This window comes from Faecalispora sporosphaeroides DSM 1294, from assembly GCA_000383295.1.
GTDB lineage: Bacteria > Bacillota > Clostridia > Oscillospirales > Acutalibacteraceae > Faecalispora > Faecalispora sporosphaeroides.
Map to the genome: position 1 here is coordinate 1 of KB911066.1, position 229,062 is coordinate 229,062.

The 229,062-nt window shown below is 54.0% G+C and carries 225 protein-coding genes, 5 tRNA genes, 1 riboswitch and 1 other annotated feature; of the genes, 125 read left to right on the forward strand and 105 right to left on the reverse strand.

The features are described 5' to 3' along the window. Positions 1-278: 278 nt before the first annotated feature. Positions 279-458, forward strand: a complete 180-nt coding sequence (locus tag G340_RS0100005; RefSeq protein WP_020071603.1) for a TetR/AcrR family transcriptional regulator — start codon at positions 279-281, stop codon at positions 456-458. A 522-nt stretch (positions 459-980) separates the two neighbouring features. On the opposite strand, the gene G340_RS0100010 is transcribed toward G340_RS0100005, so the two are convergent. From G340_RS0100010 to G340_RS0100035, 6 genes are all read right to left on the reverse strand, one after another. After that, a complete protein-coding gene (locus G340_RS0100010; RefSeq protein WP_407635350.1) occupies positions 981-1,370 on the reverse strand; it encodes a GNAT family N-acetyltransferase in 390 nt (129 codons plus the stop codon). 34 nt (positions 1,371-1,404) lie between these two features. Next, positions 1,405-2,817 carry an Asp-tRNA(Asn)/Glu-tRNA(Gln) amidotransferase subunit GatB gene (gatB, locus tag G340_RS0100015; RefSeq protein ID WP_020071605.1) on the reverse strand — a complete coding sequence of 471 codons (1,413 nt, stop codon included), beginning with the start codon at positions 2,815-2,817 and terminating at the stop codon, positions 1,405-1,407. Next, positions 2,817-4,280: an Asp-tRNA(Asn)/Glu-tRNA(Gln) amidotransferase subunit GatA gene (gene gatA / locus G340_RS0100020; RefSeq protein ID WP_020071606.1), complete on the reverse strand. Its 1,464-nt coding sequence runs from the start codon at positions 4,278-4,280 to the stop codon at positions 2,817-2,819. Before gatA ends, gatB begins: the two co-directional genes overlap by 1 nt. 14 nt (positions 4,281-4,294) lie before the next feature. Continuing rightward, positions 4,295-4,573, reverse strand: coding sequence for an Asp-tRNA(Asn)/Glu-tRNA(Gln) amidotransferase subunit GatC (gatC, locus tag G340_RS0100025; RefSeq protein WP_020071607.1), 279 nt, complete (start codon positions 4,571-4,573; stop codon positions 4,295-4,297). Positions 4,574-4,746: 173 nt separating this feature from the next. Then, positions 4,747-6,495: an aspartate--tRNA ligase gene (gene aspS / locus G340_RS0100030; RefSeq protein ID WP_020071608.1), complete on the reverse strand. Its 1,749-nt coding sequence runs from the start codon at positions 6,493-6,495 to the stop codon at positions 4,747-4,749. 322 nt (positions 6,496-6,817) lie between these two features. Continuing rightward, positions 6,818-7,588, reverse strand: a complete 771-nt coding sequence (locus tag G340_RS0100035) for an IclR family transcriptional regulator (RefSeq protein WP_009060056.1) — start codon at positions 7,586-7,588, stop codon at positions 6,818-6,820. Positions 7,589-7,850: 262 nt separating this feature from the next. Between G340_RS0100035 and eda the strand changes: the two genes are divergently transcribed. The 5 genes from eda (at position 7,851) to G340_RS0100060 (ending at position 13,001) form a co-directional block, all read left to right on the forward strand. After that, positions 7,851-8,816: a bifunctional 4-hydroxy-2-oxoglutarate aldolase/2-dehydro-3-deoxy-phosphogluconate aldolase gene (gene eda, locus G340_RS0100040; protein WP_020071609.1), complete on the forward strand. Its 966-nt coding sequence runs from the start codon at positions 7,851-7,853 to the stop codon at positions 8,814-8,816. A 114-nt stretch (positions 8,817-8,930) separates the two neighbouring features. Continuing rightward, a complete protein-coding gene (locus tag G340_RS0100045; RefSeq protein WP_020071610.1) occupies positions 8,931-9,950 on the forward strand; it encodes a PfkB family carbohydrate kinase in 1,020 nt (339 codons plus the stop codon). 206 nt (positions 9,951-10,156) lie between these two features. Next, complete coding sequence (locus G340_RS0100050) at positions 10,157-11,182, forward strand: sugar kinase (RefSeq protein ID WP_020071611.1); 1,026 nt, start codon at positions 10,157-10,159, stop codon at positions 11,180-11,182. A 261-nt stretch (positions 11,183-11,443) separates the two neighbouring features. After that, positions 11,444-12,220, forward strand: a complete 777-nt coding sequence (locus G340_RS0100055) for an AIM24 family protein (RefSeq protein ID WP_027103788.1) — start codon at positions 11,444-11,446, stop codon at positions 12,218-12,220. A 16-nt stretch (positions 12,221-12,236) separates the two neighbouring features. Then, complete coding sequence (locus tag G340_RS0100060) at positions 12,237-13,001, forward strand: AAA family ATPase (protein WP_020071613.1); 765 nt, start codon at positions 12,237-12,239, stop codon at positions 12,999-13,001. Positions 13,002-13,163: 162 nt separating this feature from the next. Here the strand turns inward: G340_RS0100060 and sufU are convergent, their stop codons facing one another. The 5 genes from sufU to sufC are packed head-to-tail and all read right to left on the reverse strand — an operon-like array spanning position 13,164 to position 18,113. Next, entirely contained in the window at positions 13,164-13,637 is a 474-nt protein-coding gene (gene sufU, locus G340_RS0100065; RefSeq protein WP_020071614.1) for a Fe-S cluster assembly sulfur transfer protein SufU, read from the reverse strand. Beyond that, positions 13,627-14,853, reverse strand: coding sequence for a SufS family cysteine desulfurase (locus tag G340_RS0100070; RefSeq protein WP_020071615.1), 1,227 nt, complete (start codon positions 14,851-14,853; stop codon positions 13,627-13,629). Before G340_RS0100070 ends, sufU begins: the two co-directional genes overlap by 11 nt. Beyond that, positions 14,850-15,926 (reverse strand): SufB/SufD family protein, encoded by a 1,077-nt coding sequence (locus G340_RS0100075; RefSeq protein ID WP_020071616.1) that lies wholly within the window; start codon positions 15,924-15,926, stop codon positions 14,850-14,852. Before G340_RS0100075 ends, G340_RS0100070 begins: the two co-directional genes overlap by 4 nt. A gap of 16 nt (positions 15,927-15,942) precedes the next feature. After that, positions 15,943-17,361: a Fe-S cluster assembly protein SufB gene (gene sufB / locus G340_RS0100080; RefSeq protein ID WP_020071617.1), complete on the reverse strand. Its 1,419-nt coding sequence runs from the start codon at positions 17,359-17,361 to the stop codon at positions 15,943-15,945. After that, on the reverse strand, positions 17,358-18,113 hold the full coding sequence (sufC, locus tag G340_RS0100085; RefSeq protein WP_020071618.1) for a Fe-S cluster assembly ATPase SufC: 756 nt from the start codon (positions 18,111-18,113) through the stop codon (positions 17,358-17,360). Before sufC ends, sufB begins: the two co-directional genes overlap by 4 nt. Positions 18,114-18,552: 439 nt before the next feature. On the opposite strand from sufC, the gene sigG reads away from it, so the two are divergent. The 20 genes from sigG (at position 18,553) to hisE (ending at position 39,708) form a co-directional block, all read left to right on the forward strand. After that, positions 18,553-19,335: an RNA polymerase sporulation sigma factor SigG gene (sigG, locus tag G340_RS0100090; protein WP_020071619.1), complete on the forward strand. Its 783-nt coding sequence runs from the start codon at positions 18,553-18,555 to the stop codon at positions 19,333-19,335. 206 nt (positions 19,336-19,541) lie between these two features. Further along, positions 19,542-19,829, forward strand: coding sequence for a YlmC/YmxH family sporulation protein (locus G340_RS0100100; protein ID WP_009060029.1), 288 nt, complete (start codon positions 19,542-19,544; stop codon positions 19,827-19,829). Between the two features lie 162 nt (positions 19,830-19,991). Continuing rightward, the gene (gene rpsB / locus G340_RS0100105) at positions 19,992-20,723 is read left to right on the forward strand and encodes a 30S ribosomal protein S2 (protein WP_020071621.1); all 732 of its coding nucleotides are present in this window, start codon (positions 19,992-19,994) and stop codon (positions 20,721-20,723) included. A 252-nt stretch (positions 20,724-20,975) separates the two neighbouring features. After that, complete coding sequence (gene tsf / locus G340_RS0100110) at positions 20,976-21,890, forward strand: translation elongation factor Ts (RefSeq protein ID WP_020071622.1); 915 nt, start codon at positions 20,976-20,978, stop codon at positions 21,888-21,890. Between the two features lie 209 nt (positions 21,891-22,099). Beyond that, a complete protein-coding gene (gene pyrH / locus G340_RS0100120; RefSeq protein WP_020071624.1) occupies positions 22,100-22,804 on the forward strand; it encodes a UMP kinase in 705 nt (234 codons plus the stop codon). Between the two features lie 39 nt (positions 22,805-22,843). Further along, on the forward strand, positions 22,844-23,398 hold the full coding sequence (gene frr / locus G340_RS0100125; RefSeq protein ID WP_020071625.1) for a ribosome recycling factor: 555 nt from the start codon (positions 22,844-22,846) through the stop codon (positions 23,396-23,398). Positions 23,399-23,407: 9 nt separating this feature from the next. Then, complete coding sequence (locus tag G340_RS0100130; protein ID WP_020071626.1) at positions 23,408-24,133, forward strand: isoprenyl transferase; 726 nt, start codon at positions 23,408-23,410, stop codon at positions 24,131-24,133. 1 nt (position 24,134) lies between these two features. Then, positions 24,135-24,959 (forward strand): phosphatidate cytidylyltransferase, encoded by an 825-nt coding sequence (locus G340_RS0100135; protein WP_020071627.1) that lies wholly within the window; start codon positions 24,135-24,137, stop codon positions 24,957-24,959. 155 nt (positions 24,960-25,114) lie between these two features. After that, the gene (locus G340_RS0100140) at positions 25,115-26,263 is read left to right on the forward strand and encodes a 1-deoxy-D-xylulose-5-phosphate reductoisomerase (RefSeq protein WP_020071628.1); all 1,149 of its coding nucleotides are present in this window, start codon (positions 25,115-25,117) and stop codon (positions 26,261-26,263) included. Between the two features lie 121 nt (positions 26,264-26,384). After that, positions 26,385-27,458 (forward strand): M50 family metallopeptidase, encoded by a 1,074-nt coding sequence (locus tag G340_RS0100145; protein ID WP_020071629.1) that lies wholly within the window; start codon positions 26,385-26,387, stop codon positions 27,456-27,458. After that, positions 27,455-28,501, forward strand: coding sequence for a flavodoxin-dependent (E)-4-hydroxy-3-methylbut-2-enyl-diphosphate synthase (gene ispG, locus G340_RS0100150; RefSeq protein WP_020071630.1), 1,047 nt, complete (start codon positions 27,455-27,457; stop codon positions 28,499-28,501). The genes G340_RS0100145 and ispG overlap by 4 nt, the downstream gene beginning before the upstream one ends. A 105-nt stretch (positions 28,502-28,606) precedes the next feature. Further along, complete coding sequence (locus tag G340_RS0100155; RefSeq protein WP_020071631.1) at positions 28,607-32,959, forward strand: PolC-type DNA polymerase III; 4,353 nt, start codon at positions 28,607-28,609, stop codon at positions 32,957-32,959. Between the two features lie 453 nt (positions 32,960-33,412). Continuing rightward, positions 33,413-34,624, forward strand: coding sequence for an ATP phosphoribosyltransferase regulatory subunit (gene hisZ, locus G340_RS0100160; protein ID WP_020071632.1), 1,212 nt, complete (start codon positions 33,413-33,415; stop codon positions 34,622-34,624). Continuing rightward, on the forward strand, positions 34,621-35,286 hold the full coding sequence (hisG, locus tag G340_RS0100165) for an ATP phosphoribosyltransferase (protein ID WP_020071633.1): 666 nt from the start codon (positions 34,621-34,623) through the stop codon (positions 35,284-35,286). The genes hisZ and hisG overlap by 4 nt, the downstream gene beginning before the upstream one ends. Continuing rightward, entirely contained in the window at positions 35,265-36,548 is a 1,284-nt protein-coding gene (hisD, locus tag G340_RS0100170; protein ID WP_020071634.1) for a histidinol dehydrogenase, read from the forward strand. The genes hisG and hisD overlap by 22 nt, the downstream gene beginning before the upstream one ends. Further along, the gene (locus tag G340_RS0100175; RefSeq protein WP_407635347.1) at positions 36,545-37,600 is read left to right on the forward strand and encodes a pyridoxal phosphate-dependent aminotransferase; all 1,056 of its coding nucleotides are present in this window, start codon (positions 36,545-36,547) and stop codon (positions 37,598-37,600) included. Before hisD ends, G340_RS0100175 begins: the two co-directional genes overlap by 4 nt. A gap of 116 nt (positions 37,601-37,716) precedes the next feature. Beyond that, a complete protein-coding gene (gene hisB / locus G340_RS0100180) occupies positions 37,717-38,295 on the forward strand; it encodes an imidazoleglycerol-phosphate dehydratase HisB (RefSeq protein ID WP_020071636.1) in 579 nt (192 codons plus the stop codon). A gap of 15 nt (positions 38,296-38,310) precedes the next feature. Then, the gene (gene hisA, locus G340_RS0100185) at positions 38,311-39,030 is read left to right on the forward strand and encodes a 1-(5-phosphoribosyl)-5-[(5-phosphoribosylamino)methylideneamino]imidazole-4-carboxamide isomerase (RefSeq protein ID WP_020071637.1); all 720 of its coding nucleotides are present in this window, start codon (positions 38,311-38,313) and stop codon (positions 39,028-39,030) included. Position 39,031: 1 nt separating this feature from the next. Further along, positions 39,032-39,388 (forward strand): phosphoribosyl-AMP cyclohydrolase, encoded by a 357-nt coding sequence (hisI, locus tag G340_RS0100190; RefSeq protein WP_020071638.1) that lies wholly within the window; start codon positions 39,032-39,034, stop codon positions 39,386-39,388. Next, the gene (hisE, locus tag G340_RS0100195; protein WP_020071639.1) at positions 39,385-39,708 is read left to right on the forward strand and encodes a phosphoribosyl-ATP diphosphatase; all 324 of its coding nucleotides are present in this window, start codon (positions 39,385-39,387) and stop codon (positions 39,706-39,708) included. The genes hisI and hisE overlap by 4 nt, the downstream gene beginning before the upstream one ends. Positions 39,709-40,414: 706 nt before the next feature. On the opposite strand, the gene G340_RS0100205 is transcribed toward hisE, so the two are convergent. Then, entirely contained in the window at positions 40,415-40,732 is a 318-nt protein-coding gene (locus G340_RS0100205; protein ID WP_020071641.1) for a hypothetical protein, read from the reverse strand. Positions 40,733-40,848: 116 nt separating this feature from the next. Between G340_RS0100205 and G340_RS0100210 the strand changes: the two genes are divergently transcribed. Next, positions 40,849-41,091 carry a helix-turn-helix domain-containing protein gene (locus G340_RS0100210; protein WP_020071642.1) on the forward strand — a complete coding sequence of 81 codons (243 nt, stop codon included), beginning with the start codon at positions 40,849-40,851 and terminating at the stop codon, positions 41,089-41,091. Between the two features lie 41 nt (positions 41,092-41,132). On the opposite strand, the gene G340_RS0100215 is transcribed toward G340_RS0100210, so the two are convergent. Together G340_RS0100215 and G340_RS0100220 are read right to left on the reverse strand one after the other, a co-directional pair. Next, a complete protein-coding gene (locus tag G340_RS0100215) occupies positions 41,133-41,639 on the reverse strand; it encodes a GNAT family N-acetyltransferase (RefSeq protein ID WP_020071643.1) in 507 nt (168 codons plus the stop codon). A gap of 16 nt (positions 41,640-41,655) precedes the next feature. Next, complete coding sequence (locus G340_RS0100220; RefSeq protein WP_020071644.1) at positions 41,656-42,618, reverse strand: RluA family pseudouridine synthase; 963 nt, start codon at positions 42,616-42,618, stop codon at positions 41,656-41,658. Between the two features lie 269 nt (positions 42,619-42,887). On the opposite strand from G340_RS0100220, the gene pyrE reads away from it, so the two are divergent. The 6 genes from pyrE (at position 42,888) to G340_RS0100255 (ending at position 52,001) form a co-directional block, all read left to right on the forward strand. Then, positions 42,888-43,466, forward strand: a complete 579-nt coding sequence (pyrE, locus tag G340_RS0100225) for an orotate phosphoribosyltransferase (RefSeq protein WP_020071645.1) — start codon at positions 42,888-42,890, stop codon at positions 43,464-43,466. Positions 43,467-43,541: 75 nt separating this feature from the next. Further along, positions 43,542-44,270, forward strand: a complete 729-nt coding sequence (locus G340_RS0100230) for a JAB domain-containing protein (RefSeq protein ID WP_326522276.1) — start codon at positions 43,542-43,544, stop codon at positions 44,268-44,270. Between the two features lie 44 nt (positions 44,271-44,314). After that, positions 44,315-44,761 carry a hypothetical protein gene (locus G340_RS0100235; RefSeq protein ID WP_020071647.1) on the forward strand — a complete coding sequence of 149 codons (447 nt, stop codon included), beginning with the start codon at positions 44,315-44,317 and terminating at the stop codon, positions 44,759-44,761. Between the two features lie 575 nt (positions 44,762-45,336). Continuing rightward, positions 45,337-47,298, forward strand: coding sequence for an excinuclease ABC subunit UvrB (gene uvrB / locus G340_RS0100245; protein ID WP_020071649.1), 1,962 nt, complete (start codon positions 45,337-45,339; stop codon positions 47,296-47,298). 154 nt (positions 47,299-47,452) lie between these two features. Beyond that, positions 47,453-50,314 carry an excinuclease ABC subunit UvrA gene (gene uvrA, locus G340_RS0100250; RefSeq protein ID WP_020071650.1) on the forward strand — a complete coding sequence of 954 codons (2,862 nt, stop codon included), beginning with the start codon at positions 47,453-47,455 and terminating at the stop codon, positions 50,312-50,314. A 400-nt stretch (positions 50,315-50,714) separates the two neighbouring features. Further along, positions 50,715-52,001 carry a LysM peptidoglycan-binding domain-containing protein gene (locus tag G340_RS0100255; RefSeq protein ID WP_020071651.1) on the forward strand — a complete coding sequence of 429 codons (1,287 nt, stop codon included), beginning with the start codon at positions 50,715-50,717 and terminating at the stop codon, positions 51,999-52,001. A 129-nt stretch (positions 52,002-52,130) separates the two neighbouring features. Here G340_RS0100255 and G340_RS0100260 read toward each other — a convergent pair whose 3' ends face one another. Beyond that, positions 52,131-52,418, reverse strand: coding sequence for a zinc-ribbon domain containing protein (locus G340_RS0100260; RefSeq protein ID WP_020071652.1), 288 nt, complete (start codon positions 52,416-52,418; stop codon positions 52,131-52,133). A gap of 257 nt (positions 52,419-52,675) precedes the next feature. Between G340_RS0100260 and G340_RS0100265 the strand changes: the two genes are divergently transcribed. The 30 genes from G340_RS0100265 to G340_RS16210 all read left to right on the forward strand — a co-directional run bounded on the left by G340_RS0100265 (position 52,676) and on the right by G340_RS16210 (position 77,256). Beyond that, positions 52,676-53,575 (forward strand): DUF5685 family protein, encoded by a 900-nt coding sequence (locus G340_RS0100265; protein WP_020071653.1) that lies wholly within the window; start codon positions 52,676-52,678, stop codon positions 53,573-53,575. Further along, positions 53,559-54,212: a J domain-containing protein gene (locus G340_RS0100270; RefSeq protein WP_020071654.1), complete on the forward strand. Its 654-nt coding sequence runs from the start codon at positions 53,559-53,561 to the stop codon at positions 54,210-54,212. The genes G340_RS0100265 and G340_RS0100270 overlap by 17 nt, the downstream gene beginning before the upstream one ends. Beyond that, positions 54,203-54,745 carry a YybS family protein gene (locus G340_RS0100275; protein WP_020071655.1) on the forward strand — a complete coding sequence of 181 codons (543 nt, stop codon included), beginning with the start codon at positions 54,203-54,205 and terminating at the stop codon, positions 54,743-54,745. The genes G340_RS0100270 and G340_RS0100275 overlap by 10 nt, the downstream gene beginning before the upstream one ends. Before the next feature lie 279 nt (positions 54,746-55,024). Then, entirely contained in the window at positions 55,025-55,177 is a 153-nt protein-coding gene (locus G340_RS17685) for a hypothetical protein (protein WP_020071656.1), read from the forward strand. Between the two features lie 121 nt (positions 55,178-55,298). Beyond that, positions 55,299-56,192: a MurR/RpiR family transcriptional regulator gene (locus G340_RS0100285; RefSeq protein ID WP_020071657.1), complete on the forward strand. Its 894-nt coding sequence runs from the start codon at positions 55,299-55,301 to the stop codon at positions 56,190-56,192. Then, positions 56,155-57,420: a BaiN/RdsA family NAD(P)/FAD-dependent oxidoreductase gene (locus G340_RS0100290; RefSeq protein ID WP_051092129.1), complete on the forward strand. Its 1,266-nt coding sequence runs from the start codon at positions 56,155-56,157 to the stop codon at positions 57,418-57,420. Before G340_RS0100285 ends, G340_RS0100290 begins: the two co-directional genes overlap by 38 nt. Next, positions 57,417-58,079 (forward strand): (d)CMP kinase, encoded by a 663-nt coding sequence (gene cmk, locus G340_RS0100295; protein WP_020071659.1) that lies wholly within the window; start codon positions 57,417-57,419, stop codon positions 58,077-58,079. Before G340_RS0100290 ends, cmk begins: the two co-directional genes overlap by 4 nt. 40 nt (positions 58,080-58,119) lie before the next feature. After that, complete coding sequence (locus G340_RS0100300) at positions 58,120-58,767, forward strand: lysophospholipid acyltransferase family protein (protein ID WP_020071660.1); 648 nt, start codon at positions 58,120-58,122, stop codon at positions 58,765-58,767. Then, positions 58,764-60,764: a bifunctional 4-hydroxy-3-methylbut-2-enyl diphosphate reductase/30S ribosomal protein S1 gene (locus G340_RS0100305; RefSeq protein ID WP_020071661.1), complete on the forward strand. Its 2,001-nt coding sequence runs from the start codon at positions 58,764-58,766 to the stop codon at positions 60,762-60,764. The genes G340_RS0100300 and G340_RS0100305 overlap by 4 nt, the downstream gene beginning before the upstream one ends. 322 nt (positions 60,765-61,086) lie before the next feature. Then, entirely contained in the window at positions 61,087-61,749 is a 663-nt protein-coding gene (gene yunB, locus G340_RS0100310; protein WP_020071662.1) for a sporulation protein YunB, read from the forward strand. A 6-nt stretch (positions 61,750-61,755) separates the two neighbouring features. Continuing rightward, positions 61,756-63,753, forward strand: a complete 1,998-nt coding sequence (gene ligA, locus G340_RS0100315; protein WP_020071663.1) for an NAD-dependent DNA ligase LigA — start codon at positions 61,756-61,758, stop codon at positions 63,751-63,753. Between the two features lie 412 nt (positions 63,754-64,165). Continuing rightward, positions 64,166-65,179, forward strand: coding sequence for a hypothetical protein (locus G340_RS0100320; RefSeq protein ID WP_020071664.1), 1,014 nt, complete (start codon positions 64,166-64,168; stop codon positions 65,177-65,179). Beyond that, positions 65,109-65,606, forward strand: coding sequence for a stage III sporulation protein AB (locus G340_RS0100325; RefSeq protein ID WP_326522277.1), 498 nt, complete (start codon positions 65,109-65,111; stop codon positions 65,604-65,606). The genes G340_RS0100320 and G340_RS0100325 overlap by 71 nt, the downstream gene beginning before the upstream one ends. A 16-nt stretch (positions 65,607-65,622) precedes the next feature. Then, the gene (gene spoIIIAC, locus G340_RS0100330; RefSeq protein WP_020071666.1) at positions 65,623-65,817 is read left to right on the forward strand and encodes a stage III sporulation protein AC; all 195 of its coding nucleotides are present in this window, start codon (positions 65,623-65,625) and stop codon (positions 65,815-65,817) included. A gap of 5 nt (positions 65,818-65,822) precedes the next feature. Beyond that, complete coding sequence (locus G340_RS0100335) at positions 65,823-66,212, forward strand: SpoIIIAC/SpoIIIAD family protein (protein ID WP_009063615.1); 390 nt, start codon at positions 65,823-65,825, stop codon at positions 66,210-66,212. 3 nt (positions 66,213-66,215) lie between these two features. Next, positions 66,216-67,352 (forward strand): stage III sporulation protein AE, encoded by a 1,137-nt coding sequence (locus G340_RS0100340; RefSeq protein WP_020071667.1) that lies wholly within the window; start codon positions 66,216-66,218, stop codon positions 67,350-67,352. Beyond that, positions 67,349-67,834, forward strand: a complete 486-nt coding sequence (locus G340_RS0100345) for a stage III sporulation protein AF (RefSeq protein ID WP_020071668.1) — start codon at positions 67,349-67,351, stop codon at positions 67,832-67,834. The genes G340_RS0100340 and G340_RS0100345 overlap by 4 nt, the downstream gene beginning before the upstream one ends. Further along, entirely contained in the window at positions 67,821-68,420 is a 600-nt protein-coding gene (locus G340_RS0100350) for a hypothetical protein (protein WP_020071669.1), read from the forward strand. The genes G340_RS0100345 and G340_RS0100350 overlap by 14 nt, the downstream gene beginning before the upstream one ends. Positions 68,421-68,444: 24 nt before the next feature. Then, positions 68,445-69,029 carry a SpoIIIAH-like family protein gene (locus G340_RS0100355; protein WP_020071670.1) on the forward strand — a complete coding sequence of 195 codons (585 nt, stop codon included), beginning with the start codon at positions 68,445-68,447 and terminating at the stop codon, positions 69,027-69,029. Between the two features lie 442 nt (positions 69,030-69,471). Next, positions 69,472-69,900 (forward strand): transcription antitermination factor NusB, encoded by a 429-nt coding sequence (gene nusB, locus G340_RS0100360; RefSeq protein WP_020071671.1) that lies wholly within the window; start codon positions 69,472-69,474, stop codon positions 69,898-69,900. Beyond that, positions 69,887-70,825, forward strand: a complete 939-nt coding sequence (locus G340_RS0100365) for a Kae1-like domain-containing protein (protein ID WP_020071672.1) — start codon at positions 69,887-69,889, stop codon at positions 70,823-70,825. The genes nusB and G340_RS0100365 overlap by 14 nt, the downstream gene beginning before the upstream one ends. After that, positions 70,822-71,985: an exodeoxyribonuclease VII large subunit gene (xseA, locus tag G340_RS0100370; protein ID WP_020071673.1), complete on the forward strand. Its 1,164-nt coding sequence runs from the start codon at positions 70,822-70,824 to the stop codon at positions 71,983-71,985. Before G340_RS0100365 ends, xseA begins: the two co-directional genes overlap by 4 nt. After that, a complete protein-coding gene (xseB, locus tag G340_RS0100375) occupies positions 71,982-72,188 on the forward strand; it encodes an exodeoxyribonuclease VII small subunit (protein WP_020071674.1) in 207 nt (68 codons plus the stop codon). The genes xseA and xseB overlap by 4 nt, the downstream gene beginning before the upstream one ends. After that, entirely contained in the window at positions 72,185-73,072 is an 888-nt protein-coding gene (locus G340_RS0100380) for a polyprenyl synthetase family protein (protein WP_020071675.1), read from the forward strand. Before xseB ends, G340_RS0100380 begins: the two co-directional genes overlap by 4 nt. Before the next feature lie 353 nt (positions 73,073-73,425). Further along, positions 73,426-73,734, forward strand: coding sequence for a 50S ribosomal protein L21 (gene rplU / locus G340_RS0100385; RefSeq protein ID WP_020071676.1), 309 nt, complete (start codon positions 73,426-73,428; stop codon positions 73,732-73,734). 2 nt (positions 73,735-73,736) lie between these two features. Then, entirely contained in the window at positions 73,737-74,057 is a 321-nt protein-coding gene (locus G340_RS0100390; RefSeq protein ID WP_027103790.1) for a ribosomal-processing cysteine protease Prp, read from the forward strand. Positions 74,058-74,061: 4 nt separating this feature from the next. Further along, positions 74,062-74,346 (forward strand): 50S ribosomal protein L27, encoded by a 285-nt coding sequence (gene rpmA / locus G340_RS0100395; RefSeq protein ID WP_009063459.1) that lies wholly within the window; start codon positions 74,062-74,064, stop codon positions 74,344-74,346. A 283-nt stretch (positions 74,347-74,629) separates the two neighbouring features. Continuing rightward, positions 74,630-75,901 (forward strand): GTPase ObgE, encoded by a 1,272-nt coding sequence (gene obgE, locus G340_RS0100405; RefSeq protein WP_020071679.1) that lies wholly within the window; start codon positions 74,630-74,632, stop codon positions 75,899-75,901. 12 nt (positions 75,902-75,913) lie between these two features. Then, entirely contained in the window at positions 75,914-76,306 is a 393-nt protein-coding gene (locus G340_RS0100410) for a Mini-ribonuclease 3 (RefSeq protein WP_020071680.1), read from the forward strand. Between the two features lie 11 nt (positions 76,307-76,317). Then, complete coding sequence (locus tag G340_RS16210; RefSeq protein ID WP_020071681.1) at positions 76,318-77,256, forward strand: YitT family protein; 939 nt, start codon at positions 76,318-76,320, stop codon at positions 77,254-77,256. A gap of 87 nt (positions 77,257-77,343) precedes the next feature. Here the strand turns inward: G340_RS16210 and G340_RS16215 are convergent, their stop codons facing one another. After that, a complete protein-coding gene (locus G340_RS16215; protein WP_033402129.1) occupies positions 77,344-77,547 on the reverse strand; it encodes a hypothetical protein in 204 nt (67 codons plus the stop codon). Positions 77,548-77,625: 78 nt separating this feature from the next. Between G340_RS16215 and G340_RS0100425 the strand changes: the two genes are divergently transcribed. From G340_RS0100425 to G340_RS0100450, 6 genes are all read left to right on the forward strand, one after another. Beyond that, complete coding sequence (locus tag G340_RS0100425; protein WP_020071683.1) at positions 77,626-78,963, forward strand: RsmB/NOP family class I SAM-dependent RNA methyltransferase; 1,338 nt, start codon at positions 77,626-77,628, stop codon at positions 78,961-78,963. Between the two features lie 207 nt (positions 78,964-79,170). After that, positions 79,171-80,238, forward strand: coding sequence for a branched-chain amino acid aminotransferase (locus G340_RS0100430; protein ID WP_020071684.1), 1,068 nt, complete (start codon positions 79,171-79,173; stop codon positions 80,236-80,238). Positions 80,239-80,313: 75 nt separating this feature from the next. Beyond that, complete coding sequence (locus G340_RS0100435) at positions 80,314-81,195, forward strand: RluA family pseudouridine synthase (RefSeq protein WP_020071685.1); 882 nt, start codon at positions 80,314-80,316, stop codon at positions 81,193-81,195. Between the two features lie 154 nt (positions 81,196-81,349). Next, on the forward strand, positions 81,350-82,186 hold the full coding sequence (locus tag G340_RS0100440; protein WP_020071686.1) for a basic amino acid ABC transporter substrate-binding protein: 837 nt from the start codon (positions 81,350-81,352) through the stop codon (positions 82,184-82,186). An 83-nt stretch (positions 82,187-82,269) separates the two neighbouring features. Beyond that, the gene (locus G340_RS0100445; RefSeq protein ID WP_020071687.1) at positions 82,270-83,028 is read left to right on the forward strand and encodes an amino acid ABC transporter permease; all 759 of its coding nucleotides are present in this window, start codon (positions 82,270-82,272) and stop codon (positions 83,026-83,028) included. Next, the gene (locus G340_RS0100450) at positions 83,015-83,749 is read left to right on the forward strand and encodes an amino acid ABC transporter ATP-binding protein (protein WP_020071688.1); all 735 of its coding nucleotides are present in this window, start codon (positions 83,015-83,017) and stop codon (positions 83,747-83,749) included. Before G340_RS0100445 ends, G340_RS0100450 begins: the two co-directional genes overlap by 14 nt. 113 nt (positions 83,750-83,862) lie before the next feature. On the opposite strand, the gene G340_RS18140 is transcribed toward G340_RS0100450, so the two are convergent. After that, a complete protein-coding gene (locus tag G340_RS18140; protein WP_020071689.1) occupies positions 83,863-84,024 on the reverse strand; it encodes a hypothetical protein in 162 nt (53 codons plus the stop codon). Between the two features lie 226 nt (positions 84,025-84,250). Here G340_RS18140 and G340_RS0100465 point away from each other — a divergent pair, with 226 nt between their 5' ends. The 33 genes from G340_RS0100465 (at position 84,251) to G340_RS0100630 (ending at position 113,905) form a co-directional block, all read left to right on the forward strand. Beyond that, entirely contained in the window at positions 84,251-84,565 is a 315-nt protein-coding gene (locus tag G340_RS0100465; RefSeq protein WP_326522278.1) for a putative ABC transporter permease, read from the forward strand. A 241-nt stretch (positions 84,566-84,806) separates the two neighbouring features. Continuing rightward, positions 84,807-85,265 (forward strand): S-ribosylhomocysteine lyase, encoded by a 459-nt coding sequence (locus G340_RS0100470; RefSeq protein ID WP_020071692.1) that lies wholly within the window; start codon positions 84,807-84,809, stop codon positions 85,263-85,265. 153 nt (positions 85,266-85,418) lie between these two features. After that, positions 85,419-87,113, forward strand: coding sequence for a LysM peptidoglycan-binding domain-containing M23 family metallopeptidase (locus G340_RS0100475; RefSeq protein ID WP_033402116.1), 1,695 nt, complete (start codon positions 85,419-85,421; stop codon positions 87,111-87,113). Positions 87,114-87,419: 306 nt separating this feature from the next. Further along, complete coding sequence (locus tag G340_RS0100485) at positions 87,420-88,703, forward strand: UDP-N-acetylglucosamine 1-carboxyvinyltransferase (RefSeq protein WP_020071695.1); 1,284 nt, start codon at positions 87,420-87,422, stop codon at positions 88,701-88,703. A gap of 81 nt (positions 88,704-88,784) precedes the next feature. Continuing rightward, positions 88,785-89,579, forward strand: coding sequence for an MBL fold metallo-hydrolase (locus tag G340_RS0100490; RefSeq protein ID WP_020071696.1), 795 nt, complete (start codon positions 88,785-88,787; stop codon positions 89,577-89,579). A gap of 102 nt (positions 89,580-89,681) precedes the next feature. Continuing rightward, positions 89,682-90,158, forward strand: a complete 477-nt coding sequence (rlmH, locus tag G340_RS0100495) for a 23S rRNA (pseudouridine(1915)-N(3))-methyltransferase RlmH (RefSeq protein WP_020071697.1) — start codon at positions 89,682-89,684, stop codon at positions 90,156-90,158. Positions 90,159-90,423: 265 nt separating this feature from the next. Then, positions 90,424-90,768 carry a 50S ribosomal protein L19 gene (rplS, locus tag G340_RS0100500; protein ID WP_009063527.1) on the forward strand — a complete coding sequence of 115 codons (345 nt, stop codon included), beginning with the start codon at positions 90,424-90,426 and terminating at the stop codon, positions 90,766-90,768. A 131-nt stretch (positions 90,769-90,899) separates the two neighbouring features. Further along, positions 90,900-91,541, forward strand: a complete 642-nt coding sequence (lepB, locus tag G340_RS0100505) for a signal peptidase I (protein ID WP_020071698.1) — start codon at positions 90,900-90,902, stop codon at positions 91,539-91,541. Continuing rightward, a complete protein-coding gene (ylqF, locus tag G340_RS0100510; RefSeq protein WP_020071699.1) occupies positions 91,538-92,407 on the forward strand; it encodes a ribosome biogenesis GTPase YlqF in 870 nt (289 codons plus the stop codon). Before lepB ends, ylqF begins: the two co-directional genes overlap by 4 nt. Further along, positions 92,404-93,021 (forward strand): ribonuclease HII, encoded by a 618-nt coding sequence (locus tag G340_RS0100515; RefSeq protein WP_020071700.1) that lies wholly within the window; start codon positions 92,404-92,406, stop codon positions 93,019-93,021. Before ylqF ends, G340_RS0100515 begins: the two co-directional genes overlap by 4 nt. Then, positions 93,014-93,385, forward strand: a complete 372-nt coding sequence (locus G340_RS0100520) for a YraN family protein (protein WP_020071701.1) — start codon at positions 93,014-93,016, stop codon at positions 93,383-93,385. Before G340_RS0100515 ends, G340_RS0100520 begins: the two co-directional genes overlap by 8 nt. A gap of 323 nt (positions 93,386-93,708) precedes the next feature. Then, the gene (thrC, locus tag G340_RS0100525; RefSeq protein ID WP_020071702.1) at positions 93,709-95,226 is read left to right on the forward strand and encodes a threonine synthase; all 1,518 of its coding nucleotides are present in this window, start codon (positions 93,709-93,711) and stop codon (positions 95,224-95,226) included. 22 nt (positions 95,227-95,248) lie between these two features. After that, positions 95,249-95,938, forward strand: coding sequence for a metallophosphoesterase (locus G340_RS0100530; protein WP_020071703.1), 690 nt, complete (start codon positions 95,249-95,251; stop codon positions 95,936-95,938). A 219-nt stretch (positions 95,939-96,157) separates the two neighbouring features. Then, the gene (gene tig, locus G340_RS0100535) at positions 96,158-97,450 is read left to right on the forward strand and encodes a trigger factor (protein WP_020071704.1); all 1,293 of its coding nucleotides are present in this window, start codon (positions 96,158-96,160) and stop codon (positions 97,448-97,450) included. A 137-nt stretch (positions 97,451-97,587) separates the two neighbouring features. Further along, complete coding sequence (clpP, locus tag G340_RS0100540; RefSeq protein ID WP_027103792.1) at positions 97,588-98,169, forward strand: ATP-dependent Clp endopeptidase proteolytic subunit ClpP; 582 nt, start codon at positions 97,588-97,590, stop codon at positions 98,167-98,169. A gap of 27 nt (positions 98,170-98,196) precedes the next feature. Beyond that, positions 98,197-99,510: an ATP-dependent Clp protease ATP-binding subunit ClpX gene (gene clpX / locus G340_RS0100545; RefSeq protein ID WP_020071706.1), complete on the forward strand. Its 1,314-nt coding sequence runs from the start codon at positions 98,197-98,199 to the stop codon at positions 99,508-99,510. Between the two features lie 90 nt (positions 99,511-99,600). Then, a complete protein-coding gene (gene lon, locus G340_RS0100550) occupies positions 99,601-102,048 on the forward strand; it encodes an endopeptidase La (protein ID WP_020071707.1) in 2,448 nt (815 codons plus the stop codon). 10 nt (positions 102,049-102,058) lie between these two features. After that, the gene (yihA, locus tag G340_RS0100555; RefSeq protein WP_020071708.1) at positions 102,059-102,649 is read left to right on the forward strand and encodes a ribosome biogenesis GTP-binding protein YihA/YsxC; all 591 of its coding nucleotides are present in this window, start codon (positions 102,059-102,061) and stop codon (positions 102,647-102,649) included. A 26-nt stretch (positions 102,650-102,675) separates the two neighbouring features. Then, positions 102,676-103,974, forward strand: coding sequence for a diaminopimelate decarboxylase (lysA, locus tag G340_RS0100560; protein ID WP_020071709.1), 1,299 nt, complete (start codon positions 102,676-102,678; stop codon positions 103,972-103,974). Between the two features lie 160 nt (positions 103,975-104,134). Next, entirely contained in the window at positions 104,135-104,440 is a 306-nt protein-coding gene (locus G340_RS0100565) for a YerC/YecD family TrpR-related protein (protein WP_009063659.1), read from the forward strand. Beyond that, entirely contained in the window at positions 104,437-105,207 is a 771-nt protein-coding gene (locus G340_RS0100570) for a class I SAM-dependent DNA methyltransferase (RefSeq protein WP_020071710.1), read from the forward strand. The genes G340_RS0100565 and G340_RS0100570 overlap by 4 nt, the downstream gene beginning before the upstream one ends. A 4-nt stretch (positions 105,208-105,211) precedes the next feature. Then, positions 105,212-106,111: an Hsp33 family molecular chaperone HslO gene (gene hslO, locus G340_RS0100575; RefSeq protein ID WP_020071711.1), complete on the forward strand. Its 900-nt coding sequence runs from the start codon at positions 105,212-105,214 to the stop codon at positions 106,109-106,111. Between the two features lie 119 nt (positions 106,112-106,230). Next, positions 106,231-106,307 (forward strand) — tRNA-Val (locus tag G340_RS0100580). A gap of 3 nt (positions 106,308-106,310) precedes the next feature. Continuing rightward, a tRNA-Asp gene (locus G340_RS0100585) sits at positions 106,311-106,387 on the forward strand. A 6-nt stretch (positions 106,388-106,393) separates the two neighbouring features. After that, a tRNA-Phe gene (locus tag G340_RS0100590) sits at positions 106,394-106,469 on the forward strand. A gap of 6 nt (positions 106,470-106,475) precedes the next feature. Then, a tRNA-Gly gene (locus G340_RS0100595) sits at positions 106,476-106,551 on the forward strand. Between the two features lie 67 nt (positions 106,552-106,618). Continuing rightward, a tRNA-Cys gene (locus G340_RS0100600) sits at positions 106,619-106,693 on the forward strand. Between the two features lie 200 nt (positions 106,694-106,893). Then, on the forward strand, positions 106,894-107,625 hold the full coding sequence (locus tag G340_RS0100605; RefSeq protein ID WP_326522312.1) for an N-acetylmuramoyl-L-alanine amidase: 732 nt from the start codon (positions 106,894-106,896) through the stop codon (positions 107,623-107,625). Positions 107,626-107,777: 152 nt separating this feature from the next. Continuing rightward, positions 107,778-109,145, forward strand: coding sequence for a DNA repair protein RadA (gene radA / locus G340_RS0100610; RefSeq protein WP_020071713.1), 1,368 nt, complete (start codon positions 107,778-107,780; stop codon positions 109,143-109,145). Positions 109,146-109,430: 285 nt separating this feature from the next. After that, a complete protein-coding gene (locus G340_RS0100615; protein ID WP_020071714.1) occupies positions 109,431-110,516 on the forward strand; it encodes an efflux RND transporter periplasmic adaptor subunit in 1,086 nt (361 codons plus the stop codon). Beyond that, on the forward strand, positions 110,509-111,696 hold the full coding sequence (locus G340_RS0100620; RefSeq protein ID WP_020071715.1) for an ABC transporter permease: 1,188 nt from the start codon (positions 110,509-110,511) through the stop codon (positions 111,694-111,696). Before G340_RS0100615 ends, G340_RS0100620 begins: the two co-directional genes overlap by 8 nt. An 88-nt stretch (positions 111,697-111,784) precedes the next feature. Further along, a complete protein-coding gene (locus G340_RS0100625; RefSeq protein WP_326522279.1) occupies positions 111,785-112,570 on the forward strand; it encodes a DUF6873 family GME fold protein in 786 nt (261 codons plus the stop codon). A 255-nt stretch (positions 112,571-112,825) separates the two neighbouring features. Beyond that, entirely contained in the window at positions 112,826-113,905 is a 1,080-nt protein-coding gene (locus G340_RS0100630; RefSeq protein WP_020071717.1) for a tyrosine recombinase XerC, read from the forward strand. 176 nt (positions 113,906-114,081) lie between these two features. Here the strand turns inward: G340_RS0100630 and G340_RS0100635 are convergent, their stop codons facing one another. From G340_RS0100635 to queA, 12 genes are all read right to left on the reverse strand, one after another. Beyond that, on the reverse strand, positions 114,082-114,948 hold the full coding sequence (locus G340_RS0100635; RefSeq protein ID WP_020071718.1) for an SseB family protein: 867 nt from the start codon (positions 114,946-114,948) through the stop codon (positions 114,082-114,084). A 27-nt stretch (positions 114,949-114,975) separates the two neighbouring features. Beyond that, a complete protein-coding gene (locus G340_RS0100640; protein ID WP_154653055.1) occupies positions 114,976-115,425 on the reverse strand; it encodes a hypothetical protein in 450 nt (149 codons plus the stop codon). Beyond that, positions 115,422-115,793, reverse strand: coding sequence for a hypothetical protein (locus G340_RS0100645; RefSeq protein WP_027103795.1), 372 nt, complete (start codon positions 115,791-115,793; stop codon positions 115,422-115,424). The genes G340_RS0100640 and G340_RS0100645 overlap by 4 nt, the downstream gene beginning before the upstream one ends. Positions 115,794-115,835: 42 nt before the next feature. Further along, a complete protein-coding gene (gene xerD, locus G340_RS0100650) occupies positions 115,836-116,738 on the reverse strand; it encodes a site-specific tyrosine recombinase XerD (RefSeq protein ID WP_020071719.1) in 903 nt (300 codons plus the stop codon). A gap of 110 nt (positions 116,739-116,848) precedes the next feature. Next, positions 116,849-117,544 carry a stage II sporulation protein M gene (locus G340_RS0100655; RefSeq protein WP_033402117.1) on the reverse strand — a complete coding sequence of 232 codons (696 nt, stop codon included), beginning with the start codon at positions 117,542-117,544 and terminating at the stop codon, positions 116,849-116,851. Positions 117,545-117,674: 130 nt separating this feature from the next. Then, positions 117,675-118,472, reverse strand: a complete 798-nt coding sequence (proC, locus tag G340_RS0100660) for a pyrroline-5-carboxylate reductase (protein WP_020071721.1) — start codon at positions 118,470-118,472, stop codon at positions 117,675-117,677. Positions 118,473-118,834: 362 nt separating this feature from the next. Then, positions 118,835-120,199: a thioether cross-link-forming SCIFF peptide maturase gene (gene scfB / locus G340_RS0100665; RefSeq protein ID WP_020071722.1), complete on the reverse strand. Its 1,365-nt coding sequence runs from the start codon at positions 120,197-120,199 to the stop codon at positions 118,835-118,837. A gap of 89 nt (positions 120,200-120,288) precedes the next feature. Continuing rightward, positions 120,289-120,438, reverse strand: a complete 150-nt coding sequence (gene scfA, locus G340_RS17345; protein WP_009063491.1) for a six-cysteine ranthipeptide SCIFF — start codon at positions 120,436-120,438, stop codon at positions 120,289-120,291. A 66-nt stretch (positions 120,439-120,504) separates the two neighbouring features. Next, complete coding sequence (locus tag G340_RS0100675) at positions 120,505-120,933, reverse strand: TIGR04086 family membrane protein (RefSeq protein WP_020071723.1); 429 nt, start codon at positions 120,931-120,933, stop codon at positions 120,505-120,507. Between the two features lie 94 nt (positions 120,934-121,027). Beyond that, positions 121,028-121,360, reverse strand: coding sequence for a preprotein translocase subunit YajC (gene yajC, locus G340_RS0100680; RefSeq protein ID WP_027103796.1), 333 nt, complete (start codon positions 121,358-121,360; stop codon positions 121,028-121,030). Between the two features lie 67 nt (positions 121,361-121,427). Further along, positions 121,428-122,558: a tRNA guanosine(34) transglycosylase Tgt gene (gene tgt, locus G340_RS0100685; protein WP_020071725.1), complete on the reverse strand. Its 1,131-nt coding sequence runs from the start codon at positions 122,556-122,558 to the stop codon at positions 121,428-121,430. Positions 122,559-122,708: 150 nt separating this feature from the next. Beyond that, on the reverse strand, positions 122,709-123,746 hold the full coding sequence (gene queA / locus G340_RS0100690) for a tRNA preQ1(34) S-adenosylmethionine ribosyltransferase-isomerase QueA (RefSeq protein ID WP_020071726.1): 1,038 nt from the start codon (positions 123,744-123,746) through the stop codon (positions 122,709-122,711). A gap of 98 nt (positions 123,747-123,844) precedes the next feature. Further along, a riboswitch (Lysine riboswitch) is annotated at positions 123,845-124,020 on the forward strand. A 113-nt stretch (positions 124,021-124,133) separates the two neighbouring features. On the opposite strand from queA, the gene asd reads away from it, so the two are divergent. The 5 genes from asd to G340_RS0100715 all read left to right on the forward strand — a co-directional run bounded on the left by asd (position 124,134) and on the right by G340_RS0100715 (position 128,829). Beyond that, on the forward strand, positions 124,134-125,213 hold the full coding sequence (asd, locus tag G340_RS0100695) for an aspartate-semialdehyde dehydrogenase (protein ID WP_020071727.1): 1,080 nt from the start codon (positions 124,134-124,136) through the stop codon (positions 125,211-125,213). A gap of 67 nt (positions 125,214-125,280) precedes the next feature. Next, a complete protein-coding gene (gene dapA, locus G340_RS0100700; protein ID WP_020071728.1) occupies positions 125,281-126,168 on the forward strand; it encodes a 4-hydroxy-tetrahydrodipicolinate synthase in 888 nt (295 codons plus the stop codon). Positions 126,169-126,392: 224 nt separating this feature from the next. Beyond that, positions 126,393-127,163, forward strand: a complete 771-nt coding sequence (gene dapB, locus G340_RS0100705) for a 4-hydroxy-tetrahydrodipicolinate reductase (RefSeq protein WP_027103797.1) — start codon at positions 126,393-126,395, stop codon at positions 127,161-127,163. Continuing rightward, entirely contained in the window at positions 127,163-127,630 is a 468-nt protein-coding gene (locus tag G340_RS0100710; protein WP_020071730.1) for an ACT domain-containing protein, read from the forward strand. The genes dapB and G340_RS0100710 overlap by 1 nt, the downstream gene beginning before the upstream one ends. 203 nt (positions 127,631-127,833) lie before the next feature. Beyond that, complete coding sequence (locus tag G340_RS0100715) at positions 127,834-128,829, forward strand: SPL family radical SAM protein (protein ID WP_027103799.1); 996 nt, start codon at positions 127,834-127,836, stop codon at positions 128,827-128,829. Positions 128,830-128,990: 161 nt separating this feature from the next. Here the strand turns inward: G340_RS0100715 and G340_RS0100720 are convergent, their stop codons facing one another. The 15 genes from G340_RS0100720 to G340_RS0100795 form a co-directional block, all read right to left on the reverse strand. After that, positions 128,991-131,657, reverse strand: a complete 2,667-nt coding sequence (locus G340_RS0100720) for a YfhO family protein (RefSeq protein ID WP_020071732.1) — start codon at positions 131,655-131,657, stop codon at positions 128,991-128,993. 119 nt (positions 131,658-131,776) lie between these two features. Further along, positions 131,777-133,003 carry a tyrosine--tRNA ligase gene (gene tyrS, locus G340_RS0100725; RefSeq protein ID WP_020071733.1) on the reverse strand — a complete coding sequence of 409 codons (1,227 nt, stop codon included), beginning with the start codon at positions 133,001-133,003 and terminating at the stop codon, positions 131,777-131,779. Positions 133,004-133,066: 63 nt separating this feature from the next. After that, positions 133,067-133,313: a binding site (T-box leader), on the reverse strand. Positions 133,314-133,343: 30 nt separating this feature from the next. After that, positions 133,344-135,032, reverse strand: coding sequence for a DNA repair protein RecN (gene recN / locus G340_RS0100735; RefSeq protein ID WP_020071735.1), 1,689 nt, complete (start codon positions 135,030-135,032; stop codon positions 133,344-133,346). Between the two features lie 6 nt (positions 135,033-135,038). Further along, positions 135,039-135,494 carry an arginine repressor gene (locus G340_RS0100740; protein ID WP_020071736.1) on the reverse strand — a complete coding sequence of 152 codons (456 nt, stop codon included), beginning with the start codon at positions 135,492-135,494 and terminating at the stop codon, positions 135,039-135,041. Between the two features lies 1 nt (position 135,495). Next, on the reverse strand, positions 135,496-136,353 hold the full coding sequence (locus G340_RS0100745) for an NAD(+)/NADH kinase (RefSeq protein ID WP_020071737.1): 858 nt from the start codon (positions 136,351-136,353) through the stop codon (positions 135,496-135,498). Continuing rightward, positions 136,350-137,171: a TlyA family RNA methyltransferase gene (locus G340_RS0100750; RefSeq protein ID WP_020071738.1), complete on the reverse strand. Its 822-nt coding sequence runs from the start codon at positions 137,169-137,171 to the stop codon at positions 136,350-136,352. Before G340_RS0100750 ends, G340_RS0100745 begins: the two co-directional genes overlap by 4 nt. Further along, the gene (gene dxs / locus G340_RS0100755) at positions 137,168-139,027 is read right to left on the reverse strand and encodes a 1-deoxy-D-xylulose-5-phosphate synthase (RefSeq protein ID WP_033402118.1); all 1,860 of its coding nucleotides are present in this window, start codon (positions 139,025-139,027) and stop codon (positions 137,168-137,170) included. The genes G340_RS0100750 and dxs overlap by 4 nt, the downstream gene beginning before the upstream one ends. Before the next feature lie 32 nt (positions 139,028-139,059). After that, entirely contained in the window at positions 139,060-139,920 is an 861-nt protein-coding gene (gene folD / locus G340_RS0100760; RefSeq protein WP_020071740.1) for a bifunctional methylenetetrahydrofolate dehydrogenase/methenyltetrahydrofolate cyclohydrolase FolD, read from the reverse strand. 56 nt (positions 139,921-139,976) lie between these two features. Then, positions 139,977-141,092 carry a prolipoprotein diacylglyceryl transferase gene (lgt, locus tag G340_RS0100765; protein WP_020071741.1) on the reverse strand — a complete coding sequence of 372 codons (1,116 nt, stop codon included), beginning with the start codon at positions 141,090-141,092 and terminating at the stop codon, positions 139,977-139,979. Positions 141,093-141,108: 16 nt separating this feature from the next. Next, entirely contained in the window at positions 141,109-142,383 is a 1,275-nt protein-coding gene (gene yfmH, locus G340_RS0100770; protein ID WP_020071742.1) for an EF-P 5-aminopentanol modification-associated protein YfmH, read from the reverse strand. Next, the gene (yfmF, locus tag G340_RS0100775; RefSeq protein ID WP_407635348.1) at positions 142,380-143,672 is read right to left on the reverse strand and encodes an EF-P 5-aminopentanol modification-associated protein YfmF; all 1,293 of its coding nucleotides are present in this window, start codon (positions 143,670-143,672) and stop codon (positions 142,380-142,382) included. The genes yfmH and yfmF overlap by 4 nt, the downstream gene beginning before the upstream one ends. Before the next feature lie 301 nt (positions 143,673-143,973). Then, complete coding sequence (locus G340_RS0100780) at positions 143,974-144,585, reverse strand: zinc metalloprotease (RefSeq protein WP_020071744.1); 612 nt, start codon at positions 144,583-144,585, stop codon at positions 143,974-143,976. Then, positions 144,585-145,565, reverse strand: coding sequence for a M23 family metallopeptidase (locus tag G340_RS0100785; protein WP_020071745.1), 981 nt, complete (start codon positions 145,563-145,565; stop codon positions 144,585-144,587). Before G340_RS0100785 ends, G340_RS0100780 begins: the two co-directional genes overlap by 1 nt. Positions 145,566-145,780: 215 nt before the next feature. After that, on the reverse strand, positions 145,781-147,172 hold the full coding sequence (gene gltA / locus G340_RS0100790) for an NADPH-dependent glutamate synthase (protein ID WP_020071747.1): 1,392 nt from the start codon (positions 147,170-147,172) through the stop codon (positions 145,781-145,783). Next, a complete protein-coding gene (locus G340_RS0100795) occupies positions 147,165-148,013 on the reverse strand; it encodes a sulfide/dihydroorotate dehydrogenase-like FAD/NAD-binding protein (protein ID WP_020071748.1) in 849 nt (282 codons plus the stop codon). The genes gltA and G340_RS0100795 overlap by 8 nt, the downstream gene beginning before the upstream one ends. A 488-nt stretch (positions 148,014-148,501) precedes the next feature. Here G340_RS0100795 and G340_RS0100800 point away from each other — a divergent pair, with 488 nt between their 5' ends. Beyond that, positions 148,502-149,029: a nitroreductase family protein gene (locus tag G340_RS0100800; protein WP_020071749.1), complete on the forward strand. Its 528-nt coding sequence runs from the start codon at positions 148,502-148,504 to the stop codon at positions 149,027-149,029. A gap of 251 nt (positions 149,030-149,280) precedes the next feature. Here G340_RS0100800 and spoIVA read toward each other — a convergent pair whose 3' ends face one another. The 8 genes from spoIVA to pflB all read right to left on the reverse strand — a co-directional run bounded on the left by spoIVA (position 149,281) and on the right by pflB (position 159,145). Further along, positions 149,281-150,759, reverse strand: a complete 1,479-nt coding sequence (gene spoIVA, locus G340_RS0100810) for a stage IV sporulation protein A (protein WP_020071751.1) — start codon at positions 150,757-150,759, stop codon at positions 149,281-149,283. Between the two features lie 42 nt (positions 150,760-150,801). Continuing rightward, on the reverse strand, positions 150,802-152,340 hold the full coding sequence (locus G340_RS0100815) for a DUF3794 and LysM peptidoglycan-binding domain-containing protein (RefSeq protein WP_020071752.1): 1,539 nt from the start codon (positions 152,338-152,340) through the stop codon (positions 150,802-150,804). Between the two features lie 490 nt (positions 152,341-152,830). Next, positions 152,831-153,832, reverse strand: a complete 1,002-nt coding sequence (locus G340_RS0100825; RefSeq protein WP_020071754.1) for an ABC transporter substrate-binding protein — start codon at positions 153,830-153,832, stop codon at positions 152,831-152,833. Further along, on the reverse strand, positions 153,829-154,572 hold the full coding sequence (locus G340_RS0100830; protein WP_020071755.1) for an ABC transporter ATP-binding protein: 744 nt from the start codon (positions 154,570-154,572) through the stop codon (positions 153,829-153,831). The genes G340_RS0100825 and G340_RS0100830 overlap by 4 nt, the downstream gene beginning before the upstream one ends. Then, positions 154,544-155,302, reverse strand: coding sequence for an ABC transporter permease (locus G340_RS0100835; protein WP_020071756.1), 759 nt, complete (start codon positions 155,300-155,302; stop codon positions 154,544-154,546). Before G340_RS0100835 ends, G340_RS0100830 begins: the two co-directional genes overlap by 29 nt. Then, entirely contained in the window at positions 155,299-155,925 is a 627-nt protein-coding gene (locus G340_RS0100840; protein WP_020071757.1) for a hypothetical protein, read from the reverse strand. The genes G340_RS0100835 and G340_RS0100840 overlap by 4 nt, the downstream gene beginning before the upstream one ends. A gap of 114 nt (positions 155,926-156,039) precedes the next feature. Further along, positions 156,040-156,774 (reverse strand): pyruvate formate-lyase-activating protein, encoded by a 735-nt coding sequence (pflA, locus tag G340_RS0100845; protein WP_020071758.1) that lies wholly within the window; start codon positions 156,772-156,774, stop codon positions 156,040-156,042. A 157-nt stretch (positions 156,775-156,931) separates the two neighbouring features. Then, a complete protein-coding gene (pflB, locus tag G340_RS0100850) occupies positions 156,932-159,145 on the reverse strand; it encodes a formate C-acetyltransferase (RefSeq protein WP_154653056.1) in 2,214 nt (737 codons plus the stop codon). A 208-nt stretch (positions 159,146-159,353) separates the two neighbouring features. Between pflB and G340_RS0100855 the strand changes: the two genes are divergently transcribed. Continuing rightward, positions 159,354-160,088 (forward strand): Crp/Fnr family transcriptional regulator, encoded by a 735-nt coding sequence (locus tag G340_RS0100855; RefSeq protein ID WP_020071760.1) that lies wholly within the window; start codon positions 159,354-159,356, stop codon positions 160,086-160,088. 351 nt (positions 160,089-160,439) lie between these two features. Here the strand turns inward: G340_RS0100855 and G340_RS18145 are convergent, their stop codons facing one another. The 25 genes from G340_RS18145 to G340_RS0100990 all read right to left on the reverse strand — a co-directional run bounded on the left by G340_RS18145 (position 160,440) and on the right by G340_RS0100990 (position 183,113). Then, positions 160,440-160,595 carry a hypothetical protein gene (locus G340_RS18145; protein ID WP_009063740.1) on the reverse strand — a complete coding sequence of 52 codons (156 nt, stop codon included), beginning with the start codon at positions 160,593-160,595 and terminating at the stop codon, positions 160,440-160,442. Positions 160,596-160,790: 195 nt separating this feature from the next. Then, positions 160,791-161,465: a thiamine diphosphokinase gene (locus G340_RS0100875; protein WP_326522281.1), complete on the reverse strand. Its 675-nt coding sequence runs from the start codon at positions 161,463-161,465 to the stop codon at positions 160,791-160,793. After that, the gene (gene rsgA / locus G340_RS0100880) at positions 161,450-162,337 is read right to left on the reverse strand and encodes a ribosome small subunit-dependent GTPase A (RefSeq protein ID WP_027103802.1); all 888 of its coding nucleotides are present in this window, start codon (positions 162,335-162,337) and stop codon (positions 161,450-161,452) included. Before rsgA ends, G340_RS0100875 begins: the two co-directional genes overlap by 16 nt. Beyond that, positions 162,337-164,346 carry a Stk1 family PASTA domain-containing Ser/Thr kinase gene (pknB, locus tag G340_RS0100885; RefSeq protein ID WP_020071765.1) on the reverse strand — a complete coding sequence of 670 codons (2,010 nt, stop codon included), beginning with the start codon at positions 164,344-164,346 and terminating at the stop codon, positions 162,337-162,339. The genes rsgA and pknB overlap by 1 nt, the downstream gene beginning before the upstream one ends. Positions 164,347-164,369: 23 nt before the next feature. Next, on the reverse strand, positions 164,370-165,101 hold the full coding sequence (locus G340_RS0100890) for a Stp1/IreP family PP2C-type Ser/Thr phosphatase (protein WP_020071766.1): 732 nt from the start codon (positions 165,099-165,101) through the stop codon (positions 164,370-164,372). Then, positions 165,098-166,141 (reverse strand): 23S rRNA (adenine(2503)-C(2))-methyltransferase RlmN, encoded by a 1,044-nt coding sequence (rlmN, locus tag G340_RS0100895; protein WP_020071767.1) that lies wholly within the window; start codon positions 166,139-166,141, stop codon positions 165,098-165,100. The genes G340_RS0100890 and rlmN overlap by 4 nt, the downstream gene beginning before the upstream one ends. 4 nt (positions 166,142-166,145) lie before the next feature. Further along, positions 166,146-167,489, reverse strand: coding sequence for a 16S rRNA (cytosine(967)-C(5))-methyltransferase RsmB (gene rsmB, locus G340_RS0100900; protein ID WP_020071768.1), 1,344 nt, complete (start codon positions 167,487-167,489; stop codon positions 166,146-166,148). Between the two features lie 3 nt (positions 167,490-167,492). After that, on the reverse strand, positions 167,493-168,191 hold the full coding sequence (locus G340_RS0100905; protein WP_020071769.1) for a zinc metallopeptidase: 699 nt from the start codon (positions 168,189-168,191) through the stop codon (positions 167,493-167,495). Between the two features lie 12 nt (positions 168,192-168,203). Beyond that, positions 168,204-169,130, reverse strand: a complete 927-nt coding sequence (fmt, locus tag G340_RS0100910) for a methionyl-tRNA formyltransferase (RefSeq protein WP_020071770.1) — start codon at positions 169,128-169,130, stop codon at positions 168,204-168,206. 20 nt (positions 169,131-169,150) lie between these two features. Then, positions 169,151-169,621: a peptide deformylase gene (gene def, locus G340_RS0100915; protein ID WP_020071771.1), complete on the reverse strand. Its 471-nt coding sequence runs from the start codon at positions 169,619-169,621 to the stop codon at positions 169,151-169,153. Between the two features lie 18 nt (positions 169,622-169,639). After that, positions 169,640-172,078, reverse strand: a complete 2,439-nt coding sequence (gene priA / locus G340_RS0100920) for a replication restart helicase PriA (RefSeq protein WP_020071772.1) — start codon at positions 172,076-172,078, stop codon at positions 169,640-169,642. Positions 172,079-172,100: 22 nt separating this feature from the next. Then, positions 172,101-172,328 carry a DNA-directed RNA polymerase subunit omega gene (locus G340_RS0100925; RefSeq protein WP_020071773.1) on the reverse strand — a complete coding sequence of 76 codons (228 nt, stop codon included), beginning with the start codon at positions 172,326-172,328 and terminating at the stop codon, positions 172,101-172,103. After that, positions 172,309-172,935, reverse strand: coding sequence for a guanylate kinase (gene gmk / locus G340_RS0100930; protein ID WP_033402120.1), 627 nt, complete (start codon positions 172,933-172,935; stop codon positions 172,309-172,311). Before gmk ends, G340_RS0100925 begins: the two co-directional genes overlap by 20 nt. Beyond that, positions 172,922-173,197, reverse strand: coding sequence for an extracellular matrix/biofilm regulator RemA (remA, locus tag G340_RS0100935; protein ID WP_009063440.1), 276 nt, complete (start codon positions 173,195-173,197; stop codon positions 172,922-172,924). Before remA ends, gmk begins: the two co-directional genes overlap by 14 nt. A gap of 23 nt (positions 173,198-173,220) precedes the next feature. After that, positions 173,221-174,099 carry a YicC/YloC family endoribonuclease gene (locus G340_RS0100940; protein WP_020071775.1) on the reverse strand — a complete coding sequence of 293 codons (879 nt, stop codon included), beginning with the start codon at positions 174,097-174,099 and terminating at the stop codon, positions 173,221-173,223. A 185-nt stretch (positions 174,100-174,284) separates the two neighbouring features. Next, positions 174,285-175,685 (reverse strand): oxaloacetate decarboxylase subunit alpha, encoded by a 1,401-nt coding sequence (locus tag G340_RS0100945; RefSeq protein WP_020071776.1) that lies wholly within the window; start codon positions 175,683-175,685, stop codon positions 174,285-174,287. A gap of 13 nt (positions 175,686-175,698) precedes the next feature. Next, a complete protein-coding gene (locus G340_RS0100950; protein WP_020071777.1) occupies positions 175,699-176,118 on the reverse strand; it encodes a biotin/lipoyl-containing protein in 420 nt (139 codons plus the stop codon). Positions 176,119-176,171: 53 nt separating this feature from the next. Further along, positions 176,172-177,584 carry a carboxyl transferase domain-containing protein gene (locus G340_RS0100955; RefSeq protein WP_020071778.1) on the reverse strand — a complete coding sequence of 471 codons (1,413 nt, stop codon included), beginning with the start codon at positions 177,582-177,584 and terminating at the stop codon, positions 176,172-176,174. Between the two features lie 211 nt (positions 177,585-177,795). After that, positions 177,796-178,608, reverse strand: a complete 813-nt coding sequence (locus G340_RS0100960; RefSeq protein WP_020071779.1) for a pseudouridine synthase — start codon at positions 178,606-178,608, stop codon at positions 177,796-177,798. A gap of 131 nt (positions 178,609-178,739) precedes the next feature. Further along, complete coding sequence (locus G340_RS0100965; RefSeq protein ID WP_020071780.1) at positions 178,740-179,897, reverse strand: D-alanyl-D-alanine carboxypeptidase family protein; 1,158 nt, start codon at positions 179,895-179,897, stop codon at positions 178,740-178,742. A 43-nt stretch (positions 179,898-179,940) separates the two neighbouring features. Beyond that, a complete protein-coding gene (gene ytfJ / locus G340_RS0100970; protein WP_020071781.1) occupies positions 179,941-180,369 on the reverse strand; it encodes a GerW family sporulation protein in 429 nt (142 codons plus the stop codon). A gap of 30 nt (positions 180,370-180,399) precedes the next feature. After that, positions 180,400-181,077, reverse strand: coding sequence for a DUF2953 domain-containing protein (locus G340_RS0100975; protein WP_020071782.1), 678 nt, complete (start codon positions 181,075-181,077; stop codon positions 180,400-180,402). A 39-nt stretch (positions 181,078-181,116) separates the two neighbouring features. Next, positions 181,117-181,671 carry an SMC-Scp complex subunit ScpB gene (scpB, locus tag G340_RS0100980; RefSeq protein WP_020071783.1) on the reverse strand — a complete coding sequence of 185 codons (555 nt, stop codon included), beginning with the start codon at positions 181,669-181,671 and terminating at the stop codon, positions 181,117-181,119. After that, the gene (locus G340_RS0100985) at positions 181,662-182,381 is read right to left on the reverse strand and encodes a segregation and condensation protein A (protein WP_020071784.1); all 720 of its coding nucleotides are present in this window, start codon (positions 182,379-182,381) and stop codon (positions 181,662-181,664) included. Before G340_RS0100985 ends, scpB begins: the two co-directional genes overlap by 10 nt. 3 nt (positions 182,382-182,384) lie before the next feature. Further along, positions 182,385-183,113: a site-2 protease family protein gene (locus G340_RS0100990; RefSeq protein WP_020071785.1), complete on the reverse strand. Its 729-nt coding sequence runs from the start codon at positions 183,111-183,113 to the stop codon at positions 182,385-182,387. Positions 183,114-183,428: 315 nt separating this feature from the next. On the opposite strand from G340_RS0100990, the gene rpmB reads away from it, so the two are divergent. Continuing rightward, positions 183,429-183,617, forward strand: coding sequence for a 50S ribosomal protein L28 (gene rpmB / locus G340_RS17350; protein ID WP_074432602.1), 189 nt, complete (start codon positions 183,429-183,431; stop codon positions 183,615-183,617). A gap of 330 nt (positions 183,618-183,947) precedes the next feature. On the opposite strand, the gene plsY is transcribed toward rpmB, so the two are convergent. From plsY to hisH, 10 genes are all read right to left on the reverse strand, one after another. Next, the gene (plsY, locus tag G340_RS0101000; protein ID WP_020071787.1) at positions 183,948-184,664 is read right to left on the reverse strand and encodes a glycerol-3-phosphate 1-O-acyltransferase PlsY; all 717 of its coding nucleotides are present in this window, start codon (positions 184,662-184,664) and stop codon (positions 183,948-183,950) included. Positions 184,665-184,679: 15 nt separating this feature from the next. After that, the gene (der, locus tag G340_RS0101005) at positions 184,680-186,002 is read right to left on the reverse strand and encodes a ribosome biogenesis GTPase Der (RefSeq protein WP_020071788.1); all 1,323 of its coding nucleotides are present in this window, start codon (positions 186,000-186,002) and stop codon (positions 184,680-184,682) included. 587 nt (positions 186,003-186,589) lie between these two features. Then, a complete protein-coding gene (gene rpmF, locus G340_RS17355; RefSeq protein ID WP_081626907.1) occupies positions 186,590-186,772 on the reverse strand; it encodes a 50S ribosomal protein L32 in 183 nt (60 codons plus the stop codon). Positions 186,773-186,798: 26 nt separating this feature from the next. Continuing rightward, on the reverse strand, positions 186,799-187,293 hold the full coding sequence (locus G340_RS0101015; RefSeq protein ID WP_020071790.1) for a YceD family protein: 495 nt from the start codon (positions 187,291-187,293) through the stop codon (positions 186,799-186,801). A 65-nt stretch (positions 187,294-187,358) separates the two neighbouring features. Next, the gene (locus G340_RS0101020) at positions 187,359-188,102 is read right to left on the reverse strand and encodes a coenzyme F420-0:L-glutamate ligase (protein ID WP_020071791.1); all 744 of its coding nucleotides are present in this window, start codon (positions 188,100-188,102) and stop codon (positions 187,359-187,361) included. A 114-nt stretch (positions 188,103-188,216) separates the two neighbouring features. Then, entirely contained in the window at positions 188,217-188,633 is a 417-nt protein-coding gene (locus G340_RS0101025) for a hypothetical protein (RefSeq protein WP_009063576.1), read from the reverse strand. Positions 188,634-188,705: 72 nt separating this feature from the next. Further along, positions 188,706-190,046: a glucose-6-phosphate isomerase gene (locus tag G340_RS0101030; protein ID WP_020071792.1), complete on the reverse strand. Its 1,341-nt coding sequence runs from the start codon at positions 190,044-190,046 to the stop codon at positions 188,706-188,708. 115 nt (positions 190,047-190,161) lie between these two features. Beyond that, complete coding sequence (locus G340_RS0101035; protein WP_020071793.1) at positions 190,162-191,301, reverse strand: D-alanyl-D-alanine carboxypeptidase family protein; 1,140 nt, start codon at positions 191,299-191,301, stop codon at positions 190,162-190,164. Positions 191,302-191,523: 222 nt separating this feature from the next. Further along, complete coding sequence (gene hisF / locus G340_RS0101040; RefSeq protein WP_020071794.1) at positions 191,524-192,282, reverse strand: imidazole glycerol phosphate synthase subunit HisF; 759 nt, start codon at positions 192,280-192,282, stop codon at positions 191,524-191,526. Further along, a complete protein-coding gene (gene hisH / locus G340_RS0101045) occupies positions 192,282-192,920 on the reverse strand; it encodes an imidazole glycerol phosphate synthase subunit HisH (protein WP_020071795.1) in 639 nt (212 codons plus the stop codon). Before hisH ends, hisF begins: the two co-directional genes overlap by 1 nt. A 205-nt stretch (positions 192,921-193,125) precedes the next feature. On the opposite strand from hisH, the gene G340_RS0101050 reads away from it, so the two are divergent. Together G340_RS0101050 and G340_RS0101055 are read left to right on the forward strand one after the other, a co-directional pair. After that, positions 193,126-193,344, forward strand: a complete 219-nt coding sequence (locus tag G340_RS0101050) for a CDIF630_02480 family spore surface protein (protein WP_020071796.1) — start codon at positions 193,126-193,128, stop codon at positions 193,342-193,344. 131 nt (positions 193,345-193,475) lie between these two features. Then, positions 193,476-194,060, forward strand: a complete 585-nt coding sequence (locus G340_RS0101055; RefSeq protein WP_020071797.1) for a manganese efflux pump MntP — start codon at positions 193,476-193,478, stop codon at positions 194,058-194,060. Between the two features lie 101 nt (positions 194,061-194,161). Here the strand turns inward: G340_RS0101055 and G340_RS0101060 are convergent, their stop codons facing one another. After that, a complete protein-coding gene (locus tag G340_RS0101060; protein WP_020071798.1) occupies positions 194,162-197,308 on the reverse strand; it encodes an AAA family ATPase in 3,147 nt (1,048 codons plus the stop codon). Beyond that, positions 197,305-198,459, reverse strand: coding sequence for an exonuclease SbcCD subunit D (locus G340_RS0101065; protein WP_020071799.1), 1,155 nt, complete (start codon positions 198,457-198,459; stop codon positions 197,305-197,307). Before G340_RS0101065 ends, G340_RS0101060 begins: the two co-directional genes overlap by 4 nt. Before the next feature lie 453 nt (positions 198,460-198,912). Here G340_RS0101065 and G340_RS18150 point away from each other — a divergent pair, with 453 nt between their 5' ends. After that, on the forward strand, positions 198,913-199,083 hold the full coding sequence (locus G340_RS18150) for a hypothetical protein (RefSeq protein ID WP_177309632.1): 171 nt from the start codon (positions 198,913-198,915) through the stop codon (positions 199,081-199,083). Positions 199,084-199,192: 109 nt separating this feature from the next. Here G340_RS18150 and G340_RS0101075 read toward each other — a convergent pair whose 3' ends face one another. The 3 genes from G340_RS0101075 to G340_RS0101085 form a co-directional block, all read right to left on the reverse strand. Beyond that, entirely contained in the window at positions 199,193-200,875 is a 1,683-nt protein-coding gene (locus tag G340_RS0101075) for a glutamine--tRNA ligase/YqeY domain fusion protein (protein WP_020071801.1), read from the reverse strand. 13 nt (positions 200,876-200,888) lie between these two features. Next, positions 200,889-202,346: a glutamate--tRNA ligase gene (gltX, locus tag G340_RS0101080; RefSeq protein ID WP_020071802.1), complete on the reverse strand. Its 1,458-nt coding sequence runs from the start codon at positions 202,344-202,346 to the stop codon at positions 200,889-200,891. A 139-nt stretch (positions 202,347-202,485) separates the two neighbouring features. Then, the gene (locus G340_RS0101085; protein WP_020071803.1) at positions 202,486-203,286 is read right to left on the reverse strand and encodes a M15 family metallopeptidase; all 801 of its coding nucleotides are present in this window, start codon (positions 203,284-203,286) and stop codon (positions 202,486-202,488) included. A 288-nt stretch (positions 203,287-203,574) separates the two neighbouring features. Here G340_RS0101085 and G340_RS17360 point away from each other — a divergent pair, with 288 nt between their 5' ends. The 3 genes from G340_RS17360 to G340_RS18155 all read left to right on the forward strand — a co-directional run bounded on the left by G340_RS17360 (position 203,575) and on the right by G340_RS18155 (position 204,834). Continuing rightward, positions 203,575-203,751: a DUF1540 domain-containing protein gene (locus G340_RS17360; RefSeq protein ID WP_009063651.1), complete on the forward strand. Its 177-nt coding sequence runs from the start codon at positions 203,575-203,577 to the stop codon at positions 203,749-203,751. A 235-nt stretch (positions 203,752-203,986) separates the two neighbouring features. After that, positions 203,987-204,478 carry an amidase domain-containing protein gene (locus G340_RS0101095; protein ID WP_020071804.1) on the forward strand — a complete coding sequence of 164 codons (492 nt, stop codon included), beginning with the start codon at positions 203,987-203,989 and terminating at the stop codon, positions 204,476-204,478. Between the two features lie 179 nt (positions 204,479-204,657). Then, positions 204,658-204,834 carry a hypothetical protein gene (locus tag G340_RS18155; RefSeq protein ID WP_020071805.1) on the forward strand — a complete coding sequence of 59 codons (177 nt, stop codon included), beginning with the start codon at positions 204,658-204,660 and terminating at the stop codon, positions 204,832-204,834. 206 nt (positions 204,835-205,040) lie between these two features. Here G340_RS18155 and G340_RS0101110 read toward each other — a convergent pair whose 3' ends face one another. From G340_RS0101110 to G340_RS0101125, 4 genes are all read right to left on the reverse strand, one after another. Continuing rightward, positions 205,041-206,549: an IMP dehydrogenase gene (locus G340_RS0101110; RefSeq protein WP_020071807.1), complete on the reverse strand. Its 1,509-nt coding sequence runs from the start codon at positions 206,547-206,549 to the stop codon at positions 205,041-205,043. Between the two features lie 145 nt (positions 206,550-206,694). Continuing rightward, positions 206,695-207,276 (reverse strand): HD domain-containing protein, encoded by a 582-nt coding sequence (locus tag G340_RS0101115; RefSeq protein ID WP_020071808.1) that lies wholly within the window; start codon positions 207,274-207,276, stop codon positions 206,695-206,697. Positions 207,277-207,652: 376 nt separating this feature from the next. Beyond that, positions 207,653-208,345, reverse strand: a complete 693-nt coding sequence (locus G340_RS0101120) for a DUF3298 and DUF4163 domain-containing protein (RefSeq protein WP_020071809.1) — start codon at positions 208,343-208,345, stop codon at positions 207,653-207,655. 142 nt (positions 208,346-208,487) lie between these two features. Continuing rightward, a complete protein-coding gene (locus tag G340_RS0101125) occupies positions 208,488-209,657 on the reverse strand; it encodes an O-antigen ligase family protein (RefSeq protein WP_081626908.1) in 1,170 nt (389 codons plus the stop codon). Between the two features lie 333 nt (positions 209,658-209,990). Here G340_RS0101125 and G340_RS0101130 point away from each other — a divergent pair, with 333 nt between their 5' ends. Beyond that, complete coding sequence (locus G340_RS0101130) at positions 209,991-212,408, forward strand: cation-translocating P-type ATPase (RefSeq protein ID WP_020071811.1); 2,418 nt, start codon at positions 209,991-209,993, stop codon at positions 212,406-212,408. On the opposite strand, the gene G340_RS18310 is transcribed toward G340_RS0101130, so the two are convergent. Then, on the reverse strand, positions 212,333-212,923 hold the full coding sequence (locus G340_RS18310) for a hypothetical protein (protein ID WP_326522282.1): 591 nt from the start codon (positions 212,921-212,923) through the stop codon (positions 212,333-212,335). The genes G340_RS0101130 and G340_RS18310 overlap by 76 nt on opposite strands. Here G340_RS18310 and G340_RS0101140 point away from each other — a divergent pair. Beyond that, positions 212,907-214,544, forward strand: coding sequence for a hypothetical protein (locus G340_RS0101140; protein ID WP_326522283.1), 1,638 nt, complete (start codon positions 212,907-212,909; stop codon positions 214,542-214,544). The two genes, G340_RS18310 and G340_RS0101140, sit on opposite strands and share 17 nt — an antisense overlap. A gap of 240 nt (positions 214,545-214,784) precedes the next feature. On the opposite strand, the gene G340_RS0101145 is transcribed toward G340_RS0101140, so the two are convergent. Next, the gene (locus G340_RS0101145) at positions 214,785-215,522 is read right to left on the reverse strand and encodes an SH3 domain-containing protein (RefSeq protein WP_020071813.1); all 738 of its coding nucleotides are present in this window, start codon (positions 215,520-215,522) and stop codon (positions 214,785-214,787) included. A gap of 64 nt (positions 215,523-215,586) precedes the next feature. Beyond that, positions 215,587-216,462, reverse strand: a complete 876-nt coding sequence (locus G340_RS0101150) for a polysaccharide deacetylase family protein (protein ID WP_020071814.1) — start codon at positions 216,460-216,462, stop codon at positions 215,587-215,589. Between the two features lie 294 nt (positions 216,463-216,756). Between G340_RS0101150 and G340_RS0101155 the strand changes: the two genes are divergently transcribed. Genes G340_RS0101155 through G340_RS0101185 form a run of 7 tightly spaced genes read left to right on the forward strand, consistent with a single transcriptional unit; the run spans position 216,757 to position 221,686 of the window. Beyond that, positions 216,757-217,749 (forward strand): transglutaminase-like domain-containing protein, encoded by a 993-nt coding sequence (locus G340_RS0101155; protein ID WP_020071815.1) that lies wholly within the window; start codon positions 216,757-216,759, stop codon positions 217,747-217,749. A 24-nt stretch (positions 217,750-217,773) separates the two neighbouring features. After that, a complete protein-coding gene (locus G340_RS0101160; protein WP_020071816.1) occupies positions 217,774-218,826 on the forward strand; it encodes a type II secretion system F family protein in 1,053 nt (350 codons plus the stop codon). Between the two features lie 13 nt (positions 218,827-218,839). After that, positions 218,840-219,154 carry a hypothetical protein gene (locus G340_RS0101165; RefSeq protein ID WP_020071817.1) on the forward strand — a complete coding sequence of 105 codons (315 nt, stop codon included), beginning with the start codon at positions 218,840-218,842 and terminating at the stop codon, positions 219,152-219,154. Continuing rightward, positions 219,151-219,624 carry a DUF4860 domain-containing protein gene (locus tag G340_RS0101170; protein ID WP_020071818.1) on the forward strand — a complete coding sequence of 158 codons (474 nt, stop codon included), beginning with the start codon at positions 219,151-219,153 and terminating at the stop codon, positions 219,622-219,624. Before G340_RS0101165 ends, G340_RS0101170 begins: the two co-directional genes overlap by 4 nt. 19 nt (positions 219,625-219,643) lie before the next feature. Beyond that, a complete protein-coding gene (locus G340_RS0101175) occupies positions 219,644-220,108 on the forward strand; it encodes a hypothetical protein (protein ID WP_020071819.1) in 465 nt (154 codons plus the stop codon). Further along, a complete protein-coding gene (locus tag G340_RS0101180; RefSeq protein ID WP_020071820.1) occupies positions 220,109-220,600 on the forward strand; it encodes a hypothetical protein in 492 nt (163 codons plus the stop codon). A gap of 24 nt (positions 220,601-220,624) precedes the next feature. Next, positions 220,625-221,686, forward strand: coding sequence for a type IV pilus twitching motility protein PilT (locus tag G340_RS0101185; RefSeq protein ID WP_020071821.1), 1,062 nt, complete (start codon positions 220,625-220,627; stop codon positions 221,684-221,686). A 196-nt stretch (positions 221,687-221,882) separates the two neighbouring features. Here the strand turns inward: G340_RS0101185 and trhA are convergent, their stop codons facing one another. The 6 genes from trhA to G340_RS0101220 form a co-directional block, all read right to left on the reverse strand. Then, complete coding sequence (trhA, locus tag G340_RS0101190; RefSeq protein ID WP_020071822.1) at positions 221,883-222,623, reverse strand: PAQR family membrane homeostasis protein TrhA; 741 nt, start codon at positions 222,621-222,623, stop codon at positions 221,883-221,885. A 293-nt stretch (positions 222,624-222,916) separates the two neighbouring features. Further along, the gene (locus G340_RS0101200; protein WP_020071824.1) at positions 222,917-223,138 is read right to left on the reverse strand and encodes a DUF3006 domain-containing protein; all 222 of its coding nucleotides are present in this window, start codon (positions 223,136-223,138) and stop codon (positions 222,917-222,919) included. 4 nt (positions 223,139-223,142) lie between these two features. After that, positions 223,143-224,084: a ComEC/Rec2 family competence protein gene (locus G340_RS0101205; protein WP_020071825.1), complete on the reverse strand. Its 942-nt coding sequence runs from the start codon at positions 224,082-224,084 to the stop codon at positions 223,143-223,145. A 193-nt stretch (positions 224,085-224,277) separates the two neighbouring features. Further along, positions 224,278-226,887 carry an FtsK/SpoIIIE family DNA translocase gene (locus G340_RS0101210; RefSeq protein WP_020071826.1) on the reverse strand — a complete coding sequence of 870 codons (2,610 nt, stop codon included), beginning with the start codon at positions 226,885-226,887 and terminating at the stop codon, positions 224,278-224,280. Between the two features lie 194 nt (positions 226,888-227,081). Continuing rightward, positions 227,082-227,993 (reverse strand): undecaprenyl-diphosphate phosphatase, encoded by a 912-nt coding sequence (locus G340_RS0101215; RefSeq protein WP_020071827.1) that lies wholly within the window; start codon positions 227,991-227,993, stop codon positions 227,082-227,084. A 71-nt stretch (positions 227,994-228,064) separates the two neighbouring features. Beyond that, a complete protein-coding gene (locus tag G340_RS0101220) occupies positions 228,065-228,874 on the reverse strand; it encodes a ClpP family protease (RefSeq protein WP_020071828.1) in 810 nt (269 codons plus the stop codon). Positions 228,875-229,062 lie beyond the last annotated feature (188 nt).

Here is a 229,062-nt window from a genome sequence, read left to right on the forward strand (position 1 = left end):
GGTGGGCGCATATTGTGGCCGCCTTTTTGTTATACTCTTTTTTCTACACTGAATTTTCTTGAATTTGGGGCTTGACTTTTGTTAGCAGGACTCCCATTAACTGGTTAAGAATGCTTTCAGAATACCATAGAACGGTTGTAAATTCCATGTTCTTTTGTAAATCATTTCAAATGTTTTTTATGATATGGTAAAAAATCAGAGGCGATTGACATTGTGAGTGCAGCGATATATAGAATGAATAAAAAGCGACTATACAGTCGCAAAACAGGGTGGGCGCAATGGGCCAAAAAGGGGAGAAAACGAAGCAGCAAATCCGTGCTGCGGCGCTTGTTTTTTTCGAGTTGGGCTATACAAGAGTTTCGATGCAGGACATCTGCATGAAAAGCGGACTGAGCAAGAGCGGATTATATCGGCATTATGAGGATAAATCACAGCCTTTTATGGTTTATTGCAATTGAAGAAAAAGCAACAGAACGTCTCCTACCTGAGCACGCTTCGGCAATATCGATTTTAAATCGCTATTTTGTCCATGTGAAATCTGAAATAAATCGTGAAAATCCTAATATTGTTTTTGCGGTATATGAATTCTGCTTGGAAAAGAAATCCGATTATTTATTAAAAACTATGAAACATGCGTGCAAAAACATCCTGCATGTAGAACATGTTATGTTAAGCGTACGGACGGAATCCGTTCGGCTTTACCCGTGGTACAGAGCCTTTTGACACAAGGAAGGGGGAAGAACCCAATGGTTCTTCCCCCCGTTTGCCATTTGAATGGAGATTGTTTTACGTCCCCTATCTGTAAGGCGAACATTCTGAGGTGCCAAGCGGATCAAATTCTATTCATTTCAGAAAAGAATCCCGAACCAATTGTTTCGCTTCCGCCGGCACCAAAAAAACGGAGTGTTTTTTATGGCAAGGCTTCAGCAAAGTCGGTTCTTCGCCTGAACTTCCTCGACAATAGCATGTGCAGGATGCGCTTATTTATTGCTGGAAATTTCTGAATCCAAAAGGGCCGAGAATTCCGGATGTTTTTGGAACCAGCCCACCGCATAAGGGCAGGTGACAATTGCCTTTTTGCCTTGTGCGCGAATCGCGTCGATGGCCGCCAGCATCAGCTGCCCGGCTACGCCCTGGCCGCGCAGGGAATCGTCCACAAACGTGTGGTTGATGTCGACCGTGGTGGCGGAGCGATTGGGAAATGTGATCTCGGCAATCAGTTTTCCGGCTGCGTCCTTCGCGAAAATGCGGTTGGTCTCTTTTGTAAATTCCATAAAACATCCTCCTTTTTCTATGAATTCCCACTTATGAGCAGAAATAAAATTTTGGTTTCTCCCTCGCTGTAAGCGGGGGAGAAACCTGTTTTTCACCTGCTTCAATGGAAGAGCAGTGTGAATCAATTAATTACGAAATCAGCTCGATCAGAATGCGTTCCACTTCCAATGCGTCCGCGCGCCCGCGGCTGGCCTTCATCACAGAGCCGAGCAGGGCCTTGAGCGCCTTTTCCTTGCCGGCACGGTAATCCGCCACCGCATTGGGATTCGCGGCCACAGCGTCCTCACAGAACTTTTTCAGGTCGCCGGTGTCCACGCCGCTCAAATCGCTTTCACTCAGGAACTCCGTGGCGGGCTTGCCGCTGTCGAGCATTTGATCCAGCGTGGATTTGAGCAGGTTCATGCGGATTTTGCCGCTGTCGAGCAGAAGCACCAGGTCTTTCAGGTAAGAGGCGGGGATCGAAACCTCAAATTTCTCTTTGGCGTCGTCATTTTCCATCCGGCGGAAAATCTGGCCGATGATGCAGTTCGCAACAGTTTTGGGATTCTTCACACCGTCGCTGGCCGCTTCAAAAAATTCCGCAATCGCGCGGGATTTGGTCAGCTGCAGCGCGTCGGCCTCCGGCAGCCCGAACTGGCTGATATAGCGCACGCGCTTGACCTCCGGCAGCTCCGGCAGAGCGCGGCGGATCGCCTCGACCTCTTCGTCCGTCACGTGGATGTTCACAAGATCGGGATCGCGGAAGTAGCGGTAGTCGTCGGCGTCCTCTTTATTTCTCATGCTGGAGGTTGTGCCGTCCGATTCGTTGTAGCGCAGGGTTTCCTGCGTGATTTTCCCGCCGTTTTCCAGCACGTCGATCTGGCGGGTGTATTCGTAGTCGATCGCCTTGGTCATAAAGGTGATCGAGTTCATGTTTTTGATTTCGGTGCGGGTGCCGTACTCTTCGCTGCCCACCGGGCGCACGGAGATGTTCACGTCGCAACGCATGGAGCCCTCCTGCATTTTGCAGTCGGAAACACCGATAAATTTCATCGTAAGCTGCAATTTTTCCACATACTCGCGTACCTCGTCGCTGCTGCGGAAATCCGGCTCGGTCACGATTTCAATCAACGGAACACCGCCGCGGTTGTAGTCCACATAGGTGTTGCCGCCCTGGTGAACCAGCTTGCCCGCGTCCTCTTCAATATGAATGCGGTTGATGCGGATTCTGCGCCCGTTTGAAAGATCGATATATCCGTTTTTGCAAAGCGGCATATCGAACTGCGAAATCTGGTAAGCCTTGGGCAGATCGGGATAGCAGTAATTTTTGCGGTCCATTTTGGAAATATTTGAAATTTCGCAGTTGGTGGCGAGGCCCGCCATAATGGCATACTCCACCACTTTTTTATTGAGCTTCGGCAGTGTTCCGGGGAACCCGAGGCAAACAGGGCAGCAGTGGGTGTTCGGCTCGCCGCCGAATTTCGTGGAGCAGCTGCAGAAAATTTTTGTTTTTGTGGAGAGCTCCACGTGGGTTTCAAGACCCGATACCAGTTCGTATTTCATTATCGCACCCCCATTTTCGCCGCGCGAAACACCGTTTCTCTGGTCGCCTGCTCAAACTGGTAGGCGGCGTTGAGAAGCGTGGCCTCGCAGAAGGAATTTCCGATCAGCTGCAGGCCGATGGGAAGACCCTTTTGGTCAAATCCGCAGGGAAGAGAGAGGGCCGGAATGCCCGCGATATTGACCGGCACGGTGCAGATATCCGTCAGGTACGTTTCCACCGCGTTTTGGGCGGCCTTGCCGCGCTCGAAAGCGGTCATCGGTACGGTGGGGGCCGCGATCACATCGCAGCGCTCAAACGCGGACTGGAACGCCTGCACCAGCATCCCGCGCAGGCTCTGCGCCTTTTTGTAATAGGCGTCATAGTAACCGGCGCTGAGCACATAGGTGCCGAGCAAAATGCGGCGCTTGACCTCCTTGCCGAAGCCTTCGCTGCGCGTTTTGGCGATCATTTCGTTGACGTCGCCGTAGTTTTTCGCCTTGTAGCCGTAGCGGATGCCGTCAAAACGGCCAAGGTTTGAGGAAGCCTCCGCGCAGCTCAGAATGTAATACACCGGCAGGGCGTAAGAGAGCTGGGGCAGATCAATCTCCACCAGCTCCGCGCCAAGCTCGCAGTAAACCTGCATGGAGCGCTCCACCGCTTCGCGCACCTCGTCGCGAACACCGTCAAAATACTGCCTGGCAAAGCCGATGCGCATGCCCTTGATGTCCTTTTTCAGGGTGCCGCAGGCCAATTCCCGCGCGCCGCGCGAGGTGGAGTCCCTCGGGTCCTGCTTTGCCAGAGCGTCGTAAACCAGAGCGGCATCCTCCACGCTGGTGGCGATGGGGCCGACCTGATCGAAGCTCGAGGCATAGGCCACCACGCCGTAACGCGAAACCGCGCCGTAGGTGGGCTTTAAACCGACGATGCCGCAGAAGCTGGCCGGCTGGCGGATCGATCCGCCGGTGTCGGAGCCAAGGCCGTAAACCGCCAAATTCCCGGCAACGGCGCTGGCTACGCCGCCGGAGCTGCCGCCCGCAACGTGAGCGGTACTGTGGGGGTTCCACGCGCCGCCGTAAACCGAGGTTTCGTTCGAGGAGCCCATGGCGAATTCGTCCATATTGGTTTTGCCGAGAAGAACAGCGCCCCTGCGGCGGAGCAGCTCCCACACGGTGGCGTCGAATACCGGGCGGTAACCCTCCAGAATTTTGGAGCCGCAGGTGGTTTCGATTCCCGTGGTGGAGATGTTGTCCTTCAGAGTCATGGGAATTCCCTCGAGGATATCCAGCGTTTCGCCGCGGGCGATTTTCGCGTCGATCTCCCGCGCGGCGGCAAGCGCGGTTTCCGGCGTTGTGTGAACATAGGCGTTGAGGGCGGGATTGTCCGCCTCGATCGCCCCGATATAGGTTTTGGTCAGCTCCTCGCAGGAGAATTCCTTTTTCTGCAAAGAGTCGTGCAGCTTTTTGATTTTTCCATAATCTTCCATTCAGTACACCCGCCTTATCCTCTTTTTTTCACCAGGAAGTAGCCGTCCTCCTGGCTTTCCGCGTTGCGCAGAATTTCCTCAGAGGGAAGAGACGGCTCAACGACATCCTCACGGAAAACATTTTCCAGACGATTGATATGATCGAAGTCGGAGGATTCCACCGCGGCCTGATTGATCGTATTGGCGAAATTGATGATTTCGTCCATGTCCTTTGTAAAGGCCTCCAACTCATCCTCACGGATTTGGAGCTTTGAGAGCCGCGCAATTTTTAATACATCCTCATGTGTGACCATGCGGAAACGCCTCCTTGTCGCTTTCTGTTTTTCTCTTGCGCATACAAATGCAGAGAAAGAGATATACAAAATATAAAAAAGCAGTTCATGTCTTTCCCCGCCGCAGACCGGGAAAAACACCGCCGCGCCTCGGATCAGGCAGCTTTTCGGCAAATTGCCGGCAATGCCGATCTTTATCTGATTTTAATATGAACCTCGCGCAGCTGTTGTTCGGTTACTTCGGTAGGCGCGCCGAGCAGCAGATCCTGCGCGTTGCTGTTCATGGGGAACGGGATGACCTCGCGGATATTCTGCTGCTCGGTCAGCAGCATCACCATACGATCTACCCCGGGGGCCATGCCTGCGTGCGGCGGAGCACCATAGTGGAACGCGTTGTACAGCGCGCCGAATTTCTCGCGAATATCCTCTTCGGTGTAGCCCGCGATCTCAAACGCCTTCACCATAACCTCGGGGTCGTGGTTTCTCACCGCGCCGGACGAAAGCTCCACACCGTTGCACACAATGTCGTACTGGTAGGCGAGAATCTCTTCGGGGTTCTTGGTCTGCAGCGCCTCAAGACCGCCCTGGGGCATGGAGAAGGGGTTGTGCGTAAAGATATATTTTCCGGTTTCCTCATCGATTTCATACATGGGGAAGTCGACGATGAAGCACATCTCAAAGCGGGATTCATCGATCAGGTTCAGGCGTCTGCCAAGCTCTGTGCGGATTTGTCCGGCCAGCTTTGCGGCAGCGTCGCGCTCGTCCGCGATGAAGAAGATCACGTCGCCGGGGATCAGGCCCGCGCGGGAGATCAGCTCCCCGCGTTTATCGTCCGGCAGAAATTTATTGATCGGGCCCTTGTATTCGCCCTCGCCCGTCACGCTGATATAGCCAAGGCCCTTCATGCCGATTTCGGTGGCGAATTTCAGCATGTTCTCAAAAAAGCTCTTCGGCTGGGCGGTGCAGCCCGGCACGCGGATGGCGCGGATCGTCTTATTTTTGAAGGGCGCAAAGGTTGTGTTGTCAAAAATGTCGGAAATATCGATGATCTCAAGTGGGTTTCTCAGATCAGGCTTATCCGTGCCGTACCTCAGCATGGATTCCTGATAGGGAATGCGCACATAAGGGGCCTTCGATACCTCTTTGTTCGAGAACTTTGCAAATACCTCGGAAAGCACCTCTTCCGCGACGGAGAAAACATCCTCCTGCGTGGCGAAAGCAAGCTCAAAATCAAGCTGATAGAACTCGCCGGGGGAACGGTCGGCTCTCGCGTCCTCGTCGCGGAAGCAGGGAGCGATCTGAAAATACCGGTCAAAGCCCGACACCATCAGCAGCTGCTTGAAAATCTGCGGGGCCTGCGGCAGCGCGTAAAATTTGCCGTGATGCTTGCGGCTGGGGATCAGATAGTCACGCGCGCCCTCGGGGGAAGAGGTAGAGAGAATGGGTGTCTGAATCTCCAGAAAGCCCATCTCGGTCATTTTCTGGCGCAGAAAGGAAATCACCTGCGAGCGAAGCACGATATTATTGTGAACCTCCGGGTTTCGCAGATCCAAAAAGCGGTATTTCAATCGAACGTCTTCCTTGGTATCTGTGGAATTGGGAACCTCGAAGGGGAGCGGCTTTGCCACCTTGCCAAGCACAGTCAGAGTGTCCGCCTTGATTTCCACCGTACCGGTCGCCAGCTTGGGGTTGATGGTGTCCGCATCGCGCAGGGTCACCTTTCCCTCAACGCTGATGGTGCATTCACGCACCACGTCCTGCAGCATGGCTTCGTCGTGTACAACAACCTGCACCACGCCGTAATGATCCCGCAAATCCAGAAACTGCACACCGCCGTGGTCGCGGATATTCTCCACCCAGCCTGCCACGCGGATCGTCTGGTCAATATCGGTTTCACTCACCCGGCCGCACAGGCGGGTGTGATATTTGTTAGCGCAAATCATATCTCAATTAATCCTTTCGTCTGCTCAGATTTCTGAAAACAATTACAGATAATTATACCATCAAACGCAGGGGGTTTCAACAAAAGCCGTACAGATTTTGCATAAAAACCTTCCATTTCCCGCAAAATTCGCTGGTATTTGGTATTTTATTAGAATACTATCTGAAAAAGCTGTTGGTTTATTCGCCGCCGAAGGCAGGGAATCAACCGTCATTTTCCCGCAAAGCGGCTTTTGCGATGATTAGGATGAGAAAAAGTCTTTCCCGCATATTTCCCAAAAATCCATGCAGGCCCAAAAACGCGCGCCCGTTCTCAGGCCGGGATTACTTCCCGGAAAACCCCAGTTCCTGAGAAAGGCCGCGCTTGGTTTCGAGCACATATTCCGAAAGCTCCAGCACGCGTTCGTCAGACATGCGCGATACCGGGGCGGAAATGCTGAATGCGTTTGAGGCGCGGCCGTAAAAATCCGTTACGCAGGCCGCGATGCAGCGCACGCCCAGCTCGTTTTCTTCGTTGTCAAGTGCGTAGCCCTGGCGCCGGATGAGCTCGATTTCCTCCATCAGCTGCTCGAGTGTGACGATCGTGTGCGGGGTAAAGGGACGGATCTTGCTCTGCTTCCACACCTCCCGGATTTCGCTGTCCTTCATCTGCGCCAGAATCGCCTTGCCGACCCCTGTGGAATACATGGGCTGTCGCAGGCCGATCCGCGACACCATGCGGATGCTGTTGGCGTCGGATTCCACCTTATCCACATAGACGATGTGCGTGTTTTCGCGCTGAACGAAGTGCACGGTTTCGTGTGTCTGCCTCATCAGGCGCTCCAGGTAAGGGTGGGCCACCGCAAGAATATCGAGCTTCGAGAGAAGCATCCCTGCCAGCCCCAGAATCTTATAGGTGGGCAGATATTTCCCCGATTCTTCCTCCTGCCGCGCATAACCCATCAGAATGAGGGATTTCAGCAGGCGGTGCACCGTGCTTTTATGAAGGGAAAGGCGGGTGCTCAGCTCGGTCAGCGTGACCGGGCCGTTTTGCACCAGAGCCTCCAGTATTTCAAAAATACGCTCTGCCGACTGAACGGGATTTGTTTGGGGCATACAGCGATTTCTTCCTTTCCAATGGATGAATGATTTTAGATGACAGTGACTGACCATCAGGATTCGATGAGCATTGTGCCTGAAAATGGGTACAAATCGTTCCTTTTGAATTCGTGTTTTTATAGTATCACAGTGTTTGGGGAAAAACAATTGGAAAGCTGTCAGATTCTATTGACTTCACGCGTGGAAACAGTATAATAAAAGTACAAAGAAAATGAAACTTGGTTCCACATTACGAAACTTTGGTAAAGAGGTGCTGAACATGAATGATGTATTGAAAAAGATCGGTGCGATCGGAATTGTTCCCGTTGTTAAAATCGACGACGCGAAGGATGCCGTACCGCTGGCAAAAGCGCTGTGCGAAGGCGGCCTGCCCTGTGCGGAGGTAACCTTCCGTACCGATGCGGCAGAGGAAGCCATTCGTGCCATTGCAAAGGCATACCCCGAAATGCTCGTCGGCGCAGGCACGGTTCTGACGACCGAGCAGGTAGACAAGGCGGTTGCGGCGGGCGCTACCTTTATCGTCAGCCCGGGCCTGAACCCCAAGGTGGTAAAGTACTGTGTGGAGAAGGGCATTCCGGTCACCCCCGGCGTATCGAACGCGAGCGACATCGAGCAGGCCATTGAGCTTGGCCTCGACGTGGTCAAATTCTTCCCGGCCGAGCAGGCGGGCGGCCTTGCGATGATCAAAGCGCTGGCGGCCCCCTATGTGAAGATGAAATTCATGCCCACCGGCGGCATCAACGCGAAGAACCTCAACGAATATCTGGCCTATCATAAGATTTTGGCCTGCGGCGGCAGCTGGATGGTAAAGCCCGAGCTGATCAGTGCCGGCGAGTTCGACAAGATCCGTGACATGACCCGCGAGGCGGTTCAGACCATGCTGGGCTTTGAGCTTGGCCATATCGGCATCAACACCAAGGATGCGGCCGAGGCCGGTGAGCTGACCGACGCGTTCAGCGACATTTTCGGCTTTGCTAAGAAAGAGGGAAGCAGCTCCTTCTTTGCCGGTACAATTATAGAGATCATGAAATATAAGGGCTTTGGCGATCACGGCCATTTCTCCATCAACACCAATTCCCTGCCCAGAGCCATCAGCTATTTTGAGAGCCGCGGCATCGAGTTCGATCCGGATTCCGCGAAATACGATGACAAAGGCAATATGACCATCATTTATTTCAAGCGCGATTTCTGCGGCTTTAGAGTTCATCTTGCCCAGAAAAAGTAATAGGAACCGAATCAAAAATCATATTTGCTGAAAAACAGAAATTTTCCCCTCGTCTTCGGCGGGGAGCGGAAAACGTTTTGGAAGCAATCACTATGTTATTTGGAGGATTTTCAGATGAAAGTAGTTACCTTTGGAGAAATCATGCTGCGCCTTGCACCGGAAGGCTATTATCGTTTTGTTCAGGCAGAGAGCTTTGGCGCCACCTATGGCGGTGGTGAGGCAAACGTGGCGGTATCCCTTGCCAATTTCGGCATTGACGCCAGCTTTGTCACGAAGCTGCCGAAGCACGACATCGGCCAGAGCGCCGTTAATTCCCTGAGAAGATACGGCGTGGATGTTTCTAAAATCACCCGAGGCGGCGACAGAGTGGGCATCTACTTTTTAGAAAAGGGTGCCAGCCAGCGTCCGTCCAAGGTCATTTACGACCGCGCCGGTTCCGCGATTGCGACCGCACAGCCCTCCGACTTCAATTGGGATGATATTTTCGAGGGCGTGGACTGGTTCCACTTCACCGGCATTACTCCCGCGATCAGCGACAGCGCGGCGGCAATCTGCCTTGAGGCCTGCGAGGCTGCGAAGCGCCACAATGTCACCGTCAGCTGCGATCTCAATTACCGCAAGAACCTGTGGTCCCGCGAAAAAGCCGGCCAGGTGATGGGCGGGCTGATGGAGTATGTCAACGTGTGCATCTCCAACGAAGAGGACGCCAGCGACGTGTTCGGCATCAAGGCGGCGAATACCGATATCACCGGCGGCAAGATCAGCCACGAGGGCTATAAAGAGGTCGCGAAGAAGCTGGCCGATACCTTCCACTTCGACAAGGTTGCCATTACCCTGCGCGGCTCCATTTCCGCCAGCGACAACAACTGGGCGGCCATGCTGTACGACGGCAAGGACTACTATTTCAGTAAGGATTACCTCATTCGCATTGTAGACCGCGTCGGCGGCGGAGACAGCTTTGGCGGCGGCCTGATTTACTCCCTGCTCAACAGCTATGCTCCGCAGGATGCCATTGAGTTTGCGGTGGCGGCCAGCTGCCTGAAGCACTCGATCGAGGGCGACTTCAACCAGGTTTCTGTGGACGAAGTCAACAAGCTTGCCAAGGGCGACGGCTCCGGCCGCGTTCAGAGATAACATTCGGGCGAATCAGCGCCGCGCTGTGCGGTGTGCGGAAAGGGCTCCCGGAGAATCATTCATCCGGAGGCCCTTTCCTTCATCAGAGACGGCTCTGGGAAATAGAGGCTGATACCAAAATCTGCAATGAAACAGGGAAGAGAACCGGCATGATCCACTGTTTTGCTTGGCAGAGCAGAGTTATTCGTAAAAAAGGAGCAGATGTCATGGAATCCAAACGACCTTTTGACGCCATCACCTTTGGGGAAATCATGCTGCGGCTTTCGCCCACCATCAACGAGCGGATCGTTGACGGGGTGGTCTTTGAAAAGCGCGCGGGCGGCTCTGAGCTGAATGTTTCTTCGGGCCTGTCATTGTTAGGACTGCGCACGGGCATTATTTCCAAGCTTCCGCGCAGCGAGATCGGTACCTTCATCAAAAACCGCATCCGCTTCGGCGGCGTCAGCGATGACTTTCTGCTGTACGACGAAAGCCGCGATGCCCGCCTGGGAGTCTATTATTATGAAAACGGCGCGCACCCCAGAAAGCCCTGCGTGGTGTACGACAGAAAGCATTCCTCCATCAACAGCATCACGCTTGAGGAAATCCCCGAATCCGCCTACACCAGCACGCGCGTGTTCCACACAAGCGGCATCTCTCTGGCGCTGAGCCGGCAGACCCGCGAGGTGGCGCTGGAGCTGGTCCGCCGTTTTCGCGCGGGCGGGGCAAAGATTTCGTTCGACGTGAACTACCGCGCCAATCTGTGGGAGGAGGACGAAGCCCGGCGTACGATCGAAAGCATCCTCCCGTACATCAATATCCTGTTCGTGTCCTCTGAAACGTCGCGCAGAATGTTCCGGAAAACCGGCGAGCTGCACGACATCATGAAGAGCTATTGCCAGGACTACGGGGTAGAGGTGGTCGCGACCACCAACCGGCAGATCATCAGCCCCAAGCAGCATACCTTCGGCTCGATTCTGTACAGCGCCAAAGAGGATCGGTTCTATGAGGAAGAGCCGTATGCCAACATCGAGGTGGTAGACCGCATCGGCAGCGGCGACGCGTATGTGGCGGGCGTTTTGTTCGGTTTGCTGAAATACGGCGATCATCAGAAGGCGCTGGAATTCGGCAACGCGAGCAGCGCCGTGAAAAATACGGTGCCGGGCGATATGCCGGCCTCCGATTTCCGCGATATTGAGCGTCTGATAGAGGAGCACCAGAACAAGGGCCTTCAGAGCGAAATGAACCGCTGATCAAACTGAAAAAGCACAGCGCAGATGAATTTTCTGCACTGTGCTTTTTTTGCTGTATTTGCAGTATGGGGGAGGGGGATTTGAGGGCGTTCCTTGACTTTGTAAATCTGTTTCTGTAAGATAAAATCACAGGATATGGTTCTGGTGGCAAAAAACAGAACGCACAGAGCGTCTGTTGCTTTCTATATCAAAAGCAGTTTTCTGCCAAGGGCCTTTCGGCACGCCATGAATTCCGACCAGAAATCGAAGGGGGAAATGGAAATGTATCAAATTTCAAACTTTATCGACAACGACGATATTACCACGCTGGCTTCTTTGGGGGCCTTCACCGTTCTGGAGTATCAGCGCGACCTGAGCGTTATGCCGCAGGATGCGCAGATCGCTTATTTTGCGAATGCAATGAATGTGCGCAAACGCCAGGTTGTATGTGATCTCAGCAAAGCGAACGGCGGGATTACCCTGCAGGCCGGCGCGATGCAGTGGACGGCGGGGAACGTGAACGCCACCACCGGCATTAAGGGCATGGGCGATTTTCTGGGCAAGGCGATGCGCGGCAAGGTAACGGGGGAATCGGCGATCAAGCCCGAATACACCGGCAACGGCACTTTGGTGCTGGAACCGACCTACCGCCACATTCTTCTGATCGATCTTCAGGATTGGAACGGCTCCATCGTGCTGGACGACGGCCTGTTTCTGGCGTGTGAATCCACCCTCAAGCACAAGGCGGTCATGCGCTCGAACCTCTCGTCGGCAGTGGCGGGCAACGAGGGCCTGTTCAATCTGGGCGTCAGCGGCAGCGGCATCCTCTGCCTGGAATCCGTTTGCCCGCGGGAGGAGCTGGTCGAGATCACGCTGCAGGACGACATTTTGAAGGTGGATGGAAACATGGCGATCGCCTGGAGCGGCAGCCTGAATTTCACGGTGGAGCGCTCCGGAAAATCGCTGATGGGCTCCGCTGTTTCCGGCGAGGGCCTGGTGAATGTATTCCGCGGAACCGGTAAGGTTTTGCTGGCCCCGGTCGCACAGGGAATTGCGTGATCAGAGAGGGGAGAGCTTGGAGACGCAGTACCTCAGGCGGGTAGAGCTGACCGGATTACCGGAGCGGCGCTGCTACTGGAAGGAGCTTCCGGCGGTTCAGAGCCTGCGGGAAGGCCCGCTTTTGCTGGAACAGCCGGTCACGTTTCTGGTGGGGGAAAATGGGACGGGAAAATCTACTTTGCTCGAGGCGATCGCCGTGGCCGCCGGGTTTAACCCTGAGGGCGGCACCCGCAATTTTTCCTTTTCCTCCAGAGAAACGCATTCCGAGCTGTATGAATACCTGCGGCTTGTGAAGGGGTACCGCCGCCCAAGGGACGGCTTCTTCCTGCGTGCCGAAAGCTTTTATAATGTGGCGACGAATATCGATGAGATGGATGAAGCGCCGTCCTTCAGCCCCAAAGTGATCGAAAGCTACGGCGGTGTATCGCTGCACGAGCAGTCGCACGGAGAAAGCTTTCTGGCTCTGGTGCTCAACCGGTTTGGGGGAGACGGCTTGTATCTTCTGGACGAACCGGAGGCCGCATTGTCCCCGTCGCGCCAGATGTCGCTGCTGGTGCATCTTCACCGTCTGGTCCAGCGGGATTCCCAGCTCGTCATCGCGACGCATTCTCCGATTTTGATGGCATACCCCGGCGCGTGCATCTATGTGCTGTCAAAGGACGGCGGGATTCGCCGCACCGCGTATGAACAGACTGAGCATTATGTTGTGACCCGGGAGTTTTTGAACCACCCGGAAAAGATGCTGCGGTATCTGTTTGAAGAAAAAGGCCCCGTCGATTAAAAGCAGGGATTTGTCATTCTCACCATGTAGGCGGCTGCGCTTCATTTTTCGGGAGACCACAGCTTCACTTTTGAAATGCAATACCCGTAATAGAAACTAAAATAAGAATTAAAAGGGGCTTTGCCGATGAAACCGGCGAAGCCCCTTTTTAAATAGGATATTTCAGATTCTGGTCTTACAAGAGGCGGAATCATCGCCGGGACAGTTCCCGCCCGACTGAATGGCTTCTTCCAGCGTGTGCCAGGACAGCACCGCGCATTTCACGCGCGCGGGCAGCTTTGAAATGTTCTGGAACGCGGCGGCGTCCTCCAGTTCCTCCTGAGCTTCTTCATCCAGCTTGCCTTCCTTGATCATGGAGAGAAATGTCTCAGCTAAGTGCATCGCTTCCTCTTTGGTTTTCCCTTTGATCAGATCGATCATGATGGAGGCCGAAGCCTGCGAAATCGCACACCCGATTCCGGTAAAGGAAGCATCCTCGATGATACCGTCCTTTTCGCGAATCTGCAGCGAAATTTCGTCGCCGCAGGATGGGTTTACGCCTTTGATCACAGCGGTGGGGTTTTCCAGCTCGCGCTTGTTGCGCTTGGAGCGGCTGTTCTCCGTAATGATCTCGGTATAAATCTGATCAAGCTCCATAGCCCATCACTCCTCTGACTTTCTTCAGGCTTTCCAGAAACGCGTCGATGTCCTCTTTGGTGTTGTACACGGCAAAGCTGATGCGGCTGGTCGCGTACACATCCAGATGGTGCAGCAAGGGCTGCGCGCAGTGATGCCCTGCGCGAATGCAAACGCCGTCCGCATCCAGAATGCTGGCTACATCATGGGGATGAACATCCTCTACCAGAAACGAAATCGCGCCGTAGCGCTCGTTTGCGGGGATATCGCCGCCCAGTATAATGACGTGGGGAATCTTGCGCATCCCTTCCAGCGCGTAGGCAATCAGCTCATGCTCAATGCGGGTGATCTCTTCCCAGCCGATCTCCTGCATGAATTTGACCGCGGCAGCTAGGCCGACCGCACCGGCCGCATCCTGCGTGCCGGCTTCAAATTTCTGGGGGATGGGAGCGTAGGTGGTTACCTGCTCCTCCACGGAATCGATCATATCGCCGCCGGAAAGGAACGGCGGCATTTTCTCCAGCAGCTCTCTGCGGCCCCACAGCGCGCCGATGCCGAGCGGTGCGTACATTTTGTGGCCCGAAAACACTGCAAAATCCACGCCGAGCTGCTCCACATCCACGGGAAAATGGGGGATGCTCTGCGCGCAGTCCAGCACCACAACGGCGCCTACCTCGTGTGCGCGCTTTACAATTTTTTCAACCGGAAGGCGAATGCCCAGCACGTTTGAAATGTGGGCAACAGAAACCAGCTTTGTCTTTTCCGTAATTTTCGCGGCGATTTCCTCGTCGGAAATCCGCGCCCCGTCGGTCAGGTACAGGTAGTCGAGCGAAGCGCCGACCACCCCGGCCACGTGCTGCCACGGCACCAGATTGCTGTGATGCTCCGCAATGGAGATCGTGATGCCGTCGCCCTCGGAGAGGAAGTTCAGGCCGTAGCTGTACGCGATCAGGTTCAGCGCCTCGGTGGCGTTGCGGGTAAAGATCAGCTCCGCCGCATCCTTTACGCCGATAAAGCCGGCGACCACCTTGCGGGCGTCCTCAAACGCGTTGGTGGCGCGCACGGCCAGCTCGTAAACGCCGCGGTGGGGGTTGGCGTTGTCGTGGCGGTAAAAATCATCCACGGCCTTCAAAACGCTGACCGGGCGCTGCGCGGTGGCGGCGTTATCCAAGTAAACGATCGGCTTGCCGTGTACCTTTTCCTGTAATAAGGGGAATTGTTCCTGTATCCGGTTCATGCGTTGCTCATCCTTTCCTTCAGCCAGTCGCGGACAGCTTCCCGCAGTGCTTCTGCCGGGATTTTCTCCAGTGCCGGTGTGAATTGGGCCTCAATGACAATCTGCTTGGCCTGCGGCTCCGAAAGTCCGCGGGACATCAGGTAGAACAGCTTGCCGGGGTCGATCTTGCCGATGCTCGCGGCGTGCTGCCCCTCTACGTTTTCTTCGCCGCACAGAATCAGCGGCGCGGTGCGGTTGCGCACCCTGGGGCTGAACAGCAGGGTGTACTCGCTTTCATGCCCGACGGAATAAGCGGCTCCGCGCAGAAAATCGATGGTGCCGCGGTAAATCTTCTGGCTTTCGTCCAGCAGAGCGCCGTTCGCGTGGATTTCACTTTCCGTTTCCTTGCCGATATGCTGTGCCACGTAGTTCATATCGATGCTTCTGGATTTGTCGCCCAGATAAATCGTTTCCGCCTCAAAGCGGCTGCGGCGCTCTTCCAGCCGGGCCTTACAGCCCGAAAAAACCTTGCGCGCGCCCAGCTCGACGTGGACAACCTCCACGACGGCGTTTTCTTTTTCGATCACGCCGACGTCGTCAAAATGGAATGCGCTGTCGCCGAGCAGCTGTACCTGCACCAGGCGAACATGCGCTCCGCGCTCCGCCACGATCTTGGTGAGGCTGGTGTGAAATACGCTTGCGCCGCCCTGTGAACGGTAAGAAAGCACCAGCGTGACGCTGCTGTTTTCCTTTGCGTAAATGGTATTGTAATCGGCAAGCGCGGGACAGGTAGCGTCCAGCACATATTCCGCGGTGATCGGTTCCTCCGCGCTGCCCTCGGCAGTCAGGTGGATTCCCGCGTTTTGGTTCTGCAGAACAAATTGCTCCGCGTCCTTGCCCATGCCGGTCTCTATCTGCTCCGCGCCGTCAAAGGCGGCGGTGTTCTGTTTGATTCCCTGCGGCAGGTTCAGAGCCTGCGGTTCCCACGCGGCAAATTCGCCGGGGATTTCTTCTTCCACCGCCGTGCCGTTGACTCCGAGCCACTTCCAGGTTCTGACCGGCAGCAGGTTTACTTGATTCAAGGTGATGTTCATTGCAAAGCTCCTTTCCTCATCCAATGCTGCCGCTCATTTCGAGCTTGATCAGGTTATTCATTTCCACGGCGTACTCCATCGGCAGCTCCTTCGCGATCGGCTCGGCAAAGCCGCTGACGATAATGGAGCGCGCGTCGTCCTCGCTCAGGCCGCGGGTCATCAGGTAGAAGATCGCTGTGTCGCTGATCCGGCCGATTTTCGCCTCGTGGCCCACGTCGGATTCGTCATTCTGAATGTCCATCACCGGAATGGTATCGGAACGGGATTCGGAATCCAGCATCAGGGATTCGCATGAAACAGAGGATTTGCTGTGCGCCGCTTCGGGGGTGATGACGACGCTGCTGCGGTAAATGCAGGTTCCGCCGTCCTTCGAGATCGATTTGGTGCTGATGCGCGAGCTGGTGTTCGGCGCGGCGTGAATGACCTTCGAGCCGTTGTCAAGGGTCTGGCCCTTGCCGGCAAAGGTGATGCCGGTAAATTCCGTGCGCGCGCCCTCGCCCTTTAACACGCTCATGGGGTACAGGCAGGAGGTGTTGGAGCCGAACGAACCTGAAACCCACTCGATCGCGCCGCCCTTTTCAACCAGCGCGCGCTTGGTGTTCAGGTTATACATGTTCTTCGACCAGTTTTCAATGGTGGAGTAGCGCAGGCGGGCATTCTCGCCGACAAACAGCTCCACGCAGCCCGCGTGCAGGTTGGCGACGTTATATCTCGGGGCGGAACAGCCCTCGATAAAATGCAGGTACGCATTCTTTTCCACAATAATCAGGGTGTGCTCGAACTGGCCTGCGCCCGGCGCGTTCAACCGGAAGTAAGACTGCAGCGGAATCGTCAGCTTCACTCCCTCGGGAACGTAAACGAATGAGCCGCCGGACCACACCGCACCGTGCAAAGCGGCAAATTTATGGTCGCTGGGAGGAACCAGCTTCATAAAGTGCTTGCGGATCATTTCGGCGTACGGGCCGTGCAGCGCGCTCTCCATATCGGTATAAACAACGCCCTGCGCCTCCACCTCGGCGCGCACGTTGTGGTACACGACCTCGGAATCGTACTGGGCGCCGACGCCCGCGAGCGAAAGGCGTTCCGCCTGGGGGATGCCCAGGCGTTCAAAAGTGTTTTTGATGTCTTTGGGAACCTGCTCCCATTTGCTGCTCATGCCGGTTTTGGGGCGCACATAGGTCACGATGTGATCCATATCCAAACCGTCGAGAGAGGGGCCCCAGCCGGGCAGGGGCATTTCATTATAAGTGCGCAGGGATTTCTGGCGGAACAGGCGCATCCATTCCGGGTCCTTCTTCTCAACGGAAATCTGATTTACGATTTCCGGCGTCAGGCCCGAATCGACGGTAAAGGCGGCGTCTACCTTATCCTTTACGTCGTAGATGGTTCTGTCTATGTCGTCGACCCTTGTTTTTTCTTCTTCAAAGGCTTTCAATTGCGGACACCTCCCGCTTCAAAAAACTGGAAGCCCTTTTCGTTGATTTCCTGAATCAGGCTGCTGCCGCCGGTGTGCACGATCGTGCCGTTCACCAGAACGTGAACGTAGTCCACCTTCAGGCCCTCCAGAATCTTTGCGTTGTGCGTGATGATCAGCAGGGAATTTTTATCGCTGCGGAACTGGCGGATGCCCTTTGAAACCACCTTTACGGCGTCCACGTCCAGGCCGGAATCCGTTTCGTCCAAAATCGCCAGCTTGGGGTTGAGCATCAGCATCTGCAGAATTTCCGATTTTTTCTTCTCACCGCCCGAAAAACCGACGTTCAGGTAACGCGAGGCGTACTCCTGGTCGATTTCCAGCGAATCCATCAGGCCTCTCATTTCCTTTTGGAACTTCAGAATGCGGGGCGCTTCGCCGGTCACCGCTTCGCGGGACACGCGCAGAAAGTTGCCCAGCGCGATTCCGGGAACCTCTTCGGGATTCTGGAAGGAGAGAAAAATTCCCTTTTTCGCACGCACGTCGGTCGACTCGTTTGTGATGTCGTCTCCGTCGAACACGATGCTGCCCTGACAGATATTATATTGCGGATGGCCCATAATGGCATTACCCAGGGTGGATTTTCCCGCGCCGTTGGGGCCCATCAAAACATGCGTTTCACCGCTGCGGATGGTAAGGTTCAGCTTGTCCAGTATCACCTTATCTTCAACACCCACCTGCAGGTTTTCTACTTTCAGCAATTCATGGGACATGAATGTTCACCTCATTATTGATATAGATTGAATCCGGGTTTGAATGGAGGTTAATGTATACTAAATTCGTATACTTAATTCGCATATTTCATTATACCCCATTTTTTACAGGATGCAAGAGAAAAAACAAAATAAATCCCCCATTTGCGTAAGTTTTTTTCACGAGCAGCGCTTTCCTCCGCGGAGACGAACGCATTTCAGCAGATTTTCACACCCGCAGCCCCCATGCGATCCCCCCGAACACACGCGCTCCGCCTGTGTTTTTCCTTTCGGCCGGGGCGGGGGAGTGTGCGGCCTTTCCCTTTCGATCCGTAGCCGGAGCTCCGGGAGGAACCGCATCATTTTGTTTTATGGGAATCTCTGCGAATGAAGCTATCAGTATCTGGCAATAATGAACGTGTAACAGCCAGAGAGTTTCAGAGTGGAAGGCGGGGGAGTCATGCAGTACAACAAGGTGGAGATCTGCGGAGTGAACACGGCCAAGCTAAAGGTGCTGACCGAGGCCGAAAAGCAGATGCTGCTGCAAAAAATCAAACACGGAACACCGGCGGAGAAGAAAAAAGCGCGCGAAGAGATGATCAGCGGCAATCTAAAGCTCGTTTTGAGCGTCATTCAGCGCTTTACCAACCGGGGAGAAAATCTGGACGATCTGTTTCAGGTGGGGTGTATCGGGCTGATGAAGGCCATCGATAATTTCAATCCCGATCTGGAAGTCCGGTTTTCCACCTATGGCGTTCCCATGATCATCGGCGAAATCCGGCGCTATCTGCGCGACAACAACAGCGTCCGCGTCAGCCGGTCCATGCGCGACACCGCCTACAAGGCGATGCAGATGAAGGAAAAAATGACGGCGGAAAACGGAAAGGAACCAACGGTGAACGAAATCGCCAAAGCGCTCGGTTTGCAGCGCGAGGATGTCGTTCTGGCCCTGGAGGCGATCGTCGAGCCCGTATCCCTGTATGAACCGGTTTTTTCCGACGGAAACGATACGATCTATGTGATGGATCAGGTGGGGGATAAAAACGACGACAGCAACTGGCTGGACGAAATCGCGCTCAAGGAAGCCATCAGCGATTTGAGCGACCGGGAAAAACGGATTCTCTCCATGCGCTTCTTTCAGGGAAAAACCCAAATGGAGGTCGCGGGGGAAATCGGCATCAGCCAGGCGCAGGTTTCGCGGCTGGAAAAGGGAGCGCTGGACAAAATCAAAAAAGAGATTTGATCCCTTTTTTCAAATGATACAACCGTACCTTAGTATCTGGCAAAAAGCGCAGAAAATGATTTTAAAATAGAAAAAAGGACGTTTTTTCTTCCCGTTTCTTTGGTGCGGGAAGAAAATTTGCTTTCAACCGGCACATCGATTTGTCCGCGGGTGTTAAAAGGCACCGATGGATGAATATAGATAGCATCAGGCGGGAGGTGTGCCTGATGACGAATTGCAGAATGGCCGATATGAGGAACAAAGAGGTGATCAGCATCAAAGACGGCACCAGACTTGGCGCCGTAAACGACATTGAGATTGAACTGAAAACAGCGAGAATCAGTGCAATCATTATTTATGGCCGGCTGAAGTGGCTGGGCCTTCTGGGCCGGGAGGACGATATCGTCATCCGATGGGAGGATATTCAGATCATTGGGGAGGAGACGGTTCTGGTGGATTTTTCGGTACCGTTCCGCCCGAAAAAGCGGTTTGGCAGCGGCTGGTTCCACACGTGATAAAATTCGCGGAAAATCAGGAAAAAACTTGCCAAATCCTCTGTGCCGTGCTATAATACTCCAGTAAATCACACACGCCGCGCTTTGACGCAATGGTGCCCTTCGCGGGTTTCCCGTCAAAATAAAGGTGCGGCGGCGGAATAACCAAGGAGGATTTTTCGTATGGCAGTCGTATCTATGAAACAGCTTTTGGAGGCCGGCGTGCATTTCGGCCACCAGACCAGAAGATGGAACCCCAAAATGGCGGAATACATCTTCACCGAGCGCAACGGCATCTACATCATTGACCTGCAGAAGACCGTAAAGAAGCTCGAAGAGGCTTACAGCTTTGTCCGCACCCTTTCTGAAGAGGGCAAGCCGGTGCTGTTTGTCGGCACAAAGAAGCAGGCTCAGGATTCTGTTCGTGAAGAGGCGGAGCGCGCAGGCGCTTATTATGTGAATGCCCGCTGGCTGGGCGGCATGCTCACCAACTTCCGCACCATTCGCCGCAGAATTGACCGCCTGAACCAGCTCAAGACCATGGAAGAAGACGGAACCTTCGACCTGCTCCCCAAGAAGGAAGTGGTAAAGCTCCGTTTGGAAATTGAAAAGCTCGAGAAATTCCTCGGCGGCATCAAAGACATGCGTCAGATCCCCGGCGCTCTGTTTATCGTAGACCCCCGCAAGGAGCGCATTGCGGTAGCGGAAGCGAAGAAGCTCGGCATCCCGATCGTTGCGATTGTCGATACGAACTGCGATCCCGATGAGATCGACTATGTCATCCCCGGCAACGACGATGCGATTCGTGCGGTCAAGCTGATTTCCGCAACGATGGCCAACGCGATTGCAGAGGGCAGAGAGGGCCGTATGGGCGCTGCCGCCGCACAGGAAAAAGAAGAGGCGCAGGCTGAATAAGCCGCTTTAACAGCTCTAAGTTGAGAGAAAGATACCCGCCTGATTTCAGACGGGTATTTTTTGAGGATGCTGTGCCGCAGGCGCTGCGCGCCCGCTGGGGCACCGCGGCCGCAGGGCGGCGGTACCCCGCTTCGCAAGGGAAGGGGATGCCGCAGCGGCGTGTTTCGCCTGTGGTATCATAGATTTTCAAAGGTACCACAGGCCGTGCAGCGGCTGTGATGCCGCAACACAATAGAATCGGAGGAAAAGAAAATGGCTTTTACAGCAAAAGATGTAGCAACGCTTCGCGAGAGAACCGGCTGCGGAATGATGGATTGTAAAAAAGCTTTGACAGAATCAAACGGCGACATGGAAGCCGCGGTCGATATCCTCAGAGAAAAGGGTCTGGCTGCCGCAACCAAAAAATCCGGCCGCATCGCGGCGGAGGGCGTGGCGTACGCGCAGGTAAACGCTCTGGGCAATGTTGCCGTAGTGGTGGAAGTAAATGCGGAAACCGACTTTGTTGCCAAGAATGCCGAGTTCCAGGCGTTTGTTAAGACGGTGGCCGACACGGTAGAAGAGCAGAATCCCGCGGATGTGGACGCCCTGCTGAATCTTACCGCTTTCGGTACCGATAAGAAGGTCGACGATCTTCTCAAAGAGAAGATTCAGACGATCGGCGAGAACATCAAGATCCGCCGCTTTGTCCGCATGGAAGGCCCCGTTGTGAGCTATGTGCATGCGAACGGCAGAATCGGTGTTATTGTAAAGTTCAACACCTCTGCGGAAATTGCCGCAAAGCCCGAGTTCCAGGAGTATGCCAAGAATATTGCGATGCAGGTAGCCGCGGCGAATCCGTCCTACCTCGACGAAAAGGCTGTTCCGGCTGACGTGGTGGAGCACGAGAAGAAGATTCTCACCGAGCAGGTCATCAACGACGGCAAGCCCGCCGCAATTGCGGAGAAGATCGTTGTGGGCCGTCTGTCCAAGTTCTTCAAGGACATTTGCCTGGTAGATCAGGTTTATGTCAAGGACAGCGACAAGAACGTTCAGCAGTATACCGATTCCGTAGCCAAGGAGCTTGGCGGCGAAATCAGCATCGCGGCGTTTGCCCGCTTTGAAAAGGGCGAGGGCCTCGAGAAAAAAGAAGATAATTTTGCGGACGAAGTCGCCAGCATGGTGAAATAATCCGTTTTTACAGCGATGCTTTTAAAAGGCGCGGAAAAGCTTTTCCGCGCCTTTTTTGCGGTCATGGCGGCGAATTGCAAAATTATTGTGAACAATGCGTATCGGGAATAAGAATATTGGCAATCCTCTTGTGAAAACGGGCGATTAAGGCTTTACTTTCTATTTCTCCTATTGTAAAATATAGTAAAATCATAATGGGGTGTTATGAATTGCAACCTAAATATAAAAGAGTTCTGTTAAAGCTCAGCGGCGAGTCGCTGGCCGGCGGAAAAGAGCATGGTATTGATTTTGATACGGTGCTGAAGATTTGTGCGCCGATCAAGGCCTGCGCGGATTTGGGAGTTCAGATCGGCATCGTTGTGGGCGGCGGCAACTTCTGGCGCGGCCGCAGCAGCGGAAAGATGGATCGCACCAGAGCCGACCACATGGGCATGCTGGCGACGGTGATCAACGCGCTCGGCGTGGCGGATGCCCTCGAGCAGCTGGGCGTGCCTGTACGGGTGCAGACCGCAATCACCATGCAGCAGGTCGCGGAGCCCTATATCCGCAACCGTGCGGTGCGCCACCTGGAAAAGGGGCGCGTTGTGGTGTTCGGCTGCGGCACCGGCAATCCGTTTTTCTCTACCGATACGGCGGCTTCCCTGCGCGCTGCGGAAATTGACGCCGATATTATCATGAAGGCCACTCTCGTGGACGGTGTGTACGACAGCGACCCCAAACTGAACGAAACGGCGGTAAAGTTCGACTCCCTTTCGTTTATGGATGTTCTGAATAAGGACCTGCATGTTATGGACAGTACGGCGGCCACCTTGTGCAAGGACAACGATATTCCGATTCTGGTGTTCAGCATCGCGGACCCCGAGAATATTCTGCGGGCCGTGTGCGGCGAGCCGATTGGAACGCTGGTAAAATAATTGATTTTACAAAAGCAAAAGTGAGAAAGGAAGATTGTAATGCAAGAGGTACTGACCCAAGCGGAAACCAAAATGAAGAAAACTCTTTCCGTCCTGACCAATGAGTACGCCACGATCCGGGCAGGCCGGGCCAACCCCGCAGTTCTGGATAAAATTATGGTGGATTATTACGGCACCCCTACGGCGGTGAACCAGCTGGCGGCGATTTCGGTGTCGGAGGCGCGGCTTTTGACCATTCAGCCGTGGGACGCTTCCTCTGTGCGCGCGATCGAAAAAGCGATCCTCAGCTCCGAGCTCGGCATCAACCCCCAGAGCGACGGCAAGGTGATCCGCCTGATGTTCCCGCAGCTGACCGAGGAGCGCCGCCGCGAGATAACGAAGGATATCGCCAAAATGTCTGAAGAAGCCAAGGTGGCTGTGCGCGCCATTCGCCGCGATGCGATTGAAAAGCTCAAGGCAAAGAAGAAGACCGCCGAAATCACCGAGGATGATCTGAAGCAGGGCGAGAAAAAAACGCAGGATTTAACCGATAAGTACTGCAAGGAAATTGACATACTATTTGAAAAGAAGCAGAAAGAAATTATGGAGATATAAAACCGGCTTATGAATCATGTGTTAGACCAGGCGCAGGCCGGAATGCCTCGGCATTTGGGCATTATAATGGACGGCAACGGCCGCTGGGCGAAAAAGCGCGGGCTCCCGCGCACGGCCGGTCATACGGCCGGGGCGGCTAATTTTAAAAAGATCACCCGGTACTGTGCGTCCATCGGGATCGAATATCTGACAATATACGCGTTTTCCACGGAAAACTGGAAGCGTCCATCCGATGAAATCGAAGCGCTGCTGAAGATTTTTCAGCAGTATCTGGAAGAAGCTCTGCAGGATTTTCTGGGTGAAAATATCCGTGTCAATTTCATTGGGGACGTTTCCGTATTTCCTGAAAATCTGCAAAGCCTGTTTGCCCGTACGGAAGCGGTATCCGCCGATAAAACGGGGATGGTTCTGAATATTGCGATGAATTACGGCGGCCGCGCGGAGTTGACCCACGCGGTTCACCTTTTGGCGGAGCAGGTGCAGAGAGGCGCCCTTCTGCCGGAGCAGATTACGGAGGATGTGATTTCGCAGTACCTTTATACGGCCGGCCAGCCGGACCCGGATCTGGTGCTGCGCCCCAGCGGAGAATTCCGTATTTCCAATTTTCTGTTATGGCAGTCGGCCTATACGGAGTATATTATTATGGATAAACTCTGGCCGGATTTTACGACCCGAGACCTTGACAGTGCCTTGCAGGAGTTTTCAAATCGAAACAGGCGCTTTGGGGGGATTTGATTTGAAAAATCGAGTGATGTCCGGAGTCGTTTTGGTTCTGTTTCTGGCGGCGATCGTTGTGTTCAACGTTCGTTTTCCCCCTGCGCTGAATCTGGCCGTCGCCCTCATTTCGGTTTTGGCAATCAATGAGCTGATTCAGGCACTGGGGATCGCAAAGCAGTATGTCCTGGTGGTTCCCAGCCTGCTGTTTGCAGCGGTACTGTTTTTTGTGCCGGTCGGGCTGGGAACACAGACCGCTTATTATGTATACACCGTGGTCATGTTCGCGGTGCTCATCGCCTTCAACGGCACGATTTCGTTCCATCATCTGATCGTGCTGTACAGCATGACCCTCATGATTCCCACGATGCTGGGAACCATTCTTGGTCTGCGTGAATTTGACGACAGACACGGCATGTTCTACGTAATCATTGCGATTTTTTCCGCCTGGATTTCCGATACCGGCGCGTTCGCCGCGGGCAGCCTGTGGGGGCGGCACAAGCTGTGTCCCAAGATCAGCCCGAAAAAAACGGTGGAGGGCGTTATCGGCGGCCTTGTGCTGAACGTAGCCGCCATGCTGGTGTTCGGGTATGTTTTTCAGGTGTTCTTTTATGCCTATCAGGTCAATGTGTCTTATCTTTCGCTGCTGCTGATCGGCGTTGGCGGCGCGGTGATGTCTGTGCTGGGCGACTTGATCTTCTCGCTCATCAAGCGCAGCTGCCACATTAAGGATTTTGGGGAGCTGATCCCCGGGCACGGCGGAATTTTGGACCGGTTCGACAGCGTGATCTTCGTGTCGCCGTTTGTTTATCTGCTGGTTCAGGTGCTGCCGGTTGTCGTGCACTGATTATTTTTGCAAAACGGGTAAAAAATAATGGTGCCTCTTCAACAGCGGCTTTGCGCGAAAATATTATTTTTCTCATCACAGGCGGAAGAAGCCTTCCGGTTTATTTGAAACGGAATTCCGTTGGGTGAGAGATCGAAACAGATTGGTGAATACGAATGGATAAAAAAATCTCTTTGCTTGGCTCTACCGGCTCCATCGGCACGCAAACTCTGGAAGTGGCGCGGATGCACGGCTTTTCGGTGTGCGCGCTCGCGGCGCACAGCAATATACGGCTGCTCGAGGAGCAGATTCGTGAGTTCCGCCCGGCGCTCGCGGCGGTGTTTGACGAAAATGCCGCCCGAGATCTAAAGGAGCGTGTGCGCGATCTTCCGGTGCGCGTCGCCGCGGGGATGGATGGTCTTTGTCAGGCGGCTTCCATAGGGGAAGCAGATATTGTTTGCAATGCGGTGGTGGGCATGGTGGGGCTTCTTCCTACTATGGCCGCCGTTTCTGCCAAAAAGGACGTTGCACTGGCCAACAAGGAGACTCTGGTGGCGGGCGGCGCGCTGGTGATGAAGGCCGCGCGCGAAAACGGCGTGCGGATTCTGCCGGTGGACAGCGAGCATTCTGCCATCTTTCAGTGCCTGCAGGGCTGCCCGCGTCCATCGGCGGTGGCGCGGCTGATTCTTACCGCATCCGGCGGGCCGTTTTTCGGCAAAACGCGCGCGGAGCTGGAGCAGGTTACCCCCGAGCAGGCGCTGCGCCACCCCAACTGGAGCATGGGCGCCAAGGTGACGATCGATTCCGCCACCATGATGAACAAGGGGCTGGAGATTCTCGAGGCCTCGTGGCTGTTTGATATGCCGGTTTCTCAAATTGACGTGGTGGTGCACCGTGAAAGCATCGTTCACTCCATGATCGAGTACCGGGATGAATCGGTTCTGGCGCAGCTCGGCGTACCGGATATGCGCATTCCGATTCAGTATGCGCTCACCTGGCCGGAGCGCCTGCCATCTCCCGTTAAGCAACTCAGCCTGACAGAGATTGGCACGCTTTCGTTTTACCCGCCGGATGAACTGGCGTTCCCATGCCTTGGCCTTGCAAAGCAGGCCGCGCGGATGGGCGGCCTGACGCCCGCTGCGATGAACGGGGCGAACGAAGAAGCGGTAAAGCTGTTTCTTTCGGGCCGCATTTCGTTTTTACAAATTCCGCGGCTGGTGGAAGCCGCAATGGAAAGGCAGGCCGCCGGGCAGCCTGAAACGCCGCGGCAGGTGCTGGCGGCGGATCAAAATGCACGGAATTTCGTTTTGGAAAGCGTACAATAAAATCCATGCGGTTCCCTTTCAAAATAGATATGCTAAAATAAAATTTCTTTCCCGCCGCATGCGGGAGAAGAAATCGACGCTTCTTTTGAAAGCGGAGCTGCGATAGACTGATGAGGTGAATATGATTATCAATATCCTGCTTGTTCTGTTTGCGGTGCTGCTGTTTGGCCTGATCATTTTCATTCATGAATTCGGCCATTTTTTCACGGCAAAGCTTTCGGGGATTCGCGTCAATGAATTTGCAATCGGCATGGGCCCGACGCTGTTTCATTTTCAAAAGGGAGAAACCCAGTACTCACTGCGTTTGCTGCCCATCGGCGGCTATTGCGCCATGGAGGGAGAGGACGAGAGCAGCGAGGATGACCGGGCGTTCGGCAATAAGCCGGTGTGGAGGAGGATTGTCGTTGTTTGCGCCGGCGCAGTTATGAACATTTTGTTCGGAATTGTGCTGATGATGATCTTGCTTGCGCAGCAGCCGATGTTTACCTCCACTACCATCGCGAAGTTTGCGGAGGACTCCGCCCTGCAGAAGGCGGGCATTCAGGCCGGCGACGAGTTTTATTCCATTGACGGCTACCGTGTTCGCACCGACCGCGACCTCAGCTTTTCTCTGGCTACGGCAAATCCGCAGTCTGTGGATATTGCCGTGGTGCGAAAGGGAGAAACGCTTACCTTTCACGATGTGAAGATGAACACTCGCCAGAACGGCGATAAGCAGGCAATGGTGCTGGACTTCTATGTGTCCGGTATAGAGAGAAACCCGGTCACGCTGATTCAGAAATCCGGTGCGGATACGGTTTCCGTCGTCCGCATGGTGTGGTACAGCCTGGTCGGGCTGGTGACCGGGCAGTTCGGCCTGAATGATATGGCCGGGCCGATCGGCGCGGCGGACGCCATTTCGCAGGCCGCCTCCATGGGCCTGAAACAGGGCGTTCTGCCTGCGATGAACAACATTATCATGATGATGATGATGATCACCGTAAACCTTGGCGTGGTGAATCTGCTGCCCCTGCCGGCGCTTGATGGCGGCCGCCTGATTTTCCTTTTGATTGAACTGGTGCGCCGCCGCCCGATCAACCCCAAATACGAGGGCTGGGTACACGCGGCCGGTTTTGCGCTTTTGATGACTTTTATGGTCATCATTACCTACAGCGATGTTCTGAGGCTCTTTACCGGAAAGGGATTGGGAGCATGAACCGAAAATTAACAAGAAAATTGAATGTGGGCGGCGTCGCGATTGGCGGCGGTTCGCCCATTTCCATTCAATCGATGCTCAACGTTCCCGCGGCGGATGTGGTCGGAAACGTCCGCCAAGCGCGGGAGCTGGAAACAGCCGGCTGCGAGATTCTTCGCGTCGCGATCCCGAACCGGCAGTCGGTGCGGCTGATCCCCGCCATCAAGGAGGCCACGACGATTCCGTTGGTGGCGGATATTCACTTTGATTACCGGCTGGCGCTCGATTCCGTAGCGGCGGGCATCGATAAAATTCGTATCAACCCCGGCAATATCGGCTCTGACGATCGCGTCAAGGCGGTGGCGGACGCCTGCCGCCTGCACGGCGTTCCGATCCGGATCGGCGTCAACTCCGGTTCGCTGGAAAAGGAGATTCTGGCAAAGCACGGCGGGCCCACGGCCGAGGCGCTTTGCGAAAGCGCCATGTACCATGCGTCTTTACTGGAAAAATACGATTTCAACGATATTGTCCTTTCGATGAAATCCTCGCGTGTCGATGCGATGATCGAGGCGTATGAGCTCGCGTCGCAGGTGTGCGATTATCCGCTGCACCTCGGCGTTACGGAGGCCGGTACCGAGCGGATGGGCCTGATCAAATCCGCAATCGGCATCGGTTCGCTTTTGCAGCGCGGCGTGGGCGACACCATCCGGGTGTCCCTCACGGCAGACCCTGTGCGGGAGATCGCCGCGGCGATGGATATACTGCGGGCGCTGAATCTTCGCAGCGGGGTGCAGATGGTGTCGTGTCCGACCTGCGGGAGAACGAATATCGACCTGATCGCGATCGCCGATGAGGTGGAACGCCGTCTGGCCTGCTGCAAAAAGCCGATCACCGTAGCGGTGATGGGCTGTGCGGTCAACGGGCCGGGCGAAGCGCGCGAGGCCGATATTGGAATCGCGGGCGGGAACGGCGTGGGTCTGATCTTCAGAAAAGGGGAGATTGTGCGCCGCGTTCCCGAGGACAGGCTTGTGGACAGCCTGATGGAGGAGATCGAATCGCTGTAACGGGGATCGTTTTCTTTTCCCGCTGCAAACAAAGAAAAAAACCGACGCACTTGCACAAGGGTATTTTCAAGTGCAATTGGCTACCATAAGGAAAAGGATGTTGGAATGAAAACCTTTGCTGAAGTATTTGGTACATACCTCAAATCCCCCGGCGCGGCATGCCCGGAGGGAACCGTACTTTCCCTGCGGATCGACGAGCAGAACCGGGAGCTGGCGATCGAGACGGCGTTCCCGGCTCTGGTGGAGCGCCCGGTTCTGTTCGCGCTGGAAGAGCAGCTGAGGGAGGCGCTGAATGTCCGCAGGGTGACCGTGCAGCCCCGCTACGCGAAAGAACTCTTCCAGACGGAATATTTTTCGGAGCTTGCGCAGGAGCTGCGGCGCAGAGACGCCAGCCTCAACGGCAGCCTGAAGGGTGCCGCCGCGCGCTTAGAAGGCGACACGCTCATCATCACGCTCTCGCACGGCGGGCGCGACATGCTGCTTTCCCGCGGGTTTGACAAGGCGGCCTCCCGCCTGATTCAGGAGGAATTCGGTCTGACGCTCAAGGTATCTTTCGACGGCACCGTCGAGATTCAGGCGGACGACGCCCGCTTCATCGAGCGGGTCAAGCAGGAGCGGGAAACCGAGCGCCGCCAGGCAATGGAAGAGGACGCGGCACATTATGAGGCCATGATGAACGAGGGCGGGAGCAAAAAAGTCAAAAAGCATCCCCATTCCATCAGTGTGCGCGGCGGCGATACGCTGCTGCCGACCGTTCTGCTGGATACCGCAAAGCTGCTGTACGGCCGCATGGGCCGCAGCACAAAGCCCGCGCCGATCGGCCGGGTGGGGCCCGATTCCGGCACGGTGACCATCTGGGGTGAAATCTTCAGCATGGAGGATCGCCAGACCCGCGATAAATCGAAAAAAATCTATTCCATCAACATAACGGATTACACCGGCTCCATGACCTTAAAGCTCATTGAGGAAAACAGCCAGTGCCGCGCGATCGATACCCTGAAAAAGGGCAGCGCCATTCTGGTGAGCGGCGAAATCAGCTACGATAAGTACGACCACGAAATCGTGCTGCGCCCGCGCGGAATCAGCACGGTGGAGCTGCTCAAGGTGGTGGACGACGCGCCCGAAAAGCGTGTGGAGCTGCATCTGCATACCTCTATGTCCAGTATGGACGGCATCACCCCGGTGGGCGATTTGATCAGGCGCGCCGCCGAATGGGGGCATAAGGCCATCGCCATTACCGACCACGGTGTGGCGCAGGCCTACCCGGACGCCATGAATGCCGCCGCGGCCGTCCGCAAAAAGGGAGCGGACTTCAAGGTCATTTACGGCATCGAATCGTATTTTGTCAACGATATGGTTCCGGCTCTGATGGGCGAAACGGAGAACACGCTGGATGATGAGTTTATCTCGTTCGATATTGAGACCACCGGCCTGAGCGCGGAGCAGGACCGCATGACCGAAATCGGTGCGGTACGGATCAAAAACGGAGAGATTGCCGACAGCTTCGATATTTTCGTAAATCCCGGCATGCACATTCCGGCCAAGATCACCGAGCTGACCGGCATCACGGACGAAATGGTAAAGGACGCTCCGTCCGAAGAGGAAGCCCTGCGGCAGTTCTACGAGTTCTGCGGGGAAAGCCCGGTGCTGCTGGCGCATAACGCCGCGTTCGATACCTCGTTCATGCACGCCGCGGCCGAACGCCACGGAATGGATTTCCCGTACCCGTACATCGACACCCTGCCCATGTGCCGTTCGATGCTCAAGGACATCAAAAACTACAAGCTCGATACGGTCGCCAAATATCTGAAGCTCGACCCGTTCAACCATCACCGCGCGTGCGATGATGCGGCGGTTCTGGCCAAGATTTTTCAGAATCTGCTGATGCGCCTGAAGGAAGATACCGGCGCGACGCGCGTGAAAGACATCAACACCTGTCTGGCCGGGGGGAACCCGAAAAAGATCCGCCCGGTGCATCAGATCATTCTGGTAAAGAATCAGACGGGCCTTAAGAATCTGTATAAGCTCATCTCCTATTCTCATCTGGATTATTTCTACCAGAAGCCGCGTATTCCGAAAAGCGTTCTCGTCAAGCACCGCGAGGGTTTGCTGCTCGGCAGCGCCTGCGAGGCAGGTGAGCTGTACCGCGCGGTGGCCGGCGGCCAGCCGTGGTCTACGCTGAAAGAAATCGCCGGCTTCTACGATTATCTTGAAATCCAGCCGATCGACAACAACCTGTTCATGGTGCGAAACGGTCAGGTGCCGAACGAAGAAACGCTGCGGGAATACAACCGCACGATCGTCCGGCTGGGCGAGGAGCTGGAGAAGCCCGTCGTCGCCACCTGCGACGTTCACTTCCTCGACCCGAAGGACGGCGATTACCGCAAAATCCTGATGGCGGGGCAGGGCTTTGCAGACGCGGACGCGCAGGCGCCGCTGTACCTGCGCACCACGCCCGAAATGCTGGAGGAATTTGCGTATCTCGGCAAAGAAAAGGCATACGAGGTCGTTGTGACCAACACCAATAAGATTGCGGATATGATCGACGAGATTTCGCCGATCCCGCCCGGGGTGTTCCCGCCGTTCATCGACGGAGCGGAGGAGGAGCTCAACCGCATTTCTTGGGAGCGGGCGAAAGAGATTTACGGCGATCCTCTGCCGCAGATCGTTCACGACCGCCTCAAGCGCGAGCTGGATTCCATCAATAAGCACGGCTTCTCCGTGCTGTACATGACGGCGCAGAAGCTTGTGGCCGATTCTGAGGCACACGGCTACCTGGTTGGCTCGCGTGGTTCGGTCGGCTCGTCGTTCGTGGCGAATATCTCCGGTATTTCAGAGGTAAACCCGCTGGCGCCGCATTATATCTGCCCGAACTGCAAGCACAGCGAATTCATTACGGACGGCAGCTACGGCTCGGGCTTTGACCTGCCGCCCAAGCAATGCCCCGTCTGCGGCACCGAATACAGCCGCGACGGCCACACCATTCCGTTTGAAACGTTTTTGGGCTTCGACGGCGACAAAACGCCGGATATCGACCTGAACTTCTCCGGCGAGTATCAGAGCGACGCCCACCGCTACACGGAAACGCTGTTCGGCAAGGACAACGTGTTTAAGGCCGGTACCATCGCCACCGTGGCGGATAAAACGGCCATCGGCTTTGTCCGCAAATACGCCGAGGAGCAGGGGACGGTGCTGCACCGCGCGGAGGAGCTGCGCCTGGCCACCGGCTGCACCGGCGTCAAGCGCACCACCGGCCAGCACCCGGGCGGCATGGTTGTTGTGCCGCGCGGGATGGAGATTTACGATTTCTGCCCGGTGCAGCACCCGGCCAACGACCAGAACTCCGACAACATCACCACGCACTTCGACTTCCACGCGATTCACGATACCATCTGCAAGCTCGACGAGCTGGGGCACGATGTTCCGACGATTTACCGCTATCTGGAGGATTACACCGGCATTCCCGTGATGAAGGTTTCGATGAGCGACCCGAAGGTGATGTCGCTGTTTACCTCCACAGAGGCGCTCGGTGTGACCCCGGAGGACATCGATTCCCCCACGGGTACCTTCTCCCTGCCGGAGGTGGGCACCAGCTTCGTGCGCCAGATGCTGATGGACGCACAGCCCAAAACCTTCTCCGACCTATTGCAGGTTTCCGGCTTGTCCCACGGTACGGACGTCTGGCTCGGCAACGCGCAGGATCTGATTAAGAACAAAACCTGCTCGATTTCGGAGGTAATCGGTACGCGAGACAGCATTATGACCTATTTGCTGCTCAAGGGTCTGGAGCCGAAAATGGCGTTTAAGATTATGGAGATTACCCGAAAGGGGAAAGCGCCGCAGCTGCTGACGCAGGAACATATTCAGGCGATGAAGGATCACAATGTGCCGCAGTGGTATATTGATTCCTGTATGAAGATCAAGTACATGTTCCCCAAAGCCCATGCGGCGGCATACATGATTTCCACCCTGCGCCTCGGCTGGTATAAGGTGCACCGCCCGGTGGAGTATTACGCCGCTTATTTCACAGTGCGCGGCGAGGACTTTGACGGCGCCGTGGTGCTGCAGGGCCGCGAGGCCGTGCGCCGCAAGATGAACGAAATCACAATGAAGGGCAAAGAGGCCAGCAAAAAAGAAGAGGACGCGTTTGCCACCTTCCAGATCGTTAACGAAATGCTGGCCCGAGGCATTGAGGTTCTGCCGATTGACCTGTACCAATCCGACGCGAGAAAATATCTGGTGGAGGACGGGAAAATCCGCTTGCCGTTCGCGTCGCTTTCCGGCGTGGGCGAAGCCGCAGCCAACAGCCTTGCGGCGGCGCGTGAAAACGGCGGGCCGTATATTTCGATTGATGATCTGCAAACCCGCTCCAAGGTTTCCAAATCGGTAATCGAAGCACTGCAGGTATCGGGCGCGCTGAACGGTCTGCCGGAAAGCAGCCAGATGAGTCTGTTTTAAAGCAATATCCGTTCTCACCTTCTAATGAAGTTACACCCAATACAGCGTTTCTGCTCCTGTCTGTGGCGGGAAAAGAGATCGTCAGTTTTTCAGAGCGATATCACGACAGGTTTGCGCTCGAATGCCCGGCAGGTTCCTGCCGGGCATTTTTGAATGGTACTGATTGGGCAGAATCCGTCCGCCAGAAACCCGTCCGGTTTTCTGGCTGCGGGGGAATTTTCGCAGTGCGCCTCCCCGTGCGATTCCAAACGGCCCCGTTTTAAAGCTTGTTTCGTATAAACCGACAGCCGTTTTTCATCAGGTATCTGTAATTTCTACGTTTTTCCTATACTCGTCTGCTGAAATGGGGGGCAATTTCAGCATCATGAAGGCATAAAAATGCTAAATAAGCCTTGAACCGCTCAGTTTCTTATGATATCATATTAGCATGTTAAAGCAAAGGCGGTGCAATAAATGAAAAAATACCATAAAATCACTCCCGAGGGCATTCGTGACTATCTGTTTGAAGAGTGCCTGGTCCATCATCACGTGGAGCACCGTCTGGAAGAGGTGTACCGCAACAGAGGCTTCCGTCAGGTTGTTACGCCTGGCTTGGAGTTTTATGATGTATTTGACCCGGAACGCTCCGGAATACCGTCGGAAACCATGTATAAGCTGACAGACCGCAAAGGGAGGCTTCTGGTGCTAAGGCCAGACTCCACCTTGCCGATCGCTCGGCTTACGGCAACCCGGTTGCAGGGGCAGGAAAAGCCCCTGCGTTTATTTTATACCCAACAAGTGTACCGGAATCATCCGGGGCTAAGCGGACATGCGGACGAGATCATGCAGTCCGGGGTGGAGCTGTTGGGGGCCGGCGGGCACCGGGCCGATTTGGAAATCCTTGTAACGGCAATTGAGGCGCTTTCCGCCTGTGTGCCGGATTTCCGAATCGAGCTTGGGCACGCCGGCTTTTTTCGGGCCATTGTGGCCTCAATGCCGGTTTCGGAAGAGGTATTGGAAGACATTCGCGGCTATATCGAAACAAAGAATTACCCCGCGCTGGACGAGATTCTCGATTCCCTGCCAGATTCCCGCGAGGCGGCCGCCCTGCGGCAGCTGCCCCGGCTGTTCGGCAGAGAAGAGATATTCGAGCAGGCCGAAAGCCTTGATCTTCCGGACGGCGCCAAGGAGCCGATTCGGTACTTGAAAAAGCTGTACGGCATGCTCTCGGAGCTGCGGCTTTCGGAGCGCATCATGGTGGATCTGGGTCTGGTGCAGAGGAACGATTACTATACCGGCATCGTGCTCAGCGCCTATGTTCCCCAGGCGGGCGAGGCGGTTCTGGTCGGCGGGCGTTACGATCATCTGCTCGAGCTGTACGGCGCGCCGATGCAGGCCATCGGGTTTGCCGCGAATGTGGATGTTCTTGCGGGCGTAATGGCCGCCGGGAACACAGAAACGGCAATCGTACCCGCACAGATTCTGGTGCACGGGGAAGACGGCTTTGAGATCAAGGCGCTGGATTACGCGGCACGCCTGACGGAACGCGGGATTATCTGCGAATTTTCCGTATTTGAGGATCGCGAGCAGGCCATTCAATACGCGGTGGCGATGGGGATTCCCCAGGTGGATTTTGTCTCTGACGGTACAGTTTCGATCATGCTCACAAAGGAGGAAAACGGATGACTCCGTTAAAAATAGCGCTGACAAAGGGCCGCCTGGAAGAAAAAACGGTGGCTCTGCTGGAAAAGATGGGGTACGACTGCTCTCAGGTGCGCAATAAGGGAAGACGCCTGATTCTGCCGGTCGGCGACGGCGAAATCGAGGTGGTTTTAGCCAAGGCGGCCGACGTGATCACTTATGTACAACACGGCGTCTGCGATTTGGGCGTCGTAGGCAAGGATACGATTATGGAAAGCACCGGCGGCTTTTTTGAGGTGCTCGATCTCGGCTTCGGCAAATGCCGGTTCGCGGTGGCCGGCCCCAGGGACTCCGGCATTTTTGAAGGCTATTCGGTGAAAACCGTGGCGACCAAATACCCGAAGGTGGCCCGCGCCTTCTTTGAAAACCGTGACATGGACGTGCGCATCATCAAAATCGAGGGCTCGGTGGAGCTGGCCCCCTTGCTCGGGCTGGCAGAGGCCATTGTGGATCTGGTGGAGACCGGAACCACCCTTCGGGAAAACGGGCTCGAGATTCTCGAGATCATCTGCCCGATTTCCGCCCGGCTGATCGTCAATTCAGCCGTGATGAAGCTGAGAAAGGATGAGGTTGAGGCCCTGGTTTCCCGCATGGATCAGGCCATCCAACAGAAGGAGGAGCGGTTATGCTTAAAGCAATCCGGTTAAGCGGGGAAGATGGCCGCCGCGTGGTGGAACAAATCCGCCGACGCGGCGAAGAAAAGGATAAGCTGGTCGACGCCCGTGTTGCGGAAATTCTGGAACAGGTACGAACCCGCGGCGACGCGGCCGTGGAGGACTATACCCTGCGGTTCGACGGCGCGCTGCCCGCAAAGCGCGAGCTGAATCGCGAGGAGATGGCGGAGCTCTCCAAAGACTGCGATTCCGAATTTATCGCCGCTTTGGAACGTGCCGCGCAGAACATCCGCGATTTTCACCAGCGTCAGGCGCAGCAGAGCTGGCTGACGACCCGCGAGGACGGTGTGCTGATGGGCCAGCGGGTGCGTGGGCTGCACAGAGTCGGCATTTACGTCCCCGGCGGTACGGCGGCGTATCCTTCCTCCGTTCTGATGAACGCAATCCCTGCGAAAATCGCGCAGGTGGGCGAAATCATCATGGCCACGCCGCCCCAGAAGGACGGCAGGCCGAACCCGAATATCATGGCGGCGGCGCTGATCGCCGGGGTGGACCGCATCTTCCTGATGGGCGGGGCGCAGGCCGCGGCGGCGCTGGCTTATGGCACCGAGACCGTCCCGCGGGTGGACAAGATCGTCGGCCCGGGCAATATCTATGTGGCTACGGCGAAAAAACAGCTGTACGGCATCGTGGACATCGACATGATTGCGGGGCCAAGCGAGATTCTCGTTCTGGCAGACGAAACGGCGAACCCGGTGTACCTTGCCGCGGATCTGCTTTCGCAGGCGGAGCACGACGTGCTGGCCTCCGCAATTCTGCTCACGTCCAGCCTGAGCCTTGCACAGCGGGTTGCCGAAGAGCTGGAACGCCAGACCGCGCAGCTCGAGCGCCGCGAGATCATGGAGCAGTCGCTCCAAAATTACGGGGCGATCCTTGTCTGCGACACCATGCGGGAGGCCGTCGCCTTTGCGAACAGCCTGGCCCCGGAGCATCTGGAGATCTGCTGCGAAAACCCGATCGAATACCTTGGCTGTATCGACAATGCGGGCTCCGTCTTTTTGGGGAACTACTCCCCCGAGCCGCTGGGCGATTATTACGCGGGCGCGAACCACGTTCTGCCCACGGGAGGAACAGCGCGCTTCTTCTCGCCGCTTTCGGTAGACAGCTTTTTAAAAAAATCCAGCTTTATTTACTACACCAGGCAGGCTCTTGCCGCCGCCGGGCCGGACGTGATGACTCTGGCAAAGGCGGAGGGCCTGACCGCACACGCAAATTCCATCAAAGTGAGGATGTGATTTCATTGTATCAGCTGAACAGCAAAATCAGAGACTTAAAGCCGTACGAGCCGCTGGAGGGTGAGTACCGAATCCGGCTGGACGCCAATGAATCCTTTTTGTCCCTGCCGACGAACGTGATGTCGAAGATGATGGATGCATTTGCGTATACGGCCTTCAACCGCTACCCCGACCCGCTGGCTGTGGATGTGTGCCGCAGGTTCGCGGAGTATTACAAAATCCGGCCGGAGATTGTGACGGCGGGCAACGGCTCCGACGAGCTGATTTCCGTTCTGATGACCGCATTTTTAATGAAAGGGGACACGGTGCTGACGCTTTCTCCCGATTTTTCGATGTACCGGTTCTATTCCTCGCTTGTGGAGGTTCGATGCGTGGACGTCGTAAAAAAGAGCGATTTGACGATCGATGTGGATGAGCTGATCTCTGTGTCCAATCAAACCGGGGCGAAGATGATCCTGTTTTCCAACCCCTGCAATCCAACCTCGGTAGGGCTTACCCGCGGGCAGGTGCGCAAGATCATCCGTTCTGTGAGCGCTCTTGTCGTTCTGGATGAAGCCTATATGGATTTCTGGGATCAGTCCCTGATTCAGGAGGCGGAGCAGTACGATAATCTGGTGGTGCTGCGCACCTGCTCCAAGGCGTTCGGCCTTGCGGCGCTTCGCCTTGGCTTTGCCGTGGCGAACAAGACGATCACCGCGGCGGTGCGGGCTGTGAAATCGCCATATAATGTCAATTCCGCCACGCAGAGTGCGGCCGCGGCGGTGCTGTCGTACCCCAGGCTGCTGGAACGCGCGATCGGGAAAATCGTCAATTCCCGTATCGCCCTGTCGCAGGGGCTCCAGCAGCTACTGAAGAAGAAGCCCGGCCGGTTTATTCTGTACCCAAGCTGCACCAATTTTGTGCTGATTCGCCTTGCGGACGCGCGCTACGTGTACGAGAGACTTCTGGCCAAAGGGATTGCGGTGCGCCTGATGGGCGATTCTCTGCGGATCACCGCCGGCGCTCCGGAAGAAAACACAGAGCTGCTTGCGGCATTGGAGCAGCTGCTGTAACCGATTTGTTTTTTAAGAGGGGGCCTTTCCGCCGCAGGCAGGAGAGAATCAGTTTACCCGCACCGGCCCATTTTCAAATGCGGGCCGAATACCAAAATGGATAGGGGAAAACGGCGATGAGAACAGCAGAGCAGTCCCGCGAAACGCGGGAGACCCAAATCAGCGTCCGGCTCGCGCTGGACGGCGGGGAAACAAAAATCCAGACCGGAATCGGATTTTTTGATCATATGCTGCAGGCGTTTGCCACCCACGGCGGCTTTGGCCTGCAGGTGCAGGTGCAGGGCGACCTGTTTGTGGACGGTCACCACACGGTGGAGGATACCGGCATCGTTCTGGGCCGAGCGTTCCGTCAGGCTCTGGGGGATCGTTCCGGCATCGCGCGGTTCGGCAGCTTTTATGTGCCCATGGATGAGTCGCTGGCGTTTGCGGCGGTGGATGTGAGCGGCAGGCCGTTTCTGGTCTTTCAGGCGGAATTCCCCCAGCAGGTGGTGGGTGCTTATGACGCTTGCCTTACCGAGGAGTTCTTCCGCGCCTTCGCCATGAACGCGGAGCTGACCCTGCATACCCGTGTGGAATACGGCAAAAATTCGCATCATATGATTGAAGCCATGTTCAAGGCCGTCGCGCACGCGCTGCGGCTGGCCACAGCCGAAACCGCGCCGGGGCAGGTGCTGTCCACCAAGGGCAGCCTGTAAGAAAGAGGGGATTCCATGATCATTTTTCCAGCGATCGATATCAAAGACGGTGCCTGTGTCCGGCTGCGGCAGGGCGATTACGATACCGCGCACAAGGTGGCGGAGGACCCGCAGCAAACGGCCAGCTCCTTTGCCGAATCCGGCGCACAGTGGATTCATATGGTAGACCTTGACGGGGCCAAGGCAAAGCACCCGGTGAACAGCGAGGTGTTCCTGCGGGCGGTCGAAACCGGCCTGCGGGTCGAAGTCGGCGGGGGCATCCGCACACTTTCGGACGTGGAATTTTACCTGTCGCGCGGAATTTCCCGGGTGATACTCGGCTCCGTCGCCCTGTACGACCCACAGCTTGTGCGCGACTGTGTACAGCGCTGGGGCGAGCAGATCGCTGTGGGCATTGATGCCAGAAACGGAAAAGTGGCCGCCGAGGGGTGGACCCAGACCTCGCAGGTGGATTATATTGAGCTGGCAAAGCAGATGGAAGAAGCAGGAGTAAAGTATATCATCTTTACAGATATATCGAAAGATGGAATGCTCACCGGCCCAAACCTAGAGCAGCTCGACTCGTTGAACAGGGCGGTCTCGTGTGATATTGTTGCCAGCGGCGGCATCGCTAATCTGCAAAATATCAAGGATTTATGCGGACTGGGACTGTATGGAGCCATCTGCGGGAAATCGCTGTACAGCGGCAGCCTGAATTTGAAAGAGGCCATTGCGGCGGCACAAGGAGAAAAATAATATGAGTGAAAAGTTAAACGCCTTTACAGTTCGAAACCTGGAGCGCTTCTTTCAAAAGAGCGAGCTGATCCCCGTGATCGTGCAGGAGCAATCTACCAAGGAAGTGCTGATGCTGGCCTATATGAATCTTGAATCCCTGCGCAAAACGCTCGAAACCGGGTACACCTGGTTTTACAGCCGATCCCGGCAGGAGCTTTGGAATAAGGGCGCTACCTCCGGCCATGTGCAGCGGGTGATCGAGCTGTACACTGACTGCGACGACGATACCCTGCTGGCGGTAGTCGAGCAGACCGGGGCCGCCTGCCACACCGGGAACCACAGCTGTTTTTACCGAACCATAGGGGAGGATGCACAATGAGCGTTTTACAGGAGCTGTATCAAACGGTAGAGAGCCGCAAAACAGAGCGGCAGGAGGGGTCTTATACCTGCTATCTGTTGGAAAAGGGCCTTGATAAAATATTGAAGAAGTGCGGTGAGGAATGCAGCGAGGTCATTATCGCCGCCAAAAACGGCGATAACAAAGAAACCGTGCTGGAGCTTTCCGACCTTCTATACCACCTGACGGTGCTGATGGTCAACGAGGGGATTTCCTGGCAGGACGTGGAGGACGAACTGAGCAAGCGAGAGCTGAAAACCGGGAATTTGAAAGAGTTCCATCAGGTGGATAAAAACACCTAAATCCTTCAGTAGTGAGTCCTTTCTTTTTTACTTTAATTAGGAAAAAGTGATTTTCAGCGAGTGCCTCCGTGTGTGGTTTCTGCTGACGCAGGGCTTGCCCCTCAGGCCGGGGCGGGCCCTTCCTTTCTTGACGAAAAGAAAGGAAGCAAAGATTCGCCAAGGGGGGAGTTTCGATTCTCTCCCCCTTGGAACCCCCTCTCAACGACCAAAGGCGCTGCCTTTGGAAACCGGGAGAAGCTCCCGCTCTGGTGCTTGTTCACGCACAGGCACAGCCTGCGCGCGAAGCGAGTGCATAAGGCGGGCTTCGGCGTCCGCAAAAAGGTACGAGAAGTTGCTGCTCTGTGAAACATCATCTGCAAATCGACAAATCGAAACTACCGTCAGGCAGCCCTCTGCGAGCCAACGAGAGTGCTCTGAAAATGCCCGCCGACAGATGGGATAGCAAGATTTTCTGATGTAGTTCGGAGAGTGGGCATTTTCATTGGAGCGCCTTACGTCTAGCTTTCGTTTGCACAATCAGGAGCCGTTCCCCAAACGGCTTCCAAAGGTGTCCTTTGGAAGGCCTTTGCTTCCTTTCGTCCTTTCACGAAAGGAAGTGCCCGCATCAGCACGAGGGGCATACTCTGCGCCAGCAGAATTACCCGTGAGGCAACTCACAGAAAAAATAATTTCTCTTGGTATCATCGAGATATAAAAAGACCTTCCGTCAACCATGTTGACGGAAGGTCTTTTTATGTTGTTCGGCGGATTTTCGTTCCAATAAAAGTAACTCCAGCAAACACGAAAGCGGCAGGTTGTCGGTGATAAGCTGAAAGTGCTGCTCGCCCTGTTCCGTCCAGCTCCGCACCGCCTGTAAAATGGCGATTTTTCGTTTGGTGCCGGGCTGTAACCGAAGCCGGTATTCGTAGTCGTCTACCTTCATGCTCACCTCATAGCTTGCATCCAAAGGGCCGGAGTGCCCCTGCTGAGCCAGATACCGGCACAGCAGGTTGTATTGTTCCGGATAAAGCTGACGAATAATCATATTCCCATCTCTTTCTGTACATGATTAGGCTACCAATAGCCTAATAGTAGCATGTATAGCCTATTTTTTCAAGAAATTTTTTATATTCTTAGAGTAAAAGGGATGGGAGTGATGTTATGACAACAACAGAAGCGATTCGTAATCGTATTTTGCAGCTTTGTGAAGAAAGAAATATTTCGATTAATAGGTTAGCGAATATTTCAGCGCTTCCGCCATCTTCGGTCAAGAATATTCTGTATGGGAAAAGCCAGAATCCTAAAATTCTTACAATTAAAATGCTTTGTGACGGTTTAGACATTACTTTGGGAGAGTTTTTCAGTACGAAAGAATTCGATCATCTGGAGCAAGAGGTGAAATAAAAGGCTTTGCCGAACATATTCGGCAAAGCCTTTTGGCTAATTTACTCCTTTACCAGAGAATAAAGAGTCATATCCAGAATTTCTCCATTTTGAAAGGCGTTTTTCCGAAGAGTGCCCTCCAAAATAAATCCTGCCTTTTCCAGTACCCGGCACGAGGCGGCGTTGTGGGCAAACGGCTCGGCGAAAATGCGCAGAATATCGCTGTTTTGGAATACATAGCCGCAGGCCTGCCGTACCGCGCTGGTGCAGATACCTTGGCCCCAGTAAGGCTCCGCCACATAATACCCCAGCTCGGCGGTGCGAAAATGAATGTTTGCCTGCCGGAACACGCCGATGCTGCCGACGGCCCGGCCGTCCACCTCGATTGCAAAGGCGTACTGGCTGCCCGGCTCTGCGCCGAGCATCGTGCGGATGTACTCTTCGGCGTCGGCCTGTGTGTAAGGGTAGGGGATGCCGTCCCGCAGGTTTTTCAGAATGTTAGGGTTGTTCATCGCTGCGGCCAGGTCAGCCGCGTCACTCGGCCTCCATGTGCGGATCGTGCATTGCATCCGTTTTCCCTCCTTGTTATGCGTTCCAGGAATAAAAATCTTTTAAAAACCAGATTTCCTTTGCCTCAAACTCACGGTGATTCAGGTATTCCAGAATTCCCGCGGGCGAGGTAAACTCGAACCGAAGCTTGTAGGAATACAGCGCCTGATACGGCAGGCCGGTTTTCTTGTTCTGGCGGTTCGTGCCGTATTTTCCGTCCCCGGCCAGCGGGTGGCCGATCGAAGCCATGTGTGCGCGAATCTGGTGGGTGCGCCCGGTCAGCAGATCAATCTCCAGCAGGCTGTAAGCGCCGCGCTCCTCCAGCACACGGTAACGCGTGCGAATGCTCTTCGCGCCCGGTACGCCGTGGCTCGAAATATACACCCGGTTCTGGCTCTCGTTTTTTTCAAGGAACCCTTCCAGCGTGGCGGATTTTTCCTCCATGCGCCCGCACACGATGCAAAGGTACAGCTTTTTCAGCTCGCGATTCTTCACCTTTTCATTTAAAATGCGCAGCGACTCCGCGTTCTTGGCCGCCATCACGATGCCGCCGGTGTTGCGGTCAATCCGATTCACAAGCGCGGGCGCAAAGCTGTTTTCCTCCTGCGGGCGGTACTCGCCCTTGTCGTACAGGTAGTGCTGCACCCGGGCGATTAATGAATCAAAATGGTAGTTTTCATCGGGATGAACGATCAGCCCCGGCTTTTTGTCCAGAATCAGAATGTTTTCATCCTCAAACAGAATATTCAGCTTCAGCGGGGCTTTTAAAAAATCATATTCCTCCGGCTCCTGCTGAAAGAATTCATCCTTTAAATACATGGTCAGCACGTCGCCCTCGTTCAGGCGGGTAGAAATATCGCATCTCTTGCCGTTGAGCTTGATGTCCTTTTTGCGGATGCTCTTGTACAGCATCGCCTGCGGCAGGTTGCGGTACGCCTTGGTCAAAAATTTATCCAGACGCTGTCCGGCGTCGTTTTCACCGATGGTTACGGATTTCATATGGTATCCCCTTATTGTTTTTGGCACGGCGCAAAACGCCGCCCAGTATTTGTATCAGTATAGCATAAATCTTAGGGATGACAACAGGGGCGGAAAGGCTTCCCAAATCATTTATTTTAGTATATAATATTTTTTTAGACATACAGTCAAATCACTTTAAAATATGGATGAAAACCGCAGTGTTTCTTTTTGTTTTGGCCGAAAAGAAACAGCTTTTTTAAAGTGAAATCAGAATACTGTCGAATTGAAAAAAAGGGGACAGCAAAACGATGATTACACAGGAAAGAGTTCTGGAAGTTTTAAAAGAGGCCGACGTTCTTTTGGAGGGGCATTTTCGCCTGACCTCCGGCCGCCACAGCAACCGATACCTGCAATGCGCGAAGGTGTTCCGCAATACCAAATACAGCGAGGAGCTCTGCGGCGCTTTGGCGGAGCATTTTGCGAACGATGGGGTAGAGGTGGTCATAGGCCCGGCGATGGGTGCGGTGCAGATGGCCTACGAGGTCAGCCGCGCGCTGAAATGCGAAAACTTTTTTGCCGAACGGGAAGACGGCAAGATGACTCTTCGCCGCGGCTTTGCGGTAAAGCCCGGGCAGAAGGTTCTGATCGTTGAGGATGTTGTTACCACCGGCGGCTCCGTTCGCGAGGTGATCGAGCTGGTGCGCGCGGCGGGCGGCGATTTGGTTGGCGTTGGTTCCATTGTGGACAGAACCGGCGGGAAAATCAATTTTGGCGTGCCGTTCCGTGCGGTGATCTCTTTGGATGTGGAATCCTGGGAGCCGCAGGATTGCCCGATCTGCAAAGAGGGGAAGCTGGAGCTGGTCAAGCCCGGCAGCCGCAAGGTGTAAAAGCGCAGCTGAAATATGCCACAGCAACGCACAGCCGCCTGTGGTAAAGACCCCCATTCTTTTCAGAAAGGCGGGGTGCGATTGAAAACGGAACGCATTCCTGAAAAATCCGCAGGGATTCACGAGGGACATCGAAAACGGGTGCAGGATCGTTTTTTAAAAGATGGGATTGACGGATTCGCCTCACACGAGGTGCTGGAGATGCTCCTCTTTTTCTCTATCCGCAGAGGGGACACGAACGAGCTGGCCCACCGCCTGATCGACCGGTTCGGCTCTTTGTCCGGCGTATTTCACGCGCCGTATGAGGAGCTGATTAAGGTTCAGGGAATGGGCAGAGTCTCCGCCTTTTTGATGAAATTGATTCCCGAGCTTTGCCGCGCGTATTACGAAGACTGCAACAGAGAAAGGGTCCGCGTGTTCGAGGTGGAGCAGGCGGCGGAGATTCTGCGCAGAAAGTACATCGGCCGCCGCAACGAGGTGGTCGTGCTGCTTCTGCTCGACAGCCAGTGCCGTTTGCTTTCCTGCGAGGTGGTCAATGAGGGTACGGTCAACACCGTGCCGGTTTACGTGCGCCGCATGGTGGAGCTGGCGGTTCGCTACAACGCCAGCGCGGCGATCATGTCACACAATCATCCCAGCGGCAACCCGGTTCCGTCTCGGGGCGACATTGAATCTACCATCTCGGTGTATCACGCGCTTCAGGCGGTGAATGTGCCGCTGCGCGACCACATTATTTTCGGCGACAAGGATTATGTATCTCTGTCTCATCTGGGCATATTGAAGGATATTATGGAGCCGTTTTAGTCAGTGATCGATTTTCTGCCCGAATGATGCAGGGAGGATCAGCGATGAGCTGGAAATTAACACAAATCTTTCTGCCAAAACCAAATTTGGCGGATGAATATTCAAACTATGAGAATCAATTGCAGCCGCGTATGCGTTTTGCCGATCCGGAGCTTCGGCTTCTTTTTGAACAGCATGAGGCTGCCATTATGGAAATTGTTGTCCGGGAAACAACAGCGTATTTGGCGGACGAAAGCGTTTGCAACGATGAGGAGGACATGTTCCCGCGCAGAAGTGAAATGACGGGCGAATGGTATGTGGGGGAGATTGAGCTTTTCAGAAAAGAAGAAAGAATTTGGGGCAGCGTTTTCACGCGTTTTTTAGGACATTATCCCGAGCCCTGCGCACGGCTGCCTGTGGATGACTATCTGGGCTTGGAGGTTTGGTTGACATACGACCCCCAACAGCAGACATTTTTGTTTGACGGAGGGCTCGACAGCTCCTCGATCTAACCCGTGCCAAATGCCTTATTTTCTTCTGAGATACCAGTTCTTACGAAAAAGCACTTTTGTGACCGGACGAGATGGTTATAAGGTGCTTTTTCTGTTCCTGGAGCAGTATCGTTTGATGCGCCGCGTTTTTCTTGCAATCAAATTATTTCAAAAACAGAAAATCCGGTCGGGTACACTCTCCGCCTGGGCGGGGAGAATGCCGCGCCGCATCTGTTTTTGCACGGATTGCCATGCCGGCACTTTTTTCCGCGAGGAAATGGCTGACAGTTGACAAAAACGAACAAATGTACTATTATGGTATTTGATCCGACTGTTCCTCCGCCGAAGGCGGGGGAGCAGTCAAGCACCGATGCATTCCTGTGAAAAGCGCTTGTGCAGATAAACTCTATTTGCCTGAAAACCGGACGGTTTTCAGGCTGCGGGGGCGCGCCCTCGGGCGCGAGCGGACTATGAACGGCGGTAAACGGCCGGCAATACCGGCGGCGCCCGGGAAACCGCGCGTTTCAAAACGGTCTCGCCTGGAAGTTTTTCAAGTATTAAATACTGCAACAACAGTGGTTGCGGGGAGGGAAAGCATGGATTTTAAGCTGGTTTCAAAATTTCAGCCGACCGGCGATCAGCCGCGGGCGATCGATCAGCTGGTGGAGGGGCTCAACCGGGGCGATAAGGAGCAGACGCTCCTTGGCGTGACCGGTTCGGGAAAAACCTTCACCATGGCGAATGTGATCGCAAGGGTCAACCGGCCCACGCTGGTTCTGGCGCACAATAAAACACTGGCGGCACAGCTTTGCTCCGAGTTCCGGGAGTTTTTCCCCGAAAACGCGGTGGAGTATTTCGTCAGCTATTACGACTACTATCAGCCGGAAGCGTACATCCCCACCACAGACACTTATATTGAAAAAGACTCCGCCATCAACGACGAAATCGATAAGCTTCGCCACTCCGCAACCGCTGCTCTGTCGGAGCGGCGGGATGTGATTATTGTGGCGAGCGTTTCCTGTATTTACAGCTTGGGCAGCCCGATCGATTACCACACCATGGTAATCTCTCTGCGTCCCGGCATGCAGACAAAGCGTGACGATCTGCTGAAAAAACTGGTGGAGCTGCAATATGAACGGAACGATGTGAATTTTGTGCGCAATAAGTTCCGCGTGCATGGCGACGTGGTCGAGATTTTTCCCGTACAGTCGAATGAAAATGCGATTCGCGTAGAATTTTTCGGGGATGAGATTGAACGTATTTCTGAAATAAATGCCTTGACGGGTGAGCTGAAGGCGTTCCTGAAGCACGTGGCGATTTTTCCCGCGTCGCATTATATTGTTCCGCGAGAAAAAATGATGGCTGCGGTGCAGCAGCTCGAGCAGGAGATGCAGGAACGGGTCAGGCTCTTTGAATCGCAGGGCAAGCTGATCGAGGCGCAGCGCATCCGCGAGCGCACGATGTACGACGTGGAAATGCTGCAGGAGATCGGCTTCTGCAAGGGAATCGAAAACTACTCCCGCGTACTGGCCGGGCGTGAGCCGGGCAGCGCGCCGTTTACACTGTTCGATTATTTCCCTGAGGATTTCCTCCTGTTTGTGGACGAGTCCCACGTTTCGCTGCCGCAGGTTCGCTCCATGTACGCGGGCGACCGGGCCAGAAAAGAAACGCTGATCAATTTCGGCTTCCGCCTGCCGTCGGCGTACGACAACCGCCCGCTGAACTTTGACGAGTTCTACGAGCGCGTGAATCAGGCGATTTTTGTCAGCGCCACGCCGGGCGATCTGGAGCTGCAAAAATCGGCGCAGATCGTCGAGCAGGTGATCCGCCCCACCGGGCTGGTCGACCCCGAGGTAATCGTCAAACCGGTAGAGGGGCAGATCGACGACCTGATTTCCGAGATCAATCTGCGGTCGGCAAAAAATCAGCGCGTACTGGTGACGACGCTCACCAAGAAAATGGCGGAGGATTTGACCGCTTACCTCGAAAACATGGGAATCCGCGTGCGTTACATGCACCACGACATCGACACCGTGGAGCGCATGGAGATCATCCGCGACCTGCGCCTTGGCGAATTCGACGTTCTGGTGGGCATCAACCTGCTGCGCGAGGGGATCGATCTGCCGGAGGTTTCTCTCGTGGCGATTCTCGACGCGGACAAGGAGGGCTTTCTGCGCTCCGAGCGCTCACTGATTCAGACGATCGGCCGCGCGGCCCGCAACTCGGAGGGTCAGGTCATCATGTACGCCGATTCCGTAACGCCCTCCATGGAGCGCGCGCTGCGCGAAACCCAGCGCCGCCGCGAGATCCAGCAGAAATTCAACGAGGAGCATCACATTACCCCAAAAACGATCATCAAGAGCGTGTCGGACGTGCTGGAAATCTCGACGCATAAGGACGAGGACAAAGGCAAAAAGGGCAAGCGCATGAGTGCGGCCGAGCGCAAGCAGACCATCGAAAAGCTGACCCGTGAGATGAAGGCGGCCGCAAAGCTTCTGGAATTCGAGCATGCGGCTTATCTGCGCGACAAAATCAAGCAGCTGAGCGGCGGAAAATAGAGTGCGTTCCCATTCAGTCTGAACAATACAGCGGCTGCTTTCCCCTGCCTGCGGGGCTCCCCGCGCACTTCTATACGGCTTCGTTTTGAGCTTTGTTCAGTACGGCGACGCCCGGTAAAACGGATTCAATCTGGCTTCGGAGGATTTATACAGTATGACGTCTAAAAACATTCTGGTCAAAGGCGCCAGAGAGCACAACCTGAAGAATATCGATATTGAGATTCCGCGCGACGAGCTGGTGGTTCTTACCGGCCTTTCCGGCTCCGGAAAATCCTCCCTTGCGTTTGATACGATTTACGCCGAGGGGCAGCGCCGCTATGTGGAATCGCTTTCGTCCTATGCCCGCCAGTTTTTGGGGCAATTGGATAAACCGGACGTGGATTACATTGAGGGGCTGTCCCCGGCGATTTCCATCGACCAGAAGACCACGTCGAAAAACCCGCGTTCCACAGTGGGAACCGTAACCGAAATTTACGATTATCTGCGTCTGCTGTATGCCCGCATCGGCATTCCGCACTGCCCGGTCTGCGGCCGGGAGATCAAGCAGCAGACGATCGACCAGATCGTCGACAGGGTGCTTTCCCTGCCGGAGGGCACGAAAATCCAGGTGCTGGCTCCGGTCATCCGCGCGCGCAAGGGCGAGCATGTCAAGGAGCTGGAGGCGGCCCGTCGCGGCGGCTTTGTCCGCGTTCGGGTGGACGGAATTCTGTATGATCTTTCCGAAACCATCAAGCTCGAAAAGAACAAGAAGCACTCGATCGACATTGTGGTCGACCGTCTGGTCATTCGGCCCGACATTCGCTCGCGTTTGTCCGATTCCGCAGAAACCGCGTCCTCTCTGGCCGACGGCCTGATGATCGTCAGCGTGGTGGATGGGGAAGACCTGCTCTTTTCGCAGAACTACGCCTGCCCCGAGCATGGGGCGAGCATCGAGGAGCTGACGCCCCGCATGTTCTCCTTCAATAACCCGGCGGGCGCGTGCCCCAAGTGCACCGGTCTCGGCGTGTTCATGAAGATCGATCCGGATCTGATCATCCCGGACAAGCGCCTGTCCATCAGCAAGGGCGGCCTGAAGGGCAGCGGCTGGGCGATGGAGGGCAGCAGCATTGCCACAATGTATATGAACGGTCTTGCAAAGCATTACGGCTTTTCGCTCGATACGCCTTTGGGTGAGCTCCCTCCGGAGATCATCGATATTCTCCTGTACGGTACCAAAGGGGAGAAAATCGAGCTGGAGCGCACGAGCGAATACGGCTACGGAAAATATAAGACCGACTTCGAGGGCATCATCAATAACCTCGAGCGCCGCTTCCGCGATACGCAGAGCAGCTGGATCAAGGAAGAAATCGAATCCTACATGAGCGCCATCCCGTGCGACGAATGCCACGGCAAGCGCCTTTCCGCGGCCAGCCTGGCGGTGACGGTGGGCGGCGTGAACATCAGCGATTTCTGCGAGAAATCAGTGTCGGAAGCGCTTGCGTTCTTAGACCGGCTCGAGCTGACGCCCCGCGAAAGCATGATCGCCAAGGCGATTCTGAAAGAAATCAAGAGCCGCCTGGGCTTTTTGCAGAGCGTTGGACTTGAATACCTGACGCTGTCGCGCTCCGCGGGCACGCTCTCCGGCGGTGAAAGCCAGCGCATCCGCCTGGCCACGCAGATCGGCTCGTCGTTGATGGGCGTTCTGTATATTCTGGACGAGCCGAGCATCGGCCTGCACCAGCGGGATAACGATAAGCTGCTGGGCACGTTAAAGCACCTGCGCGATATCGGGAACACGGTGCTGGTGGTGGAGCACGACGAGGAGACGATGCTCGCGGCGGATCATATTGTGGATATCGGCCCCGGCGCGGGCGTTCACGGTGGCTATGTCATCTACAACGGCCCGGCCAAAGAGATCGTCAACTGCAAGGAGTCCATCACCGGGCAGTACCTCAGTGGAACCAAACGCATCGAGATACCGGAGGTTCGCCGCCCCGGCAACGGGAAGCAATTAAAGATTGTCGGCGCGACTCAGAATAACCTGAAAAACCTGACGGTGAAGATTCCGCTGGGGGAATTTGTGTGTATCACCGGTGTTTCGGGCTCCGGCAAATCCTCTCTGATCAACGAGATCCTGTATAAATCGCTCGCGGCCCAGCTCAACGGGGCGAAAACAAGGCCCGGCGCACATAAAGATATTCTGGGCGTGGAAGAGCTCGACAAGGTGATCGAGATCAATCAGGCGCCGATCGGGCGTACGCCGCGCTCAAACCCCGCCACCTACACCGGCGTGTTTACAGATATCCGCGAGCTGTTCGCCTCCACGCAGGATGCAAAGCTGCGGGGCTTTACATCGGGGCGCTTTTCCTTCAACGTGAAGGGCGGCCGGTGCGAGGCGTGCCAGGGCGACGGCATTCTGAAAATCGAAATGCACTTTCTGCCGGACGTTTACGTGCCCTGCGACGTCTGCAAGGGCAGGCGCTACAACCGCGAAACGCTAGAAATTCGCTATAAGGGCAAGAATATTTACGATGTGCTGGAGATGACGGTGGAGGAGGGGCTCGAGTTTTTCTCCAGCATCCCGAAAATCCAGCGCAAGCTGCAAACGCTCTATGATGTGGGCCTTGGGTACATCAAGATCGGCCAGCCGGCCACTACGCTTTCCGGCGGCGAGGCACAGCGGGTCAAGCTCGCGACGGAGCTGTCGAAACGGCCCACCGGGCGCACGATTTATATTCTGGATGAGCCGACGACCGGCCTGCACATTGCGGACGTTCACCGGCTGATCGATGTGCTGCAAAAGCTGGTGGATACCGGCAACACGGTTCTGGTTATCGAGCACAATCTCGACCTGATCAAAACCGCCGATCATATTATTGACCTCGGCCCGGAGGGCGGCGACCGCGGCGGCACGCTGGTGGCCGAGGGCACGCCCGAGCAGGTGGCAAAAATCAAGGACTCGTATACCGGCCAGTATTTAAAAATGGCGCTGGAGCGCGACAGAAGCCGCGGGGAAAGTCTCGTTCCCGGTGCGTAGTTACGGCCCTTGCCGTTTGGTGCGGTTTTCGTCAATATCAATATTTTGCGTAAAGCGCTGTCATGCTTTTCATGACAGCGCTTTACGCAAAAATAGCCGTTGTCCCGGTTTTGCGAATGCGCTCCCGTTTCCCTGCATATATTTAAAAACAGCATGGATTTCTCCCCAATTTTGGTGGGGAAGAAGTGCCTGTTTCGTCGTTCGGCGATATCGTCCGTTCACTTGAAACCCGCCTGGCTTTCAAGCTGCGGGCGAATTCCCGCAGAGCGCCTTTCCGGTGCGGATGAATTGGAAACAGGCGGCGAACCGCCGGCAATGCCGGCAGTGATTCCCGTGCGCTTCAAAACGGTCTTGTTTTGAAGTTTGTTCAGTATAAAAGCAGAGGGACGGAGTGGTGACAATGACGATTCATGTGGTCAGGCCGGGGGAAACAGTGTATTCGATCGCGGCCATGTACGGGGTGTCCGCGCGGGATGTGATTCAGTATAACGAGCTGGATGAGCCGAACCGCCTTGTAACGGGCCAGACAATCGTGATTCTGTTCCCGCGTCGGGTTCATGTTGTGGAGGCCGGCGACACGGTCTATTCGATTACCCAGCAGTATGGTATCACGGTCAACGAGCTGTACCGCAATAACACCAAGCTGGGCGCGCTGCCTGTTCTGCGCCCCGGCGACCGGCTGGTGATCTCTTACGAGCAGCAGCGGCTGGGGGATATGTCGGTCAACGGCTATGCGTATCCGTTTGTCGACCGCACGCTGTTCCGGCAAACCATGCCGTTTATGACCTATATGACGCCCTTTACCTACGGGTTCACCTTTAACGGCGATCTGGTTCCGCTGGATGACGAAGCGCTGATCGATATTGCGCTGCAATACGGCGTCGCCCCGCTGATGCACCTTTCCACCTTAACGGAGGACGGGGGGTTCAGCAACGAGCTCGCACACCGTGTGCTGAACGATATGCAGGTGCAGAACCGCCTGTTGGACAATATTCTGATTAACCTGCGGCAGAAAAACTATAAAGGGCTGGACGTCGACTTTGAATTCATCTATGTCGAAGACCGCGACAAGTATACGGCCTTTATCCGCAACGCCACGCAGAAGCTGAATCCGGAAGGGTATGAGGTGATCGTGGCCCTTGCCCCGAAAACCTCGAGCGACCAGCCCGGGCTTTTGTATCAGGGGCACGATTACGGTGGGCTGGGGGCTGCGGCCAACGGCGTTCTGCTCATGACCTACGAGTGGGGCTATACCTATGGCCCGCCGATGGCGGTTGCGCCGATCCCGAATATCCGCGCGGTGCTGAACTATGCGGTCACGCAGATTGCGCGCAATAAAATTTATATGGGAATGCCGAACTATGGCTACGACTGGCCGCTGCCGTACGTGCGGGGGACCACGAGGGCGCAGTCGATCTCCAATGTGGAAGCCGTGCGCCTGGCAAGGGAGTACAACGCGGAGATTTTATACGATGAAACGGCGCAGTCCCCGCATTTTCAATACACCAATACCAGCGGCGAGCTGCACGAGGTTTGGTTTGAGGATGCCCGGAGCATCCGGGCGAAGCTCGCTCTCGTAACGGAATTCGGTTTCCTCGGGATCGGGTACTGGAACCTGATGCGCCCGTTCCCGCAGAACTGGCTGGTGCTCAACGCCCTGTACCGCATCCGTGCGTTCCAGGGGTAGGCCAAACGCAAAAAATGCGCCGAAACGGCGGGATTTCCCGCGCGTTTGGCGCATTTTTTTGTTAGAGATTGAAAAGTAACGATATGGAACCGGCCGTTTCATCAAAGTGATGAGACCGAAATTCAATTGTTATCTTCTGTTCGCAAAGCAGTCGCTGCAGTAAACAGGACGCTCGTCGCGGGGCTGGAAGGGAACCTTGCAGGTCGCACCGCAAGATGCGCATACAGCCGTATACATCTCTCTCGGGGCTCTGTCGGAAGAAGAATCCCCTCTGGAATTTTTGCGGTTAGAACGGCAGGCTTTGCAGCGCTGGGGCTCATTGGTGAATCCTTTTTCCGCGTAAAACTCCTGCTCGCCGGCGGTGAATTCGAATTCTGCGCCGCAGTCTTTGCAAATCAAAATTTTGTCTTCGTACATTGAGATACCTCGTTTTGTTTAATTTATACCCTGTTTTGGCGGGCATTGAATTCATTATATGGGAATCGGCAGAGTTTGTCAATCAGTTTACGGCAAATTTCCCGCATGTTTTGTAAAAATTTTCTAGAATATCTCTTGCTGTGCCAGATAAAATCGACGCTTTTCGACAGAAGTGAAAAAATTTACAGATTATTAATTAACGATACGCTTAAAATATAGTAGAATAAAACGTACAAGCTGAGTGTTAGGAGAATGTTGTGTTCGGTTATATCAAGCCTCAAAAATCCGAACTGCTTGTCCGGGAATATGAACAGTACAGGGGCGTTTATTGCTCCCTGTGCAAACAGCTGGGCAAAAGCTATGGCATTTTGTCCAGATTTACCCTAAGCTACGATTGTACGTTTCTGGCAATGCTGATGATGGCCCGTTCGGAGCGCCCCTGTAAAATGGCGCAGGGCAGGTGCACGTTCAACCCGACGAAAAAGTGCCCGTTCTGTGAGGGGGAATCCCCAGAGCTGGCGCTTGCGTCGGCGTTGTCCGTCATTATGACCTACTATAAGCTGCGGGACGATCTCAAAGACCCCGGCTTAAAATCCAGGCTTCGCGCCATGCTGCTCTTCCCGCTGTCCCTTCGTGCGCATAAAAAGGCGGCGCGGGATTACCCCGGCCTGGAGCAGGCGGTGGCCGAGGCGATGCAGCTGCAGGAGCAGACCGAGCGGCAGGAATCTCCTCCGCTGGACGCCTGTGCGGAGCCGACCGCAAAAATGCTCTCCGCAGTATTTGCGCAATTGGCCGGACAGGGTACGCCGGAATTCCGCATTCTCGAACAGTTTGGGTATTTTTTAGGCAGATGGGTCTACCTGATGGACGCCGCCGACGATATTCCGAAGGATTTAAAACAAAACGCGTTTAATCCGTTTATTCGGGATTACGGGCTGACGGCGGAGAGCACGCAGGAGCAGCTGCAGGAAGCGGCCGACCGGTGCAATCAGGTGCTGAATATGACGGTATCTCAGGCGATTGCCGCGTTCCGGCTTTTGGATTTGGGACAGTTCGCCCCGATTCTGAACAATATCGTTTGTCTTGGCCTGCCGCAGATGCAAAAAGAATTTATGCTGAAAATGGAAAAGGGGAAAAGCAATGTCGGATCCGTATAAAATACTTGGGGTTTCTCCTGCGGCGACGGATGAACAGATAAAAGCCGCTTACCGGGAGCTGGCAAAAAAGTACCACCCGGATAATTATGCCGGCAGCCCGATCGCTGATCTGGCCGGTGAAAAGATGAAAGAAATCAACGAGGCTTATGACGAGGTTATGAACCAGCGCCGCAACAATAAAAGCAGCGGCGGAGCGCAGTACTCCGGCGGGTATGGCGGTGCGGCAGGTTCCGGCGGCTACCAGAACAGCTACGGCAGCGCGGCGAATTCCAGCTTTCGCGATGTGCGCAACCTGATTATGGCAGGGCGCGTCGCCGATGCGGAGCAGATTCTCAACGGAGTGCCGCTGGGCAGCAGAAACGCGGAGTGGTATTTTTTGAAGGGCTCAATCCTCTACCAGCGCGGCTGGCTGGAGGAGGCGCACAACCATTTCACCCGTGCCTGCCAGATGGACCCGAACAATCTGGAATACCGTGCGGCGCTCAATCAATCCATGAATCAGCGCGGCGGTGTGTATGGCGGGTACAATACGTCGTACGGCGCCGGCGGATGCAACTCGTGCGACACCTGCATGGGTCTGCTCTGCGCGGATTCCTGCTGTGAATGTATGGGCGGGGATCTGGTTCCATGCTGCTGAACAGAAGCGCACAGGTGGCGTTCTGCGGCGTAGCGGCCGCGTTGTCCGCGGTTCTGATGTTCCTGACCGGGCTGATTCCGATTTCTACCTACGCGCTGACCGCGCTGGCCGGCCTGCCCGGCATGGTGATCGTGATCGAGCTGGGAACCCGTTGGGCCTGGCCTGTTTACGGTGTGGTCGGCGTACTTTCCCTGCTGTTTTCGGCAGATAAGGAAGCCGTTGTGCTGTTCGTTTTGTTTTTTGGGTATTATCCGATCCTCAAGGCTTTGGTGGAGCGCCTGTCCCGAATGCTCTCATGGATTTTGAAATTTCTGGCGTTCAATGCGGCGATGGTCGCCGGGTTTTTCATTGCGGTATTTGTTTTAGGGATTCCCAAAGAAAGCTTTCTGGTGTTTGGCAGCGCCACTCCGCTGGCGTTTTTGGCTGCGGGCAACGTGGTGTTTGCTTTGTACGACTATACCTTATCCGGCCTGGTGGTGGAATACTATAAGCGGTTTCACCGTTTGGCACAGCAGTGGCTTCGCCAAAAGTAAGCCAAAGAGTGGAGGCAGACGGTTTTTGCCGTTTGCCTTTTTTGTTATGTCGCATATAAAAAGCAGTACGAATTGTTGATTTCAAAAGTAAAAGCGGAAACGGTCTTTTTTTTGTTTACTCCATCGGTGACGGGGGGTGGTAAACAAAACGGCGGCCTTTCGCGCGCAGGACGGCGTCGTTTTCATTATGCTACGGAAAACGGGTTCCGATAGGGAGGTAAACGGGAGGGCCGTTCGGCCTGTCAAAAACCTTGCCGCGAGGCTTTGGACGGCATTCAAATGCAAAAGGACGCTTCCTTTGCCGGTGTGCTTTCCGCCTTTGCGTTTCTCTCTTTGACGCAAGTTGGCAATTCGGAAAATTTAACTTTTGAAAATTTTCAATTGCATGGAAAATCAATTGTTCCTGCAAAAATAAACCGTTCTTTCTGTTAAATTTCCCATTTTTCTCTTGATTTTTGCAGGCTCAGGCCTTAATATGAATAAAAGAGTTGCGCCTTCCTGCAAAACGAATCAAAAATTTGCAGGGGCAAAATGAGTGGAGGAATACACGATTATGAATAGTCAACTCACAGCCAGAATTCTCAACAATATGCCTGAATTTTCCAAGGGGCAGAAGTTGATCGCCAAATATATATTGGAGCATTACGACAAAGTAGCCTATATGACGGCCTCACGGTTGGGCGCTACGGTCGGGGTCAGCGAATCCACGGTGGTGCGCTTTGCAACGGAGATTGGCTACAGCGGGTACCCCGAGTTGCAGCAGGCCATGCAGGAGATGATCCGCAGCCGCCTGACTTCGGTGCAGCGCATCGAGGTTACCGTCAATAATATGGGGAATTCGGATGTCCTTTCGTCTGTGATGAATCAGGATATCGATATGATCCGCCGCACGCTGGAGGAAACCTCACGCGAGGATTTTTACGCCGCGGTGGATGCGATTGCGGATTCCCGCAAAATCTACATTTTAGGGGCCGGCAGCTCTTTGGCGCTTGCAACTTTTTTGTCCTATTATTTTGGATTGATATTGGAAAACGTACAGTTGGTCAATATTACCAGCGAAGCGGAAATCTTTGAAAAGATGATCCGGGTCAACGAAGCCGACACCGTCATCGGCATCAGCTTCCCGCGGTATTCCAAGCGCGCGGTGAAGGCGATGCATTTTGCGTCGAACCGCGGGGCCAAGGTGATCGCCATTACGGACAGCCCCTTGTCTCCGCTTGCGGAGCCTGCGGGGTATCTGCTGCTGGCCCGTAGCAACATGGCGTCCTTTGTGGATGCGATCGCGGCGCCGCTGAGCCTGATCAACGCGCTGATCGTCATGGTCACGATGAAGAAAAAAGAAGAAGTAACCGAGATTCTGCACAGTCTGGAGCATATCTGGGACGAATACGGTGTATACGAAAAGGTGGATGAAAAAAACGTTGACGCAAACAAACCGCAGGGCTGATCTGATCGTCGTCGGGGGCGGCGCCGCCGGAATGATGGCGGCGGGTACCGCCGGAGAACTCAGCCTGAACGTTATTTTAATCGAAAAAAACGCGCGCCCCGGCAGAAAGCTCGGTATTACCGGCAAAGGCCGGTGCAACCTGACCAATAACTGCTCCGTGCAGGATGTGATCGCCGCCGTGCCGACCAATCCCCGCTTTTTATACGGCGCTGTTTCCCGGTTCGCGCCGCAGGACACCATGGCCTTTTTTGAGGGCCTCGGTGTGCCGCTGAAAACGGAACGGGGGCGGCGGGTCTTCCCGCAGTCGAACCGCGCGGGCGACATCATCGACGCGCTGACGCGCTTTTTGCGGGAGCATCATGTGAAGATATTGCAGGGGGAAGCCCGAAAGCTCCTCATCGAAGAGGGGGGTGTTCGCGGCGTTGTTCTGCGTGACGGTACGGAGCTGCTCGCCCCGAAAGTGATTGTCGCCTGCGGCGGAGCGTCCTACCCCGGCACCGGCTCCACAGGGGACGGCTACCGGCTGGCACGCCAGGCCGGTCACAGCGTGCTGCCGCTGCGCCCATCTCTGGTTCCGTTGGTCGAGCAGGGGGGAGACTGCGCGCGGATGCAGGGGCTTGCTCTGAAAAACGCCGCCGTTCGGGTCTATGAGCGGCAGAAGCTGATCTATGAGGATTTCGGTGAGCTGCTCTTTACGCATTTCGGCGTTTCAGGCCCGGTGGTATTGAGCGCCAGCAGCCACATGCGACGGATGGAGCCCGGGGTGTACCGGCTGGAGATCGATTTAAAGCCGGCGCTGCCGCCCGAAAAGCTGGACGCAAGACTCCAGCGCGATCTGGAGGAGAACAGCAACAAGGATTTCATCAATTCGCTGGGAGCGCTTCTGCCCCGCAAAATGATTCCCATTTTGGTGGAACGGTCGGGAATTCCCCCCGAAACAAAGTGCAATGCCATCACCCGCGAGCAGCGCCGCGACTTTGCCGCGCTGCTCAAAGGTTTTTCCGTCAATATTCAAGGGTTTCGGCCCATCGAAGAAGCAATCGTCACCTCCGGCGGCGTGAATGTCAGGGAAATCAACCCCAAAACCATGGAATCCAAACTGGTTCACGGGCTGTATTTTGCAGGTGAGGTTCTGGATGTGGACGCTTACACCGGGGGCTTCAATTTGCAGATTGCCTTTGCCACAGGGCGGCTGGCGGCACAGGCCGCAAAGGAGGAACAAGAATGATTTCAATTGCCATAGACGGCCCGGCCGGCGCGGGGAAAAGCACGATCGCGCGCCGCGTTGCGCAAAAGCTCGGATACTTGTATGTGGATACGGGCGCGCTGTACCGAGCGATTGCCCTTCATATGCTGCGCGCGGGAAAGAACCCGGCGTCGCCGGAGGAAGTGATCCCGCAGCTCGAAGCGGTCGAGGTTTCTCTGCGATATGTCGAGGGGGAGCAGCAGGTGCTTTTAGGCGCCGAAAATGTGTCGGAATCCATCCGCACGCCGGAGGTGGCGGCCGCTGCCTCCAAGGTTTCGGCGATTCCGCGGGTTCGGGAGTTTTTGCTGTCTTTGCAGCGAGATATCGCGGAGCAGAACGACGTCGTCATGGACGGCCGGGATATTGGAACCGTGGTGCTGCCGCACGCGCAGGTGAAAATATTTCTCACCGCTTCGCTGGAAGAGCGGGCCCGGCGGCGCTGGAAAGAGCTGCTCGAAAAGGGGAGCGCCGACTTTGGCACGGTGCTTGCGGACGTAAAAAAGCGCGACGAACAGGATTCGACCCGTGCGATTGCCCCGCTGGCGCAGGCTGCGGACGCCGTTCTGGTGGATACCACCGGTATCACGCTGGAGCAGTCGGTAGACCGTATGCTGGCCGTAATCCGGGAGCGCTTATCCTGACCGCCTCCGGCGAATTACCGTAAGGAAAGGGAGTTTTATCATGAAGCGATCGGCGCTTTATGTATTTTGCAAATCGGCTGCGCTTGCTTTTTTTCGGCTGTTCATGCCGTACCGAATCGTGAATGCCGAAAACATGCCGAAGTCGGGCAGAGTTATTATTTGCTGTAACCATCTCACCTTTAAAGACCCGATTCTTTTGACGGGAGTCGCAGGAAAACGACAGGTCAATTTTATGGCGAAGATGGAGCTGTTCAAAAACCCGCTGCTCGGCAGCCTTTTTCGGAGTGTGGGCGCTTTCGCCGTCAACCGTGGCAAGGGGGATTCCTCCGCGATCAACCGCGCGCAGGAGCTGCTGCAAAAGGAGCAGGTGGTCGGCATTTTCATTGAGGGAACGCGGTCAAAGGACGGCGCGTTCCTGCAGCCGAAATCCGGGGCCGTGATGCTGGCGTTTCAGAACAACGCGCCGATTCTGCCGGTGTGCATTACCGGCAGAAAGGGAATTTTCCCGAAGCTGTTCCACCGGGTGGACGTTGTCTGCGGCCCGCTGATCACGCCCGAGCAATTGAAGATTGAGCATGGCTCCGGCTCCGAATACCGCCAGGCAAGCCGCCTGGTGATGGGCAGAATCATGGAGCTGCGCGACCCCGCTCTGGTTCCCAAAGCCCTCAAAGGGGAGGATTCCCAATGAAGATCCGTGTTGCGAATTCCGCCGGTTTCTGCTTTGGTGTGGATCGCGCGGTTCAGATGGTGTTCCACCTGCTCGACGAGGGAAAGCAGGTTTACACCCTCGGCCCGATCATCCATAATCCGCAGATCGTGCAGGAGCTGGAAGAACGCGGCGTTCGCATCGTCGACACCCCGGCACAGGTTCCGCCGGGCGGCACGCTGGTGATCCGCTCTCACGGGGTTGCGCGCGCGGTGCAGGAAGAAATTTGCAGCCGCGGGCTTGCGTGTGCGGACGCGACGTGTCCGTTTGTGCGCAAGATTCACAATATCGTTTCCCGGGCGTGTGAGGCGGGGCAGCCCGTACTCATTGCGGGCGATGCATCTCATCCCGAAATCGAAGGCGTGATCGGGTACTGCACGCCGCCACCGCATGTGTTTCAAAACGCCGCGGAGCTTCAGGATTTGCTGGAAAAACACCCTGAATTTTCCAGTCGGAAAGTCTGCGTCATTGCTCAGACGACTTTTAGTCTGGAGGAATGGGGAAATTGTTTGCAAATCCTAAAAAAGGTATGTACAAATGCGGACGTTTTTGCTACAATATGTAATGCAACTGTTCTAAGGCAGTCCGAAGCATCAGACCTTGCTCAAAATTCGGATTTGATGCTGGTTATCGGGGGGCGGCACAGCTCCAACACGGCCAAGCTTAGGGATGTCTGTGCGCAGAATTGCACTACTTACTTGATTGAAAAAGCGGAGGAAATCCCTTCGCAGGCCGTGAAAAAGGCCGTTTCTATCGGTATTACTGCGGGTGCCTCTACACCCGCAAGCATAATAAAGGAGGTACTTGATACCATGACAGAAATTATTGAAGGCGCGGGTCTCACGGAGCAGGAGTCTGCTGAATCTAACTTTGAGGAGATGCTCGAAGAATCTTTGAAAAGTTTAAATACAGATGAGAAGGTACGTGGCGTTGTTGTCGGTATTGCTCCCAATGAGATCTATGTGGATGTTGGACGCAAGCAGGCCGGTTTTGTTCCGCTGTCTGAGCTTTCCGCAGATCCGAACGCGAAAACGGAGGATCTGGTAAAGATCGGCGACGAGCTTGATCTGCTCATTATGCGCACCAACGACCAGGAGGGCACCATCATGCTCTCCAAAAAGCGCCTGGATGCTGTGAAGGGCTGGGAGACCATTTCCGAGGCGGAAGAAAACGAAACGGTTCTCACCGGTGTTGTCACAGAGGTTATCAAGGGCGGTGTAATCGCTGTAACCAACGGCGTGCGTGTATTTATCCCTGCGTCTCAGGCTACTGCCTCCCGGAATGATCCGCTGGATGCTCTGCTGAAGAAGGAAGTCAAATTCCGCATTATCGAAGTGAACCGTCAGCGCCGCCGCGCGGTGGGCTCCATCCGTTCCGTGCTGAAGGATGAGAGAAAAGAGCTGGCCGACAAATTCTGGGAAACCGCCGAGGAAGGCAAGGAGTTTACCGGTGTTGTCAAGTCCCTGACCGCTTACGGCGCGTTTGTCGATCTGGGCGGCATCGACGGAATGGTTCACATCTCCGAGCTGTCCTGGAACCGCATCAAGCATCCGTCTGAGGTTGTGAATGTGGGCGATACCATCGAGGTATATATCAAGGGTCTCGACAGAGAGAAGGGCAAGATTTCTCTGGGCTATAAGAAAGACGAGGACAATCCGTGGGAGATCCTCAAAAAGGATTACCCCGTGGGCACCACCGTTGAGGTGCAGGTTGTCGGCCTGACCACCTTCGGCGCCTTTGCCAGAATCATTCCCGGCATCGACGGCCTCATCCACATTTCTCAGATTGCCGACCACAGAATCGAGAAGCCGCAGGATGCGCTGAAAAACGGCGACAAGGTTAAGGCGAAGATCACCGACATTGATTTTGACAAGCATCGTGTCAGCCTGTCGATCCGCGCGTATCTGGAGGAGCAGGAAGCTGAAACAGCGGAAGATGCTCCCGCGGCGGAAGACGACAAACCGGCCGACGAGGAATAATCCCATCTGCAATTGAATCAATCGGGGGCACAAAGAGGCGATGCGTCTTTGTGCCCTTTTTGCAGAAATAATTCACCAATAGAAATACCCCTGTGTATTATATCGTTATACGAGGCTTTCATAAAACAGGCTGAAAGGCGTGTTCCCCCACCGCGGGCGTGGGAGAACACGAAATGAATTTCTGCTGCTTTATGGGCAATTCGTGCCGATCGCTTTGTAAGACAGCCTTTTTTGAAAACAGCGCTTCTTCCCGCCTTTGGCGGGGAAAAAGCAAAGGCTCTTTCTCAAACGAAGCACGATCGAACGACAGGGGGGAACGAGAATGAAGCGCTGGCATAAATATTGTCCCATCAACGCGCCCTACCGCGGGGAGAAAAGACGGAACAGCCCTGCCGTCCCGAAACTTCTGGTGTTTTTTCTCGGGGTTTTGGCTGCCGGTATCTTTCTGGATCTTCAGCTGGTGCCCGTGGTGGAGTCCCTCACGGTAAATGCCGCGCGGCAGACCGCGGTAACGTCAATCAACGAAAGCGTATTGGAAGAGCTGAATGCGGATAACATAACGTATGACGATCTGATCAATTTACAGAGGGATGCCGAAGGCAAGGTGCAGACGATCACCACCAATATGGCAAAGACAAATCAGATCAAGGCGAAAATTACCGATGCGGTTCTGAAAAATCTGCATGGGGGTAAAATCAATACGAGCGTTCCGCTGGGCACTCTTTTGGGCAGCCGTCTGCTGCACGGCCGCGGCCCAGATATTCCGCTGGTCGTCACGCTCAAGGGAAATGTGGAATCCGACTTTAAGACCAGCTTTGAGTCGGCGGGCATCAATCAGACCCGCCACCAGATTTACCTGGAACTACATACCGAAATCTATTCTTTTATTCCGGGACTTCATACCGCAACGGATGTGACCACCAGCGTATTGGTTGCAGAAACCGTCATTGTTGGGGATGTACCGCAGCTCTACTTGGGAGGATAAACAGCTATGGATGCAATCAAAGCAAAGGAAGAAGCCGTCAGACTGCGGCAGGAGATACAGTACCACAATCAAAAATACTACGAGCAGGACGCTCCTGAAATTGAAGATTACGAATACGACCGCCTGTACCGCCGCCTGGAAGAACTGGAGGCGGAGTACCCCGAGCTGATTACGCCGGATTCCCCCACGCAGAAGGTGGGGGCCAGAGGCATGAATCAGTTTGCGCCGGTGGTTCATACCGTTCCGCTGGAAAGCCTGCAGGACGCTTTCTCTGAGGAGGAGATGGCGGATTTTGACCGGCGGGTGCGCGCCGTGGTGCCGGACCCGGTCTATATTGTGGAGCCGAAGTTCGACGGGCTCTCCGTCGCTCTGGAGTATCGGAACGGCGTTTATGAGCGCGGCTCCACGCGCGGCGACGGTCTGGTGGGCGAGGACGTGACGGAGAATATCCGCACCATCCGCAGCATACCCAAGCGCCTGAAAAACGCTCCGGAATTTCTGGAGGTGCGCGGCGAGGTGTATATGGCGCACAGTGTTTTTGAGGAGCTTTGCGCACAGCAGGAGCTGAATCAGGAAAAGCCGTTCAAAAATCCGCGCAACGCGGCGGCGGGCTCCCTCCGGCAGAAGGACCCGCGCATTGCGGCGCAGAGAAGGCTGGATATTTTTCTGTTTAACGTGCAGCAGATTCAGGGCGTGGAGCTCTCTTATCACGACGAATCGCTCGAGTACCTGAAAAAGCTGGGGCTGCCTGCCACGCCGTTTTACCGCAAATGCCAGACCCTCGAGCAGGTGCTCGAAGCCATTCGGGAGATCGGCGAAATGCGCGGCTCCCTCGAGTATTCCATCGACGGCGCCGTGGTGAAGGTGAATTCCTTCGCGCAGCGGCAGCTGCTCGGCAGCACCTCCAAGTTCCCCAAATGGGCGCAGGCGTTTAAATACCCGCCGGAGGAAAAGCCGACAAAGCTGCTCGGCATCGAAATCAACGTGGGGCGAACAGGTGTTTTAACCCCCACCGGCCTGTTCGAGCCGGTCACGCTGGCCGGCACCACCGTCAGCCGTGCCACGCTGCACAATCAGGACTTCATCACCGAAAAAGACATCCGCGTCGGCGATACCGTCATCCTGCGCAAAGCGGGGGACATCATTCCCGAGGTTGTATCGGTGGTTTCTCACGAACCAACGAGCGAGCCGTACCGGATTCCGCAGATTTGCCCCGCGTGCGGCAGCCCCGCCGTGCGCGACGAAAACGAGGCGGCGACGCGCTGCACGAATCCGGAGTGTCCCGCGCAGCTTTTGCGCCACCTGATCCATTTTACGAGCCGCGACGCCATGGATATGGACGGTCTTGGCCCGGCGGTGCTGGAGCAGCTTGTGGCAAAGGAACTGATCGCTTCCCCTGCGGATCTCTACTTTTTGCCGATGGAGCAGGTGCGGGAAATGGAACGCATGGGCGAAAAATCCGCGCAGAATCTTGCGGCTGCGGTGGCACGCTCTCGGCAGAACGATCTGTACCGCCTGATCTACGCTCTCGGCATTCCCCACGTGGGCCTGAAAGCCGCAAAGCTGCTGGCTGGCCACTTCCACACAATGGAGAAGCTCATCGCCGCCTCCGAAGAAGAGCTTGCGGCGATCGAAGGCTTCGGGCCGATCATGGCGAAGAGTGTGCGCGCCTATTTTGACCTTGCCGGCACCGCGCATCTTCTATCCCGCCTGAAAGAGGCCGGAGTGAACATGACGGCACTAAGCGCCGCGCAGGATCTGCGTCTGGCCGGCAAGACCTTTGTGCTCACCGGTACGCTGCCCACCCTGACCCGCCAGGAAGCCACCGAGCTGGTGGAACGCTACGGCGGGAAGACCTCCTCCTCCGTCTCCAAAAAAACCGGCTACGTGATCGCCGGCGAGGACGCCGGAAGCAAGCTGACAAAAGCACAGCAGCTCAATGTTCCGATTCTGAGCGAGGAGGAATTTCTCAAGCTGCTGGAGGATTCCAAAGCGGAGGAATAAGCTCTCCCGATTCCAATGATCGTCCCCCTGAATTTTTTCAGGGGGATTTTTTTGCGTCTTTTTGTCGAGTTGCTTTTTTGCTGAATTTTTCTTTTCTCTCCTGTTTGTCCGGATTACAGGCGTTGTCTGTACCTGTGAACAAATTGTTTCTTTTGGCCCCTGAGGGGAGATGCCGAGGTCTGAATTTTCCGCCTGATAATCAAAGGGTTTTTGCATGGATTTGTCGAAGCGTGCTCCCGTTGGATTTTTTCTTCCTTTCATTTTTGTTCTAATCCATGGGCGTTGTCCATACTCATGAATGCTGCCTTCTCCCCGCCGTTGGCGGGAGAAACAATCTCAGCTACTCAGGAAATTTCTGTTCTAATCTAAAAGCTTTGTCCATATTTATGGTAGCAAGGGGAGGACAAGTAACATGAATCAGAATCATATCAATTCGTTTACTACGGCGATACAGCCGGTCTGCCAGCGGCTCAGGCCCGTACTCATGGAGCTGCCGGAGCATATTCAGGAATCCGTGCAGGAGATCCGCATGCGGGTGAATCTGCCGCTTTCTATTTTTAACGGGGTACAAAGCTTTTTTGTAACGGGGAACGGAATCAGCCGCAAGCCGGAGGAGGGGATTCCCGTATTCCGGGAGGATATGGAGGAGACGTTCCGCAGCCTTTGCAGCCACTCTGTGTATACGCATCAGAACGAAATCCGGAACGGCTTTCTCACCATCCGGGGAGGGCATAGGGTGGGAATCTGCGGCACAGCCGTTCTGGATCAGGGTCAGGTTGCGGGGCTGCGGGACATTTCTTCCTTTAATATCCGTGTCGCAAGGCAAATCTCCGGCGCGGCGGATGAGCTTCTGTCCCTCATTGGGGAGGAGATCGTGCAGGGCGTTCTTCTGGCGGGGGCGCCCTCCACGGGAAAAACAACGATTCTTCGCGATCTGGCGCGCCAGCTGGCGGGGGGAGGAACGCTGCCTCCCCGAAAAATCACAGTGGTCGACGAACGCGGCGAGCTGGCAGGCGTTTATCGGGGCGACGCCCAGAACGACCTTGGCTGCTGCTGCGATATTCTGGACGGCTACCCCAAAAGCCAGGGAATTCTGCAGGCCATCCGCTCCCTTTCGCCCGAGGTGATCCTCTGCGACGAGCTGGGGAGCGAGCGTGAAACCGCCGCTGTGGAAGAGGTGGTCAATGCGGGCGTTTCGCTGATCGTCAGTGTGCACGCGGCCTCTGCGGGGGATCTTCTTCGCCGCCGCCAGATACGCCGGCTGATGGAAACCGGGGCGTTTCGTACCGTGGTTCTGCTGGACTGCGCGGCCCGGCCCGGGAAAATCAAAGGAATTTACAAGGTGGGTGAGCTTCTTGGTCAAATTAATCGGGATCCTGTCGGTCATGGCGGCCTGCATTCTGGCGGGCTATATGGAATCGCGTAAGCTGGGCGGCAGGGTGAGGGAGCTGGAAGCTTTCTACTCCTTTCTGTGTCTCGCCAGAGAAGAAATCCGCTATTCCGGCATGCCGGTGGAGCGGATCATTGAAAAGCACGGAAAAAACCAGCGGTTTCTGGCTCTGTGCGCCGAGTACTGCCGAAAGGGAGAGAGCTTTCCGCGGGCGTGGGAGCACGGCATGGACGACGGCCTGCTGACGACCGGAATGAACCGCCAGGATCTAACATACATACGGGACTTCGGGCTGGGATTCGGCGCAAGCGATACAGAGGGCCAGCTTGCGCACTGCCAGCTGTATCTGGGCTTCATCAGCAGTGCTCTGACCCACGCGAGAGAAGAAAGAGACAAAAAAGCAAAGCTGTATTTTATGCTGGGGCTGTTCGGCGGAATCGCGGCGGCACTCCTGCTGAGTTAAAACGGAGGAAGCAAAAATGAATGTGGATTTGATTTTTAAAATCGCGGCGATCGGCATAATTGTGGCTGTGCTCAACCAGCTGCTGATTCGCTCGGGGCGCGAGGAGCAGGCAATGATGACGACCCTCGCAGGACTGATCGTCGTATTGATGATGGTGATCGAGCAGATTGATATTCTGTTTAAAACGATCAAATCCATCTTTGGGTTATAGCAGCCATGAATGTGATTGGAATTGCCGGACTGGCCCTTGTTTCCGCCGTGATTGCCGTGATGCTGCGTCGGTACAATCAGGAATACGCGGTGGTCGTCAGCATCACGGCAGGCGTCATAATTTTGGTTCAGATTTTAGCGAATATCGTCCCGGCGATCCGCCAGATCAACAGTTTGCTCACCGCCGCGCAGATGCCGACGGAATACGGCATCATCCTGTTCAAGACGCTGGGCATCTGTTTTCTGGCTCAGTTCGCGGCGGATTCCTGCCGGGACGCGGGGGAGAGCGCGCTGGCCTCAAAGGTGGAGCTGGCCGGAAAGATTTCTATTGTCATACTGGCGCTTCCACTGTTTGAAAAAATTGCTTCTACGGCGCTCGCGCTGATAGGAGGGTAGACTGTGAAAAAAATCATTTGCATGGTTCTTTTGCTTTTTCTGCTTGCGGTTCCGGTGCAAGCGCAGTCCGTTTCGCAGGAGGAGCTGTACCGCCAGCAGTACGAAGACAGCGGTGCGGCCGACCTGCCCGACGAACTGCCGGAAGAGACGCGGGAATGGATGGACAGCCTGGGGATCTCCTCGCCGGACTGGCAGAGCATCCTGAATCTGACGCCGGAGAAGATCTTCGGGCAGATCGGGTCGACGGCACTCCAGCAGAGCGCGGCCCCTGTGCGGGCGCTGCTGTCAGTGCTGGCGGTCATTCTGCTCTGCGCTCTGATGAACGGGATGAAGCTGAGCTTCGGCGACCGCCCCTTGAGCGGCGTGATCGGTATGGTCGGCACTCTGTGCATCTGCACGGTGGTCATTCAGCCGATCGTTACGTGCATTGAAAACGTGGCGTTTGTCATCAAGGGAGCCGCCGGGTTCCTGCTGGCCAGCATCCCGATCCTCACCGGGATCATGATTGCGGGCGGGCAGACGGTTTCCGCCGGGTCGTACAACCTGTTGATGCTCGGCACGGGCAACGTGATTTCAGTGATCGCCTCCACGGTGCTGGTGCCTCTGCTGAATATTTTTCTGGCGTTTTCGGTGGTATCCGCCGTATCCCCCGCAATGAATCTCGGCGGTCTGTGTGATTTGTTCAGCAAAACCGTAAAATGGATTCTCACCTTCTGTATGACGGTCTTTTCAGGTCTGCTCACGATGCAGACGGTGGTATCTTCGGCAGCGGACGGCGCGGGCGCCAAAACCGTTCGTTTTATGGTGAGCGCCTTCGTGCCGGTGGTGGGCAGCGCGCTCAGCGACGCGATCGGCAGCGTGCAGAGCAGCGTAAAGCTGCTCAAATCGGGCGTGGGAGCGTTCGGACTTCTGGCCACAGGGGCCATTTTTCTGCCCGCGGCGCTCGAATGCCTCATCTGGCTTTTGACCCTGACCGCCTGTGCGGCGGCGGGAGACATTTTTGAGCTGAAAGAAATCACCACTTTGCTGCGGTCTTCCATGAAGGTGATACAGATTCTTCTCTCAATCATTCTGTGCTGCCTTGTTATTTTGATGATTTCTACGGTACTGATGATGGCGATGGGGGGTGCGGTGACATGAGTGGTGTACGGGAATGGGCCTCCGTTATTGTTCTGGCGGCGCTGGCCGCGGGGATTTTGCAGTATTTGATGCCCACCGGCAGCATGGAAAGGGTGACACGGCTCGTGATCGGGGCGTTTATCATTTGCAGCATTCTTTTGCCGGTGGGGCGGCTGGTCCGGCAGCTCGACGTGCAGGCCTTCGCGCAGGGGGAGGGCGCCGCGGCGCCGAACCGGCAATATCAGGACACGGTAAACCGGCAGACGGCAGAGGCGGCACAGGACGCCGTTCGCACCGTGGTCATCGCAACGCTTTCCGAGAAGGGAATTCAGTGCAAAAATGTTGCGCTGAATATGGATACAAACGAGGACGGCCGCATATCAATTACTAAAGTGTTTGTCAGCCTTGACCAGAAGGAATCGGGAAAGCTACAGGAAACAAAAAAGCTGCTGGAGCAGGAATTGGGATTAACAACGGAGGTGACGGCCGATGGCGGCTCGTGAAAAAGAAGACAGAAAAGAGAGCGTATCCTGGATTCAAAGGCTCGCGGAAAACGACACTTGGCGTAAGGTGATTCTGATTCTGGGATTTGCCGGGATCGCCCTGATCTTTTTGTCGGGGCTCTTTCAAAATCGCGACGCCAGGGCAGCCAACGCCCAGGCGGAGAAGGAGCCCGCCAAAACCACTGCGCAGGAATACACGCAGCAGGTAGAAAAAAGCCTGACCGAGCTGATCGGCAATATCAACGGCGCAGGCTCTGTGAAGGTGTTGGTCACTCTGGAGCGAAACACGCAGTATGTGTACGCCACAGAGGAAAAGAAAACGACGCAGAGCACGCAGGATCAGGCGGCGAACGCTACCGTGAAAAATCAGGAGAATGACAGCCGCGAGACCAAGTATATTCTGGTCAAGGGTGCCGACGGCTCGCAGCAGGCACTGGCTGTAACAGAGGTCGAGCCGATCGTGAAGGGGGTAGTCGTTGTATGTGAGGGCGGAAATCAGCCGGCGGTGCAGAAAGATATTATAGATGCGGTGACCACTGCGCTCAATCTTTCTTCTGCGCGGGTGTGCGTGATAAAAGCAAAATAAACAAGAAACAGGAGGAATTGTCTTATGGGTATTGGTAAACGTCAGCTGGTGCTTGCGTCCCTGGTGGTCGCACTGGGAGCGGCTGTGTACTTAAATTGGGTGTTCCAGGGGGGGGAACCCCTGATTGCAACGGATACATTGACCTCCGGCGCGGAGCTTGGGGCGGCCCAGCTTGTGAACGGTAAGGGCAGCAGCACCCCCCAAACGTCTTCTTCTGCACCGTCCGCTTCCTCAAAGGCGGTGGAGACAGCCGCCAAGGTGGATGAATACTTTACAGAGGCAAAGCTCTCCCGTCAAAAGGCAAGGGATGCTTCGGTAGAAATGCTGCAAAAGGTTTTGCAGGACGCCTCCGCCAATGACACGGTGAAGAAGGAATCCCTCGAAAAGGCTGCCGAGATCGCTCAGAATATCGTTCAGGAGAGCAATATTGAAAGCCTGATCAAAGCCAAGGGCTTCTCTGACTGCGTGGTGTTCCTGCAAAATTCGGAATGCAGCGTCGTCGTGCGATCCGACGGTCTTCTGCCCAATGAGGCGATTGCCATCAAAGACATCATCGGCGGCCAGTCCGGCGTTGCCTATGACAAGATTAAAATCGTAGAGGCAAAATGAGAAAGCACCGCGCCGAATCGAAAAGGATTCGGCTTTTGGTGTGTGTTGAGAAGGGTTTGTGCAGCGGCAGAGTCTGGTTTTGCCGCCGCAGACAAACAAAATTGCCCGGAATCCATGTTTTCCCGCAAAAACAGTTGCACTGCCTTAAAATCATGGTATAATACTCATGAAGAGTGGTGCGGTTCATTTTCATGAAGTACCGCGGCGGGAGGAGCCTCTAGGTTTTTTCTGCCGTACCTGCGGAAGCTTGACAATGGAATGAAAAACGGATTTGATAACCCTCCACATATCTGTCTGGAGGGTTATTTTTTTGAGAGGATGACTCAAAGAATCCTGTTTGAGTCTTTCTCTGTCAGGGCGCGGGAAAAATACGCCTTTCTCTCTCATACGGGAATCATATTTTAGAAAAGGCGCAGAAAGAAAATCGTTTGGAGGACAAACTATGAGCAAAGGCAAAATGACACGGCGGGAAGAAAGAGAGCAGGCGTTTATTCTGGTATTCCAGCAGCTGATCAACCGGAATACCATTGAGGAGATCATCGACGCGGCGGAGGAATCGGCGGAGGTTCGCATCGCGGAGTTTGCGGAGCGGCTTGCCAGCGGCGTGGAGGAAAACAGCGCCGTGGTGGACGATAAAATCGAAAAGAATATCCGCGGCTGGTCGATGACGCGTCTTTCCAAGGTTTCGTTCGCCTTGCTGCGGGTGGCGATCTACGAAATGCTGTATGTGGACAGCATCCCCGTCAGCGTTTCGATCAACGAGGCGGTCGATCTGGCGAAAAAATACGGCGGAGCGGACGACGCGCCGTTTATCAACGGCGTTCTCGGCTCTGTGGCCAAGGAATTGGAACCGGCAAATGAAGAACGGTAACTATCTCGGAATCGATACGAGCAATTACACCACCTCCGCCGCACTCTACCGGGAGGATGAAAGCGTTGCGCACTCCAAACGGCTTTTGCCGGTGAAGGAAGGCCAGCTCGGCCTGCGCCAGAGCGACGCGGTGTTTCATCATGTGCAGCAGCTGCCGCAAATCCTTGAGCCTTTGCTCCGGCAGCATCCTGTTCTTCGGGCCATCGGCGCTTCGAGCCGTCCCCGTTCGGCGGAGGGCTCCTATATGCCCTGCTTTACCGTGGGGCTCGGCACTGCGAAAATACTGGCGGATACGCTCGGCATTGCGCTGCACCTCTGCTCGCATCAGGAAAATCATATTGCGGCGGCCCTCTATTCCGCCGGTCGGCTGGAGCTGCTGAGGCAGACCTTTCTTGCGTTTCATGTTTCGGGCGGTACGACGGAGGCGGTATTGGTAGAGCCGGACAAAGAGCATCTGATCAGAACCCGGCTCGTCGCTTCTTCTCTGGATTTGAAAGGCGGACAAGCCGTTGACCGTGTCGGGGTCATGCTGGGCCTTTCGTTCCCGGCGGGGCCGGAGCTGGAGCGTCTGGCGCTGCAAAGCGACGCGAAGTTCAAAATCCGCTCCGCTATGCGCGGGTGCGACTGCTCGTTGTCCGGAATTGAAAATCAGTGCCGCGCCATGCTCGATAAGGGCGCACCCAAAGAAGAGATCGCGCGTTTTTGCCTGCTCTCTCTTCTCGCGGCGCTCGACGCCATGTGCGGCGCGCTGCTGAAAGAATACGGGGATCTTCCCGTTTTGTTTGCGGGCGGGGTGATGTCCAACAGCATTATCCGGCAGGCGCTGACGCAGCGATACGGTGCGGCGTTCGCAACTCCCGCGTTTTCTGCGGATAACGCGGCGGGCGCGGCGATTCTGGCAGCCATCAAGGAGGAGGTAACATGAATACTCCTGTTGTTCTTACGGTTTCTCAGCTCAACCGGTACATCAAATCTCTGCTGGACGGCGACCGGATGCTGCCCTCCGTCTTTTTGACCGGTGAGATTTCCAATTTTACCAATCACTATAAATCGGGCCACATGTACTTTTCGCTTAAGGACAGCCAGTGCGTGGTGCGCGCCGTCATGTTTGCCGCGCAGGCCCGGCGGCTGCGCTTTCTGCCGCAGGACGGCATGAAGGTGATCGTGCGCGGGCGCGTGACGGTTTATGAGCAGAGCGGGCAGTACCAGGTGTATGTGGACGACATGCAGCCGGACGGCCTGGGGGCGCTGAATCTTGCCTATGAGCAGCTCAAAGCCCGCCTTGCGGCGGAAGGGCTGTTCGACGCTTCCCGCAAAAAGCCGCTGCCCGCTTACCCCAAAGCCGTCGGAGTCGTCACCTCTCCCACCGGCGCCGCCGTGCAGGACATCAAGCAGATTTTGGGGCGGCGCTTCCCGCTGGCGGAGGTGATTCTATGCCCAGTGCTGGTGCAGGGCGCGGGTGCGGCGGAGCAGATCGCCGGGGCGGTGGAGCGTTTTAACCGCCTCAATTGTGCCGATGTTCTGATCGTCGGGCGCGGTGGGGGTTCGATTGAGGATTTATGGGCGTTCAACGAAGAAATCGTAGCGCGTGCCGTGGCGAATTCCAGAATTCCCGTGATCTCCGCTGTGGGGCACGAAACGGATTTCACCATCTGCGATTTTGCGGCGGATCTGCGCGCGCCGACCCCGTCCGCTGCGGCAGAGCTGGCCGTTCCGGATATCCGCGAGCTGACGGCCTATGTTTCCGGCTCGGTGCAGCGGATGAAGAAATCCCTGGGGATCGAGATGCACCGCATGCAGATCGACCGGCTGGTCGACCGCATGAGCGGGAAGATGAAGCGCGATCTGGAAGCCGGGCGCATGCGTCTGGCAGAGCGTTCGGCTTCGCTGCAGGCGTTCAGCCCGCTGCGGGTTCTGGCGCGCGGGTATTGTGTTGCGCTGGATGCCGAAGGGAGAACCGTCCGCTCGGCTGCACAGGTGAGACAGGGGGATTCGCTGAACCTAGTTGTGCGCGACGGACGGTTGGTCTGTACCGTAAACGAGGCGCGGGAAGAACAAATTGGGCAGGAGGGAGATACTCCATGAAAAAAAATATGACCTTTGAAGCGGCGATGACGGAGCTTTCGCAGATCGTGGACCGGATGGAGAGCGGAGAGGCCACCTTGGACGAATCCTTAAAGCTGTTTGAATCGGGGACGAAGCTGGCTTCGTTCTGCTATGAGAAATTACAGAACGCGGAGCAGAAAATCAGGGAGATTTCTGAGCTGGAAGAAAGGCGAGAGGAATGAGCATGAAGCGTCAGGAGCAGTATGTGGAAATGCTGGAGGAGGCTTTGTCCCGCTATTTGCCGGGCGGCGATGAATTGCAGCAGGAGCTGTTCTCTTCTATGGAATACAGCCTGCTTTCCGGCGGAAAGCGGATTCGCCCGATTCTGACGCTGGAATTCTGCCGCCTGTGTGGCGGCAGTCTCACGGCGGCACTGCCGTTTGCCTGCGCCGTCGAAATGATTCACACCTATTCGCTGATTCACGACGACCTGCCCTGTATGGATGACGACGAGCTGCGGCGCGGGCGTCCCACCAATCACCGGGTATATGGCGAGGCTACCGCGCTTTTGGCGGGCGACGCCCTTCTGACGCTGGCGTTTGAAACAATGCTCTCTCCGCAGACCATCCGCACGGCGGGCGCGGTGAAAACAGCCACGGCTGCCGGTGTTCTGGCCCGTGCGGCCGGTGCGGTCGGAATGGTGGGCGGGCAGATCATCGACCTTGCCTCGGAGGGGAAGAAGATTCCGCTTTCCACGCTGCGTGTGATGGACGAGCGCAAAACCGGCGCGCTGATTCTGGCGGCGGCGGAAATGGGCTGTGTTCTTGGCGGGGCGGGCAATGAGCAGGTTCGTGCCGCGCGTGAATACGCGAAGGCCTTGGGGCTGGCGTTTCAGATCGTGGACGACATCCTCGATGTGACCGGCGACAGCGCGCTCCTGGGCAAAAACGTCGGCGTCGACGACCTGAACGACAAAAGCACCTATGTTTCCCTTATGGGGCTGGAGGGCGCGAAAAGGGCCGTGCGCGAGCTGACCGGCGAGGCTGTGGCTGCCCTTGCCAAATTTGACGGCGATACCGCCTATCTGGCTGATCTGGCCCGTGAGCTGGCGGTGCGAAAGAACTGACGCGGATGTGATATCCTCACGGCGTAAGCGGAGCTTTCAGCGCCTGAGAAAGCGTTTCAACAGGATGGGACAGAGCGGGAAACAGCCATCCATGAGTCAACTGAAGGTTGCGTCCGGTTTGTTCTGTTATAACAACAAAATACAGTCACTGTGCTTTCTGGTTTCCCCTGCCTGCGGTGGGGCAGAGAATGCCCGTTTTTTATTTTCGGTAATTGCAGACGAACGAGGACAGCCAGTCTTGACAAAATTGACAGGGTATGATACTATTGTTAGGCCGCATATTACGGGCTTTTGAAGTGATCGTTTGATCCGCCTGGGATAGCGAGATTGAAAAAAGGCAGGACACTCTATTTATGTATGCAGTAATTGAGACCGGCGGCAAGCAGTACAAGGTACAGTATGGCGATGTCATCTATATCGAGAAGCTTGCGGCGGAGCAGGACGCCACCGTTGAATTTAAAGTTGTTGCTCTTGGCGGCGAAGAAGGCCTGAAAGTGGGAGCTCCCTTTGTAGAGGGCGCAAGCGTAACCGGCAAGGTTCTGAAAAACGGCAAGCAGAAGAAAATCACCGTTTTCACCTATAAGCCGAAGAAGAGCTCTAAGCGCAAGATGGGCCATCGTCAGCCTTACTCAAAGGTACAGATCGAAGCCATTAACGCTTAATGATGATTCAGGTTTTATTTTTGCAGCAGCCGGACGGCGAGCTTTTGGGATTTCATATGACCGGACATTCCGGATTGGCGCAAGAGGGTTCCGACATTCTTTGCGCGGCGGTTTCCTCTGCGGCGTATCTGGTGGCAAATGCGATTACAGATGTGGTTCAGGTCAAGGCGGAGCTTTCTGTTGCGCAGGGCGATATGTCCCTTCAAATTCCTGAAAGAGCGGTATTTTTGTGCAGAACCCTGCTGCAAGGACTCAGGCTCCATTTGACGGGCCTGCAGGAGCAATATCCAGACAATATCAGGATCAATTTTACGGAGGTGTAAAGCTATGTTAAAGATAAATATTCAGCTTTTCGCGCATAAGAAGGGCGGCGGTTCCACAAAGAACGGCCGTGATTCCGAATCCAAGCGCCTGGGTGCGAAGCGTGCGGACGGTCAGTTCGTTCTGGCCGGAAATATTCTGGTGAAGCAGCGCGGTACTCACATTCATCCCGGCAACAATGTGGGCAGAGGTTCCGACGATTCTCTCTTTGCTCTGATTGACGGCACTGTGAAGTTCGAGCGTCTTGGCCGCGACCGCAAAAAGGTCAGCGTATACGCTGTAGAGCAGTAATTCACTTACCAGCTGGAACCGAAATCCCGGGATTTTCCCGGGATTTTTTGATATGATCGGGTCGATACTAAGCGGGAGCAGTCCTGCTGTTCCTCAACTGTCGATTCACACAAAAGCAGCCGGATGAAAGGGCGCCGATTTCTTTCCCCCGCCGCGGGCGGGGGAAAGAAATCGATCGTTTTTTGAAAGCGGCATTCCAATCTCCTTTGTTTTGACGGGGAGAAACCAAAAAAATTTTATATCGTTTTAAAACAGGGGAATAGTATAAGGAGCCGGAAAGCATATGTTTGTAGATATCGCGAAAATTAAAGTGAAGGCCGGCGACGGCGGCAACGGCGCCGTCAGCTTTCACCGGGAAAAATATGTTGCGGCCGGCGGGCCGGACGGCGGCGATGGCGGCCGCGGCGGAAATGTGGTGTTTCAGGTGGACAAAAACCTTTCCACCCTGGCGGATTTCCGCTATAAACGCAAGTACATTGCCGAAAACGGGCAGAACGGCGCGGGGAAACGATGCTCCGGCAAGGGGGCGCCCGATCTGGTGATCCGTGTGCCGCAGGGAACTCTGGTGCGCGATCTGGAAAGCGGCCGCCTGCTTGCGGATTTGTCTACCGATGAACCGCAGATCATTGCGCGCGGCGGAAACGGCGGATGGGGAAATGCTCATTTTGCCACCCCCACGCGGCAAACTCCCCGCTTTGCAAAGCCGGGCCAGCCCGGCGAAGCGTTCGACGTGCAGCTTGAGCTGAAGCTTTTGGCGGATGTCGGTCTGGTCGGGTTCCCCAATGTGGGCAAATCGACGCTCGTTTCCGTCGTGAGTGAGGCAAAGCCGAACATTGCGAATTACCACTTTACGACCATCACGCCGGTTTTGGGCGTTGTGTTTCTGGGGGAGGGACAATCCTTTGTTATGGCGGACATTCCCGGCCTGATTGAAGGGGCCGGGGAGGGCGCCGGACTGGGCCACCAGTTTCTGCGTCATGTGGAGCGCTGCCGTCTGCTGGTGCATATTGTAGATGTTGCAGGCAGCGAAGGGCGCGACCCCAAAGCGGATTTTGAGATTATTAACCGCGAGCTGAAAAAGTTTAACGGGGAGCTTTCCCAGCGCCCGATGCTCGTGGCGGGGAACAAGTGCGACCTTGCTTCCGAGGAGCAGATCGAGGAGTTCCGCCAGTTTGTGCAGGAGCAGGGCTACGAGTTCTTCCCGATTATGGCGGCCATCCGCTACGGGGTGGACCCGCTGCTCAAACGGATTCAGGAGAAGCTCTCGCAGCTTCCGCCGGTGATCCGCTTCGAGCCCGACCCGGTGCCGCTGCCCGAAATCACCCCCGAGCAGGCGGAGAAATTCACGGTTGCCAATCAGGACGGCGTCTTTGTGGTGGAAGGAGAATGGCTGCTTCAGCTGCTGCGCTCCGTCAACTTCGACGATTACGAGTCCCTGCAATATTTCCAGCGTGTTCTGATCAGCTCCGGTGTGATCGACGCCTTGCGTCAGGCAGGGGCCGAAGAGGGCGACACCGTCAGCATGTATGATCTGGAATTCGATTTTGTGGAATAGGGGGCGTAATTTTTGGAACGCTTTTTAGAGAAGGACTGCGATCCACGCCAGCTCAGCCCCCTGACTCTGGCCTTTGTCGGCGACGGCGTATTCGAGCTGTTTGTGCGCGAGCGCTTGGTCTGCCAGGCAAACTGCCCGGTGAATACGCTGCATAAAAATTCTGTGGCCCAGGTGTGCTGCAGTGCGCAGGCGCAGGCGGCGCAAAAGCTGAGCACTTTGTTTACCGAGGAGGAGGAGGCCGTTTTTCGCCGGGGACGAAACGCAAAAGTATCTCATGTCCCGAAAAACTCCAGCCCGGCCGATTACCATGCGGCCACCGCGCTGGAAACCTTATTTGGATATTTATATTTGAAAGGGGAACTGGCGCGCCTGCGTCAATTTTTTGCCTTAATCTGCGAGGAATGAGGTGCTTTCGTATGGGAGCTTTGAAAAAGCGCAATCAGATTGTTTTTATGGATGTTCTGTATTTTCTGATCGGCAGCGTGCTGTTTTCGGTTTCGGTCAACTGCTTTACCGCACCGAATCACATCGCGCCCGGCGGAATTACCGGTCTTGCGACGGTTCTCAATTACCTCATTGGTACGCCGATCGGAACCATGCTGTTTGTCATTAACGTTCCGGTGTTCCTGTGGGCCATCTGGGAGCTGGGCTACCGCCTGGTGGGGAAGACCATTCTGGCTACCCTGATGTGTTCCGTTACCATTGACGCGCTTGCTTCTTACCTTCCTGTGTATGAGGGGGACCATATGCTCGCCGCAATTTTTGGCGGCGTGCTGGAGGGAATCGGGCTCTCTCTGGTTCTGCTGCGGGGCGCGACGACCGGCGGCACAGACCTGGTCGCCCGTTTGCTGGAGCTAAGGTTCCGCGGCCTTTCGATCGGCCAGCTGATGATGGGCGTGGACGCGATGGTGATCCTGCTCTCCGGGTTTGTGTACCGCAGTCTGGAAAGCGCTCTCTACGCGTTTATCGCCGTTTTTGTATCCACCCGGCTGATCGATACGATCCTGTACGGCGCGGATTCCGGTACCGGCAAAATGCTCTTTATCATTTCTGAAAAGAATGATCAAATCGCGGCGAAAATCCTCACGGAAATGGATCGCGGCGTTACGGCCCTGAAATCGAGGGGCGTATACAGCAACCGCGACGGAGAGGTGCTGCTGTGTGCCGTGCGGCGCTATGAGGTCAGCAAGATGACGGATGTGATCCGCTCAACGGATCACAGGGCCTTTATCATTATCGGCGAAGCGGGGCAGATCACTGGGCAGGGCTTCCGTGAGATCAGAAAGGAAGATAAAACTCTGAAAGACTTTCTGGACAAAAACAAGAAGCCGGAGGAGCCGCCGGAGGAACCATAAGTACATCCAAAAGAAGGCCGGAAAATGAAAAGAGCAGACGGTTTTGCCATTCGGCAAAACCGTCTGCTCTCAAATGTGACCTGTTGTTTAGCGGTAGTTGTTGTTGTTCTCTACATTGTTGTAGGAGGAAGAATCCTTCTTCTGCTGAGTGGAATTGTTGGTCTTATTGTTGCTCTGGGTAGAGTTGCTGTTCTGAGTAGAGTTGTTGGTTCTATTGCTGCTGCTCTGGTTTTTGCAGTTGCTGGTAGAATTCTGGGTTTTGTTTGTGCTCTTCTCATAATTCTTATCCAAGTATTTCACCCCCTTCGCGATATATTGTTTTCCGTTCCTTTTGAAATATACAAACAATCTTTGGGAGCTGACCTGTTTATGAACGAATATCCTTCGGCGTTTTTGAGCCGTATGCACACGCTGCTGGGCGGCGAATACGCCGATTTTTTAGAGTGCATGAATCGGCCTTTTGTGCGCGGAATTCGCCTGAATCCGATGAAATGCGACGAAAAAACGTTGAAAAACGCACTTGATTTTCCAATCGAAATCAGCCCGTTTTCTCCATATTCCTACTATATTCCCGAGGGTGCGGACAAGCCAGGCCGCATCCCGCTGCACCACGCGGGGGCCTTTTATTCGCAGGAGCCCTCCGCAGCCTCCGCCGTAACCATACTGGGGCCGCAACCGGGGGAGAAAATACTCGATCTGTGCGCCGCGCCGGGTGGAAAATCCACGCAAATCGCGGCATTGATGGCCGGCAGGGGGCTGCTGTGGTCGAATGAAGTGGTTCGTTCCCGCGCGACGGCGCTGCTTTCCAATCTGGAGCGCATGGGTGTTCCAAACGCCGTGATCTCCTCGTGCCATCCCGAGCTGCTGTGCGAAACGCTCTCCGGTTTTTTTGACCGCGTGCTGGTGGACGCTCCCTGCTCCGGGGAAGGAATGTTCCGCCGCGACGCGCAGGCCGTGCAGGATTGGAGCGAGGAGCACGTGAAGACGTGCGCGGTTCGCCAGGGCCTGATTCTGGACAGCGCCGCACATGCTCTGCGGGAAAACGGAATTCTCGTTTACTCCACCTGCACCTTTTCACCGGAAGAAAACGAAGACACCGTCCGGGCATTTCTGCACCGGCACCCGGATTTTGTTCTGGAGGATTCCGGCGTTTCCTTCGGCCGGCCGGGAATCGGAATGCCGCAGGCGCGGCGCGTGCTCCCAATGGACGGCGGGGACGGGCATTTCGTCGCGAAAATGAAAAAGACTTCGCCCGCTGCTTGTCGTGCGGCGGAATATCCCTTTGCAAAATTATCCGCCGAGGCGGACGCAAAAGCGCTGTACGGCCAGATTTTCAGCACTCCGCTGCCGCGCCCGCTGATTCAAAGCGGCGGGGCGATCCTGATTGCGCCGGAGTTTCTGCCCGCCCTGTCCGGTCTTGGGGTGATCCGCGCCGGCGTGATGCTCGGGGAAATCCAGAAGGGACGCATCGAGCCGGCGCACGCGCTGTTTCTGTCGTCTCTGCCGCGCCAGCTGAGGCAGACGGTTGAATTTTCGTCCCGCTCACTGCGGCTCCGCGCGTATCTGCATGGGGAAGAGCTGGAGGTAGACCCCGCCCTGAAAGGCTACGCGGGGGTCGCCGCTGACGGTGTGATAACGGGGTTCGGCAAGTGTTCCTCCGGCAAAATAAAAAACCGGTATCCAAAAGGTCTGCGCAGCCATACCTGATATTTTGTGTATTTTTCTGTCCGTTTACGGATGACAGATGTCTTGAATTTAAAAATGAATGGTGCTACAATAAACTACATTGATATCACTTTAAATAGTTGATTGATTTCTTCCCCCGCCATAGGCGGGGGAAGAAATCAATGTACTTGTATCGGCTGTTTTAAAGGGAAGAACTATCAAGCGATAAAAAATCAGGGAGGGCTCACTATGCAAATCAGAGTTGAACACACTCAACACCCAAAGACCAAGCCTGCGGATGAAACCAAATTGGGATTCGGCCGTATTTTTACGGACCATATGTTTATTATGGACTACACCAGCGGCGAGGGCTGGCATGATCCCCGAATCGTACCGTATGCTCCCCTGAATCTGGAACCGTCCGCCATGTGCCTGCATTATGGACAATCTGTTTTTGAGGGTATGAAAGCTTACCGTACGGACGATAACCGGATTCTGCTGTTCCGTCCCGACAAAAACATGGCGCGTCTGAACGTATCGAACGAACGCCTCTGTATTCCGCAGATCGACGAGCAGTTTGCGGTGGAAGCGATCAAAAAGCTGGTCTCCGTAGACCGTGACTGGGTGCCTTCCACCCCCGGCACCTCTTTGTACATCCGCCCGTTTATCATCGGCGTTGATCCGGTTGTGGGTGTGCATCCGGCGCATCACCTGATGTTTATCATCATCTGCTCGCCCGTCGGCGCGTATTATCCCGAGGGCCTGAACCCGGTAAAGATTTATGTGGAAGACGGTTATGTCCGCGCGGTAAAGGGCGGCATGGGCTTTGCGAAAACCGCCGGCAACTACGCGGCGTCCCTCAAGGCGCAGGACGAGGCGGAAAAGCAAAACTATACGCAGGTTTTGTGGCTCGACGGCGTGGAGCGCAAATACATTGAAGAAGTCGGTACCATGAACGTGTTCTTCCAGATCGGCGACGAAGTCGTCACTCCTGCCCTGCAGGGCTCCATTTTGTCCGGCGTTACCCGTATGTCTACCATCGATATCCTGAAATCCTGGGGCGTAAATGTCACCGAGCGCCGCCTGTCGATTCAGGAAGTGGCCGACGCGGCCAAAGAGGGCAAGCTGAAGGAAGCGTTCGGCACCGGTACCGCGGCGGTAATCTCCCCGATCGGCCATCTCAAATGGGGCGATACGATCATGGAGTTCAACGACGGCAAAATAGGCCCGCTGTCCCAGCGCCTGTACGATACCATGACCGGTATTCAGTGGGGCAAGCTGCCGGATACTTTCGGCTGGACGGTTACGGTAGAGTAATCATCCGATCATTTTCTGATGTTCAGAAAGCGGCGGCTCCGGCTGCCGCTTTTTTATTGGAAGGGGAGAAATGCTTTGCGCACACTGACGTTTACGGTTCCCGCGGAATATGAAGGCTGCCGTCTGAAGGGGTTTCTGCGCGGGTATTGCAATGTGTCGGCCCGCCTTCTGGTAAAGCTCAAGCGTGTGCCGAACGGCCTTTGCGTCAACGGAACGCACGCTGCGGCGGTTTCTCTGTTGCGTGCGGGGGACAATGTTTGCCTGAATCTGCCGCAGGACGAGGAGACTGCCGTTCCGTCGGAGGTTCCGATTTCGGTTTTGTATGAAGACGCCGATCTGCTGGCTGTGAATAAGCCTGCGGGAATGGCGATGTATCCCGTGCCGGGCTCAGATTCGGGCACGCTGTCGAATGCGGCGGCGTTTCACTGGCGCGGAGCAGGGGAGAGCTGCCGGTTTCGGCCTGTATATCGGTTGGATAAAAATACAAGTGGAATTGTAATTATTGCAAAAAATTCCTATATTGCGGCAGCTTTGTCCCATAATATACAAAAAGAATACATCGCTGTCTGCGAGGGGATTTTGTTGGGAGAGGGAACGATCGATTCGCCGATCGCGCTGGCTCCCGGCAGCAAAATTCAGAGAATGGTTTCGCCGTGCGGCGAAGCGGCCGTTACCCACTGGCAGAGCGTATGCTCGAAAAATGATCTTACTTTTCTGAAAATACATCTGGAAACCGGTCGAACCCATCAAATTCGGGTGCATTTGTCGAGTATTTTTCATCCGCTTTCCGGGGATGACTTGTATGGAGGGCATCTGGATAAAATTGGGCGCCAGGCGCTGCATTGCCATTCCGCCCGCCTGATCCATCCTGTAACGAAAGAACCCCTTTTTTTGCAGGCTCCCCTCCTGGAAGATTTTGTTCTGCTGCTGAGGGAGCTGAATGTGGTAATTGCATAAAATTTGGGAGAGATGCCTTTTGAAAAGAACGAACCTGACAAAATTGGTTTTTATGAGATTTATGACTTGATTTATGTATAATTATGCGATATAATACATTCATATTTTCGTTCTGTGAGAAAAAATTGAGATTGAATAGAAGAGGGATGGAACCATGAAAAAATCAGTTAAGTTTTTAGCGGTCTGTCTTGCGGCCGCAGCCATGCTGTCCATGTCCGCCTGCAACGGCGGCGGAGCCTCCAGCGGGGCGGCGTCTGATTCCAGCAACAGTGGTGTCGGCACCAGCACTTTGGATGCGATTAAGAAAAACGGATTTATCACCATGTCTACCAATGCGGAATTTGAGCCGTTTGAATACAAAGACGGCGAAAAGATTGTGGGCATCGATCTTGAGATTTCCCAGAAGATTGCCGACAAGCTCGGCGTTGAGCTGAAGGTGAACGACGTTGCCTTCGATTCCCTGATTCCGGAAATTACCTCCGGCAAGGCGGATTTTGTTGCGGCCGGTATGACTGCCGACGACGAGAGAAGAAAGAACGTGGATTTCTCCGACAGCTATTTTGACGCGGGCCAGGCGGTCATCGTGAAAAAGGACGGAGACATTAAGGCGCCCAAAGATCTGAACGGCAAAAAAGTCGGCGTGCAGACCGGCACCACGGGCGACAAGTACTGCACCAACGAGGAAGGCACCAGCGAGATTAAGGTTGGCTCCGTTGAGCGCTACAACAAGGGCATGGATGCGGTTTCCGATCTGATCGCCGGCAGAATCGACGCGGTTGTCATCGATGATTTCCCGGCTCAGAAGTTCGTGGAGAAGAACAGCGATAAAATTGCGAAGCTCAACGATATGCTGACGAGTGAGCAGTATGCGATTGCCGTGAAGAAGGGCAACACCGAGCTTGTCGATCTGATCAACGAAACTCTGAAAGAGATGAAGGACAGCGGCGATCTGCAGAAAATTTTTGATAAGTATCTGGCACAGGAATCCTGACAGAGCTATTGTGATTTTCGGGCTGGGTAGCGGGGGTTCCCGCTGCCCTGCTTTGCCTTTTCGTCCCATTTAAGGAGGTTGCTATGGGGAATCTGATCCTGAACCCGCAATATCTGGCCGGTTTTGATATTGGGCGTTTCTTTCAAGATCTGTACATGAATCTGGGGCAGCATTTCTATGATGCCTTTATCGTGAAAAACCGGTATAAATATATTATTTCCGGTTTGGGGAACACCCTGCTGATCACCCTGTTTGCGGTCATGATCGGTATTGTGCTGGGAACACTCGTTGCTCTCATCCGCGTAACACATAATAATGATAAGAAAAAGTTTCGCTTTTTGAACGCGCTTTGCAGTATTTACCTGACAGTCATTCGCGGAACCCCTGTTGTGGTTCAGCTGTTGATCACCTATTATGTAATATATCAGTCCGCGGACAAGATGGTTGCGGCCGTCATCGCGTTCGGCGTCAATTCCGGCGCGTATGTGGCCGAGGTCATTCGCAGCGGAATTCAGTCTGTGGACAAGGGGCAGATCGAGGCGGGGCGCTCTCTTGGGTTGAACCAGAAAACGACGATGATCAAAATCGTGTTCCCGCAGGCGCTGAAGAACGTGGCCCCCGCCATCTTCAATGAGTTCATTTCCCTGCTCAAGGAAACCTCTGTTGCCGGCTATATCGGCGTGCAGGATCTGACCAAAGCGGGCGACGTCATTCGCAGCATCACTTACGACGCGTACACGCCGCTGCTGACGGTAGCCGCGGTTTACCTCTTGATCGTCATGATTCTCACCAGATTCCTCACCGTGCTGGAAAGGAGGCTGAGCGCAAGTGATATCCGTTAAAAACCTGGAAAAGACGTTTCACACCTCCCGCGGAGATCTTCCCGTTCTCATGGGAATCAGCCAAACGATCGAAAAGGGAGAAAAGGTGGTTATCGTCGGGCCGTCCGGCTCGGGGAAGAGCACCTTCCTGCGCTGCCTGAACCTTTTAGAGCGGCCAACCTCCGGTGAAATCTGGTTTGAGGATGAGGAAATCACCAACCCCAAATGCAACATCAATCTTCTTCGCCAGAAGATGGGGATGGTGTTTCAGCACTTTAATTTGTTCCCGCACCTGACAATTATGGAAAACATCACGCTGGCCCCGACATCTTTGAAATTAAAGACCAAGGAGGAGGCCGAGCGTTCGGCCATGCAGCTTCTCGAACGGGTCGGTCTGGCCGATAAGGCGCAGGCATACCCCGCTCAGCTTTCCGGCGGGCAAAAGCAGCGCATCGCGATTGTGCGCTCGCTCGCGATGGAGCCGAAGGTGATGCTGTTTGACGAGCCCACCTCCGCGCTGGACCCCGAAATGGTCGGCGAGGTTTTGCAGGTTATGAAGCAGCTGGCCCAGGAGGGGATGACGATGATCGTTGTTACCCACGAAATGGGCTTTGCCAGAGAGGTTGCCACCCGGATTCTGTTTATGGATCAGGGGCAGGTTCTGGAGGAGGCTCCTCCGCAGGAGTTTTTCGCGAATCCGAAGCACGCAAGACTCCAGGACTTTCTTTCCAAGGTTCTGTAACATGGGGCCGCTGCAAAAAGTGTATCAAAAATGCGTCTTGGACGGTTGAAAGCCGTCAAGGCGCATTTTTGTATTTAGGGGAGAAATTCGGTTTTGTGCGGGCATCGCAAGGATCAGGAATTGTTCTGTCTTTCCTGCGACTGCAGATTTTCGGCAATCGCTTTCAGCTCTTCGATTGAATGAATCTCGACGCTGGACTGTTGGATGGATTCCTGAATAAAATGGGGAAGAGAAGAAAAGTACCGGTTCATTTCCTGATCATTCGCCTGAAACATGTGAATCGCCTCCTGAAAAGTTCATTCCTGTTTGGTAGATTTTCCAGTTCCCGCCCAGATATTCATCCGCCGGCACTTTCATATTGCCGCGCGGCACGGAATATATCTGGGCAGGGGGGATTTAATGAAAGCGTTTGGAAAAGGAATTTTGCTTTTTCTGGTCGGCGGCTTGATCTATTTTTGGCTCTAGGTGCTGTGGCGCGGGTATTCTCATTGGAGCATGTTTTTGCTCGGCGGGCTGTGCTTTGTTCTGTGCGGGCTGATCAACGAGGGCGTTTCCTGGGAAATGCCGCTGCCGCTTCAAATGCTGATTTCGGCTTTGATGATCACTGCACTGGAATTTCTGACCGGCTGTATCGTCAATCTTTGGCTGGGCTGGCAGGTGTGGGATTATTCCAAGCTGCACGTTCAGCTGTTGGGGCAGATCAGCCTGAAATCCAGCGTGATTTGGTTCCTGTTGTCCAGTGTGGGAATTGTGCTGGACGACTGGCTCCGCTATTGGTTTTTCGGAGAAGACAGGCCGTATTACCGGCTGAGGTAAAGACACGCTTGCAAAGGCCGGGCAAAAACGGTAAAATAAAGCAATGAACAGCGAGGCCCGGCCTGTAACGTCAAGGGTCTTGTCTGCTTCGGCTGAAATTGCGTCTCCCGTGCCAAAATGCCGGAATTGCGGCAGGTATTCCCGCGTGGCTTCTCTGGCGGGCACAATCTCATCCCGAAAAACGATCTTCTCATCGAGAAACAAAACCAAACCGAAAATCTGCTGATAAGAGGGATTTCACATGGATAAAATTGCAAGCTTTCAGATCAACCACGACATTTTAACTCCCGGGATTTACCTTTCCCGCGTAGACGGAGATATCACCACCTACGACATTCGCCTGAGAAAACCGAATGTGCCGCCGTTTTTATCGAATCCGGCCATGCACACCATAGAGCACTTGTTTGCGACGATGGCCCGCAACTCCGCGTTTCGTGACCAGATCATTTACTTTGGGCCCATGGGCTGCCGCACCGGATTCTACTTTCTCGTCAGAGATATGAAGCATTCCGACGCCATTGCCCTGATGAAAGACATTTTTGCGAGGATCGCGGATTATTCCGGCGAGGTTCCCGGCTGTACCTCCGCCGAGTGCGGCAACTATCTGGAGCACGATCTGAAAGAGGCAAAACAGGAGGCCACGGCCTTTTTGCCGGTTATTTCGGACTGGACGGAACAGCTCCTTTCGTATCCGGTGTAAATTTCGTCTGCTTTCGTCCGGATTGACTAGAAAACTTTACCAAATTGTAAATTCCTTCCAAAAGGTTGCATAATTTTGTTTTTTATATTATCATATAGGAGTTCATTACAAAATTGTAACCAATTTCCTTGCGCGAAAGGAAGGACTGACTCAATGCAACAATTATCCCTTCATCGAGTTTCGATTCAGGGGTACGGCGCCACAGGCTGCCGTATAATGTATATCACCGGGATTCAGTCTGTCCGGATTTTAAAAAGACTGCGCAGAAGGTTTGTCCGTTTTATGACTCCAGCCGTGGAGCTGGCCGGGCTGATCTATGCGAAAACCATTGGCAAGCAATTAATCAGGCTGAAAAAAGAGATCCGCCTGTTTTGGGATAATTTTCGGAAAGACGGGGAGCATTTAAAAGAGCTCTCCAAAGGATTGACCCTCACGGGCGCGATCGGGCGTTTGCAGCATGTCGGGCTCCACTTTGTAATCCGCAGAAAATTTGTGATGTCCGTGCTGAATATTGCAGCTCCGGTTTGCTCCTTATTTCTGCTGCTCGGTACCATCAGCTATTGGAATCAACAGGATTATGGTCTGGTTTTGAGCTATGGCGGAAAACAGATTGCGACGATCAAGGACGAATCTGTTTTTGAGAAAGCGACAGAAATGGTGAATCAGCGCATGGTGTACAACACCGTTGCCTCCGCAGATTTGAAAATCACACCCACCTTTATTCTCACCGCGATGGACAGCGGCAGATTTTACGCCGCCAGCACGCTGTGCGACCGCCTGATACAGCAGTCGAACGGGATTATTGAAGAGGGCAGCGGACTTTATGTTGACGGGGAACTGATCGGCGCGGTGAAAAGCAGCGCGGACATGACGTATCTTTTGCAGAATATTCTCAACACCGCGAAGGCGGGCGATCAGACGGCAAAGGTTTCCTTTGCCGAAGATGTGGAAACCATCAACGGTCTGTTCCCGACCGCCAGCATTGTGAGCGCCGAGAATATGAATGAAAAGCTCACCGGTTCCGAGCAGGCCGCGGCGGTGTACACGGTAAAAGACGGCGATACCGCCACCTCAATTGCAAGACAGTACAACCTGACGTTATCCGAATTGAACCGCCTGAACAATAACCGGGTCGGCGACGATCTGAAAATCGGCATGCAGCTGAATGTGCAGACTCCGCAGACCCTGTTGCACGTGAAGGTGATCAAAAAAGAAACCCGGACAACCTCTTTGCCCTATAAAACCGTCACGGAGAAGGATGACAGCCGGTATACGGATTATTCTAAAATCGTAACGCAGGGGAAGGAAGGCGTTCAGGAAATTACGGAAGAGGTCACCTATATCAACGGGATAGAAACCTCGCGCACAACGCTCAGCAAGCGCGTCGTTACCGAGGCCGTGGATAAAAAGGTTGTAACCGGCACCAAAAAGCGCCCGCAGTACGGCGGTGCGGGCGAGAGCAGCGGTTCGCTGATGTGGCCGGTGCCTTCCATCCGCAATATCACCAGCTACTTTGCGTATCGCTGGGGCAGAATGCACACCGGTATCGACATTTCCGGCGGCAATTCCTACGGCAGAACCATTGTGGCGGCAGACGGCGGCGTGGTCTCTTATGTGAGGTTCAACTCCAGCGGGTACGGGTATCACCTGCAGATCAACCACGGAAACGGCATTTCCACCCTATACGGCCACACCAGCAAAATTCTGGTTACCTCCGGGCAGAGGGTCTCAAAAGGCCAGCCCATCGCGCTGATTGGCAGCACGGGAGATTCCACCGGCGCCCACCTGCATTTTGAGGTAATCAAAAATGGCCAAAAAGTGAATCCGTTGCTGTATGTGAGCCGCTGAGAAAGAAGGAAAAAGCATTTCGCATAAAACCGAAATGCTTTTTTTATTTCTTTACAGAATCGATAAATTTAGGGATTTTATTGACTTTTTTTCCTTGGTGTATTATCATCTTAGAAGTACAAAATAGCTTTGAAAGAAACTGTTTTCAGCCTCTTTTTTTACCAGAAACAGGAGGAATTTCTTCTGTTACAGAAACAGCATTTCAATGGAATTTTATCGACAATTTTTGTTTTGATCATATTTTGAGTTATCCCTTGTGTTTTATGACAATACTACCTGTTAATATAATGATTGGAGCGTGCCGCGTTGGATAAATTTGTGATTACCGGTGGCAAACGGCTGACCGGTGAAGTAATCGTGAGTGGCGCTAAAAATGCTGCTATTGCCATTATTCCGGCAGCTATTATGGCGGATGATATTTGCAGAATCGAAAACATTCCCAATATAACCGATGTTACAGCAATTACCCGGATTTTGTATGATATGGGGGCTAAAATCCGCAAGATCAACTCTTCTACCATTGAGATCGACCCGAGGCCGATTCACAGCTGTGTGGCTTCGTATGAGCTGGCCCGGCATATCCGCGGCTCGTATTACCTGCTGGGCGCTTTGCTCGGCCGGTTTCGCCACGCGGTGGTCAGCATGCCCGGCGGCTGCGATTTCGGCGTGCGCCCGATCGATCAGCACCTGAAAGGCTTTGCGGCGCTCGGTGCAACCTATGCGCTGGAAGGCGGAATGGTAGACGTTTCCGCAAAAGAGCTGATCGGCAACAATGTTTACATGGACGTAGTTTCGGTCGGTGCGACGGTCAATATTATGCTGGCGGCCGTACGGGCCAAGGGTACGACGGTCATTGAAAACGCCGCCAAAGAACCTCATATTGTCGATTTGGCGAACTTTTTAAACTCGATGGGGGCGGATGTTCGCGGCGCGGGTACCGATGTGATCAAAATCTACGGCGTCGAGCACCTCAAGGGGACAACCTACTCCATTATTCCGGATCAGATTGAGGCCGGAACATATATGGCCGCGGCTGCGGCCACCGGCGGCGATGTGCTGATCAAAAACGTGATTCCAAAGCACCTGGAATCCATTTCCGCCAAGCTGGAGGAGATGGGCGTCACTGTGGAAGAATATGATGATTCCATCCGGATCAAACGCGATCAGCCTCTGAATCGCTGCAATATTAAAACGATGCCTCACCCGGGTTTCCCGACCGATATGCAGCCGCAGATTGCGGTTGTGCTTTCGATTGCCCACGGAACCAGCATTATCAACGAAAGCGTATGGGACAATCGCTTTCGTTATGTGGAGGAGCTCAAGCGCATGGGCGCTCAGATTTCCGTCGACGGCAAGCTGGCGGTAGTGGAAGGTGTTGACCACCTGAACGCTGCTCCGGTAAGGGCTACGGATCTTCGTGCAGGCGCCGCTATGCTGATTGCGGCCCTGTGCGCGCACGGCGTCAGCCAAGTGGAGGATATTCAGCACATTGAGCGCGGGTATGAGGATGTGGAGAAAAAGCTTCTGGCTTTGGGCGCAGACATCAAGCGGGTTCATGTGCCGGATCCTTCGGTGGCGCAGGCGGTCTGAAACGGATAGAACAGTCACAGGGGTTCAGGTCCCGGTAAGTATGGCCGGCCTGAACCGTTTTTGTCAGTGAAGGAGCATGCTATGGCAAGGTTTTGCCCGCTGTTCAGCGGCAGCAGCGGAAACAGTTTTTATATCGGCAGCCGTGACGCGGGAATTTTGATCGACGTGGGCCGAAGCGCCCGGCAGATCACAAAAATGCTCGAAAGCTGCGAGATTCCCGTTGCGGCTGTCAAAGGGATTTTTATCACGCACGAGCATACGGATCACGTGAAGGGCCTGCGCGTGTTTTCAGAAAAAAACCGTATCCCGGTTTACGCTTCTGCCGGAACGCTCCAGGCGTTGGAAGAAGCCGGCGGGCTCACCGCGAAAATGACCTGCTGCGTGGCGGAGGAACGCGGAACGGAATGCGCCGAAATGATGATTCGCCCGTTCCCAATTTCGCACGACTGCGCCGAGGGCTTTGGGTATCGCGTCCATACGGGCGACGACAGAACATTTACCCTTGCAACGGATTTGGGGTACATATCCGACGAGGTTCGTCGGGAGCTGGAAAAAAGCGATCTGGTGGTGCTGGAATCAAACCACGATGTGGGGATGCTGCAAAACGGCCCCTATCCGTATTATTTAAAGCGCCGGATTTTGTCCGACGTGGGGCATTTGTCGAACGAGGTGTGCTCCAGTATGCTGCCGCATCTGGCCGAAACGGGGACGACCCGTTTTGTGCTGGCTCACCTGAGCGCGGAGAACAACACGCCGGATATTGCGTATCAAACCTCTCTGTGCACGCTGAAAATGGCCGGGATGCAGCAGCAGATCGATTTTGAGCTGACGGTTGCGCCAAGAGAGAACCAAACGGGGAAGGTTCTGCTGTTTTAGCCCCAAACAGTTCCCCTGCTTTTCGGTGGGGAGAACTTCGCTTATCAAGCGGCAGGTCGTTTCCCGGCGGCCCAAACCGGGCTTGGAAGATCAGGAGATTCTATGGTAACGATTCAAGTCTTATGTGTGGGCAGGCTGAAGGAAAAATACCTGCAGTCGGCCTGTGAGGAGTACGCAAAGCGTCTGGGTGCGTTCTGCCGGTTTTCCGTCACCGAAATTGCAGAGGAGCGTCTGCCGGATGCTCCCTCTGGGGCACAGATTCAGGCAGCTCTTAAAAAAGAGGGGGAACACCTGCTTTCTCTGGCACAGGGGACTGTGATCTCGCTGTGTATTGAGGGCAAGCTCCTTTCGTCGCCGCAGCTTGCGGCGGAGCTTGAGCGCCGCGCGGTAGGCGGAGCCAGCGCATTTACATTTATTATCGGCAGCTCGTTCGGCCTTTCGGACGAGGTGAAAGAGAAAAGCGCGCTGCGGCTTTCGATGTCGCCGATGACGTTTCCCCATCAACTTGCCAGAGTGATGCTGTGCGAACAGATTTACCGCGCGTTTCAGATCAACAGCAACGGAAAATATCACAAATAATTACAGAATTCCTCTTTATTTTCCTTTCCTTTTGTGGGAAAGGGACGAAAAAGAAAGCCTGGCTTTTATAACAGGGAAAACCAGGTCATTTGATTCGAGAATTTTGAAAAAAATCTTGCAGTTTTTACCGGGTTATGGTATGATATATGGGCATTTGGATACCGTTGGCCTTTCCGGCGGGGTTCAATGCCCGGGTTTTCCCGTGACATTGAAGCGGACAGTCCTCTGCACTGCATGAATGTCTGATATTTTAGGAGGAAAAAGAATGGATGCTTTAAAATTAATTGCTCAGGAATCTGCAAAGACCGAGCTGCCGAAGTTTGGAATCGGCGATACCGTTAAGGTCAGCGTAAATATCCGTGAAGGTGAAAGAGAGAGAATTCAGCTGTTTGAGGGCACCGTTATTGCCCGCAAAGGCAGCGGCATTACCGAAACCTTTACTGTCAGACGCGTATCCTACGGCGTAGGCGTGGAGAGAGTTTTCCCGATCCATTCCCCCAACGTGAAGGATGTTGCCATTGTGCGCAAGGGCCGTGTGCGCCGTGCGAAGCTGTACTACCTGCGCGACAGGGTTGGTAAGGCTGCCAAGGTGAAGGAGCAGATTCGCTGATTGGGCGAGCTACTCCCGTTATATTTGGATTTCAAAAGGCTGTGGGGGGAGGTTCCGCACAGCCTTTCACGGTCAAAAAGGGACATTGATTGTCCCTTTTTTGCTATTCGCGAAAAGGAGGCGCTCGTCCGTTGCAAGAGGAAGAAAAGAACCCGTTGGTGCAGGCCGCACCGAAATCAGAGCTGCAGCAGAATGATTCGGACCCGAATGATCCGTCTCCTCATCCCAGCGCGTTTACCGTAAGCTGCTTTGAATGGGTGGATTCTCTGGTGATGGCGCTGGTCGCCGTGGTGATTCTGTTTACGTTTTTGTTCCGTGTGGTGACGGTGGACGGTACCTCTATGCTGCCGAATCTGGAAAGCGGAGACAGAATTGTGGTTTCCAGCTATTTTTATCAGCCGGAGCAAGGCGATGTGGTCGTTTTAAAGCGCACCATCGGCCTGACAAAGCCGATTGTCAAGCGCGTGATCGCGCTGCCGGGGCAGACGGTGGACATTGACTATATTACCGGCACGGTTTCTGTGGATGGAAAAGAGCTGGATGAATCCACTTATATTGAAAACGGAATCACGCATGAGCCGATGACCTCGGAATCGCTGCTGCAATTCCCGCAGACGGTTCCGGCGGGGCATATCTTTGTGCTCGGTGACAACCGCGAGGTTTCGGAGGACAGCCGCTTTGAGGCGGTGGGCATGGTGGATGAACGATATATTTTGGGGAAGGCGGAATTGGTATTGTTCCCGATTTCCCGGTTTGGAAGGATTGGATCATGAGCGAGCCACAATCGGTTCATTGGTATCCGGGGCATATGACCCGGACAAAGCGACAAATTGAAAAAAGCCTGAAGCTGGTGGATATTGCGGCGGAAATGATCGACGCCCGCGTTCCGGTCAGCAGCAGAAATCCGGTGCTGGACAGCCTGATCCAGAATAAGCCGCGGGTCATTTTAATGAATAAATCCGATTTGGCGGATCCCGCGCAGACCGAGCGCTGGATCCGCTTCTACCAGTCGCAGGGGATTTCCGCCGTTGCGCTGGACAGCCGCTCGGGCAAAAATTTAAAGGCCTTTTTCCCGCTGGTGCGCGACGTTCTTTCTGAGCGCATCGCAGCGTGGAGAGCAAAGGGCATGGTAGGCCGTCCCATCCGCGTGATGGTGGTCGGGGTGCCGAACGTGGGAAAATCCTCGTTTATCAATAAGCTTTCCCGCGGAGGGAAGGCCAATGTGGAGGACAGGCCCGGCGTTACCCGCAGCAACCAGTGGTTTACGCTGGGCGGCGGCTTTGAGCTTTTGGATACCCCCGGCGTTCTCTGGCCCAAGTTTGAAGACCCTCTGGTAGGGGAGCGCCTGGCCTTTACCGGTGCGGTGAAGGACGACGTGCTCGACACCGAGCACCTGGCCGCCCGCCTGCTGGAGGTTCTGTGTGTGTCGTACCCCGCGCCGCTGAAAGAGCGGTATAAGCTTCAGGAGATTGATTTCACCGGAATGAAAGGGTACGAGGTGCTTGCGCTGATCGGCAAAAAGCGTGGCATGCTGGTTCCTGGCGGAGAAGTGGATACCGAACGCGCCGCGATTACCGTGCTGGATGAATTCCGCGGTGCAAAGCTTGGCCGCGTCACGCTGGAGCAGGTGCAGAAATGATGGATTGGTACGCCTATGAGCACAGGGCCGGGGAACAGGGCTTTTCGGCTGTTTGCGGCATTGACGAGGCGGGTCGGGGGCCTTTGGCCGGCCCGGTGTTCGCCGCCGCGGTGATTTTGCCGCAGCACTGCGAAATAGAGGGCCTGAACGATTCCAAAAAGCTCAGTGAAAAAAAGAGAGAGCTTCTTTTTGACCAGATTCAGCAGCAGGCGGTTTCGTATTCCATTGCGTTTGCCACCGAGCAGGAGATCGACGGCATCAATATTTTGCAGGCGACCTTTCTCGCGATGAACCGCGCCTTTTCCGGCTTGTCGGTTCCACCGGACTGCGCTTTGGTGGACGGCAACCGCGACCCGCACCTGCCGGTGCCCACCACCTTGATCATCAAGGGAGACGCGCAGAGCGCGAGTATTGCCGCGGCTTCGATTCTGGCCAAGGTCAGCCGTGACCGGCTGATGCTTGAAATCGGCAAGCTGTATCCGGAATATCAGTTCCAAAAGCACAAGGGGTATGGCACTGTGCTGCACAGAGAGCTGCTGCTGAAATACGGCCCCTGTCCCGTTCACCGAAGAAGCTTTTTGAAAAAAATTCTGGGAGAGGGTCTCGTTGGATAATCGCTCCGGAAAAACAGGCGAGGCGTATGTTGCGGATTGGTTGGAGCAGCGCGGCTGCCGGATTCTGTGCCGCAATTATCATTCCCGCTTCGGCGAAATCGACATCATTGCGCAGGACGGCGGTTATCTGCTCTTTGTAGAGGTTAAAACCCGCGGCGGGCATTGTCTTGGGGTACCGCAGGAGGCGGTGACCGCGTCGAAACAGCGAAAGCTGGTTCTGACCGCCGCACAGTACCTTTCGGAGCACGATTTCGGACTGCAGCCGCGATTTGATGTAGCTACGGTACGCACAGACAAAGCGGGGCAGGCCGTTTCGGCCGAATACTTTGAAAACGCTTTTGACGCGGAGAACCGCTTCGTATAATATCGCAGCTTCTCTATAAAATCGTGCGGCCTTTGCGGTCTGTTTTCGGTTCCGCCGCATTGTCCTTCTCGGCAGGCGCCTGCCGGTCTTCGCTTGCGGAACAAAAAGCATCCCCGCAAATATGGGATATTCTTTGAAAGTAAAACAGCCAATACTACAAGAAACTCCTCTTTGATCCGTTGGTTTTTGTATGGAAAAGAGAGGCGTTTTTTTTGAAATGAAATTCTGTGCCGTCGCCATTCTCAAATTCTCAGAATTCTTTGACACACCGAACAATTTATTATAAAATAAGGCAAGGAACGAACGAAAAGGGGGAATTCACCTTGCAGTATAAATGCACCAGAAACAAAGCAGAGTCACTTTCCGCCGCTCAGGCGATCGTACAGGGGATTTCGGCGGACGGGGGACTGTTTGTTCCGGAAAGCCTTCCGGCTTATACCGCAGACGATTTAAAGGTGCTCAGCAAAGGCAGCTACACCGAGCGGGCCGCCCGCATTTTGGCCGATTTTCTGTCGGAGTTTTCCGCGGAGGAAATCCGTGAATGCGTGGAAGGTGCCTATTCCGAACAAAAATTTCCCGGCGGTGCGGCGCCGCTTCACCGCATTCCGGAGAGCGGCGAGGCTTTTCTGGAGCTGTGGCACGGGCCGACCTGCGCCTTTAAAGATATGGCTTTGCAGCTTCTGCCGCATTTGCTGACCCGGTCGTTGAAAAAGACAAACTGCGATAAAACGGCTGTGATTCTCGTGGCCACCTCCGGTGATACGGGTAAGGCGGCGCTGGAGGGCTTCCGCGACGTACCCGACACCAAAATTCTCGTGTTTTATCCGGATAAGGGCGTCAGCGCCATGCAGCAGCGCCAGATGAACACGCAGGAGGGCGAAAACGTTGCGGTGTGCGCAATCGAGGGCAATTTTGACGACGCACAGACCGGCGTGAAGCGTATTTTTACAAATCCTGAAATCCGCAAAGAGCTCGATGAAAACGGCATGCTGTTCTCCAGCGCAAACTCCATTAACTGGGGTCGCCTTCTGCCGCAGATCGTTTATTATTTCTCCGCCTACTGCGACGCGGCGAAGCAAGGCATGCTCGAGCTGGGGCAGCCTCTGAACGTCGTGGTGCCCACCGGCAACTTCGGCAATATTCTGGCCGCCTATTATGCAAAAAAAATGGGCCTGCCGATTGGAAAGCTGATTTGTGCGTCAAACTCCAATAATGTGCTCACGGAATTTTTGAGCACCGGCGTCTATGACCGCAACCGCAAATTCTATACAACGATTTCCCCCTCAATGGATATTCTGGTATCCAGCAATCTGGAGCGCTTGCTGTTCGATTTGACCGGCGGCGATTCCGAACAGGTTGCCGGCTGGATGAAACAGCTCAATACCACCGGCCGGTACGAGGTTGGGGCCGAGCTGACCGCGGCTTTGAAGGATTTGTTCTTCCCGGGCTTCTGCGACGATGCTCAGACGCAGAAAACGATCCGCGAAATCTTCCAAAAGCATCACTATCTGTGCGATCCCCACACGGCGGTGGCTGCGGATGTGTATGAGCAGTACGTGAAAGCGACCGGCGACGAGACCCCCACGGTGATCGTTTCGACCGCCAGTCCGTATAAATTCGCGGACAGCGTGCTCGAGGCCGTCGCGCCCGGCGAGAAGCAGGAGGCCGACGATTTTGCGAAGATCGGGCAGCTCTCCGTTCTGACCGGCACCACAGCACCTGCGCCGATCGCGCAGCTTCGGGAAAAGACCGTTCGCTTCCGGAATTGCTGCGAGGTTGCGCAAATGCCCCAGGTGGTACTGCGGATGGCTGGGCTCGAAACTCCCAAAGCCAAAGTCTGATCAGATAGAAATGAGGTAGCACATGGCGCTGTATGCGATCGCCGATCTGCACCTTTCCCTTGGCGCCAATAAGCCCATGGATGTATTCGAGGGCTGGCACAATTACGTGGAAAGGCTGGAGAAAAACTGGCGCAGTATCGTGCGGCCGGAGGATACGGTGGTGATCGCCGGGGATATCTCCTGGGCGATGAAGCTGGAAGAAACCGAAAAGGATTTTGCGTTTTTGCACTCTCTGCCGGGAAAAAAGCTGCTCCTGAAGGGCAATCACGACTACTGGTGGAGCACCAGAAGCAAAATTGACGCGTATCTTGCCGCAAAGGGCTTTGATTCGCTGCGAATCGTGCACAACGATTCTTATTCCGTCGGGGAATATGGGGTGTGCGGCACTCGCGGCTGGCTGTATAACGCGGCCAGTGATGAAGACATCAAAATCGTCAACCGCGAGGTGGGCCGACTGAACGCCTCCATCGATCACGCGGCGGCGCAGGGGCTCAGGCCCATTGTGTTTTTGCATTATCCCCCCGTGTATGACGGAATGGTCTGCGAAGAGATTTTGAAGGTTCTGATCAGCCGGGGAATCCGGAAATGCTATTTTGGGCATATTCACGGCACACAGGCGTCCCGCAGGGCCGTGACGGGGGAGTACCAGGGAATCGAGCTGCACCTGATTTCCTGCGATTATCTCGGATTTGCGCCGCTTTTCGTCTGTTAAATAAATTATGAACATTTCCGTGAAAATATGGAATATTTGCCCCCGGTATGCTATAATAACCTCACGCCGCATGCCGAAGCGAAGCTCCGGGCGGCTGGGAGAGCCTTGGAGCACCGGTCCGGTAAATTTTAGTCTCTCGAGCTGTTTTTTTATCAATTTGCTTCTAATTTTGTGCTATAATAAATAAGATAATTTGCAATTAGCAGGAGGAAAACAAAAATGAGTTTAAAATCGTCCAATCAGGTAGAAACGAACCGTTACCAACTTGAGGTTGAGGTTGACGCGGATACTTTTGAAAAAGCGCTTAATCAGGCTTTTCATAAACAGGGCAAAAAGATCACGATTCCGGGCTTCCGCAAAGGCAAGGCTCCGCGCGCTTTTATCGAAAAATATTACGGAGAGCAGTTTTTCTACGAGGACGCTGTAAACGCTGTTTACCCTGCTGCTTTGGATGAGGCCGTGAAAGCGGCCCAGCTCAGACTGGTTGATGACAAAATTGATTTTGACGTTGTCAGCGTCGGCAAGGACGGACTGGTGTTTAAGGCAATTGTTACCACGTGGCCCGAGGTGAGCATCAGCGATTATAAGGGCCTTGAGGCGACCAAGACTCCGGTTGAGGTAACCGACGAGGATATTGAAAAAGAAATCCAGAAGGTGCAGGAGCGCAATTCCAGAATGATCACCGTGGAAGACCGCCCGGCTCAGCTCGGCGACGCGGTCGTCATCGATTTTGAGGGCTTTGTAGACGGCGTCGCCTTTGAGGGCGGCAAGGCGGAAAACCACACGCTGGATCTCGGCTCCGGCCAGTTTATCCCGGGCTTTGAGGAGCAGGTTGTCGGCCACTCCACCGGCGAAGAGTTCGATATAACCGTAACCTTCCCGGAGGATTATCAGGCTGCTACCCTCCAGAACAAAGAGGCCGTATTTAAGATCAAGCTGCATGAGATCAAGCAGAAGGAGCTGCCGACCGTTGACGACGATTTCGCAAAGGACGTCAGCGAGTTCGATACGCTGGAAGCTTATAAAGAGGATATTCGCAAAAACCTGCTGGAATCCCGTGAAAAGGCCGCCCAGGATGAGATTGAGGCCCAGCTGATCGACCAGCTGGTGGAGAAGCTGCAGGGTGAAATTCCCGAGGCTCTGTACCAGAACAAGATCAACGACGATCTGCGCGACTTCGCATATCGTCTGCAGTCTCAGGGCTTGGACTTCAACACCTACCTGAAGTATACCGGCATGGATCAGAACTCAATCCGCGACCACTTCAAGCCCCAGGCTGAGAAGCAGGTCAAGGTTCGCCTGGCTCTTGAGAAGATTGCCGAGCTGGAAGAAATCAAGACCACAGCGGAAGAAATTGAGGCTGAATTTGAAAAGCTCGCGAAGACCTACAACATGGAAGTCGACAAGGTCAAGAGCTTTATCTCCGAGGCCGACCTGGCTCAGGATCTGGCGGTGGAAAAAGCAGTCAGCATTGTTCGTGATACCGCAAAGATCACGGAGAAGAAGGATTGATGGCAAAGCCCTTTTTGGAGCTTTGACGATACAAATGGATATTCCGCCGCCGATTACCGTGCGAATCGGCGGCGGAAACACAAAGATACCCGCATGGAAGAAAGGTGGTTAAGATGAGTTTTGTCCGTATGGAAGATATGAGTTTAGTCCCTTATGTTATTGAACAAACAAATCGCGGTGAGCGCTCGTACGACATTTTTTCCCGTTTGTTAAATGATAGAATTGTGATGTTGAATGAAGAGGTCAACAACGTGACGGCAAGTCTCATAGTTGCGCAGCTTCTGTATTTGGAAGGCCAGGATCCGTCGAAGGATATCAGCCTTTATATCAACAGCCCGGGCGGCTCTGTAACGGCCGGCCTGGCGATTTATGATACCATGCAGTATATCAAGTGCGATGTTTCCACCATCTGCATCGGTATGGCCGCTTCCATGGGCGCGTTCCTGCTGGCTGCCGGTGCAAAGGGCAAACGCTTTGCGCTGCCCAACAGCGAAATTATGATCCATCAGCCCAGCGGCGGTGCGCAGGGCCAGGCGACGGATATTATGATCCACGCGGATCACATTATCGCCACGAAAAAGAAGCTCAACGAGATTTTAGCGGAGAAAACCGGGCAGCCTATTGAGGTGATCACGAAGGACACCGAGCGTGATAACTTCATGACCGCAGAACAGGCCGCTGCGTATGGTCTGGTTGATAAAGTGATTGCCAAGAGATAACTTCTATGTGAAGCAGGTGATAATAGAATGCCGAATAACGACGATACAAAGGAGAGGGAATTGTGCTGCTCCTTTTGCGGTAAGCCGCAAAGCCAGGCCCGCCGGTTGATCGCCGGCCCGGGTGTTTATATTTGCGACGAGTGCGTGCAGCTTTGCAATTCCATTCTGGAGGATGAGTCGCACTTATCCAACCGAAAAAAGACCTACACGGGCGATACCGGCACAATTCTGCTCAAGCCGCAGGAGATCAAAAAGAAGCTGGATGAGTATGTAATCGGGCAGGAGAAGGCAAAGGTTGCTCTTTCCGTCGCGGTTTACAACCACTATAAACGCGTTTATTACGGCGGCGAGGATGTGGAGATCAGCAAAAGCAATGTGCTGTTGCTGGGCCCCACCGGCGTGGGGAAAACTCTGCTGGCGCAAACGCTTGCAAAACTCCTCGATGTTCCGTTTGCAATTGCCGACGCCACAACGCTGACGGAGGCCGGCTATGTGGGCGAGGATGTGGAAAACATCCTGCTCCGCCTGATTCAGGCTGCCGATTTTGATATTGAACGCGCAGAGAACGGCATTATCTACATCGATGAAATCGATAAGATTGCCAGAAAATCCGAAAACCCTTCCATTACCCGCGACGTGAGCGGCGAGGGGGTTCAGCAGGCTCTGCTGAAGATTCTGGAAGGCTCCGTCTGCAATGTGCCGCCGCAGGGCGGCCGAAAGCATCCGCAGCAGGAATTCCTGCAAATTGATACCTCGAACATTCTGTTTATCTGCGGAGGCGCTTTTGACGGACTGGAAAAAATCATCGAGAGAAGGACAGCCTCTTCCTCAATGGGCTTCGGCGCACAGATCAAGAGCAAAAAAGAGCTGGATACGACCGCGTGGATGTCTGAGGTGATCCCTCACGATCTGGTCAAATACGGCCTGATCCCCGAGCTGGTGGGTCGTCTGCCGGTCATCACCGCGCTGAACGGCCTGGATGAGGAAGCGCTGGTGCGCATTCTGACCGAGCCGAAAAACTCGCTGGTAAAACAGTATAAGCATCTGTTCCAGCTTGACAAGGTCGATCTGGATTTCCAGCCGGATGCGCTGCGTGAGATCGCCAAGAAGACCATTGAGCGCCAGACCGGCGCGCGCGGCCTTCGTTCCATTCTGGAAGAAATCCTCACTCCGCTGATGTACGACGTTCCTTCGGAATATACGGTGGAAAAGGTGACGATTACACCCGAAGCCGTGAAAAAGGGCACCGCTCCGGAGCTGGTTTACAATGAAAACCGCAAGCCGGTTAAAATCAAAATATCAAATCCCCAAAAACGCGGGCGCAAGGATACCGCGTCTTAATTCACAGCATAGCTGTTGTTGACAAGGAACAGGAATCTCATCCTTGTTGGCAGCAGCTTTTTTCTTCACTGAAGACTACAGGAGTGAAATATGAGCAAAAAAATCCAAACAGAACTACAAACCTTGCCGGTTTTGGCATTGCGCGGGCTGGTTTTGTTTCCCGGTATGATTCTGCAATTTGATGCGGGAAGAAAAAAATCGATTTTGGCCCTGCACGAAGCAATGGAGCAAAATCAGACGATTTTCCTGGTGGCTCAAAAAGACCTTGAGGACAATGACCCGGATTCCGAACAGGTATTCCAGGTCGGCGTCGTCGCGAAAATCAAGCAGATTCTTCACCACACGGAGGACGGAGTCCGCCTTCTGGCCGAGGGGATCTGCCGCGCGCGGATAGAAGAGGTTGTCAGCGAAACTCCGTTTTTAACGGTGAAGGCCGCGGTGCTGCAAACGCCGCCGGCCCGTGTTACCCCTAAAACGGAAGCCTTGGTTCGCTATACGCAGAGCCTGTTTGAAAGATACCTGCAGAATTACAAGCGTATTTCGCCCGACATCGTGATCGGTGTTGTAAAAAATAAAAGCTGTGGTCCTCTGGCCGACTATATCGCTTCAAACCTGATGCTGGATTTTGAACAGAAGCAGGTCATTCTGGAAGAGCTGCACCCGGTTCGTCGGCTGGAAAAGCTGGTGGATATTCTCGAGCACGAGGTTCAGGTACTGGAAATCGAGAATGAGATCACCGAAAAAGCCAGGGAGCAGATGAACCAGAACCAGCGGGATTATTTTCTGCGCGAGCAGATCAAGGCGATCAACTACGAGCTGGGGGAGGACGACAACCCCCAGGAGGAAGCCGAAGAGCTGCGAGAGAGAATTTTACAGCTCGATATGCCCGAAAAGCAGCGCGAAAAGCTGCTGAAGGAATGCGACCGCTTTGGAAAAATGCCGTTCGGCTCGCACGAGGCGAGCGTCATCCGCAATTACCTCGATATTTGCATAGAGCTCCCCTGGAGCGCTTCCTCCAAGGAAACGATCGATCTTGCAAAGGCGCAGCGCGTTCTGAATCGGGATCATTACGGCCTGAAAAAGGTGAAGGAACGAATTTTGGAAACGTTGGCGGTCCGAAAGCTTGCGCCGGACATCAACGGGCAGATCGTCTGCCTTGTGGGCCCGCCCGGCGTCGGCAAAACCTCCATTGCCAAATCCATTGCCAAGGCGATCGGCCGCAAATATGTGCGGGTATCCCTCGGCGGCATCCACGATGAGTCCGATATCATGGGACACCGGCGCACGTATATCGGTTCCATGCCGGGGCGAATCATGAACGCGGTTAAGCAGGCCGGGGTCAATAACCCCTTGATTCTGTTGGATGAAATCGACAAGCTGAGCAGTAGCTTCCGCGGCGACCCCGCGGCCGCACTGCTCGAGGTGCTGGATACGGAGCAGAATTCCGCGTTTTACGACCACTATATCGATATGCCGTTCGATTTGAGCAAGGTGCTGTTTTTGACAACGGCCAACGACGCCAGCACGATTCCGGAGCCCCTTTTTGACCGCATGGACGTGATTTTCCTTTCGAGCTATACACACGAGGAGAAATTCCAGATTGCGACAAAGCACCTGATTCCCAAGCAGCTGAAAAAGCATGGCATCAGCGCGCAGACACTTCGGATTACGCCTGCAGCCGTGCGCGATTTGATCGACAGCTACACCCGCGAGGCGGGGGTGCGAAATCTGGAGCGCAACATTGCGGCGGTCTGCAGAAAATGCGCGAAACAGATTGTGGCGGAAACGGATGAAAATCTGAAAATCACAGTAAAGCCCTCCGACCTGGAGGGGCTGCTCGGCCCCCGCCGCTTTAAGCCGGAAACCCGGAACAAGCTCGACGAGGTTGGCCTTGTGAACGGCCTGGCGTGGACCAGCGTGGGCGGCCAGACAATGCCGATCGAGGTCGCGGTGATGGAAGGAAACGGAAAGCTGCAGCTGACGGGCTCGCTCGGCAACGTGATGAAGGAATCCGCCCAAACGGCGATCAGCTGCATTCGCTCCAAGGCGGCGCAGCTGGGAATTGATGGGCAGTTCTACAATAAAACGGATATTCACATCCACGTGCCGGAGGGTGCCATCCCGAAGGACGGCCCGTCCGCCGGTATCGCGATGGCCACCGCCATCACTTCGGCGCTCTCTCAAATTCCCATCCGCCACGACGTTGCAATGACCGGTGAGATTACGCTGCGCGGCCGAGTGCTGCCGATCGGCGGCCTCAAGGAGAAATCCATGGCCGCTTACCGCAACGGAATCCGCACGGTCATCATCCCGGAGGACAATTTCTCCGACGTATCGGAATTTGACGACGTAGTCAAGGAGAATATTCATTTTGTTCCGGTAAAAAAAATCGATGAGGTGCTTGGCTTGGCGCTGACCAAAAAGCCCCGCCCGCTGCCGCAGGCCAAAGCCGCGTTGCCGGCTGCGGAGCCTGCCGGCAACGCGGATGCCGTTGCGCAGCCCCAGCCGCCTGTGATACGGGAGCAGCCTCAATGCTAGAGGTGTTAAATTGAGATTTGATAATGCCGCTTTTGAGTTTGCCGCCGGTCGGGTGGAGCAGCTTCCGCCCGATGATCTGCCGGAGATCGTTTTCTCCGGCCGGTCGAACGTCGGAAAATCCTCTTTAATCAATAAGCTGGTCAACCGCAAGGCGCTGGCGCGTGTCAGCGCCACGCCCGGCAAGACCGGCACCATCAACTTTTACCGGCTGGCGGACTGCCGGCTGGTGGATTTGCCGGGTTACGGCTACGCGAAGGTTTCGCAGACCGAAAAGCTGCGGTGGGCCAATTTGGTGGAGGGCTATTTTTCCGCCGGCCGCCGCATCGGGCTGGTGGTGCAGATTGTGGATATGCGCCATAAGCCTACGGCAGATGACCTGCATATGATCGACTTTTTGAGTGCGGGCGAATTTCCTTTTGTGGTAGTCATGACAAAGAGCGATAAGCTCAATAAAGGGGAGCGCACCGCTCAAATTCAGCAATACGACGGCCTGTTTCAAAACCGGGAGCAGGTTCGGCTCCTGCCTTTTTCCTCGGCCAACGGGGAAGGGCTCGACACGCTGAAGGAATGGATTACGGCGGCTTGCGCCGTACAAGAGTAAGGAATACCAAAGGGGGAATTCGACCAATGTATGTTTCCGACCACTTACAAATCAATGAGCAGGGGAACCTGAGCATCGGCGGCTGCGATACCGTGCAGCTGGCGGAGCAGTTCGGCACGCCGCTGTATGTCATGGATGAAAACCAGATTCGCAGCAACTGCCGCAGCTACCAGAGCTCCTTTGAAAAGCATTACCGGGGCAGAGGCATGACCGTTTATGCCAGCAAGGCCTTTAACTGCAAGGCAATCTGCCGTATTATCGAAGAAGAGGGCCTTGGCCTGGATGTTGCCTCCGGCGGCGAGCTCTACACGGCGATTCAGGCGGGCTTCCCGGCAGAGCGCATCCATTTTCACGGCAACAATAAAACCGAGCAGGAAATCCGACTGGCGCTGGACTATGAAATCGGCCACTTTATTGCGGATAACCTGACCGAGCTGCAAACGATTGACCGCCTTGCGAAAGAGGCGGGCAAGGTTGCCCATGTTTCTCTTCGTGTGAAGCCGGGCATCGACGCCCATACGCACAGCTTCATCCAAACCGGCCAGATCGATTCCAAATTCGGTTTTGCGCTTGAGACCGGCGAAGCGATGGAAGCGGTAGAGGCCGCGCTGACATTCCGGAACATCGACCTCAAGGGCGTTCACTGCCACATCGGCTCTCAAATTTTTGAAAGCGCTCCCTTTGTGCTGGCGGCGGAGGTCATGTTACAGTTCATCGCGGATATCAAAGCGAAAACCGGCGTGGAAATAGAGGAGCTGAACCTTGGCGGCGGCTTTGGAATCCATTACGCAAAGGACGACGCGCCGCTGCCTTATGATCAGTATATGGAGCTGGTTTCTGCGGCTGTGTTCCGCAAATGTGGGGAGCTTGGCCTGAAAGTTCCCTTTATCTTCATCGAGCCGGGCCGTTCCATGGTGGGTGAAGCCGGAATCACCCTGTACCATATCGGCGGAATCAAGCACATTCCAGATATCCGTACTTATGTATCCATAGACGGCGGCATGACGGACAACCCCCGGTATATTCTGTACCAGGCAAAGTACACCGCGCTGATTGCGAACAAAGCCGGTCAGCCTGCCAAAACCAAGGTGACCATCGCGGGCAAGTGCTGCGAAAGCGGCGACCTCATTCAGGAGGACGCGATGATTCAGGAGCCGCAGGTAGGCGACGTGCTGGCGGTGCTCTCTACCGGGGCTTACAATTACTCCATGGCATCCAATTATAACCGCAATCCCCGCCCTGCTGTCGTGATGGTAAAGGACGGCAATCCGCGCGTTGTGATTCGGCGCGAGTCTTATGAGGATTTGATTCGTAACGATCTGTAAATCTTCGCCCGGCCATGCCGATTCGGGGCCTGTTGTCATGCCGTTATCGCTTTCACGCTTTAACGCTTGAACAAGCCGCGCCGGTATGGCCGCTCAGGGCGTTTGATGGCTTTAAGATTACGCATACCGGTTTTAGTATGAAAAAGAAGGATGGAGTATTATGAATTCTAAAATCAAAGACAAAAGCGTAGATCTGCTCTTTCAAGCCGTGTTATCTCTCAAGACCGTCGAAGAATGCTATGACTTTTTCGAAGATCTCTGCACCGTTCCCGAAATCAAGGCGATGTCTCAGCGCCTGACGGTGGCGCATATGCTGCGCAGCAAATGCGTTTACAGCGATATTGTTGCGAAAACCGGTGCGTCCACCGCAACCATCAGCCGCGTGAACCGCTCGTTGAACTACGGCTGCGATGGATATGAGATTGTGTTCAAGCGTTTGGAGGAGAATGGAGACACGGAACAATGAGCTCTTATTCCACCTTCGCACAGTATTATGATGAGCTGACGCAAAATGTCGACTACGCAGAGCGGGCGGAGTATTTCTGCGGGCTTTTGCAAAGTCTGCGGCATCCGGCCGGCCTGGTGCTGGATTTGGCCTGTGGCACCGGCAGCCTGACTTTGCAGCTGAAAAAACGGGGACTGGATGTTTACGGTGCAGACGCTTCTTACGAGATGCTGACCGTTGCCCAGCAGAAGGCTGCCGAAGCGCAGCAGGAGATTCTGTTCCTTTGCCAGCCGATGCAAAAGCTGGATCTGTACGGCACGGTGGATACCGTGATCTGTGCGCTGGACAGCATCAATCATTTGACCTCGGAACGGGATGTTCTGGCAGCTTTCCGCAGGGTCTCTCTTTTTCTGAATCCGGGCGGGTATTTTTTGTTCGACATGAACACACTATATAAGCACCGGGAGGTGCTGGCGAACCATATCTTTCTATATGATACGGATCACGTATACTGTGTATGGCAGAATCATTATGAAGGAAAAACGGACAGAGTCGGAATCCATCTGGACTTTTTCGGGAAAGAGGGCGCTCTGTACCGCAGAAGCTCCGAGCATTTCTATGAAAGGGCCTATTCTATAGAAAAGATCGGTGAGCTGTTACATACTGCGGGCTTAACGCTCGCAGCCTGCTACAACGACTGCAGCATGGAGCCTCCCAGGCCCGACAGCGAGCGCGTTGTTGTGGTCGCAAGAAAAGAACCCATATCAGAATCAGAAAAGGAACATTAAATCTATGGACAGAATAATTCGCTGCATCACCACAGACGGCAGTTTGATGGCCTCTGCGGTAGAAACAACCGATATTGTATATACCGCACAGCAGATTCACCGCACCAGCGCCGTTACAACGGCCGCTTTGGGTCGGCTGCTGTCGGCAGCTTCCTTGATGGGAAATATGCTCAAAAAGAAGGATGCCGTCGTCACGCTGAAAATAAAGGGAAACGGCCCTGCGGGCGCTGTGGTGGCAATCGCCGACAGCACCGGGAACTGCCGCGGATATGTCGAGCATCCTGAGGTATCTCTTCCAAATAAGTCGAACGGCAAGCTCGACGTCGGCGCGGCAATTGGCGCCGACGGCCTTTTGAGCGTTATGCGTGATTTGGGGGAGGGCGAGCCGTACATTGGTCAGGTTGAACTGGTCAGCGGCGAAATCGGTGAGGATATCAGCCAGTATTTTGCTGTGAGCGAGCAGGTTCCCACCGTATGCGCTTTGGGCGTTCTGGTGGATAAGGAAAGCGGGCAGTCTTTGCTTTCCGGCGGGATGCTGGTGCAGGTGCTGCCCGGCGCGGACACTGCCGCCATCGCAAAGCTGGAGCGCAATGCCGCTTTGCTCGAGCCGGTTACCACTATGCTGGCCAAGGGCATGAGCATTGAGGAAATGTGCCGTCAGGCTCTGGACGGCTTTGAGATGGAGATACTGGATGAGTCGCCGGTCAAGTACGTTTGTACGTGCAGCGCAGACCGCGTGACCCGTGCGCTCTCTACGCTGCGCCCGGAGGACATCCGTACCCTCGCGGATGAAAGCGGCAGGATGGAAGCCAAATGCCAGTATTGCGCCAGAACCTACGAGTTCACCCAGGAGCAGCTGAACCAATTGGCAGACTCTGTCGAGAGAGAGCGTGGACAAAAATAGCGTGGAAAAATATCCAACCAAATTTTGAAAAAATTTGAAAATACCTGTTGACAACTGACACAATATATAGTATTATATAACACGTCGCTGATGCACAGATGCACGGCGGCAGCCGAAATGGGAGTATAGCTCAGCTGGTTAGAGCACCTGCCTTACAAGCAGGGGGTCATAGGTTCGAGTCCTATTACTCCCACCATACGGCTCGGTAGTTCAGTTGGTTAGAACGCTAGCCTGTCACGCTAGAGGTCGACGGTTCGAACCCGTTCCGAGTCGCCAAAATTTGCCTCTGTAGCTCAGTTGGTAGAGCAGGGGACTGAAAATCCCCGTGTCGATGGTTCGATTCCGTCCGGAGGCACCAACAAACGCGGATGTAGCTCATCTGGTAGAGCGCCACCTTGCCAAGGTGGAGGTAGCGAGTTCGAGCCTCGTCATCCGCTCCATGGCTTGACTGGATAACGCTTAATTATCGCTTTAAGCGTTATCTTTGTCACCGTAACTCATCAATATGGCGTCATAGCCAAGTGGTAAGGCAAGGGTCTGCAAAACCCTGATTCCCCAGTTCAAATCTGGGTGACGCCTCCAGGAACCGCAAGCTGTTCAGCAGCCTGCGGTTTTTTTGTTTTACTCTGTTTGAAAAAGAATCGTATGAAAAATAGTGCTGTCAAAAGTTGCGGCAGCCTTGAAATAAAATGGAATGATTTAAGCCCTTTTCACAGATTTTATCTCTGTATACAAATGGCGTTGTTTTTTTGTTTATGGGCGCATATACTTCCTCAGAGGTGATGACTTTGAAGAAGCTTCGACTGCCCCTGCTGCTGCTGATCTTTTGCTGCATGATGTTTATCCGCCTGACCTATCTTTCCTTTGAAAAAATCGACCAGATGGTTTCTGCGCTGGCTGGAGACTATATGCCGACTATTGTTCTCGATGCGGGACACGGCGGGGAGGACGGCGGCGCTGTCAGTAAATCCGGAATTGTTGAGAAGGATATCAATCTTGCGATTGCGATGAATTTGAAACCCATGCTGGAGATGTCCGGGTTTCGGGTTATCATGATCCGCGAATCCGACATCTCCATTGGGGACAGCACGCTGGATACAGTGAAGGCGAGAAAGACCTCAGACATGCACAACCGCCTGAAAATCATTGAGGAGAATGGCGACTGCGTATTTTTGAGCATTCATCAGAACCATTTTACAAACGGCAAATACAGCGGCGCGCAAATTTTTTATGGCCCCAAAAATCCCAAAAGCCAGGTTCTGGCAGATACGACTCAAAAAACGATTTCCACCCTTTTGCAGCCCGATAACCAAAGAGAAACGAAGCCCGCTACGGATTCTATCTATCTGCTGAGAAACGCCGATGTACCGGCCGTTATTGTGGAATGCGGCTTTCTCTCCAATGCGGGGGAGGCGAAAAAGCTGAGTCAGCCGGAATATCAAAAGCAAATGGCGTTTGCAATCTACCAGGGATTTTTGAATTATTGGATTTCTGTTTCGCAAACCATGGCATAACGGTTGCCCCGGCCCCGCCGCAGCGCTATAATAGATATAAATAAATTCAAAATTCTTTTCCTGCGCAATGGCGTGAACCGGCAGTCCTCTTCGACGCTGGCAGGGAAAAATATGGATGACGAAAATAAAGTAAGATAAATGGAGATCATCATATGGCATCGAAAAGCAAATCGGTATTCGTGTGCTCCGGCTGCGGATTTGAGTCCCCCAAATGGTATGGGAAATGCCCCGGGTGCGGGGAATGGAACACGATGAGTGAGGAAATACGCGAGCCCGCTCGTTCGGCTCCCAAAACGGCCGGGCATCACTCCATGTCGCGCCCAATATCCATCAATGAAATCGATACGGAGGACGAACAGCGCTACCAGACGGGTCTTTCTGAGCTGGACAGAGTGCTGGGCGGCGGAATCGTGCGCGGTTCTCTGATTTTGATCAGCGGTGACCCCGGAATCGGAAAATCGACGATCCTTCTTCAAATCTGCGAGTATCTGGGTCGGCAGTTGCGCATTTTATATGTATCGGGGGAGGAATCCAGCCGCCAGATCAAGCTCAGGGCGCGCCGACTGGGGGTCAGCAGCAAAAATCTGCTGATCCTGACCGAAACCGATATCCAGCTTGTCGTTGAGCAGATTCAGGAGCTCAAGCCCGATCTTGTGATGATCGACTCCATTCAAACGATGAACCACCCGGAGCTCAATTCGTCACCTGGCAGCGTGACGCAGGTAAGGGAATGTACAAATTACGTGATGCGCACAGCCAAATCGCTGGATATTCCGATTATGGTTGTGGGGCATGTGAACAAAGACGGCGCAATTGCCGGGCCGAAGGTGTTGGAGCATATTGTAGACGCCGTGCTGTATTTTGAGGGCGACCGGCAGATGTCGTACCGCATTCTGCGGGCGGTAAAAAACCGATACGGCTCCACCAACGAAATCGGCGTATTCGACATGGGCGAAAAAGGGCTGTCCCAGGTGGACAACCCTTCCATGGCGTTATTATCCGGCCGGCCCAAGAATGTATCGGGTACGTGTGTGACGTGCGTTATGGAAGGAACCCGGCCGATTCTGGCAGAGGTTCAGGGGCTTGCGACCACAACCGGTTTCGGCAACCCCAGAAGAACCGCTACCGGCTTTGACTACAACCGCATGTCTCTGCTTCTGGCTGTTTTGGAGAAGAAAGCAGGCTACTATTTTTCAAATCTGGACGCCTACGTGAATATTGTCGGCGGCCTGCGCCTGGACGAACCCGCGGCGGATCTTGCGGTGGCCATGGCACTGATTTCCAGCCTGAAGGATGCGCAGATTGGCGATAACGTTCTGGTATTCGGCGAAATAGGCCTGACAGGAGAGCTGCGGTCCGTTTCTCACGTGAACGCACGCATTGCGGAGGCGGCGCATCTGGGATTTGAAACCTGTATTCTGCCGCAAGCGTCTCTCAAGCAGGTGAACCTAGAGCATGGCGGAATCCGGCTGATTGGTGTGCGGAATATCAGGGAAGCGTTTGAGGCGGCTGTTCTTTAACGGAACCTGGATCGGTACGGGGAACGCGGTTCCCCTTTCGGGAAGAGGCCTGTATGCGGTGAACGCAGCCTTGTCCGGTATCGTTTGTTACCATTGTGGGAATCTCGAGCGAACAATATCCTTCCCGCTGATAAATGCAGTCTTCGTCACATTGAATGATATTCATGCATTTCACCTCACCGGTATTCTTTGAGTTTTAGGTGCAATTATTCACTGAAAAACTGTGCTTTTCCATTCATAAAATGGACTTCCCATCACAAAATAAGAGTGTATGGGGGGATCGGAATGAAAAAGTATGGAATGCTTTTCAGCTTTACACTAATCTTAAGTTTGCTGATTATTCACGCGGGAAATGTCTATAAAGGTACTTATGTGCCGGTTTCTGTTGTAAAGGTAAGTCCCATTACAGCAGAAAGCTCAGTCTATTCCAACAACGGCACAGTCGAGCGAGTGGATTCCCGCAACATCTATGCGCAGTCCGGGGCGGTGGTGCAGAAAATCCATGTTAAAATGGGGGATTCCGTCAAGGCCGGTCAGATTCTGATGACGCTGTCGGCGCCGCTTGCAGAGGATATCCCCAACACGGTTCCTTTACCGGATCCTTTGGAGCAGCAAACATATCAGGATCTGCTCGAAACCTATTATAGCCAGATTGCCGGGGAAAATGGCTCCGCGGTGGTTCCGGGAATGCCTTCGTCTTCTGCGCAGGGCACTTCCTCCTCCGGTTCGTCCGCCCCCTCTCCGGAAAAACAGACGGAGACCGGGAAAGAGATTGAAATCACAGCGCCTGTGGCCGGTGTGGTAACCTCTGTTGCGATTTCGGAACAGGAAACGGTGGAACGCAACAAGGCGGTCATGACGGTTTCGGCTTCCTCCGATCTGCAAGTGCGTCTGGCCGTGAATGAGTCGCAGATTTCAGAAATCAAAATCGGGCAGAGGGCGGTGATCACCGGGGCAGGCTTTCATACCGTTTATGAGGGTAAGGTAACCTCTATTTCATCGGAGGCGAAGCAGGAATACCACACCACCGGCACAGAGACCGTGGTTGAAGTGCTGGTTCGCATTCAAAACCCGAAAAGCGATATTAAGCCCGGGTTCTCTGCAAAAGCACGAATCATAACCGAGGAAAGCAAAAATGTTCTGGTGGCGCCGTATGAGGCCGTTCGCGCCGACGACGACGGCAAAGAGTATGTGTACCTGCTGCACGGCCGCAAGGCCGTAAAGGTTCCTGTTACCACCCGGAAGGAATTTGAGTCCGGCTTTGAGGTTTTGTCCGGCCTGAAGGATCAGGATACCATTATTATAAATCCCGATTCCATTACGGACGGCGCCGCGGTGCTGCCGCAGGAGGAGGATTCCTCCAATGGCTGATATTTTTCGCTCCGCTTTTCAAAATCTTGGCAGAAAGAGGCTCCGCACGGCTCTGACGATGATGGGGGTCGCCATTGGTGTGGCATCTGTCATTCTGATCGGCAATATCAGCCAGTGCGGTACCGACGCGCTGACCCACGAGTTCGACAGCCTGGGGCTGAGTGGGCTGGCGATCAGCACTTTGGAAAACGACAGCCAGGTGGTGTTGACCGATACCGACCTGAAGGTTGTGCGGGAATCGGAGAATGTAGAGAAGGCCATGCCCGTGATGATGCAGGCGACGAGTGTGCAGACAACGCGGATCACCGGAAAGGCGCTGGTGTGGGGGATAGACGCCGACGCAAACCAGATCATCTCTCTGAACGTTCTGTATGGCCGGTCGATCAGCGTCAGCGATGTCAAATCCGGCGCGCGGGTCTGCATGGTAGACGAGAATTTTTCGCAGGCCTCTTATAAAAGAAATAATATTATTGGAAAAAGGCTGTCAATTACCTGCAGCGGCGGCACCGAAGAATTTGAAGTGGTTGGGATTGTAAAAACAGGCAGCGGATTACTCCAGAACTTTATCGGCAGCTACATTCCGAATTTTGTCTACGTTCCGTATTCCACCATGCAGCAGCTGCTGGGCAAGAATTCGTTCGACCAAATCGCCGTCAAAGTGAAATCGGGAACGGACGTGGACGAAACGGGGGATATGCTGGTGCAGTCCCTGAACCGCACGAACGGGAGCAGCAATGCCTTCGTTTCAAACAATTTGATGAAGCAGCGAGACAGCCTTTCCAATATTCTTGGGGTCGTCACGTTGATTTTGTCCTCTGTGGGAGCGATTTCGCTGCTGGTGGCCAGCCTAAGTATCATGACGGTGATGCTGGTTTCCGTCAACGAAAGAACGCGGGAGATCGGAATTAAAAAGTCCATCGGAGCCAGAAAAAAAGATATCCTGTTGGAATTTTTGTTTGAAGCGGTTTTGATCACATTGATCGGCTCCATATTTGGAATTCTGTTCGGGTACGGGATTTCTTATTTGGGCGCTTCTTATTTTGGATTTGCACTGGGCATTCGGTTGGATATTATGGCTCTCGCGGTCGGTTTTTCCGTTTTAACGGGGATGATATTCGGGGTGTATCCTGCCATGAAAGCGGCTAAAATGAACCCTGTAGACGCCCTGCGAATGGAATAGAACAGGTGTTCTGTCCAGCCGAGCCTTACAGGTTTTACCGGTAGCGATACAATTTTGTACTAAGTGACAGAAAGGAGGGTGGCTGCGAATGGGAACGTTATCAGATACGATACGAACAGAACGCTTTATTCATTCGCCGAATCTGCCGTCCTCCCAAGTGACCGCTGTGATTGCCGCCGACACCGTTCCGGAAGTGATCGCCGCATTGCGGAGCAGGAGAGTTCGTGTGATCACTCCACAGGAGAATGCGGATCTGCCGGAGCCGGTTAATCGGCATGCGGATTTGCAGTGCGTTCACTTTCAAGGGAAAAGCTGGCTTGTGGCTCGGTCAGAAATCGCGCTGCAGCAAAGCCTGCAAGCGGAAGGGGCCGAAGTGCTGCCGACGGAGCAGAGGCTGGGAAGTAAATACCCGGCAGATATTCGATTGAACGCACTGCTTCTCAATAAACAAATGTTCGGGAAAATAAAAGAATTGGATCCGGCGCTGCAAAAAGCGTGCAGCATGGCCGGAATACATACAATTTCGGTACGGCAGGGTTATACAAATTGTTCCGCCGCAATTATATCTGAAAAAGCGATCATGACGGCGGATGCCGGGATCGCGCAAGCGGCGGAGCGGCATGGAATTGAAGTACTGAGAATCGGCGCGGGAAATATTCGGCTGCCCGGATACGAATACGGATTTATCGGCGGCTGCTGCGCATTGATTTCGGAATCCGTTGTAGCGTTTACAGGAGCCTTGAGATTTCATCCGGATGGTTTTCGGATGCGCCGTTTTATTGAAGCGCAGAAAAAACAGGTTCTGGAATTGACGCAGCATCCTTTGATCGATATTGGCGGAATTCTGCCGGTAAAGGAAGAGGACAGATCGTAATCGAAAAACTATTTGATGTCTATTTTAAAAGTAGAATTGACAGTCGCTTTTAAAAATGATATCATTAGTCATAATAGTTATTTTGTATAATTCAGGGGAGTCAGATTTTAAAACCCGAATTTCAGCAAGCTGGTCAACCAATTCAGCAAGACCGGCAAGGACAAACACTGCGGCCGCAGTATCTGAAGCGTTTGTTCGAGCAGTCGTTGACATAAATGCACTGTAAACGAATATGAGATCAATGGAGTGATACAAATGGATCCGAAATTAATGCACGAATGTCCTTTGATTATCCGTGAATTTCTGGGTTATATCGGTACGGTCAAAGGAAAATCCGACCGTACAATGGAAGAATATTTTCGGGATTTGAGGACGTTTTTTCGTTATATAAAAAAGCAGCGCGGTATGGTTCCAAATGATCTGCCTTTCGATCAAATCCCCATTTCGGATGTGGATTTGGCGATGATTCAGTCGATTTCTCTGACAGACGTATTTGAATATATGAACTACCTTTCGTCGGTTCGCGCAAATAAAGCCGCGACAAGGGCCCGAAAGGCTTCCAGTTTGCGGGCGTTTTACGGCTACCTGACCAATAAGGCTCATAAGCTTTCCGTGAATCCCATGATGGAGCTGGAAACGCCAAAGCTCAAAAAAGCCCTGCCGAAGTATCTGACACTCGAACAGAGCATGGAGCTTCTGAATGCGGTGGATGGCCCGGATCGTCAGCGCGACTACTGCATTCTCACATTATTTCTGAATTGCGGCATGCGGCTTTCAGAGCTGGTGGGAATCAATTTGAAAGATGTTCGGCAGAATGCGTCGACCCTGCGCATTACGGGAAAAGGAAATAAAGAAAGGGTCGTGTATTTAAACGACGCCTGTCAGGACGCGATCCGGCAGTATCTGGCCGTTCGTCCGAACAACAATCTGATTGACCGCGAGGCGCTGTTCATCAGCCGGCAGCGCAAACGGATCAGCCCGAAAACCGTGCAGCATCTTGTGAAAAAATATCTGGCAAAAATTGAATTTGGGGGCCCTGGGTATTCCGTACATAAGCTGCGCCACACGGCGGCAACTTTAATGTATCAGCACGGCCACGTGGATATTCGGGTTTTGAAGGATGTGCTCGGGCATGAAAATTTGGCTACCACCGAAATCTATACGCATTTATCCAGCCAGCAGATGCGTGATGCGGCGAATGCCAATCCTCTGTCTAAGGTGAAATCCAGAGGAAATCGTGTTATTTCCGCGGCTGCAGTGAAGAAACTCGCGGTATCTGAAAGCGGCGATGAAGCGGAACAGGGAGAAGATTCGGAAGAAAAAAAGAGCCGATAAAACAAGCCGGAACACTGATGGCAAGTAAACTTCAGTGTTCCGGCTTGTAATTTATTGCTCTGTAAAGCATTGAAAGTTTGGAGCGCATTTTCTGATATAGGTTTTACATTAGTTAAATAGTTAAATTTGCGATATACATTTTTGGCACTTCCCTTGCTTTCCGAACTTTCCGGCTGCTATTCTGCTTCGCAGACTGCTTCAATCTCTTTGATTCGTTCTTCTGAAAGAACGATATTGGCGCCATAGGGATTGATCACAGCCCCATCTGACTGCTGTATAAAATGCTTAATATCCTCCAGCTTCACCAGCATTCCGTTGTATTTCTGCTCCGGATCATATTTCCGCAGTTCGTTCCAATCGGTGAATACCGGATAAAAATGCTGGTTCTCGCTATTGCTGATCGTGGGCAGAGCGAAGCTGGTGCCCTCCTTAATAATCGCCTTTCCGCTTGCGGAATCTTTTTGTTCCAGATTAACCTGACTTGCATCCATCGCCATTAAAAATTGCGCGTTGTAAATCTCCCGAAACAAATTGTTCTGGTGCTCTAAGGTAGCCTTTTTCTGATTCAAAAGCTGAAAGAACTGGTTGGCCGCCCTCACCAGAGAAGGATTCATAACAGGGCGCTGAATTTCCGGCAATTTGGAAAAGTCAGGTTTTTTCATTAGGGCAAACAGGCTCAAATGCACAGCTGGCTGGCCTTTATCAATAACCAAACCTTCAAATCCGCTTCTGTAAAAGTCCCCCAGCAAATGCATTCTATCTTTGGCGCTGTTTTCGACGCAGCTTACCTCAATTCCTTGCTCTTTGCATTTCTGCTGAAACTCCTCGAAAAACCGTTTTTCCGTAAATAAAAGTGTGCTTGGAACGGCGCCCACAAATTCCAGCCAATAATTCTTGGTATAGGAGCAGCTAACGGCCCAAATCGGCTCATCCGTTTTTAAACGTTCCAAAAGCAGTCTGTCATTTTTTTTGTCTCCCGAAATATGCATTTGAATCAAATCCTGAATGGTATGGCCGGTAGTATTTCCATTATTCTTTGTCATATCGCTTTGTATTCCTTTCCATTTCGGTCAGCTTCTGTCTTGAAAAATAGAATCCTCGTCTTTTTGCAGAGTGCTTTTCTTCACCAGTTTTCCCTGATAAAACACATATTCGGGCTCAGATTTTTTTTCTTCTTCCCCTTCCGCCTGCGCGCTCTCTTCCCCACTTTCAGCCGGCTCCGTTTGCGCCGGCTCCGTTTGCGCCGGCTCCAGCACCGGGTGAATCATCAGCTTTTCAATCAACGGGTAAACGGCAAAGTGAATTAAAAAGAAAGAGAAGGAAAATGCAAAAAACAGAACCAGAAGCCCGTTGATCAGAAGAACCACAGGCGGATTCAAATAATACAGGAAATAGTTGAGGAACAAAATCGCGCCGAAAATCGCCGTCAGCAAAATATTGCGCCACAGGCCGACAATGGCGAAAATGAACGCATTTTTATAAATCTGCTTCAGGCTCAGATCAAAGGTTACGATCATCAACAGATGATGCCGTGGATTGAAAACTGCTTCCAGTTGAGCAAAACCGCGTCTTTAAAATCAGACGCGATAAACGCGTGCTCTTCCCTTGCGTAGTTGCGGGTGACAAACGTCAGACCCGCCAAAAAGGGGCTGAGCAAAACGAACGGCAGATTCCACAAAAACGACTGCCCGGTAATGCGGCCCACCAGATAAGAAAGGATCGCCGCGACCGCAAACGGAATCAGGAACAGCAGATTCAGCTTTACCAGATCAAAAAATTTGCGGAACAGCACTTCAAAAAATCTTTGAACCGGCGGCTTTTGCGGTGCGTCTTTGTTTACTCCAGGCCCCGGCTTCTGGTAGCCACCGAACAGAGAAAATCCTGACAAACAGAGTCACTCCTTTTGTGTTCCCCACCCAGCGGGTTCGTTCTAGCTTACCCCCAGCTTGGCCTTGGGGTGGCAATGGTTGTATACCTCTTTAAAATGGTCGTTCATCAGCTGAACATAAACCTGTGTGGAAGAAATATCCGCATGTCCCAGCATCAGCTGAATATCCTTGAGGCTTGCGCCGTTTTCCAGCAGATGCAGCGCAAACGAGTGCCGCAGCGTGTGCGGGGTAATCTCTTTTGTGATTTTGGCCTGCTCGGCGTAGCCCTTGATGATCTTCCAGAAGCCCTGCCGGGTCAGTCGCCTGCCGTTCAGATTGGTGAACAAAGCCTGTCCCGCGTCCGCGCGGATCATGATGCTCCTGACGCGGAACAAATAATCGGAGACAGCGGCGATCGCCTTGGAATAAATCGGAATCATGCGCTCGCTTTTTCCGTGCCCCCCGCAGCAAAGCATCGCCGTATGCAGATTGATATCGGTCACATTCAGGTCCACCAGCTCAGACACGCGGATGCCGGTGGCGTACAGCAGCTCCAGCATCGCCTTATCGCGGCAGCCCTTCGGCTCTGAAATATCGGGCTGTGCAAATAAAAGCTCAATTTCTTCGCTGCTCAGAATCTGAGGCGGCTTTTTCTGAACCTTTTCCAGCCGTATGTTTTTGGCGGGATTATCGGACGCTTTTCCCGTCAGAATCAGGAACTGGTAGAACCCGCGGATGGAGGCCATGTTGCGCGTTACAGTCGATATGGAGCACTGGCGGCTGTTCAGCGCTTTGACGTAATCCTCCATAATAGCCTCGGTTACCTGTTCCGGCCCCCGAAGATTCTGCTGTTCTACATATTCTAAAAAATGCTCTACATCTCTGGTATAGGAATCCAGAGTATTCTGAGAAACCGATTTTTGAAACCGCAGATAGTCCCGGTAGTCGGAACAACATTCTTTCATCTCAATTGTACCCCCCTATTTGGCTTTTGGGCTCATACCAATCGCTCACTTACGGTAAGAATCTTCCCGCCGCAGACGGGAAAAATCCTGTTCGCCCGTCGTTTGGGGAATTAGTATGAGAAGGAAAACGCGCCGGTAAAACATACGGTTGTAATCAGATCGATTGCAGCCGCAGCAGCAGAAAGAATCAGGATGGAGCCAAATTGAACCGCATATTCCTTTAAAGAAAGCGTTTTGCTTTGCTCTCGTCTTAACGCTTCCAACAGGGTCTTTTTCGAAAACAGCATGCCTTCCTTCGCCGCAAGAAGAATGGCGATCATCGATAAAAAGGCGCCCGGCAAAACTACCACCGCATTGAATAAAACTCCCTGAAACCCATATGCCGCATACAGGTAACCGGAGGCCAGACCAAAGCCGAATCCCCGAAACAACGGAACCAGCGGGAGAACAAAAGCCCCCCACAAAGACATTCCCAACAAAAAACAAACCGCAACAAAGAAAAAAGAAGAACCGAGCGACGCCACAAACACTGAGCCGGAGGATTGCACGGCCCGGGCTTTCACGTCGCTGGCGAACAGCAAATCCAGCTTTTGCAGAACGGAGTCGTCGGCCCCTCTGGCAAACAGCGCGCCGAATACGGTTCCAACCAAAAGCAGAAGCGCCAGCACGGTCAGCAGGGGATGTTCCGAAACCACCTGAAACATGCTCTTCCAATCAAACAGATGAAACCGCGATTCATGAACAGGCCGCGATTTCTTTTGTGAACGGTAATACAGAGGTATGATTCTTGTCCCTTTTCTACTCATACAGATCCTCCTGAGGGCGGTTGCCTACTGAATTGTATGACTCGAAAAGGCGTAATATGAATCTATGGGCAAAACACTATTTTCATTATGGAGTAAAATACACCGTTTTAATCAGCGGGCCCGGGAGCGCTTATTTCCCGAGCTCCTCCGCCCGCTGCGTGCAGGCCAGCATCGCTTCGTCGATGATCGACTCAAAGCCTCTGCTGTAAAATACGTCCAGCGCTTTGAGGGTTGTACCGCCCGGAGAGGATACCATTTTGATCAGCTCGTCGGGCGTATGGCCGGAGTGCAGAAGCATTTCGGCGCTGCCGATCAAAGTCTGACTGAACAGACGCAGAGCCGCGTCCGCGGGGATTCCCTGACGGTCTGCGCTCTCCGCCGCCGCTTTTGCAAACAGATACACGTAAGCCGGGCCGCTGCCGTTGAGGGAGGTCGCCACATTGATCTGATCCTCCCGCAGGATTTCCACCGTGCCGCAGGCTTCAAAAATGGAACGCACAAACGCAAAATCCTCATCCGACACCTTCTCAGAACGGCACAGCGCGGTAGCGCCCTTGCCAACGAGCAGAGGGGTGTTCGGCATCGCACGGATCACAGGGCAGTCGCAGCCCAGCGTGGAGGTGATATAACGGATCGAAATTCCGGCCGCAATAGTGACAAAGCGAGTCTGCTCCGTCACCGTTTTTTTCGCGTCTTCCAATACCTCCGCAAAATTCTGCGGCTTTACAGCGAGAAAAACAATGTCGGCGTCCTTCACGACTTCAGAAACGGATGCGGCGGCCCGCAGTCCCTTTTGCTGAAATTCGGAACGCTTTTCTTCACTGATGTCAAATACGATCATGTCCTGCGCCGGGTGAATCCCCGCGCGAAGGATTCCATTCATAATTGCGCCGGCCATATTACCGGCCCCGACAAATCCTACTACCATACCATTCCCATTCCTTTACACAGTAATATCAACATCAAAACCCACCATTTTTCTGCCAAATTGAGCCAGTTTTGGATTTTGACCCCCACTTTTACAATATGAAATATAATATACTATAATACTTTTCCCTCCTCAAAGCAAGCAGAATCAGGGGGAAATGTAAAATTTATACAGTATGCAGAAAAATATACGTTTGAATTATGTAACCCTCTAAAATATTATGTAAACTTGATCGAGAGAATATAAACGCATAATTATGCACACGCCTGAGGATTACCAGCGAGCGTGTGCATAATGGGAATTCCATATCACGTTTTCGGGCAGGCTCACACAAACGGACACGATGGAGAAAATGCCCCGGCTTACTCGGTATCTGCCAGAGCGGCCTTTATCATAATGGCGCATTCCAGACGTTTTTTCTCCAGCTTACAGGAGATCGTATGAGGTTTCAAAATATCTCCTTCATACTGCCAGCTGTTGGCGTTGCATCCTCCGCTGCAGTAGAACTTGGCCCAGCAGTTTCGGCAATCCTTTTTGCTGTAAATATTATATTGGGCAAACCTTTCTTTCATCGAATGGTCGAAGGTTCCTTGCAGAATATTCCCCATCTTCCACTCGTCGTCCCCGACGAACTGATGACACGGGAAAATATCTCCCTCCGGAGTGACCGCGACGTATTCGTTGCCGCAGCCGCAGCCGCGCAGCCGCTTGATCGCGCAGGGGCCCTGGTCAAGGTCGAGCATAAAGTGGAAGAAATTAAAGCCTTTCCCCTCTTTCCTGCGCTGAATGAGGAGATTTGCCAGACGGTCGTATTCCTCGAACACACTGGGCAGATCCTTTTCTTTCAGGGAGTACTCCAGTTTTTCGTCTGACACCACCGGCTCGATGGAAAGCTGATCGAACCCCAGCTCCGCCATGTGCAGCACGTCTTTTGAAAAATCGAGGTTGTGGGTGGTAAACGTGCCGCGCACATAATAATCCTTGTCGCCGCGGGTAGAAACCAGCTTCTGATAATTCGGGACGATGCGGTCGTAGCTGCCGCGCCCATCCGTGCGCACACGCAGCAGATCGTTGATCTCCCTGCGGCCGTCCAGAGAGAGAACCACGTTGGACATCTCGCGGTTGATATATTCGATTTTATCGTCTGTCAGCAGCAGGCCGTTTGTCGTGATCGTAAAGCGGAAGTTTTTGTTGTGCTGCTTTTCAATGCTGCGGGCGTAGTCCACCACCTTCTTCACAACCTCAAAATTCATCAGCGGCTCGCCGCCGAAGAAATCCAGCTCCAGATTGTGGCGCCCCTCGGACTGCTCGATCAGAAAATCGATTGCGCGCTTGCCGACCTCAAAGGGCATCAGCATCCGTCCGCGGCCGAAATCACCCTTGGCCGCAAAGCAGTATTCGCAGCGCAGGTTGCAGTCGTGCGCTACGTTCAGGCACATGGATTTGACCGGGGCGTCCCGCAGCATGTCGCAGAACTGCTCGTACTCATCCCCGGAGTACAGCAGGCCGGAGCGATACAGCTCGAGCAGCTCCCCATAGGCTTCGTCAATTTCGGACTCCGAAAACCTCCCGAGGAGTTTTTTCTTGATTTCCTCCGGCTGCTGTTCCGGCACACTGTCCGTAAAGAAATCCAGCATGAGGTAGGGCAGCTCGTCAAACACGTGAACCGCTCCGCTGTTGGTATCGAGGACAATGTAATATCCGTTCAGGTAATATTTGTGTATCATATCTCTTTCTCCATCCGCACAAAATGGAAGGGACAGAATCCTGTCCCTTCCATCATTTAATCTTATCCGGCCGCAGTCTCAGTCAGAAGTTACGCTCTCTGCGCGTTCTCACACTTCTGGTTTGCCACGGTGCAGGAGGTTTTGCAGGCAGACTGGCAGGAGGCCTGGCACTCGCCGCAGCCGCCCTTAACAGCGCTCTCTTTCAGGTTGGCTTTATTCAAAGTTTTGATCTGTTTCATTTCAAAATCCCCATTTCACAAATTTTAATGCCAATATTATAGCACAAGAATGGAAACTTGAAAAGCCTATTTTCGCCTGGATTTTTTGTTTACCGACAAAATACCGGCGATGGCGCCTGTGAGCACCATGATCAGGCCCTTTGTGAGCATGAAGGCCGAAATGCTTTCTCCCGAAACGGCGAGTCCCGCCAAAAACAGCAGCCCAAACAGCAAAAGAGCCGAGCCGGCGCCGTACAGCATCCCGCGTTCACCGGACATGCGCGCGGCTGTATACCCGGCAAAAAATGCGCCCAGAGCGGCGATCAGCACGGTGATCGGCTGAATCAGGCTTTGCGGCAGCTGCTTTGCGGCAACCAGAACCAGAGAAAGCACCAGCAGCAGAGCGGTGCATATTGCCGCCCCGGCCAGAGTGCCGAACACAATCGGACGAAGTATTTTCCAAACGGGATTTTGGGAACGCTCTCTATTGGATTTCACTCTTTTTGGTCTTTTCATAATAAAATACCCCTCCTGCATGTTCTCTACATTTCATAGATATTCGCAGGAGGGGTAAAATATACTAGTTTTTCTTCAGCCGGCGGAGGATTGTTTATTTGTCATCCTCATGAACGGTGTTGATCTTGCCCAGCGCCCAGCGCTTGACAATGATTTTGGTGCGGTCGATTCCGGTTTCCAGCACAAAGCTATCGCTCTCGTCCTTAATGGCCACAATGCGCCCGACAATGCCGCCGATTGTCGTAATTTCGTCGCCGACCTGAACGTTTTTGCGCAGGGCCTCCTCCGCCTTCTTCTTCTTCTGCTGCGGGCGGATCATAAAGAAATACAACGCACCGAACAGCAGTGCGTAAATAACAATAATGCTCCAGATGGAATTCCCGGAAGACGCAGCCGCGGTTGCCGCCAAAGGTAATAAATGATTCATAAGAAAACAGCACCTCCATATTAGTAATTTTGATTATATCAATAAATGGGAAATCATGCAAGCGAAATTAGATTCTTTGTCCAAGTTTTTCAACGTTTTCCAGATAAAATGTGTCGAAGCTCCCCTGCTCCAAAGAGTGGCGAATTTTCTCCATCAGCGTATTGTAAAAATAGATGTTGTGCATGACAGCCAGACGCATTGCCAGCATCTCGCCGGCCTTGAACAGGTGGTGCAGATAAGCGCGGCTGAAGCTGCGGCACACCGGGCAGTCGCACTCGGAATCCAGCGGTGAATCGTCCAGCGCATACCTGGCGTTGAGCAGATTTCTTCTCCCCTGCCAGGTGAACAGGTGGGCATGGCGCGCATTTCGGGTGGGCATGACGCAGTCGAAGAAATCGACGCCGCGGCGAACAGACTCCAGAATGTTGTCGGGGGTGCCGACCCCCATCAGGTAGCGGGGCTTGTCCGCGGGCATTTCCGGCTCGACGATTTCAATGATCCGGTACATTTCTTCCGCGCTTTCCCCTACCGCCAGGCCGCCGATGGCATAGCCCGGCAGATCCAGCTCGCGGATCTGCTTCATGTGCTCGACGCGCAGCTCCTCATATGTGCTGCCCTGGTTGATCCCCCACAGCATCTGGTGCGGGTTGATGGTGTCCGGCAGGGTGTTCAGACGATCCATTTCAGCCTTGCAACGGTGCAGCCAGCGGGTGGTGCGCGCGCAGGACTGTTTGGCATACGCGTATTCGGCAGGATTTTCCACGCATTCGTCAAACGCCATTGCGATGGTCGAAGCCAGGTGGGACTGAATCCGCATGCTCTCCTCCGGCCCCATGAAGATTTTGTGCCCGTCGATGTGGGAGGAGAACGTTACGCCTTCTTCCCGAATGTTGCGCAGCTTCGCGAGGGAGAACACCTGAAAGCCGCCGCTGTCCGTCAGAATCGGGCCATCCCAGCGGGTAAAGCGGTGCAGCCCGCCCAGCTGATAAACGCTTTCATCCCCCGGGCGCAGATGCAGGTGATAGGTGTTGCATAGCTGTACCTGGCATTTCAGCTCCTTTAAGTCCAGAGCGGAAACGGCGCCCTTGATTGCCCCGGCGGTCGCGACGTTCATAAAGGCCGGGGTCTGAACCGTACCGTGTACGGTTTCAAACGAACCGCGTCGGGCTCGTCCCTGTGTGGTTTGTATTTTCAGCATTTTTCGTGTTTCCTTTTCTCTCTTATTTTTCGGCTCTGCACCGAATCGGTATGGCATCGCCCACGCAAACGAGACAGAGTGGCGCAATCTAAAAATGAGCATTGCGCCGCCGGTGCTTACGGAATACCAGATTTTTGCCTTGCCAATTTGTTATTGTATCAGCATGGCGTCGCCAAAGCTGAAAAAGCGGTATTTTGCCTGCACGGCAACCCGGTACGCGTTCAGAATGTGCTCCCGGCCTGCCAAAGCGGATACCAGCATGATCAGGGTGCTTTCGGGCAGGTGAAAGTTCGTGATCAGGCCGTCCAGCACTTGAAACTCAAATCCAGGGTAGATGAAAATATCCGTAAAGCCGCCGCTTTCTTTGATGCAGCCTTCTTTTTTGGCAACGGATTCGAGCGTGCGGCAGCTGGTGGTGCCGACGGAAATGACTCTGCCGCCGTTCTTCTTCGTCTCGTTGATCAAATCGGCGGTTTCCTGCGGCAGCCAGTAATGCTCCGAGTGCATTTTGTGATCCGTGATCTTGTCCACGCTGACGGGCCGGAAGGTACCAAGCCCGACGTGAAGCGTCACATACCCGATTTTGATTCCCTTTTCGCGGATTTTCTCCAGAAGCTCTTTGGTAAAATGGAGCCCGGCGGTGGGAGCGGCGGCGGAGCCGACCTCGCGGGAATAAACGGTCTGGTAGCGTTCCTTGTCCTCAAGCTTCTTTTTAATGTAAGGCGGCAGCGGCATCTGGCCGATCTGGTCGAGAACGGAGTAGATATTTCCCTGATAAAAGAATTTGACCAGACGGTTTCCCCCCTCTATGATTTCCAGTACTTCGGCAGTCATGAGTCCGTCGCCGAAGGAAAAGCGGTTTCCGGGCTTGGCCCGCTTGCCGGGGCCGGCCAGCACCTCCCAAACGTCGTCTCCTTTCGCGGCCAGAAGCAAAAACTCCACCCTCGCTCCCGTTCCCTCTTTGATGCCGTATATTCTGGCGGGGAGAACGCGTGAATCGTTCAGGATCAGGCAGTCGCCGGGGTACAGGTAATCGATCACGTCATAAAAATGCCGGTGCTGAATCTCACCGCTTTTCTTATCCAAAATCAAAAGCCGGGAAGCGTCTCGCGGCTCAATGGGAGTTTGCGCAATCAGCTCCTCGGGCAGGTCGAAATCAAAATCTTTTGTGTTTAAAGTGCTTTCCATTCTTTCTCTCCTAAATCTGCTTCGGATTATTTTTGAATTCTATTATAAATAAATTGACAACCAATGGCAACCCGTGCTATGATAAAGCAAGATAAAAATAAGAAGATAGAGGCGCGTCTTTCAAAAGTAGCGGGATGTAGGTTGCCAAAACCGACGAGAGCCTGTGAAAGGGAAAGTCGCCGAAGGGAATGCCACGGCAGGCATTTGCCTGGTTGTGTCTGCGAACAGCGGCATGACTGTCATCATGAGAGTATGGTGGAGAGCTATCACAGAGTATCAGCAGGAATCCTGCATCTGGAGTGCTTTTTATTATATTGGATTGATGACCGGTTTTCAACCGGTTTTTTTATTTCTTATTCCATTTTCTTACATTAGGAGGAACATCTCATGAAACAGTATAAGGTTGGCATTATTGGAGCAACAGGAATGGTGGGCCAGCGCTTTGCCACATTGTTGGAAAACCATCCGTGGTTCCAGGTAACCGTGTTGGCGGCGAGTGCCCGTTCCGCGGGGAAAACATACCGCGAGGCCGTAGGCAAACGCTGGCTGATGTCTTCTCCCATTCCTGAGAAGATGGCCGATATGATTGTACTCAATGCCGATACGGATGTGGAGAAAATCGCCTCTATGGTCGATTTCGTATTCTGTGCGGTAGACATGAAGAAAGAAGAAATCAAAGCGCTGGAAGAAGCCTATGCCAAGGCGGAATGCCCGGTTGTTTCAAACAACAGCGCGCATCGCGGCACCCCCGATGTTCCCATGGTTGTTCCGGAGCTCAACCCCGAGCATACCGAAATCATTGCGGCGCAGAGAAAGCGCCTTGGAACAAAGCGCGGCTTTATCGCGGTAAAATCCAACTGCTCCCTGCAAAGCTACGTGCCGGCTCTGCATCCTTTGCTGGACTTCGGCGTTACAAAGGTTCTGGCTTGCACCTACCAGGCAATTTCCGGAGCGGGTAAGAATTTTGAATCCTGGCCCGAAATGATCGACAACGTGATCCCCTATATCGGCGGCGAGGAAGAAAAATCCGAGCAGGAGCCCATGAAGATCTGGGGCCACATTGAGGGCGACAAGATTGTCAACGCCACTTCCCCTTTGATCACCGCCCAATGCATCCGAGTGCCGGTAACCGACGGCCACATTGCGGCTGTGTTTGCTTCCTTTGAAAAGAAGCCCGAAATCGAAGAGATTCTGAACCGCTGGAAGAACTTTGCCGGTGTGCCCCAGCAGCTCCAGCTGCCCAGCGCCCCCAAGCAGTTTATTCATTACTTTGAAGAAAACGACCGTCCGCAGACAAAGCTGGACAGAAATCTGGAAGGCGGCATGGCGGTATCCGTCGGCCGTTTGCGTCCCGACACCCAGTACGATATCAAATTTGTCTGCCTGTCCCACAACACCCTGCGCGGAGCCGCCGGCGGCGCTGTTCTGCTGGGCGAGCTGCTCTGTGCGCAGGGATATATGGACTAAGCATTTTTTATTCGATTTCAGATTATTATTTATTATATTATTATTTGTATAACAGGAGGTTGCTACTATGAAAAAGGCACCTTTTCTTGGCTCCGGTGTTGCGATTGTAACTCCTATGAATCAAGACGGCTCCGTCAACTATGAGATGCTGGGCCGCCTGATCGATTTTCAGATTGAAAACGGAACCGACGCGATCATCGCCTGCGGAACCACGGGGGAATCCGCCACGTTGTCGCATGAAGAGCACTGCGGTGTTTTGGAATACTCGATCAAGAAGGTCAATCACCGCGTTCCCGTGATTGCCGGTACCGGCAGCAACGACACGGCTTACGCCATCGAGCTGGCTTTGGAAGCCAAGCGCTACGGCGCGGACGCTCAGCTGAGTGTGACCCCTTATTACAACAAGACCTCTCAGGCGGGGCTGATTCAGCATTTTACCCATATTGCGGACGCAACCGATTTGCCGATCATTCTGTATAATGTCCCCTCCCGCACCGGCTGCTGCATTCAGCCCACCACCTACCTGGAGCTTTCCAAGCACCCCAATATTGTGGCGATAAAGGAAGCAAACGGGGATATTTCCGCCATTGCGCAGACGGCCGCCCTGTGCGGAGATAACCTGCACATCTATTCCGGCAACGATGACCAGACCCTGCCGATCCTCTCTCTTGGCGGCAAGGGAATCATCTCGGTGGTTGCGAACATCTGCCCCGCTTTGATGCACAATATCTGCCAAAGCTTCTTTGACGGTGATATTGCGAAGAGCCGCGCGCTTTCTCTGGAATATCTTGACCTGATGAACGCCATGTTTATTGATGTGAATCCCATTCCGGTGAAGGAAGCGGTTAATTTAATCGGCTTTGAAAGCGGCGAATGCCGTCTGCCCCTTGTGGCCATGAGTGACGCAAACCGCGAAAAGGTGGTTTCCATCATGAAGAAGCACGGGCTGATCTGACTTTGAAATCGACCGGTCGGAGAATACCGATTTCTAAAATAAAAGACAAAAGCGCCTTGTAATGCCGACGGCGGTGACAAAAACATCTTTTGTTTTTTGAGACTCGGTATAACATGGCTTTCGCGGCGGCCCGTGCCGCTGTCTGCCGCCCCGCGGCAGCAAGGGAATTGCAAATGGAATTGGATTCCTTTGGAAATGTATTAATTTAAGAATGGAATGATAAAATGACTAGATTTGTCATAAGCGGGTGCAATGGAAAAATGGGCAATCAGATTGCCGCCGGGCTGAAGAACCGCCCCAACTGCATCACGGTTGCGGGTATCGATGCTTTTACCGGCGTGGAGAAGGAATTTCCCGTGTTCTCTGCCCCAGCCGAGATCAGCTGCGAGGCGGACGTTCTGATTGATTTTTCCAACCCCTCTCTTCTCTCTTCCCTGCTGGAGCTGGGGCTTTCCCGTAAAATGCCCCTGGTCATCTGCACCACGGGCTATTCAAAGGATCAGGTGGCTCAAATCAAAAGAGCCGCCCAAAGCATCCCGATCTTTTACTCCGGCAATATGTCCCTTGGGGTAAATCTGCTGATCGAGCTTGCGAAAAAGGCTGCAACCGTTCTGTGGGGCCAGTTCGATGTGGAGATTATCGAAAAGCATCATAATCAGAAGGTCGACGCTCCCAGCGGCACCGCACTGATGATTGCGGACGCAATCTCTTCCGTAGTGGAGGAAGAGCCCCATTACGAGTATGATCGGCATTCTCAGCGCAAGAAGAGAAGCAAAACGGAAATCGGTCTGCATTCCGTTCGCGGCGGCACCATTGTTGGGGAACACGAGGTTCTGTTTGCCGGCCCCGACGAGATTTTGAGCATCACCCATTCGGCTCAGTCCAAAGAGATTTTTGCAACAGGCTCTATCAATGCCGCTCTGTTCCTAATCGGTAAGCCTGCGGGTTTATACAACATGAGCGACCTGCTGGCCGATCATAAGGAGGAATCATGATGCCAGGAGCGACCATTGCTTCGTCCAGTGAAATTACCCTGATCACTTTGCAGAACTGCTCGGCGAATATTTCCTTTTTGTCGGAGATATTCGAGAAGATCGCGGCGCTGGGAGTGAATGTCGATATGATTTCCCTCTCCCCCACACAAGGGGCCTTCACCTCTCTTTCGTTTACGATTGCGGATGAAGATTTGGGGAAAATGCTGCAATTCACCTCCGAGCTGCAGGCACGGCATGAAATCAAAATGATCGTCAGCAGCGGCAACAGCAAAATCACCGTGAGCGATCAGCGGATGAAGCATACCCCCGGTATTGCGGCCGCAGTGTTTGCCGCCGCTGCCCGCGTTTCGACCGATGTGCGGATTATCACCACGTCGGAAGAAGAAGTATCTTTGCTGGTTACCTTTGCGGATTATCCCGAAACTCTGACCGCCATTGAACAGGCGATGAGAGAACCGCAGGACTGAATTGATTCGGGAGAAATCCTGATTTAAAAAAGCACCTGAAGCTTCTTTGAAGAAGCTTCAGGTGCTTTTTGCGTGGTTCCATTTCAACTAAAAAATGACACATGACTGTTTTGATTGAAAACGACATGCAGCACAGAATCCTTATTGCTATAGTATCCGCTGTTTTGGGAAAACTGAATGCAGAGGAGGCGTTTACCGTGAATATGGGCTTTGATGCGGTTTATTACGAGCCGGCCGCACTCGATTACGAATTGGGAAAAATGCTCCGGGCCAAATACAGCGGTTTGCCCTGGAACGAAATTGAGAGCCATAACCGAATACCGGAATTAACTGCTTCGGAAAACCGGGAGTTTCCAAAGCTGAAACAGCATCTGATCATCGGCGTGAGAAAAACACATAAATACGTGCCGAATTATAAAGTTTCCGACTGGCTGGTGCCGTATACCTCTTCGGGGTGCAGAGCCATGTGCCTGTATTGCTACCTGGTATGCAACTATAATAAATGTGCCTATCTGCGTCTGTTTGTGAACCGTGAGCAAATGCTGGACAAAATTCTGAAAAAGGGTGCCGAGTCCCCCGCGCCGCAAACCTTTGAAATCGGCAGCAACAGCGATTTGGTGCTGGAAAATACCATTACGGAGAATATGATTTACACCATCGAGCGGTTTGCGCGCGAGGGCCGTGGGCACCTTACCTTCCCCACCAAATTCGATATGGTAAAACCGCTGTTAAGCCTTGATCACAGAGGAAAAACCATATTTCGCATGAGCGTCAACCCGGAGGAGATCATCCGCCGCATAGAGCTGGGAACATCGCCGCTACGCGCGCGCATCCGCGCACTGAACGATATGGCGGAAGCGGGGTATCCGGTGGGAATGCTGATCGCGCCGATCATTCTGGTACCGGACTGGAAGCGCCTGTATGGAGAACTGATCGGGCAGCTGGCGGAAGAACTGAGCCCGAAGGTAAAGCAAAACGGTTTCATAGAAATCATACTGATGACCTACAGCTTTGTTCAAAACGCCATCAATACCGATGCGTTCCCCAATGGCGTCAAGCTGTTTGACCGGGAAATGATGACCGGGCGCGGACGCGGCAAATACTCTTACCGAAACGAGATACGGGCAGAAACCGAGTCTTTTTTACGGGAAAAGCTGTTCAAAGAGCTGCCGGATATGCCGATTTTATATATTTCATAGAATGTTTAGAGAGGATTCCAATATAATTTTTACTTGATTTTATTACAGTCGGTTGTCAGGATTTGTGATCGATCAGGTGTGTAAAAAGGGCCACGCGTTTTCACGTGGCCCTTTTCGCAAATTCCATGCAAAAAATCAAGCTGAAAAACCCCTCTTCCCTGCTACCCGAATGCGTAAATAACAAGCGGGAATACATAAACCCCGGCCAGAACGGCGCAGAATAAAATCCGGTAGGCCCACAGCGCCAGCGGCTCCAGCGGCCTCAGGCAGCGGTAGCCTTCCTTTCTCAAGAACAGCCAGAAGCCCACCAGAGAAAAGATGCCCAAAACCGAAAGAAGCATACCGGGCCTCAGGCCCTGCGGCACAAACGTAACCGTTACCTTGTTTTCTCCCTGCTCGAGAGGAATGGCGATCATATCACCAAACACCTGGTACACCTCGGCTGTTTTCTCCGCATTGACCTGAACAGAATACCCTTTCTGGTAGGAGAGCGGCAGAAGCAAATAGGGATTTTTCCCCGAGCCCTGCACAGTTCCGGAAATGTGGTTCCCGTTTTGCGCCAGCTGCACCTTGGGCGCGGCAGTCTCGGCGGCGGCGAGTGTTTCCAGATTCATACCGAACACGCCGAACGATTTTGCGTGGAAATCGCGCAGAACCGAAACGCGGATATCTACGGTTTCATCGGTGAAGGTACCGAGATTCAAAAGTCCGTTTTCCTGCTGGGTTGGGTACTGATACGCCACTGTTTCGTCATTGACGGAAACGCGCAGACTCTTATAGGCCGGTTCCGTCAGATGATTGGTGACCTGATCAAAGCAGTCCAGATACAAGGTCTGCGTTCCCTCCACCAGAACGTGGTATTCCAGCTCGCCGTCCTTTTCGGAATTTTCACGCACCAGCTCCATCTGGGAGCCGGTGTCGTACACAAACACGTTCGTTGTGGAGGATGGTTCATACTCCTCCGTCAACGGTTCCTGTGAACCGAACACTTTCGTAAAAAGATACTGCTGAATTCCGCGGCGGGTCATGCCGGGCAGATTCTTCAGCTCACTGATGTTGTCGGACTGAAGGACGGTTCCAAAGGACATCGTCCCCTGGTTTTTAACAAGAGCGTAGCGGTCGTTTTGATAGAGGATATGGTCGCGGTCGGTCGTTTCATATTCCCGCTTTATGGTGTAGCGGTTTCCCCACAGGGCATCCGTCAGTTCGGTGCCGCCGTGGGAGCTGACCTCCATCCAGTAGGAGGAATACCCCATCCGCTTCATCGTGAACATAAAATCCTCGTCCGTCAGCGAGGTGTAGTGATTGAGCGTCGGGTAATTGATTCCGCCCAGAAGGTTCACGTCAAAATACTTGTGGACGTTTTTCACCCGGTACAAATCCGTGTCGTCTATTTTATCCTTTAAATCGAACACGGAGCTGTAAAAAGATACCGGGTTTGCCGCCGAACCGATAAACACGCTGCCGAAAAATACGGATTCGCAGCAAGCCAGCAGTAAAAGGAACAAAGAGAAATATTGTTTGGTCAGATATTGATGCCGGTATAAATACAGAATCAAATAGTAACAAAGGACGGCCAGCACCGTGAACAGCAAAAAATAGAGCGCGGCGTTTTCATTCAGCCACAGGGTTCTGGTGTAAATACTCAAATCGCGGTAGCGGTAATACAGCAAAAGAAATGCCACCAAAGACATGCAGCCCAAAAGGAAAATGCCGATACCGATTCCCGGCCAATCCTGATGCAGAAAGCGCCCCTCCTCCCGATTCAGGTCGGAGATTGCCTTGGCCAGAAACAGCAGGCCGAGAAAAGCCGTCATATACCCGTATCTTGCCGGGAAAGCCTGATAGCTGCCGGTGTGCCACATTTTATTGATCGGCTCGATAAACAGGGGCACAACCAGAAGCACCCACAAAACCAACAGGCTGCGCATGTGGCGATCCCGCCAGCATTCGAGCGGGTTCAGAAACGCCAGGGCGGCAAACACGCCCGCGCTGCAAAGCAGAATAGGCAGCGTGGTGTAAAAGCTGGTCAATAGTGTGCCGGAGGAGATGCTCTCGATCAAGCCGACGGTGCGGGCCGATGACAGATATTGAAACAGCGACGGCAGCCAGACCGCGCCGGTGGCCAGCAGTGCGCAAACCGTAGAAATGCCCAGCAGAAGAACCGATTGTTTTCTTTCTTCCAGTCTATTCTGCGTCAGGCGCAGGTAAATCCCGAATGCCAGAACCACAAAGAGAACGACCATATAGGTCAGGTAAAAATTCAAAACCATGATCGCCGCCAGACTCAGCGCGTAGCAAAGCGGCTTGCGCTGGCGGATCAGCCGATCCAGCCCGATCATCAGAAGGGGAAACATTGCCATGACGTCAAGCCATACCATGTTCTGAAAATACAGCATCGTGTACCCGCCAAAAGCATACATGATCGACAGCGCCAGAATCTGCACGGAATTGAGATTGGAAAACCGGTGCCGGAAAAAGAGCGCCGCGGTAAACGAGCACAACGCCATTTTCAGCAGCACGAGAATGTTGACAAACAAATACATCTGCTCCGCCGGAACCAGCAGTACCAAAAAGGTAAACGGGCTCGACACAAAAAAGAAAAAAACGCCCAAAAAGCTCATTCCGCCCGCATTCTGCATGTTTAAGAGAAAATCGGCGTTCCCCTTTAATATGTTTTGAAAATCGAGCAAAAAGGGAATGACCTGCTGCTTCATGTCGCACCAGGCCAGGGTCTGATTTTTGAAAGGATACAGGTCAAAGAGGAAGAACAGCAGCAATGTGAGCGCGGCGGTTGCAATCGGAGCAGGCCAGCAGCGTCGTTTCATGGTACCTCCCTCTCTCAGTTCTGAAAAATATTTCATTCAATACACCTTGTTTCTTCCCCTGCCAGGGGCGGGGAAGAAACAGCAAATAAAATGAATTCAATCTGAAAAGCGATATGCCTTTATTTTTGGAGAATTACCTTGTGAAATACCTTTTTCCCCTTTTTGATGATCACAAAGCCCTTTTCAAAATCGGCCGCCGTCAGCACATGCTCAACTGCGGTGATTTTCCGGTCGTCCACCGAAACGCCGCCCTGCTGAATCAGCCTGCGGCCCTCGCCCTTGGAGGGAATCAGCCCCGCCTTGCTCATTACTTCCAGAATGCCGATCGTGCCGTCTGTTAAATCAGAAGCGGAGAGCTCCGTGCTGGGCATATTGTCGGAATTTCTGCCGCCGAACAGCGCGCGCGCGGCCTCCTGCGCTTTTGCGGCCTCCTCTTCCCCGTGGATCAGCCTTGTCACCTCAAAGGCCAGAACCTCTTTTGCCTGATTCAGCTCACTGCCGGTCATCGCCTCATACTCCGCAATTTTAGAGAGCGGCAGGAAGGTCAGCAGCTTCATGCAGCGGATTACGTCGGCGTCATCCACATTGCGCCAGTACTGGTAGAAATCGAACGGAGAGGTTTTTTCGGGGTCGAGCCACACGGCGCCCTTCTCCGTTTTTCCCATCTTTTTGCCCTCGCTGGTGGTGAGCAGTGTAAAGGTCATGCCGTAGGCTTCTTTGCTCTTCATGCGGCGGATCAGCTCCACGCCGCCGATGATATTGCTCCACTGGTCATCGCCGCCCATTTCCAGCACGCAGTTGTAGCGCTCGTTGAGCTCGAGAAAATCGTAGCTCTGCATGATCATATAGTTCAGCTCAAAGAAGGAGAGCCCGCGTTCCAAACGCTGCTTATAGCATTCAAAGGTGAGCATGCGGTTGACGGAAAAATGCACGCCGACCTTGCGTAAAAAATCAATATAATTCAGGTTCAGCAGCCAGTCGCCGTTGTTTGCCATGATCGCCTTTCCGCCGGAAAAGTCGATCAGGCGCGACATCTGCTTTTGAAAGCACGCGATATTGTAGTCGATATCCTCTTTCGTCAGCATTTTGCGCATGTCGCTCTTTCCAGAGGGGTCGCCGACCATCCCGGTGCCGCCGCCGAACAGCGCGATCGGCGTGTGGCCCGCCTTCTGCATATGCGCCATAACCATAATCTGGACAAAGTGCCCCACATGCAGGCTGTCCGCCGTCGGGTCAAAGCCGATGTAAAAAGTGATCTTGTCCTCATTGAGCAGCTGCTTTACCTTTTCCTCATTTGTGATTTGGGCGATCATGCCCCTTGCTTTCAGTTCATCAAATACTCCCATGTTTCATTTCCTCCAATTCAGTCTGCAAGGGGAAAAATAAAAAGCCCCCTGCGTTTTTCTCCTGCAGAGGGCGGAAATTCCGCGGTACCACCTCAGTTTACCGCAGCCTCACGGCGGCGGCCTCACGGGTAAAAAATTACCCAAACGCGCTAACGGGCGCACCCGGACGGGCCTAAATCCGGCAATCTGCCGCTTTCTCAGCCCGACGGCTCCGGAATGTATTTCCGGGAAGCTTCCGCCCCTGCTTGCACCAACCGCAGGTTCTCTGTGCCGGCCGCTTTCCCGTACTTATTTCCTTCTTCGCCATTGATTTGCATTATAACGAATGTTTTTTGCCTTGTCAAGCCCCGGCCTTTCCCGGGGCCTGCTCCGCGAGCCGAAGCATTTCGCGGGCGTTTTCCAGCATCAGCTCCGTAACGGGGAACCCGCCCATAATGCGCGCCAGCTCCTTGGCGCGGCCCTCTGCGTCGAGCGGGATAATCTCCGTGAAGGTGCGGTCCTGCTGCTGCTTCTTTTGAATCAGCAGATGGTTTTGGGCCAGCGCGGCGATCTGCGCCAGGTGAGTCACACAAATCACCTGATGCCCCCCGGCGGCCTGACGCAGCTTGAGTCCCACCTTTTGCGCGGCGCTGCCGCTGATGCCCGTGTCCACCTCGTCAAAAATCAGGGTGTCCACTTCATCTTTCCCCGCCAGAACGGATTTAATCGCCAGCATAATGCGCGAAAGCTCACCGCCGGACGCGATTTTCGCCACCGGCTTCGGCGGCTCCCCCGGATTGGTGGAAAGCAGGAACTGAATTTTGTCGCAGCCGGTCGCGTTTAAAGGGCAGCGCTCCTGCTCCACCTCAAAGGACACTCCGGGCATATTCAAAAACTGCAGTTCTTTTTTTACGCTCTCGATGAATCTGGACGCTGCCTTTTTCCGCTGTGCGGAAAGGAGTTTCGCAAGGCGGATCGCCTCCTCCTTGGCGCTTTCGTACTGCTCGTTCAACCTGGCAAGGCGCTCGTCAGAAAGCTCGATGTTCTGCAGCTCGGCGCGGCAGTTTTCGAGATAGTCCAGCATCTCCTCTTCCGTTTCGCCGTATTTCAGGCTGAGCCGGTACAGAAAATCGAGCCGATCCTCCATCCGCTCCAGCTCTGCGGGATCATAGTCCAAAAGCTCCGCGGCGCGGCTTAGTTCCGCACTGCAGTCCTGCAGCTCGTATTCCAGAGTCTGAAAACGGTCGGACAATGACTCGACCGACGGGAGATAGCGCTTCGCGTCGAGCAAAGCAGAGCCGATCTGCGCCATGGCGGACAAAACGCCGCCCTCTTCTTCCCCGTCGAGCAAGGTACGCGCCAGCTGGAACTGCTGCGCCAAACGCTCGCTGTTGCGGTACAGTGTGCGTTTTTCCGTCAGCTGTTCCTGTTCGCCGGGGCGCAGCGCGGCTTCTTCCAGCTCCTGAATCTGGTATTTGAGCAGATCCATGCGGCGCTCCTTCTGCGATTCATCCAGATCAAACGCCTGCAGCTCGTCGCGGATCCGGCACATATTCCGGTAAGCGTGCTGATATTCGCCAAGCAAAGGCAGAAGCTCGCCCACACGGTCTATGTACCGAATATGCAGATCCGGTGAAAGCAGCTGGTAGCTTTCATGCTGCCCGTGGGTATTAACAAGGAACGGGGCGATCTCCTTTAATACGGATACCGTGGCCGGCCGGCTGTTGATGCGGCAGGTGTTTTTTCCCGTCTGGCTGATTTCTCTTTGAATCAGGACGTTGCCCTCCTCATCAGCGGAATAGCCGAGCTCCGTGAGCTTTTGCAGAACATGGCCGTTCGGCGAGGAGAACACGGCGCTGACAAAAGCGGAGGAGGCTCCGGTGCGGATCAGCTCGCGTGAGGTTCGCTCGCCCAGAATCGCGCCGATCGAGTCGATCAGGATGGATTTGCCCGCGCCGGTTTCTCCGGTCAGCACATTAAAGCCGGCGTCAAAATTCAGCCCGCATTTTTCAATAACAGCCACATTTTCGATATACAGCTGCGAGAGCATCTGTTGTCACCTGCCAACAATCAGTTTTTTCAGTTCCTCTGTCAGCTCAAACGCCGTTTCCGGCGTTTTGCACACAATGAGCACGGTGTCGTCGCCGGCCACGGTGCCCACCACCTTTTCCCAGCGAAGGCTGTCCATTGCGGCGCAAACGGCGTTGGCCATTCCCGTCAGGCACTTGACGACCACAAGGTTCATGGCGTTGTCCACCTCCACGGCGGAATCTTCAAACAGCGAATAGAATTTTCCGGAAATATCCCGGGACGGCTCCTGACTGTTTGCATAACGGTACTTTCCGTCCGCAGACAGAATCTTAACAAGGCGAAGCTCTTTGATGTCTCTGGATACCGTGGCCTGCGTTACATCGAATCCGGATTCTTTCAGCCGGCGCAGGAGTTCCTCCTGCGTATCGATTTGATGTTCGCTGATCAGCTCCAGAATTTTCGTATGACGTCTTGTTTTCATGTCACGCTCTCCGTTCTGAAAGTTTTTCATTCACTACTTCGTAAAAGGTTTGATATTTCAGGTCGATCAGGCTGACTGACCGGGCAGACTTTTGAAAGCGCACGCATTCGTTCTCTGTTACGGGGATCGTTGTTTCTCCGTCGAGAGTCAAAAAGATTTCGCTTTGCCCGTTCGGAACCGCAGTGATGTGCAAGGTGGTGTCCTCACCGAACACGACCGAGCGCGTCAGCAGAGAATGCGGGCAAATCGGGGTCAGCAGCAGGCAGCGCATGGCCGGTTCGATCACCGGGCCGCCTGCGGAAAGAGAATACGCCGTAGAGCCGGTCGGCGTTGCAACGATCAGACCGTCCGCACGGTAGTGACAAAGATTGTTGTTGTTATAAGAAACCTGAAAATCGAGGATTCTGCTTTGAGAGCCGCGGGAGATAACCCCTTCGTTCAGCGCGTAATACACATTTTGATACTGCTCGCTTTTTAGAGAGGCCTCGAGCATCAGGCGGCGCTCGACCTTATAGGTACCATCCAGCAGCTGATGCAGGCGGTGCAGCTGGTTCGGCTCCAGACCGGCCACAAACCCGAGCCTGCCGGCGTTCACGCCCAAAATCGGCTTGTCGGCCAGAGCGGCGTGCTTGGCCGCGTGGATGATCGTGCCGTCGCCGCCTACGGCGATCACAATATCGCACGCAGCTATCATGCCAGAAAAATCCTCAAAAAATTCAATATCGCGATACGGAAAGCTGGGGGAAAGAGCCGCGTTCATACAAACGTGGATTCCCAGACGGCGCAGCTCTTTCATAAGCTCCTGCGTCACCTGTTCCGCATTTGTTTTTGTCAGGTTGGGAATGACCGCTGCAATCAATGTGTATCACCGCCGTTTAGCTCGATGTGGGATCGCTCCACCAAATCCGACACGGATTGTCCGCTGACATCCTCCGGGCGCTCCGATTTCTGCAAATAGATCAAATACTCAATATTTCCCTCCGGCCCCTTGACCGGCGAGAAGGTAAGCCCCAGCACGGAAAACCCGTGCGCGAGGACGAAATCTCGAATTTTTACAATCACCTGTTCGTGAACCGCCGGGTCGCGAACCACGCCCTTTTTCCCAACTTTTTCCCGGCCGGCTTCAAACTGCGGCTTAATCAGGCAGAGCGCCCTCGCATGGTCGGAAAGAAAGGTTCTTGCCACCGGCAGCACCAGCGTCAGAGAGATAAAGGACACGTCCACACTGAAAAAATCGATGGGATCCGGCACCTGCTCCGAGGTTAAGTAACGCACATTCGTTCGCTCCAGGTTTACAACCCGGGGGTCTGTGCGCAGCTTCCATGCGAGCTGGCCGTAGCCGACATCTACCGAATACACCTTTTCTGCGCCGTTTTGCAGCATGCAGTCGGTAAAGCCGCCGGTAGACGCGCCAATGTCCATACAGGTAAGGCCGGAAAGATCGAGCGCGTACAGGCCGATCGCCTTTTCCAGCTTGAGGCCGCCGCGGCTGACATACCGCAGCCCCTGCCCGCGCACCTCTATGGCCGCAGCGGCGGGGAGCATGGTTCCCGGTTTGTCCGATTTCTGGTTATCCACATAAACGTTCCCCAGCATAATCAGGGTTTTCGCCTTTTCGCGGCTTTCAGCAAAGCCCTTTTCAAATACAAGGGTGTCGAGTCTTTTTTTCTCCGTCACTTTAAATACTCCGTTTGAATCCTGTGTTTCATGCCTTCGCTGTCAAGCTCCAGCTCTGCCAAAGACTGGCGCATGGTAGCCTGCTTGACAAAGCGGTTTTCCACCGCCTGCAGGGTCGTTTTTCCCGCATAATTCTGCCGGTACATCAGGTACAGAAAATGCTCACCCACTCCGCCTTGCCGGATGCCCTCCTCAAAAAAGAAGATGTGGCGGGCGCTCATGCAGGCGTTGAGCGCCTGCGGATCCACCGGGTGGATCCGGTTGAGCTTGATGATCCGAACCGAAACGCCTTCCTTTTGCAGCTTTTTTGCCGCAAGGCAGGCCATGGAAAAAATTCTGCCGTAGGTAACCAGCGCCACAGGTGCTTCGGGATCGCCGTATTCGTCGAAGGAGTTGCCCGTAATTGTAAAATCCTTCGGCTGGTACAGCTGGCCCCCACGGGGATAGCGCACCGCCGTGACCCCGGGACACTCGTAAACGGCCTGATGCAGCAGAAGCTCCAGCTCCCCATGATAGGCCGGGGAAAAAATGGTCGTGTTCGGGATGGCGCTGAGCAGGGAAACGTCGAACAAGCCCTGATGGGTTTCGCCGTCCTCGCCCACCACTCCGGCGCGGTCGACCGCGAGCGTTACCTTCAGGTTTTGCAGGGCCGCGTCGTGAATCACCTGATCGATGCCGCGCTGCAAAAAGCTGGAGTACACGGCAAACACCGGCAGCATTCCGCCGGCGGCAAGCCCGCCGGCAAAGGTGACGGCGTGCTCCTCCGCGATTCCAACGTCAAAAAAGCGATTCGGAAACGCCTTGTGGAAGCCGACAAGGCCGGTTCCGCTTTCCATGGCGGCCGTAATCGCACAGATGCGGTCGTCCTTTTTGGCCATGCCGCAAAGGGTTCTGCCGAATACCTTGGAGAAATTCTCACCGGAAGCCTGGGACTCCCCCGTTTTGATGTCGAAGCAGGAAACGCCGTGGAACGCATCCGGATTTTTCTCCGCAAAGGTGTAGCCCTTTCCCTTTGCGGTAATGACGTGCAGCAGAACGGGCCGATTGATCTCTTTTGCGCTTTGCAGCACGGAGATCATCTGCTCCACGTCATGCCCGTCATACGGGCCGTAATAGGCAAAGCCCATATCTTCAAACAAAGTACCCTTATAAAGCGCCTGCTTGAGCAGAGTTTTGGATTTTTGCAGAACATTGCTGATTGGCTCGCCGAGCACCGGCAGGTGATCGAGGATTCCCTCCACGGTTCCCTTTGCCTTCAGGTACCCCGGCTTCGTGCGGATATGCGCCAGATACCGGGCAATGGAGCCAACGTTTTTTGAAATCGACATTTTGTTGTCGTTGAGAATGACGATAAAGTTTTTCGGGAAGCGTCCCGCGTTGTTCAGCCCCTCATAAGCAAGGCCGCCGGTCAGGGCGCCGTCGCCGATCACCGCAACCACGCGGCCGGGGTCATGGTGTAGATTTTTTGCATTGGCCAGCCCCAAAGCGACCGAAATGGAGGTGCTGCTGTGGCCCGAATGAAACGGGTCGCAGTCGCTCTCTTTGGGGTTTGGGTAGCCCGAAAGCCCGCCCTGAGTGCGGATGGTACACAGCTGCTTTCTGCGCCCGGTCAGGATTTTGTGGGTGTAAGACTGATGCCCAACATCCCACACGATATTGTCAAACGGAACATCAAATACATAGTGCAGAGCAACGGTAAGCTCCACAACGCCCAGATTGGATGCCAGATGCCCGCCGTTTTTTGCCACAGTACGGATGATCTCCTGCCGGATTTCTCTGCACAGTATGTTCAGTTCATCCATTGTCAAGGATCGCAGATCCCTTGGGGATTCGATGCAATCTAATATTTTTTCCATCCAAGAAACCTCTGTTCATTGTAATGAAGGCATCATCCGGTGATTCCGCCGTGCCGTTTGGCTGCCTCCAGCGTGTTTTGCAGCAGCATGGCGACCGTCATCGGGCCAACGCCGCCGGGTACCGGAGTGATGTAAGACGCAACCGGCTCCACCGAAGCAAAATCCACGTCGCCGCACAGCCTGCCCTCTTCGTTGCGGTTCATTCCAACGTCGATGACGACAGCGCCGGGGCGAACCATGTCGCCGGTAATCAGGCCGGCCTGCCCCGCGGCGCTAACCAGAATATCCGCCTCGCGGCAGACCTGTGCCAAATTTTGCGTTTTGCTGTGGCAAATGGTAACGGTGGCGTCCGCATGCAGCAGCTGCATCGCCATCGGCTTGCCCACAATATTGCTGCGGCCCACCACAACACAGCGCCGCCCCGCCGGATCAATTCCGGATACGCGCAGCAGCTCCATAATCCCTGCAGGAGTGCAGGGAAGAAAAACAAAATCTCCGCGCATGATATGCCCAATATTTTTCGGGTGGAACGCGTCCACATCCTTATCGGGACGAATCCGGCCGACGAACCGGTTTGGATTCAAATGGCCCGGCAGCGGAAGCTGCAGCAGGATGCCGTCGATGTCCTCCCGGTCGTTCAGGGAATCAATCGTTTCTTCCAGCTCCTGCTGTGTGGCAGAGGCTGATAGCCGGTGTAATTTAAAGTCAATGCCGACCTCCTCGCAGGCCTTCCCTTTGTTTTTGACATACACTTCGGACGCGGAATCATCCCCTGCCAAAACAACGGCCAGGCCGGGGGTAATTCCCTGTTCTTCCTGCAGTGACTGGATCTCCTGCGCGATGCGTTTGCGCACTGCGGCAGCAATCGCCTTTCCATCAATCAATTGAGCCATAAAAGCCTCCCGTATTTTCCCCTTATTTCCGCTTCCCCACCAATTTGAGGCTCGGTTTATTCTTCATGTGTATCGGCGGACTCCTGTGCGGGAGTCTCTTCCGTTAGATTCTCTGCCGCTTGATCGGCTTGCTGCGGTGCGGCTTCATCAAAACCGGTTTCTTTTGCCGCGTCCTCTGCGGATGCCTGCGGTTGTGTTTCTTCAGATAGAATTTCTTCCGTTTTTTCTTCTTCCGATTCCCCTAATTCGGGCTTGGGCGTGATATCGCCGAAAATGGTGCTTTTCCCATCATCATCCGCACTCCCCGCCGCAGCAAAGACAATCCCGTTGAGGGCCATCACCTTGGGCGACCCAATGCCGGTCAGGCTGGTTTTGTTGCGGAAAAACGCCAGAAATGCCAGCGAAACCAGAACGGTGACAGCGGCCAGAAGCTGAGAAACCCGAAGGTTCAGAATCGGTGCGATCAGGCTGTCGGTACGCAGTCCTTCAATCCAGAAGCGGCCAAGGCCGTACCACATCAGGTACAGCAGAAAAACCTGCCCGTCGTATCTGCGCAGCCTGGTGGCAAACAGGTGCAGAAGGCCAAAGCCTACAAGGCACCACAGAGATTCATACAAAAAGCAGGGGTGAACCGGGCCCTCGACAACCAGGCGCGTGCGGTCACTGATCATGCCCCAGGGCAGATCGGTCGCAGTGCCGAAAGCCTCCTGATTCACATAGTTGCCCCAACGGCCTACGGTTTGTCCAATCAAAAAGCCGAGGGCCGCCAGATCGAGAACGGCGGCGATTTTCAGGCCGCGCAGCTTTGCCATCAGCGCGCCGCAGAGCAGCCCGCCGATGATCCCGCCGTAAATGCCAAGACCGCCGTTCCAAATATACAGAATGCTGAGAGGATCCTTCACGTATTGGTCGCCGGGATAAAAGATAACGTAGTACAGTCTGGCGCCGATGATTCCGCCGATCATACCGACGATCACGGCGTCGATCAGCCTGTCCTGGTCAACGTTGAACTTTTTGCAGCTGAACATCAGATACAAAAAGGCCAGTAAAAATCCCATTGCAATAATGACGCCATACCACTGAATCGTAAAGCTGCCGATCGAAAAGGCGGTTGGGTTTATGTTGAAGTCGAGTCCCATTTTAGGGAACTCGACGGTATGAACCTGGTACATGAAAGGTTGCCTCCAATTATTTGATAGGGAAAACCACCGATAGAGCGGAATTTTCCGTGAGGAGCTGTTCTTCCAACCGTTTCTGAACATCCGGAAGCTGAACGGCAGCCAGCGCGTCGATATAAGAGAACAGCTCGCGCTCTGCAAACGTCAGGGAAATCATGGCGTTCGCAATGGCCTCGGCGCTGTTGAGCGCAGCTACGTTGCGCCCGTACACTGCTTTTCTGGCTCTTTCAAAGGCCTCGGCGGGAATTCCTTCCCTGCGCAGACGCTCGACTTCGCCCCGGATTTCTTTCGCGACGGCGTCCGGATCTTTCGATTCTCCGGAAAAGATCACGGCGGCATAACCCGGCCCCTCAAAGTATTCGCTGCCGAAGGAGGCGGTGTTGATCAGATTCTGATCCAGCAGGCGGCGGTACAGCGGAGACGCGTCGGAAGCAAGGAGCTCCAGCAGAACATCCGTCTGCGCCAGCTCCTGAACGGTACGGCGACGCGCTGGCTCTTTAAAGCCAAGCTGGAACAGTGGAATCGTAACAGAAAGCTTCTGCTCCACGCGCTCCTGCACCACACCGGCAGGCTCTTCCTCAAAAATGCGCTCCACCTCAATCTGCTCCGAGGGTTTGAGCATTTTATCGCACAGCTCCAAAACGCGCTCGGGATCAATATTCCCAGCGACGCACAGAGCCATATTATTCAGATTATAAAACGTGTGGTAGCAGCGGTACAGATACTCCGGCGTAATTTCCGCAATGCTCTCCACCGTACCGGCAATATCGATCTTCACCGGGTGGTGGTGATACAGGGCCTTGAGCAGATTAAACATAACCCTCCACTGCGGGTCGTCGTCGTACATCCGGATTTCCTGGCCGATGATTCCCTGCTCCTTCTGCACGGTCTGTTCCGTAAAATACGGGGACTGCACAAAGTCCAGCAGGATTTCGAGGGACTCATACACGTTCTCGGTGCAGGAGAATAAATAGCAGGTCATGTCGAACGAGGTATACGCGTTGGCGGAGGCTCCGGTTTTTGCATAACGCGCAAAAGCGTCCCCGTCCTCGCTCTCAAACAGCTTGTGCTCCAAAAAATGTGCGATTCCCTCGGGAACTTTGCAGATTTCCTTTTCATCGGAGCGCCGGAAGGTGGTGTCCACCGAGCCGTAGCGGGTACCGAAGATGGCGTAGGTTGAGTTGCTCCCCTCTTTCGGGTAAACAAAAATACGCAGGCCGCTCGGGTGTTTGATGCTGTAGTAGCTGTCCTGTACGCGTTCGTTCGTGATTTTTTCCATTCTCATTCCGCTGCCTCCTCCTTTCCGACCATGCGGTAGACCGTATCCAGAACCACGCGGTTTGCGGCCTGAACCACCTGCTCCATGGTAACGGAGCTGATTTCTTCGGCCGCTTCCTCCGGCGACTGGATCTTTTCGCAGAACGCCTGAGAAACATACCAGTTCTCAAGGCCGCCCAGGTAATCCCCCACAGTGCGGTAGCTGTTGCAGATACTCAGCTTTGCCGCGAGGAGCTCCTCCTCCGTCACGTTTCCGGCACGGATTTCATCCAGCTGGCCGAGGATTTCCGTCTTGGCCCGGTCGATATTTTCCGTCTCCACGCCGCTTTCGATCAAAACAATTCCCTTGTTCCAGTCATAGCGGGAGGCGCAGTAGTAGCAAAGGCTCAGCTTTTCGCGAACGTTTAAAAACAGCTTGGAGCTGGGTGTGCCGCCGAGCACCGCAGACATCAGCTTGGTGGAAGCCACCGCGTCCTGCGGAACGGCGGCTCCGGCGCGGAGCCCCAGAACCAGTTTGGACTGGGCAACCTCCATTGTATCGGTAAATTCGCGCGGCTTTGCCACTTCCTTGATGATTTCCGTATGCAGCTCCGGCACAGGAGTGCGGTCGAGCTTTTTGAACGCGTTCAAAAAGCTGTCGTAAATCGGTACCGGGTCGCAGTCGCCGAGCGCCATGATCTCAATGCGGGCGGTGCGCAGCACGCGCTCCCATACCTTGGTCATCTCTTCCCGCCGCAGGGCCGTCACGTCCTCACGGCTGCCATAGCGGTTAATTCCGAAGGCTTCACGGTCACACATCAGCTCTTCGCAGCGCAGGCGCGCAAAGGTGCGTTTATCGTTGAAATCAGAATCGATCATTTCGATCGTCTGTCTTTTTTCCTGTTCAAAGCCGTCCTCCGGGAACAGCCCGTCCACAAGCGGCGGATCAAATAAGATGCTGCACAGCAGATGTGAAAGCTCTGCTGAAATGCTTTCTCCCTCCAGCGCGTAGCGGTCCGCAAGACCGGCCACCGCAACGGAAAGCACCTGGGCCTCTCCCAGCTTGCGCACATCGGCGTGAATCGCCGCGCCATACAGCTCCGAGAGGCGCTCATTCAAGCGTGTAAAATCCGGATATTCCCGGCTTGCACGACTCAATAAAAAAGGAAGCAGCGCGTGTGCCGCCGCCGTTTCTTTCTCCAAAGGCAACATGAAATTGACTGCAATACGCAGAGTTTTGAATCTGGTATCCGGAATACTGCGAAAACGGATCCCCTCAGTAACAGGATACTCCTCTGTTTTTATCATTTCTCTCATCTCCCTACCCGGCGATCAGCGGGGCCCTGGCAAACTGCCCAAACCGGCCGCAGACCTCCGTTTTCCTTTATCATTCCCGATTTATCGCTTTTCAGAACAAACCGGACATTAAAAAACAGAATATAACTTCAATCATGATTATATCATAAATTTCCAATATGAGATTATAAAAATACGAAATCCAGATATAAAATACATTCGCCCACACCGTGAGGTTATTATAACACAATGCCCGCTTAGATAAAAGCAACAATATTCTAAATATTTTGTGAATCAAATGATACGGCGCCTCGGCGGCCCGTTAAAAATATCTTCCCTTTTTCAGCAGAAGCATCAGCATCAGGTATCCGCTGACAATCAGCAAAGAAAAATTATAGCGCGACTCCAGTAAAACCAGAAACCCGGCCAGTGCAGTCGGAAGAATCACAAAGAAAGAAACGATCTCAACGATTTTTTCGCAGGTTTCCGCCGGGTATTTTCTGCAAAGCAGGGCATACAGAGTTTGGCCGCCGTCCAGCGGGCCGACCGGCAGTCCGTTTAAAAGCGCGAGCATCAGGTTCGCCGCGGCCAGATTCACCAGATACAGCGAGCGCGTCAGCTCATACCCTATCCAGCAGAGCACAAAAAAGAACAGGCTTGCCAAAGGGCCCGCTGCGGCGATCCAGGCATCCTGACGATAATTGCGGCAGCTGCCGCTTTTCTGGCAGATCTCGAGGCCAAACAAACTCATAGAGAGTCGCTCCGGCGGAGTGCCCACGAGCGACATCATCAGCAGATGCCCGCTTTCATGCAGAATCACCGCGACCAGCCCAATTCCGGCCATTCCGCTTCTGTCTAAAAACAGAGACAGCGTTACCAGCGCCATAAACCAGAACTGCACGGTAACCCGGCAGCCGCCAACCGTGAAGCGCATCAGACCGTCCTGTTTTTCAACAGCGGCTGCGGATCATAGCAGATGCCGGACAGAATCAGTTCAAAATGTACGTGCGGGCCGGTCGAATCTCCGGTGCTGCCAACCAGCGCGATGGGCTGGGAATAGGTAACGGTATCCCCCTTTTGGACCAGCAGCTTTTCGCAGTGCGCGTATCTCGTTTCAATATTGGAGCCGTGGTCGATGAGAAGGTATTTTCCGTAGGAGGAATTCTCTCCGCTGAATACCACCTTGCCGGGCATTGCGGGCACAATGCGGCTGTCGGCGTCAGCGGCAATATCGATGCCCAGATGAATGCCGCCGTCTCTCGGGCCAAAGCCGGAGGTGATCACGCCATTTTTCACCGGGGTATCGAGAAACACAGAAACAAACACCGGCGTTTTGGAGGAAACGCTGGTGGTATAGGCAACCCCGGAAACCGCGGAAGAAATATCCGGCAGTGAGGAGGACGGCGCGGATGAAGGAGCAGAAGAAGCTGGTGCGGAGGACTCCGGCTCGGAAGATTCCGAAACAGAAGATGCCTGCTTCCCCTGCTCTGCCGGGGAAGCGGAGAAAAACTGCACCCAGGTGCGGGTAAATTCATTGAAGGATTCCTGCGCGATGATGGAATCCCCGGCGTGGCTCAGGTACCATTCGCGAATGCTCTGGTAGGCGTTCCCGCCTGTGATTTTCAAAAGCATGACGGTTACCAAAACGGTGATACAGAGCAGCATCTGTACAAAAATCAGCATCTTCTTCGGCTTTTTCTTCTGCTGCAGCTGGAAATCCTCTTCGTCCTCCTCGTATCCCTGGGGCTTTATGTAATGGTAATCGTAGTTATACTCGTAGCCGTCCTCATCGATTCTGTCCGTTTTGTCGTAGCGGCTGCCGGTATCATCGGATTCACTGTAAATATCATTTGCCCGATTCAATCTGATGTTATCATCTTCCCTGCCGTCTGTTCTGTTATACTTACGATTCATTTGGATATCCCTCCCGTCAACTCTATTTATATGACAGCAAGTACCAAAAGAGAACGCAGAACCTTTTTCTCTCACAAACAGATAGATTTTCAGACTGCGGCATTTTCGGTTGATGCTGCAATGTAATATACAAAAGAATTCTTTTGTATATTATTTTTGATAAAAAAGAATCCGCTGCTTTGTAAGCGGCGGATTCCCGATCGGTTCAGGTTCAATTACTTTTTACTCTTGATGTATTCGTCGATGGAATTTGCGGCGCGCTTGCCCTCACCCATCGCCAGAATAACGGTTGCAGCGCCGGTTACCGCGTCTCCGCCTGCAAATACGCCCTCGCGGGTGGTTTGCAGTGTTTCTTCGTTGACAACCAGACAGCCGTGGCGGTTTGCCTCAAGGCCCTCCGTTGTTTTTCGGAGCAGCGGATTCGGCGAATTGCCGATGGCCATGACAACGCAGTCCACCGGCAGGCGGAAGTTCGAGCCTTCTACCTCCACCGGCTTGCGGCGGCCGCTCGCGTCGGGCTCGCCGAGCTCCATGCGGATGCACTCGATCTCGGTCACTCTGCCGTTTTCGTCACCGTGAATGGCAACCGGATTCGTCAGCAGGCGGAAATCGATCTCTTCCTCCTTGGCGTGATGAATTTCCTCACGGCGAGCAGGCATCTGCTCCTCTGCACGGCGGTATACGATATATACATTTTCGGCGCCCAGGCGCTTTGCGCTGCGGGCCGCGTCCATTGCAACATTTCCGCCGCCGCATACGGCGACGTTCTTCGGCTGGATGATCGGGGTATCGTACCCCTCCTTGTACGCCTTCATCAGATTGATGCGGGTCAAAAACTCGTTGGCGGAATACACGCCGACAAGGCTCTCTCCCGGAATATTCATAAAGCTCGGCAGCCCGGCGCCGGAGCCGATAAAGACTGCCTCAAAGCCCATCTCGAACAGCTCGTCCACAGAAAGAACCTTGCCGATCACCATATTGGTTTCGATCGTCACTCCATTGGATTTGAGCAGATCGATTTCCTTCTGCACAATTTCTTTCGGCAGACGGAACTGCGGAATGCCGTACATCAGTACGCCGCCCGCGGTATGCAGAGCCTCGAAAACGGTGACGGAATAGCCCATCGCGTTCAGATCGCCGGCACAGGTAAGGCCTGCGGGGCCCGCGCCGACAATGGCAACCCTATGTCCGTTGCGCTCTGTTTTCACAGGCGTTCTTTCGCGGTGATTCATGTACCAGTCCGCAACATAACGCTCCAGGCGGCCGATTCCGACCGGCTCGTGCTTAATACCGCGCACGCACTTGGCTTCACACTGCGTCTCCTGCGGGCACACACGACCGCAAACCGCAGGCAGAGAGCTTGTGGAGGTAATGATTTGGTAAGCCTTCTCCAAATCTCCCTCTGTAATGCAACGGATGAATTCGGGAATTCTGATATTGACCGGACATCCGCTCACGCAGGGCTTATGTTTACACTGCAGGCAGCGCTGTGCTTCTTCCATCGCCATTTCGTCGGTGTATCCCAGAGTAACCTCTTCAAAATTATGATTGCGCACCAGCGGGTCCTGTTCCGGCATCGGTGTTTTTTTCGGATTCATATTAGCCATTTTTTGCGCCCTCCATCAGATGACAGTTGTATTCGCGGGTCGCTCTCGCTTCATCTTCCCTGTAAGTTCTGGTGCGAAGGATCGCTTCGTCGAAATCCACCAGATGGCCGTCGAAATCGGGACCGTCCACACAGGCGAATTTGGTCTCGCCGCCTACTGTTACGCGGCAGCCACCGCACATGCCGGTGCCGTCGATCATAATCGGGTTCATGCTGATGATCGTCTTAATGCCGTACGGCTTTGTCAAATTGCTGACCGCGCGCATCATGGGCAGCGGGCCGATCGCAACCACCAGATCATAATCGGCGCCGGCATCAATCTGCGCCTTTAACGCGTCGGTGACAAAGCCCTTGTTGCCGTTGGAGCCGTCGTCGGTCATCAGGAACAGATTGTCGCTCGCCGCGCGCATTTCCTCCTCCAGAATGATGATATCCTGGCTGCGGAAGCCGGCGATCATATCGACATGAGCGCCCATTTCATGCAGGGCCTTTGCCTGCGGGTACGCAATTGCGCAGCCCGCGCCGCCGCCGATCACCGCGGCCTTTTTGTATCCTTCCAGGTGAGAGGCTGTGCCGAGGGGCCCGATAAAATCCAGAATCTTTTCCCCTTCCTCCAACTGGTCAAGCAGCAGAGTCGTTTTTCCCACCTTTTGGAAAATGATCGTAATCGTACCCGCTTCGCGGTCGTAGTCTGCAATTGTCAGCGGAATTCTTTCACCGAATTCATTGACACGCAGGATGATGAATTGCCCTGCCTTCGCTTTTTTTGCGATAAACGGCGCTTCCACCTCCATTAATGTCATGGTATCGTTCAGTCTTCGCTTTTTTAAAATTGGGAACATTCTGCCACTTCCTTTTATAGAGTATTGACTCGTGCAATATAAGCCACATGCGTATGACAACGATTGCAGAGATAACTTTTCAGCTATTTTATTATATCCTTCTTATGCTTTAAATGCAAGAAAAGTCATATGGCAGAAGCACCAAAAAAGGAAAAGGAATTCTTGCATCCCGGAAAAAAGAGCGATATAATAAAGACAAAGAACGGTATTTTTGGTTCTGTTTGGTAATTACAATTTCTGACAGATCGATTATACTCAAACTTAAATACCGCGAAGTAACATCCACCTTAAAACAAAAAAGCGCGCGCCGCCGACGGAAAGATCCAATGAAGGACTGATTCTGATGGAAAGCGCGCAAAACGGAAATACTATGCTATTCAGCCCGGGGGCGTGATCGCTCCGTGACATTTTTTATTCGCGCTGTTTTCAGCGGAGCCGCGACGGCTGAGCGAAAAACAGCAAACATCTTTTACTCAGGAGGTTGCAATATGAGCTTTTTGGAATTGGCAAAGGACAGGTATTCGATGAGAAAATTCAGCGACAAGCCTGTGGAGCAGGATAAGCTGGATTTGATTTTAGAAGCGGGCCGGATTGCCCCCACCGCCCACAACAGTCAGCCGCAGAGAATTCTGGTGCTGAACACTCCCGCGGAGATGGAGCTTCTGACAAAATGCTGCCCATTCCGTTTTCACCAGACTCTGGCGCTTGTGGTGTGCTATGAAAAAGAAGTGAGCTGGAAGCGCAAGGATTACGACAACGCCGACAGCGGCGAGGTAGATATGGGCATTGTCGGCACGCACATGATTCTTCAGGCCAGTGAGCTGGGGATCGGCTCGACCTGGGTGATGCAATTTGATCCGCAGGCGGTGCGCCGCGAGTTCCATATTCCCGAGGCGCTGGTTCCCATGGCCATTCTGATGATGGGCTACCCCAATGAGGAAGCAAAGCCCAGCAGACTGCATAACGACCGCTTAGAGCTTTCCAAAACGGTATTCTATCACACCTTTCAGGGCTGACGACAAAATAGAAGGAGTTCCGTTTTCGGCTTGTTCAAGCCTCTGTTTGCGGTGAACGGCCGAAAAAGGCCAGGAATCCTTCTCGCCGCCTGCGGCAGAGAGAAATTTCTGTTTTCTCAAAAAAGAATCGATCGTAAAGAAAAAGCCGCGCTCTGTCTTGGCCCAATGATAGCCAATGCAGAGCGCGGCTTTTTCTGTTTGGGGTGAAATAAATCAGCTTACTCCCTGCGGAGCAAAGAGATCGCGTTATGTTACAGGATGATACAAATGAGACCGTTGCAGCCGTCGTTGATGATACGCTCGATCGTTTCCTTCATCTTGTCGCGCGCGTCGGCCGGCATGCGGTACAGCTTGTTATGCATTCCCTCGTTGACCAGCTCATGCAGAGACTTGCCGAAGATATTCGACTCCCAGATTTTAACGGGGCTTTCCTCGAATTCCTTCATCATGGACATGACAAGCTCTTCCGACTGCTGCTCCGAGCCTACAATGGGCGTCAGCTCCGTTGTGATTTTGGTGCGGATCAAATGGATCGACGGCGCGGCCGCTCTGAGGCGGACACCGTACTTGCCGCCCTGCTTGATGATCTCGGGCTCTTCCAGGCTCATCTCGTCGATCGTCGGCATCATAATTCCGTAGCCGGTATCGAGTACATCCTGGTAGGCGTCTCGAATCTTGTCATATTCCATCTTGATTTTTGCCAGCTCCAGAACGGAGGAGAGCAGCTCGCCCTCGTTGTGCAGCTCCAGCCCCGTCTGCTCGCCGAGGATGCGGTAGAACAGGTCGTTTTTCAGCTGGATTCCGATTCTGGCACAACCGGTTCCCAAATCGACGGAAAGCGTCTGCGCGGAGCCGACGTGCTCGCATTTCGACACGTCATCCACCAAGCCCCCAACCTCGCGGATGCGCGAGATTTTCGAGGCGGACTGCTGAATGATCTGGAAGATCGCGGAGCGCAGCCAGTGCTTCTTTTCGAGCGTAGAGAGCCAGTGCGGCATTTCGACTTTGATTTCCTTGACCGGGAACTCGAACAGGATCTTTGCCAGAACATCGCGGATTTCCTTTTCGTTCAGCTCGAGGCAGTTCACCGGCTGCACGGGAACCTTGTAGCGCTTCTGCATGTTTTCCGCCAGCGCCTGAGACTGCGGCGCAGTGGGGTTTGTGCAGTTGAGAAGAATGATAAAGGGCTTTTTGATTTCCTTGAGCTCCGAAACAACGCGCTCTTCCGCCTCTTCATATTCTTCCCGCGGAATTTCGCTGATGCTGCCGTCCGTCGTAATGAGCAGCCCGATGGTGGAATGCTCGGTAATGACCTTTTGCGTGCCGATTTCCGCCGCCATATTGAAGGGGATCGGCTCGTCGTACCACGGGGTGCGGATCATGCGCGGCAGATCGTTTTCAATATACCCCAGCGCGCTGGGAACAATGTAGCCCACGCAGTCGATCATGCGCACGCGGAACGTGGCGCTGTCGTCAATATTTACGGTGACCGCCTGCTCCGGAATGAATTTTGGTTCCGTCGTCATAATGGTGCGGCCCGCGGCGGATTGAGGCATTTCATCGATCGCGCGGTCACGCCGGCTGTTTTCGTCCATGTTGGGGATGACGATGGTATCCATGAACTTTTTGATGAAGGTAGATTTGCCCGTGCGAACCGGGCCGACCACACCAATATAAATATCACCGTTGGTGCGTTCCGAAATATCTTGATAAATATTGCGCTCTTCCATTTTACCTCCCCCTCAGGCAGAGAATTTTATTTTTGGGATCGCTTACATTGGAATTAAAAGCATCCCCCTATTCTCAGCAAAATCTTCCTCCAGCTCGTTTTCCTTTTGAATTGCGGAAACGGAGGTGCAGTAGCGCCGGGCAATGTCCCAAAGGCTCTCTCCCGCGTCTGCAAAATAGATGGTTAGTGCGGCGGAGTTATCTTTTTTACGCGTTTTGGTTTCGTCCGCGTTTGCGCCCGCAATCATTCTGTGGCTGCTGGATTGGAACACGGCGGCGGTCAGCTTGAGCTCGGTCTTTACTTCAATTCCCGTGCCGCCGGTAATTCGGAAGCTGATATTGCTGATCTCTACCCGGGGTGCGCAGAAGACTCCACCCTCTTTTTTGCGCCACTCATGGCTGGCGGTGAAGTCGACGACCCGTTCAAAGTAGAAAGGCTTCTCCTGTGCGTTGAGTGCGAGAATGCACAGATTCAGCTTGCCGGTAAAACGAATTTGGTTTTCCTCTTCCTCTGCGGAAACACTGCTGATCTCGTTCCAGACGTCGATCACCTTCGTGATGCCGCCTTCGCCGATATCGAAGCTGTTCTTTTGCGTAACGGAGTCGTTGATCATCTCGATCAGCCGGAAGACCGGCTTCGACTGCGTCTGGGTTTCCAGCTCATATTGAGTGGAATAGGCGTCCGTTACAATGGCGATTTCCGTGTCCTCGTATGCCATCAGGTTGGCCGCCAGGCGAACCTCGGCCTCAAACAGCGTGTTTTCTCCGGAGGAGTCGCTCTTGATCTGCAGATCATTGCTCAGCACGTTGACGCTCACATCGCAGAGGTTCCCCTCCTCCAGTCCATCGCCGTCCACCATCTGGCTGTAGGGAATCACATATTCCATCGCCTCGGGGAGCATATCCTCCGATTCGGGAGCATACAAAAGCTTAACGCTCACTTCGCCCTTGACGATCAGCTTGCCGGAGACCACCTTGTAATCCGAAATGGTCGCCGTTGCGCCGGAGCGAATGATGTTATTGGCCGGCGGCTTGCTGTCGCTGATCTCCAGTACTTCAGAAACAGAAAACTGCTGCTGCGCAATCGACGTTACCTGGCTGGCCGGGATTTGCTCCTGCTTTTGCTGAATGTCATCGCCCTCAATATTGCTCACAAATTCATTGTTTACCTTTTCCGCCACCTTGGCGCAGATGGAAAACGCCCCGTGAATATCCAGACGGCGCGGACTCGTTGCCCGGCAGTTGATGTATTCCACACGCGAGCTGGTAAATATGACCGCATTGTCGGTCTGCTTCTTCAGCGGAATCGACGCCGAAAACGGCTTGACATTTTCGCAGCACCGGATACAGCTGCCGCCGGAATCCAGATAAATCACCTTAATCGCCGCGGAGCCCTCGATCTCCAGGTGATCCCCGATGATGCTCCTGCCGGTAATGCGGGGGCAAACCTGGCACTTCAGGATGCGTTGAATGTCGGGACAATAATCAGGAAGGCTGAAATCCAGGTCGATTGGCTGTTCCTGGCAACCGTCAAATATGATCTCACTTGCGCAGATGGACTGCCGGTTGAGTGTATACTCCATAGAGTTTCTCTCCTTTTCCTGTTTCTACCTAATTTCTATTCGCATCCTGTCCCGGATATGCTAAATCAAAACAGAAAAAGAAAGCCCTCCATCGCAACGGCAGCACAATTTGAAAAATTCCCCAACAAGAGAATATTCCCCCGCCGTGGGCGGGGGAATGCCGATATCTGATTCGTGCAGCCTGTTGCGGATATAATAAATCAAAACAGGGTGAAAACACCTCAATCAGAATCGTGCTTCAACTTGAAACATTTCCAAAAAGAGAATATTCTCCCGCCGTGGGCGGGGGAATGCCGATATCTGATCCGTGCAGCCTGTTGCGGATATGCGAAAGCAAAACAAGGCGGAAAAATCCAATCAAGATAATCAAATTCACCCTGAAACGGCAATTCCCCCCGCCTGTGGCGGAGGGAATCAATGTCATCTTTTCAATGGATTGTCATGAAAGACAAGCTTTTCTTGCGGCCTGAGGAGGCCACTCAATATAGCGTCATTTTACTTTCAGGATGAGCTGGTCAATATCCACGTCGTTTTCGATCATCGCGTTCTTTTTCATAAACTGTTCCGTCTTTTTCATGGAAGCGATGTCCGCGTCGGTGATCTCTGTGCCAAAGTCATACATGGGGTACATTTCCTTCACGGCATCGATGCTCAGCTCGGTTTCCTTTGCGGTTATTTCCAGAATCTCTTCGGGATTTTCCTTCATGTAGGAGGCAATCTGATCCTCCGCCTCTAAAAAGCGTTTGACGAGCAGGGGGTTCTTATCGTAGAAGGACTGACTGGTGGCCACGACGATGGTAGCATCCACAAGGCCCTTTCCGGTGGTGACGACTTTATAGCCGTCCTTCGCCATGTTATAAGCAGTGGGGCCGGCCAGCAGCGCGCAGTCTACCGTACCCCCGGCCAGCGCGGCCTGCGCGTCCGGAATTCCCATGGAGACAAACTCCACATCCTTTTCCGTAAGGCCTGCGGTGGCGAGGTAAGCAACCATCAGCTCATGCAGGATCGTGCCCTTGGGGCCGGCGATCTTTTTGCCCTTCAAATCCGCGGCGGACTGAATCTTACTGTCTTTGCCCGCAAACATGCGGAAGGCTTCGGGAGAACGACTGTAGGTGCTGATGATTTTAATGTCCGCGCCGTTGGAGGCGGACAGAATCACAGAGGTGGCGCCCACCGCATACAAAAACTGAATATCGCCGGAGGCCAGCGCCTGCGTCTGCTCCGGTCCGGCGGTCAGATTGGAGTATTCCACAGGCAGACCGTATTCTTCAAACGCCTTTGCAAAAATACCCTTTTTCTTTTCAACGATCGAAGGAACGTTCAGCGGGGATTTGACATAAGTGACGCCGATTTTGTCTACGGTAAACTCCGGCACCGCCGAAGAAACAGGCTGTGAGGGTTCGGGCTGGCTGGCCTGGCCGCCGGCTGCGCAGCCGGCGAGAGAGGCCGCCGCAATTGCCGCGGACAAAAGGACTGAGAGAATTCGTTTCATTGCATATGCTCCTTTTTTGATTGAATTGCCCCGAGAATCTCTTTTTTCCGTTCAATCATCTCATCGGAAAGCAGATCTCTCGGGTATGTGTATGGGGACAGAAAAAATTCCTGCGCCGCACCACCCGGGTTCAGCACCAGAATCTTCTGCCCGATCAAAAGAGCTTCATCCACGCTGTGCGTGACAAAGATGATGCTCTTTTTCTGCTGGGAAAAAATTTGGATCAGCTCGTTCTGCATTGCCTCGCGGGTGAAATGATCCAGCGCGGCAAACGGTTCATCCATTAAAATCAGCTCCGGGTCATAGGCCAGCGCCCGGGCCAGCGCCGCCCTTTGCTGCATTCCGCCGGAAAGCTGTGACGGATATGCTTTTTCAAAGCCGGTAAGCCCCGTCATCTTGAGAAGGCGGTCAACCGCGGCAGGGTCCAGCCGGTCTTTCGGAACGCCGAACGTGATGTTTTTCCAAACAGTCAGCCACGGCATCAGCCTCGGCTCCTGAAACACCATCCCGATTTTTTCCTTCGCCGGGGTAAGCACTTCCCCGCCGTTATGCGGCTCAAAGCCCGCCAGAATCCGCAGCAGGGTTGTTTTTCCGCAGCCGCTTCTGCCCAGAATTACCGTGATGCTCTGCTCGGGGAATTCCGCCGTCAGGTTCCGCAGCACCGGCAGCTCCTTCCCGGCAACCTGAAAGCTCTTGTACAGGTTTTCTACCTTAGCTCCAGCTATTGTCAACACCCCCATGCAGCGCTTTTTTGATGGCCAGTGAGAACAGTCGGTCGCAAAGATATCCCACAATCCCGATGACAAAAATGCCCACGATCACCTTGTCGGAGCGGGACATCTGCTGCGCGTCGAGGATCATGTACCCAAGCCCGCTGGCTGCCGCGATCATTTCCGCACCGATAATGGCGCGCCAACTGTACCCCATCCCCACGCGCATACCCACCAGAATATCCGGCAGAGCGTTTGGCAGCAGGATGCGCCGAAAGATTTGCCCCTGCGTAAAATTCAGGGAACGCCCCACCTCGACCAGCTTGGGATCACAGGAGCAAAGACCCTTTTTGATGTTGAGGAACATCGGGAAAAACGAGGCCAGCACGATAATGATGATCTTGGAGGTTTCCCCGATGCCGAACCATAGGATCAAAAGAGCGATTAGACTCAGCGGCGGAACATTGCGCAAAAACTCTACGATATGGTTATAGTACACGGAGGAATTCGGGCGAAGCCCGGCCAGTAGTCCCAAAAGAAACGCCAGCGCAAAGGCAATGGAAAAGCCCGTCAGCACGCGGCAGAAGCTGACCCAGATGTTCTCGAACAGAATTCCGCTCTGCGCCATCGCAGTAAAAGCGCGCAGCACCCGCCCGGGGCTGGGCAGCACATATTCGCTCCATAGGTTGGCCGAGGCCGCCGCCTGCCACAAAGCCAGCAGAACAGCCAGCGGCAGAAGAGCTTTCAGCGTCCGTTTCACTCTGCTCCCTCCCATACTCCGTCGCCGCGGTGGCAGCCGCCCTCACAGTAAAGTAGTTCCAGAAGCGCGGGAAGCGTTTTTGGGGCCGGCGCGGAAAAATAATCGTCCATCTTCACCCGGCTGTCCAGTATTTCGATCCGGTCGTTCAATTCCGCAAAAAAGCCCGGAGGGATCGGGCTTTCCTCCAATTCCTTTTTATGCAGGGAAATACCGTGCCGCCGGGCCAGCTCCAGAAAGGTAAGAAACTCCACCCCCGGCAGACGCAGGCTTGTCCCCAATTCCTTTAAGGCGCGGCAGGGCGTGGTAACCAGCAGCTCCCCTGCCCCAAGCAACCGCTGGTGCAGCTCTCTTGCGCAGTGCAGCAAAATCGGCTCAATGGGCGGGTACTCCAAAAAATCGGGCGCATACCTCTCTTTAACATAGTCCACCGCAAGGGGACATCGCATATCCGCGACACAGCCGCCTGCTTTACCCATGGCATGCCGATACTTTTCACGGACAAAACCCGCGTGATCCAACCGGCATTCCACCGGCTCCATCCCCTTTGCCTTTAATTGAGCAATCAAATCGTCTCCGCCGTACATTGCCACCGATACCGGATTGAGCCATACATACTGTTTCAATGAATCATACCCTCACGTTAGTTAGATTAAGCTAACCAAGATGATAGCAGAATCTTTTTATCTTGTCAATCTTTTATCGGCTGGATAAACAGCCCTCAGGCACACGTATCCTCCTTATTCCTTCCACAGATAACGCAGGCCGTTCTTTTCAAAAATTTTCTTCACCATGCCCAGTTCCTCCCCGGAAGGCACAGGGGTTCCCCCCAGTTCATAGCGCAGATTCAGTTCCTTCCATTTGAACTCCCCCATTTTATGGAAAGGAAGCAATTCCGTCAGCTCAACGCAGGAAAAGGAGCGCAGATAGTCCGCCATTTCTTCCAGCAGGGCTTTGTCCAGAGTCAGGCCCGGCACCAGCACATGGCGGAGCCACACCCGCTTTTTCGTTTGTTCGCAGTAGTCGAGCGTGGCCAGGGTGTTTTCCGGGCCCTGGCCGGTCAGCCGTTTGCACAGCTTTTCATCCAGACTCTTGATATCCAGCAGCAGCATGTCCGCCGCGTCGATGACGGGCTTTGAAATGGAAAGCGGAACGCTTCCCGCAGTGTCTACCGCCGTGTGTATCCCGTTGTTCCGACATCGCCGCAGCAGATCGGCGACAAATTCCGGCTGCAGAAAGGGCTCCCCACCCGAAACAGTGACGCCACCGGTGCGGATAAAATTGCGGTAACTGAAAATATCCGCCGCGGCCTGTTCCGAATCGACCGCTTTGCCGCAGGAGAGGTTCCAGGTATCCGGATTATGGCAGTACAGGCAGCGCAAACCGCAGCCCTGTAAAAATAAAACGTAGCGGACGCCCGGCCCGTCCAATGTGCCAAAGCTTTCTACCGAATGAATGTATCCCGTAATTCCCATTCCCGTTTCCTCCTGTGTTATGCTGCGGTACAGCCGATTGCTGCACTGAAAAAGTGCTGCTCTTTTCGCCCGCGCGAAAGACTCTCTCCTGTAGAAGGGAAAATCCGAACAGAGGAAAAGGCGGCAAACGCCGCCCTCTCCCCCTTTTGCGGGATTTTTAGAATCTATCGTGGAAGGTGCGGCTCAAAACTTCCTTCTGCTGCTCGCGTGTCAGCTTGATAAAGTTCACCGCATAACCGCTGACGCGGATGGTGAGCTGCGGGTATTTTTCCGGGTGCTCCATCGCATCCAGCAGAGTTTCGCGGTTGAGCACGTTTACATTGATATGGTGACCGGTCTCAAGGAAGTAACCGTCCAGCAGGGTGACAAGGTTCTTTGTTTTTTGTTCTTTCGTCTTGCCCAGCGCATCGGGAACGATGCTGAAGGTGTAGGAAATGCCGTCTTCAGAATCGTCGTAGGGCAGCTTTGCCACGCTCTTCATGCTGGCGACGGAACCGTTGGTATCGCGGCCATGCATGGGGTTGGCTCCGGGAGCGAAGGGCTCCCCCGCCTTGCGGCCGTCGGGTGTGGAGCCGGTCTTTTTGCCGTAAACCACATTTGAGGTAATGGTCAGTACAGACAAGGTCTGCAAAGAGTGGCGGTAGGTCTTCTGGCGGCGCAGCTTCCTCATAAAGCTGCTGACAACCTCGGCGGCGATTTCGTCCACAATCGGGTCGTTGTTCCCGTATTTGGGGTAGTCTCCCTCAATTTCAAAATCTACAGCCAGCCCGGCTTCGTTGCGGATCGGCTTTACTTTGGCGTGCTTTATGGCGGAAAGGCTGTCCGCCACCACGCTCAGGCCGGCGATGCCCCCTGCCATGGTACGCAGAATCTCTTCGTCGTGCAGAGCCATTTCAATCCGCTCATAGCTGTACTTATCGTGCATGTAGTGAATGATGTTCAGGGTGTTGATATACAGATTCGAGAGCCAATCGCACATGGCGTCGAACTTGCGGCGCACCTCTTCGTATTCCAGATATTCCGAGGTAACGGGAGCCAGCTCCGGGCCAACCTGCATGCCGTAGCGCTCATCCTTGCCGCCGTTGATGGCATACAGCAGCGCCTTGGCCAGATTTGCGCGGGCGCCGAAGAACTGCATCTGCTTGCCGATGCGCATGGCGGAGACGCAGCAGGCGATTCCGTAATCGTCGCCGTATTTCGGGCGCATAATGTCGTCGTTTTCGTATTGAATGGAGGAGGTTTCGATCGAAACCTTGGCGCAGTAGTCCTTAAAGGCCTCCGGCAGGCGCTCGCTCCACAGAACGGTCAGGTTCGGCTCGGGCGCCGGGCCGAGATTCGTGAGCGTATGCAAAAAGCGGTATGTCATCTTGGTCACCATGTGCCGCCCGTCGAGGGCCATTCCGCCAAGGGATTCAGTTACCCACGTGGGGTCGCCGCTGAACAGCTCGTCGTAATCGGGTGTGCGCAGAAAGCGGACGATGCGCAGCTTCATCACGAAATGGTCAACCATCTCCTGAATCTGCTCCTCGGTGAACAGTCCGTTGTTAATATCCCGCTCGGCGTAAATATCCAGAAAGGTAGAAACGCGCCCCAGGCTCATTGCCGCGCCGTTCTGTTCCTTTACCGCCGCCAGGTAGCCAAAATACAGCCACTGAATCGCTTCTCTGGTATTAGAGGCGGGCTTTGAAATGTCGAAGCCGTAAGAGGCCGCCATCTCCGTCAGCTCGCCGAGCGCGCGGATCTGCTCGCTGAGCTCTTCGCGCAGCTGAATCAAGTCGCTGTCCATCGCGGCCGCAACAGTCTCGTTCTTCGCCTTTTTCTTCTGCTCGATGAGGAACGCGGTGCCGTACAGAGCTACGCGGCGGTAATCGCCGATGATGCGGCCGCGGCCGTATGCGTCCGGCAGGCCGGTGATAATTCCGCAGTGGCGCGCTCTCTTAATTTCGTCGGTGTAAACGTCGAACACTCCGTCGTTGTGGGTTTTGCGGTACTTGAATACCTCATCGATCTCTTTCGGCAGCTCCCGGTGGTACGTTTCCAGCTCGGTATGCACCAGGCGAATCCCGCCGAAGGGCATGATCGCGCGCTTTAACGGCTCATCCGTCTGCACGCCAACAATGACCTCCAGCTCCCGATTGATATAGCCGGGCTTGTGGGAGGTAATCGTCGAGATGGTGTGCTCGTCAATGTCATACACGCCGCCGCGGTCACGCTCGATTTTCATTTTGTCGGAAAGCTGCTTCCACAGCTTTTGTGTATTTTCTGTCGGAGATGCCAAAAAGCTTTCATCACCGTCGTAGGGGGTGTAGTTTGCGAGAATAAACTCTCTTACGTCAATTTCCTTGGTCCATTTGCCTTCTGCAAAAGTCATCATCACAGGCTCCCTTCTTTGTCAATCCATATAAACCGGTAAGCTTTCGTTGCACACATATTATACTAAAAAGGTGTACATTAAACTGTGATTTACATCACGTTAATAGATTCTATACTGTACTTTAATTGTTTTTTTGACATTTTATTTCCAGTCGGATATAATTACGTTAGTTTCAGCTAATTCGTGCCGAAGGGGGAGTTCATGGTTGAACTGTAATTTGAAATGTATCAACTGCCTGAAGGAATTGTGCGTGCATAAGGTTCCCCTGTTCTCCGCATTGGAGCATGAAGATCTTGAGGAGATTGCGGGGCGGATGAGCTACCGCAAATATGAAAAGGGAGAAATCATTCTGGCGCAGGATGCAAAGCCCCATGGAATCACCATCATCCGCAAGGGCAGTGCCAAGGCCTGCCGGATCGCCCCCGATGGGCAGGAAAAGATTTTGTACCTGTTTTCTAAAAATGATTTCTTTGGGGAGCAGTATCTGTTTGGGGACGAACGGGCAAGCTACCATGTTGTCGCGCTGCAAAAAGCAGAAACCTGCTCTTTTTCGCGGGAACATTTTCAGCAGATGATCCTCTCCCGGCCGCTGCTGGCCAGGCAATGCATTGAAGAGCTCGGCCGGCGCGTGATTGCGCTGGAGCAGGTGGCGCAGAACGCGGGCAGCCAGAAAACCGACAGCCGCATTGCCCTGCTGCTGCTGGAGTTCGGCCGAAAATACGGGATGGTAACGGAACAGGGCCTCTCGGTGCTCCTGCCGCTCAGCCGGGAGGGCATTGCGAACTATTTGGGGATTGCCCGCGAAACCCTCAGCAGAAAGCTGAACCAATTGGAGGGGGACGGAATGATATGCTCCGTGGGGAACAAGCGGATCACCCTTTTACAGCCGCAGCTGCTGGCGGCCATGGCAAACGGAGAAACGGCTGCTTCCACTGCCTGAGCCCCCTTCTTCCTTCTGTGCAGGTGTGGGAAAAATGGCAGAGGCTGCAAAATAGTCCCTGCGAAAAATAAAGCATAAAAAATGCACCTTGAACGGTAAAATCCGTTTCAAGGTGCATTTTCTGTGACTCAGGCTGCCGCTGGGAATTTACGGCTGCAAATCCCCCACGGCAGCCCATTTGGATGGTCACCCTTATGAATCGAAACCTGAAGCTGACGATCGTTTTGCCTTGCCGGGAGTTACTGCTCCACGCGGGATTTGGGGATTCCGAACATTTTTCTTAAAAGGAAACCAAAGAACCCGGAGCTTTTTACCACTACTACTTTCATCGTGCAGACCTCCTAATTATGTTCAGCAGCGCAGCAGCGCAATGCCCAGCGCCACCAGCAGAACAGCCATGATGAACATGGTTAGCCCGATCGGAAGAAAACAGGAAAGCACCAGACCCAGGCCAAAGGCAACGGAGTAAGCTGCAAGACCACCTGTGCGTTTGCACCCTTTTCGCATACGATTCCACCGCCTATATCCAGAGTAAGGTCTTTTTTGCTTCCGCCTTACTACAGTATATACGCAATTAGAAATTTGGTTCCATTTTCAGGTATTTTAAAACGCTCCGATACAAATAAAGGCGATCCCTTTTTCCGCCTGCGGCAGGAAAGGGATCGCCTGTTTTATGGCAGCATGCTTCGGGATGATCTCCATTTAAGAAGGTTCTGCGGCTTCTCCCCTATCCGCCTGTGCATTGTCCACCGCGATGATCAAAGCGATGCCCGCATGCAGAATGATTTCGGCAACCGGCTCCGTGATGCGGTTGCTCACGCCGAGCGGATCCTGCGAATACAGGGTGTGGCGGTTGAGGGGATATTCCAGCCCCTGATAGGTGACCATACAGCTTGGCGTGCCGAACGGAAAAACCGAGACGGTCTGCCCCGTCATGTCGCGCAGCCGCAGCCGCCCGCTGGAGAGCACGAACACCTGACAGTGATCGCCTACCAGAACGCCGCGGCAGTTCTGCATGGCAATAAACTGCAGCGCGCAGAGCGCCGCGTAAGAATGGTCGAAGCGCTCGCCGCCCAGAACGCCCAGAAGTACAAATTCCTGATAGCCGCGGCGAATGGCTTCACGGATTGCAAACATGGTATCCGTATCGTCCTTGTGCACCGGCAGACGGATGGTTTCCACGCCCTGCGGCGGCTGGGTCCGAACCGAATCAAAGTCCCCCACGAGCAGGTTCGGCACAATCCCGTGCTGCGCCGCAACATCCAGTCCGCCATCCGCACAGATCACAAAAGCATCGGCGCAGAATTCCTCCATCTGCTTCCGGTTTTCTACCGGAGCAGCGCCGATAATCACGCAAGTTTTCATTTGAGTTCCCATTCCTTAATGTTTTTGATTTCATCGTACATTGTCACATAGCTCTGGTGCCGCGAGGGAGCGATTTTGCCCTCCCGCAGAGCGGCCAGAACAGCGCAGCCCTTTTCTTTTGTATGGGAACACGAGGGGAACCGGCATTGATCCAGATACGGCACAAACTCCCGAAAATCGCGTGCCAGAGTATCCTTTCGGATCAGCTCGGTCTGAATCATATCCACAGAAGAAAAGCCCGGAGTGTCCGCGACATAAGTATCCGGCCCAAGCTTTAGCAGCTCCACCTGCCGGGTGGTGTGGCGCCCGCGCCCCAGCTTCTGGCTGATCTCTGCCGTGGGCAGGCTCAGCCGTTCGTCCAGCCGGTTTAAAAGGGAGGATTTTCCCACGCCCGAATTCCCCGAAAAGGCGGACAGCTTCCCCTGCAGCAGCTCGCGCACCCGGTCTACCCCTTCCCCGGTAACGGAAGATACCGTCAGCACCGGAATGCCGGTTTTTTGGTAGATCTCCAGATATTCGCCGCAGTCCTCCAGGTCTGTTTTAGAGAACACAATCACCGGCGCAATCCCTTTTTCCTCCGCGCCGGCCAGCATTTTATCCAGCACCAGCAGATTCGGCGACGGATGCAGAACGGACACGACCAGAAACAGCTGATCCAGATTCGCGACGGGCGGGCGAACCAGAGAATTCTTTCTCTCCCCGATTTCTTCAATGGTACAGGTGCCGTCCTCCTCAATGCTGATATCGACGATATCCCCGGCAAGCGGCGTGATCCCCCGTTTGCGGAAAATCCCGCGTGCCTTCGCTTCATAGATTGTATCGGCGGCTTCTACATAATAGAAGCCGCCGATTCCCTTTCGCAATAGTCCACGTTCCATTTTCATCAGGGTGCCCTCGTAATTCCGCTGGAATCGCTGTTTTCGTCCGGTTCCTGGTACGTGTAGCTTTCTGTCTGGCGCGGAGTGCCCGTGTCAAAGTCCAGCAGGAACGTGTTGTATTTTTGGCCGTCCAGCTGAATGATCAGCGTCTTCTGGCCGGAGGTTCCCTTAAAGCTCATCTGGTACACGCTGTTGTAAGAGGGATTCACCGTTTTCTCCGAATACAGAGTGCCGTCAAGGTATGCCTTCAGTGCAATATCGTGTGTGACCTGCGACGGCAGCTGCACGTAAATATCGATTGTCTTTTCACTCTTTTTGCCGGAGCTGACGCTGATTTTTACCGGCGTACCCTTGGCAACCTTCACGCCCGGAAGCGGCGAGGTCTCAATCACAACGCCCTCGGCCTTGTCGCTGTCGTCCACATAGGTGATCTCGGCGTCCACCGTCAGGCCGACCGCCAGAATATCGGTTTTCGCCGCGTCCAGATTTTTGCCGATGACGGACGGAACGCTTACCTCCGTGGAGGAGGGGCCCTTGCTGACATACAGCTTGACGACGGTTCCGCTCTGCGCAACCTCCGCCCCCTCGGCGGGGACAACATCCTTCACATAACCCGCGGCGGTCTGGTCGTCCTCTACCTGATATACCTCATACTGCAGATTCAGAGCCTTCAGCTTTTCCTCGGCCTCCGCCTGCGTCAGGCCCTTTACCGGGGGGATCGTCACGGTCTTGCTCTCGCCGTTGACCGTCAGTGTGATTTCGGCGTTGGCCTTTACCTTTTTCGTGCCCTTGGGGTTCTGGTCCAGAACGATTCCAGCATCCTTGGCGGGGTCCTCGGCATACTCGATCTTGAACTGGAATTCCTTATACTTTTCGTTCGACTGAATGTCGGAGAGCTTCTGCCCGACAAAATTTGGCAGATCGACGTCTGCCACCTCCTGCGTGCTGCAGCTGCGGGTGAGCGCCATGATGCCGAACACCACCGCCGCCAGCAGAAACGCGGTTAAAACGCCGCTGATGACCAGCGTGGCCGTGGATTTCTTCTTCTTTTTGCCGCGGGAGTATTCCTCCTCGTAGGCATAGTTGTCGTTATAGTTTGCCATTTCCGTTCCGCGCACCGTATTGATGGCGTCTACGTACTTGGTCGGTTTTTCGTCGATAAAATATTTATACTGAAAACTGATGCTCGGGTTCCGGCGGAACTGCTCGATATCGCGCAGCATTTCCGCCGCGGATTGATACCGCTGCGAGGGGTCCTTCTGCATGGCCTTGAGCGTAATCTCCTCCAGACCGTCCGGAATGGCCGGATTGATGTCCTTCGGCGGACGCGGATCCGCCTGAAGCTGCATAATCGCGACCGAAACCGCGTTGTCCGCCTCAAAGGGAAGCTGGCCCGTGATCATCTCGTACAGCATGACGCCGACGGAGTAAATGTCCGCCTTTTCATCCGTGAGGTCTCCCCTGGCCTGCTCCGGCGCGATATAATGAACCGAGCCGATGGCCTTGTCGGTCATGGTGCGCGTTTCATTTCTGGAGAAGCGGGCGATGCCGAAATCGGTGACCTTAATGGTTCCATCCTGAAGCAGCATAATATTCTGCGGCTTGATGTCGCGGTGGATGATGCCCTTTTCATGCGCGTGCTGCAGAGCACGCAGAATCTGCACGGTAAAATGGATCGCTTCTTTCCATTTGATCTCTTTCTGCTGATCCAGATATTCCCGCAGCGTGATCCCGTCGATATATTCCATTACAATGTACTGAATCCGATCCCCAAAGCTGACGTCGAACACCTTTACGATGTTGGGGTGGGATAAAACGGCAATCGCCTTGGATTCATTCTTAAAACGGCGGATGAAATCCTCGTTGCCCAAAAATTCGTCTTTCAAAATTTTAATGGCTACCGTGCGGTCGTCAATCTGATCATAGGCACGGTACACCAGCGCCATTCCGCCAACACCGATCAATTCATGGATTTCATAACGGCCGTCCAGCCTTTTTCCGGTATACTTATCCAACAAGTATCACTCCAATCACATGGTCAGTTTTCGATTATGACAACCGTTATATTGTCACCGCCGCCCGCACGGTTCGCAGATTCGATCAGCTGGTCGCAAAAGTCCTTTGCGTCCAGCTCCTTCGACAGCTGAGAAATCTGCTGGTTTCCAACATAATTAGACAAGCCGTCTGTACAAAGAAGCAGCCTTGCCCCCTGCGGAAACGACTCCTCCATATAGTCGACATCCACCACGGGAAGAACGCCGAGCGCCCTTGTGATGATATTCTTCTGAGGATGTGTCTGAGCCTGCTGCTCGGTGAGGTCACCCTTGTCAAGGAGCTCCTGCACAATAGAATGATCGACCGTGATCTGACAGAGGGTACCGTCAGACAAAATAAGGTACGCGCGGCTGTCGCCGGCATGAACGATATGAATTCTCTGCTCCCTGACCACGGCCAGAACAACGGTGGTGCCCATGCCGCGCAGCTCCTCCTGCTCCTTGGCCAGGTGATAGACCGCCGTGTTGGCTTCCCCCACGGCCTGCGCCATCAGTTCTTTTAAATGGACTTCGTCCGTTTGGTTCAGAGCCTCGGCGGTCATTGTGTCCGCAATTTTCTGTACCGCGAGGCTGCTGGCGATATTGCCGCCGGCCGCGCCGCCCATGCCATCACAAACAACGGCCCATGCCCGGTCCTGCGCATAGAGTTCCCCGGCACAGGCGTCTTCGTTGGATTGCCTTACAAGGCCAACGTCGGTTTTACTGAATAGTTTCAAAGGCCGGTCACCTCCTCTTGCCGCCTGCGTCTCAGCTGTCCGCAGGAAGCGTTGATATCTGAGCCGAGTGTTCGCCGTACCGTGGCCGTCAGGCCGCTCTTTTCCAGAATACGGATAAACGCCCGCTGCCGTTCCACAGACGCGCTGTGGTATCCTGTTCCCGTCACCTGATTGACCGGGATAAGATTGATATGAGAAAGCGTGCCGCGAAGCTTTCCCGCAAGCTCTCTGGCACAGGCGTCGCTGTCGTTGACGCCGCTGATCATCGCGTATTCAAAAGAAATGCGCCGATGGGTCTGCTCCGAATAGTATCGGCAGGCTTTCAGCAGCTCATCCACGCCCCACCTTCGGTTGACCGGCATGGTCTGCGAACGGATGCCGTCGTTCGGTGCGTGCAGAGAGACCGAGAGAGTCAGCTGCAAACGCCGGTCTGCGAGATCATAAATTTTGTCCACCACGCCGCAGGTGGAAAGAGAAATGTGCCGCATGCCGATGTTCAGGCCGTGCTCCGAGGAAACCAGCTCCAAAAAGCGGAGCACGTTTTCGTAATTGTCCAGCGGCTCCCCCATCCCCATGAGCACAATGTTGGAAATGCGCTGGCCGGAGTCCCTTTGGGCCGCCTGAATCTGCGCCAGCATTTCTGCCGGGGTTAGATTGCGGGAAAAACCGCTTTGGCCGGTCGCGCAAAAGGTACAGCCCATTTTACAGCCAACCTGTGTGGAAATGCAGATGGTGTAGCCATGGTGGTACTGCATCAGCACGCTTTCTACCATTTCGCCGTCCGCAAAGCGAAAGAGATATTTCATAGTATTATCATATTGAGAAACGAGTTTCTTTTCAATAGATGCTACAGAGATGTAATATTTTTGCGCCAAAAGCTGCCGGATTACCTTAGACTGATCCGTCATCCGCTCAAAATCCTCCGCCCCGCGGTGCAGCCACTGGTATACCTGCCGCGCCCGAAAGGCGGGCCATCCCTGCGCGGTGAAATCCCGCCGTATTTCGTCTTCCGTCATTGAATTGATTTCTTCCCGTGCCATATTCCTACTCCCGTCGGCGGCGGAAAGCCGCGATAAAAAAGCCGTCTGAGCCGTGCACCGGCGGCAGCAGCGTTACCTGATGCTCCGGTTCTTCCACCGCCCGCCGAAAGGAGTTCGGCAGGCGGAGCGGCTCGGGCTCAAATTCCGGGTGAGCCTTTAAAAAGCGCGCCGCCACCGCGCCGTTTTCCGCGGGATTCAGCGTGCAGGTAGAATAGAATAAAAGACCGCCCGGCTCTGCCAGCCCGGAAGATCTACAAAGTATAAGGTACTGCAAATCAGGCAGGCTGTCAAGAGAATCCTGGGGCTTGTAGCGAATCTCGGGCTTTCTGCGGATGATGCCGAGGCCCGAACAGGGCGCGTCGCACAGCACCCGGTTTGCGGGGGCCAAAGCCTCCTTCGGCTCCACCGCGTCGCGCACCGAGGCCCGGATCACAGAGAGCCCCAGGCGCTCCGCACCCTGGCGGATCAGCCCGACCTTTCCTCGGTATTTATCGAAGGCGAGCAGCTCTCCGCTATTCTCCATTCTCTGCGCCATCGTAAACGACTTCCCCCCCGGAGCGGCGCACACGTCGATGATCCGTTCGCCGGGCTGCGGATCGATCAGTGCGCAGCAAAGCTGCGAAGAGAGGTCCTGAATATGGAAGAGGCCCTCCTGAAAGCTTTCCAAAGAGGCGATTGGCCCGGTGTTCTGGAGGATCAGGGCATCTGAAACCGATGTAATTGCAGTTGCCTTTACACCCTCCTGCTCCAGCCGCTGAATCAGCTCCTCCGCGGTGATTTTTACGGTGTTCACACGCGCGTAAATCGGCGCTTTTTGAAACAGGCTGTCCAGAATCGCGCGGCACAGCGGCTCCCCATACGTCTTTGTCCACAGATCAATCAGCCATTCCGGGCAGGAATAGCGAACAGAAAGTGCTTTTCTGGGCTGCCTCTTTTCATCCGGCAGTCGAAGAGGCTGTTCGGCGCGCAGCACGGAGCGCAAAAGGCCGTTGATAAAGCCCGAGGCCTTTACAGCACCGTTTTCCTTCGCGCAGTTCACCGCTTCGTTTACAGCCGCCGATTGAGGTATTTTTTCCATATATAGGATTTGGTATACACCGATCCGCAAAATCTCACGCACCGTGGGCGAAAGAAGCTGCCCGCGGTTGCGGGAAAAGGCTTCGATCACGTAGTCGAGTGCGATGCGTCGCTCCAGCACCCCGTAAAAAAGCGCGGTGGCCAAGGCAGCGTCGCGCGGCTCGAGTGAAAAGCGCCGCAGCGTTTTGTCGATGACGATATTGGAGTATCCCTCGTTTTCGTCCACATGAAGCAGCGCCTGCAGGGCCGCCGTTCTTGCATTTGATGTCATTCGTTATCTCCTTCGGTTCCCCGCGATCGCCAGCAGGCGAAGCAAAGATAGGATTGAGGCAAAGGCCGCGGCCACATACGTCATTGCGGCGGCTCGAAGTACCTTGGACGCACCGTGCAGCTCCTCCTCCGAAAGCATGCCGGAGCGTTCCAGCGCGCTGATCGCCCGGGCGCTGGCGTTAAACTCCACCGGCAGAGTTAAAAGTGAAAAGAGCACGGCCAAACTGTACAGAGCGATTCCCGCATAAATCACACCTTCATATTGAAGCGGCAGGAATAAACCGATCAGAATCAGCGGAATCGCCAAACGGGAGGAAAAATTCACAACGGGAACGAGAAGCGCCCGCAGCTTGATCGGAAAATAGCCGTGCGCATACTGCACCGCATGCCCCGCCTCATGGGCCGCCACGCCGACTGCAGAGATGGTGGCGCTGCCATAAACCGGCTGACTCAGACTGATGCTGTTGTTTCTGGGGTCGTAATGGTCGGTCAGCTGGCCGCCAATCGGCTGAATTGGCACGTCGGTAATCTCATGAAAGCGCAAAACCTGGCGGGCTGCCTCTGCTCCCGTCAGGTTTCGACGATTTGGAATCTGAGAATATTTGCGAAAGGCGGACTGCACCTGAAGCTGAGCCGCCAAAGAGAGGATCAGCGCAGGCAGAATGAAGATAAAATACGTTCGGTCATAAAAGAAATAATCCATTGTAACCCTCCGTCAGAATCCCATCCGGGTTTCCGGCAGCGCAGGATGTCCCCGCAGAAAATCGGAGCCGTCCATGCGTTTGCCGCCTTCATATTGAACTGTCATCAGCTTTAATGCTGTGTTTTGTCCGCAGCAGACGAGAAAATCTTTTCCGGGGAGCACCTGCCCCGGCTCTCCGGATTCCTTCCCGCTCACCTGGGTTTGATAGATCTTGATCCGCTTGCCCTGATAGACGGAAGAAGCCACCGGCCAGGGGGAAAGCCCGCGCACAAGGTTGTGAATTTCCCGGGCGGAACGGCTCCAGTCGATCGCAGAAAGCTCGCGGCTGAGCATCGGCGCGTAGCTGGCGCCCTCATTTCCCTGCGGCCTGCGTTCCAGAGTACCGGCTTCAAGCTGCCGCAGTGTTTCGACCAGCACCTGTGCGCCCAGGTCGCGCAGTCGGTCAAATAACTCGCCGGAAGTCTCGTTCTCGCCAATTTTTGTTTTCTCCACCAGCAGAATGTCGCCGGTATCGAGTCCCTCGTCCATCTGCATGGTGGCGACGCCGGTCACTTCGTCCCCGTTGATCACGGCCCACTGGATCGGCGCAGCGCCGCGGTATTTCGGCAGCAGAGAAGCGTGAACATTGATGCAGCCGTGCGGCGGAAGCTGCAAAATCTCTTTCGGCAGCAGCTTGCCGTAAGCGACGACCACAATCACCTCCGGCAAAAGCGAGGCAACCAGCGCGGCGGTCTCCGGCGTGCGCAGCGTGGCAGGCTGGTAAACCGGAATTCCGCGCTCCAGCGCCAGTTCCTTCACCGGCGGGGGAGCCAGTGCATAGCCCCGGCCCTTCGGCTTATCCGGCTGAGTGAAAACCCCGCACACCGCGTGCCCGGCGTCCAGCAGAGCCTGTAAACAGGGAACAGCGAAATCCGGTGTTCCCATAAAAACAATCCGCATCGGGTACTCCTCCTGTGTGGTTATTCCATTTCATCCTCGGAAAGGATGCGGCTGGCGCGCTCTTTAAATACAATTCCATTGAGGTGATCGGTTTCGTGGCAGAAAGCTCTCGCCAAAAAGTCAGTGCCCTCTATCTCGAAGAATTTCCCGTTTCTGTCCTGCGCGCGAACCTTCACGTGCATCGGGCGCTTGACCATGCCGTATTGCCCCGGAAAAGACAGGCATCCCTCGGCGCCGTCCTGCTCGCCGTCGCTTTCGATGATTTCGGGATTCACCAGCTCGATGATGCTGTCGTCCTCCACATTCACCACAACGATCGCGCGCCGCAGGATGCCCACCTGATTGGCGGCAAGTCCGGCCCCGTTCGCAGTGAGCACCGTTTCTCTCATATCATCCAAAAGGATAGCGAGTTTATCGTCGAATTTCTCAACAGGCCGGCATACTTTTTTCAGAATCGGGTCGCCGTCCTGTACGATTTTACGAATTGCCATGTTCTATTCCTCCATTCGTTATAAGGCGGACACAGGGTTTGTATCCACAAAAGCCGTAACCTGCGCAAAGCGCCGTTCGGCGGAAAATTCAATGAAAAGACGCGAGAGCATCTCGCGCAGCCGCCTGTCGTTCCTGCATTTGATCAGCAGCTGATAGCGGTACTTATTGCTGACCTTTGTCACCAGCGCCGGGGAGGGATCGAGCACCCGCAGCGGCAGATCGGAATATTCCCGGCCGGCCAGATTGCGCAGCAAATTCATAAAATACAGGCTGGCCTGGCACACCTGCTCTTCTTTTTGCCCGACAAAGCCTACCAGAACAAAATCGGCAAACGGCGGGTACAGCATCGCCTGCCGGAACTGGATTTCTTCCCGGTAAAAGGTGCCGTAGTCCTGCGCCGCCGCCAGACGGATGACACGGTTTTCTGGAGTAAAGGTCTGAATGATGGCCCGACCGTGATTTGAGCCTCGCCCGGATCGGCCGACCACCTGCGTCAGAAGATCAAAGGAGCGTTCGGAACATCGAAAGTCGTCTCCGTAAAGCGACTGATCGGCGGAAAGCACGCCGACGAGCGTCACATTGGCGAAATCGAGGCCTTTTGCGACCATTTGCGTTCCCACGATCATATCATATTCCCCATTTTTAAAACGGCTAAGCTTCTTTTCGTAAGAAAAACGCCCCATGGTGCTGTCGGTATCGAGCCGCAGAACCCGGGCCTGCGGGAACAGCTGCGCCAGCTGTTCCTCCGCCCTCTGTGTTCCCGCGCCCGAAAAACGAACCTCGTCCTGCCCGCAGCTCGGGCAGCGGCGGGTGACCGGTACGGAATAGCCGCAATAATGACACATCAGGCGATGATTTGCCGCGTGGTACGTTAACGAAATGCTGCAATTCGGGCAGCTCACCACAGAACTGCACGCTTTGCACGCAGCGAAGGTGTGGTACCCGCGCCGGTTTAAAAGCAAAATCGCCTGCTCGCGCTTGGCGAGGGTCTCTGCCAGAGCCTCTTTGAGCGCACCGCTGAATGCCGTGGAATTCCCGCGAAGGATTTCCTGGTTCATATCCGCAATCGTTACCTGCGGCAGCTCGGCCGGGCCGTATCTGCTGGGGAGCGGGACCATCGAATACCGGCCTCTCTGGGCAAAGTAGGTGGTTTCGACCGACGGCGTGGCGGAGCAAAGCAGCAAAAGCGCTTTGTGGTACGCGCACCGGAATTTTGCCACGTCGCGCGCATGGTAGCGCGGTGCGGATTCCGATTTATACGTGGCCTCCTGTTCCTCATCCATTACGATCAGGCCCAGGCGCTCAAAGGGGGCAAATACGGCGGAGCGGGTTCCCACGACAATCTTTGCCTGTCCGTTTTTGACCCGCTTCCATTCGTCGAGCCGTTCCCCCAGAGAAAGCCCGCTGTGAAACACCGCGACCTGCCTGCCGTATCTTTGATGAAACAAAGCGACCGTCTGTGGGGTCAGAGAAATCTCCGGCACCATCACGATCACACCGCGGCCGTCGGCGATTACGTCCTCAATCAGCCGCAGGTAAACCTGTGTTTTTCCGCTGCCGGTTACGCCGTACAGCAAAGAGACCGCCGCACCGGAACGATACCGGCCCAAAAGCCCCTCATACGCCGCCTGCTGCTCGGGAGAGAGCGAAACATCCACCTCTCCGGCGGATTCCTGCGCCTTTTCATACGGGTTCCGAAACTGCTCCTCCTCGTAATAGGATGCCAGACCCTTTTTCACCAATGCGTCGGGCACAGATACTGTAACTCCCGCAAAATAGCACAGCTCTTTCACCGACACACAGCCGATCGAATGCAAAAGCTCGAACACCTCCCGCTGCTTTGGGGAAAGAGAATCGGGCATTTCTTCCGCGGTAAGGCGGATCATCTTGCGCATGGCATCGCCGATTCGCCGGGTGGCCGCGCTTTCCTTCCGGATGACACCGAGAGAGCAAAGTCTCTCCAAAGCCAAAGGCCCGTTCCGGGAATCAAGCAATTGCAGCAGTTCTGCCTCGTTCGCCGCTTTTTTGGAAAGGCGCCCCAGCAGAATCCGCTCTGTTTCGGAGAAATCCTGTTCAGAAAGCTCCTGCTTTGGGGCGGCCAACACATATTGTGTGGATATTTTGAAGTTGATCCCCGCGGGAAGCAGCAGCTTCACCGCGTCAAACAGGCTGCAAAAATAGCGTTCCCTCAGCCAGGGAACCATCCGGAGCTGTTCCGCGGAGAGCAAGGGCGTTTGATCCAGCACCGCCGTTACCGGCTTGAGCAGTTCTGGCTGCTCGCAGGACTGCAAAGAGAGAATCATCCCCTGCCTTCCCCGGTTGCCGCTGCCAAAAGGCACCATCACCCGACACCCGGGGGCAGCCTGCATCCCCGGCGGCAGAAAATAGGTAAACTCTTTGTCAAAATGATACGCCGTGTTTTCAACGGCCACGCCAACCGCGGTCATTTGTTCCATGAAATTATTTCACCTGCCGGGATTATTCCTGAAAAAAAGAATCCGGGTTTTTCTCCTGAGTCGGCACAATAATCTTATATTTATGCTGGATGAAATCGCGCACCGCCAGATCTACCGGCTTTTCAATCAGAATATCCCCTGCCTTTTCGGCTTCATCCGCGATTTCTCGCGCGCGTTTTGCAACCGCAACCACAATCGAGTATTGGCTCAAATTCGGGGTGGAAAAAGCTTCATGTGATGGTCTCAGCATAATTCAGCATCCTTTCAATATCAGCGTCGGCACGACCAAAGCGGAGCTTTTCCGCACACAAGATGGAACAGATCTGCTCCACCGCGTGGTCTACCGTATCATTTACAATTAAATAGTCGTAATGCTTTGCCTCCAGAATTTCGCCGCAGGCGGATTCCATGCGCTTCCGAATCACCTCTTCGGTGTCTGAAGCACGGTGGCGCAGGCGCGATTCCAACACCTCCAGCGACGGCGGCAGCAAAAAAACGCTGACACAATCGGGGTGCTTTCGCTTGATTTGGGAGCCGCCCTGTACTTCGATCTCCAAAATCACGTCCAGGCCCTGCTCCTGCCATTCGCGTACGGGCACGGCGGGCGTACCGTAATAATTGCCGCAATATTCTGCGTATTCCAGCATTTCCCCGCGCTCGATCATTTCTTGAAAGTGCTCGCGGGTGACAAAGAAATAATCTTTTCCGTCCACCTCACCGGGCCGGGGACTGCGCGTGGTGGCGGAAACCGACAGCCGCACGGAATTATTCTGGTGCAGCAGCTCGTGCAGCACCGTGTCCTTCCCAACTCCGGACGGCCCCGAAAACACCAGCAGCAAGCCTTTAGTCATCCTCATCCAGCTCCTCATCCGCAATATCTTCCTCCCGATCGTTCAGCCGATTGGCGACTGTTTCGGGCTGAACAGCAGACAGAATCACATGGTCGCTGTCTGTAACGATCACCGCGCGGGTACGCCTGCCATAGGTTGCGTCAATCAAAGTGCCGCGCTCCTTCGCGTCCTGTATAATGCGCTTGATCGGTGCGGATTCGGGGCTGACAATTGCCACCAGACGATTGGCGGACACCATATTGCCAAAACCAATGTTTATTAGCCTCATGCCGTGTTTCCTCCTAAGAATGACTATTCGATATTCTGAATCTGTTCTCTGATCTTTTCAATTTCAGCTTTCATATTTACCACCATGTAGGCGATCTGAGAATCAGACGCCTTGGAGCCGATGGTGTTTGCTTCGCGATTCATTTCCTGAACAAGAAAATCCAGCTTTCTGCCAATGGCCTCCGAGGATTCCAGCATCAGGTGGAGTTGATCAAAATGACTGCGCAGGCGAACGGTTTCTTCCGCCACGGCAACCTTGTCCGCAAAAATGGCGGCTTCCGTCAAAATGCGCTGCTCATCAATATTGCTGTCGTGCAGAACGTCCTGCAGGCGGGCCAGCAGCTTCTGCTGGTATTCCTGCACGGTAACGGGGGAACGCTCCTCCACTGCCTGCACCAAAGACAGAATCGCCCCGGCGCGGGCCAAAAGATCCTCCTTGAGGCGGGCGCCCTCCCGTTCCCTCATCTGCAGCAGCTGCTCCATGGCCTGCCGCGACACCTGAGAAACACACTCCCAGGTCTGGTCCTCATCCTCCGGCGTGCGGTGAACGGTAAAAATATCGCTGTACCGGGCCAGGCCCATCACAGTGATGTCATCCCTTAAATCATATTTGTCGCGCAGCTCTTTGAGCGCATTCAGATAGCCCGCGGCCACTGAATGATTCACCAGAACCTGCGCATCGGCGTCCTCCAGCGTTTCAACAGAAACAAAAACGTCCACCTTGCCGCGGGAGATTCCCTGCTGCAGCAGCGTTTTCAGCTTTTCGTCCAAAAAAGAGTATCCCCGCGTAATCTTTGAGTTAAACTCAAAATACCGATGATTGACCGATTTGATTTCAACTATGATATATCGCCCATCCAGGGTTCCCTCTGCGCGGCCATACCCCGTCATACTTTTTATCATGGCGTATCATCCCAACGTTAGTAAGTTTGCGAAAGCCCGGCTTTCAATATCACTTCATTTTACCAGCTTTATCACACAATTGCAACCTTCGCCGTTTGTTATGAGGAAAAAAGCGCCAGCAAGGAATAACAGCCCCAGCGCCTGAAAAGGCCCTGGGACTGTTAACTGATTTCATGTGAATTACATCAAACCGGATGAACCTGCTTCTCTTCGTTTGCAAGCTTGCTGTTGATGCCGTATTTGGCGTCGCGGCGCTTGCGGAAGAAATCTTCGGCCACCTTCGGGAACTGGGCGTAGGAGAGAACATCCTCCTCCTGCTCCGTCCACTGGGCCGCTTCCTTGCGCAGAGTTTCCAGCTCGGGGGAAAGCAGATCGGCCGGGCGGCAGGTAATCGGCGTTTCGTCACCGATGATCTTTTTCTGGAACGCGGGGTCGATCTCAACCGGAGTCTTGCCGTACTTGCCGGCCACCATATCCTTGAATTCCTTGGTGCACATCTTATAGCGCTCGCCGGTGATCACATTGAACACAGCCTGTGTGCCCACGATCTGAGAGGTGGGCGTTACCAGAGGCGGATAACCGGAATCCTGACGGACACGCGGAACCTCCTGCAGCACCTCTTCCAACTGGTCGGCCTTGCCGGCCTGCTTGAGCTGTGAGAGCAGGTTCGACAGCATGCCGCCGGGTACCTGATAGTGCAGCGCCTTGGTGTTGGTGGCCAGCATCGAAGGATCGAGCAGACCGTTTTGAATATACTTCTCGCGCAAAGTCATAAAATACTCGCGGATTTCGTTGAGCAGAACCAGATCCAGGCCGGTGTCGTACTCGGTGCCCTCGAATGCGGCGACGATCGACTCCGTCGGCGCATGAGAGGTGCCCAGAGCCAGCGGCGACATCGCGGTGTCGATCCAATCCACGCCGGCTTCCACACCCTTGATCATGCACATGGAGGCAAGACCGGAGGTGTAGTGGGTGTGCAGCTGAATCGGCAGATCCACGGCGGATTTGAGCGCCTTTACAAGCTCTTCCGTGCGGTACGGAGTCAACAGAGCGGCCATATCCTTAATGCAGATGGAATCTGCGCCGGCTTCCTGAATCCGCTTGGCGTAGTCGACATAATACTCATCCGTAAAGACAGGGCCGGTCGTGTAAGAAATACCGACCTGTGCGTGTGCCCCCTCTTTCTTAGCGGCCTTGATGGCGCGCTCGAGGTTGCGCAGATCGTTCAGCGCGTCGAAAATACGGATGACGTCGATGCCGTTTGCAACGCTGCGCTGCACAAAATAATCGACGACATCGTCCGCATAGTGGCGGTAGCCGAGCATGTTCTGGCCGCGGAACAGCATTTGCAGCTTGGTTTTGGGGCAAAGGCGGCGGATTGTGCGCAGCCGGTCCCACGGGTCTTCGTTCAAAAAGCGCAGGCAGGAATCAAACGTGGCGCCGCCCCAGCACTCCAGAGAGTGAAAGCCCACTTTATCCAGTTCCGGCAGGATCGGGATCATCTCTTCCGTAGACATTCTGGTGGCAATCAGGGACTGATGCGCGTCGCGCAGAACGGTTTCGGTAATTCCAATTTTTTTAGCCATAATTCAGCCTCCCTTACTGGAAGGACACGAGAGCGTCGCCCGGATTTACGGCGTCGCCCTTCGATACATGAACACCTGCAATCACGCCGTCCTGCGCGGCCATGATTTCGTTTTCCATCTTCATGGCCTCCAAGATCATGAGAACCTGGCCCTTTTTGACGGAATCACCGGCGGAAACAAGAACATTCAGAATGGTGCCGGGCATGGGAGCGTTCACGGTGTTTGCGCCGGCAGCCGGTTTTTCCGCCTTGGGAGCGGCAGGAGCGGGAGCCGGAGCAGGTGCGGGCGCAGCCACGGGGGCCGGAGCAGCAGCCGGAGCGGGAGCGGCGACAGGAGCCGGGGCAGCTGCGGGAGCTACCGGGGCCGCGGCGCCGGTTTCTTCTACCTGCACATTATAAGCGACACCGTTTACGGTGACTATCAGATTTTTCATTTTTATATCCCCTTTTCATTCAATCGATACGAAAAACGTTCTGCGGACTGTTTTTACATCGGAATATTGCTGTGCTTCTTCGGCAGGGTGGAAACGCGCTTGCCGGCCAGCATTTCCAGATGAGAAACCAGCTTCTGGCGGGTTTCTTCCGGAAGAATAATGTCTTCCACATAACCGTCGGCGGCAGCCGCAAAGGGCGACGCCTGAACCGTTTTATACTCTTCAATCAGCTGCTTGCGCTGCTCGATGGGATTCTCTGAGCCGGCAAGCTGGTCGCCGGACTGGAACAGAGCGGCCGCAGCGGGTGATATGGGAGATACCACCGCGCTGGTCCATGCCATTGTCACGTCCGCGTTGGCGCCGCGGCCCGCGGTGGCAATATAGAACGCGCCCACAGCCTGGCCGGAAATCACGGTGATCTTAATGGTCGTCGCCTCGGAATACGCAGCAGAGAGCTTTGCGGCCTCACGCAGGGACGCAAACTTGTCGGCGTCCACAATGGTGATGAGCGGCAGAGAAAACGCGTCGCAGAAGCGGACGAAGCGGGCGGCTTTCGAGCAGCAGTACGAGCCGACGACGCCCTGATAGCCGATCACGCCCACAGACGCGCCGTTGATCAGCGCCAGCCCGGTAATGGCGGAGGTACCGTACTCGGGGCAAAACTCCATGAAGCTGCCGTCATCCACAACCGCATGGATGATATCCGTTACCTTTGCTCCCTCCTGCAGCTCGGAATTGCTGCAAACACCAAGAGCGTCCGCTTCCGGTGCAAGAGAGAGGTTATTCGAGGGCAGGCGGCAAAGCACCTTGCGCGCTCTGTCCAGAGTGTCCTCTTCGGTTTTCTCTACCCAATGGGCCAGTCCGAGTTTGGCCGCCGCCTTAGCGGAGCCGTCCTCATCTGCCGTTTCTATGGTAAAGGTGGCGTTTTCCGCCATGACGACAAAGTCGGCTCCCGCCGCAATCAGAGCGGAAGTGCCCACGCAGGGGCCGAGCACAACAGAAATTTGAGGAACCACGCCGGAAAGATTATTGCTTTTCAGCAGAATATCTCCATACGCCGCCAGCAGCTCGGCTCCCTCTTTCAGATGTCCGCCCACAGAATCGTAGATTCCCACCACCGGTGTTCCGGTCTTCAGCGCCAGATCATACAGCTTGCGAATCTTATACGCCTGCGTTTTGGACATTGCCCCTCCGTCGACCTCGCTGTCCTGTGCAAAAACATAGACCGGCTGACCACCGACATACCCAAAGCCGGTTACAACCTCTGCCGAATGCTCAGCAGATTTTGCATAAGCATCCAATTCCTGAAAGGAGCCTTCGTCTACCAAGAGGGAAATGCGCTGATACACTTTTTTACTCCCAGCAGCATCGCGAGCGCTTTGTAGCAATTCTTTATTGCCGACAACACTCATGTTTTTGTTCCTCCATTCCTTTGCAATATACTGATTTTTCACAATACAGACCATACAGATGACTCATGACTTATGCTCAATTCCGTTTCTTCTTCTCCAAAAAAAGCGAAAATGAATCCATAATTCAGCAATCAATACTTGGTATTATTATACTGTATTCCCAAGGGAATAACAAGCAGAAAGACACAAAAAAATCAATTCTCCTATGGAAAAATACGAAAAAAGACGGAATGTTCAAATGAGGAAGCATCCCGTCTGTTGGATATTATTTTTTGGAAGAAAACCTCGGGCCGCGCCGCACGGCGGGTCTGGCGGCGGTTTTCGGGCGCTCCGGCTCCTGCTCGGCGGCTTTGTCCTCTTTTGCCGCGGTCATCAGGCGCTTGACCTCTTCCCCGGTCAGGTTGCGCCACTGCCCGGGCTGGAGCATCCCCAGGCGAACGGGGCCGACAGCGGTGCGCTTGAGGCGGGCGACATCCAGCCCCAGGGCCTCGCACATCTTGCGGATCTCGCGGTTGCGGCCCTCATACAGAACGATCTCCAGCACAACTCTGCCCGGCTCCTGCGAAATGATATGCACATTGGCGGGCGCGGTTTTCTGGCCGTCGATCACTATTCCAACGGCAATCTGCGTCAGCTGATCCTCCGTTACACCGGGGCGCACAGTGACGCGGTATGTTTTCGGCACATGCTTTGAGGGGTGCGTCATCGCGTTTGCAAATGCACCGTCGTTCGTCATCAAAAGCAGGCCCTCCGATTCTCTGTCAAGCCGGCCCACGGGGTAAATCCGTTCCGGAATCTCGCTGACCAGCTCCGCTACACATTTGCGATCCATTTCATCGCTCATGGTCGTGATGAATCCGCGGGGCTTGTGCAGCATGATATATATATTTTTGCCGCGCTTTGCGACATTTCTCCCGTGAACCGTCACCTTGTCTTTTCGCACGTCCACCTTGTCGCCGATCTTCGCGACCGTTCCGTTAACGCGCACGGCGCCGGCGGCGATCAGCTCCTCCGCTTTTCTGCGGGATGCGATTCCGCTGTCCGCGAGCATTTTTTGCAGTCTTACATCTTTTGCCATAATTACTTCCTTACTGAGTTTTCTGAATGCATACTGACTTTCAAACAAAACAGGAATTGTGTTTGCCGACTCTTCCCCGCCGCAGGCGGGAAAAAGGCAGCTGTTTTTTCGTTTTCCATCGCAAACCAGTATTATCCGAAAATCGATTTGATTTTATCCCATATTTTTTCCATGCGTGTTTTTTCCGGCTGAAGGCGGTCCACCGCCTGCTCCGCCAAAAGCGGAACCTCGACGATCCTCTTTCCGTCCAGCCAATAGCCGACAGAGCCCACCATTTCCCCCTCCCTGACGGGAGCGTAAACAAAATGCGGAAGCTCTACCACCCGCGCAAGGCGCGCGATTTCGTCGTCCGTCAGCGAAACGCCGTCCGCCGAGCCGGGGATCACCGAAACCGCATCGGCCGTGCCGCCGACAATGGGAAGCTCGTAGCGCAGGGCAGCGGTGTCCGGTGTAAACAAATGCAGCTTTGCAAAGCCGTAGTCATAGAGCTTGATATGATCGTCCCAGTCGTTTGGCGCGTTGAGCGTAACCGCCACTAGACGGACGCCGTCTCGCCGAGCCGCGCTGACCAGGCACCGCCCCGCCTTTTTGGTAAAGCCGGTTTTGATGCCGATGCTGTCCGGGTACAGGCTGAGCAGGCGATTGTGGTTCCCGTAGCGGATCGTCTGCTCCGGATTGATGAATTTTACGGTCATCTGCTTTTGAGAAACGATCCCCGCAAAGCGGCTGTTGTTCATCGCCTCAATTCCCAAAAGCGCCATGTCGTACGCGGTGGAATAGTGCTGCTCCGAATCCAGGCCCGAGGGCGTGACGAAGTGGGTATTCTTCATGCCGATTTCCTGCGCACGGGCGTTCATCAGCTCCGCAAATTTTGTCGCGTTGCCGGCCATGGCGATCGCCGCGGTGTTGGCGGCATCGTTGCCCGATACCATCATCATCCCCACAGCCAAATCGCTCAGGCGAAGCTTGTTCCCGGGCATCAGGCCCATGGAGGAGCCTTCCACCCGAACCATCTCGTCCGTTACGGTCACAACCGGGTCCTTCACTTCGGCCTGCTCCAGCGCGAGCAGCGCCGTCATGATTTTTGTTGTGCTGGCCATGGGCAGCCGCAGGGATTCCTGCCTGGCAAACAAAACCTTGCCGTTGTCCGCATCGATCAATACTGCCGCTTTGGCAGAAATCTCAGGCGTGCCGGTTTTCGCCTGTTCCTGCGCAGACACCGCCGAAAACAGCGGGATTATCAGAACTGACGCGGTCAGTGCCGCAAAAAATCTCTTTAACAAACTCATCACCTGCCTGCTAATAGTATGCAGGCAGGCGCCGGTTTAGTAGTTAGATTTGAGGATCGTCCAGCTTGCCGGATTCAGAAGAGGACGCGGATTTTTTCGCTTTCTTCTGTGCGATCATGTCGTTGACCTTGTCGAACACCTCGGGCACCATCCCGATCACGCGGTCTACCGAACCGTGGTACGGGTCAACCTGCATCATACGCACATTCCCGCCGCTGATGGTGAGAAACGCCACCGGCTGAATGGTGATGCCCGCCGCGGCGCCGCCGCCGAACATATTCCTCTCCGCCGCGGCCTTTGCCGGCAGATCGGAGCCGCCGGAGCCGAAGCCGTAAGAGATTTTGGAGACCGGGATGATGATTGTGCCGTCCGGCGCCGTGATGGGGTCACCGATAATCGAATTGACGTCCACCATCTGCTTGATTTTTTCCAATGTAGTATTCATCATGCCTTCAATGGGATGTTCGCTCATTTGATTACACCGCTCTTTCTTTTTGTTTCATCAGTTTCTCTGTTGTGATTTTCCCGCGGCTTCTCCGGCCATTGCGGCCTGACGTCCTTCTTCCCGCTTTTGCCGCAGAACCATTTTGACATACCGCAGCAGCGCATACAGGCCGGCAGCGAGCAGGAATACCAAACGGGCACTGCCGTCCATCAGCATTTGCGCGAAGAGCTTTTCTCCGTTGAAATCGGGCGTCACCTGCACATCGTAGTGTTTGCACCGAAATGCCGTTACCAACGTGCCGGCAGCCGGGTAAACCACTCCGCTCACCGTACCGTACAGCACGGCGGTTGTGGCGGCGTCCTCCGCCCCAAGAGCAACGCGAATTTTCAGTTCCTTCAATACAAAATGGGAAAGCAGCCGCTTTGCCGCGCCCGCGGCGATGGAAGCAAGCTCAGAAAGGAAGTTCAGGAACCCTGTGAACCCCTTTTCTTTTATTATATCCCGAACAGACTGCTTTTTGTCCGGTTCGCCTTTCTTTTTCTCTTCTTTTTTCTGTTTCGCGGCTTCTTTTTCGGGTTCTTCCTCCGTGGGGAAACGATAACGGAAAAAAAGGTACCGCGCTTCTCCCGAAAAGCCGTCCTCCATATCGAAGGAGAACCGGATTTTTACTCGGGCGGCCAGCGCCAGCGCCAACAAGCCGAGAAAGCCCAGTAAACCCCAAACCCACCAGGTCATTGGCGCGCACCTCCTCCGATGTTATGTTTCGTTTAAAACCTAAAGCGTTTTTTCCGCAGCTTCTTCCTGCGCGTCCTCCGGGCCGCTCTGGGGCAGAGGCGGCAGCTCGTTCAGAGAAGAAAGATTCATGCAGCGCAGAAAATTGGGCGTTGTGCCGTACAGCAGCGGCCGGCCCGGCAGATCGAGCCTGCCCCGTTCCTCCACGAGCCCCTTTTCGCACAGGTTAGAGATGACCCCGGAGCTGTCTACCCCGCGCACCTGCTCCACAAAGGCCTTGGTGACCGGCTGCTGATAGGCGATCACCGCCAGAACCTCCATAGCGGCCTGTGAAAGGGGAGCATTTCTTCTCAAATCCAGTGTGCGCCGTACCGTTTCACCATATTCATCGGCACTGCACATTTGGTACTGATTTTCCAATTGGATGATCCGAATTCCCTTGGCCGACTGGTTAAAGGAATCCATCACGCTTTTCATGAGCCTTACCGCCGTAGCGCGGTCCAGCTCCAAAGCCTCTGCAATCCGTTCCAGCGGGACGGCGTCGCCGCTCGAAAACAGAATGGCCTCGATCGCGCCCTGCAACTTTTTTATTTCCATGAGTCTGCACCGCCAGTCAACAGAGTAATCGTCGTTGCGCCTTCCTCCCCGTCCACGCGGACCCGGTGGTTTTTCACCAGCTCCAGCACCGCCAGAAAGGTCGCGACCAGGTCTGATTTCTGCCGGCTTTCCCACAGAAGATCATGGAACGGCATCCGTCTTTGCTTCCACAAACGGCGGAGCACGAAAATAATCCGCGAAGCGACCGAAACCGGCTTGCGGGTAACGATGCCGTCAAAGGACTTTACCGGGGGAGGCAAAAAGCGTTTTCCCCTCCCCGCCGCGCTGAGATACGCCGCGAGCAGCTCGTCCGGATGATGGGAACGGCTGTACACCCGTTCCGGCGGCAAAGGCGCCGGCTGCCGGACAAACGAATCCCACGAAAAAAGCCCGCCCAGAGCCTGCGCCGTCCGCTTCCATTCCCGGTATTCCATCAGCTGCCCGGTCAGCTCCCGGCGCAGCTCCTCCGCTTCCTCATTCTTGGGGAGCAGTGAAACGGTCTTTAAATACACCAGACGCGCGGCCATTTCTAAAAACTCGCTCGAAACCTCCATCTGCTGCTCCTGCATTTTTCCGATCTGCCCCATGTATTGTTCGAGCAGCTCGGAAATCGAGATATCGCAGATTTCCACCTTGTTTTTGGCGATCAGAGCCAGAAGCAGATCGAGAGGACCGTCGAACACGTCCAGATGATACTCCAGCTTTTCCATCTGTCATACACCGAACAAACGGAACGGGAGATCGGCAAGCCACAGGATTCCGGACTGCACCCACGACTGCATCAGGTAAAGCGGCTCATTCAAAAAGCCGAAAATCAGCATCGCAAACAGCACCATCATAATAAACTGTTGGTTCTGGTAGTATCGGTACAGCGCCTTGTCAGACAAAAACGCGCCGACGATCCGGGAGCCGTCCAGCGGCGGCAGCGGGATCAGGTTAAACACGGCGAGCATGACATTGATGCTGATAAAGTACCCAAAGAACACCGCGATTCCAAACTGAATTGCCTGCGGAATGCTCCCCGCGAAGATGGAAATTGCGTTTAGAAGGATCGCGCCCGCCAGCGCGGCCAAAAGATTGGAAACCGGCCCCGCCAGAGCGGTAATCGCCATATCGCGCTTGGGATTTTTAAAATTGCGCGTGTCCACCGGAACGGGCTTGGCCCAGCCAAAGCCAAACAGCAAAATCGCAAGCGCGCCCAGCGGGTCGATACTGGCCAGCGGATTAATCGTCAGGCGGCCCTGATACGCCGCGGTATTGTCCCCCAGCTTTTTCGCCATCCAGCCGTGTGCGTATTCGTGTATAGGCAGTACGCAAAAAATGATGACCAGAACAGCCAGAATCTGCATGAGAACACTGATCATATTGATGGGAACGCCTCTGAAAATAGATTGAATTACCTGATAAAGCATTTTTACCGCCTTTCGCAGAACGGCAGCCATATTACTGTACTTCCGTTTTTTCGCAGGGCCCGTTCCTATCGTTTTTCCGGGGAAAAACAACCGAGCCTTGCACAACAAAGAGCCAGCCGCTGCCTGTACGTAAAAGTGTGTGATTTGTTAGCATTATAATACGTTTTCCAATAAAAGACAAGAGAATGTTCCCCGCGGATCGGGCTCGTCATACAGCGGAACATCCGGATTTTGGCTGATTTTTGCAATTCCTGCGCAAATGAGTGAAAAAAAGCTTGCATTTAGCCTTTAGATTTGCTAGAATATTCTTCGTAGTTTAAAGCCCTTTAAAGGAGGTGCAGACACATGGCGAAGTGTGAGGTTTGTGGCAAGGATATTGCTTTCGGTATAAAAGTTTCTCATTCTCACAGACGTGCGAACAGAACTTGGAAGCCCAATGTAAAACGCGTAAAGGCAGTTGTTAACGGCAGTCCGAAGCGTATTTACGCCTGCACCCGTTGTTTACGTTCCAACAAAGTGACCCGCGCAGTTTGATGACGTAAAACCGGAAAGTTTAGAGGAGCCTGATGCAGGTTCCTTTTTCTTTTTGTCTCAGGTAATCGAATCGTAAGTAGACGCAGGCAGCTCTGAAGTGACCCCAAAAAGCTGAACAGTAGGATATGCTGAAAACAAATGGGTTCCATTCACCTTGCCTGCGTTTCTCATATCTATGGCATAAAAGCCCGCAGGCAAGGCTTTGTCCCCGTCAAAAAGCGCGAAACGCCTCTTTCGACCAAAGTCCGATACCCCAATTCGATACATCGCAAAAAACTCTTCTCCATCGGCAGCGGCGGAGAAGAGTTTTCTTTATGAAGGCAATTAAAATCACTGTGGCGGGGCCTTGCGGGAACGCAGGCTGACTTTCTTTTCCGTCCCGTCCAGAATTCGCTTGATATTTCCCCGGTGCTTGATGATGACAATGCACCCGATGATGAAGGAGGATACCGTGGCGACCATAACATAAGACAGCGGCACCGTGGCGCTGGAGCGGAAATCGTAGAAAAAGGTCAGGAAGAAGGTTGCGAACGGATAGGTGACCGCACCGCATATCGAGCCCAATGATATCATTTTAGAACAGAACACCGCGAGAAAGAAAGCCGCCCAAACGATCAAAGAAACGCGCCAGTCGATAATCATAATCATCGCAATGGAGGTCACCACTCCCTTGCCGCCCCGAAAGCCGAAGTATAAGGGATAAATGTGGCCCAAAATACACACAATTCCGGCAATGTAAGCCCCCGTCTGCTCAATCACCATGGGAGAGATGGCGGGGATTTGAAAAAAGTAACCGAAAATTGCCCGGCCGGCCAGAACGGCCAGAACACATTTTAAAAAATCAAAGATAAAGGTCAGGGCCGCCGGCAGTCTGCCGACAGAACGCAGCACGTTCGTTGCACCGGCATTTCCGCTGCCCATTTGGCGAATATCGGTCTTTTGGCCGAACATTCGGGTAATCAGAATCGAAGAATTGACGCTGCCCAGCAAATATGCAACCAGAGCGGTCAGAACAATTGCCAGAATGATACTTTGTAGATTCTCCAAAGAAAACCCTCCTCCTTATTTGTCCCCGCGCTCCCGAACAATCATCCGGATCGGGGTGCCCTCCAGTCCAAAGGTTTCGCGAATTCGGTTTTCCAGATAACGCTGGTAGGAAAAATGGAACAAATCCGCAGAGTTGACAAAACAAATAAAGGTCGGCGGCTTTACGGATGCCTGCGTCATGTAATAGATCTTCAGGCGCTTGCCCTTATCCGTAGGCGGCTGAACGCGCGCCGTTGCCTGAGCCAGAATATCATTGAGCACGCCGGTGCTAATGCGCAGGGAATTCATGCTGGCTACCTGCCGAATGGTTTCAAAGAGCTTATCTACCCTCTGCCCCGTGTGGGCGGAAATAAAGAGAATGGGCGCATAGGACATAAAAGAAAAATCCTTTTCCAGCTGCTTGCGGTAGTCGTTCATGGTGTGGCCGTCCTTCTCCACCGCATCCCATTTATTGACCGCAATCACGCAGCCCTTGCCCGCCTCGTGGGCGCGGCCCGCCACCTTGGAGTCCTGCTCGGTAAAGCCGACGGTAGCGTCGATCATAATCACGCAGACGTCTGAGCGCTCAATGGCCATTTCGGCGCGAAGGATGCTGTAACGCTCAATGGAATCCTCCACCTTGTTCTGGCGGCGGATTCCGGCTGTATCGATCAGGATAAACGTGCCGGATTCATTTTCAATTTTGGTGTCGATCGCGTCGCGGGTCGTACCGGCCACATCCGAAACAATGCTGCGGTTTTCACCGGCCACATAGTTGATCAGCGAGGATTTGCCCACGTTCGGCTTTCCGATGACGGCGACGCGAATGACCTCTCCCTCGTCCTCCTCGCCGGTTTCCTCCGGGAAGAACTCGACAATGCGGTCCAGCAGATCGCCTGTGCCATGGCCATGAACGGAAGAAACAGCGACAGGCTCCCCAAGGCCCAGATTGTAAAATTCATAAAACTCCGGCGGCGGCTCACCGATTTGGTCGCACTTATTCACGCACAGAATAACCGGACGGCCGCTTTTTTGCAGCATCGCCGCAACCTCCACATCCGTCGCCACCACGCCGGAACGCAGATCCGTCACCATGACGATCACGTCCGCGGAATCAATCGCAAGCTGTGCCTGCGCCCGCATCTGCGACAGAATAATATCCTTCGACTCCGGCTCAATACCGCCGGTATCCACCAGACTGAATTTATGACTTCCCCATTCGCAGTCGCCAAAGATACGGTCTCTGGTAACACCGGGGGTATCTTCTACTATAGAAAGGCGCTGGCCGATCAGCTTGTTGAACAGGGTAGACTTCCCCACGTTCGGCCGGCCGACAACCGCCACAATCGGTTTGATCAAATTGCACTTCCTCCTACTGCTGCGTAACGCAGCTCTTATACTGAAAAACTTCAAAACAACGCCGTTTTCAACCGCGCGGCGAAGCGTGCAGAGCCGGCATTGCCGGCGGTTTGCCTCCATTCACAATCCATCAGCACACCGGGCGCGCCGCAGGAATGCCTCCGCAGTGCGAACACCGGAGGGGTTGCAAGCGAATGGAGCGTGTCGATTTCATGTTTGGGCAACACGGAACGCCAAAACCGCGAATCAAATTCCAGATACGGATAAAACGTCTATCCGCTTTGCCGCTTTTTGCAGCACCGTGCGATAATGCTTTGATATTCTATTTTGCCCAAATAATTCAAGCCATCGCGTTTTAACACGTTTGATTATGGCATTTAATTGGTGATTCGTCAAGTAATTCCACAATAAAAATACAAATGACTCTCCCTGTTTTGTGCAGAAAGATTTTCGCCGCCTTTTCCCCTGCTCCGATGCATTGCCGACACCCCTGCCGCGCGGGGAACTTGCCGAACACGGCGATTTTCAGCCAAGAAAAAACAGAGAAGGATCTCTCCTTCTCTGTTCTGTGCGAAAATGTAAAGAAATCAAGCTTCTTTTTTCAACACTTCTCTGCCGTTATAGTAACCGCAGCTGCCGCAAACCCTGTGAGCCAGTTTGTACTCACCGCATTTCGGACATCTTGCCAGAGCGGGGGCGCTCAGCTTCCAAACATTGGAACGTCTCTTATTCTGTCTTGCGCTGGATAATTTTCTCTTTGGTACCGCCATTATCAGCACCTCCTTATATCTTTAGATTAATCTATCAGTTGTTTCAGAACCGCCAAACGAGGGTCTGTCTGCCGGGAAACACATTGGCACATCCCCTGATTCCGGTTTTGTCCGCATTGCGGGCACAGGCCCTTGCAATCCGGCGAACACAAAAATCTGGTGGGCAGCTCCAACAAAATATCCTCCCGCAGCAGCGCATCCAAATCCAAACGATACTCCTCCGCGACAATGTATAGGTCGCTGTCCCCGTCCGTTAAAGAAGAGACCACAGTGTGTGAAAAGGAAAGATCATAATGGGTGCGAAATTCGGTCGTGCAGCGATCGCAGGGAATTTCAAAATCAAAGGAAACCCGGGCATCCAGCTTTGCGGAGCCCGCATGACTTTGAACCGTTCCTGTTACCGCAACGGGAGAAACGAACGGATGAAAACCGTTCACAGTGGTAGAGGAGAAAGACATTTCATAAGTAAACGGGAGAACCTCACCGTCGCTCAGCATGATCTTTTTCAGTTCAAGAATCATATCATTTTACCTCGACACTACAATATGCTATTATATCGACTTGCTTCGCTTTTGTCAACAAGAAATCAGGATAAATCTGCTTTTTTTATCAAAATCAGCGGGGTCAGTTCATCCGATTGCCCGGCAGGGTTGTCCTTGATCATCGCGATCAAATCCTGATCCGGCACTGGGGCCAGCGTATCGGATTTTCCGAAAATGACCACGCTCAGATCGTTGGCGTCCACCAGCAGACAGTCGATGCCGAGCTCCCGCTGAATGTCGTTGCAGACCTTGACCGGTTCCTTTGGGTTCAGCAAAGCCAGATCATGGTACAGCTCAAACGAAGAGCCCATGTAGAACCCGTCGATTCCATCGATCCCGTGCCCGGCAATCTTGTAAAACACACCGCGGATTCCAAACAGCTTTGTCACTGCAGAGCAGAACGCCGCCAAAAGGATTCTGGGCAGGCCCGCCAGGTTGATCGCCAGCTGAAGCTTGTACGGCTCGTCCATGGCGATCCCGTGATTGTTTGAAGAAGCAAATTTGGATAAAAACCGTGCCCAAAAGCCGATTTTTACATCCTTCTTCTCCACCACGTTATTCTGGCACATGGAAATGATCTTCTCGCTCAGGGACAAAATATCCCCGGGCTGGTATAAGGGCTGAACATATTTTTTTACCAGCTCCACATACGACTCGCCGCGCTGTACAAAGTGCGTTTGAATCGCATACCGCTGGTGCTCCTGACCGTTCACCGTTACGGGCTCCCGCAGAAAATAGGTAATCCCGTTTTCCTCGCGCCTGGCTTCCGGCAGATTTCTAAACGACATACAGATGATCTCCTCGCTGTCTTTTTGCACAAAAGCGCTGCCGGCAGTAACAACTGCCAGCAGCCCGCTTTTACAATACTGACGTTCTAAAACTGTGATCGAAAGCAAAACGAATCAGATCTCAGCGATCTCCGCCTTGATGCCTTCGGGAAGCTCGTTCTGGTCCAAAGAAACGGAAAGAAGGATTTTGGTATTGGCCAGTTCAGACAAAGCGTTCGCCTTCTCCACAAGAGAGGACAAAACCGCGGAATCGGAACCGATAATTTTCAGCGTGGAATCAATAAAGAGGTCGGTCACATCATAGTTTCCAGCGCAGATGCCGCTGATGAAGCCGTACAGGCCGTCCATGCCCTGCACTCCATAAGCGTCGATGTCAACCAGTCTGGCCCTGTGGGAGATATCGTAAGTGAGCTTGAGACCCTTTTCGATTACCACCACGTTGCCGTCCGATTTTTTAACAGCGGCATTCGCCATTTCAATCAGCTTTTTTGTCTTTCCGGAACCTTTCTTACCGATGATGAGAGTGACCATATCAAAACTCCTCCTGCTATTTTTTAGTATTTCCGCAAAATGCGGATTTCAATCCTGAAAGCAAAGAATCTATCAATGTTTCAGACGGGCCTCCAAAGCAGCCTTTTCGGCCTCGTACCCGGGCTTGCCCAAAAGAGCGAACATATTTTTCTTATAGCTTTCCACGCCGGGCTGGTCAAACGGATTGACCCCCAGTAGATAACCGGAAACCGCGCACGCCTTTTCAAAGAAATAAATCAGGCTGCCGAGCGATTTCTCTGAAAAATCCGGTACCCGCAGCACAATGTTGGGGACACCGCCGTCCACATGAGCCAGAACCGTACCTTCAAAGGCCTTTTCGTTGATATAGGACATCGTTTTCCCCTGAAGGAAGTTCAATCCGTCCACATTCTCCGGGTCGCTGCCAAGCGTAATTTCCTGCTTGGCGTGCTCAAACAGAACCACCGTTTCCAGCAGAATCCGGCGGCCGTCCTGCACATACTGGCCCATGGAATGCAAATCGGTCGAAAAAATAACGGAAGCCGGGAACAGACCTTTTTGATCCTTTCCTTCGCTTTCGCCATAAAGCTGCTTCCACCACTCGCACATCACGGCAAAGCACGGCTCATAGCTGGCCAAGAGTTCAACTGTTTTGCCCTTTCTGTAAAACAGATTGCGAATGGCTGCGTATTGATAACATGAATTTTGTTGTAAATCAGGATTCAAATACTCGTCTCTTGCCTGTAAAGCACCCTGCATCAGTTCGTTGAGATCAGCACCGCTGACCGCAATTGGAAGAAGCCCCACCGCGGTAAGCACAGAATAGCGTCCGCCGACGTCATCCGGCACCACAAAGGTTTCGTAGCCTTCCTGATCCGCCAGCTTTTTCAGGGTTCCGCGCGCACGGTCTGTGGTACAATAGATTCTTTCGCGGGCGCCCTCTTTGCCATACTTTTTCTCCAGCAGCTCACGAAACACACGAAACGCGATGGCCGGCTCGGTCGTCGTGCCGGATTTCGAGATCATGTTGATGGACACGTCTTTCCCCTCGCAGATGGAAAGAAGCTCTGCCAGTGCGCTGGAGCTGATGCTGTTGCCGGCAAAATAAATATCCGGCGTGTCTTTTTTCATCGAATTATAGTACGGGGATTTTAAAAATTCAATCGCAGCTCGTGCGCCAAGGTAAGAGCCCCCGATGCCGATGACAACAAAAACATCGGTATCCGAACGGATTTTCGCCGCTGCCGACTGAATGCGTGAAAATTCTTCCTTATCGTACTCGCCGGGCAAATCCAGCCAACCAAGAAAATCGCTGCCGGAGCCGCTTTTGGAATGAAGCAACTCGTGCGCGAGCTTTATCTGGGGCTCGATCGCTTCCAGTTCGCCTGAATTCATAAAACCGGACAGATGCTGTGCGTCAAGCTTTACAGACATGAATGCTAACCTCCTGTCATTTTCTGAATCCTTTTGTTTATTTTACAATATCTCAGCAGTATTTGCAAGGCGGCGGCCGCAAGATTTTACGAATAATTTCGGTTGAAATTGCCAATCAAAAGCAGACCATCCCCATACAAAGCAGGCGGAATACAGAAAAGAACGTCATTTTTTCCACCGCCGCCTTGGCGCGAATATCGGTTTCGAGAAGCGTTTCGTCCCCCAGCTTATACGTTATTTTGCCAATGATCTGCCCGGGCTCAACGGGCGCCTCCAGCGAATCCGCCACCACGATCTGGCTCACCACCTCCGATTCTTTGCCCTTTGGCACCAGCAGGGCGGGGTTTTCGGTTGTTTCGGGCTCTACCGAGGACTGCATGCCGTTCGCTACCGGAACCTTTTGCAGCTCCGGCTTTTCGGGAGTGGCCATCGACCAGTTGGCAAATCCGTAATCCAAAAGCTTTGCCGCCGAAGAGAAGCGGTCGTCGGTTGTGGCACTCCCCAGAATGACCGCAATCAGGCTGATTTGCCCTCTGGTGGCGGAAGCGCTGATGCAGCTGCCGGCTTTGCCCGTGGTACCCGTTTTCAGGCCCGTGATCCCCTTATAGCTTTTGATCAGCTTATTGGTGTTGACCAGCTGCGTCTTGCCGTCGCGCACATGGTCGATCCACGTGAGGGTGTACTCTTTGATCTTCTCGTGCTTGAGCAGCTCCGCGGACATCAGGGCGACGTCGTTTGCCGAGGTCAGGTGACCTTCCTCGTCCAGACCGTTGCAGTTTTTGAACGTGGTGTCGTTCATTCCCAGCGCTTTGGCCTTGTCGTTCATCATGCGCAGAAAGTCATCCTCGGTGCCCGCCACATGCTCCGCAAGGGCCACGGCGGCGTCGTTCGCGCTCATGATCACGGTCGCCTTGATCAGATCGTTGACAGACATGGTTTCCCCCTGCTGGAGCCAAATATCCGACCCGCCCATAGAGGCCGCGTGGGCGCTGGCAGAGACCGTATCGGTGAGGGCAATTTTGCCGGAATCAATTGCCTCCATCACCAGCAGGAGCGTCATGACCTTGGTAATGGAAGCGGCGGGACGCTTTTCATGGGAATTTTTTTCATACAGAACCTTGCCGGTCTTTGCTTCCACCAGAATCGCCGCAGGGGCCTTTACCTCTTCGTCCGAAATCGCCGTTGCAGGAGCCGCGGCGGAAATCAGGACGCAGGCGGACAACAGCACAGAGATTGTTTGTTTTTTCCAATTCACCTTTCCTACACCTCCAGCATAGAAAACCGGTTTCCCGGTTTTTTCAGAAAATAAACCGAATTTGCACCATTCCCCGGCAAACACGGTTTGACCGGTTCGGGCAGAGGAACAGAACTTGGTAATTCTTATGCCGTGTCCGGCAAATCTATCCATAAAGCGGGAAATAATCGGAAAAAGAAGCGGATTTCAGCTCCCTGAAATCCGCTTCGGCGTACCCGCCGATCAGAACCGGACGGGAATCTGTTTTTCTTTGAGATATTCTTTCAGCTCCGGGATGGTAATCTCCCCGAAATGGAACAGCGAAGCCGCCAGAACGGCGTCGGCCTTTCCCGCGGTGAAGGCATCGTAAAAATCCTTCAGGCTCCCGGCCCCGCCGGAGGCGATCACCGGAACACTCACCCGGTCGGAAATGGCGGCGGTCAGCTCCAGGTCATACCCGTCCTTCGTTCCGTCGCAGTCCATGCTCGTCAGCAGAATTTCACCCGCGCCGAGAGAAACCGCACGCTTTGCCCATTCCACGGCGTCTATGCCCGTATCGATGCGGCCGCCGTTGAGGTAAACCGTCCACCCTCCGGAGAGAGCGCGTTTTGCGTCGATGGCGCACACCACGCACTGACTGCCGAATTTTTGGGCCGCTTCGCTAATCAGCGACGGATTGCGCACCGCCGCGGAGTTGACCGAAACCTTATCCGCCCCCGCGCGCAGCAGCTGGGTGAAATCCCCTACCGATCGAATGCCGCCGCCCACCGTAAACGGAATGAAAATGCGCTCCGCAACCCGTTGAACCAGCTCAACAATCGTTCCGCGTTCCTGCACGGTTGCGGTAATGTCCAAAAACACCAGCTCGTCCGCGCCCTGCTTGTCATACAGAACCGCGGCGTCCACCGGGTCGCCCGCGTCCCGCAGATTGACAAAATTGGTTCCCTTCACCACGCGTCCGTTGTTGACGTCCAGACACGGGATAATTCGCTTGGCATACATCAGCAGCTCTCCTTCCCTTCGCGGCCGGTTTCCGCCAACCGCGCAAAATTTTTCAGCATCTGCAGGCCGGCCTGTCCGCTTTTTTCCGGATGAAACTGGGCGCCGAATACGTTCCCGGACTGCACCGAGGCGTCAATCTCCACGCCGTACTGCGTGCGTGAGGAGACAATCTCCCGTTCGGGCGAGTGCAGATAATAAGAATGGACAAAATAAACGTAGGACTGATCCGGTACCTGATAGAACAGACCGTCCGTCTGATTGAGGGTTAAGGAGTTCCAGCCGATATGCGGGATCTTCAGGCCGTCTCCATCGGGGATGCGGCAGATTTTCCCGGGAAATACGGAAAGCCCTTTCACCCCTGGGGATTCCTCGCTCTCTTCAAAGAGCAGCTGCATGCCAAGGCAAATGCCCAAAAACGGCCGGCCGGCCGCGATGAAATCCAGCGCCGGCTGCCAAAGCCCGGATTGCCGCAGGGAAGCCGCGGCGTCCCCGAACGAACCCACGCCCGGCAAAACAGCCGACTGCGCCCGCATCAGCCGGTTCGCGTCGCGGGTGATTTCCACCTGTGCGCCGATAAACCGAAATGCGTTGACCACGCTTTTTAAATTGCCCGCTCCATAGTCCAAAATACTGATCATAAGCTCTTCCCTCTTTGCCCATTACCCGGTTCAAAATTTTATATTGCAAATATAAAATGCCGGAGTAATATCGATTTTTCAGAAAATAATATTGAATGAAAGCCACAGGCTTTGTATTTATTTTATCATGTTTTTACCGTAGTAGCAAACGAAAGCGCGTATTTTTTCAATGTGATGTCGCACAATAAATACGGAGGTGTTACGCATGCTGTTTCACAGAAAAGACAAAGAGGAGCTTGGCCGGAGCAACCGGCTGAATTCCGCCGCAAAAGTGACCCGCCCCGGGCCGGAACGGGAGGATACGGATAAATACACGATCCCGATTACCTATCCGGACAGACGATACAGCAAAACAAAGGCAGCCATGCCGTCTGACGATAACGTAAAGGAAGCCAAGGACTGGGTGGACTACAATATCAAATAATGCACAGGGGAAGAACGGAAATTTCTGTTCTTCCCCTGTGTTGTTTTCGTAAAAGCCCTCATAATTTCGGCCGTTCTCCAATATATTCTTTTCAGAAGCAAACTTAAAATCAACACGAAGGGAAGCTGCGTATGGACTACTTCTCCCTTGTGGGAATCGCTGTCGGCCTTTCTATGGATGCGCTGGCAGCCTCCGTCGCAAACGGTACCGCCGTACGAAAGGTAACGCCCGGGTTTGCCCTGAAGGTCGGCCTGACCTTCGGTATTTTTCAGGCGTTTATGCCCTGCCTTGGCTGGGCACTGGGAACGGCGGGCGCCGATCTCTTAATACATATCGAGCACTGGCTCGCTTTGCTGCTGCTGACCTATCTGGGCACACAGATGATTTGGGAATCGTGCTTTGGGGAGCACGCCGCAGAGGCCAGATGCCACACCGTGGGAAAACGCGCCCTGCTGATTCAGGCGGTGGCAACCAGCATAGACGCGCTGGCCACGGGGATTATTCTGCCCTCTTCCGTGGGGATTCAAAGTGTGCCGCAGATGATTTTTTCCGTTTCGCTGATTGGAATCATCACGCTCGTGCTTTGCTTTGCGGGAGTATACCTCGGCAGAAAATTCGGATGCCTGCTTTCAGGGCGCGCCGAAATCGCCGGGGGGATCATCCTGATTCTGATCGGCGTTAAGATTTTCGCCGAGCACCTGCTCAGCTCCGCCTGACGCCACGATTTTGCTTTCAACAAACTGTGGCCTTCCTGCCCGCTGAAAGCGGGCAGGAAGGCCTGTTTTTATTTCGGAGCGAAGATTCCAATCCGTTGTCTTCAGCGGCTGGTCAGAACAGCCGTGCTGCCGGTCACGCTTTTTTGTATCGTAATTTTTTTATCAATTTTTTCCTTTAATTCCGGCACATGAGAGATGATGCCGACCAGGCGGTCGCCGGTCGTGAGCGCCGCCAGCGCGGAGATTGCCTGATCCAGAGATTCCGAATCGAGCGTGCCGAAGCCCTCGTCGATAAACATGGTGTCGATCTGTACCCCGCCTGCATAGCTCTGAATCACGTCGGAGAGTCCCAAAGCCAGCGACAGCGACGCCTTGAAGGATTCCCCGCCCGACAGGGAGCGCACGGAACGCAGCTTGCCGGTATAGTAATCCATCACATTCAGCTCCAGACCGGACTGGCTGCGATTATCGTCGGAGATTTCCTTGCGCAGCAGCTCAAACCGGCCGTTCGTCATCCGGCTCATGCGCCGATTGGCCTCCTGTATCACCTTTTGAAAATACGCGGCCTGCACATACTGTTCAAACGCCAGCTTCTGGCGTTCGGGCAGCTCGCCGTTCGCCGTTTTGGAGAGGGAGGAAAGCATCAGATACCGCTGCTCCAGCTTTTCCTTATGCCGCAGCGCGTCTTGCAGCTGCTGCAAAATCCTCCGGTTCCCGTGATAGCGCTGTGAGGTTTGAGAAACCTGTTCGTCCAATACGGATTTTTCCCGTTTCAGTTCCTCCTGCCGCAAGGCCAGTTGATCAGTATCCACCGGGCTTTTCCCAGCCGTTTCTTCCTTCAGGCGGCGGATCGTCTCCTCAATAAACCGTTGGCTTTCCGCGAAGGCCTGCACCTCGTTCCGCCAGGCTTCCACCCGGCCTTGATCCAACAGCGCGGCGCGGTATTCCTCTTCGCTGAACCGGTTTTCTTCCAGCGCCCTGCGGTACTCCTGTTCGGCTTGCTCCAGCCTTTGATTCTGCTCTGCCAGCTGGTTTGTGTTTTCTCTCAGAACGGCGCGAACGCTCTCCAGCTCGCTGCGGCCTTTGGTAAGCGCGGCTTCGCTTTCCTGAAGCCGCTTTTTCAGCTTCTCCAAACGGGTTTCAGCCTCGGCGATCTGCCGCCGCAGCTCTTCCTCCGACTCACAGGGCAGCTTTCCCTGCACCAGAGCCGCCTCCGCCTGCTTTGCGCTCACCTGAGACGCAAGGCGTGACTGTTCCTCTGTTTCGCGCTGCACGAGCGGTTCGCACTCTTTCAACAGGCGCTGTGCTTCGTCGAGCTCTTTTGCCCAGAGCTCACGGTTGCTGCAAAGCTGCTTGAGCTCGACGCATCTCTGTTCCAGAGCCTTTTTTCGCCCGGTATTTTCGGTACCGAGCGCAATGATCCGGGCTTTGAGTGCGGGGAGTTCTTCCTGCGGGGCAACCTCCGGCAGAATCTGCTTCCACTGCCGGTAGAGCTCCTGCCGAGCGGACTGTACCTCTACCTCTTTTCCATGTGCCTGCGAGCTGGTCTCCCTCCGGCGGGCCTCTGCCTGCTCCCGCTGCCCCCGCAGCTGCTGCAGCTCCTGTTCGTTCGGAGCGCCCCCGATCATCTCCGCCTTGTGAGGATGCTCTTTTGAGCCGCAGACCGGGCACGGCTCCCCTGAACGCAGACGCCCGGCCAGAACGCCGGCCTGCTGGTCGAAATACAAACGCTCCTTTTCCTCGCACAGCCGGTGCATTCTGCCGTACTCCTCATCGGCGGCCAAATAGTCCCGCTGCGCGCGCCTGTGCTCCGCTTCTACAGCTTCCAAGCGCTTCGCCATCTCATGCAGCAAAAGCAGATTGGCGCGCAGCGCTTCGGCGGTATCCTTTTCCTTTTCGCATTTTACCAGAGAAACCGGTGCATCCGCGGACTGCGACAGCAGCGCCTGGCGCTCGTCGCGCTTTTGGGCAAGCGCCTCTCTTCGTTTGGTCACCTGCTCCAAACGGGAGGTATTCTGCGAAAGCGCTCGCTCCAAATCCCTGTGCTGCTGCGTCAACATTTTGTAATGCGCATAGTCCGGCAAAGCGGAGCGCAGGCCCGTTAAGCGCTCCGCAAGCGCCGTTCGCTGCGGCTCGGCTTCCCGCTCTCTGTTCCAGTCGGCTTCCAGCTGTTTCAGCTGTTTTTCCAAAAGAGCCGAGCGCTCACCGGAAGTGCGGATTGCGTTTTCCAGACGGTCTGCGTTTTCCTTTGCGGAACGATAGATTTTCTCATATGGCAGCACACGCTCCGCAGCGGCCGCGGCCCTGCGGGCCCGCAGTTCCGTCTGCCGGATCTGCGGTTCCTGCTTCAACAGCTCCTCGCAGCGAAGCAGAGCCTGCTCCAGCTCGCGGAACATCCGGTTGATCTGCTCCGCGCGGGTCAGCTCGGCAATCAGCTTCGCATCCGCTTCCTGCAGCTTTTCCTGCTGAAGTCTTTGGTCTTTGAGAAGCGCTTCATTCTCCCGCAGCATCCTGTTCCAGAGCGCGGTCATTTCATCCATGCGGTGCAGGTTCTGCTCTGCCGCCCACTCCTGCACCAGAGGCTCGGCGGTTTGCTCCTCACTGTAAAGCAGATTACCTGTGTACTGCACAATTGCTTTACAGGAGTCCTCCCATTCGATTCTGGCCGCCTTTTCCCGCTTTTTCAGTTCCAGCTGCACCGCTTCCAGCGGGGCCGTGCCGAATACGCGGCGGAAAATCTCCGCCCGCTCACGGTGATCTGCCAGCAACAGCTTCAAGAACTCCCCCTGCGCGATCATGGCGATCTGCTTGAACTGCTTATAATCGATCCCCAAAAGCTCGGTGACCGCACCGGTGACCCGCACATTCCCGGTGATCACTTTGCTGTCCGGAAAGGTCAGCGTCGCGTCGGCGGGCTCGTCCGTATCCCCCTCGCCGTTCTTTTTGGGGCGGCGGTATTTCGGGTTTCTCCGCAAAAAATATTCCTGGCCGCGGTGCAGAAAAGACAACTCCACATAGGTTTTCTCCTCCGGGCGCGCAAAATCGCTGCGCAGGCTCTCTACCGGGCGCACGGTACCGCTCGACTCCCCGAACAGCGCGAAGGAGATCGCATCAAACAGCGTGGTTTTTCCCGCGCCGGTATCCCCGGTGATCAAAAACAGCCCCATAGAGCCGAACTGCTCAAACGGAATCTCCACCCTGCCTGCAAAGGGGCCGAACGCGCTCACGGTTAAATGCTTCGGCTTCATTGCGTCTCCTCCCGACTGCCGCAAAAGAGCGATTCCATCACTTGGGTCTGCTCCTGCGTCATTTCCTTCTGATTTTGCATCCGGAAGAAATCCTTAAACAGCTCCATCGGCGATTTTTGAGAAAGATCTTCCCCAGACGCGGCGTTTTTCGTCTGGATTCCCCTGCTGAGACGATTTTCAAAATCCAGGCGCATAATATTCGGGTAAAATCTGCGCAGGCGGCCAATGGGATCCATCAGCTCCTCCGTGTCCGTCAAAGTGACGTGGATGTAGTCCTCCGCGTTCGCGGAACTTACAACTTGCGGGTCGGTCAGCTGATCGATCGGGCCGCGGATTTCGCGCATATCGCGCAGCGGAACAAGGGGAATCTGCCGAACGCGGGTGTTCCCTTTTTCCAACAGCTCGACGATCGTCACGGATTTTTTCTGCCGGCTTTCCGAGAAGGAATATTTGAGAGGGGAACCCGCATATCGAATGGTATCCCGCAGCATTTTCTGCGGGCCGTGAAGATGCCCCAGCGCCACATAATCAAAGGCGTGGAAAACCGCGGCGTCCACCGCGTCCGACCCGCCGACATAGGCGGTTTCAGAATCCGACTGCTGCGGCAGCTCCCCCCGGCCGGTCACGAACTGATGCGCAACCAATACCCTGCGGCAGTCCGGCTGATCGGGCACCGATTCCAGAATGGAACGCACGGCGTCCTCGGTGCTTTCGAGCTCCTGTCCGGGGAAAAAAGGAGCTGCCAGCGCGGGCTTGACAAACGGCAGCAGGTACAATTCCACCGGCCCGTACTCATCTTGCAGCAGAACCGGTTCAAAGGTGCCGTCGTAGGCCGCGGCGATCGTAATGCCCTGGCGGCGAAGAATCCGGCTGCCAAAGCTCAGGCGCTCCGCGGAATCGTGGTTCCCGCAGATCATGAAAACCGGCAGCTTTAAAAACGCCAGACCGGTCAGGAAGTCGTCCAGCACCGAAACCGCCTCCCCGGGCGGAATGGTCTTATCGTAAATATCCCCGGCAATCAGAACGGCGCCGGGCCTCTCCTGCTCCGCAATGTCTAAAATCTGCTTTATTATGGCGCGCTGGTCCTCCAGCATGCTGAATTCGTTGACCCGTTTGCCAATGTGAAGATCCGCCAGATGCAGCAGCTTCATACAATCCTCCCTTTTCTGTAAAGAAAACCGGCGCCGGGGCCGTTTTCAGCCTGCCGCGCCGGATATGCTTTCTTGGATTGGTGAATGACTCACCGGCTCTTTTTCAGGCTGACAATCTGGAGCACGGTCAAAGCGATGCTGATCATTGTCGCCGCAATCCCCAAAACGAAGCTGGCAATCGATAAGCTTTTTTGCATGTTGTTTCACCTCATTCTTTCTTTTGGAATATCACACGGCGGCAAACAGAACGGCCCGCCGCCCAAAACACATGGATTTTTCGTGCGGTACGGCACCCCGATACCAATGGCTCCATTATATCATTTTCTATTGTTTTTGCAAAGAATGGAAAAGCTTTCCCGCAAAAAATTCCGTAACATCCGCTTGTACACGGCTGGCAGATGTTGCCGGAGCTGCATAGTATATTCATACCAGCATCTGTGCGGAGGTGGAAACATGGAGATCAGAACCAAGATTTACGACTGCAAAAATCCTGAGCAGAATCCGGTGCCCCGTTGGATGGGGTATTACGGAAAATCGGATCAGAGCAGTGTTGAACTGGATCCTGTCGAGCAATTCAAACAGAATCCGGACAGCTTTTTCCCCGAGTTCACCAAGAAAAAGTGAAAGCGCCGCGCCTGGTAATACACCGGCGCGCGCCGATTTTGCCGCCAGCTGAAACTGCGGCGTTAGAAATGCCCCGGCCCTGCGTACTGCAGGCCGGGGCAAGCTGTTTTTATTTCTTATTGAAGCTGTCTTTGAGCGAAACCGAACGGTTAAAGACCGGGTGCTCCGGTGTGCTGTCAAGATCCGGGCAGAAATAGCCCTGGCGCATGAACTGGAACGAAGCAGGCGCACAGGCTTTCGCCACATCGGGCTCCACTTTGCAGTCTTTCAGAACCGTCAGCGAATCCGGGTTTAAAAGCTCCAAAAACTCGCCGGCTTCCGGATCGGGAACGGTGAACAGGTTGTCGTACAGGCGAACCTCTGCCGAAACAGCGGATGCCGCATTGACCCAGTGAATGGTGCCCTTCACCTTTCTGCCGTCCGGCGTGTTGCCGCCGCGGGTGGCCGGATCGTATTCCGCGTACACCTCCACCACATTGCCGTTTTCATCCTTTTTGCAGCCGGTGCAGCGAACAATGTACGTCGTTTTCAGACGAACCTCGTTCCCGGGGAACAAACGGAAATAGCCCTTCGGCGGCGTTTCGGTAAAATCGTCGCGCTCAATCCAGACTTCCCGCGAAAAATCGACCTTGCGCGTTCCGTCCTCGGGCCGGTTCGGGTTATTCTCCACCTCGAACTCCTCCACCTGATCCTCCGGATAATTGGTGATGACCAGCTTGATCGGGTCGAGCACGCACATCACACGCTGCGCGTTCAGGTTCAGGTCCTCGCGCAGGCAATGCTCCAAAAAGGCATACTCCACCGTGCTGTTCACTTTAGATACGCCCAGGCGCTCAATAAAGTTGCGAATGGAAGCCGGGGTATAGCCGCGGCGGCGCAGGCCGCACAGGGTGGGCATGCGGGGATCATCCCAGCCGGAAACGTATTCTTTTTCCACCAGAAGGCGCAGGCGGCGCTTGCTCATGACCGTGTTGTTGATGCCAAGGCGCGCAAACTCGATCTGGCGGGGCTTGGAGGGCAAATCCACATTCTGAATCACCCAGTCGTACAGCGGGCGGTGATCCTCAAATTCCAGGGAGCACAGCGAATGCGTAATATCCTCCATCGCGTCCTCAATCGGGTGCGCATAGTCGTACATGGGGTAAATGCACCATGCGTCGCCGGTTCTGTGGTGAGCGGTATGGCTGATGCGGTATAAAACAGGGTCGCGCATGTTGAAGTTACCGGAAGCCAGATCGATCTTTGCCCGCAGCGTCATGGCGCCGTCCGGGAATTCCCCGGCGCGCATTCTGCGGAACAGATCGAGGCTTTCTTCCACCGGGCGGTCACGATACGGGCTTACCGCCGGATTTTTCAGGTCGCCGCGGTTTTCCCTCATCTCATCGGGCGTCAGCTGACATACATACGCAAGGCCCTTTTCAATCAATTTTTCCGCAAGCTGATACATGGTTTCAAAATAATCCGAGGCATAATAAAAACGGTCGTCCCAGTCGTAGCCAAGCCAGTGGATATCCTCCTGAATGGCGTCGACATATTCGGTGTCTTCCTTGCTGGGATTCGTGTCGTCCATGCGCAGATTGCAAATGCCTCCGAACTTTTCCGCCGTGCCGAAATCGATGCAGATGGCCTTCGCGTGGCCAATATGAAGATAGCCGTTCGGCTCGGGAGGAAAGCGGGTGTGAACGCGCTTGCCCTCAAAGCGCCCGCCCGGCGCGATATCCTCCGCAACGAATTCATGAATAAAATTGCCGGCAGACTCCGGATTCAACGGTTCTCTTTTTTCTTCGCTCATCGTATTCTCTCCATTACCCTTCACATTTTTTCAGGCCCAGCTCCAACCGACGCAGGGATTCTTCCCGGCCGAGAATGGCCAGAATCTCCATCGCGCCGCCCGGCGTAACCGTCTGGCCGGCCGCCGCAATCCGCACGGGCCAAAGAAGCGTACCGTTTTTTACCTCGAGCCGCTGCGCCAGCTCCAGTAGCGCTTCGTGCAGGCTCGGCACCGTCCAGTCGGGCAGTTCTTTGAGGACGGAAATCGACTCGCGCAGCAGCGGCGCGGAATTTTCCAGCGTCGTTTTGCTCTTCTTATTCACAAAGAAATCGGCAGGATACTCCGGCAGATCTTTCAAAAAGCCGATCATCCCGGGGATTTCGCTCAACTTTGTCACGCGGGGCTGCAGAATCAGCGTCAGTACAGACCAATCCGCCTCGGTATCGCCGAATGCCTGGCGATAATATGGCATCGCATGCTCCGTGAACTGCTCCGGCGTCATGGCGCGCAGGTACTCACCGTTGAGCCAGGTCAGCTTGTCGTAGTCAAATATAGCGGGCGACTTGCTGATGCCCTCGATGGAAAAACGCTCGACCAGCCCCTGCATGTCCATTTTTTCCTCGTTGTCTTTGGGGCACCAGCCTAAAAGAGCGATATAGTTGATGATCGCCTCGGGCAAATAGCCCTCCCTGACCAGATCGGCAAAGCCGGTGGAGCCGTGGCGCTTGGAGAGCTTCGACGCCGTACCGTCGGCGTTTCTGCCCTTGATCAGCGGCAGATGCACATACGTGGGAATCTGCCAGCCGTAGGCCTCATACAGCAGATTGTACTTCGGCGTGGAGGAGAGGTATTCGCTGCCGCGCACCACATGGGTAATCTCCATGAGGTGATCATCGATCACGTTAGCAAAGTTATAAGTGGGGAAGCCGTCGGACTTGAGCAGAACCTGATCCTCCAGCTCCTTATTCTCTACGGAGATATCGCCGTAAACGGCATCGTGGAACGTAGTGACACCCTCTGCCGGCATCTTCTGACGGATGACATAGGGCGTGCCCGCCGCGAGCAGACGGTCAATTTCCTCCTGCGGGAGGCTGCGGCAGTGGCGATCGTACCCGCCGAACGTATTTTCCTCATGCAGCGAAGCCAGGCGCTCCTTCGTACAGAAGCAGTAATATGCTTTTCCTTCCTGTACAAGCTGCTCGGCATACTTTTTATAAGTATCCATGCGCTCGCTCTGCACATACGGCCCATAAGGCCCGCCGATGTCGGGGCCTTCGTCGTGCTGCAGGCCAACCGTTTTCAGGGTGTTGTAAATCACCTCGACAGCGCCCTCCACCTGACGTTCCTGATCGGTATCTTCAATCCTCAGGACGAAATCCCCGCCCTGATTCTTCGCAATCAGATATTCATACAGCGCTGTGCGCAAATTGCCCACATGCATAAACCCGGTGGGACTGGGAGCAAATCTGGTTCTAACTTTTTTCTCTTGCATAGTAACACCCCTTCAGGATTGAGTTGTTTCCATAGTTGACATCAATCTGTTTCCCCGCTTTCGGCGGCAAAAATTGATTCCTTTGTCTTTCAGACGAAAACAGCCTCTTTCTGTTATTATATCAAAATTTGGAATTTATTCAATTATTTTCTTTGTTTTGTGCCAGGTAATTCACATATTCCTCCAGGCACATCCCCAGTTTATTCATTCTTTGCGCATTTTCTTTGCCGACATAGCGGTAATGCCAGGGTTCAAACATGATTTTGGTGACGTTCTCTTTCTCTCTGGGGTAGCGGAGAATAAAACCGTATTCCGCAGCGTGCTGCGTCATCCACTCATAGCCCTTCTCTTTTTCAAATTCCGGGCGCACCCCGTTGATGTCGATCGCTAGACCGGTATTGTGCTCGCTGTGCCCCGGTTGTGCCACGGCGATAGCGGCCTTTTCTTTGGCTTCTTCCGGGCCCATTCCCTTTTGTTCGTTTTCCCTGATTTCGCGTTCCAGCAGCTCTTTTTGCAGCTCCGGCGCACGGTAGGCGGAAGAAATCCAGAGCGTTACTCCGTCTTTTAAGGCTGCGGCGGCCATCTGCCGGTACGGCTCCACAATGCGCTCGTCCATTTCCATGTCAAACGCTTTGACCAAATTGGGCTTATATGGCTCCGGAAGGCCGAAGTCGCAATTGACAAGGAGCAAATTGCTGTCTTTCTCCCAAACCTCTGCCAGCTGCGCGGCAGAGGCCGAAGACTCCGCCGGCGAAGATTCCAAAGCTGAAGATTCGATTCCCCCGGAGGATGACGCTTGCGAAACACTGGGCGTAAAGGTTTTTACCCAATAGATCATCGGTTCATTTTGCGCAATGAATAAAAACAAAACAGAAGAGGCCAGAATTAAAAGGCAAAGCAGCAAGAGCGCCGCCGTATTTTTCATTTTCGGGTGATTCATGATATTGCTCCTTATTTTCCATTGTTTCCCTTAGAATACCTCATTTTTTTGAAATTATGAAACATTACGGGATATGCGGTTCAAATGCAGTGAAGGCACAACAACGCCGCCAATTTTATCCCGCCTTTGGCGAAAATGAAAATGCCCCGTTATAAAAAGTCGTAAAAAGTCATATTGCTTATAGTACCATTCTCGCCCGATGGAAGCAATCTCAAAATTTACACTTCATAATTCTTTTTCTTTTTCTCATACTAAGGACAGCCTTTGAGTGAAAGGAGGCGAGCTCAGATGATGAATTCCAACGACCGTCCCAATCCGTCGATCGGATGCAGCGTAGACCAGTGTCAGTACCACTGCGGAACACAGGATTTCTGTTCTCTGGAGAAGATTCAGGTTGGTACCCATGAAAAGAATCCTACCATGGATCAGTGCACAGACTGCCAGTCTTTCCGCGTAAAGCAGTAAAGAAGGTTCTGTCAAGGCAGGCGTTTTCACCGCCGTGTTTCGGCACAGCGGTGAAAACGTACATAATTCGCTTCGGTGCATAGGATATAATAGCCTCGCGGGGCCAAAGCGTGGCTTTGGACGAGTGAGAGCATCATCATCCACTTTTCGGTTTCGCATCCGGGATGAAACCGCAAAGCTTGTAGGATGATTTATGATTACGGATCTTATTTAAAAAGTAGTGGAGGAAAGTTCCATGCTTCGCATCGTAGCCTATCACCGGGACGCTGCCGTAGAGTATGCCCGCAAATGGGCGTTTCAGAGAAATCCGGCCTATTATAATTTTGAAAATTTGGGAGGCGACTGCACCAATTTTGCCTCGCAATGTCTTTACGCGGGCAGCGGTGTAATGAACTACACCCCCACGTACGGGTGGTATTACAACAGTAGCAGCGACAGAAGCCCCTCCTGGACAGGAGTCATTTATCTGTACCAGTTTTTGACGCAGAACAAGGGCCCGGGCCCTTTTGCCACAGAGACAGACGCCTCTGAAATGATGCCCGGGGATATTATTCAGCTCGGCGACCAAACCGGCAGGTTTTATCATTCCCCTGTGGTTGTGGCGGTGGAGCCGGACGAAATTTACGTCGCGGCCCATACCTTCGACGCATTCATGCGTCCTTTGAGCTCTTATGTATACGACCGCATTCGTTTTCTTCACATTGAGGGCGTCAGAAAATATCAATAATACGGTTTTTCTAAAATTTCCTCTGTTTACCTGAAATTTTTATGAAAATCAGTGCAGAATATAGTTGGTTACACTTTAAAACAGATGATAAATATGGCGATTTCTTCCGCTACCGTAGGCTGCGGAAGAAATCAACCCCTTTTTAAAGCGAAACGACTATAAACACAGAGGTGAATTTTATGGAGAAAAAATATCCCGATTTATATGCTTTGATGAAGGACGACCCGGCTGCCAGACATTATTTCGATTCCCTGCCGGAACACGTGCGTTCGGCTATTGCCCAGCGCCCCGGCGGCGTCAATTCCTTTGAGAGCCTGTGCAGCTATGCCGACAATCTGACACAGGGGGACCGATAACGATGATTTTGCCGCCCGACGTACCCTGGAGTCAGCCTTTTCTGGAAGAAGAGATTTGCGACGACCCGCTGAAACCGATCTCTCAAACTTCGGAAGAACCCCCGTTTCTTCCGTTTCCATTTAAAGACGATTTTTATCGTCCGGAACAGACCCTGTAACAAAAACACTGTACCGTTGTCGGTACAGTGTTTTTGTTTGACTTGATTTTATTTTACAATATTGTTTCCCGTGTCCTTCAGTACAACGTCGTGGGCGCCGCCCTCTACGATAGAGGTGGCGGAAACCAAAGTGATCTTGGCCTTTTTCTGCAGCTCTGGAATGGTAAGCGCACCGCAGTTGCACATGGTGGAGCGGATTTTATTGAGGGTCAGGTTTACGTTGTCCTTCAGCGCGCCGGCATAGGGAACATAGGAATCGACGCCCTCTTCAAAAGACAGCTTGCTGGCGCCGCCTAAATCGTAGCGCTGCCAGTTTCTGGCGCGGCTCGAGCCCTCGCCCCAGTACTCCTTCATATAGCTGCCGCCGATGGTCACTTTTCCGGTGGGACTTTCGTCGAAACGGGCAAAATAGCGGCCCATCATCAGGAAATCCGCGCCCATTGCCAGCGCCAGAGTCATATGGTAATCGTAAACCAGACCGCCGTCGGAGCAGATCGGCACATAGATGCCGGTTCTCTCAAAGTATTCGTCGCGGGCCTTGGCCACATCGATCAGCGCGGTAGCCTGGCCGCGGCCGATGCCCTTTTGCTCGCGGGTAATGCAGATGGAACCGCCGCCGATGCCCACTTTCACGAAATCGGCTCCGCTTTCCACCAGATACAAAAAGCCTTCTCTGTCTACTACGTTACCGGCGCCAACCTTCACCGTATCGCCGTAGTTTTCGCGAATCCAGCTGATGGTTTTCTTCTGCCACTCGGAGAAGCCCTCGGAGGAATCGATGCACAGAACATCCGCACCCGCTTCGATCAGCGCGGGAACACGCTCCGCGTAATCGCGGGTGTTGATGCCCGCGCCGACTACGTAACGCTTGTGGGAATCCAGCAGCTCGAGCTTGTTCTCTTTATGGGAGGCATAGTCCTTACGGAATACCAGATACACCAGATGCTGATTCTCATCCACAATCGGCAGAGCGTTCAGCTTGTGATCCCAAATGATATTGTTTGTCTCTTTCAGGGTAACGCCCTTTTCGGCATATACCAGCTTGGCGAAAGGAGTCATGAATTCAGAAACCTTCGTGTCCGGGTCCATACGGCTGATGCGGTAGTCGCGGCTGGTAACAATTCCCAGCAGCTTGCCGGTTGCGGTTCCGTCCTCGGTTACCGCCACGGTGGAGTGGCCGGTTTTCTCTTTCAGATCCAGAATATCCTGAAGCGTCTGGTCCGGCTTAATGTTGGAGTCGCTTACCACAAAACCGGCCTTATAGCTTTTGACGCGCTGTATCATCGCGGCTTCCTCTTCAATGGTCTGAGAACCGTAGATAAAAGAAATGCCGCCCTCTTTTGCCAGAGCGATCGCCATTTTATCATCCGAAACAGACTGCATGATCGCCGATACCATCGGAATGTTTATGGTGAGTGCAGGCTCTTCGTCCTTCTTAAATTTGACAATAGGTGTTTTCAGGCTGACATTGGCCGGAATACACTCGGCGGAGGAATACCCCGGAATCAGCAGGTATTCGTTAAACGTACGGGAGGGCTCTTCAAAATAATAAGCCATGGATTGATCGACTCCTTTTTCATTCAGACTTCTATTCTTGTTCATTTATAATAATTAGATAATATTATAGTCATATTTTTCACCAATGTAAACAGGCTTGTCCTACAAAATCCTCCGTATCCTCTGAAAAATCATAGCCATTTTGTCAATGTGCGGAGGAGGTTCCCTTTTCGCGCAGGTAGGTCGATTCCAAATCTGCCAAATGCAGCTTCACCGCGATCGGATATTTTTGATAGGCAAGGCTGATCGCGAAGTTCCCGGAGCGGGCGGAATCGTCGAAGCCGCCCATATGCCAGCGGATCGCCACGGCCTCCGCCGGCTTGAGGCGAAGAAAGCGCTCGATCAAAAAGACGGACTTCTCCCCGTGCCCGAAGGGAAAGCTGTCCTCCACCATATAAAACGGGCGTTTCTCCCACGCGCCGGTTTCCTCATTCTTTACATTCTTCGTAGAGGTTTTGTAATACTGCGACTTGCACACATCGTGCAGCAGCCCGCAGATCGCGAAGCTCTCTTCGTTGTCTTTCCCCTCTTCAAAATGCTTTTCTCGCATCACGCGGTACACATTGACGCTGTGCTGTGCGAGCCCGCCCAGGCAGGCGCAATGGAACCTGGTGCTGGCCGGGGCGGTAAAAAAGTCGGTTGTGGAGAGCCACTCCAGCAGCTCCCGGCTGCCATTGCGGTGAATATTCGCGGTATAAATTTCTTCAAATTCTTCTTTGGCATTCATTTTCCTTCTCCCCCATTTTGCACACAATAATGCGTTGGATCACACGATCACTTTTCTACGCTGCCTTGCAGCGGGCCTAAGCCTACATGCCAACACAGATACTGCTGTTGCTTTTTATATCTGATCTGAAAATACGAATTTTCTACGAGTTCCCCATACGGAAATTCTGCCAGTTTCGTGTAAACAGAACGTTTATTGCTCGCGTTGGCGGCTGTTTCTTTCAGTGCGCTCTCAGCGCTCTCCGCCGCCAGAAGCTTTTTCTTCGGCTTGCGCCGTGAGGTTATTATAGCATAAAACCTTCCCCCTTACCATGTTTTTCCCGCAAAGAGAAAAGCCCACTGCCGAAAGGACACCGCAGGCAGGGGCAAATTTTTCTCTATTTCTGGCAAACCGGTGGGCATTCCAGCTGATCGAACGGAATGGAGAAAGTAACGATTCCGGAAACATACGGCGCGATTTCATACAGCTGGAAATAAAACGCAACGCTGTTATCCGTGAGATAAAACCGGTTGGGGTTAAAATACCGGGTGATCAGCTTGCGGTAATTATCAAAATAAATGCCGGGGCATTTCCTCATGTTTTCATCGGCCTGAAACAGGATCTCATCAAGAAGCGCTTTGCGAAAGTTCGTTTTCGGATGAAAAAAATCACATACCTGAACAGCCCTGCACGCTTTCAGAGACCAGGTGTCGGAACGGCGGATGGTATTGCCGTGCGCCCCTCCCGTATACTCATAGGCGTCGCGGTACAGACTGACATAGCAGGAATTGCAGGCGGTCACCCGGTACTGCAGAACGGCGTCGTACGGGTGGAAGGAATCCTGATCCTCCGAGTTGTTTGCGTTATGCAGCGCACACGCTGCCTGACGAAACAGGATTGTCGCCGCGTCATGGAAAAAGCTCTCCACCTGCCCCCAAATGCAGCGATTGATGACGGTTTCTATTCTTCCGCATTCGGGAAGCTCAAATTTGGGGTATTCAATTTTTACCGACAATACCTCGGTTCCGGCGCTGCTGAAAGTCTTATCCAGACTGCACATCAAAAATCTGCACTCTTCCGGTGAGCTCATTATCATCCCTCCCGTTTTCAATGATATGCCCCGAATTTTGCTTTAGACCATTTTGCGGGAGGATTTTCATAATCCAATGGCTGCATGGAAAAAGGCCCCCGCACAAAGCGGAGGCCCTCCCAGAAACAAATGAAAAAGCAGATTAATTTTTAAATACCGCCGCGCCCTGATTGGAGTGTTCCAAATAGCCGGTGGCTGCCGCCAAACGCTGACGCACCCGAAGGATTCCGCCCGCGTAAACAGCGTTGATGCCGGTGGAAGAAAAAATCAGGAGAAACAGCATTGCAGTCTGGCCCCAGAAGATGGTCACATCTGTAAAGCCGTGTACTAAAATGGCGCAGGAACAAGCCGCCAGAAGAATATTCATATTCCCGCAGATTCTGTTGCGGAAACGAGTCAGTACAATTTTACCCTGACAATACAAATATCCAGTAATCACCGCTGCGCCGACCAGACCAAAATTCAATAATGTATCCAGATACAGGTTGTGAGCGTGATATGTTTTGTATCCAAAATATTCTTCGCAGGCCAAACGGTAGGCCGCAGCGCCCTGGCCAAAGAACGGATGATGCTCGATCCCCTTAACGGACGTCGCCCAGATGTTGACCCGCTGATCCCACGATTGATCAATAAACTCAATGCGGGGGAACAGCTCCGGCATCATCAGGCCGGCCGCCACCAGGAACAGTCCGCTGACGCCGATGATTGTCGCGATTTTGCGCTTCCCTTTCAGGTAGAGAAACAAAAGCACCGCAAGCCCGAGAGAAAAAATGGCCGACATGCTGGCTGAAAGATAAAGCCCCACAAGATTGCTGGCGATCACGATCAAATAAAACCGACGATTCTGTGCATTGGTTATCATCCGGTAAAGAGCGATCAGAACAACAAATTCGATCATGGTCGCATAGTAATTTGCATTGGTAAACGTTGAGATCGGGCGGAACGAAGGCACCGTCGCGTAGGTGGAAATCTTTTGAAATACCGCCACCGCCGCACACGCCACACTGCTCAGGCAGGCGGTATCCATCGCCTGATCAAAAAGCTGCTTTGTCATAAAGCTGCGAATATAGAACCCGCAGACCAAAAGAGCCGCGGCAAACAATGAATAAGCGCTTCCAATGTGGTTATTGTATACTTGCCCGACAAAGCCGGTAAACAGAAAAAATAATACAATTCCTATAGAATACGGATCCCCAAAAGCCTCCGCCCGTCTTTCATAATTGATAACCGTCATAAATGCAATCAATGAAACGGCCGCCATACTGACATAAAACGGTAGAAAAATAGATATCGTCAGAAACAGCACCAACATGCCGTTCAGATTTTTGCCCGATTTTAAAGAGATAAAATCGAACGCGTCTTGCTTAAAAATGGTATCAATCTCCTTTCTTTCTGCGGCAGAAATTCACCTGCACAGAATTGTGAAATTACAGCGCATTTTCTGTTCACCTTCACTAATCATTCATTATACCACAAATAACATTTGCAACAAGACGCATAATTGTTAAATGAAGAAATACCATATCTGTGTTTTTTGGATAACTCTACAAAAATTATGACGTGATTTTGAATTTTCAGAGATTGAGGCCAATCCTGTTTTCTATTTCGGGTATACTGTTAAAAAACATAAGGTGGATGAAAACAAATGACAGAACCGTCACAAACTTATTTTGAACGGTTTCATCCCGACTATTCAACCGGACTGACGCAGGAACAAATTGACCAGCGGCGTCAGCAAGGTCTTTTTAACGGGGAATCCGACATAAAAACAAAGTCGGTAAAAGAAATTGTTTTGCAGAATATTATTACGCCCTTCAACATATTGAATGCCGTTCTGGCCTGTTTGATTTTACTGGTGGGCTCTTATAAGAACCTGCTGTTTATGGGGGTCATTCTAAGCAACCTTCTGATCGGTATTTTTCAGGAAATTCGCGCCAAACGAACCATAGACCGTCTGGCTCTGATCGCCGAGCCGAAAGCCAGAGTGATCCGAAACGGCGAGCAGCTCACCATTGAAGTGCACGACGTGGTTCTGGACGATATCCTGCTTCTGGAGGCGGGCAACCAAATCTGCACCGATTGTATTGTATGCAGCGGCGAGTGCGAAGTAAACGAATCCCTGCTGACGGGTGAATCGGACCCTGTTCCCAAAAAGCCGGGCGACACGATGCTTTCGGGCAGCTTCATCGTCAGCGGAGCCTGCAGCGCGCAGGTAGAGCATGTGGGAAAGGACAATTACGCGGAGCAGATATCCCAGGACGCCAAATACCTGAAAAAGCCGAATTCCGAAATCATGACCTGGATCAACCGGATTATTCAGGTGATTGGAGCCCTCATCGTGCCGGTCGGCCTAATCCTGTTTTACAAGCAGTACTATGTTCTGCAAAGCGGATTTTCCAAATCGATCGTCAGCACGGTGGCCGCTCTGGTCGGCATGATCCCTGAGGGGCTGGTGCTGCTGACGAGTGTCGTGCTGGCTGTCAGCGTCGTTCGCCTTGCTTCGCACAAAACGCTTGTTCAGGAGCTGTATTGCATTGAAACGCTGGCCCGCGTCGACGTTTTGTGCCTGGACAAGACCGGCACGATTACCGAAGGCACCTTACAGTTTGACGACCTGATCCTTTGCGACAAAACTGAGCGGGAGATGGCGGAAACCGCCCTGTGCGCACTGACCACGGCGCTGCCGGACAACAACCCCACCATGGATGCGGTGCGCAAAAGCTTCTCCTCCCCGCCCGGCTGGACCTGCGAAGAGACTGTCCCTTTTTCCTCCGCCAAGAAGTGGAGCGGCGCCTTTTTTGAAAACCAGGGCAGCTTCATCCTCGGCGCGCCGGAGATTCTTCTGCCGGACAAGTCCTCCGACATTCGGCGCGATGCAGATTCTTATGCGCAAAGCGGGCAGCGGGTGCTGCTTCTCGCAAAATCCGCCGGACGCTTTCAGGAAAAGGAGCTCCCGGGCGGGCTGGAGCCGATGGCTTTGCTTTTGTTCAGCGACAGGATCAGGCCGGAGGCGCCCCAGACACTGATGTATTTTGCCGAGCAGGGTGTCGATCTCAAGGTGATTTCGGGCGACAGCCCCATCACGGTTTCAAACATCGCCCAAAAGGCCGGCATGAACAACGCAGACAGCTATGTGGACGCGACGACGCTGAACACGCCGGAAGCTTTGGCGGAAGCCGCCGAACGCTACACCGTGTTCGGCCGCGTAACCCCACAGCAGAAGCTTGATCTCGTCAAAATACTGAAGGCGAAACAGCACACGGTCGCGATGACGGGCGACGGCGTGAACGACGTTCTGGCTTTGAAGGAGGCCGATTGCAGCATTGCGATGGCTTCGGGAAGCGACGCCGCCAGAACCGTTTCTCAGCTGGTGCTGCTGGACTCGAATTTCGCCTCGCTGCCCAAGGTGGTGCACGAAGGGCGGCGCTCGATCAACAATCTTCAGCGTTCGGCCTGCCTGTTTCTGGTCAAAGCGTTTTTTTCAGCGATTATCGCTGTTTACTTTATTTTTGCGCCGTATGACTATCCCCTGCAGCCCATTCAGTTTTCTCTGATCAACCTGTTTGCAATCGGAATTCCGTCCTTTCTTCTGGCCATGGAACCGAATAAAGACAGAATCCGGGGAAAATTCATCGTCAACATCCTTGCAAAATCTCTGCCGGGCATGCTCGCCATGGCGCTCACGATCATCATTTTGATGCCGGTCGGCGACTTCTTCCATCTGTCGGACGATCAGGTGTCCACCGTCAGCGTGATCCTGATCGGCGCCACCGGACTGATGTACCTGCTGAGCATTTGCCTGCCGTTCAACACCCTGCGAAAGGTGCTGTTCTATGCCATGTCCGCAGGATTTGTAACCGCCATGCTGCTGTTCCACGACTTTTTCTCTCTGGTTCATCTCACCGCGCCCATGCTGCTGGTGATTGCGGTGATGATGATCTTTTCGGCGTGCGTTATCACAATCATCTACCGTACGGTCAAGAATTTTTACCATCTGCAGGCCCCTGAGGCCCCCGCTGCCGCACGCGCGGAGAAAACCCGCAAAAAGAAAAAGATTTTATGAGTATATCGTGTTGCAAACAGCCGCGCGCCGTCGCGCGCGGCAACAGGAAGCAACACTTGTTCTATAAAACAAACAAACGCGCAAAGCCCTTTCAGGCGCCGCCCGCACAGCGGGATTTTTTGGCTTCGGCGTCTTAACACCGGGAGTTCAGGATGTATCTCATTAAGCTCAGTAAAAGACACGCCGACGGTCTCAACGGCCGCCGTTTGTTGTGATACGGGGATCGCTTCTCCGGAAGCACGGAAATCCCTTTGATCTGCGTTTTCCCACATATACCCAAAGCTGCCAATAGATACCGGTTTCTTGATGCAGATCAATGGCTTATAATGAATTTGTATTCTGTTACAATAATCCAAAAAAAATTGAAGGAGTGTTCCAATGACCTGCACAAAATGCGGAAATACCACGAACGACGAAGAATCTTTATGCGAACAATGCTTGGGGGAAGAAAACGGATCGATCCCGGAGAATGGCGCCGGGCCGGGAAAGCCGAAAAAAATGAAAATAGCCGTCATAGCGCTGATATCCGTTTTTGTTCTGCTGGCCGGAGCTGTTACGGTTGGTAAGCTCTTTTTCAACCGCGATTTCATGCAGCTGCTCCAGGGCAAAACCAAATACGCGCAAAACATCGAGCTGGCAACAGCACAGGAAAGCGCGAAACAGCTCGTATCCATTCTGGATAAAAGCGTCGGCCTGGCCCAGAGCTATGATAAGCCGAAAACACTGAATTCCACCGTACAGTTCAACGTCAAATTACAGGATCAGCTTTTAAAAGACCTCAGCCTTCCGGCGGAACAGTCCGCGGCGGTTCAGAAAACAATGGACTACATGAATAGCCTGAACATGAGCGCGAAAACGCTGATCAATGAAAAAGGCACACAGACCAGCCTTACGATAACAGATCCGTCCGCGCTGAAGCTGACGGTTGACACACTGGCCTACAAGGGCGGGAATACGTATCTACATATCCCGCAAATTCTGGACAAATATCTGGTGGCCGAGAGCTATCCCGCTTCTCAGATTACCCCGTACGGCATTTCGCAAATAAAATACGATCCGGTGAAGCTGCAGGCCAGCCTGAACAGCCTTGCCTCTATTTATGCGAATTCCCTTTCCGGGGCCGCAATGAAGGCAGAAAACAACCAGAGCATTACGGTTGACGGCGCAACGGTTCAGGGCCAGAGGCTGACGGCCTCGCTGACCGCACCCCAGACCGCGGCCATGGTCAAGGCGGTTGCAGCGGCCGCCAAGAATGACGACTACCTTTACACCTTCGTATCAGACAATTACAGTCTGTTCGCAGGGGTAGCCGGAACCGACGTACAGACATCCTCGGAAAAGCTTACAAAAGAAAACTACGGCAAGCTTATCGACGAGCTTTTCACCGACCTGAAGCTGGAAGAGGACGGCGTCACTTTTTCCGCGGTCTCGTATCTCTCTCAGAACGGAGACCTGCTGGCCCACTCCTATGAAAGCCAGGACAACACCGCAAAAGCACAATTGAACTATATGATCACCGACGAGAAGTACGCGGTTGAATTCCTGGTCGACCAAACGGACGGTTTTCTTTTTACCAACACCAAAACCGCTGAGGGAACCGGTAAAATGCGCCTGGAGCTCCGAAGCGAACAGGAGCCGAAAAGCATCGGCGTAAACGTAGATTATTCCGGGTGCAAAATGGTTCCGTTCCTGGATTCCGAGACTTTGGTCGGCACTTATACGGTTTCCCTGTACGATCCCAATCATGAAATCGGGAAATATGTAAAGGAATCCGGGCTTCCGGCAGCGTTCAATCAGCTGGATCAGGCAAGCATAAAAATCGAGACCACTCTGAATGGGGACGAGCTCAGCGACCACGTTCAGCTGAACATTCCCAACCTTCTGTCGGCGCTGGTCGTTGAAAAGGCCAGCGGCACAATCGATAATCCGTCCATTCCCTCCCAGCCGGAGCCGGGCCAGGTGGTCGACCTTTCCAAAGAGGAATCCGCTGAGGCGATGAACGAGCTGTCCATAGGCTCGGTCAAATTTCTGGCCGAAACACTGAAAAAAGATCCCGAGCTGACGGCGGTTTTTGCCACATTCGGAATTACCAGAGAGCAGATTGAGATGATTGCCGCCTATTACGCCCAAGCGTAACACAGCAATTCCGGCAGACAATCGAAAAGCAAGAACCAAACGGCAACAGAACAGGGAGGCAGCTTCATCGGCTGCCTCCCTATTCTGTTGCCATATGCCTTGGTTGGAGGGTCTGAAAGGCATGCTTTTTTGAGCACCCTTTGGGTCTTTTTTAAAGGCTCCCCGGGCATGGTTTTACGGACGGGTACGGCTTTGGCTTCTCCCGCTCAAAGCAGCCCGCTGATTTTTCAGGCGGCGCTTTCACCGAATAAACTGGCTACTGGAATAACCGATGATGCCGTTGTAATTGACGACATACCACCCCTGCCATTCTCCCAAAACGGTAATTGTGGCGCCATTGGGAGCCTGACCGATCACCGCGGCATCCAGGCTGGGCCTGTTGCGAATGTTCAGGTTCCCTCCCTGCGTTACCACCTTTGCGGTACGCGCGGGCTGGGGATTGTCGATAAACGGGATCCCGAAAATCTCCGTCAGAGATTTTACCAGATTGGCCGCGATCTCCGGCATATGGGTCACCAGCCATTCCGCGTCCTCGGGGTTATCGTGGTAGGCCGTTTCAATCAGAACGGCCGGGGCGTTTGTCTTGGTGATCTCTGCCAGCGTTGTGGTGGGCATCGTGCGCACCCTGTCGGGCAGCGGATAGATCTCTTTGTAATTTTCGGCAATAATCTCCGCCGCACGTTTTCCGGCAGTGCTGTATGGATAGTAGTAGACATCGGCGCCGCGCAATTGGCCGGAAAGCTGCGGGGGCGCAGCGTTGGAATGCAGTGCCAGATGCAGATCGTAATACCCCGCGTTGGACTCGCGGATTGCCTGGCCGAGAGTCATGCCAATCGTATTTCGCGTAAAGCGGATTCCATTGGCGCGCAGGTACGGCTCCATATTGTCCGCGAGAATATTCATATGATATTGCTCACTTCCGCCGTTTACGTACTCATTATACGGCTGCAGGGATGGACTAAGATAAATATTGGGCATAGACAGCTTCCTCCTTTTGTTCCATGATATGCACAAAAGAAAGAAGCGGTAATCACAAGAAGGATTATTTTAGCCGCCCGGCAAAAAAACTTTCGCTCGTTTTGCCGGGAGCGCGCAAAAAGCGCCCCAGCAGATACAGGCATTCCGGGTCGCGGGTAATATCGTTGATTCGTTCCTCGCAGGTTAGGGAAGCCCGAAACCCCATATTGCGCACAACCGGGAAGGATTCTTTGCTGATGATTCCGAACGGATAGGTAAACGCGGTGGGGCTCCACCCCGTGTGGGAACGGACAAGCTCCTGCATTTCGGTCAAATCGCTGGTCAAAAGCGACGTATACGCCTGTGTGCTTTCCCGTTTGTTTTTCTGTGCGCCGAGGCGCCCCGTATCGGCGGTTCCATGCAGATGGTAGCTGTGATTTTGAATCTCCACCATGCCGGATTGCATCATTTCGTTGATTTGAGCCCAGGTGACATGAGTATACAGCTCATTTTCCTCACCGGACTCACTGTACTTTTGCGTAAAATACCCGATCGGCGAAATCACGATCTTCATATCATATTTTTGGGACAAAGGGTAGGCATATAAATAGTTGTTATAGTATCCGTCGTCAAAGGTAAGCATCACGGGCTTTTCCGGCAGAGGTTTGCCATAGTCGACATAGTCGATGAGATCCTGCACCACTACCGCGGTATAGCCCCTTTCTCTCAAATATTTCATATCGCTTTCCAGCAGCTGCGGAGAGATCATGTAGGTTCCCTGGTGCCGGCTGTCCTTCACCACCCCGTGGTACATCACAATCGTAAGCGGAACCCCCTCGAATTTTCGGCTGCCGCCCAGCGCGCCTGCGGTGGCCCCCGTCACCCCGGTGACCAGCAGAATCATAACCATCATCAGAGCGGCCAGATTTTTTTTATTTTGAAGGCTGACGGTGAAAAACATGAGCACAGGCCCCTTTTCTTTTTTATAATAAGCTTGATTCCTTTCAACCTGAAAGCAGTGACCGAATTTTTCCCCTCTTGGGGCACAAGAAAAGCTTACCCAAATAGAAAGTAAGCTTTTCGATTATTTTCTTGTATTTTTTTATGACCCATGATATACTAAAAATAAACAATAACTTTTCCTGAAATATCCAGACACACTTTGAATCTGTGAGTCTTTTTTACAAAATAAAACACGGTTTAGTTGCAGGATTTCTGTTCCGAATTAACGCAATCCATTTTTCCGGAGGCTCTCATGAAAAAATCAAGATCACCGCACACGAAGAGAATTGCGGCGCTTTGCCTGATGCTTGCCGGTGCCCCGCTGCTAGGCGCGTGCGCCCCGGCCTCTTTTGCCGGGGTTACGGCCCACAGCAGCGTGTTATCCGTGGCGGCTCCCTTGAACCGGCCCGCCCACGCGGAAAGCCGCGTCGCCGCGCCGAACGACGGCGTTGTAACGCGGATGGCCCTCGAATCCGTTCCGTTCCAAACGGCCGCGTCCGCCGTATACTCCTGTAACGGCGTGATCATTGACGCCGGCACCGCTTCCAACGGCTACATACAGATCAAGTATGCGGGCGCCCAAAAGCGGCTCAAGGTTCAGATCAGAAAAGACAGCGCGGCTTACAACTATGATCTCAACAGCAACGGGACTCCGGAAATTTATTCCCTGCAAATGGGCAGCGGGCAGTATTCCGTCCGCGTTCTGGAAAACGTATCCGGAAACTACTATAAAGAATTATACAATCTTCCTCTGGCGGTGACGCTCTCAAGCGAGACGGCTCCGTTCCTGCATGCGAATCAGTATGTCAATTACAGCGCTTCCTCCCTCGCGGCAAAAAAGGCCGCTGAATTGTGTGCGGCCTCCGGTACCGATGTGGAAAAACTGAAAGCTATTTATAACTATATGATCAAAACCATTAAATATGATACCGATAAGGCCGTCGGAGTGACCTCCAGCTATGTGCCGAATGTGGACGCTGTTTTAACCACCCAGAAAGGAATCTGTTTCGATTATTCCTCTCTGATGGCAGCCATGCTCCGTTCTCAGGGAATTCCCTCCAAGGTGGTGATCGGCTCTGTCGACACGCTCGCCGTTACACACGCCTGGAATGAAGTTTATTTACGGAGAACCGGATGGATCACCATCAAGATCGAGGTATCCAAAACGGGCTGGAATCTAATGGATTCCACACTGGGCGCATCCAATACCGTGGGAACAGGATACACGGCGGCCCGTATCTATTAAACGACGAAGGCCGGAGGGGACGACATGCGACAAAAAGAACGTACCGTTTTTACGGCAGGTGAGCTTTCGCTGATCTGCTCTCAAATTTCCTGGATGCTGGAATCGGCAATTCCTTTGGAAGAAGGAATTGCCGTAATTTGTGAAAACGCTGAAAACTCCAGACAGAAAAAGATGCTTCAGGTCGTGTGCGGCGCAATCGCACAAGGCGGCTCGTTCAGTCAGGCCATCCGCGAATCCGGTTTCTTCCCTTCCTATATGGTTTCTATGGTGGAGATCGGTAAAAAGACCGGCAGGCTCGACGACGTAATGGCACGCCTGGCCGTTTACTATGAACGGGAGGATCAGATCTGGCGCCAGGTCAAGGGGGCCGTCACCTATCCTCTGGTTCTTATTTTTATGGTTGCGGCAATTCTCGGCGTGCTTTCCGCCAAAATTCTGCCGGTTTTCCAGCAGGTGTTCGACGGGCTGAGCGAGGACTACTCCGCCGTTTCGTTCCGTGCGGCCAACATGGGGATCGCCGCCGGCCGGGTCACCGTGGTCATTCTGCTGCTGGTCGGACTTTGCATTCTTCTCGCCCTCCTTTTCGCCGGAACCCGGCGCGGCCATGCCGCTTTTCACTCCGCCTGCTACCGAGTTCCCTTCCTCGCCGGAATCGTCAACCGAATCGATTCCGCTCAGTTTGCATCCGCGCTGTCTATCCTGCTCGGCAGCGGTTACGATGTGTCGGAATCCCTGTATCTGATGCCGGAACTTTTGCAGAACTCGCGCAACCTTGAAAACGCGAAGAAAGCGGCCCAATCCGTGGAGGATGGCGCCGCCCTTTCGGCTGCCCTGCGGCAGACCGGCCTTTTCTCCGGGCCGCGCTACAGCATGATCCTCGTAGGAGAAAGCGCCGGCAGCATGGAAAAGGTGCTGTCGAAAATCGCAGACATCGATACCGCGGAAGCTTTGGAGCTGATGGACCGGAAAATCGCTCTGATTGAACCGGTTTTGGTCGGTCTGGTCTCCACGGTGATCGGCGCGCTCCTGCTCTCCGTAATGCTGCCGCTGATCGGGATTATGACCAGCATGATTTAGAGAGGGATTTTCCATGAACATGCGCCGTTTTTTATCTTTGGCCCTGTTTGCAGCGCTTCTTGCCGCACTTTCGGTCGGCTTTACTCATCTGGAGCGGGTCAATCACCAAAACACCGGCAGTCTGCTGCTCCAAAAAATCGACCGGGCCGTCGTCGACTGCTACGCGATTGAGGGAGCCTACCCGCCCAGCTTCGCATATCTGGAAGAAAATTACGGGATTCATGTGGACGAAAAAAAGTATTACGTCGACTATCAGATTTTCGCTTCCAATATTAAGCCTGAGATTCGCCTTGCAGAGCGGGGGCATTCCGAGGAGGCCAAGCCGTGAATCCAAAATCGCACCAATCTGCCCAAACCCTCTTCGCCCTGCTGATTGCCTGTGTTTTTACCGCCGCTTCGCTTTTGCTGGTGGTGTTGGGGGCCGATTCCTACCGGAACAGTCTGCACTCGATCACTGTCAATCACCAGATTCGCGCCGCACTTTCTTATACAGCCAACCAGATTCGTTCCGCAGACAACGCGGAAAGTATTACAATTGAATCGCTCGACGGCCGGCAGGTGCTGTTAATCCGTTCTGAGCAGGCCGAACGGAACGGAAACACCTATCTGTATTTCCGCGACGGATATTTAATGGAGCTTTTTTCCGGCGGTCAGGACCCCTTTGAGCCGGAATATGGAGAGAAAATAACGGAGATCAAACAGTTTGCCGTAACCAAAATCGGCAATTCATTTATCGTCTCCGCAACCGCTCTGAACGGCAGACAATTTTCAGTTTCCGTCTGTCCAAGAGCCTCTTAACAGAAGGAGGCATAGCCTGATGAAACGCGCCGTGCGCATTCATCCTTTTTTTATAGAGATTCTTTTCGTGATCTTCTTTCTGGCGGTTTCATCCGTCGCCGTATTACAGATTTATGTTGCGACAAACACTGCCGCGAAAAAGAATACCGATACCCAGTTTGCCATGGCGGCCGCGCAGACGGCTGCGGAAACACTGCACGCTGTGAAAAGCCCCGCCGATGCGGAGCAGGCCTTGGGCGAAAAGGAAACAACAGAACGGGGCGAGGTTTTTCTCACCCGGTACGACGAAAACTGGGTTCCGGTTTCTTCGGGCGGCGTTTACTGTGCGGAAAAGCAGCTTGAGTCCTCCCCGGCGGAAGCCGGCACCATCATCACCTTGCAAATTTCGGTTTACTCCGAAAAAAGCCAAGAAAAAAAAGAGCTTTTCTCTCTCACCTCGCAGCGCTATTTCCCCTCTTCCGGTTCGGAACAGGAGGGTGCGTAGATGAAGCAGAGACAGCCGTTTCCGGGCGTGGGCCTTACCTCTCTCTTTATGATGTTCGTCGTTTTATGCCTGGCCGCCTTTGGCATTCTGTCCTTTTCCGCCGTACAATCGGACTGGAACCTGACAAAAAAGCACGTACAAAGCGTTCAGGCTTATTATGCAGCCGATTCCAGGGCGCAGCAGGTGTTGGGCGGCATCGACGCGAGGCTCTTACGCCTTCGTCGGGAAAATCCCGCCATTGGCGAAGCGGAGCTGGCCCGGCACCTGAACGGCGCCGTGATCGACGACGTTTCTTTGGCCCTTACAGCGGATGCTTCCGGCAGCAAAATTGTTTTTTCGGTACCCGCCGGTTCCGTTCAGGAAATTCAGGTGGAGATACAGCCCATAGCCGGGCCGGAACGCTACCGGGTTCTCAGCTACCGGCTGGCCGCCTCCAGCGAATGGAACGGAGCCGACCAGCCGCTGGAGCTCTGGCAGGGCTCACAGCCTTAACTGAAACGAAAGGAATCTCTCCCCATGAACATTATGGAAATGCTTCAAACAGCCGTATCAAAAGGTGCATCCGATATTTTTATCATCTCCGGCTGCCCGGCTTCCTATAAAATCAACGACGTGATTCAGCCAATGAACGAAGAAAAGCTGATGCCGGACAACGCAAAGCAGATGATTTCCCGCATCTTTGAAATTGCTGGCCAGCGGGATTTTCAGTCCTTTTTGCACAAGGGCGACGACGATTTCTCCTTTTCCATTCCCAAGCTGGGGCGGTTTCGCTGCAACGCGTATTTGCAGCGAAATTCCTGTGCAGCCGTACTTCGCATTCTGGGGTTTGAGCTTCCCGAGCCTCACACACTCCATATTCCTCAGGCGGTGATGGATCTTGCCAATAAAGAACGGGGGCTTGTTTTGATCACCGGCCCGGCCGGCAGCGGCAAAACCACCACTCTTGCGTGTCTGATCGAACAGATCAATCAAACGCGCAACAGCCATATTATTACGATTGAGGATCCGATCGAATTTTTGCACGCGCATAAACAAAGCATCGTGAGCCAGCGCGAGATCGACAACGATACCCGGGGATATATTCCGGCGCTCCGCGCCGCGCTGCGGCAGGCGCCCAACGTGATTTTAATTGGCGAAATGCGCGACTACGAGACCATCTCGACGGCCGTAACGGCGGCGGAAACGGGCCAGCTGATCTTCTCTACGCTTCACACGCTGGGGGCTTCCAACGCGATTGACCGCATTATCGACGTGTTCCCCCAGAACCAGCAATATCAAATCCGCGTTCAGCTTTCAATGGTATTGCAGGCCGTCGTTTGCCAGCAGCTGATTCCCTCGGTTAACGGCACCCTGGTTCCCGCGTTTGAAATCCTGCTCGTCAACAGCGCCATCCGCCACATGATCCGCGAGGCGAAAACCCATCAGATCGACAACGCCATTTCCGCAAACGCGGCGATCGGAATGCTCTCGATGGACAACGACCTGCTGCGCCTGCACCGGGAGGGGATGATTTCCAGGGAAAATGCGCTGACTTACTGCACCAATGTGGAATTGATGAATAAAAAGCTTTCCACGTAATGTTCCATACGCACGAAAGCATTTTAATTCTCACCAGCAGAACTAGCTGTGGCTTTCGCTGACGCTACAAAGCAAAAACAATATCAGCGGGCTTGCAATAGATACCACCCAATTGAAAAGCCTCCGGAGGCAAAACCACTTGTCTCCGGAGGCCCTTTTTATTGATTTCAAACTTCACGCAGATCAAAACTTTTCTTTACAGCAGTTCCACCACATGGTAGATCATAAAGAAATGCAGAACGCTGCCGGCCAGCACAAACAGGTGCCACACGCAGTGCAAATAAGGGATCTTTTTCCCCTTCTGATAAATCAGCGCGCCCACTGTGTAAGCAACGCCGCCGGCAATCAACAAAATCAAATCGCGCGGCTGGAGCGCCTGAATCAAAGGCCCGAATGCAAACACAACGATCCACCCCATCGCGATGTAGCAGATCATCGACAGCTTGCGAAAACGCTCCATATCCACCACATTCAAAAGGATGCCGGCAACGGCGGCAGCCCATACGACCGAAAAAAGGACAAAGCCCGTCTGCCCCGCCAGCACGATCAGTGTGATGGGCGTATAGGAACCGGCAATCAGCAGAAAGATCGTGCAATGATCCAGCACCTGAAACACACGCTTAGCCTTGCATACGCCAAGCGCATGGTACATGGTGGAAACAAAATACAGCAAAAAGAGAGTTACCGCATAAATGCTCACAACCGCCTGCGGAAAAATCTCTTTGGGAGCCGCAGCATGCAGAACGAATAAAGCTACCAGTGCCAAAGCGGCACCCACACCGTGCGTAACCGCATTGGCAACCTCTTCTCCCACACTGTAGAGCGGCAATCCCAATTCGCCGCGCCTGGTTTTACGCCACTCGTTTTTCTCTTCTCTTGTTTTCTGTTTGAGCGCATAGCCGTTTATGTGCAGCGCCCGTTCCGATTGTTCTGCCAATTTGAGGCACCTCCGTCCCGTGGAATGTAGTTTTAAAAACTAGATGTTATCATTATATTAATCCTGATGAGTAAATTTGTCAATTGTTTTAAGATAAAATTCTATAATTTTTTTGCTGAATATGTATTTATTTTTGCTTGTATATGGATTTTTCTTTCCCAAAACAGCTTGAACAGAAAATAATAGAAATATACACTTATATCGGTAAAAAAGATGGTTTCAGCCACAGCCAAAACCATCCCCTTTCTCTGCGCTGAGTTCTCATGATCCGAATGATTTCCCGATTGCAAAGATCACGGCTCCCAAAGAGAATTCTGTTTTTGGCGGATGAAACTGCGGCGTTCCGCCGTTTTTTCCGCATTCACCGAAAGGGTTCCGTCGTCACCGATTTCCAGCACGTCCCCCTCGTGTACCTCCTTCGGAAGCTCCGACAGCTCAATGGCAAAGAATTTTTTCTCCCCGTCCTCGCAGATGGCATATACCCCCTCGAAACGGTCGACAATCAGATTTTTCATAGAATCACCTTTCTGTTTGATAGGTAACGCTGATTCCGTCACTACAGTACAACAGCGTACCGCTGACATCGGTACGCCCTACAATGGCGGAAAAACGGTTCAGACGATCCAATACCTCGCGGCTCGGCAGCTCATAATGACTGTCCGCCACAGAAACCGCGGCATATTTTGGGCGCACCGCAGCCAAAAAAGCGGCCGTACTGGAGGTTTTGCTGCCGTGGTGCCCCACTTTCAGCACATCTGCACGCAGATTCTGCCGGGAAGACAAAAGCGCCGACTCCTCCCCGGCCTCCGCGTCGCCCATCAGCAAAAACCGGGTCTGCCCGAACACGAGCAGCAGCACAATGGAATTGTTGTTTGTTGTGTCCAGCACCGACAGCGGAGCCAGCACCCGAACGGAAAGCTCCCCCAGACTCAGTGCGTCACCGCCGCGCAGATACTCTACCGGTATCTGCTTTTCTTTCAGGGCCTCTATCGTATTGGTATAGGCAAAATCCGACGGAATCAGCTGTTCCGGCAGCTGCGGCATAAAGTAGCGGCCGACTGAAAATTCTTGGATCACCCCGCCGAGCCCGCCGACATGGTCGCTGTCCGGATGCGTATTAATGACATAATCGAGGGCTGTCACCCCGCGTCTGGCCAGATAGCGGCTCACCTTTTCGGCCTGATCCGGCGTTCCGCCGTCCACCAGAAGATATTTCCCTTGACACTCCACCAAAATGGAATCGGCTTTTCCAACCTCGAGCACGTGCATCGACATGGGGGCATCATCCGCAGCACTCGAAAAGTCGGACAATCCGGCAACGGAAAACGCCTGCCGCCACCAGGCGGAATACCCGCCGGGAAACAAAGCCGGCAAAACGCCAAGGCAAAGCAAAACTGCCGCAAGAGCGGTGAAGCATGCTCGCTTTTTTCGGAATTCCACTTGGGTCGTTTGTGGCTTCATCCCGGGATTTCTCCTTTGTATGGGTTTCGGGCTTTTATCCCAATGAAAAAGGATGGATATTTCGAGGGACAGCAAAAGGAAGGCCGCACCACGGGAATCCTGAAAAAGTGAGCGTACGAAAAACACAGGGAATCATCCCCGAAATTTCGCGCAGCCGCGGCCTGCGCAATGAACTCCGAAAACGGTAGTCCCCTTAGGCCTGCTCGCCGTGATCCGCCTGCTGCATGGTCATTTCAAGATATTGCTGGCGGGTTAAAAGCACCTGACGCGGCTTTGAGCCCTCGTGGGGGCCCACCACTCCCAGCTGCTCCATCTCGTCGATCAAACGTCCAGCGCGGGCATAGCCCAGGCGAAGCCGGCGCTGGAGCAAAGAGGTAGAGGCCTGTCCCGCCTCAATGACGCATTTGATCGCTTCGTTCATCATGGGATCCGTCATATCCGAATCCGAAGCGTCCCCATCAGCGGTCTTCTTCTCCGCCACCGCGTTGCGCTCAATCTCCTCAATGACCGACTGATCATAGCCGGAATCCTGCACCTTTTTCACATAGGTGACAACAGATTCGATCTCACTGTCGCTGACAAAGCAGCCCTGAATGCGAATCGGCTTTTGTGAGCCGACGGGCGAAAAGAGCATATCGCCGCGCCCCAGCAGCTTTTCGGCGCCGCCCATATCCAAAATGGTGCGGGAATCGATCTGGGACGAAACCGCAAAGGCGATCCGGCTCGGGATATTGGCTTTGATGATGCCCGTAATAACGTCTACGGAAGGGCGCTGCGTCGCGATGACCAAATGCATTCCCGCCGCGCGGGCCATCTGTGCCAAACGGCAAATGGCGTCTTCCACCTCGTTCGGCGCGGCCATCATCAAATCCGCCAGCTCGTCGATGATGATGACGATCTGCGGCAGATGCGGCATGGGATTGCCGTCCTCATCCTGATTATTCTTGCTCTTTGCGAGCTTATTATAAGAAGCGAGGTCACGCACGTTATTTTCCGCAAAGATTTTGTAGCGCTTGAGCATCTCCGTTACGGCCCAGCCCAGCGCGCCGGCCGCCTTGCGGGGGTCGGTCACCACAGGCACCAGCAGATGCGGAATTCCGTTATAAATTCCAAGCTCCACCACCTTGGGGTCGACCATCAGAAAACGCACCTCGTCCGGGGTGGATTTATACAGAAGGCTGACGATCAGTGAGTTGATGCACACCGACTTACCGGAACCCGTGGAGCCGGCGATCAGCAGGTGCGGCATCTTAGCCAAATCGGTAACCGCCACCGCGCCGGCAATATCGCGCCCCAGGACGACCGTCAGCTTGCTTTTCGCCGACACAAAAGAATTCGATTCCACCAGATCGCGCATGCGGACCACATTGATATTTTTATTTGGCACCTCAATGCCCACGGCCGCCTTGCCGGGAATGGGCGCTTCAATGCGCACACCCGCAGCCGCAAGGTTCATGGCGATGTCGTCGCTGAGGTTGGTGATTTTGCTGATCTTCACGCCGGGCGCCGGCTGCAGCTCATACCGCGTTACGGCGGGGCCGCGGCTGATGTCGACTATTTTCGTCTGCACGCCAAAGCTTTTCAGCGTACCGACCAGCATATTGCCGTTGCTCTGCAGCTCTGCGGTAATATCCTCCTGGTTGACTCCAGCGGAGTATTCCAGCATGGAAAGCGGCGGGAAGTGGTATCCCTCCGGCTGCTGCACAGGCTCTGCCGCCCGAGCCGCCGTTTCGCGCACCGCGCTTTGCAGCATGGCGGCTTTCTGCACAAAGGCAGCCGCAGCCGCGGCGGAGCCAGAAGGATCCTGTGCCGCCGAAGCGGTGGGAACGGCGGACGCCGCCGGAACCGGCACGGGTGCAACACTGGGAACGGGAACAGACACCGGAACCGAGACCTGTACCGCCTGCGGCTTTTCTTCCGGCTTTTCCTGCGGAGCACCGCCGGTAAAATGAAAGAGTTTCTCCAGCTGCTCCAGCTTTTCGCTCTTTTCCTGCGGGTCTGCCGGCGGGCGGTCCGATTTTACCGGGTGTGCAGGCAGCTCGTCCGCATCCAGCGCAATATCGATGTTCGGGTCGCGCGATCTTTCTTTTTCGAGCGCGCGGCGCTCGCGAACGGCATCAATATTCTCCGCCACCACGTCCATCGGCTTTGTAACCGTCCTGAACAGCTGAATCAGGCTCGTGCCCGTCAGCAGCATAATCATGACAAACAACAGCAGAATGATGACGATCTTCGAGCCGACAGAGCCCAGAACCGAAACAAACAGCACGCCGATCAGGCCGCTGACCAGCCCGGCCCCTCGCTGGCCGACGCCCTGCACATACAATTCCTTCAGGTGGGCAAAATAGGTTTCCCGCTGAATCGCGGCTGTTTCCGGCCCAAAAATATACACGGCCGCGCAGACCATGATAATGATGCCGGAAATCATCCACACCTTAAAGCGCATGTTGTCGCTGACGCGCTCAACCGCTGTAATAATCGCTATGTACAGGAGCAGAACCGGCCACAAAATCGCGCAGTTGCCGAACAGGCCCAGCAGCACATTATGCGCCCAGTTCCATACATGATCGCCCTTTACAAGCACCAGAAACGCCATCAGCACCGCCACGGCGAACATCACCACCGCCGTCATCTGATTGCGGTGGCGCAGAGCCTCCAGCTCCCGTTCCGTTCTGGGCCTGGGTTCAGAACGCTTCGCCCCCGGCGCCGCAGAGGCACTCTGGCGCCGATTGGCCGCAGGCGGGCGTTTCGCTTTCTTTTTCGTCTGAGTGGGTTCCTTTTGAACTGATTTTTGTTTTGCCACAGCATTCTCACCTTGTTTTAAAATTCATTCACGGTATGATCGTTCCTTTTGAAATGGCCTGACGCAAGTACAATGATTTCTTCCCCTGCCTTCGGCGGGGAGAAACTCAGCGGCGAAACCGTTTCCTGATCCACTGGAGAAAGAAAATACCTGGTGATAAAATGTAATTCGATTTATTTTATGTTCGTTTCAAGTCAGGAAAAAAAGGTAATGATCTGCCCCGTCCGGTGCTCAAATACGCCGATCGCGATCGTCACAATCCCCAGTATCAGCGTGTACCACACAAAAATCACCAGCTTGTCGGAGGCCACCATCCAGCGCAGCAGCTTGATTGCCAAAAAGCCGACGACCGCGGCGGCGATAACGCCCGCAAAAATTGCAGCGATCCCAATGGTGACCGGCTCATGCAGAGCATCCTTCAGCTCCAGTGCCGCCGCGGCAACAATCGCCGGAATTCCAATGACAAAGGAGTAATCCAGCGCCGTCTGACGGCTGATGCCTCGCATCAGCCCGACGGAAAGGGTGGAGCCGGAACGGGAAAGGCCGGGGAATACCGCCGCCACACATTGTGCAAAACCGACCGCAAGCGCATCCGGCACGCCGAAGCTCCTTCTGCCCGATACGGTCCCGGCCCTTCCCCGCTGGCGTTTCGTTGCAAAAATGCCCAGCGTCAGCAGAATCGAGGTTGCGACCAGCGCGCAGCCCTCCACCACAATATCCGAATCCGTCGCCCACAGATCAGCAAAATCCTTTACCTGGTACCCCGTTCCCGGCACAGGCACGAACAGAAGAAACAAAGGCAAAAGACCGATCATCAGCATCAGCAGCAGTCGGCGGTCGGCGCTCATGTGAGACCAGCGGAATTTCCCGGTGAAAACGTCCCGCACCAGGCGGATCAGCGCCACAATCAGGCGGAGAATCAGCTCGCGGTAAACAATCAGAACGGCCAGCAGCGTGCCGATGTGAAGCATCACATCAAACAAAAGGCTGTCTACCTTTACCCCCATAAAGTGCTGTGCCAGCGAAAGATGCCCGCTGCTGGAAACTGGTAGAAACTCTGTGGCGCCTTGAACGATTCCCTGAATAATTGCTTGCAGAATACTCAACGTGAACCTCCGTTATATGTAGTTTGGCGGCAGCCGCAGAGCGGAGCCGCCCGTTTTGCGGCAGGGACCCATTATTTTGTGTCCTTTGCCGATTTCGGACTTTTTCTGGCAGAACGCGATTTTGTCTTTTTCTCTTTTGCCCGATTTTCATCGATCATATTGCGCAGACAGTCAATCGCGTCTGAAAGCGTACCTACCGAATCAATCAAGCCTTCTTCTACGGCATCGGAGCCGGTAAGCACTGTTCCCACGTCCATCACAAGCTCCTGCGTGTTCATTGAAAGCTCGTAGAAGCGCTCCGGCGACATTTTGGAATTCTGCGTGACAAACCGCGTGATCCTCTCCTGCATCCGCTGAAAATACTCCAGCGTTTGGGGAACGCCCAGCACCAGGCCGCTCATGCGAACCGGGTGAATTGTCATAGACGCGGACTGCGCGATAAAAGAATGCTTTGCGGCAACCGCCAGCGGCACTCCAATGGAGTGTCCTCCGCCCAAAACCAGCGAAACCGTTGGCTTTTTCATCCCGGCCATCAGCTCCGCAATGGCCAGACCGGCCTCCACGTCACCGCCTACCGTGTTCAGAATAATCAGAAGCCCGTGAACCTTCGGCTCCTCTTCAATGGCTACCAGCTGCGGGATCACATGCTCATATTTTGTCGTCTTGTTCTGCGACGGCAAAATATAATGACCCTCCACCTGACCGATAATCGTCAGGCAGTGAATCATGTGTTCGGGATCCCCTGCCAAAATGGAACCATTTTCTGTAATTTGATCCGTTTGTTTTTCACTGCCAACCTGTGCGGGCTCGATCTCTTCACTTTCTTTATCGTTCTCGCGCGGGGATGGATTATCGATCTGCTGACTGCGGTGTTTACCCATTTATTCAGCCACCTCCTACGTATTAGTGTGCCGTAAGGAGCGGCTTCTCATTCACCGGGCAGAGTAATTTTCCCTTTTCTTCAAGCTGCGGAAAGCCCGCACATGAAAAACAAAGCGGCCAACCGAAAAACCAACATGATCTTCATAAAAGACATGATGCTCTCTCAGGCGCCCAAAGCTTCGCTTTG

Bases quoted from the DNA above. Each gene is read 5' to 3' on its own strand.
- queA (WP_020071726.1), bottom strand. From the start codon at position 123,746: ATGGAAAGCACTTTAAACACAAAAGATTTTGATTTCGACCTGCCCGAG.
- folD (WP_020071740.1), bottom strand. From the start codon at position 139,920: ATGGCTCAATTGATTGATGGAAAGGCGATTGCTGCCGCAGTGCGCAAA.
- G340_RS0101055 (WP_020071797.1), top strand. From the start codon at position 193,476: ATGGACTACTTCTCCCTTGTGGGAATCGCTGTCGGCCTTTCTATGGAT.
- G340_RS0101115 (WP_020071808.1), bottom strand. From the start codon at position 207,276: ATGAATGCCAAAGAAGAATTTGAAGAAATTTATACCGCGAATATTCAC.
- G340_RS0101160 (WP_020071816.1), top strand. From the start codon at position 217,774: ATGCGACAAAAAGAACGTACCGTTTTTACGGCAGGTGAGCTTTCGCTG.
- ylqF (WP_020071699.1), top strand. From the start codon at position 91,538: ATGAGCGAGCCACAATCGGTTCATTGGTATCCGGGGCATATGACCCGG.
- tyrS (WP_020071733.1), bottom strand. From the start codon at position 133,003: ATGGGAGTATTTGATGAACTGAAAGCAAGGGGCATGATCGCCCAAATC.
- G340_RS0100270 (WP_020071654.1), top strand. From the start codon at position 53,559: ATGTCGGATCCGTATAAAATACTTGGGGTTTCTCCTGCGGCGACGGAT.
- yfmF (WP_407635348.1), bottom strand. From the start codon at position 143,672: ATGAGAGAAATGATAAAAACAGAGGAGTATCCTGTTACTGAGGGGATC.
- G340_RS0100145 (WP_020071629.1), top strand. From the start codon at position 26,385: ATGATTATCAATATCCTGCTTGTTCTGTTTGCGGTGCTGCTGTTTGGC.
- G340_RS0100335 (WP_009063615.1), top strand. From the start codon at position 65,823: ATGAATGTGATTGGAATTGCCGGACTGGCCCTTGTTTCCGCCGTGATT.
- G340_RS0100655 (WP_033402117.1), bottom strand. From the start codon at position 117,544: ATGAGTAGAAAAGGGACAAGAATCATACCTCTGTATTACCGTTCACAA.
- gatB (WP_020071605.1), bottom strand. From the start codon at position 2,817: ATGAAATACGAACTGGTATCGGGTCTTGAAACCCACGTGGAGCTCTCC.
- G340_RS0100045 (WP_020071610.1), top strand. From the start codon at position 8,931: ATGAAAGTAGTTACCTTTGGAGAAATCATGCTGCGCCTTGCACCGGAA.
- yajC (WP_027103796.1), bottom strand. From the start codon at position 121,360: ATGAATCATTTATTACCTTTGGCGGCAACCGCGGCTGCGTCTTCCGGG.
- G340_RS0100235 (WP_020071647.1), top strand. From the start codon at position 44,315: ATGAGCTGGAAATTAACACAAATCTTTCTGCCAAAACCAAATTTGGCG.
- rpmB (WP_074432602.1), top strand. From the start codon at position 183,429: ATGGCGAAGTGTGAGGTTTGTGGCAAGGATATTGCTTTCGGTATAAAA.
- pyrE (WP_020071645.1), top strand. From the start codon at position 42,888: ATGATTACACAGGAAAGAGTTCTGGAAGTTTTAAAAGAGGCCGACGTT.
- G340_RS0100320 (WP_020071664.1), top strand. From the start codon at position 64,166: ATGAATCAGAATCATATCAATTCGTTTACTACGGCGATACAGCCGGTC.
- rplU (WP_020071676.1), top strand. From the start codon at position 73,426: ATGTATGCAGTAATTGAGACCGGCGGCAAGCAGTACAAGGTACAGTAT.
- G340_RS0100050 (WP_020071611.1), top strand. From the start codon at position 10,157: ATGGAATCCAAACGACCTTTTGACGCCATCACCTTTGGGGAAATCATG.
- gmk (WP_033402120.1), bottom strand. From the start codon at position 172,935: ATGAGGATGACTAAAGGCTTGCTGCTGGTGTTTTCGGGGCCGTCCGGA.
- G340_RS0100565 (WP_009063659.1), top strand. From the start codon at position 104,135: ATGAATTCTAAAATCAAAGACAAAAGCGTAGATCTGCTCTTTCAAGCC.
- uvrA (WP_020071650.1), top strand. From the start codon at position 47,453: ATGACGTCTAAAAACATTCTGGTCAAAGGCGCCAGAGAGCACAACCTG.
- dxs (WP_033402118.1), bottom strand. From the start codon at position 139,027: ATGGAAAAAATATTAGATTGCATCGAATCCCCAAGGGATCTGCGATCC.
- G340_RS0100940 (WP_020071775.1), bottom strand. From the start codon at position 174,099: ATGATAAAAAGTATGACGGGGTATGGCCGCGCAGAGGGAACCCTGGAT.
- obgE (WP_020071679.1), top strand. From the start codon at position 74,630: ATGTTTGTAGATATCGCGAAAATTAAAGTGAAGGCCGGCGACGGCGGC.
- G340_RS0100075 (WP_020071616.1), bottom strand. From the start codon at position 15,926: ATGAACATCACCTTGAATCAAGTAAACCTGCTGCCGGTCAGAACCTGG.
- G340_RS0100220 (WP_020071644.1), bottom strand. From the start codon at position 42,618: ATGAAATCCGTAACCATCGGTGAAAACGACGCCGGACAGCGTCTGGAT.
- G340_RS0100635 (WP_020071718.1), bottom strand. From the start codon at position 114,948: ATGACAAAGAATAATGGAAATACTACCGGCCATACCATTCAGGATTTG.
- G340_RS0100350 (WP_020071669.1), top strand. From the start codon at position 67,821: ATGGCGGCTCGTGAAAAAGAAGACAGAAAAGAGAGCGTATCCTGGATT.
- sufU (WP_020071614.1), bottom strand. From the start codon at position 13,637: ATGGAGCTTGATCAGATTTATACCGAGATCATTACGGAGAACAGCCGC.
- scfB (WP_020071722.1), bottom strand. From the start codon at position 120,199: ATGATACACAAATATTACCTGAACGGATATTACATTGTCCTCGATACC.
- dapA (WP_020071728.1), top strand. From the start codon at position 125,281: ATGAAAAAGGCACCTTTTCTTGGCTCCGGTGTTGCGATTGTAACTCCT.
- radA (WP_020071713.1), top strand. From the start codon at position 107,778: ATGGCATCGAAAAGCAAATCGGTATTCGTGTGCTCCGGCTGCGGATTT.
- G340_RS0100570 (WP_020071710.1), top strand. From the start codon at position 104,437: ATGAGCTCTTATTCCACCTTCGCACAGTATTATGATGAGCTGACGCAA.
- G340_RS0101220 (WP_020071828.1), bottom strand. From the start codon at position 228,874: ATGGGTAAACACCGCAGTCAGCAGATCGATAATCCATCCCCGCGCGAG.
- rlmN (WP_020071767.1), bottom strand. From the start codon at position 166,141: ATGGCACGGGAAGAAATCAATTCAATGACGGAAGACGAAATACGGCGG.
- G340_RS0100470 (WP_020071692.1), top strand. From the start codon at position 84,807: ATGGATAAAATTGCAAGCTTTCAGATCAACCACGACATTTTAACTCCC.
- G340_RS0100445 (WP_020071687.1), top strand. From the start codon at position 82,270: ATGGGGAATCTGATCCTGAACCCGCAATATCTGGCCGGTTTTGATATT.
- G340_RS0100715 (WP_027103799.1), top strand. From the start codon at position 127,834: ATGGGCTTTGATGCGGTTTATTACGAGCCGGCCGCACTCGATTACGAA.
- G340_RS0100475 (WP_033402116.1), top strand. From the start codon at position 85,419: ATGCAACAATTATCCCTTCATCGAGTTTCGATTCAGGGGTACGGCGCC.
- xseB (WP_020071674.1), top strand. From the start codon at position 71,982: ATGAAAAAAAATATGACCTTTGAAGCGGCGATGACGGAGCTTTCGCAG.
- G340_RS0100205 (WP_020071641.1), bottom strand. From the start codon at position 40,732: ATGATTATTCGTCAGCTTTATCCGGAACAATACAACCTGCTGTGCCGG.
- gatC (WP_020071607.1), bottom strand. From the start codon at position 4,573: ATGGTCACACATGAGGATGTATTAAAAATTGCGCGGCTCTCAAAGCTC.
- G340_RS0100710 (WP_020071730.1), top strand. From the start codon at position 127,163: ATGCCAGGAGCGACCATTGCTTCGTCCAGTGAAATTACCCTGATCACT.
- G340_RS0101145 (WP_020071813.1), bottom strand. From the start codon at position 215,522: ATGCCCAATATTTATCTTAGTCCATCCCTGCAGCCGTATAATGAGTAC.
- eda (WP_020071609.1), top strand. From the start codon at position 7,851: ATGAATGATGTATTGAAAAAGATCGGTGCGATCGGAATTGTTCCCGTT.
- G340_RS0101110 (WP_020071807.1), bottom strand. From the start codon at position 206,549: ATGGCTTATTATTTTGAAGAGCCCTCCCGTACGTTTAACGAATACCTG.
- hisB (WP_020071636.1), top strand. From the start codon at position 37,717: ATGAGAACAGCAGAGCAGTCCCGCGAAACGCGGGAGACCCAAATCAGC.
- pflA (WP_020071758.1), bottom strand. From the start codon at position 156,774: ATGGGAATTACGGGATACATTCATTCGGTAGAAAGCTTTGGCACATTG.
- G340_RS0101180 (WP_020071820.1), top strand. From the start codon at position 220,109: ATGAAGCAGAGACAGCCGTTTCCGGGCGTGGGCCTTACCTCTCTCTTT.
- G340_RS0100830 (WP_020071755.1), bottom strand. From the start codon at position 154,572: ATGGGGGTGTTGACAATAGCTGGAGCTAAGGTAGAAAACCTGTACAAG.
- rpmF (WP_081626907.1), bottom strand. From the start codon at position 186,772: ATGGCGGTACCAAAGAGAAAATTATCCAGCGCAAGACAGAATAAGAGA.
- G340_RS0100430 (WP_020071684.1), top strand. From the start codon at position 79,171: ATGCAAATCAGAGTTGAACACACTCAACACCCAAAGACCAAGCCTGCG.
- G340_RS0100615 (WP_020071714.1), top strand. From the start codon at position 109,431: ATGAAAAAGTATGGAATGCTTTTCAGCTTTACACTAATCTTAAGTTTG.
- G340_RS0101065 (WP_020071799.1), bottom strand. From the start codon at position 198,459: ATGAAGCTGCTGCATCTGGCGGATCTTCACATTGGCAAACGGGTCAAC.
- dapB (WP_027103797.1), top strand. From the start codon at position 126,393: ATGACTAGATTTGTCATAAGCGGGTGCAATGGAAAAATGGGCAATCAG.
- proC (WP_020071721.1), bottom strand. From the start codon at position 118,472: ATGGTAGTAGGATTTGTCGGGGCCGGTAATATGGCCGGCGCAATTATG.
- G340_RS18155 (WP_020071805.1), top strand. From the start codon at position 204,658: ATGGAGAAAAAATATCCCGATTTATATGCTTTGATGAAGGACGACCCG.
- G340_RS0101050 (WP_020071796.1), top strand. From the start codon at position 193,126: ATGCTGTTTCACAGAAAAGACAAAGAGGAGCTTGGCCGGAGCAACCGG.
- G340_RS0100290 (WP_051092129.1), top strand. From the start codon at position 56,155: ATGAAAAAAACGTTGACGCAAACAAACCGCAGGGCTGATCTGATCGTC.
- lgt (WP_020071741.1), bottom strand. From the start codon at position 141,092: ATGTACCAGGTTCATACCGTCGAGTTCCCTAAAATGGGACTCGACTTC.
- G340_RS0100255 (WP_020071651.1), top strand. From the start codon at position 50,715: ATGACGATTCATGTGGTCAGGCCGGGGGAAACAGTGTATTCGATCGCG.
- G340_RS0100055 (WP_027103788.1), top strand. From the start codon at position 11,444: ATGTATCAAATTTCAAACTTTATCGACAACGACGATATTACCACGCTG.
- yfmH (WP_020071742.1), bottom strand. From the start codon at position 142,383: ATGAGAATGGAAAAAATCACGAACGAACGCGTACAGGACAGCTACTAC.
- G340_RS0100630 (WP_020071717.1), top strand. From the start codon at position 112,826: ATGGATCCGAAATTAATGCACGAATGTCCTTTGATTATCCGTGAATTT.
- scfA (WP_009063491.1), bottom strand. From the start codon at position 120,438: ATGAAACAGATCAAAACTTTGAATAAAGCCAACCTGAAAGAGAGCGCT.
- clpX (WP_020071706.1), top strand. From the start codon at position 98,197: ATGCCGAATAACGACGATACAAAGGAGAGGGAATTGTGCTGCTCCTTT.
- rsmB (WP_020071768.1), bottom strand. From the start codon at position 167,489: ATGACATCAAATGCAAGAACGGCGGCCCTGCAGGCGCTGCTTCATGTG.
- G340_RS0100365 (WP_020071672.1), top strand. From the start codon at position 69,887: ATGAAGAACGGTAACTATCTCGGAATCGATACGAGCAATTACACCACC.
- G340_RS0100490 (WP_020071696.1), top strand. From the start codon at position 88,785: ATGGCAAGGTTTTGCCCGCTGTTCAGCGGCAGCAGCGGAAACAGTTTT.
- frr (WP_020071625.1), top strand. From the start codon at position 22,844: ATGCAAGAGGTACTGACCCAAGCGGAAACCAAAATGAAGAAAACTCTT.
- G340_RS0100875 (WP_326522281.1), bottom strand. From the start codon at position 161,465: ATGGGAACTCAAATGAAAACTTGCGTGATTATCGGCGCTGCTCCGGTA.
- sigG (WP_020071619.1), top strand. From the start codon at position 18,553: ATGCAGTACAACAAGGTGGAGATCTGCGGAGTGAACACGGCCAAGCTA.
- G340_RS0100825 (WP_020071754.1), bottom strand. From the start codon at position 153,832: ATGAAACGAATTCTCTCAGTCCTTTTGTCCGCGGCAATTGCGGCGGCC.
- G340_RS16210 (WP_020071681.1), top strand. From the start codon at position 76,318: ATGGGAGCTTTGAAAAAGCGCAATCAGATTGTTTTTATGGATGTTCTG.
- G340_RS0100380 (WP_020071675.1), top strand. From the start codon at position 72,185: ATGAGCATGAAGCGTCAGGAGCAGTATGTGGAAATGCTGGAGGAGGCT.
- G340_RS0101200 (WP_020071824.1), bottom strand. From the start codon at position 223,138: ATGAAAAATCTGATTGTCGACCGTTTCGAGGGGGTATATGCCATCTGC.
- hisH (WP_020071795.1), bottom strand. From the start codon at position 192,920: ATGATCAGTATTTTGGACTATGGAGCGGGCAATTTAAAAAGCGTGGTC.
- G340_RS0101015 (WP_020071790.1), bottom strand. From the start codon at position 187,293: ATGATTCTTGAACTGAAAAAGATCATGCTGAGCGACGGTGAGGTTCTC.
- G340_RS0101150 (WP_020071814.1), bottom strand. From the start codon at position 216,462: ATGTTTTTCACCGTCAGCCTTCAAAATAAAAAAAATCTGGCCGCTCTG.
- G340_RS0100620 (WP_020071715.1), top strand. From the start codon at position 110,509: ATGGCTGATATTTTTCGCTCCGCTTTTCAAAATCTTGGCAGAAAGAGG.
- G340_RS0100345 (WP_020071668.1), top strand. From the start codon at position 67,349: ATGAGTGGTGTACGGGAATGGGCCTCCGTTATTGTTCTGGCGGCGCTG.
- G340_RS0101140 (WP_326522283.1), top strand. From the start codon at position 212,907: ATGAAAATAGCCGTCATAGCGCTGATATCCGTTTTTGTTCTGCTGGCC.
- G340_RS18140 (WP_020071689.1), bottom strand. From the start codon at position 84,024: ATGTTTCAGGCGAATGATCAGGAAATGAACCGGTACTTTTCTTCTCTT.
- G340_RS0101130 (WP_020071811.1), top strand. From the start codon at position 209,991: ATGACAGAACCGTCACAAACTTATTTTGAACGGTTTCATCCCGACTAT.
- G340_RS0100950 (WP_020071777.1), bottom strand. From the start codon at position 176,118: ATGAAAAATCTGATAGTCACCGTAAACGGTGTCGCTTATAATGTGCAG.
- G340_RS0101085 (WP_020071803.1), bottom strand. From the start codon at position 203,286: ATGAATCACCCGAAAATGAAAAATACGGCGGCGCTCTTGCTGCTTTGC.
- G340_RS0100965 (WP_020071780.1), bottom strand. From the start codon at position 179,897: ATGAGTTTGTTAAAGAGATTTTTTGCGGCACTGACCGCGTCAGTTCTG.
- G340_RS0101020 (WP_020071791.1), bottom strand. From the start codon at position 188,102: ATGTCGTTTAGAAATCTGCCGGAAGCCAGGCGCGAGGAAAACGGGATT.
- G340_RS0100975 (WP_020071782.1), bottom strand. From the start codon at position 181,077: ATGACCTGGTGGGTTTGGGGTTTACTGGGCTTTCTCGGCTTGTTGGCG.
- G340_RS0100740 (WP_020071736.1), bottom strand. From the start codon at position 135,494: ATGAAAACAAGACGTCATACGAAAATTCTGGAGCTGATCAGCGAACAT.
- scpB (WP_020071783.1), bottom strand. From the start codon at position 181,671: ATGGAAATAAAAAAGTTGCAGGGCGCGATCGAGGCCATTCTGTTTTCG.
- G340_RS0100625 (WP_326522279.1), top strand. From the start codon at position 111,785: ATGGGAACGTTATCAGATACGATACGAACAGAACGCTTTATTCATTCG.
- tgt (WP_020071725.1), bottom strand. From the start codon at position 122,558: ATGCTGAAAATACAAACCACACAGGGACGAGCCCGACGCGGTTCGTTT.
- G340_RS18150 (WP_177309632.1), top strand. From the start codon at position 198,913: ATGGAGATCAGAACCAAGATTTACGACTGCAAAAATCCTGAGCAGAAT.
- asd (WP_020071727.1), top strand. From the start codon at position 124,134: ATGAAACAGTATAAGGTTGGCATTATTGGAGCAACAGGAATGGTGGGC.
- G340_RS0100155 (WP_020071631.1), top strand. From the start codon at position 28,607: ATGAAAACCTTTGCTGAAGTATTTGGTACATACCTCAAATCCCCCGGC.
- G340_RS0101075 (WP_020071801.1), bottom strand. From the start codon at position 200,875: ATGAGCGAAGAAAAAAGAGAACCGTTGAATCCGGAGTCTGCCGGCAAT.
- remA (WP_009063440.1), bottom strand. From the start codon at position 173,197: ATGAGGCTAATAAACATTGGTTTTGGCAATATGGTGTCCGCCAATCGT.
- G340_RS0100785 (WP_020071745.1), bottom strand. From the start codon at position 145,565: ATGAATCGTAAGTATAACAGAACAGACGGCAGGGAAGATGATAACATC.
- G340_RS0100285 (WP_020071657.1), top strand. From the start codon at position 55,299: ATGAATAGTCAACTCACAGCCAGAATTCTCAACAATATGCCTGAATTT.
- G340_RS0100355 (WP_020071670.1), top strand. From the start codon at position 68,445: ATGGGTATTGGTAAACGTCAGCTGGTGCTTGCGTCCCTGGTGGTCGCA.
- G340_RS0100100 (WP_009060029.1), top strand. From the start codon at position 19,542: ATGACGAATTGCAGAATGGCCGATATGAGGAACAAAGAGGTGATCAGC.
- G340_RS0100815 (WP_020071752.1), bottom strand. From the start codon at position 152,340: ATGGAGTATACACTCAACCGGCAGTCCATCTGCGCAAGTGAGATCATA.
- G340_RS0101125 (WP_081626908.1), bottom strand. From the start codon at position 209,657: ATGTTGGTGCTGTTTCTGACGATATCTATTTTTCTACCGTTTTATGTC.
- G340_RS0101030 (WP_020071792.1), bottom strand. From the start codon at position 190,046: ATGTCTGTAAAGCTTGACGCACAGCATCTGTCCGGTTTTATGAATTCA.
- lysA (WP_020071709.1), top strand. From the start codon at position 102,676: ATGTATGTTTCCGACCACTTACAAATCAATGAGCAGGGGAACCTGAGC.
- xerD (WP_020071719.1), bottom strand. From the start codon at position 116,738: ATGAAAGAATGTTGTTCCGACTACCGGGACTATCTGCGGTTTCAAAAA.
- rpsB (WP_020071621.1), top strand. From the start codon at position 19,992: ATGGCAGTCGTATCTATGAAACAGCTTTTGGAGGCCGGCGTGCATTTC.
- G340_RS0100305 (WP_020071661.1), top strand. From the start codon at position 58,764: ATGAAGATCCGTGTTGCGAATTCCGCCGGTTTCTGCTTTGGTGTGGAT.
- G340_RS0100990 (WP_020071785.1), bottom strand. From the start codon at position 183,113: ATGGCTGCCGTTCTGCGAAAGGCGGTAAAAATGCTTTATCAGGTAATT.
- G340_RS0100960 (WP_020071779.1), bottom strand. From the start codon at position 178,608: ATGGCAAAAGATGTAAGACTGCAAAAAATGCTCGCGGACAGCGGAATC.
- priA (WP_020071772.1), bottom strand. From the start codon at position 172,078: ATGGAACAAATGACCGCGGTTGGCGTGGCCGTTGAAAACACGGCGTAT.
- G340_RS0100530 (WP_020071703.1), top strand. From the start codon at position 95,249: ATGGCGCTGTATGCGATCGCCGATCTGCACCTTTCCCTTGGCGCCAAT.
- uvrB (WP_020071649.1), top strand. From the start codon at position 45,337: ATGGATTTTAAGCTGGTTTCAAAATTTCAGCCGACCGGCGATCAGCCG.
- G340_RS0100035 (WP_009060056.1), bottom strand. From the start codon at position 7,588: ATGCCCCAAACAAATCCCGTTCAGTCGGCAGAGCGTATTTTTGAAATA.
- G340_RS0100390 (WP_027103790.1), top strand. From the start codon at position 73,737: ATGATTCAGGTTTTATTTTTGCAGCAGCCGGACGGCGAGCTTTTGGGA.
- rpmA (WP_009063459.1), top strand. From the start codon at position 74,062: ATGTTAAAGATAAATATTCAGCTTTTCGCGCATAAGAAGGGCGGCGGT.
- fmt (WP_020071770.1), bottom strand. From the start codon at position 169,130: ATGCGGATTGTTTTTATGGGAACACCGGATTTCGCTGTTCCCTGTTTA.
- G340_RS0101060 (WP_020071798.1), bottom strand. From the start codon at position 197,308: ATGAAGCCGAAGCATTTAACCGTGAGCGCGTTCGGCCCCTTTGCAGGC.
- gltX (WP_020071802.1), bottom strand. From the start codon at position 202,346: ATGCAAGAGAAAAAAGTTAGAACCAGATTTGCTCCCAGTCCCACCGGG.
- G340_RS0100425 (WP_020071683.1), top strand. From the start codon at position 77,626: ATGAACGAATATCCTTCGGCGTTTTTGAGCCGTATGCACACGCTGCTG.
- G340_RS0100260 (WP_020071652.1), bottom strand. From the start codon at position 52,418: ATGTACGAAGACAAAATTTTGATTTGCAAAGACTGCGGCGCAGAATTC.
- cmk (WP_020071659.1), top strand. From the start codon at position 57,417: ATGATTTCAATTGCCATAGACGGCCCGGCCGGCGCGGGGAAAAGCACG.
- G340_RS0100005 (WP_020071603.1), top strand. From the start codon at position 279: ATGGGCCAAAAAGGGGAGAAAACGAAGCAGCAAATCCGTGCTGCGGCG.
- G340_RS0101185 (WP_020071821.1), top strand. From the start codon at position 220,625: ATGAACATTATGGAAATGCTTCAAACAGCCGTATCAAAAGGTGCATCC.
- clpP (WP_027103792.1), top strand. From the start codon at position 97,588: ATGAGTTTAGTCCCTTATGTTATTGAACAAACAAATCGCGGTGAGCGC.
- G340_RS0100675 (WP_020071723.1), bottom strand. From the start codon at position 120,933: ATGAAAAGACCAAAAAGAGTGAAATCCAATAGAGAGCGTTCCCAAAAT.
- nusB (WP_020071671.1), top strand. From the start codon at position 69,472: ATGAGCAAAGGCAAAATGACACGGCGGGAAGAAAGAGAGCAGGCGTTT.
- G340_RS0101095 (WP_020071804.1), top strand. From the start codon at position 203,987: ATGCTTCGCATCGTAGCCTATCACCGGGACGCTGCCGTAGAGTATGCC.
- gltA (WP_020071747.1), bottom strand. From the start codon at position 147,172: ATGGCTAATATGAATCCGAAAAAAACACCGATGCCGGAACAGGACCCG.
- hisZ (WP_020071632.1), top strand. From the start codon at position 33,413: ATGAAAAAATACCATAAAATCACTCCCGAGGGCATTCGTGACTATCTG.
- G340_RS0100985 (WP_020071784.1), bottom strand. From the start codon at position 182,381: ATGGAAAAGCTGGAGTATCATCTGGACGTGTTCGACGGTCCTCTCGAT.
- hisE (WP_020071639.1), top strand. From the start codon at position 39,385: ATGAGCGTTTTACAGGAGCTGTATCAAACGGTAGAGAGCCGCAAAACA.
- G340_RS0100945 (WP_020071776.1), bottom strand. From the start codon at position 175,685: ATGGCTAAAAAAATTGGAATTACCGAAACCGTTCTGCGCGACGCGCAT.
- G340_RS0100905 (WP_020071769.1), bottom strand. From the start codon at position 168,191: ATGGATTATTTCTTTTATGACCGAACGTATTTTATCTTCATTCTGCCT.
- G340_RS0100130 (WP_020071626.1), top strand. From the start codon at position 23,408: ATGAATCATGTGTTAGACCAGGCGCAGGCCGGAATGCCTCGGCATTTG.
- hslO (WP_020071711.1), top strand. From the start codon at position 105,212: ATGGACAGAATAATTCGCTGCATCACCACAGACGGCAGTTTGATGGCC.
- tsf (WP_020071622.1), top strand. From the start codon at position 20,976: ATGGCTTTTACAGCAAAAGATGTAGCAACGCTTCGCGAGAGAACCGGC.
- tig (WP_020071704.1), top strand. From the start codon at position 96,158: ATGAGTTTAAAATCGTCCAATCAGGTAGAAACGAACCGTTACCAACTT.
- recN (WP_020071735.1), bottom strand. From the start codon at position 135,032: ATGCTCTCGCAGCTGTATATCGAAAATGTGGCTGTTATTGAAAAATGC.
- yunB (WP_020071662.1), top strand. From the start codon at position 61,087: ATGAAGCGCTGGCATAAATATTGTCCCATCAACGCGCCCTACCGCGGG.
- lon (WP_020071707.1), top strand. From the start codon at position 99,601: ATGAGCAAAAAAATCCAAACAGAACTACAAACCTTGCCGGTTTTGGCA.
- G340_RS0100300 (WP_020071660.1), top strand. From the start codon at position 58,120: ATGAAGCGATCGGCGCTTTATGTATTTTGCAAATCGGCTGCGCTTGCT.
- G340_RS0100795 (WP_020071748.1), bottom strand. From the start codon at position 148,013: ATGTTCCCAATTTTAAAAAAGCGAAGACTGAACGATACCATGACATTA.
- G340_RS0101205 (WP_020071825.1), bottom strand. From the start codon at position 224,084: ATGAAGCCACAAACGACCCAAGTGGAATTCCGAAAAAAGCGAGCATGC.
- xseA (WP_020071673.1), top strand. From the start codon at position 70,822: ATGAATACTCCTGTTGTTCTTACGGTTTCTCAGCTCAACCGGTACATC.
- hisD (WP_020071634.1), top strand. From the start codon at position 35,265: ATGCTTAAAGCAATCCGGTTAAGCGGGGAAGATGGCCGCCGCGTGGTG.
- hisF (WP_020071794.1), bottom strand. From the start codon at position 192,282: ATGTATGCCAAGCGAATTATCCCGTGTCTGGACGTCAACAACGGACGC.
- rplS (WP_009063527.1), top strand. From the start codon at position 90,424: ATGGATGCTTTAAAATTAATTGCTCAGGAATCTGCAAAGACCGAGCTG.
- G340_RS17360 (WP_009063651.1), top strand. From the start codon at position 203,575: ATGATGAATTCCAACGACCGTCCCAATCCGTCGATCGGATGCAGCGTA.
- G340_RS0100605 (WP_326522312.1), top strand. From the start codon at position 106,894: ATGACTTTGAAGAAGCTTCGACTGCCCCTGCTGCTGCTGATCTTTTGC.
- spoIIIAC (WP_020071666.1), top strand. From the start codon at position 65,623: ATGAATGTGGATTTGATTTTTAAAATCGCGGCGATCGGCATAATTGTG.
- G340_RS0100275 (WP_020071655.1), top strand. From the start codon at position 54,203: ATGCTGCTGAACAGAAGCGCACAGGTGGCGTTCTGCGGCGTAGCGGCC.
- aspS (WP_020071608.1), bottom strand. From the start codon at position 6,495: ATGATTTGCGCTAACAAATATCACACCCGCCTGTGCGGCCGGGTGAGT.
- rlmH (WP_020071697.1), top strand. From the start codon at position 89,682: ATGGTAACGATTCAAGTCTTATGTGTGGGCAGGCTGAAGGAAAAATAC.
- G340_RS0100720 (WP_020071732.1), bottom strand. From the start codon at position 131,657: ATGAAACGACGCTGCTGGCCTGCTCCGATTGCAACCGCCGCGCTCACA.
- G340_RS0100955 (WP_020071778.1), bottom strand. From the start codon at position 177,584: ATGGTCTGTATTGTGAAAAATCAGTATATTGCAAAGGAATGGAGGAAC.
- G340_RS0101120 (WP_020071809.1), bottom strand. From the start codon at position 208,345: ATGAGCTCACCGGAAGAGTGCAGATTTTTGATGTGCAGTCTGGATAAG.
- spoIVA (WP_020071751.1), bottom strand. From the start codon at position 150,759: ATGGAAGAGCGCAATATTTATCAAGATATTTCGGAACGCACCAACGGT.
- hisI (WP_020071638.1), top strand. From the start codon at position 39,032: ATGAGTGAAAAGTTAAACGCCTTTACAGTTCGAAACCTGGAGCGCTTC.
- G340_RS0100440 (WP_020071686.1), top strand. From the start codon at position 81,350: ATGAAAAAATCAGTTAAGTTTTTAGCGGTCTGTCTTGCGGCCGCAGCC.
- gatA (WP_020071606.1), bottom strand. From the start codon at position 4,280: ATGGAAGATTATGGAAAAATCAAAAAGCTGCACGACTCTTTGCAGAAA.
- G340_RS0101025 (WP_009063576.1), bottom strand. From the start codon at position 188,633: ATGGTCACTCTCATCATCGGTAAGAAAGGTTCCGGAAAGACAAAAAAG.
- ligA (WP_020071663.1), top strand. From the start codon at position 61,756: ATGGATGCAATCAAAGCAAAGGAAGAAGCCGTCAGACTGCGGCAGGAG.
- G340_RS0100070 (WP_020071615.1), bottom strand. From the start codon at position 14,853: ATGAACCGGATACAGGAACAATTCCCCTTATTACAGGAAAAGGTACAC.
- rsgA (WP_027103802.1), bottom strand. From the start codon at position 162,337: ATGAAAATGGAACGTGGACTATTGCGAAAGGGAATCGGCGGCTTCTAT.
- hisA (WP_020071637.1), top strand. From the start codon at position 38,311: ATGATCATTTTTCCAGCGATCGATATCAAAGACGGTGCCTGTGTCCGG.
- G340_RS0100925 (WP_020071773.1), bottom strand. From the start codon at position 172,328: ATGCTGAGACCATCACATGAAGCTTTTTCCACCCCGAATTTGAGCCAA.
- def (WP_020071771.1), bottom strand. From the start codon at position 169,621: ATGGCAATTCGTAAAATCGTACAGGACGGCGACCCGATTCTGAAAAAA.
- G340_RS0100515 (WP_020071700.1), top strand. From the start codon at position 92,404: ATGATGGATTGGTACGCCTATGAGCACAGGGCCGGGGAACAGGGCTTT.
- G340_RS18310 (WP_326522282.1), bottom strand. From the start codon at position 212,923: ATGACGGCTATTTTCATTTTTTTCGGCTTTCCCGGCCCGGCGCCATTC.
- hisG (WP_020071633.1), top strand. From the start codon at position 34,621: ATGACTCCGTTAAAAATAGCGCTGACAAAGGGCCGCCTGGAAGAAAAA.
- G340_RS0101165 (WP_020071817.1), top strand. From the start codon at position 218,840: ATGAACATGCGCCGTTTTTTATCTTTGGCCCTGTTTGCAGCGCTTCTT.
- pflB (WP_154653056.1), bottom strand. From the start codon at position 159,145: ATGACTTTTGCAGAAGGCAAATGGACCAAGGAAATTGACGTAAGAGAG.
- G340_RS17685 (WP_020071656.1), top strand. From the start codon at position 55,025: ATGCAAAAGGACGCTTCCTTTGCCGGTGTGCTTTCCGCCTTTGCGTTT.
- G340_RS0100780 (WP_020071744.1), bottom strand. From the start codon at position 144,585: ATGCGCTTCACGGTTGGCGGCTGCCGGGTTACCGTGCAGTTCTGGTTT.
- G340_RS0101175 (WP_020071819.1), top strand. From the start codon at position 219,644: ATGAAACGCGCCGTGCGCATTCATCCTTTTTTTATAGAGATTCTTTTC.
- G340_RS0100210 (WP_020071642.1), top strand. From the start codon at position 40,849: ATGACAACAACAGAAGCGATTCGTAATCGTATTTTGCAGCTTTGTGAA.
- ispG (WP_020071630.1), top strand. From the start codon at position 27,455: ATGAACCGAAAATTAACAAGAAAATTGAATGTGGGCGGCGTCGCGATT.
- G340_RS18145 (WP_009063740.1), bottom strand. From the start codon at position 160,595: ATGCGAAAAGGGTGCAAACGCACAGGTGGTCTTGCAGCTTACTCCGTT.
- G340_RS0100215 (WP_020071643.1), bottom strand. From the start codon at position 41,639: ATGCAATGCACGATCCGCACATGGAGGCCGAGTGACGCGGCTGACCTG.
- G340_RS0100140 (WP_020071628.1), top strand. From the start codon at position 25,115: ATGGATAAAAAAATCTCTTTGCTTGGCTCTACCGGCTCCATCGGCACG.
- G340_RS0101155 (WP_020071815.1), top strand. From the start codon at position 216,757: ATGAAAAAATCAAGATCACCGCACACGAAGAGAATTGCGGCGCTTTGC.
- G340_RS0100800 (WP_020071749.1), top strand. From the start codon at position 148,502: ATGAGCTTTTTGGAATTGGCAAAGGACAGGTATTCGATGAGAAAATTC.
- ytfJ (WP_020071781.1), bottom strand. From the start codon at position 180,369: ATGAGCGAACATCCCATTGAAGGCATGATGAATACTACATTGGAAAAA.
- sufC (WP_020071618.1), bottom strand. From the start codon at position 18,113: ATGTCCCATGAATTGCTGAAAGTAGAAAACCTGCAGGTGGGTGTTGAA.